Source organism: Bacillus sp. NMCC46, from assembly GCF_002998465.1.
In the GTDB taxonomy this organism is placed as follows: domain Bacteria; phylum Bacillota; class Bacilli; order Bacillales; family Bacillaceae; genus Bacillus.
The window spans coordinates 1-230,686 of record NZ_PVQZ01000005.1 but is presented as its reverse complement, the minus strand read 5'-3'; the positions used below and the strand labels follow the sequence as shown (position 1 = coordinate 230,686).

Here is a 230,686-nt window from a genome sequence, read left to right as displayed (position 1 = left end):
GCTGACGAGATCTCACAAACAGCATGAAACGCTTGAACAGCTTGGACACATCAGCTAAGAAATCTCTTCATTTCAGCCCTCTTACTTCTATCCTCTTGACTGATTCATGTATAATAGAAGGCAGAATGATTTCATGCAGCATGGGGACCCTCATACTGTGTATTTACTAAGTGAAAGAGAGTGAATAAGATGGGTCGTAAGTGGAACAACATTAAAGAAAAGAAAGCATCAAAGGATGCCAATACAAGTCGTATTTACGCAAAATTCGGGCGTGAAATCTATGTGGCTGCCAAACAAGGTGAGCCAAACCCAGAATCAAACCAAGCACTTCGCTTTGTTCTAGAACGTGCCAAAACATATAGTGTCCCAAAACACATTGTAGACCGTGCCATTGAAAAAGCCAAAGGCGGTGCGGAAGAGAATTTCGATGAGCTGCGCTACGAAGGATTTGGTCCAAACGGATCAATGGTAATCGTTGATGCCCTCACCAATAACGTGAACCGCACAGCGTCAGATGTTCGTGCGGCATTCGGGAAAAACGGTGGAAACATGGGCGTAAGCGGCTCTGTTGCTTATATGTTTGACCAAACAGCTGTCATCGGTGTCGAAGGAAAAAGTGAAGAAGAAACGCTTGAGCTTTTAATGGAAGCAGACGTTGATGTACGTGACATCATGGAAGAAGATGAAACAGTGATTGTATACGCTGAACCAGATCAATTCCATCAAGTACAAGAAGCATTCAAACAAGCCGGTGTTGAAGAATTCACTGTCGCTGAAATCACGATGCTTCCTCAAAACGAAGTGACATTAGACGATGAATCTAAAGCACAATTCGAGAAACTAATCGATGTATTAGAAGAGCTTGAAGATGTGCAGCAGGTTTATCATAATGTGGATTTAGGGGAATAAAAATTTAAGCCATAGTAGTGGTTGGGTTCATTCAACTTCTACTATGGCTTTTTTATTTTCTCAAAAAAATGTACCATGTGAATATCATGTTAATTTCTACAAGTTTTTAAGGAGCTGAGTTCCATCTTTAAAACATGGTGGTTTTCTTATTATGGATTTATGATCATCCCGTTTCTTGGTCTTTATTTTCAACAATTTAACGATATTGACTAAAGTGATCTTCTTTCTTTTCATCTTATGGTTTTTCTATAACCTCTTTGATTTTTACAAGAGTGAACTGAAACAGGAAAAAAAGAAATCCAATTAGCAAAAAAACAGTCATCTCCTCTCTTGATAAGAGGAGATGACTGTTTTAATTCATCCCTTGAAAACCAAACGTCAGGTGATCCTGCACAGGAATCCAAGCGCCGATTCCTTGCGAGGTCACGTTTTTCACGACGAGTTTTCGTTTATTTCCTTTAAGCACAAGGTACACTTCTCCGTATGTCACCTTTCCTTTTTCATTAATCGCTGGTGCATAGGCATGAAGCGAAGCTGCTTTTTTCGGAGATACATGGTACGACTGATCTCGTTTTGTTCCTGCGCCAATCACTGTGTCAAAAGCGAGGGGCAGCTTTGTTTTTTGAATGGCTTTTTGCATCATCAATGTTTTCACATCTTCCGGGTTTGGCACCTTTGCTGTGAGCCCGCCGCTCACTTTTACTTGCTGCTTTTGAACGTATTTACCAATGGCTGTTTTGTTGCCGCCTCTGTTATCAATGTGATTCGTATTCACTTTTTTGTATTCCCAGTTGGCGACCGTTTCGTTTGAATCGTAGCTTAGTGCCCATCTTCCGAGGAAAATGGTCGCGCGGTATCCAACCGCTAATGGCGTCCCTGAAATGCTGGATTCATTCAGCATTTTGATTAAATGGGTATTTTCAATCGGTACATTCGTTGTTTTGAACAATTCAGCTGTCAGCTCACTCGGCTGGAGCAGGGGCTGATCCTGTGACGCGTTCGGATACGTATTCTCCTTTGAGATACTGGCGACAGAGGATGGCACTTTAAATGGCTTCGCCGCCTCTAGTGGAAAGCTGTATAGAAAACTTAAGGATAAGAGAACAACAAACATGATGCGGGGCATCTTTTTCATATCATCACTCTTTCTCATTCATTTTTCCATAGTATTTTCCGCAAAGACGTCCCTTATCCACAAAAGATTATAAAAGGAAAAATCCAATCGCCATAATGAAATAGGCAGCAAGCAATGTGGCACCTTCAAACCAATTGGTATCTCCGTCATTAGATAAAATGACTGTGAGTAATACAGCGGATGCCATCGCAATGAGCTCTGGTAAGGAGAAAATGAGCGGCATCTGCGTATTGAAAAAAAGCGAGCTGATGACAAGGATTGGTGCCACCATCATCGCAACCTGAAGTGTGGAACCAAAAGCTATTTCCACTGCGACATCCATTTTGTTTTTATACGCCATGATGACAGCAGAGGCATGTTCTGCGGCATTTCCGACGATGGCCACAATAATGACTCCGATAAACAGCTCACTCCAGCCAAATTGTTCTCCCACCGTATCAAATGTATGGACGAGGCGCTCTGAAATGTACGCAACGGCAATCGTCGCAAGCAGCAAAATCACAGTGGCAAACTTACCAGACCATTCAGGTGTTTCTTCTTCCGTCTCCGCTTCCCCGTCCATGCTCTCCAGCTTGGCAACATAGACTCCGCGGTGGCTGACCAGTTTGAAATAGAGCGCTGCGACATAAAGCAAAATCATCACAATGCTAATTCCAATGCTTAAAACAAATTGTTTATCCTCAGCCATCTCCACCGAAAACACTTCTGGAATGACAAACGCCACAATAATGGCAAACATGAGCAAGCCCGAGTTGTGCCTTGCATCGTGGACATTGAACACTTGGCGCTTATATTTTAATCCGCCAACGAAAAAAGACAGCCCCGCCACAAGCAGTAAGTTTCCGATAACTGATCCAGTTAATGAAGCAAGTACAATAGCTGTCAGTCCTTGCTTTAATGCAAAAAATGAAATAATTAACTCTACCGCATTTCCAAATGTGGCGTTTAAAAGCCCGCCAATTCTTGGGCCCGCTATGATGGCAAGACTTTCTGTGGCTCTTCCCATAAAACTAGCAAGACCAATAATGGCGATACAATACACAGCAAACATGATGACCTGCGGAAAATGAAGAAAACTCCCAATGACCGATAGCGGCACACCAATTGCGACAATCACAAGAAACAAACGATTCATACAGCCATTCTCCTTTTCATATGTCTGATTGTTATTCTTTCGTGAGTGCCGGCATCATATACATTTAGATTCGCTCGTGTGAGAAGGTGACCTCAATACTTCCTTTCACAGACTGCACCATCGAACAATGCTTCAAAGCAATTGTGATGACTTTATCTATTTGTTCTTCAGATGTATTGATGTGTTCAAAAATGATATGTAAATGAATACGGGAGATTTTGTTTACAGCTCCTGCTCTTGTCGTTTCAGGTGTGATCGTCAGCCCTTCACAGGATATTCGCTTTTTCCGGCATACATGAATGAGCATTTCTCCAAAGCAGCCTGCAATAGCTGAGGTGAACAATTGAGATGGCCTGTACCCCATTTCTTCTTTTCCTGAGATATACAGCTGCTTTTCATTTGTTCCCGCAATCCACCGGTCCGTTTCGTATATCAGTTTCATTCCTTTTCCACCTTTCTATTGAAACCCCTATGGTTCCATTGTACGATGAAAATATGAACTTGTAAGGAGCTTCTTATGTCGAGAATTCACTTTTTGATTTTAATTTTACTTGTATCTGTATCTGGTTTTTCGCAGGGAGCGTTATTGCCTGTCATTTCGATTATTTTTGAACATGCCGGCACTTCTCCTACGTTAAACGGTCTGCATGCCACAGGCTTATATCTTGGCGTGCTGCTAGCATCTCCCTTTATGGAAGCGCCGCTTCGCCGGTTTGGGTTTAAGCCGTTAATTGTCATTGGGGGCGCTGCTGTCTTTTTAAGCTTGTTTAGCTTTGTGTTTTTTGAATCTTATGTCGTCTGGTTCTTTCTGCGGCTCATGATCGGGATTGGTGATCATATGCTGCATTTCTCTACACAGACGTGGGTGACCTATGCGTCGTCATCGAGAAATCGCGGGCGAAATATTTCATTGTATGGGTTATCCTTTGGACTCGGTTTTGCCGCTGGACCTTTTTTAACACCACTCATTGAAATCAACCCATCTTTACCTTTCATTGTTTCTGGTGCCGTTAGTTTATGTATTTGGCTGCTTGTTTTTGTTTTGAAAAATACATATCCAGATACGGGCGAAGTGCAGACGTCAGAGCAGACAAACAGTTTGAAGCGCTTTAAGAAAGCCTTTCAATTTGGCTGGGTCGCCTTTATGATGCCTTTTTGCTATGGCTTTTTAGAAACGACACTCAATAGCAACTTCCCTGTTTATGCACTCAGAAGCGGGGTAACAGTAGATGCAGTTGCGTTTATTTTACCTGCGTTTGCCATTGGAAGTATTGTCTTTCAGCTACCTCTCGGGATGCTCAGCGACCGGTTTGGCAGGCGCCGCATCATTTTATGTGTCACACTCGTCGGGTCTTTCTTTTTCCTACTAGCAGGAATTTTCATTCAATCGGTTTTGGCTGTTGCGATTTGTTTCTTTATTGCCGGAATGGCTGTAGGCTCTACCTTCTCACTTGGCATCAGTTATATGACCGACTTATTGCCAAAGCATCTGCTTCCTGCTGGAAATTTGATGTGCGGGATGGCGTTTAGTGCGGGGAGTATTCTCGGGCCTGTTCTCGGTGGAATCTTTGTGCAAACGTTTGAAGGAATGAATTTACTTTACCTTGTCAGCATCGTGATATTATTCGTGTTTTTCTGCGTTCGATTTGGGCGAACGGCAGCAGTGGTTGAAAGTTCCAATGCATCCATTTCTAAATGAAAAAAACTCCCCTGCACTATGCAGAGGAGTTTTTCATTTAGTGATGTCCATTTTGCCCGTTCGCACTGCCGCTTGTTTTGTGCTTAGGCTGATGACCTTTGTTTTGTTTCGTATTGCTTCCGCCTTTTTTCGATTGTTTGGACATATGTGATTTCCCCCATCCATTCAGATTGAACTTGTTCGTTCTTCTTTAGGATGCCCGGATTTCTTTATAGCTTGCCTGGTACGATTTTACGTTTATGTAAAAGCGCATTGAGCTCGCCGCCAAGGATAATCATGATGCCGGTTAAATAAAACCAGATCATTAAAATAATGATTCCCCCAATGCTTCCGTACATCGCACTGTAGTTGGCAAACTCGCCTACGTAAAATGAAAACAGCATGCTGACCAAAATCCATCCAATCGATGCAAAAATGGCACCTGGCAGAACAAATTTCAATTTCAGTCTAATGTTTGGAGCAAAATAGTACAAGGATGTAAAAACAATCAACAAAATCAGCGGGCTAATGATCCATCTCATCGCAGTCCATACGGTGAGAAAGGCATCTGACTGCCCGACTAATTTAGCGACAAATAAACCAAGTTCTTTTCCAAAGACAGGCAGCATCAAGGCAAAAATAATGGTCAAAACCATCGCGATCGTTAAGATGATTGATGTTAAACGTACGAGAATGAAGGAACGATTCTCCTCAACTTCGTAAGCATGGTTAAAAGCTCTGACGACGGCATTAATGCCGTTAGATGCTGACCAAAGGGCGGCAATAATCCCGAACGATAATAATCCGCCGTTACGATTATTCAGCGTCTGATCGGCAATGGATTCAATCATCGAAAGCGCTCCTTCTGGCGCATAACCAGAAATGACGCTCAGGACATCCTTTGACGTCAGCGGCAAATACCCAACCAGTGTCAGCACGAAGATGAGAAACGGAAATAATGAAAGCAAAAAGAAATACGCAAGCTCAGCAGATTTTGCCGGTCCTTCATGCAGCAAAAAGCGTTCAATTAACGCTTTAATAAAACCCATACGCCTCATCTCCAATGATCAATCTGTCTGTTTCGATTGAAAGTGATCCTTTGTTTCTTCAATAATTTCTAATACCCTTGGGGTTGTTTCCTTTAACTGATTGACCTGTTCATTTAAAAATGACAAATCATCTGAGACTGTTCGCATCAGCTGCTTCGTTTCTTCCATCTTTTCTTTCATGCAAGCCGATATTCTGCCTGGCTCCTGGCGGTATTCATCCAGCTTTTGCTGGCAGTCATTCCATTTGTCTTTGAGTGCAATTCTCGTTGGCCGATGAAATAAAGTTAGCAATGCGCCGCAAACTGCCCCTATGACAGCTCCTCGGAGCACGATTTGATTTTTTTCTTCCATCTCGTCTGATCTCCTTTCAGTTAAAGGTGGTTCTCTTTCTTTACATACGTCAAAAAACGGTCAATTCCTGTTTCAATTAATTCATGGACTTCCTCAAAGTTCCCAGTGTAATAAGGATCTGGCACATCATCTCGATCGTCGTCTTCTACAAAATCAAGAAGACGGCCAATAAAGTGATGTTTCCCATAGCCGGCTATACTGCGAAGTGCCCCTACATTTTCTGCATCCATCGCCATGATATAGTCGTATGTGGTGATATCCTTCTCCATGATTTGTCTTGCAGTCATTCCTTCATAGCTGATGCCTTTTTCATCAAGCAGCTTTCGCGTTCCTTCATGCGGAGGACTTCCTTGATGCCAGCCGCCAATCCCTGCTGAATCAATCACAAAGTGCTCGCTAAGCCCCTCATCTTCTACTCTTTTTCTAAACATGGCCTCTGCCATCGGTGACCTGCAAATATTGCCAAGACAAACGAATAACACATGAATCATTCTTCATTCTCCTCCTATCTTTTCCCTAAGAGTTCTTTTCGAAAACCTTTTCTCTATCATATCAAGCCCTTTTTCTTTTGGAAACTTTGCAAGAAAAGCTCTCATCGCCATTGACAAATTACACAAAAACAGGAGAAACTTTAGGAGAATTACACAAACAAAGGGGGATATTAGATGGGAATAATTGAGCAGTTTGTCACGACGATGAACAATTTTTTGTGGGGGCCTCCCCTGTTGATTTTAATTGTTGGTACTGGAATATACCTCACCTTTCGCGTTCTCTTCATTCAAATTAGATTACTTCCTTATTCTTTAAAGCTCGCTTTTTCTAAACAAGACAAAATGTCAGAAGGAGATATTTCTCATTTCCAAGCGTTAATGACGGCTCTTGCTGCAACTGTCGGTACAGGGAATATCGTAGGTGTGGCCTCGGCAGTTATAGCGGGTGGTCCGGGTGCGGTATTCTGGATGTGGTTTGCTGCATTTTTCGGAATGGCCACTAAGTTTGCAGAAGCTGTTCTTGCTGTTAAATACAGAGTCAAAAACGAAAAAGGCGAAATGTCTGGCGGACCTATGTATTATTTAGAGCATGGCTTGAAACAGAAATGGCTAGGGGTGCTATTTGCTGTTTTCGGCGCCAGTGCTGCCTTTGGGATCGGCAACCTGGTACAGTCTAATTCCATCTCAGGAGTCATGAATTCTACCTTTCAAATTCCAACATGGGTGACAGGTATTATCATTACTGCTTTTACGGCACTCGTGATTTTAGGCGGAATTAAGAGCATTGGCCGGGTCACATCTATTTTTGTACCCGTCATGGCTTTATTTTACGTCATTTGCGGTCTGATCATTCTTGTCATGAATGCTGATCTCGTTCCAGGCGCAGTCGGTCTTATTTTCTCAGATGCCTTTACGGGTCAAGCCGTGGCAGGTGGTGCAATTGGAACTGTCATTCGCTGGGGTGTGGCACGAGGAGTATTTTCCAATGAAGCAGGTCTTGGGTCAGCACCAATTGCTGCTGCGGCTGCGAAAACGGATATGCCCGCCCGTCAAGCTCTCGTATCTATGACGCAAGTGTTTATCGATACAATCATTGTTTGTTCTATCACTGGCATTACCATTGTCATGGCAGATATGTATTTAACAGTGAAAAGTGATGCGCTGACCTCGTTATCCTTTGCTCATTTCCTCGGTCCAGTTGGCTCAACCATTGTGGCAATCGGTCTGCTCTTGTTTGCCTATTCCACCATCATTGGCTGGTCCTATTATGGCGAAAAATGCTTTACATATTTGGCGAAGGATTCGTACGTCATGTATTATCGCATCGTGTTTGTCATTGCTGTCTTTTTCGGTGCCGTGTTTAAAAATGACTTCGTTTGGGGTGTGGCAGATATGCTCAATGGGCTAATGGCGATTCCAAACTTAATCGGGCTCATCGGTTTATCAGGGGTTGTCGTATTTGAATCCAAACGAATCATTGATAAGATTAAGCAGGAGAAAAAGGAGAAAAACATCTCCGTGTCATCTTAATAGCCCTTTTATTCTTTTGCATTTCTGTTAAAATAGACATATTATTCGACATATATGCAGGAAAGGACGTGCCGCCCTTGTCAGAGCAAAAAGCGGCTGAAGTCAATCAGCTGATTGAAGACATTTCGCAAAAGTTAAATATGCTGAACATTGGAGTCATCAAAGCCGAGGACTTCAGTCCAGACAAGTACGAAGATATCGAATTTCTTCACCAAATGGTGATGAAAAAATCTTCATTCAGCCCAAGTGAAATGCAAGCCATCGCAAGCGAGCTAAAAAACTTAAGAAAATAATGGTGCATCAGGAAGCTGCTTTGCGGTCTGCACGCAGTTTCCTTACATCATGCGCAGAAAAAGCCAGCACCCCGCAAGGTGCTGGCTTTTTTTATCCTGTCATAACTGCGGTTTATTTCTCAAGCAGTTTTAATGATTCACGGTTAAATGCTGGAATGTCATCAGGTGTACGGCTTGTCACAAGCTGATCCTGACAAACGACAACTTCTTCGTCTTTAAATTTAGCGCCTGCGTTTTCCATATCTACTTGAATGGATGTATAGCCAGTTGCGCTTCTTCCTTCCAGCGTCTTCGCTGTAATAAGCAATTGCGGTCCGTGACAGATCGCAAATACTGGTTTTTTCTCGTCCATAAATGCTTTAGTGAATTGGACGTAACGATCATCTGCACGCAGAATGTCTGGTGAGAAACCGCCAGGAATCAGAAGTGCATCGAAGTCTTCAGGCTTCACGTGATCAATGGACGCATCCACTCTCACTTCTGCATCTCCTTGCTTCCCTTTCACTGTTTTTCCTTTTTCGTTTTCAATCACTGTGATTTCATGACCTGCATCTTTAAAGGCTTTTGCAGGCTCGGTGTATTCAACATCCTCAAAGTAATCTGTTAATACAACTGCAATTTTCTTACCCATGTAGAAACCCTCCTGCTTGATTATCGTTTACACTACACACTATACCCGGGCATGTTGAAATGAAACATCCTATCCCTATCAGAAAACCCCTTACGATAAAAATAAGCATTTCGACTCATTCGCATTCCCTCAACAAGGTAATTCGTATGATTTATGTTATCTTTACAATAATCTGCAAAAAATAACTACAAAAGTTAACGAAACATTTCTACAATAGGTATTGTGGTCAAAAAAATTAGAAAGGCGGAGATCAGGTGAAGAAGCAACGAAGGAAAAACCTGTCTATTCTGCTCACTTCCATTATGATGATTAGTCTCATTCTCCCAGCAGTACCTACTTATGCAGAAACAGAAAACGGCAATGCCGTAAAGGTCAGCATCTTAGCCACAACCGATGTTCATGCGAACATGATGAATTATGATTATTACAGCGACAAAGAAACAAATGAATTCGGTTTGGCAAAAACAGCCGAGCTGATTGACAAGCACCGCTCACAAAACCCAAATACACTCCTTGTTGATAACGGAGACCTGATTCAAGGAACCCCTCTTGGAGAATACGTTTACAAACATGAGAAAGACAGCATCATCAATCAAACAAAGGTTCACCCCATTATTCATACACTCAACAAACTAAAATACGATGCAGGAACACTTGGCAATCATGAATTTAACTACGGGTTATCCTTCCTTGACGGTACCATTGCGGGCGCCAACTTCCCGATTGTCAATGCGAACGTCAAAAAGCTAAATGGAGAACACCGTTTTACACCTTACGTGATCCAAGATAAAACCTTTAAAGATGCAAACGGAGCCTCACAAACTGTGAAAGTTGGTTACATAGGATTCGTTCCACCACAAATTATGACGTGGGATAAGAAGCATTTAGATGGACAAGTCCAAGTGCAGGACATCGTCGAATCTGCCAATGAAACCATTCCTGAAATGAAGGCGAAAGGCGCAGATGTCATTGTCGCTCTTGCCCATACAGGAATTGAAAAAACAGCTTCACCTAAAGGATCAGAAAATATGATCTTTGACCTTGCCACGAAAACAAAAGGCATCAATGCCATTGTATCTGGCCACCAGCATGGCACATTCCCAAGCGCTGAATATAACGGCGTCGACAAATTCAACGTCTCAAAAGGAACCATCAACGGCATCCCAGTCGTCATGTCAAAAAACTGGGGCAGCTACCTCGGAGTCATTGATTTAACACTAGAGCCTGACGGCAGCAGCTGGAAGGTCACAGACGGAACAGGCAAGATCGAATCTGTTGCCGGAGTATCATCTCAGAAAAGCACAGTAAAAGATGCCATTCAAACAACGCATCAAAACACACTTGATTACGTGAGAAAGCCTGTTGGCAAAACAGAAGCAGACATTAATAGCTTTTTCGCTCAAGTGATGGATGACCCTTCGATTCAAATTGTGACAGATGCCCAAAAATGGTATGCACAAGAAAAAATGAAGGACACTGCGTATCAAAATTTACCGATTTTATCTGCAGGTGCCCCGTTTAAAGCAGGCGGACGAAACGGTGTGAATTATTATACAAATATCGCAAAAGGAGATTTAGCGATTAAGAACATCGGCGATCTCTACCTTTACGATAACACTGTGCAGATTGTGAAACTGAGAGGCAGTGAAGTGAAAGACTGGTTAGAGATGTCTGCCGGACAGTTTAATCAGATCAAACCGAACGTTTCAAAAGAACAGCCGATTTTAAACGAGGAATACCGCTCGTATAACTTTGATGTAATAGATGGTGTGACATACCAAGTCGATGTGACGCAGCCTGCTAAATACAGCACAACAGGCACACTTGTCAACGCCAATGCAAACCGCATCAAAAACCTGTCTTACAACGGGAAAACAGTCTCTGACAATCAAGAATTTTTAGTCGTGACAAATAACTATCGTGCTTCTGGCGGCGGAGGCTTTCCGCATCTGACCCAAGATAAAGTGGTGCTTGCCTCAGCAGATGAGAACCGTCAAGTGCTGATGGATTATATTATCGAACAAAAAACCATCAACCCAAGTGCTGATCAAAACTGGGCCATTGCACCGGTGAAAGGCGCAACTTTAACATTTGAATCTTCTCTTTTAGCCAAACCGTTTGCTGAGAAATCAAGCAGCGTAGACTTTGTTCGTAACGCAAGCACAGATGGTCTTGGTGTGTACAAGCTAGCCTTTAAAGAGGATGGAACAACAGAACCGCCTTCATCAGACAACTGGAATTTAACAGTCATGCATACGAACGATACACACGCACACCTTGATGATGCGGCAAGACGCGCAACAAAGATCAAAGAAATCCGTGCTGAAAGCAAGAACAATATTTTATTGGACGCTGGAGATGTCTTCTCTGGTGACCTATACTTCACAAAATGGCAAGGACTTGCCGATCTGAAATTGATGAACTTAATGAAATACGATGCCATGACGTTTGGTAATCATGAATTTGACAAAGGTCCTTCTGTACTACGTCAATTTCTGACAGGTGATGCATCAGATGTCGATCCGAAAAACCGTCATCAATTTGAAAAGCCTCGATTCCCGGTCGTGTCATCAAACGTGGATGTCTCGAAGGAAAAACAATTGAGCGACTTAGTGAAAAAACCAGCCTCATTTAAAGCTGGTGAGAAAAAAGAAGCCGGCATCTACCCTTACATCCTGCTTGATGTTAATGGTGAAAAGGTGGCCGTATTCGGCTTAACGACTGAAGACACAGCCATTACATCCAGCAGCGGTCCTAACATTCAATTTAAAGATGCGTACAAGAAAGCAAAAGAAACAGTCAACACCATTCAAACAGAAGAAAAAATCAATAAAATCATTGCGTTAACACACATTGGCTACAATCGTGATCTTGAGCTGGCTCAAAAAGTTGACGGTATTGATTTAATCATTGGCGGTCACACGCACACACTTGTTGAAAAATTAAAGGTCATCAATAAAAAAGAACCTACAATTGTCGCTCAGGTGAAAGACTACGGACAATTTTTAGGGAAAGTAGACGTAGCCTTTGACAAAAAAGGCGTCGTACAGCCAAAAGAATCTTCTTTTGACCTGATCTCTATTGATGACTCTGTCAAAGAAGATGCAGATGCAAAAGCAATCCTTGATGGGTACAAAGCAGATATTCAAGATTTAAAAACAGAAAAAGTCGGCTATACAGATGTCCTATTAGACGGACAACGCGAGCACGTCCGTGCGAAGGAAACAAATCTTGGGAACTTTATTGCCGACGGCATGCTGCAGAAAGCGCAAGAATCTGCCGGTGCTGACCTTGCCATCACAAACGGCGGCGGTATTCGAGGCAGCATTGAAAAAGGAGATATCACTTTAGGTGATATTTTAACGGTGATGCCTTTCGGAAATACACTTTATGTCGCAGATTTAAAAGGCAGTCAAATTAAAAAAGCACTCGAACAGGGGCTGTCAGGCATAGAGGAAGGCGGAGGCGCATTCCCTCATGCAGCTGGCATAGAATATACGTTTACACTCAGTAAACCAGCTGGCAGCAGACTGATTGATGTGAAACTGAAAGACCAAAAAGGTCAACTGACAGACATTGATGATGAGAAAACATACCGCGTAGCTACAAACGCATTTGTCGGCACAGGCGGCGACGGCTACAGCGTCTTTACAGAAGCCTCTCATGGCGAAGACTTAGGGTATGTCGACTATGAAATCTTCAAAGAGCAAATTGAAAAGGCAGACGGGCAGATTTCGCCTGTTATCGATCACAGGGTGAAAGAAGTGTTCCTTCCTCGTGCGAAAGGGAAAGGCGCTTATGACATTCAAGATGATAAGAAATTCCAAACATATGTGCAGCATACAAACAAAGCATTGCTCTATCTAGACAAAGCAAGCAAAGCGAAAAACGTTCAATTGTCTCTATCAAAAGCGCAAATAGCAGAGCTGAAGAAAAGAGAGCAAGATCCAAACGTGACCATCTATCATGACAAAGTGGGACTTGCATTGCCGCTCTCGAATTTATCCGAGAAAAGCGCAGATATATGGATGACAAAGACGGATAAAGTGAAAAACGCATTAACGGATACGTATGATTTCCAAATCAAACAAGACAAGAAAAAGGTTTCGACCTTTAAAGACCCGGTCACTCTATCCTTTACACTAGACGAGCCTCAAAAAGCGAAAAAACCTAGTGTGTATTATGTGGATCGCAAGAAAAATCGTTACGCCAAAACTAGTAATGGATCATTTGAAAACGGAGTCGCATCAGGTCAAACTGAGCACTTCAGCGAATACACCGTCCTCAACCAAAGCGGGGCAGCTGGAACAACTCCAGATCAAACTGGTGGAGACGGCGAAACATCAGCACCAGGCGGAGGCACAGGTACAGATCCAAACCAAGATGGAACCGGCCTCCAAGGCGGCACACTGCCGAATACAGCCACGATGATGTATACAGCTGTACTGATTGGCGTGCTCATGCTCGCCGCAGGCGGTATCCTTTATTACTACCAGCGCAAGCGTACAAGAAAAAATGTATCATCCTAAAGGAAAAGGACAGAGCCTATGCTCTGTCCACTTTTTATGGAATAAGACATCAATCTTGAGATAAATAGATCCAATTGCGGTCGTCAAATTCTTTCACATCATCTGACCCTATATGACGAAGCATTCTATTAAAGAACATGATGTCATTTTCATCATCGACATCATATAAATCCTTTAAAACATAATCTCTTATAATAAAATTCGTTAAGTTCGTATTATTTACAAAATCAGCAAAATAATCTTCTACAAGAGTTAAATCCTCTTTACTTAATTTTTCATCATTGATAATGGAATTATGAAAAACATTCAAAATCGCTTGTATATCTTCTTCATCCATATAACATAATGGTTCTAGCTTTCTGTCTTCTTCCGTAAACGGTTTTCGCGTATCTTCAATGATGACGTAGCATAAAATCTGATGATCTTTCATCACGCTGAATATTTCTAAATCTCTTAATTTTAGTGGTCTATTTAATCTAATCATCTTTCCTCCTAAAAATGGTGATCTATTCGTCGTCTATCTCTCTCCTTCTCCCAAAACCTGAAATGGACAGAGCCTATGCTCTGTCCACTTTTTCTCTTCTTGCAAAATCGACGAATCTGAAGCGGTCTAATCGGTGACGGCTTTCCGTGTATTGAAATAAACTTGTATCCTCTAAGAACACGTAATTTTTCACGACGACGACATGGTCAAACCCGTTCAAATCAAGATACTTGGCGTCCTCTTCTGTACATGGCTCTACCACAAATTCCTTTTGGGCATAGCTGATTGATACACCGAGCTCTCCTTCAATATACTCGTAGATGGACCCTTCGCATATGTCCTTCGACAAGACTGACACATGCTTTTGCAAAAAGTAATCCTTGTCTAAAATCACTTCTTCTCCGCTAATATTGCGAGAGCGGATGACTTCCCAGACATCCTCCTGCCCACTTATTTTCAGCTGAGACTGAATATACTGATCCGGTTTGATTAAACCAAATTCGTGAACCGTCGTAACGGTCATTCGGCCAAGTGTTTGGGAAAGCTCTTTAAAGCTGACGAGACCCGAGACTGGGAATTGCATTTTCTCACGATTCAGCAAGACAGAGCCTTTCCCGCGGATTTTTTGGATATAGCCATTTTGCACAAGGATATTTAATGCCTTTCTCACCGTCTCACGGGACGTATCGTACATCAAGGACAGCTCATGCTCTGATGGCAGAATGCCTTTATCCTGCCAATCACCTTGTTCAATTCGTCTTGCGAGCTGATCATAAATCACTCGAAACTTATTCTCTTTCATTTTCCCTCCGCCCCATTTTCTAGCGTTTGGTTAAATGATAAACGATTGACTCATATGGACGCAACGTAAATCCCTTCATATCTGCCGGTACATCCTCATAATTGGATAACAGCACTTGCCCCTCCATCTCATCTATAGCCTGCACAAGCTCATCAGGAAGCGTAAAGTCCGTCTCTCCTGCATAAAAGTGATTGATCACAAGAAGCTTCTCCTCATGGCTTTCTCTGACATAAGCAAAAACCTTCGGATCTTCTGCTAAGAGTAAAGTGAAGCTTCCATATGTGATCACATCAAGTTCTTTACGCAGCCTGCAAAGCGCTTGATAATGATAGAAAATAGACGACTGATCCTTTAATGAAGCTTCTACTGAAATGTCGTTATTGGCTGGCTCAATCCAAGGTGTTCCTTTTGAGAAACCTGCATTCTTTTCTGAGGTCCACTGCATCGGTGTTCTCGCATTATCTCTTGACTTGACCTGTAAAATGGCGAGTGCTTCTTCCTTTGATTTCCCTTTTTCAAGCATGGCTTCATACATATTAAGTGATTCAATATCGCGGTAAGACGATATGTCCTCAAACCGAGGATTCTTCATGCCAATTTCTTCACCTTGATAAATATACGGAGTCCCTTGCATGAGATGAATGGTAGTCGCCAGCATCTTCGCTGATTGCTGATGGTACGTTTCATCATCACCGTATCTTGAGACGATACGCGGCTGATCATGATTGCACCAGAAGAGCGCATTCCAGCCGCCGCCCTCATGCATTTTCGTCTGCCATTCGGACAGAATCGACTTCAATTCCTGAAAATCAAATGGTGCGAGGGCCCATTTCTCTCCGTTTGGATAATCGACCTTTAAATGATGGAAGTTAAACGTCATATCCAGCTCCTGCCGATCCGGTCTTGTATACCGAATGCAGTCTGCGATATTCGTTGAAGACATTTCCCCGACTGTCATGCTGTCATATTTCGAAAAAACCTCTTGATTCATTTCATGCAGAAACTCATGAATTCTTGGGCCATCCGTATAATACATCCGGCCGTCTCCTTGCACAGACTGTCCGGCGTCATCTAAGAAGCGTTGATCTTTCGAGATGTTGTTGATGACATCCAGCCTGAATCCATCAATTCCTTTATCAAACCAAAAATGCATGATGTCATATACTTGCCTGCGCACCTCATCCTTTTCCCAATTGAGATCCGCCTGTGTGACATCGTATAAATGAAGATAATACTCTCCCGTTGCTTCATCTAGCTCCCAGGCTGGACCGCCAAATTTTGACTGCCAATCATTCGGCGGTGATCCGTCTGCTTTAGGCTCCTTCCAAATATAATAATCTCGATAAGGATGATCCTTTGACTCGCGTGAGGCTTGAAACCACTCATGGAAAATGGATGTATGATTGACGGCTAAATCCATGATGACTCGTATGCCTCGATCATGGGCTTCTTTCAGCATGTGTTCAAAATCCGCCATTGTGCCGTACATGTCATGGATTTTTGTATAGTCACTAATATCATAGCCGTTGTCATGCTGCGGGGACTCATACATTGGCGTCAGCCAAATACAATCCGCCCCCAGCTGTTTGATATAATCAAGCTTTTTTGTCACACCATTGATATCGCCTGTACCTGAGCCCGTTGTATCTAAAAAGCTCTTCGGGTAAATTTGATAGACCACCGCTTTTTTCCACCACGGTTCGTTTGTTTGTTGTTTCAATTTCCTTCACCACCACTAGTTAAGTTCTTGTGAAACATCTTTCTTCTTTTTTAGCTTTGCATACAAAAGGGTTCCAATGAACGGGACGATGAGTACAATGACCATCCCTATCGCAAATGCGCCCCAATATTTCGGGATAATGGAGAAGATTCCTGGAATGCCTCCAACACCAACTGAGCTTGCCAGCACCCCTTGAGAGGCGATAAACATACCAGCTAAACCAGAGCTAATGAGTGCAAAAATAAATGGGAATCGATAGCGCAGGTTGACGCCAAACATCGCTGGCTCGGTAATTCCTAAGTAAGCGGAAATACTTGATGTCAGTGAGAGCCCCTTTTGCTTTTCATCTTTTAAAACAAACATCATCGCGAGTGCGGCTGATCCTTGTGCGATATTAGACAGTGCGAGCATCGGCCATAGAAACGTGCCATGTAGTTTGGAATTAATCAATTGAATATCGACAGCGAGGAACGTATGGTGCATCCCTGTAATCACTAATGCAGCGTACAATCCGCCGTATAATAGACCGCCAAGTGCTGCGAACTGCTGGAATACAGCCACAAGTCCAGATGTTAAAACGTTACCGATTGCAAATGTAACAGGTCCAATGACGATAAAGGATAAAAAGCCAATGACTAATAACGTAATCGGTGCAACCACTAACAGCTGAATGCTTTCAGGTGTCCGTTTTGTGATGAATAATTCGAGCTTTGCAAGTAAATAGGAGGCGACGAGTATCGGAAGAACCTGCCCTTGATAGCCTACCTTTTGCACTTCAAGTCCAAACAAATTCCAGACAGGAATCTCACCGGACTTTTCAGCCGCTCCATAGCCCCACGCATTTAATAAGTCTGGGTGTACGAGCATCAGCCCAAGGACCATCCCTAAGAGCGGATTTCCTCCAAACCGCTTCACTGCTGACCAGCCGATTAATGCGGGCAGGAATGTGAAGGCAGTGCCTGCAATCAAGTTGATCATATTCGCTAAATCAGCCCATGCCGGATACACATCCACAATCGACTTTTGATCAAAGAAAATATCAGGAGCTGTTAAAATATTATTAATCCCCATTAATAAACCGGCTGTGACGATGGCAGGAAGAATCGGAATAAAGATATCCGCAAGCGTTTTCACTGCACGCTGCAATGGATTTAATTTTTGATCAGAGGCACGCTTAACGTCCTCTTTTGTGGCTTCCCCAATCCCTGTCTGTTTCACCATTTCAGCATATACTCGATTGACGACCCCTTGGCCGATCACAACTTGGTATTGACCGTTCGCTGAGAAAGATCCCTTCACTTCTTCTATTTGTTCAAGTGCTTTCTCGTCAACCTTTCCTTCATCTTTCAGTACAAAGCGCAGCCTTGTCACACAATGTGTTGCTTGATCAATATTTTCTTTGCCGCCGATGGCTTTCACAATCTGATCTGCTGCTGCCTGATAATCAGCCATGCTATCCCCTCCGAGATCGTTTTTTATAAGAAAAAAGAACCAAAAAACTTGTATATACATGTTTGTTTCTTATTTTATATTTGTATATACATGTAGTCAACAACAAAATGCAGCGCTTTCATAAAAAAAGCTCCCTCAATGTGCTCAGGAGAGGCAGCGTGTCATCATCTTTTTTTATGCTCCGTTAATTTTTTGTAGACCCTGTTTTTATAAAAGGAGGAGGCTGGACGGGCAAAAGTTTGGCGCTTAGATGTGAGTTCATCCAGGCGTTTTTGTTTTTCTTCACATATGAGAGAAAGTTTTTTTCTTTCCTCTCCGTCTATACTGGAGTGAAGAAGCTCTTTGACGGTCATGAGTTCTTTTTTCAGTGCTGTTTCTTCCCCAGCAAAGCCAGCATTTTTCATCATCCTGTAGCCCATTCTGAGTTCTTCAGGTACATGAGCAGCATCATCTTTAGGCAGGGGTTTGCCAAAGCCAGATAATCCTTCAAAAGCCCCGTGATCCATCGCTTTTTTGATCCGTTCTTCTGATAATCTCTGTGCAAAATCCATGGCGTTTCTCCTTTCATCTGCAACGATTTGATTAAGCATAGCAAAAAAGCTGACTCTCTCACAAGAGTCAGCTTTCTCGTTATTTATTGTCAATTTTGAAGGTAGAAACCATCTGTGCTAAGTCCTCTGACATATCAGAGAGCTGTTCAATCGCACTTGAAATTTGCTGCATGCCAGCACTTTGCTGTTCTGTTGCTGCCGCTACTTCTTGAGAGCTGGCGGCGTGTTCTTCCGATACAACCGAAATTTGTTCAATCGATGTAGAAATCGTTTGATATGCTTGCTCTACTTGCTTAATAGAAGCAAGCAAATTGTTCGTTCTTCTTGAAAACTGAGATACGCCATCGTAAATCACAGCGAAGTTTTGTGACGTGCCTTCCATTTGTTCACGTCCTTCTTCCACTGCTTTACTGCTTTCCTCTACGCTTTCAAGAACACGCTGACTGTTTTCCTGTGTGCCGATGACGAGGTCTGAAACGGTTTTAGCCGCATCCGCTGATTGCTCAGCTAACTTACGCACCTCATCTGCCACAACAGCAAACCCTTTTCCTTCTTCTCCAACACGTGCCGCTTCAATTGAAGCATTCAGTGCAAGCAGATTCGTTTGCGCTGAAATGTCCGTAATAATCGAGATGACACTTTCAATCTCCGTGGAATGAGATTGTAATTCTTCTGCTGCCTGCTTTGAGTTGGTCATCTTGTCATGTAACATATTCAGATGCTCAAGCACATGATTCACTAGTTTTTGACCAGATTCTGACTGCTCTTGTACGTCAGATGAAACAGATTTCATTTCATCGACTTCTTTTGTGACACCTTCGATTTGAGTATCGATCTCTGCAACGGATGTTGTACAATCCGTAATATTTGCGACAGAATCATTGATTCCTTCACTCATATTCGTCATGGCTTCTGACACTTGCTGCGCACTTTGACTCGATTCATTCGTTACGGTGCGAAGCTGTGAGGACATTTTCGACACTTCACTAGATGAGTTTGAGATCTTCGCAATGAGCTCTTTGATCCGCCCCTGCATCTTTTGGAAGGATGCGGCAAGTTGACCGATCTCATCTTTACTTTCAACCTCTACCATTCCAGTTAAATCACCGTCAGCAATTCGGTTCGCTGATTCCATCAATGAACGTGCTGGTTTCGCAATTCTTCTGCCCATGATAAAGGAGAAAAACAACCCACCGATGAGCACAATAGCAGATGCAACCGTGATATAGATCGTCAGCTTCTTCGTTGTTTCAGGCACAACAGATGCATCTAAATCAATTCCTAAAATCCCCGTCAGTTCACCGCCTGAATCTTTGATTGGCAAAAAGACTGATTTATGTGTACCAAATGAGTCTTTGTAAATATCACTTTTGATCATTTTATCTTCAGAAAGTGCTTGTTTCATCTCATCTGAAAAGGCATAATCTTGATCAAAATCATTTTCTTCCCCAGTTAATATAATAATTCTTTCTTTGCCGCCTTTATTAGATAGCACGTATAAGTTCTCAAGCGTATGATCTTCTTGAAGCTCCTTGAATTTCTTTTTGACCTCCACATAAAGGGGATCATCCTTCCCGCTAATGCCAAGAACGTTTCCATCCAAATTATCGATTTCTTTCTTTGCAGTATCAATATCTGTTGTTAATCGATAATCAAATTGCTTTAATAACTGGGATGATAAATCCTGGCTGACTAGATAAAATGTTAAAACGAATAGTGCAACGGTTGCGAGTAATGTTACGACAACGACTGACATGATTTTAGAGGATATCGTGTACCCTCCAAATTTCCTTTGTTTCGCCATTTTTTCCTACATCTCCACTCTCAGATTTGATTTAAGCATGTACATGTTCAAATTGTCCACAAACAGATGCGATCACATCTTTTAAATAAGATACGATATGTGGGATATGCTCTGGTAACGTATAAGGTGAGATAACAAAAAACTTACTAACACTTAGATAGAATTCTTGTCCTTCTTTTGCATTTACAAGTAAAAACTTCGTTGTATCGCCAAAGAACATTTCGTCTCTTTTCTCTCCAAGCTTTTCAAACAGCATTTTGTTCAATTCATTATTCCGCTCAATTTCCATTGCAGTCGCTTCGCCTGAAATCTCTTCTTGAAAACGCGGTGAGCCGTCTAGGTAAATTCTAAATAATGTAGCCATTCCGACGTTGTCATCATTCACGACTTCAGCTTGCGGAATTTCTTGACTGAGTGCTTCTCTAAAGGCAAGGTTCACCTCTAGGAATTGACCGAGCAAGCGCTGGTAGCCTTCAATTCCAAACGTTAACAGCACACTCAGCATACTGATAGAGCTTCCCATTCTTGAGCATTCCAGTGTATAACCCGTATGGTATTCGCCGTAGCCTCTATGACCAACATATGGTGTCTCTTGTTCTTCCAGATCTAAACGCTTTAGGTCAGCAGCATTTTTCACTAAGAATAAACTAGATGTGTAAGGTGTTTGGCCGAGCTTTTGAAAGTCAAAGCACATCGTGTCAGCAAGAGAAAGATGCTGGAATTTCGCTTTGATTTCTTTTAGCATACGAAGAACACCGTATGAGAATTGCAGCGGGTTTTCAGCTACATCATACTCATTAAAGAAAGCAAAGAATCCGCCGAGCGCTGAATCCGCATGAATATGCGGCACCTGTAGACCATACTCCTCAGCAATGGCTTCTGCTGTTTCACGTACCCCTTTTACATCATCAATTGCAATGGCATCTGTTGTTCCGGTTGTTGCGACAATATAAACGGGAATTCCGCCATTTTGTGCAACACGTTCCATTTGACAACGCAAATCTTCCATATCCATCGAATGATCTTTATTCGTCTTAATTCTGATCAAGTTGTCTGTGCCAAGTCCTGTTGCTTCCATTGACTTAAATAAGCTGTAATGTGCAGCATCAGAACAAAACGCATAAAGATTTTGCGGGACACCTTTCCGTAGTGACTCCGGCGCAACTTTTGCAATCGCTAAACGTAGTCCTGAGAAAATGGCTCCCTGACCTCCCCATGTTGTATATCCCCCGCTCACACTTGGATCATATCCGATGAGCTTAGACATCATTGAGACCACTCTGACCTCAGCTTCCGCTCCTGCTGGTCCATAAACATCCCATAGGTTGTTTCCATTTACCAGCATGGCCGTCAGCATGCCTAGAATTCCTGGTGTACTTGCCATTGGCAAAATGTTCGTGAAGAAATACTTTGTGTGGTATGGATGGTTATGTAAAAGCTTCAGTAATTCTTCATTCACAAGTTCCGCTTGTTGGCCGTTCACCGGAATTTGACTTGTTTCAGTGAGCTTTTGGTAAAAATCTTCTCCACGATTCTTTTCACCCTTTAGGTGTGCACGGTTCGGATCTTTCAGATGATCGACCCCTGAAACAATCTGCTCCATCAATTTGATGAGTTCTTTACGCTCTGCTGCATTTCCGTCCTCACTCGGAAACCAGTTCTGAACGAGGTTCTCTGCTCGTACAGTCATATACTATCAATCCTTTCAATGGAAGATTTCCTGTCAAAGTCTATATCGACCCCAATTTAAAAGTTTATAGTCTCGAAATGTTCACTTAAGTATATTTAGATAATTTGTTCATTCATCAAAATAAATAAAACCCTTACAAAACACATCGAAAACATTATGTTGATGAAACAAAAAAATATATTGATATATCTCATAGAAGGAAATTTCATCCATGTTCCTCCTCCATTCTTTTTCTCATTTTTTTTACTTAACCTGCATAAACATTAAGAAACACTGGAAATACTCTCTAAATCATCATTGTAGAAACCAAATTAATTCTTTAGGCTTGTGTCTTTTTACCTGTTTTATTGATATAGCAACTGGGAAATTGCTGAATTTTCTGTTAATAATAGGATGAATTTCATAAAAAGTTTTTCGAAGAGCGAATATTTTCGTTTTCTTCCCTTTTATTGCTCGGACAGGCTGCTGACGCTCTTCTCCGGTTAACACTTTTCTATTTGAGCATTTCATGGTATATTCTAATGGTTCGTTTTCTTTCGTTCCGCCTCTTCCGTGTATCGGAGAAAAGGAGTGTTTTTATGAAAACATTTATTCAAAAACGAGGCCTCGGCTTCTTTGTTATTGCAGCCATCTTACTTTGGCTCAAAACGTATTCAGCGTATTTAATTGAATTTAAACTTGGTATATCAAATGTGCTTCAGCATATTTTGCTTTTCGTGAATCCTATTAGCTCCAGCTTGTTCTTTCTTGGCTTTGCTTTATTGTTCAAGAAAAAATGGCAGCCTGCCGCTATCATTGTGATTCATTTTTTCATGTCTTTTTTACTATACGCAAACATCGTGTACTATCGATTCTTCAATGACTTTATCACGCTGCCTACCGTGATGCAGGCAGGAACGAATGGCGGACAATTAGGTGATAGTGCATTTTCACTCATGCGTTGGACTGATATGTTTTACTTTATGGATACAATCATTTTGATCGTACTCGCAGTCCGCATGAAAAAGCAGCAGCAAACAAGTACAGCTACTGTACCTGTTCAAAAGTCAAAATCGTTTAGACTCGTCCTTGTGTCCTCTGTTGTGATCTTTGTGATGAACTTAGTCGCCGCAGAGATTGATCGACCAGAGCTTTTATCAAGATCGTTTGACCGCAATTATTTAGTTAAATATTTAGGTGCTTATAACTTTACTGTGTTTGATGCCATTCAAAATGTGAAATCAAACAGCCAGCGTGCTCTGGCAAATTCAAATGACGTGACAGATGTAGAGAACTATTTAAAAGCGAACAGCGCTGATCCTAACCCGGCGTATTACGGGAAAGCGAAAGGCATGAACGTGATCACCATTTCTCTTGAATCTCTGCAAAACTTTGTCATTGATTACAAAGTAAACGGAAAAGAAGTGACGCCATTCCTTAATTCATTGGCACACGACAACCAAACGTTTTACTTTGATAACTTCTTCCATCAAACAGGACAAGGAAAGACGTCTGATGCTGAATTTATGATGGATACTGGGCTATTCCCATTATCACAGGGCTCTGTTTTTATTAACAAAGCGCAAAACACGTATCAAGCACTTCCTGGCATCTTGAAGAAGGATCAATACACGTCAGCAGAATTCCACGGCAATACGAAAACCTTCTGGAACCGTAATGAAATGTTTAAGTCGTTTGGATATGACAGATTTTACGATTCTGAGTACTACGATATGAATGAGCAAGATACGAAGAACTATGGGCTGAAAGACAAACCTTTCTTCAAAGAATCCATGCCAATGCTCGAAAACTTGAAGCAGCCGTTTTATTCGAAATTCATTACGTTATCGAACCATTTCCCATTTGGAATGGATGAAGGTGATACCGATTTCGAACCTGGTGACTTCGGAGACTCTGTCGTCAATAACTATTTCCAATCGGCTCATTATTTAGATGAAGCCATTGAACAGTTCTTCAACGACTTGAAAAAATCAGGTCTCTATGACAATACAGTCGTCATTATGTACGGAGACCATTACGGCATTTCTGAAAATCACAATGAAGCGATGGAAAAAGTGACAGGACAAAAAATCGGAGATTATGAAAATGCGCAGCTCATGCGTGTGCCGCTCTTTATTCATGTTCCAGGGGTAAAAGGCGGACAGATTCATAAATACTCTGGAGAAGTCGATATCGCACCAACCCTTCTGCACCTGCTCGGCGATGATACGAAGAACTATTTAATGTCTGGTTCTGATATCTTATCGAAGAACTTCAAAGAGCTTGTGCCATTTAGAAACGGTGACTTCGTCTCTAAGGACTACACAAAAGTAGGCAATAACTATTACAGCAACAAAACAGGCGAGAAAATTGAGCCGACTGATAAAGCATCACAAGAAAATGAAACGGTGAAAAAGATGCTGGAGACATCTGATAAGATCGTCACCGAAGATTTACTCCGTTTCTACAAGCCTAAAGGCTTTACACCGATTGACCGCAATCAATATGACTATACAAAGAAAGTACAGGATGAAGAAGATTCCTCTTCCGCCAAAGATGAATCCAGCTCTTCATCAAAATAACTTTCTCATTTTAAGAACCAGCCGATCCCTGATCAGCTGGTTCTTTTCACGTTTGACCGCTATTGCACCGGGTATAGAAAGAAGAAGGAGGGATTTATCTTGAAAAAAACAACCGCTTTTGTCGTGACTGCTTTACTCGCTTCGTCCGCCCTAATTGGTTTCAGCCCTGCGGTCTCAGCACACGCCATGACCAAAACAGCAGTAGAACAATCCGTTCCTCAAGGTCCGAAAAACACATTAAACAACGTGTATGAGCTGGCACATAAAGGACAAATGCCGTACTATGCAGAAGGACTAAAAATTGGTGTTCAAACAAAAAAAGACGTTCATCATAAACTAGGAAATCCATATCCAGAAACAGGTCACAGCAGCTTTGATTTGTATCATGCTGAAATGGGGAATCCGGGATTTGCTTTTCATTATGATGCAAAAGGCAAAATTGACGAAATCCGTTATTTCGGTACAAATGTAGAAAAAGAAACGAATATCGGCGGGATGACCCCTTCCCTATTAAAGAAACAACTTGGACCAGCGGATTCGGTCAGCACCATCCCTCAGACAAAAGAGAAAAAATACGTGTATCGAACTGGAGATTATGAGCTTGAATTTATCGTCGGCCATGACCCAGATATAAATCAGCATAAACTCACCGTCCTGCATATTAACCTGATGAAAGCCGATTCCTAAATAAAAAAGCATCCTGAGCAGAAGCTGAGGATGCTTTTTCTTTATTATGAAGCCACTTCTAAATGCGGCTTTCTTTTCATTGTTCGTTTCAAGACTGGACCTGCGACATAATCAAGTCCAAATTTGCCTGCATTCCCTTTCGCTGCCATGATGACGATGGCAATGAGCAAGAGAAGCGGGTTGACAGAGACGGTACCAGCTAGTAAGAAAGAGACATTCATCACGCTTCCGAAAAAGGCTGCAGTTGTTGTGAACAATCCAACGATTAATCCTAGACCTACTAAGATTTCTCCCCACATGACCATGGCACTGAATAGTCCCGCATTCGGCAAAGCGACATTTTCTAAAAACCATACATAGAACGGATACACTAAATGGCCATCTTTGACAACAGGTTCAGCTATCGCAAATTGTAAATATCCTGATGCATCGAATCCGCCTGTTAGTTTTCCTATACCAGATGTCAGCCAAGTCCATCCGATATAAAGTCTTGCTGCCAAAAGGATAACCGCTGCCCATACATTCGTTTGTAAGAATTTTGTAAACATGATGATGCCTCCTTTTAATTTATGTGAAATATTTCACATTATATTTATGATCTTATTATACTATTCCGTTTCTAATTTGTGATCTTTTTCACATAGATATTCACAAATTGTTCATGAATATCTATGTGATGTAAACTTTTCCCTTGCTAAAACCGTCTAAGTCATTTCAGACAATAAGAAGGGGTTTAACTTTGTATGAAAACATTATTCCATTTTGCTTACTTACAGGCGATGTCGTGTCTATTCCCCGTCATGATCTTTGCGGCGCTTGCCCTATCAAAGATGGTGGCTATTCCTTTTCTTCACCGGTATGATTTCATTCTACTGCTTTGCCTCCTGGCACAGATTCTCATGCTGACGCTTCGGCTGGAGACATTGAATGAACTGAAGGTGATTTGTCTATTTCACCTCATTGGAATTGGCTTAGAAATGTATAAAGTACATATGGGTTCTTGGTCCTATCCTGAAGAAGCTTATACGAAGGTCTTTGGGGTTCCGCTCTATAGCGGGTTTATGTATGCGAGTGTAGCAAGCTATATTTATCAGGCACTGTCCCGACTTCAAGTGCAGATGGCTTCATGGCCCCATCCGTTTTTTTCAATCGGGATCAGTTTGTGCATTTATCTCAATTTCTTTACGCATCATTGGCTCTATGATCTCAGGTGGTGGCTGACATTGCTGCTTGTTGTCGTGTTTCGAAAAACGTCCGTCTCGTTTCAGGTTGGCTCTTCTACCTTTCGAATGCCGCTTGTCGTCTCATTTCTGCTGATTGGTTTCTTCATTTGGATTGCCGAAAATGTCACCACCTTTTTAGGAGCATGGCAATATCCAAATCAACAGCACGCTTGGTCTCTCGTACATCTTGGGAAAATCAGTTCTTGGTTTTTACTTGTTGTCATCAGTATTGTGCTGGTGATCGAACAGCGCAAACAAAAAAACGTTCAGCCCATTTGACCTGGCTGAACGCTTTTTTCAATCTCGATCGACTTCCTTGCGGAGATCATTTGCGACAAATTCTACATTCGTTCCAATGATGATTTGTACGGAGGATTTCCCTGAAGTCAGTACCCCTTTGGCACCTGCTTTTTTCAATGTGCCTTCATTTAATAAATGTGTATCTTCTACTGTTAAACGTAGACGAGTGGCACAATGATCAATCGTGGTGATATTGTCTTTGCCGCCAAGTCCCTCTACAAGCATACTCGCACCTGCCGTCTTCGTATCATCGGCTGCAATATCTTCAATGTCATCATCTTCCCTGCCTGGTGTTTTGAGCTTTAACAGTTTAATGAGGAAATAGAAAACGACAAAGTACACAATGCCATAAAGCACCCCAACTCCGAGCAGCATGAGTGGTTTTTGTGCGATGCCAAAGCTTAAAACGTAATCAATCGCTCCTGCTGAAAAGGCGAAGCCGCTATGAATTCCAATGGTGTTCACAATAAAGAGCGAAAGACCTGTTAGCACAGCATGGACACCATATAAGAGTGGAGATAAAAACATAAATGAAAATTCAATTGGTTCAGTGATCCCTGTAATAAATGACGTAAGCGCCATCCCAATCATCAAGCCAGCTGTAGCTTTTCGCTTTTCAGGCTTTGCGGTCACAACCATGGCTAGACATGCCGCTGGCAGACCGAACATCATCACTGGGAAGAACCCGGTCATAAAGACACCCGCACTTGGATCTCCTTTAAAGAATCGCGCTAGATCCCCTGTTGCCCCGCTGAATTCCCCGAATTGAAACCAAAATAAGTTATTCAGCACATGATGAAGCCCTAATGGAATGAGCAATCGGTTAAAGAAACCAAACAGCCCTGCACCCGTCGCACCAAGACTTAAAATCCATTCCCCTAAACCATTGATCCCGCTTTGAATCGGAGGCCATACATATCCGAAAACGGCTGCTAATAGAATGGTGAAAAGTGCGGTCATAATGGGCACAAGCCGTCTTCCGCTAAAGAACCCTAAGTATTCCGGCAGTTTTGTATCCTTGAAGCGATTGTACACATACCCTGCCAATAGCCCGCATAAAATACCGCCCAATACCCCCATATTGTTCGTTGAATTAATCGACGTTGTACCAGCTGATAAAATAAAATAAGAGATCGCACCTGATAATGCCGCTGCCCCATTACCATCCTTTGCAATGCCGATCGCTATACCCATTGCAAAAATTAAAGCCAAGTTTGCAAAAATAGCATTCCCTGCCGCATGAATAAACGGGATATCGAATACATCCTCCCGCCCAATAGCCAAAATAATCCCTGCTGCCGGAAGCACAGCGATTGGAAGCATAAATGATTTGCCTAGCTTTTGAAAAAACTGAAACACCATTTGCCTTCTCCCCCTTTGTCTTCATCATGACCAAACGTTCATGATGTTCATAAAAAATATATCATATGCACATCTAGTTATCTATACCAATTTGTCCACATTCATTTGACATTCCGCTCTTTACTCTTTTCGCGTAAAATGTGGTAAGCTATTGTATAGAATGAAGTTATAGAAAGCGGGAATGAACAGTGATTGTCAAACATGATCATGAGTTAGAAGCCTTAAAAAAAGTCGGCCGAATTGTCGCTTTGGCAAGAGAAGAAATGAAAAGCCAAGCGAAACCAGGCATGTCTACAAAAGAATTAGATTTGATTGGAAAAAAAATATTAGAAGAGCATGGAGCCAATTCGGCGCCTGAAAAGGAATATGACTTCCCTGGGACGACTTGTATCAGCGTGAACGATGAAGTTGCACACGGTATTCCAAGTGAAAAAACCATTTTACAAGAGGGCGACCTCATCAATATTGATATCTCAGCAGAGCTGGACGGCTATTATTCCGATACCGGCATTTCATTCGTATTAGGTACAGGTGATGCTCGTCTTGAAGCATTATGCCAGTGTGCAGAGGATGCATTCCTCGAAGGATTAAAGCATGCAAAAGCCGGTAAAAGACAAAACCAAATTGGCCGTGCGGTCTACAATACAGCCAAAGAACAAGGATTTACCGTCATTAAAAACCTAACAGGACACGGCATTGGGAAAAATCTGCATGAAGCACCCAACCATATTTTGAACTATTATGATCCATTCGATAATGCTTTGTTTAAGAATGGCACAGTGATCGCCTTCGAACCTTTTATTTCAACAAATGCAGAATCGATTTATCAGACTGATGACGGCTGGACATTTAAAACACCAGATAAAAGCCTAGTGGCACAGATTGAACATACCATTGTGATCACAAAAGACGAACCCATTATTTTAACGAAGCTGTAAGCCAGCAGGTCCCCTTCTTCACTGGAGGGGTTTTTTTCGTTTCCCTTTCACGAATCTGTCACGACTAAACAAAAATGCCTGTGGTAAAATAGGCAAAGATATGCGAAAGGGGTCTTATTTGATATGTGGTTCATCATCATAGGAGTTATCTTTTTGATAGAAAGTATCATCTTAACGGTTGTAGGTATTAAGAAAAAACAATCCATGATGACTTATCTTGGTATTGTCATCATGATTATGACGGTCGGCATGATCATCGTTACCCTCAACCCGCCAAATTCATAAATGATTATTTCCAGCATATACATGGATCATAGGCAGATAGAATCAGTTTTCATTTCTTAACCCCTGCACACTTTTCACGTCCTTTTTTGAGATGTTACAATGCAGGCAGTTTCAATTGAAAGGAGTTTTCTATCATGCATTATGGTAGCAAAGGCTGGTATGTCGAAGAATTAAAGAAGCTTGGTGTGACCAAGCATGAAGGAAGAAAGCTTCAAAGCTTAAAAACATATTTCCTTGCAAATCTTCTTGAGCAAAAGAAACCTAGCTCATAAACGCTTAAAGCCGTACATCAGCATAAGATGTACGGCTTTTTTTAAATGTGCTGAATTCGTTTTTCTAAAGACTTCCTCACCACATCTGCTAAGGCATCTACTGCAAGAACGGCTTTCAGCCTCTCTGGACTTGTTTGACGATATTTGACCTCGTTCACTTCATGGACTGTAATGTGATGGGGCGCTTTTTCTACTAATACAAGAGAACCATCAGGCGGCACTATGCCTTCTTTCAGCACCCGTAAATAAAAACCGGTATACCCCGTTTGCTGTACTTCCTTGACAAGCTTCATGTTAGCGTGCTTAAAAGATAGTTTCACACACGGCTGTCTTGGCTGGCTCACTTCAACAAGTGCTTCTCCAAGTTGAAAGACATCGCCAATACGCACCTTCGTCTCGACTAGCTTGCGCACTGTCAGATTTTCGCCAAACGCAGCTTCCTGTAATGTAACCCCTAAAAATTGCTCGAAGTAAGCATAATGATCATATGGAAAGACGCAGACGGCTTTATCATATCCTCCATGATGAACCAAATCACCTTGGCTATCTCCCTCAAAATTGACCTTACTCAAATATACAGGCTCATGAATACGCTTTTTGTTGATGGCTGTTTTGATTTCTTTTCCGTTCGCATAGGTCGTGATGGGTTGTCCTACTTGGATTCCTACTATGTCATATCTCTTCTGACCCACGATGACCATCTCCTTTGGTTGTCTCATGCCTATTATTTTACATCGTTAGACAATTAAATCATAGTCGATGCGTGAAGGTCAGATACATGCTATGGTACGATGAGAAAAAAGGAGAGATGACATTGATTCATTATCATGCCATTGTCACAGGACGGGTGCAGGGAGTCGGTTTTCGCTATTTTGTACAAGGCGAAGCAGTCAATCGCGGGATGAAAGGCTGGGTACGCAACACAGATGAAGGTCATGTCGAGTTAAAGGTAGAGGGTGAGCAGCAAAAGGTGCTTGATTTCTTAAAGACCGTTCGAAAAGGAAGCCCTTTTTCAAAGGTCACAGATATGCAGATGGAGCCGCTCACTGAGTTAGCTCATTATAAGGATTTTCGAATAAGGTAATCAAAAAACCTAGCTCTCGCTAGGCTTTTTCTGTCCCATGGTAGGGCTTTTCCTGATAAAAATAATTCGGCTTCACAATGGTATTGTCGTAATGCTTGTGGAAGATGTGGGTAGCAGCTGGTGATACTGGCGGAATCAGCCATGTCCAGTCCCCAGTCAGCTTGCGGTCAGCCTTTTCTTCCTGCTTTTCAAACTGTTTGAATTGATGTGCTGCTGTATGGTGATCAACAATGGTCACCCCTGCTTCTCGGTAAGAATGGAGAACCGCCACATTCAACTCAACAATGGCTTTGTCCTTCCAAAGCGACGCATTCTTTGTCGTGTCCAGCCCTAAAATAGAAGCAACTTTTTTCAACATATTGTAGCGATTTTCATCGGCTAGGTTACGTGCGCCAATTTCTGTACCCATATACCATCCGTTAAACGGTGCCGCATTGTAATGAATACCGCCAATCTCTAATTTCATATCAGCAATAATCGGAACGGCGTACCATTTCAATCCTAAATCACGAAATCCTTCATATTCAGGATGGGTAATCTCGACTTCTTGGACGATTTCTTTCGGAAGCTCATACAGAACGGGCGGCTGATCCTTTAGCTGAAACATGAGAGGCAGAATATCAAAATGCGTGCCCTCCCCTTTCCAGCCATGGGCTTCACACAACTTTGTCAATTCAAGAGATGCCTCGTCGCCAATGATGCCATACTCCGTCTCATAGCCTGCATAACGAACGAGCTGATGATTATAAATGACGACTTCCTTTTGCGAATGATTTTCTGGAGGAAAGATCGTAATGGATGGTTTGATTTTCCCGCCATTTGTCGCATACTCAATATGATGAAAGAGTGCCTCTTTCACCTCTTCTTCTGTCTTCACATGCCGGCAGTCGTGAACATGCAGAGTTGACCAAAACAAACGGCCAATGCAGCGGTTGCTGTTGCGCCACGCCATTTTCGCCCCGTGCGCCAATTCCTCTTGTGTGTGAGTATACATCCCTTCGGAGTCAATTTCTTGTTTTATTTCATGCAGACGTGCTGCTTTCTCTTCATTTGACTTGCTTAATTCTTCATAGCATAAAGAAATAAAAGCTTCTGCTTCATTCCACAACGCTTCTTGATTACTCAAACATACTCGCCTCACTTTAATACGAATATATCCATTGTAGCGGTTTCTATTAATAAATTCACTGGTTTCAAACCATTTTTTATCATATCATCCGACCATTGTCCTTAGAGCGCGGATGAATCAATTCGTTTAAGGGTCTGCTCGAGCCAGCGGACATAGCCTTTTTCTCTTTCAATTGCCCTTGTCAGCACTAAGTAATGCCCAAATTGCGCTGAATGAAGCGATTCAGCGGCAGGGTCTTCCTCCGTTAAAGCGTGCAGCTTCTGTTCTAGCATGTCTATTTTTTTGGTGCGCTCTAGCAGTTGATGTGTAAACAAGTCAGCCGCTTCTTTGTTGTCCATGGAAGAGATGAAAAATGTTTTGAGCATGAATTCATCCTTTGTTGTTTCTGGTATCGGGTCTTTTGTCCTTAACCACTGATGCAATTCTGCTTTCCCTGCCTCTGTGATTTGATAGACCTTCTTCTCCAGCTTCTTTCCTTGTATACGAATATCAAATTCAATAAACCCTTCTTCTGTGAGACGCTTCAGCTCAGGGTAAATTTGGCTGTGCTTCGCGCTCCAAAACTGTCCAAGGGAATCCTTAAAATGTTTGGTTATATCATATCCCGTCAGCTCACACTGATCTAGTAAACCAAGAATGGCATATTTTAAAACTCTCATGATGTGCCTCCAACGCTTATTCTTTGACAATATTATACCATAGACTTTAAAATAAACATGTAAATCATGACATGTTTGAAATAACATCATTCTAATGAAAGAAGGAATAAACATGGATCAATTCGTTGGACTTCATATGATTTATACGTATGAAAATGGCTGGGAATATGAGATTTACATTAAAAACGATCACACCATTGATTACCGCATTCATAGCGGAATGGTTGGAGGCCGCTGGGTCCGTGATCAAGAAGTGAATATTGTGAAGCTGACAAAAGGCGTTTACAAAGTTTCTTGGACAGAACCAACTGGGACAGACGTCTCTCTGAACTTTATGCCTGAAGAAAAACGCATGCATGGCGTCATCTTCTTCCCAAAATGGGTGCATGAACGTCCAGATATCACAGTTTGCTATCAAAATGACTATATCGATCTCATGAAAGAATCTCGTGAAAAATACGACACCTATCCAAAATATGTTGTTCCAGAATTTGCGGACATTACGTATATCCATCATGCAGGTGTAAATGACGAAACCATTATCGCTGAAGCACCATATGAAGGCTTGACTGATGAAATAAGAGCTGGACGAAAATAAAAAAGCGGCACGCACTGTGCCGCTTCTAGATTGTAGACAAAGGGCTAAAAATGATGTTTATTTTAGCCCTTTGTCTTCTTTTCAGCGTGATAGAAAACCTTTGCAGTCTAGGAAGGACGAGCACCGAAGCGGAGCGAATTTAACATTCGTGAGCATCGGCGCACAGGACTGACACCGAATGCGAGGGTTTGTCTACACGCTGAGGGCTAAAATAATTTTAGCCCTTTTTTATTTAATGCCTAACGTCTTTTTAGATAGCAAGAACCGGTACACTGGGAGTTCATCGCCTACTTTTGAAGCAATAAACCCAGATGACATATAGCTGTCTTTTGATTCTGGCTCAAGGGCAAGTGACAATAAATTCGTTTGCGGCTGCGCCGTGATATATACCTTTGTCCCTTTTGGCAGCTGACGTTTCTTTTGGGTGAGTTTTGTTTCAAGCTGAATATCTGTTTTGCTCTTTTCGTCTCGTTTTGTTACTTGATAGGCTTGTACTGGTACTTTCACGCCGACAGGCAATGTGACACTTTTTAACCCTAAAGTTTTCAGCTTCCGTTCTACCCCTTCATGCCCAGGTAAAACGAGATAAGCTGTCGGTCGTTCTCTCGACATGACAGGAACAGCATCGCTCGCACTGTGAAAGCGTACAGGGACATTGATGGTCTGTCCTTTTTCAATATCCACCATTTCAAGCGAATCATCCACAGGCGCTTTGAAATCATCTTGAATAACCACTTGATCGTCATCATTTGATTGAAGTCCTTTTTTCACCAGCTTCAGTCGCTCCGTCACCATTTGCTGCTTCACCTGCTTAGCATGCTTCACCGTTGTTTCAATGATTTTTTCATGTGTGGTGACTTGTGCTGCGACGCGGCGGGTAAAATCCTCTCTTCCAATTCCAATCCCTCTGCTTTCTACAAGAAATGACAAAGCTGGCGAGAGCGCCAAGGCATTTCGGCCAATTCGTGCATCCGTTCCGCCTTCATAGAGATCGATCTTTCCATCCTTTCCTCTTGTGCTTGTATAATATAAATCATTCGAAAATCCTTGATTTGTCAGCGTTTCACGGACGCCGCTCACGTATAATTCATTTGACGTGAGCCGGATGCTTTCTGGAATATTCAAGTTCTTGCCTGATAATATCAGTAAATCGTGATATTTGAGGGCACCCGCTGAGCCGATATCATCAAACTGCTTTTGTCCTACATCGTATTCATGGGCATCAATGACTACTTCTGGTGCATACCGATTAAATTCTTGATGCAGGGCTGTGAGCTCTGGAGATTCTAATGTCATATGATCACGGTTTCCATCCGTTCCGTTTGCAAGCCTGCGGTCAAACGCATAAGAACCATCAGGATTGATTCTCGGGACAATGATCATATTCACATGATTGAGTATACGCTCTCCTTGTTCACCTGCTAATCGTTTTGCGATGACGAGAGCAGATTCACCGGAGGCTGGTTCATTTCCGTGTATTTGTGCTTGAAGCCAGATCGTTGGCTTTTTTGAAAGTGGAGAGATATGACGATCCTTTGTAAAGTAGAGAGCTGAAATGGACCGTCCTTCAATGGATGTTCCAATCTGTTTCTGCGTAGCGTAAGGACTTTTGCGGACAATATCACGCAAGAATTCTTGAAGCTCTTCTTGTGTTGTAAAGGCTTCTCCTTTTTTCTGAAAGGCAGGGGTGTCGAACGTCTCGTCAGGTTCAGGGTATAGCTTCTTCACTGAGGCCGGCTGTTCATAACTCTTTCCAAAATAAGGGGTATCTGCATGAGCTGAAGCTGGGCTCACCATCGACAAACTTCCTGCTATGAGGCATACAGCAGTAAAAAGAATCGTGCCTTTTCGGTTGGACATGCTATCCTCTCCCTTCGTTGATTTGCATTATAAAGAAAAAAACAGTAAAAGTGTCAGTATTTTTCAAAAATATATCTTTTGGAGGAACAGACATGTTTTTTGTATAGGGCAAATGAATCGAGCCTGCTCGGCAATATGACCTAAAAAAAGTGCCTGCTCAAGTAGCAGACACTCTTTTATTTACCAAATGGAGATGGCCCCAATGAGTATCGACATGACCGTCATGGCGACGACTGCAAGTACAGCCCATTTCATGCCAAACTTCTGATGCTGATCCAGTGATACCCCAACAAGTCCAACAAGTAAATGAGTCGATGGAACAAGTGGGCTTAGCATATGAATCGGCTGACCAATAATAGAAGCTCTCGCGATTTCGATTTTATCAACACCGTATGCTGCCGCTGTTTCTGATAGGATCGGCAGGACCCCATAAAAGTATGCATCATTCGGCATAAAGAACGTAAATATCCCGCTCGTTAACGCAACAATGACTGGAATGAAGCCGCCAAGCTGCTCTGGAATGGCAGATACAATCGAAATCGCCATTTCATCGACCATTTTCGTTCCAGTTAAGATACCTGTAAAAACCCCTGCCGCAAAAATCATAGAGGCAATGGCTAAGACGTTGGTTGAATGAGCCGCAATCCGCTCACGCTGCTGTTCAAGGTTCGGATAGTTCACGATAATCGCCACACAGAAAGCAAGAACAAATAGAACCGTTAAGCTGACTTTTCCTGAGACAAGAAGGAGCACCAATAACAACGTAAGCGTCAAGTTAAACCACCAAAGTTTCGGCCGCTTGATGTCATCCTGCAGTGCCGCTGCCATTTCATTTGCATGAATCGGCTGGTCGAGCTCAATGACACCAAGACGTTTTCTTTCAGACTTCCCAAGAAAGTATGCCACCACAATCATGCTCAAAACCCCTGCACCAATGACTGGAATCATCGGGCCAAATAAAAGTGAAGGATCAACGCCAAGTGCACTCGCCGCTCTAGGTGTGGCGCCTCCCCATGGAATCGTATTCATAATCCCCATGCCAACTCCGGCAATCCCCGCTAAAATAATCGGACGGATGCCAAGCAGCGTAAATAACGGAAGCATCGCTGTTGTTGTAATCATGTACGTTGTTGTCCCGTCACCATCAAGTGCAACAAGCATGGTCAGGACAGCTGTTCCGACGACAATTTTTAATGGATCACCTTTGACAATGTTTAAAATTTTCGCCACCATTGGATCAAATAAACCAGCATCAATCATAATGCCAAAGTACAAAATCGCAAACATAATCATGACCGCTGTCGGTGCGACTTGCTGTACACCTTTGACAATCATGTCTGAAATTTCAGTAAAATGAAAACCTGCAATAAGAGCAAATGCAATTGGTGTTAACACCAATGCCGTTAAAACAGACATACGTTTCGTCATAATCAAAACCATAAATACAACCATCATAAGAAATCCTAAGATTGCTAACACTTTGTTCACCCCTTATGTTGTATACGCTTTCATTAAATGTTGGTATCCCATTTCCAACCCTTTCTGTCATGATATCTGACGTTGAAATTGAAGTAAATATTATGAATTTTAATTCTTTTTCGGTCGATAAATGCTTTTTGTTCATTTTGTTCAAACTTTGCTTTTGATGGATTCCATAAAAAAAAGCGGTCTCACTCGACCGCTTGTTCTCCTTGGATAAACTGCTCATATCGCCTTAATTGCTCCTCCATAAAGATCTTTGACTCTTTGCTGTTCATATAACGACTTGTCCAGCCCTTTTGCTTTAATTGCTTTTTCCAGGACTTCGTTTGTGTCATTTTTTGAAGAAGCTGATCCCATTCACGAATATCATGCTGATTCATTTGCTTTGGGCCCATCACACCACGCCAATGAGAGAAGATGAGCGGGATGCCTTGCTCTTTCCAAGTCGGCACATCTTCAAATCCCGCTAAACGCTGATTCGTTGTGGTTGCTACAAGCTTTAGCCTCTTCTTTTCATAATCATGACGAACTTCTGTAATCGTGGTCGTTGCTGCATCTACCTCATGGTCAATCAGCGCTTGAAATAAATCATCTGCACTGTCAAATTTCAAAAATTGGATGCGGTATGGATCAATTCCTGCCATTTCTGCCGCTCGTGCGAACGAGATTTGATCATCATTACCGAAGTCTGGGGCAAATCCAATTTTTAAGGAATCTGGTTTCTTCTTTAGTGTGTTTAATAGCTCCTTCCCATTTGAAAAGGGAGAATCCACTGGGACTGCGACGACCTGCCACTCTTCTGCCAAAATGGCGAGCGGTGTGACATCGTTCATTGTCATGTTACTGCTGCCAAGCAAATTACGGCTTAACAATAAGCTTGAATTCAAACTAACATAGTTGGTATCTCGCTCCATCATATATGTCCATCCTTTATCCACCGTTCCGCCTCTTTGATAAAGGATATTCACCGGCCGCTTCACCAGCTTTTCTTTCTCGAGCACTGATTTCATCACTTGAGCTGTTTGGTCAAAGCCGCCGTCAGGGACACCAGACACCACAATATATAATGGGCTGTGCTGCAGGAAAGAGTCGCCTCCCTTTTTTTCATTAAAGGTGAGCGTCATACAAAGACAGATCATAATGACAAGGCATATTCCTTTTTTCATCTTTTATGACTCCGCTTGCTTTATGGCAGGATAATATTTCCGTTCTGGTCTGCCAATGATTCCGTACGCAAGCTCTGCCCGGCATTCTCCTGTTGTCACGAGATACTCGACGTACCGTCTCGCTGTTGTGCGTGAAGCCCCCATCTTTTCTCCGAGTTCTTCCGCTGTAATCCCATTATTCTCTGATGCCATCAATGTTTTCACCTTGTCCAAAGTCAGCGAATTGATCCCTGTAGGCAGGTCCCTGCCATCCTTTTCTTTTGGCTCTTCTTGCATCTGTCCAAAAAACAAATCAATCATCGTTTGATTGACTTCATCCTTAGAATTAATGATGTCTTTCTTCTCTTTATATTCGGTTAAAACTTGCGCAAACTTTTGTGCGGTCACTGGTTTGATTAAATAATGAACCACTCCGTAATGAAGTGCATCTCTTAAAAGTGTCGTTTCCGTTGCAGCCGTGATAATAATTACATCTATTTCTGGATAGTGTTCTCTTAAAAGCGGCAACAGGTTTGTACCGAGCTCATCGGGCATATATACATCAAGCAGGATGAGGTCGACTTGTTCCTTTTGGAGCGCCTCCCACATATCTTTTGCACTCTTTGCCTTTCCGGCGACTTGAAATCCTTCTATTTGTTGTATATAAGATTCATGAATGGCTGCGATTCGAAAATCATCCTCCGCAATGAGTACCTTCATCACCATTTATTCCCCCTTTGTGCCTTTCGGTATGTATGCAGTGAAGATGGCACCGCCTTCTTTTTGGTTCGTCACTTCAATCCAGCCCCCAAGTTCGTCCAATACTTCTTTCACATTCGCTAGCCCGTAGCCTCGTCCTTCCCCCTTTGACGAATGGCCTCTTGTGAAAATATGTGTAAGTTCTTCCTCGTTTACTCCATCACCTGAATCAGATACTTCTATGATAATATCAAACCCAATATCTGTAATGAACAGGCTTACCTCGCGCGTCTCCTTATTTAGTACGGCCTCAAAGGCGTTATCTACAAGATTACCAATGATGGTAATAAAGTGAGATAGACTTAAATGTGGTGGAAGCGGCTCCAATGAACTATTTTCATCGATGTGGAAATGAACCTTCTTCTCAGAGGCTTTCCCTAACTTGCCGAGTAAGATGGCTTGTATTTTAGGAGATCGAATTTGCTTCATGAGTAAATCGTGCTGGCGGTTTTGCAGCGTATATTCTTCCTTTATTAAGTCGATGGCCTCATCCACTTGCTTCAGCTCAAGCAAACCTAAAATGGCGTACAGCTTATTTGAGAATTCATGCGTTTGTGCCCTCAGGTCTTCTGAATATTGGCTGACCTCTGTTAATGTATCCAGCAGCTTCGTCAGCTCTGTTTTCTCTCGGAAGCTCACAATTCCCCCAAAAACTCGATTGTCCTGCACCACTTTTTTCACATTTAAGACATAGGTTTTATCATTGACAACGGTTTCGATGTTCGGTTCAATCGTTTCTGCCTTTAAATAGAAAAGGAGATTCGCTTTTGGCAAGACTTGGTCAACATGAAGCGGCAGCTCGGATGAAACGCGCAGCATGTGTTCAGCAGATGTATTCATCATCGTTATCGCGCCTTTGCGGTCAAATGCAATAATCCCTTCTTTTATAGCAAGCAGCATCGCTTCTCTTTCTCGAAATAATGAAGCAATTTCGTGCGGTTCAAGCCCTAATGTATCTTTGCGAATACTTCTTGTTAAAAAAATCGCTCCGAATATACCAGGCAAGAGCACAAGAAGGGCAATATAGCTAAGCTTGATTAGTTGATGGGCTGTCGCTTGATCAATTTCCTTTTTTAAAAATTCGACGGTGACTGTCCCAATAATTTCTTCATGCTTGCCTGTTTCTTTCATAATCGGGGCACTGCCTCTGACAACGGTTTCACCATTAGAATCACCCGTTGATATGGAGGTTCCCCCAAATAGCAGGGTACTTCTTCCTCTAAATACACTGATGGTTTTTCCTACATTCTCATGATTCGTATGAAAAAGGACCTTCCCTTTTTGATTGGTAATGAAGATGGCATGTGCTCTGACTTGATCCTTCATTTGCTCAAGCACTGCCTGTTCTTCATACTCAGACACTGATGAGGTGCCCACCGATGTTTTAATGGGCGGCATATATGAGATTGTTCTAGCGGTTTGCACCGCCAGCTGTTCAGCTTGCCGCTGCCTTTCTGATGTCTGCAGAAAACCAAAACAAATGGTCAATAACGCAATGACAACAAGCAAAAGCCCGATAATTAACCCCAAGATTTTCGTTTGTAAAGTGACTTTCCTTTTGCCCATCCTCACCGCTACAACCCCTAATTCAAGTAGATTCATCGACTAGACTCTAAGAAAATCATATCATTTTTTCTTACGAAGTTAAGAGAAAATTCATTCAAACAAAAAAGGACGACTCAAATCGAGTCATCCCTGTTTCAATTACGTGATAGATAAGCCTGCACTCGCATAGCCTGCTACAGTGTTAATTAAAGATAAGCCTGTTGCAGTCGCAGAGAAAACAACCAGTAATCTTGTTTCTGCTGTAACTGGCACATTCAGGCCGGTAGCGATTCCGTTTGAAATAGCACCAATAGTTAAAATCCCCGTTAATGGTGGTGCCAACGTGACACTCGCTACTTGAGTGAAGCTGTTATCTGGTGTCGGTGAAGCAAATAAGCTAGCTGTCACTGTAATACTCGTGCCGACTAAAGCCAATGCTGCCGTAGTACTAAAGTATCCGGCAAATGAAGTAATAGTGCCATCCCTTGGTACAGAGAATGCCATATTTAAAAGAGTACCTGCTGCTCCTGTTAAGTCGATGATACCACCTAGTATGCTAACGCCTGTTGCAGAGCTACCAAAGCCGACCAAACTAGAAGTTCCGACAAGACCCCCTGCAATTGTAGTCAAGACAGCAGGGGTACCTGATGCAAATGGAATAATCGCACTCGATCCAGTTGCTCCTGTAACTCCGGTGGCGCCGGTATCTCCGGTGGCGCCCGTTACTCCAGTCGCTCCCGTGACTCCGGTGGCGCCGGTATCTCCGGTGGCGCCCGTTACTCCAGTCGCTCCCGTGACTCCGGTGGCGCCGGTATCTCCGGTGGCTCCCGTTACTCCGGTGGCTCCTGTGACTCCGGTCGCGCCGGTATCTCCTGTGACTCCGGTCGCTCCTGTGACTCCGGTCGCTCCGGTATCTCCTGTTGCTCCTGTGACTCCGGTATCTCCGGTCGCTCCGGTGACTCCGGTGGCGCCAGTATCTCCTGTTGCTCCTGTGACTCCGGTGGCCCCGATATCTCCTGTTGCTCCTGTGACTCCGGTCGCTCCGGTAACTCCGGTCGCTCCGGTGGCGCCGGTATCTCCGGTGGCCCCGATATCTCCTGTTGCTCCTGTGACTCCGGTGACTCCAGTATCTCCGGTCGCTCCCGTTACTCCGGTGGCCCCGATATCTCCTGTTGCTCCCGTTACTCCAGTCGCTCCGGTGGCGCCGGTATCTCCGGTCGCTCCGGTGACTCCGGTCGCTCCGGTGGCGCCGGTATCTCCGGTGGCGCCCGTTACTCCAGTCGCTCCGGTGGCGCCGGTATCTCCTGTTGCTCCCGTTACTCCGGTCGCTCCGGTATCTCCGGTCGCTCCGGTGACTCCGGTATCTCCGATATCTCCTGTTGCTCCCGTTACTCCGGTCGCTCCGGTGACTCCGGTGGCGCCAGTATCTCCTGTTGCTCCTGTTGCTCCTGTGACTCCGGTGGCCCCGATATCTCCGGTCGCTCCGGTGACTCCGGTGGCGCCGATATCTCCTGTTGCACCGGTTGCTCCTGTGGCTCCTGTGATCCCGGTTGCTCCGGTAACTCCAGTCGCACCTGTATCTCCTGTTGCACCGGTCGCTCCTGTACCTGTGGCTCCTGTGATCCCGGTTGCTCCGGTAACTCCAGTCGCTCCCGTATCACCTGTTGCACCGGTTGCTCCTGTACCTGTGGCTCCTGTGATCCCAGTTGCTCCGGTAACTCCAGTCGCTCCCGTATCACCTGTTGCACCGGTTGCTCCTGTACCTGTTGCTCCTGTGGCTCCTGTGATTCCGGTTGCTCCGGTAACTCCAGTCGCACCTGTATCACCTGTTGCACCGGTCGCTCCTGTACCTGTGGCTCCGGTTGCACCCGTTTCACCAGCAGCTGCTAACAATGTATAATCTGGTGACGTACCTGGCGTACCTGTTGGCGGCGCTGAATTCACCACATACGTACTTCCATTGAATGTCACGACTTGACCTACTGGATAGGTTGGGGCTACCGCTGGATCAAATGCCACGATGCCCGTTAAGCCTACACCAGTGGCTCCAGTTGCTCCTGCCGGGCCTGCTGGGCCTGCTGGACCCGCTGGACCCGCTGGACCCACTGCACCTGCTGGACCTGCTGGACCTGCTGGACCTCTTCTTCCTCTCCCGCCTGGCGGACCTTGAATCACACAAACACAAGGATCTTTTCCACAGCAAGGATTTTTCACTGGTTTCCCTGGCTTTCCAGATTTCCCTTTCTTACAACTATCACATTCCCAGCCGTCATCCTTATACGCATCATACCAGCTTCCTTTTTGGTAGTGGTCTGTCGAATGAGTTGGATATGTCTTTCCGCATTGTCTACATCTTCTCATGGAATCACCCCCCATCCATCGTATTCATCATTCCTTGGAAAGGTGTATGTACACTTTTATTTTTATCAAGAAGTATTGAAAAGACCTTGCGCTCGATGCACAAAGTCTTACATTTATTAGAATTTTATTGTCATTTTGATATCTTTTCCAACCATACTATATTCAATATCTGCTGGACAGATCGCTTCTTTTAGTTTTTTCACCCCTTCTCCTTCAAAAAAAGTAGGTGCATGTTTTCCACCGATTAATAAAGGTGCCATATAAATGACGGCTTCATTGACTAGTGATTCTTCTAAAAAGGACGCACTCACATTTCCTCCTGCTTCAACGAGAACTGACATGACAGAACGTTCCTTCAGCATTCGTAACACGTCATGAATATTTGTCCGCTGCTCTCCGCTTGTGACATAGACTTGATGCCCTTTATCTACCAGCTGTTCATACTTTTTCTGATCATACATGTGCGAGGTGCAAATAATGGTTTCCGTCATATGATCTGTTAAACATTTCGCATGAAGCGGAATCCTTAATGTGGAATCTAAAATGACACGAATGGGCTGGGTCGCCATTGAATCTTTCACAATAAGACCTGCATCATCTTGAATAATCGTTTCGACGCCTGTTATCACAGCATCGGCTTCTTGACGAAATTGCTGCACTTCTTTCCTCGCTTCTGTTCCTGTGATCCATTTGCTTTCAAGATGAGATGTTGCAATTTTCCCGTCTAACGAAATGGCTGATTTTAATATGACGTAAGGAAGGTCTGATTGAATGAAATGAAAAAAAGGCACATTTAAGCCGTCCGCCTCCTGTTTACATATTCCTTCATCTACTTCGATCCCTGCTTGTTTCAACATGGTAACCCCCTTACCTGCGACAAGCGGATTTGGGTCTTGCGTCGCAATGACTACACGTTTCACACCACTTTTGATAATGGCTTCCGTGCAAGGACCCGTTTTCCCATGATGCGAACAAGGTTCAAGCGTCACATACATGTCAGCTCCCTTTGCCTTTTCCCCTGCCATTTGCAGCGCATGAATTTCAGCATGAGGTTCGCCCGCCTTCATGTGAGCACCAATCCCAACAATCTCACCTTGCTGTACAATGACTGCACCGACAAGCGGGTTTGGGGAGGTTTGCCCTTTCATTGCCTTTGCGTTGGCAATCGCCAGCTTCATATAAAAAACATCGTCTTTCATGTGAGTCTCCTTTCTTCTCTTTCAAGGGAAAGAACTCCTTCAGGAAATGAAGGAGTTCTATTCTCATATTTTTTCCATCCGTTTCTTTTCAGATCGATCATAGTAAGGCAAGGAATAAAAAAGTTTATATGATGCTCGTTGTTTACAAAAACAGCATTTGCGTAATTCATATTTATTAATGAGGAGCACATGCGGACAATTGAGTACAGTCAGGCCTTTTTTCATATGTTCCTTGCAAACACTTATCATGAGAATCCCCCGCTTACATTCTTTTTCTTAATGAGAGATTACTTCTTTCGGAAATTGTTCAAATAAGCGCAGTACTTCAGTATGTGTGCCATCTTCTCGAATATGATAAATCCCGCCGTCATATGAGCTTGCGTATACATCATTGTCTAATTGTCTGATGGCACTAATCCCATTCTTGGCAATTCTAATTGGGCCGGTATTGAACTCCAGCTCTGGATTCCACACAACGATATAGCCCCAATAATCTCCGCTCACAATATAGCCAGAGTCTGTGACAGAGACAGATTTAATAGAATACTGGTGTTCATTATGCTGGTCTAAAATTCTTCCTGTATGCAAATCAAACAATCTCACATTCTTGTCACGGCTGACAATGGCAATACGATCTCTTTTACTATCAATGAATACATCATTTAACAGCTCTGTCGCTCCGATATATTTCGCTTTTAAAGACAAGCTCTTCTTATCTAAAAGACAGATAGTTCCTTCTACCGCGGCTGTGATGATATGATCTCCTTCTACTTTTAATGCTTTAACAGCACAATCGTGTGCTTTGGAACGGCCAATTTCCTTTAAATGTTCTGTCGAAATGACATGTACATAACCGCCGTAAGTTCCAATATAGAATTGCCGATCCTCCTCGTGGAAATACACACTGTTGACCGGCCCTGTGTTGAGATCAAACGAAACCATTTGCTGTAATGATTCATGAACAATATGCACCTGACTTGCATGATCTCCCCACGCATAATAGCTTCCATCTCGTGCGACAGCCACTCCATTTGTTAAAACGCCTGTCGATTTAGCGATTTCAAACCCGTTTTTTCTGAATTTTCCGTCATCTGATGCTGTGATGATATCTCCCGCATCAGTCAGCGCAATATCATTAATAGATGGTGTCGCCATTTCAATCTCATCTGATACAACTTTTCCCTTTTCAATAGACCATTCACAATACGTTTTTCCAAAGCTGGCTCCTAGGATCGATTTCTCATCCTCCGTCCAGACAAGCGAGCGCTCCCACTGATATTTATGAGGCAGCAACGTATCGACTAAATCCCCTGTTTCATAATTCCACAGCTTAATTAAATGGTCATAGCCTGCTGTCAGCAAGTAATTGCCGCTTGGAGAAAAGTTCACCCGCTTGACGCCCTGTAAATGGGCTTTAATGATTTTTTTCTCCTGTAAAGTAACCGCATCATAAATAATGACGGTGCCATCGTCTCTGCCAAGTGCGAACACTTCTTTTTGATTGCTGCCGCTGATTGTGTCCAGCTCATAATCAAACGGACCAATTTCCCCTACAATTTCTCCTGTATCATACAGCCATACAAGAACGTAGCCATCATCACCTGTTGTATAAGCTTTATCGCCATGTATCCATACAGCTAATACATCTTTGCTATGTCCATGGAATTCTCTTAAAATAGCTCCTGTTTCGATATCCCACACTAAGCACCTTCTATCTCTAGACACCGATACTAGTAAGGTATCCTGTTTGGCAAAGGCGACGGCTTCTACATCATCCGCATGACCAAACAGGGTGCGAATTCGAGTATGAGTGCCTGTATCATACAATTGAATGGTGTAGTCTGACGATGCACTCGCTAAATACTTTCCGTTTTCAGAAAGAGATAAAGAGTTAATGATATGCTCGTGACTTCCAATAAACGTTCCTTCTCCTGTTGCCCGGTTCCACTTATAAATACAACGGTCATAGCCGCCAGTGTAAACAATTTGGTCCTGCTGAGTTGATAAAACAGATGTAATCGGTCCTCTATGCATGATTTTACACTCCCACCTTTATATGTTGTTTTTGACGAGTCACTACACGAAAGCCAGTAAATCGAAAAACGGGATCTGGATGCTTCCCGTGTCTTCTGGCGACTCTGCATAAATCTCCGCCTCTTGCAAAGGAGCCGCCTTTTAAAATGTAGTAATCACTGCCAAGCGTCTCCGTTAAATCATCTACGACCTCGATGCCGCCTTCGTATACATGATATTTGGTGTTGACCCATTCCTCGACGTTGCCCCCCATATCATAAAGACCAAATAAGGATCTGCCCTTTTTGTATTGACGGACAGGCGTCGTTTTTTCAATATTTGATTCGAACGTATTACATAAAGAAGGATCAAACTCATCTCCCCACGGGTATTGATTTCTCGTATTTCCCCGGGCAGCATATTCCCATTCTTCTTCAGTAGGAATCGACACGTCTATCCCAAGTTTCCCGCTCAGCCACTGGCAGAACGAGAAGGCTTCCTCGATATCCATGCCCCAAGCCGGATGATCTTTCCCGCCACCAAGCTCTTGATTCGTTAAGCTCTCCGGGTACGCCTGGCCTGTTTCATCACAGTAGCTTTGATACCATTCATTGGTGACGACCGTATCTGAAATAAAAAATTCATTGATATACGGCTGATAGGATGGAAATTCTTTGTACAGCCATTTTTGAAATTTTTTCTCACGGCCGTAGGTTGGATTGAGAAGCTTGTCCTTCCAGAATTCTGATGCCTTTTTCATATCTTCTTCATTACTTCCAATCGTTGCATAGCCGCTTGGGATTTGAATCCAATTGATTTCAGGTTTCACGCTTTTCTCCCGCCTTCTTTAAAGTAAACTCATCTACTGATTAATTAATTTTTTCTCATCGACCATATGCCCCGAGGCTGCTTTTGCCTTTAAATAGGCTTCATTATAGAGAGAGGCTTCGACCGTATGATCAAACCGCAAAACAGGAAGACCGTAGGCAGCAATGGAATCGACTTTATCTGGATTGTTCGTTAGGAGGTGCATTGGTTTCCCTTTGTTTAAATAGTGCAGAACAGCCGCTGCCTCCTCGTAATGCCGGTCATCATCTCCGCACCCGATTAGGCGGTTGGCTTCAAATGTATCCAGCTTCATTTCCTGTAATTTATACGTCAATGCTTTCGCCATCAGCCCAATTGACCGCCCTTCTTGATTGGCCATATATACGAGCATGCCTTTACCGTAATCGGTGATTTTCTTCAGCGATAACGCAAGCTGTGGACCGCAGTCACATTTCAGTGACCCAAACACATCCCCTGTTTGGCAGACACTATGAATTCGCACTAGCGGCGGCACCTCATTTTCAAAGTCGCCAAATAAGAGACAAGAGGAAAAGGTTTGCTGCGCGGTACTCATTTGGACAATAGATTCGATCGTTGGTTTTGTCTCCCCTTCAACAGGTGCGAAGGCATACCATTTAAATGGCACTTCTTCATGTTGAATGGAGATCGGCAGGTTCACTGGCCCCACGAGCAAATAGTTTTTTTCTTGAAAGGTAAAATGATGAATCATTGATTGTAATTCATCTACAAACTTGTTCATTTGTCTCCCCCCTATTCATCGCTGCACCCAAATCGACTCTCATAGCGCAGTGATGGAGTGATGAATATGTGTCCGCACTCCCTTACTTAACATGTGTGCTCCTATTTCAAGCGGCACTCATGCCTAAAAAGAAGAATATAGATGTGCGATGCCTCTCATCGTTCAGACCTTGATTTTCGCAAAAATGTTTCCGTTCCACCTCTTCTAGCAATGTTTCAATCTAGGTCTTGTCCAGTACAAAGGAGCAGAAATCTTGGTTCATACGATGTTAACGCCTTTCGATTCTTACATGATGCATGCTCTTTATTAGAATGAACACCTCTGCTAGGTTTGAGTGATCACCTTTGTACTAGATTTTGACGGCAATGACATGATGCTGGCTAATGCCGGCCTTTGCTTTTAATGGTGTAATCGATACAAGCTCCAGACCTGATGAACAAATTCTTTCTCCAAGCTGAGAGTCTGAAAATGAAAAGTGGAAACGGCCATCTTCTCCGATCAACCCTGTTCTCCACTCTTCTCCCCATACAACAAGTGAGAAGACGCCGCCTTCATGAAGCAAAGAGGAGACCTGTTTTAAATAACGCTCATGATCATCAGGATGCTGGTGATGAAAGCAGCCATGATCTAAAATTAAATCAAACTGCATCCCGCGTCCCTGATCCATCGACCAGGACATAAAATCTTGATGAACAAAATGGACAGGAACCGTTTCTCTTTTCTGTAATCCTTCCCACTCCTCATGCTCATACAGGTCGATACCGACATATGCAGAAAGCCCCCTTAAATGTTCAAGTGCCCGGCCGTTCCCGCACCCGATATCGAGCACAGAAGCAAGTGCATTCTTTTCCCGTGAATGCCATGCCTTTAATGACATCACGGCTGCATCTGTTAAGGATGGATCAGTAGACCACATATCTGTTCTTTTCTCATAATGTTCTTGAAATGCCATACGCATTTTTTCTAGATACAACCCACTGTCTTCATGGTATAAAGCTTTTTTCATCACAGGACCTCCTTCTATTCAAAATCGACTTTTCGGGCAAAGGTCATTTTCAAGCCAAAAACCTTATGTTAAAATGAAAGATGGATTTTTTAGGAAAATCTGTTTTCTGAAAAAGGAGAGTAGCATCCCACATGTTCACTCTTCTTTTTCAGCATGCATCCTCATATGCAGCCATTTGAGAGCTGCAGCGCCTCAGCTTATTGTCTCTTTTTTTCATATGAGTTCACCTCCTTCACCGTTCGATCAACTCACAGCCTTTATTGAAACCGCTTTCTCTCTTAGACAAGAACATAACGTCTTTTGAATATCTCTTGCAAAGGGATCATAGTAGAAAGGTCAATCTACTGTTTAGATCGGCTACCATTGTAAAAGACCGTTTTCTTATGTTTTAGTAGAAATATTCCAAGCAAGCTTTTTCTCTTAAAAGCGCTTGTACCTTGGTTTTATGACACCACCTCTCACTAGAATGTGCCTTGAATAAACTCATCAGATATTTAACAACTACTTCCACAATGACTGGAATAAGCCAAATATATTGTTTTTAGATTATTTTGTCAACAAATTATTTCCTAAACATTAAAATGAATTTTCTAATTGAAAATACAGGTATTTTTCGTGGTTTTTTGACCTCAAAACACTTATTTCTACACAAAAATACAACATAAACCAATAGAACTAAGAAATTTATCTACTAAATTACACAAGATTTTTATTACATTTTGAAACAAAATCGAAAGATACAATGATTATTTCCCGAATGGATTTTTGTGAAATTTTTACTATTCTTTTCTCATTTCCGATCATTTTCTTTGGTATATCTGTATTTTCAATTAGATGATTTACTGTTTATTCCAATCTGCTGTTTTTTCTTATTATAGTAAAAAAGATATGTTCTCTCCTTCAGAGATATCGGCATGAAAAAAAGCCCCTTACGAAAGTAAGAGGCTTTTTTCAGTTGGCGTTTATGCCCAAGTTTTCACTTTTTCATGGTCTGTCACAAAGAGAAGGACTTTTCCTTCGTCTAAATGTTCTTCAAATTTCTCAGCTTCTTCTTTAGAGAAACCAATTTCATGGATTTTATTTCGGAGCTCATCGCCCTTTTTACTAAAGATGTTCCCAACAGCATGTTTAAGTCCAACTTCTCTTTGACCTATCGTATTAGCATCTGCATTTCCAGCAATACGCTCTGTACGATCATCGTCATGGGACAGAACATAAATGTCCTCTCTTGCTACACCGAGTGCTTTTAATTGCTCTACATCTCTTTGAAGTGTCTCATCATTTGAATACTCTCTTACAACAGGTTTCATTTTATATTCCTCCTTTAGCGTCTTACGAATCTTTTACCCGTCACTTTTGTCATTAAACCTTCCTTGAGCACATCCATTTTACATTGTGTACTAACCGTGCCTATTGGCTTATTTTTGACAAAAATCCTGTAAAAATGACTAAATTTTCTGAAATATTGTATTCATCCCTGCTGTTTTGTTGTACAATTCTTATACTGGAGGCTAGAAATGAGGTAGAGCTGATGTATTACTTTTCAGCGGAGCAGCAGTTTAATGCTTGGGTTGTCAGTGATTTGGTGAAACAGCTTTTTCAGAAGTGGAATCCTGAAGAAGCAAAAGCAAAGCCGCTTACATTGTTTGCTGAACAGCACTTTCGCATCTCCATTGATTATCTCTTTTCAATCATCATTAACATTGGAGATATCGAGTCGATTGAACAAGATCCACAAGACCTGTTGTCCTCATACTTGAATATCCTTTTTCCTTTTGTGACGCGCGATATGATGAAAGCCTCCATGCAAAATGCGAACGAATATTTGTTAAAAGAACGTGATGCGGACGTGTATCAGCTGTTTGGCTGTCTACCGCCGCTCCTCTCTGTTGCCTTCCAAAAAAGTAGTCCTCATCTATGAGATGGCGGCTGCTTTTTTGTATGTGTTTGAAAAAGACCGTATGTTTTGAATGAAAAGAAGCATCATGTTAATGTAAATCTAGGCTGCAAGTGAAAGGGAGGATTTGACATGAGTCAACAAAAGCAAATTCAATTAGCCAAACGTCCAAAAGGATTACCTACAAAAGATGTTTTTCATTTTGAAACAGTCGATATACCTGTGCCGCAAGATGGCGAAGTCTTGATTCAAACGAAATATGTTTCTGTAGATCCTTATATGAGAGGACGAATGCAGGATACAAAATCCTATACACCTCCATTCAAGCTAAATGAAGTGATTCAGGGCGGTGTTGTCGGAGAAGTCGTTGAATCCAATTCGCCTCAATTTGAAAAAGGGGATTTTGTTCTTGGATTCCTTGGCTGGCAAGAATATTCCACAGCCAAAGCTGAATCTCTGACTAAAATTGATCCATCCATTGCGCCATTGTCCTATTATTTAGGAATTTTGGGCATGCCAGGGCAAACCGCTTATTTCGGACTTCTTGCGATTGGCCAGCCAAAAGAAGGCGAGACCGTTGTCATTTCTGGAGCCGCAGGTGCTGTTGGTTCCGTTGTGGGACAAATTGCTAAGATCAAAGGCGCACACGTCGTTGGGATTGCCGGATCTGATGACAAGCTGGCTTACTTAAAAGAGCTGGGCTTTGATGAAACGATTAATTATAAAACAACAAATGATTTAGATGATGCCATAGCAAAGGCGTGCCCTAACGGCGTCGATGTGTATTTTGACAATGTTGGCGGCGAAATTTCTGATGCCGTGATGAATCATTTGAACCGCTTTGCACGTATTCCAGTGTGCGGCGCGATTTCGTCTTATAACATTAGCGCAAGCGAGGACATCGGACCGCGTGTGCAAACAAAACTCATTAAAACAAGCGCATTGATGCAAGGCTTCATTGTTGCCAACTATTCAGATCGTTTTGAAGAGGCTGCAAGATATCTCGCACAATGGGTAAAAGAAGACAAACTGACTTATAAAGAAACAATCATTGAAGGCTTTGACAACATTCCTGATGCATTCCTTGGACTATTCAAAGGTGAAAATGTCGGAAAACAGCTTGTCAAAATTTCATAATAAAAAAGGCCCCTCCATGTGGAAGGGTCCTTTTTTATGCCTGCTTGGGGGCAAGATGCAGCTGGCCTTGCTTATAAACAATTTCCTGAAGCGAAAGATTCAGCTTTTTCGCCATTTTTTTGAGCGTTGCATGCTCTTGAGGTGTGACTAGGCTGATGACAGCCCCTTCCTTTCCTGCGCGCCCGGTTCTGCCTGAACGGTGGATATAGCCTTCTTCGTTTGGCAGGTCGGCATGGATTACGTACGGCAGATCGTCAATATCGATGCCTCTTGCTGCGATATCTGTTGCAAGGAGAAGCGGAAATTCACGCTGTTCAAATTCCTTTAAGATGATAGCACGCTCTGCTTTTTTCGCTTCACTATGAAGCACACCAAGGTCGACATGGTGATACGCTAATTTCTCTGCATAAATGCTTAAATTCGTAATATCACGCACAAAGACGAGCGCCTGCATGTCCTCAAGGCGTGATAGCTTTTGCAATAATTTCACTTTATCACGCTGATCACATAACAGATAATAGTGTCCTACTTTCTGCGCTTCTTCCTCACTTCTGGCAATTTTCAATACTTCTGGTTCAGACGTCATTTGTTTAATCAGTTGAACCGTTTCCTCTTTCAGCGTCGCAGAAAAACAGAGGATTTGTCTTTCTTTTAATGTGGATTTAATGATCGCTTGGATCGTTTTCATATGCTCTGGCACAAGAAGCTGATCTGCTTCATCTAGCACGACCGTTTTCACTTCATGCATTTTCAGTTTTTTGATTTTGATTAATTCCTGTACACGGCCAGGTGTTGCGACAACGATGTTCGGGTGTTTCTTTAGTTTTTCCTGCTGCTTTTTGATGTTCGCTCCACCAATCAAGGAGACCGCTTTGATGTCTGATCCTTGTTTGAACTCTTGCACGACATCAAAAATTTGCATCACAAGCTCTCTTGAAGGTGCCAAGATTAAGACTTGCGGGTGTTTGATATTCACATCGATTTTATTTAAAAGCGGCAACACATACGCCAGTGTCTTCCCCGTTCCCGTAGGCGATTCCGCGATCACATCACGCTTCTCCGTAATCCACTCTGCTGTTTTTTCTTGTATAGCTGTTGGTTTTTCGAAGCCAGCCGCTTGAAAGTTTTCCTGAATAAATGGCTTTGCTTCTTTCAAAAATGCCCAATTTTCTATCATGTCGATCTCCTTTATCCTCATTCAATCTATCCTTTAGTATCTCAAAATCAGCTTTGAAACGCAATTTTTCTTTTGATGCTTTTATCGAGCCGGACAGTTCGATATAATCATGAGAGGCACTAGCCGTTTTGAATCTATTTGAGGTGTAAAAAATGATATTATCTGTTAAAGATTTAAGCCATGGCTTTGGCGACAGAGCCATTTTTCACGAAGTCTCCTTCCGTTTATTAAAAGGCGAGCATGTCGGCTTAATTGGCGCCAACGGTGAAGGAAAGTCAACGTTTATGAATATTATTACTGGCAAGCTGGAGCCAGATGCAGGAAAAGTCGAATGGGCAAAAAATGTCCGTGTCGGCTACCTTGATCAGCATACTGTGCTAGAAAAGGGAAGAACGATCCGCGAAGTGCTTCAAGATGCATTCCACTATTTATTTTCCATGGAAGCTGCGATGAATGACATTTACGGCAAAATGGGTGAAGCCGATCCTGATGAGCTGGAAAAGCTGTTAGAGGAAGTTGGCGTCATTCAAGATGCGCTCACAAACAATGATTTCTATATCATTGATTCCAAGGTCGAAGAAATAGCGAGAGGTCTTGGGTTAACGGATCTTGGGCTGGACCGTGATGTGACGGAGCTGAGCGGCGGACAGCGTACAAAAGTATTGCTTGCGAAATTGCTGTTGGAGAAGCCAGAAATTCTCCTTCTCGATGAGCCAACCAACTATTTAGATGAGCAGCATATTGAGTGGCTGAAGCGCTATTTACAGGAATATGAAAATGCGTTTATCCTCATTTCACATGATATTCCATTTTTAAACAGCGTCATTAACTTGATTTATCATGTTGAAAATCAAGAGCTCACTCGCTATGTTGGTGATTATGATCAATTTAAACAAGTGTACGAAGTCAAAAAGCAGCAGCTTGAAGCAGCTTATAAAAGGCAGCAGCAGGAAGTCGCTGAATTAAAGGATTTTGTTGCAAGAAACAAAGCGCGTGTCAGCACAAGAAATATGGCCATGTCCCGTCAAAAGAAACTGGATAAGATGGATATGATTGAATTGGCAGCAGAAAAGCCAAAGCCTGAATTCCACTTTAAGCTGGCACGAACTTCCGGGAAATTGATTTTTGAAACAAAAGATTTGGTCATTGGTTATGATGAACCGCTCTCTCGTCCATTGAATCTGAAAATGGAACGCGGGCAAAAAATTGCGTTATACGGCGCTAACGGTATCGGAAAAACGACATTGCTGCGAAGTCTTCTTGGAGAAATCACGCCAATTTCTGGTGAGGTGGAACGCGGAGAATTCCTGCATATTGGCTACTTTGAGCAAGAAGTAAAAGAGCAAAACAGCAACACTTGTATTGAAGAGGTGTGGAGTACCTTCCCTTCTTACACGCAATATGAAGTCAGAGCCGCTCTTGCAAAATGCGGATTAACGACAAAGCATATTGAAAGCCGCGTGTCTGTTTTAAGCGGTGGAGAAAAAGCAAAGGTCCGTCTTTGTAAGCTGATCAACGAAGAAACCAACTTACTTGTTCTCGATGAGCCGACCAATCACTTGGATGTCGATGCAAAAGAAGAACTAAAACGTGCATTAAAAGAATACAAAGGGAGCGTCTTATTGATCTCTCACGAACCTGAATTTTATCAAGATGTAGCCACTGAAACTTGGAATTGCGAATCTTGGACGACAAAAGTATTATAACGACAAAAAAGCCTTATATCTGTTCAGAAGATATAAGGCTTTTTTCTATTTAATGACCTGCTTGAATATTGACCAAATGCTTCCGACCAAGAAGCAGGATGATCATGCCTAACAGAACGACAGCCGCCCCTACATAGTAAGGGGTGCTTGCTGTGTAAGATTCAGCAAGTACGCCGGCAATCCAAGGAGCAATCGCGCCCCCAATAAACCGCACAGCACTGTAAGAGGATGAAGCAATCGAACGTTCAATCGGCGCCGATCCCATCACAGCGGTCGTGAGCACTGTATTGATCATGCCAAGGATGCCCCCAGCAATAACAATTCCGCAGATGACGACTACAACATGTGAAGTCCATACCCCAATGCCGAATAAAATCACAGCAAATGAAGCAAACAGAACCACAAGGGAAGTCAATGTCCCAAGCTTGCGATGAATGACCGGCGCTGAGAAGACGGATGTCACGGCCAAAAATAGTCCCCATCCAAAGAAGACATAACCAAGACCATGCTCATCCAGATGAAGCACAAATGGCGAATAGGCTAAAAGCACAAAGAAACCAAAATTGTATAAGAAAGCCGCAGATGCCATCGTTAATAGCCCTTTATATTTTAACGCCCCCACAGCCTCGAATAATTTCACCTTTTTTTGAGGTTTTTGCATCGGCGGGAGCATAAACGTAATGGCTAAAAGAGCAACAAGCATTAACACCGCAACGCCAAAGAATGGCCCGCGCCAAGAGATCGTCCCAAGCTCTCCGCCAAGCAGCGGTCCAACCGAAATCCCAAGACCTAGTGCAGCCTCGTATAAAATAATGGCCTTCGCACTTCCTCCAACAGACACACCGACAATGACAGAGAGGGCAGTTGAAATAAATAAGGCATTCCCAATGCCCCATCCGCCTCTAAAGCCGATTAATTCATTAATCGTTGAAGAGGTACCGCCTAAAGCAGAAAAGACAATAATAAAAATGAGTCCTACTAATAACGTCCATTTCGCACCAATCCGACTAGAGATAAAGCCGGTAAAAAACATGACAAAGCCGGTCACAAGTAAGTAGCTCGTAAATAAAAGGGAGACCTGACTTGGAGATGCATCTAATTGTGATGCAATGGCTGGCAAGATCGGGTCCACAAGTCCTATCCCCATAAATGAAATCACACACGCAAAGGCAACAGCCCAGACGGCTTTCGGCTGCCTAAGCAGACTTGTACGCTGTTTCAACACTTCTTCTTCCTTCATTCCATCAGAACCTTTCCTTCAAATGTTGACAAAATAAAATAAACACGCAGAGGTGTTTATTTTTGTAATTGCTCAATTGCATGAGCCGCTCTTTCTTTCATCGTTTCAAGATCCTTTTTAAAAGATTGAATCGTTTCAAGCTTTTTTGTAATCAATTGATGCTGTACAGACAGCTGCGCCTCAATATCTAACAGCTTCTCTAATCGTTCCTTCGGATCAAGCGACAGCAAGTAACCCTCTTTATTCAGCTCAAGCTGCTTTCCTATTTCCATAAACGATTGAAGCTCTTGTAAAGAAAACCCAAGTACCTCTTTTGCCTGCATCACTTTCTCTAGTTCTTCCATGTCGTCCTCTGAGTAAAGTCTGACACCGCCCTCTGTCCGCTTTGGTGCTGATAATAAACCAATCTCTTCATAGAAACGTATCGTCCGTTTGGTCAGTCCGCTTCTTTTCGCCACTTGATCAATTTTCATCCATTCCATTGCCAGTGCCTCCTGCTCATCAATTCATGATTTATTATACACCTTTATAACCTTAACGTAAACGTAAATGTTTGCACTCTTGATTTTTCTCGTGTTTTGATGCAAAATAAATAGTAATAATTACGATTTAAAGGAGGGATCTCATGTTTTCTTTTCCACCCAAAAAAGAACGACACCAACAATTCGGATCTGTACCGCCAAGCCTTGGAACGAAGCCCCCTCAAAAAGAGAACATGACTGACATCCAAAAGACGGAGCAGGACTTTTATTTTCATCTTGAACAAGTCGGCATCTGCCGCGTGTCTTATCCTGTACGAATTTTGTCTAAAACGGCACCGCAGGACCAAATAACTTCTGCTGACTTTGCACTGAGTACCTCCCTGAGAGCTCACGAAAAAGGCATTCATATGAGCCGTCTCACTGAACAGCTGCACTCGTTTTACGAAAGCGGCAAGCCGCTTGATGTGAATAGCTTAAAAGCATTGACAGCAGCGTTTACCCGTCAGATGAATCAGTCATCTGCCTCGGTTCAAGTTTCCTTCCCTTGGTACATGGAAAAGCAAAGCCCAGTCACCGGGAAATCGGGTTTGATGCATGCGACAATCACATATGACATTCATTTTCATGAAAAGGATGGATGGACCTGTCATATTGGCTGCGATGCACAAGTCACCACATTATGTCCTTGTTCTAAAGAAATTAGTGAATACGGTGCACATAATCAGCGTGGCTCTGTTTCCATTCAGGTAGAGTTGTTTGAACAAACATCATTTCCTGAAGACATGAAAGCAGCTCTTTTACATATCATTGAGTCCAATGCGAGTGCACCGCTCTATCCTGTGCTTAAAAGACCTGATGAAAAGAAAGTGACAGAAGAGGCTTATGAAAATCCACGCTTTGTAGAAGATCTCACAAGGTTAATGGCCATCGAATTATATGAGCAGCCATGGGTCAGGGGCTTTCAAGTCGAGTGTCGTAATGAGGAATCCATTCATCAGCATGATGCCTATGCGAAATGCTCTTATCAAAAAAACCTGTAGATCAACTCTACAGGTTTCTTATTTCTTAGTCATGACTCTCTAATTCCTCAATCATCAGCGATAGTTCTGTCCAGCGGTCCATTGCTTGTTCTAGTTCTTCAGCAACGGCTTTTTGTTCGTCCATCAGCTCTTGAATTTTTCCAAAATCACTGCCTGCCTCCGCAATGCTGGATTCAAGCTGCTGGTGTTTTTCCTCTAAAGCCTGTATCCGGTCTTCAATTCCGTCCCATTCAAGCTGGTCTTTATAAGAAAGTTTTTTTCTCTTTTTAGGTGCCGCTTCTACTTGTTTCTCAGCAGGCTTTGTCTCTGTCCGCTTCGCCTCTTTTTCTTGCTCCATGTAATCGCTGTAAGTGCCTTGGTAGTGTGAAATGCGGCCATTTCCTTCAAAGACAAGCAGACGATGAACCACTCGGTCTAAGAAATAACGATCATGCGATACGGTCATGACAACGCCAGGAAACTGTTCTAAATAATCCTCTAAAATGCTGAGGGTCTCCGTATCAAGATCGTTCGTCGGCTCATCTAAAAAGAGAACATTTGGTTCTTCCATTAAGACTTTCAATAAATACAATCTGCGGCGTTCTCCCCCTGACAGCTTGCGAATAAACGTCCGCTGCATGGATCTTGGGAATAGGAACCGTTCTAGCATTTGCTCTGCTGTCACGATGGCGCCATCAGATGTCTTGACGATCTCAGCTGTTTCCTTGATGTACTCAATGATGGTCAGTTCTTCATCCATTTCCTTGTGATCCTGCGTGTAATAGCCAATGCGAACGGTTTGTCCAATGGTCAATTGTCCTGTAGTCGGTTCTATTTTACCCGCTAGACAGTTAAGAAGAGTCGTTTTGCCGACTCCATTCGGTCCGATAAATCCAATCCGGTCGCCCGGCACGACTAAATCTGTAAACCGCTCCACAAGGGTCTGGCCAGCAAATGAAATTGATAAGTCTTCTGCCTCTATGACTTGTTTTCCTAGGCGGTGCGAGCCGATAGCGAAATCAAGCTCTCCTTTCGCATCAGGCCCTTTTTGATCCATCAGCTCTTCGGCTCTGCCGATGCGTGCTTTTTGCTTCGTCGATCTTGCTTTTGCTCCTCTTCTCAGCCATGCAAGCTCTCGTCTGAGTAAGTTTTGACGCTTCGTTTCTTTCACCTGAGCTTCTGCTTCTCGTTCGGCTCTTTTTTCTAAAAAGACTTCATAATTTCCTTTATACGTATAGAGCTGCCCTTGATTCAATTCATAAATTCGGTTGGCCACACGGTTTAGGAAATAACGATCATGCGTCACCAGAATGACAGCACCGCTGTATTGACTCAAATATCCTTCGAGCCATTCAATCGTTGCATTATCGAGATGGTTGGTTGGCTCATCTAAAATCAGCAATCCCGCAGGCTGAATTAAATTTTTAGCAATCGCGACACGCTTTTTCTGTCCGCCTGATAAGGCATGAACAGAGCGGCTCACATCTTTGACGCCAAGCTTTGTCAAAATCGTTTTTGCTGACAGGTTCGCATCCCATGCGTCTTCCTGATCCATTCGATTTTGCATGCGCATGAGCGCTTCTTGTTTTGCTCCATTTTGCGGATCATGCTCTAAATCGGCTAGCGCCTTTTCATATGCCTTCATCGTTTGAATCATGGGTGCCGTTCCAGAAAAAATGTAATCAAGAATCGTTTCATTCCCGCTCATTTCAGGGTCTTGCTCGAGAAATTCGATATCAAGTGTCCCTGCTTTCGAGATGTCACCCTCCTCAAACGATTCAAGTCCCGCAATGACCTTTAGGAGCGTTGACTTTCCTGTTCCGTTTGGTCCAATCAATCCGATGCGTTCCTTTGGTTCTATATGAAAAGAAATATGATCAAACAGCGTTTTCTCGCCATATGTTTTATATAATCCTTCAACATTCAATAAACTCATTTTTATCAGCCCTTACATAGATTCTCCCTTTATTTTAAATCAGCCGGTAGCAGAAAACTAGTTTTAAAAAAACCCGCTGCTGAAAAGAATGTTTCCTTTTGCTGCTCGATACACTATGAAGAGGTGATCTAAAGATGGTAACCATTAGCTTATGTATGATTGTGAAAAATGAAGAGGAGGTGTTAGCGGACTGCCTTTCCTCTGTCCAAGACATTGTAGATGAGATGATCATTGTTGATACAGGGTCAACAGATCGTACGAAGGAGATTGCTCACTCCTTTTCAGCACAGGTACTTGATTTCGAATGGGTTCAGCACTTTGCAAAAGCCCGCAATTTCGCTTTCTCACATGCAACGAAAGAGTATATTTTATGGCTTGATGCAGACGATGTTCTACTAGAAGAAGACCGTCAAAAATTTCTTCAGCTCAAAGAGACGCTTGATCCTTCGGTGGATGCCGTCTCAATGTTTTATCATGTGGGATTTGATCAAGACGGTCGGGTGAATTTTAAATATAGAAGAAATCGCCTTGTGAAGCGTGTCTTGAACTTTCAGTGGTACGGGGCCGTACATGAGTTTCTTCAAGTGTATGGCAACATCTTTCCAGCCGATATAGCCGTCACACATCAAAAGCGCAAGAAAACAACCACTGGTGAGCCCGGGCGCAATCTTCGAATTTATGAAAACATGCTCGCAAAAGGAGAGGACATGACGCCACGTGATCTCTTTTACTTTGCCAATGAATTAAAAGATAACAGGCAGCATGTCAGGGCGATTCGTTTTTATCATGAATTTTTAGCGACAAAACAGTGCTGGATTGAGGATGAAATTCGCACATGCCAATATTTAGCCGACTGCTATTATGCGGTAGGCTTCGAGGAAGCGGCTTTATCCTCATTATTACGCTCTTTCTTATACGATCAGCCCCGTCCAGAATTTTGCTGCCGGATCGGGGATCATCTAAAAATACAAAATAAACATCAGGCAGCGATCTTTTGGTATGAGCAGGCGCTGAAGGCTCCTGAAAACGAAACAGCCTTCACACTCACACAGTATAAAACGTGGTATCCACATCTCCAGCTTTGCTATTGTTATTATCAGCTCGGCGATTTGGAAAAAGCCAAGACACATCACCTTGCCTCCTCTGCCCATTATCCCACTCATCCAAGTGTGCTGTTCAATGAAAAAATATTTGCTGAACAGACATAGATCCCCCGTCACCACATCCGCTTTCCACCTGCCAGCGGATGTCTCTTTTTATGCACAAATTCGATTGTGATGTTTAACACTTTAGTGATTTAAAGCGTTTTTCAACCAATTGACTAAATTGTCAATTACGCATATACTAACATTCGTCTTACGAAAAGATTTATCCATTAGGAGGTCAACATGAGTTCTTTATTTCGAAAAAAGTCTCTCGACCAGCTCATGCTTGAAAGTCAAACGAAGCGGCTCAGCCGATCGTTAAATACGTTTGATTTAATCTTGCTTGGCATTGGCTGCGTGGTCGGGACTGGTATCTTTGTGATTACGGGGGTTGCGGCAGCAAAGGATGCGGGACCTGCGATTATTATATCTTTTATTTTGGCTGCGATCGCATGCGCCCTTGCTGCTTTTTGCTACGCTGAATTCTCCTCGTCCATTCCTGTGTCAGGAAGCGTCTATACGTATTCCTACGCCACACTTGGGGAATTTCTCGCCTTCTTAATGGGCTGGGATCTCATGCTTGAATATGTCATTGCGCTCTCTGCTGTAGCAAGTGGATGGTCGTCCTATTTTCAATCACTGCTCAGTGGATTCGGTCTGCACATACCGAAGGCTTTATCAGCTGCACCTGGAGCCGCTGATGGTGCCGTCTTTAACCTTCCAGGCGCACTTATTATTTTACTTATCACCTTTATCGTCTCAAGAGGCGTCAAAGAAAGCACGAAGCTGAATAACATCATTGTGTTAATCAAAATTGCCATCGTCCTTCTCTTTATCATTTCAGGCTTTGCTTACGTCAAACCTGAAAACTGGACACCCTTTATGCCGATGGGCTTTGAAGGAGTGATCGCAGGCGCGGCAACAGTCTTTTTTGCTTATCTCGGATTTGATGCGATCGCCAATGCATCTGAAGAAGTCAAAAATCCGCAAAAGGCGATGCCGATCGGCATTATCGGGGCGCTCGGTGTTTGTACCATTTTATACATCGGTGTGTCCTTTGTCTTAACCGGCATGGTTCACTATACGAAACTGAATGTCAGTGACCCTGTCGCATTTGCTCTTCAAGTCGTTGGCCTTCATAGTGTGGCAGGTATCATATCAGCCGGTGCCATTATTGGGATCACAACGGTTTTAATTGCCTTGGTCTATGCGCAGGTTCGCTTAACCTTTGCGATGAGCCGCGATGGACTCATGCCAAAAATTTTCTCAAATGTTCATCCAAAATCGCAAACACCCGTTGCCAACACTTGGCTGACAGGTGCTGTCGCAGCATGTATCGTAGGTTTTGTGAATTTATCGACGCTTGCGAATTTAGTGAGTATCGGTACACTTGCAGCCTTTACGGTGATTTCAATTGCCGTCATCGTTTTACGGAAAAAGCACCCGAATGTCAAAGCAGCGTTTAAAGTGCCATTCGTGCCTGTTCTTCCGATTATCAGCGCGGTCATTTGTATCACACTCGCAACTACCCTTTCATGGGTGACATGGAGAGCCTTCCTTATCTGGGTGGCCATTGGTGTCGTTGTCTATTTCACCTATGCAAGACGAAAAAGCCATCTTAATGAAACACATTAGAAAAGAGACACGGGGATTCCCGGTCTCTTTTTTTTGCTTAAATCACGCTGTTTTTGGCTGAATTTGAGTCCACCATATCTGGATCTAACACGCTTATTACACGCCAAAGGACACTCACATCAAATAATCCACACCAGCACCGAAGCCAAAAGAAACAAAAACACCGACGTCTCGATTCGATCAAAGCCACCTTCGTAACCCGCTCAGCTTTTAAGCACAATCGGGAGCCAGAAATACACCGCAAGGACAATCACCACAATACTGATGATATTTAACCAAAAGCCTGCCCTGACCATATCAGATATTTTCAGCACGTCCGCACTAAAGACAGCGGCGTTTGGCGGTGTGGAGATCGGCAGCATAAACGCACATGAAGAAGCCAAAGCAGCCGCAGCCATTAACCCATATGGCTCCATGCCAATCGCAAGCCCAAGCCCTACCGTAATCGGAATAATCATATTGGCAACAGCTGTATTTGACATAATTTCAGTCATAAACAAAATCGCTCCCGTTAAAATGATCAACAGCACGATATACGAAAGCCCATGTAAATGCTGTAGATTTTCCCCAATCCATCCCGTTAGATTGGTTTCTGCAAAGCCCGTAGCGAGCGAAAGCCCACCTCCAAACAAAAGCAAAAGCCCCCACGGCAGCTGTTTCATATCCTGCCATTCTAATATTCTCTCACCATTTGTTGCTGGAATGAGAAATAACAGCATGGCACCGAAAATGGCGATAGACGTATCAGATACGGTGATCCCTCCAAACAAAAAGAGCTTAAAAATCCACAAAAACGCCGTCATGAGAAAAACAACAAACACCCATTTTTCCTCTTGTTTCATTTTTCCTAAATTCTCTAATCCCTTTCGAATGAACGCTACACTCATTTCACCTGTGTGCTCTACCTTGAACTGTACCTTGGTCAAATACAGAAATAAGAGAATGAGCAGAATCATCGCAACAGGAAAACCAAACAAAAACCATTCAAAAAACATAATTTCCCGATCTAATAGCTTTTTTGACATCGCAGCAAACACAGCATTTGGCACAGATCCGACAAGTGTTGCTAGACCACCAATTGACGCTGAATACGCAACCGACAATAAGATGCTTTTACTGAATCGATCAAGAGATGGACCAGATAAGACTTCATTAGCCTTGACCTCTTTAATCACTGCAAGTGCCACCGGGAGCATCATCAGGGCTGTCGCTGCATTCGAAATCCACATAGATAAAAAAGCAGTCGCGATCATGACACCTAATACAATGCGGTCACTTCTAGTGCCAATCACCCTTAAAATGTGTAAGGCCATTCTTCTATGTAAGTTCCATTTTTCAATGGCAATAGCGATCATAAATCCTCCCATGTACATAAAGACGATCGGATCTCCATAAGCCCTTGATGTCTGTTCCATAGAAAGCCCGCCAAGTGTCGGCAGTAGGATGATGGGCAATAAAGATGTTGCAGGTATGGGCAGTGCTTCTGTCACCCACCATGTTGCCGTCCAAGCCGTAATGCCCAAGACTACCCTCGCAGCATAGGTCAATTCATCTTCAGGTATGAGAAACAGAACGAGCAAGAAAAGTGTCGGTCCAAGAATAAGTCCAATTACATTCACTTTTTTATAAACGATAACAATTCCCCCTATTGAAAGCGCTTGTCATATTTTTTCTAATTTTCCACATTCGATGATCTCTTAAGAAATCCTTTAAATCATAAGAAAAAATGAAGATATCTTTCATAAAAACAGCTGTCATTTTACTCCCATTTTCAAAACCATGACATGATGCCTTGGTCTATTTTCATAGGAGAAACTATACAAATCATGTGCAATCACTGTAAAATATAGAAGATCTAATCAAAAATTGAGGTGTTTTCATTGTATAAGGATCAAAGAAAATCATTTTGGAAACAGAAAAAATTCATTATTCCTCTTCTTAGCATCATCGTGATAGCAGCTGCTCTCTTTTTCTTAAAAGATACTCTTTTCTCAAAAGAAAAAGAGGCTTTAAAAGCGGCGGAATCCTTTACGAAACAATTGGAGAAGAAAGACTTTACGAAGCTGGCTGATGAGGTAACGAGTGCGTCTTTGAAAGCCAATGACTTCTCAAAAAAACAACTAGCCGAAAAATATGACAATATCTTTAACGGAATTGGTGCTTATGATCTGAACATATCAAAGCTCAACGTCGAAAAACAGGACAAAGGAAATGGGTATCAATTTTCCTATGATGTGACAATGAAAACGTCTTTTGGCAAGCTGCACAAGCTTTCTTACAAGGGCGTTCTCTCAGAAGAAGATGACAAGTGGAAAGTGGACTGGAAGCCAAATCTCATCTTCCCGCAAATGGAGAAGGGAGATACTATCAAAGTCAAATCAGACCCTGCTGTCCGTGGAAACATTGTAGACCGAAAAGGGCGTACGCTGGCAGAAACAACTGGTGGAAACGCACTTGGCATCATCCCAGGTAAACTCGGAACAGGGAAAGAAAAAGAACGCAATATCAAAAAAATCAGCAAGGCGTTTGATATAGACGAAGAACTGATTGACAATCAGCTGAAACAAGCATGGGTCACAGACGACACGTTTGTCCCGCTCAAATCAATGTTAGAGCAAAAGCCGATTCCAAAGGAGGTAAAAGGCGTCACCTATCAAACGAAGGGAAATGCGTTACTATCCTTATAACGAAGCCGCCGCCCATCTCACCGGCTATGTCGGAAAAGCAAATGCAGATGATATCAAAAGAAATCCGGCATTAAAAGCAGATCAAATCATCGGCAAAACCGGCCTTGAATTTACGTTTGACAAAAACCTGCGTGGACAAGATGGCGGAAGCATTCTGATCGTCCATGATGAAACAGGCATTGAAGAAACATTGCAAAAATCAGATCGAAAAGATGGAAAAACAGTGAAGCTGACCATTGATGCTTCTTTACAGAAAAAAACCTATGAACAGCTAAAAGGTGAAAAAGGGGCCGTCACGATCATGAATCCATCATCGGGGGATCTATTAGCGCTTGTCAGCGCCCCTTCCTACGATGTCAATCTCATGACAAATGGGATCACACCTAAGCAATATCAGGTATACAGTGAAAACCCAGACCTCCCATTCCAAGCTCGCTATGCGAGCCGGTATGCACCAGGGTCTACATTCAAAACCATTACAGCGGCCATTGGGCTGGAAACAGGTGTCACAAAACCTAATAAAGTACGCACCATTCATGGACTGAAATGGCAAAAGGATCAATCTTGGGGCAATTATCGAATTACACGGGTTCACGATAAAGAAAATGTAAATATGGTCGATGCCCTCGTGTACTCAGACAATATTTACTTCGGACAGGAAGCACTGGAAATTGGCAAAGACACCTACGAGAAAAAAGTAAAAGCATTTGGGTTTGGCGAAGATTTGCACATGCCATTTACAACGAAACCAGCACAAGTATCGAACGATGGCATTCAATCGGACATCTTACTTGCTGACTCTGCCTATGGCCAAGGCGAATTACTCATGTCACCGATTGAACAAGTACATGCCTATTCTCCATTTGCAACAGGAGGCAAGCTTGTCTATCCTCGAGTCGTTCAAGATGAAAAAACAGCATCACCAAAACAAATCATCAAAGAAGACTCGGCAAACTCAGTGAAAGACGCGCTGACTCAGGTCGTGACCAGTCCAAACGGTACAGCTCACTCCTTACAAATTGAAGGAGCTGATATTGCCGCTAAAACAGGAACGGCAGAGCTGAAGAGCAAACAAGGGGCAACAGACGGTTCTGAAAATGGATTTTTACTTGCATTTAATCCTAAAAAAGAAGATTACGTCCTCGTCGGCATGATTGAAGGTGTGAAAAACCGCGGCGGAAGCGGACTCGTCATTCAAAAAATGAAGCCTGTGATCGCATCTTTTTATCAATAACCCTTTAGAGACACAAGCACTTGTGTCTCTTTTTTCTAAATCATGACAATTTGCTATTGTTTTATAGTTCACCTTATGAATAAAATGAGAAGAATGCAAAATAGAAAACAGTTGAATGAAAGGAGGAAGTCTCATTGGCTATTGCTGCTCGTACAAAGGATAAACCTCAAAATTCTGTCACCGGATCAACGGTTTACCCCATTTTATTGATTATTGGCATTTGCCATATGCTGAACGACACATTGCAAGCCGTTATTCCTGCGATGTTCCCTATTTTAGAACGCTCAATGGGGCTGACCTTTACACAATTAGGGCTGATTGCCTTTACATTAAATATGGTCTCCTCCGTCATGCAGCCCGCTATTGGGTGGTATACAGATAAACGGCCGATGCCTTATGCACTCCCGATTGCTTTATTTTCTAGTGCTGTCGGTATATTCGGGCTTGCGTTTGCGCCTTCCTTTGCCACCATTTTGCTTTGCGTTGTCTTTATCGGACTCGGCTCTGCAATTTTCCATCCAGAGGGCTCTCGTGTTGCCAACATGGCAGCTGGTCCAAGACGAGGACTTGCACAGTCCATCTATCAAGTAGGCGGAAATACAGGTCAAGCCTTTGCTCCGCTGATCGCTGCATTAATGCTCGTCCCTCTCGGTCAGCCAGGCGTGGCTTGGTTTACGATTGTTGGAATGATTGCTGTCGGTTTCCTTCTTTATATTTCAAGATGGTACGCAGGAAGACTTCAAACCATTCGAGCTCAAGCGAAAAAGGCTCCAGCAAAAGCTGCAAGATCTGATATTCATCGTAAGTCAGCACTCACAGCACTTGGCATTATCGTCTTTCTCATCTTTGCCCGCTCTTGGTATGGGAATGCGATATCGAATTTCTATGCGTTTTATGCGATTGAACAATATGGATTGACGATTAAAGAATCACAGACTTATATTTTCTTATTTCTCATTCTAGGTGCAATTGGGACATTTTTAGGCGGACCGCTTGCAGACCGCTTCGGCAAGAAAACCGTGATTTTAATTTCCTTATTGGCATCCTTTCCGCTTGCCCTGCTGCTGCCATTTGCCGGACCTGTTTTTGCTTATGTTTTACTTGGACTGATTGGGGTCATTCTGACATCAAGCTTCTCTGTCACAGTCGTTTATGCTCAAGAACTATTTCCCGGGAAAATTGGCACAATGTCCGGTTTAACTGTTGGGCTTGCGTTTGGTATGGGTGCAATTGGATCAGTCGCTCTAGGCTCATTCATTGATGCCTTCGGTTTAACGCCTACCATGATCGGAGTCGCCTTTTTACCGATATTAGGCATCCTGGCCTTCTTACTACCTAGCGATCAAACCATCTCCAAATGGAATGAATCATAAAAAGGAGAAAACCGCTCAGTTATTGAGCGGTTTTTTCATATCTCATAAAAATGCGTGTCAGGAACGTGCTTCTTTGCAATAAACCCTTGCTGAAATTCTGGAAAGACCTTTTGCACCTGTTTAATTTTTTGATGAACCAAATCGGCATACGGAATATATAGATGATCCACTAGATTTTGTTCAGTCATATAGTAATACCAATTAAGATTAAAGGTATTCTCATCAATGATCGTAAAGGCAGAAAAATGATAGAACAAGAGTGGACATTCGTCGAGATACATATCCCCTTTCACAACTGAAAGCTTGTAGTTTTCAATATTCCAAATGGCGGCATTGGCTCCTTTAGATGTCACCACATGGACCCCTTCAAAATCATCGATCCATCTTTCAACATACCGCTGATCTCCATACGTCTTATTTTCTGTATCCATTTCTACTGTACAGTGTGCAAGACAGTTATCCTTCCATTGTGTGACCGCCTGTTTGGCAACGTCTGTGTTGCGGCAGCCGACAAATCCAGTATTAAAGCGGCCAGACAACTCATAAAAGTGATAGAACCGCTTGGAATTCATATGATCCGTCAAAAATAAATGAGCGAGCGGATTCTCTGCAAATACCGCCTCTGGATCATGATAAAAATACAAATCCGTATCCAAATGGGCGAGATAATCCGCTTCTGAGGACTCAAGGATTTTGAGCAGAAAAGCAGGCTTTAACGTCCAGCAATACTCATGGAACGTCCGATCATCTTTTGCCTTTCGCAGCATGTCATCTTCAATGTCTTCAAGCTGTTCATATTGAACGTGCGGATGAGGGAATTCACTTAACACCTTGTAAGCCAATGGGTCCGCACATAAAACCGACAGCTTGAATGAATGGGCGGTTTGTTCAAGCGAATGAATCAGCGCCAAAAGCTTAAAAATATGGGTATTCGACACAATGGTTGTAAAATGATAAGATGCCATCTACAACACATCCACTTGAAACAAATCAACGCGTAATAGCTCTTTCGTCAGCCCTTGAATGGCTTCTACAAGCACTGTGCAGCCATATTCCTGCCGTGCAAGCTGCGCTGCCTCTGACAGCTTTTTCAAAGGGACATGCTTTGCTGTCAGCTGATCTTTTTTATCGCGTTTGATGCCTACATTCCGCTCTGTGATCAAATGAAGCAGCTCTAAAAAATAAGAAAGCAGACCATCGAATGCCGGATTTTCACGCAGCTGCCGGACCTCTTTCACAATGTCATTTGTGACGGTGTGAGAAAATGGACCAGAGAAAGCCAAATGGACATCAATGGCATCAATATTGTTGTACTTCTCGCACATATACAAAATGTTATATTTGATGTCATCAAATGACGTTAAATTACTTGGATGCTCCTGATGCACACTCATGATATCCTCTCGCAATTCAAACGAGAGACCAAGCTGATGCAGACGAATTCCTAAATCATAATCTTCAAACCCGTACCGAACGATATTTTCATCAAACATCCCGAGTGCCATGACATGCTTACGTTTGACAGAGGAGTTATTCGTAATAAAAAATCGCCACGGCAGCTCATAAGAGCCTAAATCATAGTTATACGTGCGCAAAATGTCTTTGAGAATATCAATAAACTCAGACTGCAAATCGAAGCTTTTCTCTAGAAATCCACCATTTTCAACTTCCTTCATTGATAAAAGAGGCGTTTTATCTTTCATTTTCCGCTTATACAAGCCTTGCTTTTTCAACCGATTGATATGATCCTTATCAAATGCTTCGTAAAAATAACGATAAATCCGCTTCCAGCATACACCACAAATCACAAGGTCCTCATGAACAGCATGTGCCTCCGCATGCTTTTGAATAAATTGCGGCTCTGCCAGCATATCGCTGTCATGGAATATCAGCAGGTCTCCCTCCGCCTCGCGAATGGCATGATTGCGACCCTTGGCAATCCCTTGATTGACAGGAATACGTACCTTTTTAAACGGGAAATTCACCTCAATGTTCTCAAGCATTTCCATCGTGCCGTCCGTTGACCCATTATCAGCGACAATCACCTCAAATGGTATATCCGTATCCTGAAGCGTTAAGGAAAAAAGACTCCCTTCTAAACGCTCTTTGGCATTATAGCTCGGAATAATGACGCTTACCTTTGGCTTCTCATTCATGCGTCATCCCCCTCCAATTTGGCATAGCCGTTAAACAGCGGATCGACCTGCTCAACAGATTCAATCACATGGCGCAGCACGTTTCGATAGGCTTCTTGGAAAAATGGCAGATCATTTCTCCCTTTTTCATGAATTTGCTGCATCTCATCCTTGCTCACGATGCGAAAGCCGCTGAAATGATAGCAAATGAGCGGATGCCCATCCTCCAGCAAAATACGTCCATTCTCTTCCCGATAAGAATGCTGCCCATAATTCCAATGACCAATATTCACGCCTTTTGTTTGAATATCTTCCACTTTTTCAAACAGCTTCGGCATATGATCGAGATATCCTTGATCGCCAAACTTGCCTTCTCCCGGCGCATTTTTGCATTCCTTCAAGCATTCTTCTTTCCACCAGCTGAGGCATTTCCGGCCGGCTTCATCTCCTTTAAAATACAGGAAGCCTGAGTTATATCGTCCTAAAAGCTTCTGAAGCATCTTCACTTCCTCAGGATCGAAGCTCGGAATCACAATATCCCCTCTCGAGAGTAAAACAGAGGCATTCGGCTGATGTTGAAAAATCGCTTTCGGGCTCTCATAAAAGAACAAATCCGCATCAAGATAGGTTACTCCCTCTGCCTGCTCCTGTTCAAATAACCACTCAATCCAAATCGGCTTTAATGTCCAGCAATATTCCGAGGCATCCCGTTCCTCTTTTTTCTCCAGCAGCTCCGGCGTTTCGAGCTCCCGTACATGAACAAGATCAACATGAGGAAAATTCATTTGATGAAGCAGATCAAATGCAGCATCATCCATACATAACGTCTTGATGACAGCATCATCTTCTACTTGCTTCAATGATAAGAAAAACGCAATGGCTTGATAAAGTCTTCCACTCGATAGAACCGTACAATATATGCTGTTCATCTACTTACACCTCTATTTTTGAAAGAATTCGCGATACCATTCAATCGTCTTCTCTAAACCTTCATCAATGGAGTAGTCAGGCTTCCAATCAAGCAGCTTTCTCGCCTTTTCTGCCGACAAATATTGATGCTTAATCTCATGCGTTCCTTGGTTTAAAATACGCGGCTTCAGTTCACTGCCCATCGCCTTTAAAATCTTATCCACGAGCTCAAGCACCGTCAGCTGAATTTCATTACTAAAGTTAAATGCTTCTCCAGCGAGCCCTTTTTCCTCCATCTTCTCAGCTAGCAGCAAATAAGCCTTGACCGCATCTTCAATGTAGAAGTAATCACGAATAAATGTCCCGTCACTTCTAATTTCAGGCGCCTCTCCTTCTAGCACAAGCTGGATGGTTTGCGGAATGATTCTGTTGAAATTTAAATCCCCGCCCCCGTATAAATTGCCGCAGCGTGTAATACAAACCGGAAGACCATATGTGTTGTAATACGTGTGAGAAATTAAATCTGCACAGCTCTTCGATACATCATACGGATGTTTCCCATTTAACGGCATATCTTCATCGTATGGAAGCTGCTCCTGATCGCCGTATGCTTTGTCACTTGATGCCACGATGACTCGTTTGATCAGCGGCTGTCTTCTGCAAGCCTCCAGTACATTCCATGTCCCTAAAATATTGGCTTCAAATGTAGAAACAGGGTGTCTATTTGCGACCCCAACAATGGCCTGCGCCGCCAAATGGAAGACAGTATCAATTTCGTATTCTCCTAACGCACGTTCAATCGTTTGCATATCCTCCAATGCACCTTGCACCACATTCATCTTTTCGAATTGACTGCCTTGATATAAATTCGATCGAGGCACCTGATCACGCACAAGCCCAGTTACGTTTGCACCTTGATCAATCAATTCCTTGACGAGATAGCTTCCCAATAGTCCTGTACATCCAGTCACAAATACGTTTTTCCCATTCCAAAATCCGCTCATGCCGTCACCAAACCTTCCATGGTTGTTTTCCATTTGTCCACATGCCATTGATTTCCTTCAGGTTCTTATACGTATCGATCGCTGTCCAAAATCCGTGGTGCTCATAAACCGCAAGCTCTCCATCATTCGCCAGATTTTGCAGAGGCTCCGCTTCAAACACGCATTGATCATCGTCTGTCAAATAGTCAAATACCTTTGGAGACAACACAAAAAACCCTCCATTGATCATCCCGACACTGTCTGTCTTCTCAGAGAAGGATTGTGCCATCCCGTTATACACCTTCAGTGTCCCGTACTGGGACTTCTTTTCAATTCCTGTGACAGTCGCAGCTGCCCCAAGATCCTGATGACGCTTCAGCAGATGAAACATATTGATATTGGCAAGTCCATCACCATATGTCATCATGAATGTCTCACCCCCAATGTAGTCCTGTGCCTGCTTTAACCGTCCGCCTGTCATCGTCTCCTCACCCGTATCTAAAAAGGTGATTTTCCAGTTCTCTGACTTTCCTAAAAGCTTCATTTCTCCTGTTGCCATATCCAGCTGCATGCTGTGATGCCGCCAGTCGTAGTTCAGAAAATATTCTTTGATCTTCTCTCCTTTATATCCAAGCAATAAGATAAACTCATCTACTCCGTAATACTGATAGATTTTCATAATATGCCATAGAATAGGCCGATCTCCGATCATAGCAAGTGGTTTAGGAAGCGCTTGTGTGACCTCACTCATTCTCGTTCCCTTTCCTCCGCAGAGAATGACTGCTTTCATCTTCTCCCCTCATCTCTCTATGAAAATTTTTGATTGAAAACCTTATCTTTATGCGGAAAATCAGTACATGTACCCTTAGACTTTGTCCGACATCAGGTTTTGAATCTACTCTATTCATATGTCGAAATGAGAGATGGTGCCACCTAGCATTTAACTATTTTTACAAATAAAAAAAGAGCGAGATTTGTATTCTCGCTCTTTCAAAGTTTAAATTGTATATTATCAGGGTAGATGGTATGATAAACATGTGCATCATCAGCACAAACAGCCTCTTTTTATAAAGAGACTACTAGATGGAATGAATTCAAGTGGCAGCTTGCTTCATTCTCAATATGAATCACGGAGGTGAATTCTCATGGCACAAAACGTACTTTGTGAAGTGAACTCTTGCCGTTTTTGGGCTGATAACAGCTGTACTGCTTCTACCATTAAAATTGGTAAAAACACAATGACTGATGTGACTCGCAATGCCGAAACTGATTGCGAAACATTTGAAACAAAATAAGTTGTTTTTCTGAGATGAAGGAACTGGCAGGTTCCTTCTTTTCTTTTATCATTCTATCAAGAATGATAATTATTATCAAGTGTTTTTCACTAAACATTTCTCGGGAAATAATGACACGATATTTCTGCATTCGTTGACGATTTTCACTCCTTTTTCTATACTCAACATATCCGAAGAAGAAAAAGTGGTGACCAATCAATGGATTTTACGATACGTTTTCTATCATTCTTTGTCGTAGAAATCGAAGGCAAAGATGAACAAGCAAATAAACGGTTCAAGCATTATCAAACATTAGATCAAGAGGAATTTGAACAAAGTGAGCTGAAGGACTTTTTAGATGGCGAGCTGAAAAAAATCGTCAAACGAAAAGTGGACAGACACCCTAAATCTGAACAAGTACCAACCAAAATTGGCCGATTCATTGTCGAACCCGGTCATGAACTCGATTCAAATCCAAACTACAATTTATTTCATCAAACGAGATTTGCCGATACAAAAGAAGTATTTAATGAATGCAGCGAACAGTTTGTTCGCACGTATTTAGATACAAGTGCTGTCAGAGGCGGCGTTTTTTTAGTTGCGTCTGCTGTCCCTAAAAAATATTTTGATGACTCCTTTGTCTTTATTATGAAATGCGATTTTGAACAGAAAGTGGCTTCTATCGCTGATACATCTACCTTGATCAAAAAAGTCGAAATGGCCATTACAACAAAAAACATGAAATCGATTCAATATCCGTTTATGCCAGAAGAGGGCATGACAGAGGAAGCCGAAGTGAAAATTCACCAATCCTCACATGCTCGTTATTTTGAGGACTTTCTGAAATTCGTCGAATACGGGGAATCTATGCCTGAAATCATGAAATCACAGGTCATGAATATGGTGCAGGAACAAGTATTTGAAACATTACAGGATGAAAGTGAAGAATTAAAGCAATTTGAAGAGGACCTTGAAATATGGGAAGCGAGTGAAAAACGAGAAATTAGAGAAACACTCGATACAGAACAGGTCACACTAGCAGCATCTCACATTGTGGAACAAACCCCTGATATCACAATGAAAATGCGTCTAGGTGAAACAGAAATCAAAGGACTTCTCGCGGACTTTGGCCACTCGATCCATATTGCGAAGGTCAACAATCGATATGTCGTGCTCGTTGAAGCAGACCAAATCGTCTTCGAAAAAGGAAGCACACCTGTTGAATTCCATAAACCAAATGGATTAAAAGAGGTTGTCAGCCAGCTCACGCAAAAAGCCTACGATTCAGACTTAGATTAAGAGAATATGACTGCCTCCTGCGATCAGCTGCATGAGGCAGTTTTTTTATATAACGCTTTATTTTTTTACACTGCACTAGAAGAGACATGCTGCCCGCCTCTTACCCACATGCTGACAAGCATTAAGCTTATGATGAGCATCAGCCAAAAGACGCTGTTTGTTCCAAAAAACTGGATCAATGTATACCCGCACAAAGGCCCTAAAGCAGCCCCCATATCTTGAACAAAAGAATAGCTGGCGAGAAAGCGGTTCTTATCTGTTTGAGCAGAGGCTTTTTGAAAGGCAAGTGTATCGGTGAACGTTGTTACAATCGTTGCCAGCAGCTGAATCAAAAGCAGCATCAATAGAAACCAGCCGCTTACCTTCAGCATGACCCCAAGAAAACTGAGCCCTCCAAATGAAAGAAACATCCAGCATAGCATTCGTTCCTTCATCACAAGCCGATCAAACCATTTGCCTGTTCTCGGTGCGACAAATGGTTCCCACCCCCACCTGATTGCTTGAATGACACCGCTTAAAGCCGAAGCTCCGATGACAAAGCCAAATAGAGCAAATTCATCCTGATCGATCTTTGCTTCAATGACATGACTCAGCGTGGATGCGAATAAACCTTGTATAATAAGTGCGACCAGCATGCCTGTTATCAGTACTTTTACAACATCTCGTGCAAACCACTTCTGTTTGATGCCATGATACATCTGCGTGCCTTCTCTCTTTTCAATTTCATCCAAAGATACATAAAAAACGCACCCTATCAATGTGAGTAAACCAAAGACAAGCGTCATGGACTGGAAGCCGAACAAGCTGGCGAAAATCCCGCCAAATAACATGCCAAATAAACTGCCAAGCCGGTAAAGCCCATTATAAAGACCCGTCAAATGTCCTTGTGAGCCTTCGTCTATTTCAGCCAAAACCCTCATCCCGCTCATACGGAGTAACGTCCAAGCAAGCCCCCATGCGCAGCGGCAGATCAGCAGCAGCCAAAAACCGCTCACCCCATATAATATCGTGGTCACTGACGCGATCAAAATCGCCATTAATACACCGGTCTTCATTGGGATATAGCGATAGAGCCACCAAACGACAGGCGCTAGCGGAATGCGAATGAATCGGTTGATGGACAGCAGTAACCCGACCTCCCAAATAGATGATAAACCAATCTCTTTCCAATAGACTGGAAGAACAATATAGAGCATTGAATCCCCAATAAGTGCAAATGCTGTGATGAGCGATATTGACACAACTTGCTTTTGACGATGATCCATTTTCCCTTCCCCCTTCGCTATCTTTACGATAAGGGATGCTTTATAATAAATCTAATGAATGTTTTTGATTAAACCATTAAAATAATTGATAGGTGGTGCAAAGTTGAATTTACATGCCCTTCGGATTTTTGCAAAGGTTGCAGAGACTAAAAGCGTCACACAAACAGCAGACGCACTATCTTTGACACAGCCAGCTGTGACGGCTCAGCTTAGAAGCATTGAACGAGAGATCGGTTTTCGCCTTTTTAAACGAAACGGCCGAGGAATTGCGCTCACAGAAATGGGAAAGATGCTGTATCCTTATGCCCGGCAAGTGTTCGAGGCTGAAAAGGAAGTAGAATATCAGATCACGCTATTACAAAATGGGAAAAAGGGGCGTCTCCGCATCGCTTCTACCTACGTACCACTCAACTTTTTACTGCCTGATTGGCTCGCTGCTTTTAAAACGTCTTCACCACAGACAGAAATCGAATTAAAAAGCGGAAACTCCGCTCAAGTGATAGACAGCCTGCTTCAATATGAATCAGATGTGGCCATCGCTGTAATTGAAGATTTGCATCATGAGGAGATCGTTACCTCCCATTTGACGAATTTAAGCTATGATTTTATTGTGCCAGCAGACCATCCGTTAAACGGAAAAACCGTCCCGCTAGAGCGCCTGAGCCTGGAGCCTTTTTTGATGCGTGAAGAAGGCAGCTCCACAAGAGATAAGCTCTTTTCCCTTTTCACCTCGAAAGGAATTAAAAAACCGACTGTTGATTTACAATTCAGCGGTGTTCATGAAGCGATTCAAATGATCAAAGCTGGCTATGGGATCACACTTGTTCCCCGTGATGCGGTTCAAGGCAGTCTCAAGCGGAAAGAGATTGGGCGCGTATATATCGAAGGCATAGAAATCGTCAGACCCGTTGTTATCTGCAAACGGGCGAATGATCTTGAAAAAAATAGAACAGTGGATGCCTTTCTGCAAATGAAAGATATCGATCCATTTAAGGCGCCTGCTGCAAATTAAAAAAGTGCCTGCATAAGAAACAGGCACTTTTTTTCTATTCGGCTGGTTGAACAATGTCATACGGTACAGCCTTTGAGGCTTTCACTAATTGTTCTGGTGTGATGAGGATTTCATTTCCCCATTCGCCTGCTCCAACGCCTAATACCTCTTCCTCTAATAACGAAGCTTCGATGATGGTGCGGAAGCCTTCTGGCTGCCAGCAAAATGGCGGTATCGAGCCAATTCGGTAGCCCGTCACTTCCAGAACCTTCTCTGGTGATGCCATTTTAATATTACGAGAGCCGGCCGCTTTCTTTAGTTTCCCTGACTTAATATGCTGGTCTGCGCCAACCATCACAAGCAGCTGCTCCCCTTCCCCTGTTTCAAAAATCAATGTTTTGATCATTTGTCTTTCACGAAAACCAAGGGCTGCTGCTACATTTGCGGCTCCCTTCTCTGTTTCGGAAGAAAATGCTTTGATCTCATAAGGGATGCTGTGCTGATTCAAGAATTCATGTGCCGGTAGTACTTTCATTGATTTGAACCCCTTTCCTTGCGATGTCTTTCATTTAGCTTATCACAATCCTCTCATCCTTAAGATGTATTTTTCAATGAAAAGCCTCTAGGTCCTTCATCACCATGCTATACTGAACTTGTTTTTGAAAAGGAGCCGGTTGGATATGGGAAACAAGTTTTGGTATTATACAGGCAGTAAAAGCCTTCTCATGCTAAGTGATATTCTATTTGTGATGACGATCACGTTTGTGATCTATCAAGATACACAATCTGTTGCCTATGCGGCTCTATTTCCGCTAATAAGAACGCTTTGCCAGCTATTAGCCGGGCTCATCTCTCCTGTTTTGACCGATCACTTTCAAGCGGGTCGGCTGTTGAAATGGGTCCCTCTTTTACGTCTTGTGATGCTCATCGTGTTTACAGCCCAATTTTATTTCTTTCAGCAGCATATGGTCTGGCTGTTTGGTGCGCTTATTCTCATTTCCATCACAGGTGGATTCATCAGTCCTTTATTACAGGCCATCATGCCGATGCTTGTGCCAGCAAATCAGCTTGTGAAAGCGAACAGTACAGCCTCCATTTTTCATCAAACGGTCCAAATCGCCGGTTATTCGTTTACTGGAATGCTCGTCCTGTTGATTGGTCCTTTTTATTTAATGTGGATTACTTGTTTCATGATTGTGTTGTCTTATTTGTTTTTCATCCCTGTTTTTCCTCTTCTCAAGCAAGAAGACACGGTTCGAAAAGCAAATAAGATGAACAGTTTCAAGGATGGCTGGGCGATTATTTGGACAAATAAAACGATTCGCACTCTGACCTTTATGGATGTTTGTGAAAATATGGCGGGCGCTGTGTGGATCGGGGCGATTACCCTTGCCTTTGTCACCCATGATTTAAACGAAAGTGAGGAATGGTGGGGTTTTATCAACGCCGCTTATTATACAGGCGCCATTCTAGGCGGGCTCTTGGCTGCGTGGATAAGCCGGTTGATTCAAAAGCAGCTTCTTCTCTTTATGGCAGCTGGTTCATTCATTTATGCAGTGCTGACTATTGTCTTTTCACTGAATAGCCTGCCGTGGCTTGCTTTGCTGCTTTGCATTTTGATGGGGCCTGCTTATCAAATTCGGGATGTTTCGCAGCAAACCATTCTTCAAACGGAAACGCCCGTCCGAGATTTATCAAAGGTGTACTCGGCTCATTACGTCCTTTCTTCTGTATCTGTCGGTTTATCTATTTTCTTTGTTGGATTGATTGCAGATGCATTCGGAGCGAGGACTGTGTATTTGCTAGGCGGTTTGTTTGTGCTCATCTGTTCGGGGATTGCCATCCTCGCTTTTATGAGACAGAAAAAAAAGAGCGGCTGATTCATGCAGCGGCTCCTTTTACTTTTCCTTTAACATCGCGAACATGTCACGAGCCATCGCTTCTAAAATATACACAACTGGCGTCTGTGTCGTAATATTGGCTCTGTGAACCCGTTCGTCTGTCACGTAATAAGCAATATTTAAATCGGAAATGCGCGAAATCGTACAGTGCTGATTGTTTGTAATACTAATGATTTTGCTTCCTTCTCTTTTTAACTTCGAAATATGATCAATCGTAATACGGTTCTCCCCTGATACAGACAGCACAATGGTGACACTATTGTCTAAATACTGCATATTCATCGGGAAAAACGGATCATTGATGTAAAATGAAAATTTCTCAAGACTCGAAAAATACCTCGCCCCATACTGTGCCAAAATACCAGAGCTGCCAGTTCCGATAAACAGCACATTTTTTGCATCGGCAATGAGCCTTGCTGCCTCCTTAATTTTCCCTTCAAAGTCCCCTTTCAGTGTGCGTTCAATAAATTCATATAGAAAGTGCTGTGTGCTTTTTAAAGTAGGAGTTTGCTCTGATTCTAAATACATTTTGAGTTTCACTTTAAACTCTGAAAAGCCTTCACAATTCACTTTTCGGCAAAAGCGAAGGACAGACGAGGTGGAAATATGGGCAGCATCTGCTAAATCCCGAATTCTCATATACACGACCTTTTCACTGTTTTCCATGATATATCGGTATAAAGCGCTTTCTAGTTCATTAAAGCTTGAAATGACCTCACTTGAAAACATCTGACTTCCCCTTTCTCCAACAGCATGTCACAATGTGTTTCTTTTATGTAACAAATCTCTAAATAGGGCACCCTTGCCTAAAGACGCTGAAGTCATTTACGCACTAGATGCTCTCACGATAAGCTATAGATGTACAGACAAAAGAATTGGCTTTTCTCTATTATAACATTGCGCGTTACATTATTCGGAGGTGCAGCACATGGCAAAAGGATTAAAGGTTGTCACAATTGGCGGAGGATCAAGCTATACACCAGAGCTTGTAGAAGGATTTATTAAACGATACGATGAATTTCCGATTAGCGAGCTTTGGCTTGTCGATATTGAAGCGGGAAAAGAGAAGCTTGAAATCGTCGGAAATCTTGCAAAACGCATGGTGAAAAAGGCAGGACTTCCAATCGAGGTTCATTTAACATTAGATCGCCGGAAAGCGCTTGCGGGCGCTGATTTCGTCACAACACAATTCCGTGTCGGACTTCTTGAAGCACGTATGAAGGATGAACGCATTCCTTTAAAATATAATGTCATTGGTCAAGAAACGAATGGTCCAGGAGGTCTATTCAAAGGACTTCGCACCATTCCAGTCATTCTTGATATTGTCAAAGATATTGAAGAACTGTGCCCAGACGCATGGCTTGTGAATTTCACCAACCCAGCTGGTATGGTCACAGAAGCCGTTCTTCGCTATTCAAACCATCGCAAAGTCGTTGGCTTATGCAACGTGCCAATCGGTATTCGCATGGGAATCGCCAAAGGACTTGATGTAGACGCAAGCAGAGTCGAAGTCAGCTTTGCTGGATTAAACCATATGGTCTTTGGACTCAATGTATTCTTAGATGGCAAAAGCATCATGGATCAAGTCATCGAAGACATGGCAGATCCAAACTCCAGCATGTCGATGAACAACATTCAAGCCATTCCGTGGAATGCAGATTTCTTAAAAGGGCTTGGCGTCATTCCATGTCCATATCACCGCTACTACTACAAAACAAGTGATATGCTGGCTGAAGAAAAGAAAGCAGCAGAGAATGAAGGAACTCGTGCAGAAGTCGTTCGTGCACTAGAAAATGACCTGTTCGAGCTTTACAAAGATCCTGATCTTGATATCAAACCGCCACAGCTTGAAAAACGAGGCGGTGCTTACTACAGTGATGCGGCTTGTAACTTGATTGCATCCATTTATAACGACAAGCATGACATTCAGCCTGTGAACACCATCAACAATGGTGCCATCAGTGACATTCCAAATGATTCTGCCGTTGAACTCAACTGCGTCATCACAAAAGACGGTCCTAAACCAATCGCTGTTGGTGAAATGCCAGTCGCTGTCAAAGGACTCATTTCTCAAATTAAATCCTTTGAACGTGTTGCCGCTGAAGCAGCCGTGACAGGCGATTACAACACAGCCCTTGTCGCAATGACGATCAACCCGCTCGTCCCATCAGATGCGATTGCAAAAAGCATCCTCGATGAAATGCTAGAAGCACACAAAGAATATTTACCACAGTTCTTCAATAAAGTAGAAGCATAAAACAGAACCGCACTTGTCAAAAGTGCGGTTTTCTTATTTCGCTGCAAACAGCCGGTCCATCTGAGCACGATCATAGTCTAATAGCCAGTGCTGTAAGCCCTCATAGACTGGCCGAAGACGCTCAGAATCTGACGCTATGAGATCACAGCCTCGATCATCATATAAGTGGAAAATCATCTGTTTCGAGAGATTGATGAGATAAATTTCATAATCAAGCTTCCCCTTCATGATTTGATTCGGTGCATAGAAATCCTCTCGGCACATGGCTTGTAGAAGTGGACGCAATCGAATATCTTGCAGCCGGCATTTCAGTGTAAATCTCTCCAATGTCAGTGGGTCATCTATTTCTGGTCGTACATAGGTCAAAAGCTCGTGACGCAATCGATTGCGTACTTGCTGGCGGACATATTTCTGATAAACTAGGAGCTTTTTCTTCGTTAATTCATGTTCATGCTGCGTATAGACATCCGTGACAAACAGAATATCGTCTTCTGGATCAAAAGCATATCTGACAATTTTCAAAGCACGATCCCCTGCTTTTTCTAATACAACTGATTCTTCTCCTAATGACCAATCTGCCACTTCAAAGCGAAGCCCAAAAGGCCATTGATAAAAAAGGGACGGTGTGAGGACAAGATCAGAAAAATGACTTTTTAAAAAACTATTGGTTTGATCGTTCATCTCATGTCCTTCCATTGGTTTTATTTATTATTTTACCGTTGAAACTGATGGAAATACAATTGGAAATAAACTGTCATTTCTTATATGATGGAAAGAGATGGAGGTGTGACCAATTGAAAAAATCAAAATGGTTTCTACAAGTGTTCCTCACAGCATTGATCACCATGTGGATACAGACTGGACTTGATCAGGCGAACATCATTCATATCACCAATATATGGGTCGATGCCAGCAGCTGGCTTCTTATCTTCTTTGTGATTTACGCACTTTTCGAATGGATTGCTCACGTCTTAGCAAAACGGAAAACCGCTCATCGCTGAACATCTCTTTTCATAGAGATGTTTTTTGTTGAAATTCCTCTTGCACAAGTTCATGGATGACGCCCATTCCTGCCTGGCTTCCAGCAGCTGCTGCAAGTACAAGTTGAGCAGGGCCGCCTAAATTGTCACCGCATGCAAAGACACCGCTGACGGTTGTACGTCCAAGAATATCTGTTTCAATGCCCGCATTTTTCGTCATTTGGCAGCCAAGTTTTTCAGCAAATGGAGCTGACTGCTTGAATTCACTTGCGACAAATCCGCCTTCTCTTTTCACCGTTTCCCCATTCGAAAGGTGAAGAGAGTGCATTTGTCCATTCTCATGATGAATTGACATAATCGGTACATCAATGACTTGTATAAAATGTGCTGATAGCAATGCCTGCTCCTCTTCAGCAAACACTTGCTGTCCATTCGTAAACACGATCAAATCCTTTGTCCAATTGGAAAGAAGTTTAGCCATATGCAAGGCGCGTGGGTTCTCAGCAATTAGGGCAAGCGGCTTGTCCTTTAGCTCCCAGCCATCGCAGAAAGGACAGCTAAACAACGTCTTTCCATACACGTCATGAATTCCCTTAATCTCTGGCAGTATATCCTGAAGTCCTGTTGCCAATATGATTTTCTTCGCTTCGAATCTTTCTCCCTCTTGTGTCAGTAACGTAAAGTTGTCCTCATTGTTTTGTATCTCAACAATTCTGCTTCGCTTTATTTGAATATGAGGGTAGTTTTGAATATCTGCCTCTCCCGCTTGTCTGATCTCAAACGGTGTCATTCCATCGTTTGTAATAAATCCATGTGATTCCTGTGTCACTCGATTTCTTGGCATCTCGTCATCGAATACAATGACCTGTTTTCTGCCCCGCCCCACAACAAGTGCTGCACTTAATCCGGCTGGCCCGCCTCCGATAATGGCACAATCTAATAACATGTAAATCTCTCCTTTTTATTAAAGATTTTAAAGACTCTTAATATCTATAATTAGTTCAAAAAAATCACATGTTGAAAAATGGATTCTTTTCTGTCTGCTTAATTTGGCTTGCAATATCAACTAACCGCTTTTGACTTAACGTCTCCTGCATTTTTGTTTCAACATCCTGCATGACCTGTTCAATCAAACAGTCATCATGAGGCATGAAAGAATCATGCTCTAAAGAACAGCGAAACAAATTCGTTTGCCCTTCTACAGCCTGAATGACGTCTAAAAACGAAATGTCTTCCTTCTGTTTCATAATGGCGTAACCACCTTTTGCACCAGGTGTTGATTCAATCAATCCTGCCTTTACAAGCTTTGTTAAAATTTTAGATAAATAGGTGGGTGAAAGATCTTGCATTTTAGCAAGAGGCTCAACGCCAATTGCTTTCCCCTTCGGCGCAAGAGTTAAAAACACCATCGTATGAAGTGCATAGTTGGTCGCTTTAGAATATTTCATAGGAACATTCCTTTCTATCTATTATAGACCTTTTATATCTGTAATTGATCATAAAAGATTCAAGAAGAAAAAGCAAGTGTTGTGGATCTGCTTCTTTTTTCATTCCACATTTCGCATTTTCTTCCGATAATAAAGGTAAGCACGAATAAAATTTTGATGAAAACTAGAAGGAGTGAAGAAAATGTCAGATCAACAGCACAATGCAGCACACGAAGAAGAAGAGGAATTCAATGTATACGACATGCTTCCGCCCGCAGGAACAATCATTGGTGAAGCAACAGAAGAAGAAATGGAAGCTGCGGCAGCATTAGAAGTGAGACATGTCGCGTTCATGCGCCTTCAAGATATGTTCATTCAATTTGATGGCTCGTCTTACAAAGACTTATTAAAAGACTTCCAAGAATTCGAATATGATTCTACAAAATTCTGGAGAGGTATTGCTAAACGACTTCAAATTCCATACGAATGGCCAATCCGACTCGACCACGCAAACGGTCCAATTTATATTGGTGAAACAGAGGATAGCCGTGAGGTTGAGGAGAGTGCAGAGTAAGGAATTGGGGACCCCCTTTTTGGTGAGGGGGTCTTTTAGTACCAAGTGAAAACCACTTTGTCGCCATCACAAAAAAAGCGGAATACATCGGTTGAAAAAACAAATAAGCATATGAGCGATGTAACGCCCATATTGCTTATTCTCATGTTATGTTAACTCTGGCCAAAATGCTTTATTTGCCAAAATTAAGTCGTCTAATATATCTTTTGCTACTTTAGCACTCGGCACCGTTTTCGATAATGTGATGGCCTGCCATAGTTTTTGATAGGAACCTTCTTCAAATGCTTCTACTACTAATTTTTCTACGCCAACTTGCTGCTCCATGAGACTTTTTTGAAATCTAGGAATTTCTCCAACCACTAATTTTTCTGGACCGCTGCTGCCAACGATACAAGGAATTTCGACCATGGCTGTTGGGTCAAAGTTCATGATGGCGCCATTGTTCTCTACAATCATCAGCATCCGTTCTTTTTTATTAAAAGCAATGGCTCTTGCTAAATCAACGATATAGGAAGCGTGTTCATCGATGGTTAGCTTTGTTTCCTTCGCACTCCCTTTATCAATGATGGCCTGACATTCACTAAAAACAAAAGCTTCCCGCCCCTCCATCACTTCATTGGCACGCGTGAACTCTATGTTTGAATGTGCCACTTCTTCATCTGGAAATAGATAGTATTTCAAATACGTATTCGGTACCGTTTTTGGATCAAGTGCTTGAATATCTTTGGCCTTTTTTAATGTGCTGTTCCAGCTCTTCTGCTGTTCTAGTTCAGATGTTCCATCTGTTGCATAACCATGCTGGCTTACATGCTTAATCACCTCAGGCATTAAGCTATTTCCTGCTTTATCTCTAATATCTGTCCACCAGCCAAAATGATTCAAACCATAGTAATCTACTTCCAGTTCTTTACGTGAAGATAAGCCTAAATTCTTTGCAATCAATTCTTCGATTCCAATTGGCATATCGCATATGTTTAAAATCTTGGCATTCGGTCTTAGCTTACGTGTTGCCTCTGCTACTATAGCTGCAGGGTTAGAATAGTTTAACATCCAAGCTTCAGGTGAGTATTTTTCCATATAATCGACAAGTTCTAATACACCTGGAATGGACCTCATTCCGTAAGCTATTCCGCCTGGACCGCATGTTTCCTGTCCGACGACTCCATGCTTCAATGGAATTTTCTCATCTAATTCACGCATCGCATATTTGCCGACACGGATATGTGCCATCACAAAATCGACTTGAGTAAAGGCTTCTTCTGGGTCCGTGCTTGCCAGTAACCGCACTTCTGGTGCTCGTTCTTTTAACATAATCTCACATGCATCTGCAATCGTCTTTTGTCTAGCTTCATCATTATCATAGAGTTTAATTGTATGAATTGGGAACTCCTCTAGATAGTTTAACAGCATCAAAATGATCCCTGGTGTAAATGTACTTCCGCCTCCAGCAATGGTAATATTAAATGTTTTCATGATATCCAGCTCCTTTTTCAATTAAATGAAAGTTTTGCCTCAAAGGACTCTCTCACTTGCGGTACACTTAAGCCAACAATGATTTGAATGCTTTGACCACTCTTAGCTATTCCGTGTGCCAGTTTATTTTTTGTAAAGTATTCCCTATCTTTCACCAAGCTAGGGTCAATCACTGTAATACGCAGACGCGTGGCACAGTTTGTCACATCTTTAATGTTTTCTTTACCGCCAAGGCCTTCTAAGAAATAAACGGCTTTCTCTTCATACTCAGACGCATAAACGGGCGCTTCCTTTTTGTCATGACCCTTTTTATTAGCATTCTCATAATCTTGTTTTGTATATAGCCTAGTCTCCTCCTCATGTTTTCGACCTGGTAATGGAATATCAAATTTCACAATCATCCATCTAAATATGACAAAATACAATGCTGTAAATAGACATCCAATCATGGCTTGGATCAGATAAATCCCTCCATGATTTGAAGAGAGCGGAATCCAGTTCAACGCAGCTATCTCAATAAGCCCGGAACCCATCATTCCGACAACACCAAACATATTCATGATTGTCACCATGGTGGCTCCAAGAAGTGCATGTATCACAAATAAATAAGGTGCGAGAAATAGAAATGTAAATTCAAGTGGTTCTGTAATTCCGGCAAATATTGCTGTTAATGTGGCGGGTAACACCAATGCCAAAACCTTTTTTCTATTTTCTTTCGGGGTAGAAAAATACATCGCTAGAGCTATCCCTAAACAGCCGAACATCTTAATATTTCCATGCAGTAAAAATCCGTATGGATAAAGATTTTTCAAATCGGAAGTTGAGGTCGCAAATTCATTTAAGTGAGCAATCCAATATGGTTTTAACCCCCCATTTACAGCAGCTGGACCAAACTCAAAAGGTGTATAAATAAAATGGTGAAGTCCTGTTGGAATCAACACCCTTTCCAAGAAATGAAACAGCCAGACACCAATATAACCAGACTGTGACATGAACCCTTGGAGAGATTGAATCCCTTGCTGAACATAAGGCCATACAAAAGCAACGATAAAAGCAATAGGAATCATCACAAAGAATCCGATGATGACAACAAATACAAGCCCCTGGAAAATCCCGAGCATTTCAGGCAGTTTTTGATCATAAAAACGATTATGGATCCAAATCACGATTCCAGATATCATAACCGCACCAATGATACTTGTATCGAGCGTAGGTATACCCGCAATTTCTTTTACACCCGCTACGTTCTCGACACCTTGCGATAAATCTACACCAAAAGTGGACGGCCAAAGTGTCAAAATAGCATGAATATAATTGTTAAACACAAGATAAATCATCAAAGCTGCGAGCGTAGCACGTGCTTGCGCTTTTTTTGCAAGTGAGATGGGCAAGCCAATCACAAATGCCAGCTCCATATGATTGAAGATCGTCCATCCCCCGCTTTCAATCAGTGCCCAAACCTTATACCACGTCGTACCTTCTGCAGCCATTTCCCCCATAATCGCTGGATTCTTACATAAAGTCGCAAGGCCTACAACAATACCAAAAAATGCGAATAAAAGTACAGGAACTACCATAGCACTGCCAAATCGCTTGATTGCATTCATAAGCATCACCCCTTTGTTTGATCCATAAGACCACTGTAAAGGAAGCGCTTACAAAAACCAATAGGTTTGACGTATTTAGAAATCAAGTTGTAACATTAGATTATATTTTCACAGGAAGAAAATATTTTCATGTTGGAGGGCACATCGCATGATATTGGACAAGCTGGTAAATGAATACTTCGAAGATTTAAATAAGAATGACCTGCACATTATTAAAACCATTCACGATCACCTTGAAGAAATGAAGACAATGAAAATTCAGGATCTTGCTCATTATGCTCATACTTCCATCTCATCCATCCATCGGCTTGCCAAGAAAATAGGCTTCGACGGCTACAGTGACTTAAAGTCTTATGTGAAATTGAATAATCATACTGAAGAAACAACACAAGATTTAATGAAGCTGCTCGATCAAGATATCCAGCAGACAAGGAAATATATGGAGCAGCTGGACTTTCATCAATTAAATCAACTGATTGATCGCGCAACGTATATTTATATTTATGGTACAGGAACAGCTCAGCTCGATTTGGCCAATGATGTACAACGACAGTTATGGTCACTGCATAAGAAATCTCAAGTTTTACGAAGTAAGCGAGACTTAACAGATGGAATCGTTGAATTTGGTGAGGATGACCTTTTATTTATCATTTCTTTATCAGGCGAATCGAAGAATTTAGATGAAATCATTCAATTGGTGAAAACTAGACATATCAAATTTATCAGCATGACCACATTGAGGAATAACCTCCTTGCACAAAATGCCATGTTTAACATCTATGTAAGCAGCACCCCGTTTCCTTTGTATAACAAAGTGGACAACTCAAGCTTTCTGCCATTTTACATTGTGGTAGATATTATCGTCAGAAAATTTAGTGAGTGGAAATGGAACCAATTGAATAATAGGACTTAAAAATAACAGGTACAGTTTTGGAGTGAAGTGGTGAAATAATTCATTTTGCTTCATAAAAAAAGAGAGACACTTTTGTCTCTCTCAAAAAACACCAAAATATTTTTCTGAAATAAGTGATGACTGCTCAATGTTATTCAGCAGTATAATGCCCAGCAAGCAGTTCATCAAACGAATCCGCTAATTTGAAATCCGTCTCATATTCTAGATCAAAGTAATGAATGGGCGGATGCTCCTTTGTTTCTCTGTAATCCAATGCAATCCACGTATGACCATCTCCACAAATCAGCACAAGTCCCTCAGGCAATTCCCATTCTTCTATTAAATAATCACTATCCATAATGCCTTCATTTTTAGCAATTCCTCTTAAATGATCAAATGACACATGATCCTCTGCCCATCCATTCGGCTGGTCCGTTAGAAAAGCATTATGCAAGGTATAACCGCCATTTTGTTCAAGAATAAGTTTCTTATATGTATCAGGCAGGATGACGCCTAGCTTCTTTTCCGCTTTTGCAATTCCTTTCTCATTGATTTTATTAAATGTCTCTTCACTTTCTCTGTCTTTATCCCAAAATGATTTCAAATAAAATACCTCCAATTGTTATTTCTATCTTATCTTACCATTTGAGACGACTAGTTTAATAGTCCTATTCATAGAAAAAAGAGAAGGGCTTCTCCTCCTCTTTTCAATCGTTATTGTTCTTTATTTCTCGCTTCAAATTCATCCAGCATTGCACGCACTTCATCTGTTGATGATGTGTTCATTAATTGATTTCTTAGGAAACTCGCTCCTCTGAATCCTTTCACATAAATCTTAAAGAAACGGTGCAGTGCCTTGAATGGACGCAAGCCTAGTGATGAATATTGATCATGAAGATCAAGATGCAATCTTAAAAGGCCTAGCAGCTCATCACTCGTATGCTCCTTCTGTTCTTTTTCAAAGGCAAATGGATTATGGAAAATCCCGCGCCCAATCATCACTCCGTCCACTCCATACTGCTCAGCGAGCTTTAAGCCCGTTTGACGATCAGGAATATCACCATTGATGGTCAAAAGAGTATCAGGTGCTACTTCATCACGAAGTTTTTTTATCTCAGGAATGAGCTCCCAATGTGCATCCACTTGGCTCATTTCTTTTCTTGTGCGGAGATGGATTGATAAATTCACAATGTCTTGCTCCAATATGTGTCTGAGCCACCCGCGCCATTCATCGACCTCTGTAAAACCAAGTCTTGTTTTCACACTGACAGGTAACCCCCCAGCTTTTGCAGCCTGAATCAGCTCTGCCGCAACGTCTGGACGTAAAATCAATCCACTGCCCTTCCCGTTTTGCGTGACATTCGGGACAGGACAACCCATATTAATATCAAGCCCCTGAAATCCTAACTCCGCCATTCCAATGCTCATTTGTCTAAAGTTCTCAGGCTTGTCTCCCCAAATATGAGCAACAATTGGCTGCTCATCCTCTGTAAACGTTAAACGCCCTTTCACACTTTGAATCCCATCCGGATGGCAATAGCTCTCGCTGTTCGTGAACTCTGTAAAAAACACATCAGGTCTCGCCGCCTCACTCACAACATGACGAAACACAACATCTGTCACTTCTTCCATTGGTGCTAATATAAAAAATGGCCGTGGTAAATCACGCCAGAAATTTTTACTCATCTTTCATCCAATTCCTCTCATGACATAGCGCCTTAAAGGGCATGTTTCTTCTATAAAATCTTTCAGCAATTTTTATCATTATATACTTTAGTAAGGATTCAACGCAAAAAAGGAGCATAAAATGAACATTAACAAAATGCTATCAGCACTTTATAAAATATCAAAAATTTGAGGAGACGTAAACGCCGTTCAAAAAGGTACTACTGGAAAACGTGTCATGCGACGGGCAGCAGGTAATGCATCTGGCAAACTAATAAAAAAGATATTCAAATAAAAAAAGCCCTATGCAGGGGCTTTTTAAATTGTAATTGCCTTTTCTGTTACATGATAAGTATTAGAAGTAATGATTTTATCAAGCGACCAACCGGCAGCGAATAACACAGAAAAAATTGTTAAACTGATACTTAACTTTTTCCCTTTAGATATTCTCTATTCAAAATATATCACGTTATATAAAATACAGTACTAAGATACAATTCATTCTTAATATGGTTTTTGTTACAATTTTTGTGTATTGCATAATAAGAGTGATTTTCTTAAAAGACCTATACGAATTTTAGAAATATTTCACTGGTTTTTCTTAAAAGTAATAAGTGCTATTAGTTTCTAATAGCGCTTTTTTATGGAGGTATTCATGTCTTTTTCTTACGTGATTTCATTGACTTTTTTAATACTCCTTTTAGTGTCTATCATACTCTATACTTTTTTCAGAAAGAAAAACGTTGTAGATGAAGCCCCTGGCGCTATTGCTGCCGTTCTTCTTATTTTACTAATATTTTTTTCCCTAAGTTTCGTTATTGCCCTTCCAACTGTTATGCTTTATCTAGTCTCATTGGGAGTGAATTTTCTTTTCGGTGAATACATCACTTATGATTCATTTTTCTCTTTGATTAACTTTTCATTGTTAGTCAGCATCATCGTGATTTTTTGGTCATTTATAGTTTTATTTATAGGGAAAGGAATCACTTTTTTGTTAAAGCTCCCAAAATGGATGATTTATATTTTAGAATTTTTTGCTTCGTGGGCTCTTATTTACTTCACGATTAAATATGTACTAAATTTGGAGAAAATTGAAGTTTCTATATGGGGAAATGGTGTATTGATTTTATCTTTCTTTGTTAGCTTTTTATACATCGGACTTGATATCATATCCTCTGCGCTGGATCAAAAAAATCAGAAGAACATAGAAGAATAGCCCCCCATCCAATAAAGGACACGGGGCTATTTACTCATAGATATTATTTTATACCGCTTTTCTAACACTGCTGATAGCATCTTTGGACCATAGATGCTATCAGCAGAAAGCCTATGCATCATCCTGATATCGATGTTTTTCTCGAAATCGGGATGTCTCTCAATACATTATTGATTAAGCATAAGACTTGCCACACATTCCACATGACTCGTATGCGGGAACATATCTACAGGCTGCACTTCCTCTGTCACATACCCGCCATCTTCAAGAATACACAAATCACGAGCTAGCGTTCCTGGGTTACAGGAAACATAGACAACTCGGTTTGGTTTCATTTTTAAAATGGTGTCAAGTAGTGCTTCATCACAGCCCTTTCTTGGCGGGTCGACAACGAGGGTGTCTGCTTTGATGCCTTCTTTATACCAATTTGGGATGACGGTTTCTGCTTCACCGACTGCGAATTCGACGTTGTTGATTCCGTTTAAGGCAGCGTTGCGTTTTGCATCTTCAATCGCTTCTGGCACAATTTCTACGCCATATACTCTGCCTGCTTTTTGTGCGAGAAATAAGGAAATCGTACCGATTCCACAATACGCATCGATGACAGTTTCTTCTCCTTGCAGCTCGGCATATTCAAGCGCTTTGTCGTAAAGCACCTTAGTTTGGGCTGGGTTCACTTGATAAAACGAGCGGGCTGAAATGGCAAATTTGATGTCGCCAATCGTGTCATAAATGTATTCTTCTCCCCATAAAACAGTCGTTTCGTCTCCGAAAATGACATTTGTTTTCTTAGAATTCACGTTTTGCACAATTGACCGAACGTGTGGGAAGCGTGCTATAATCTGCTCAATCACCTGCTGCTTTTGCGGAAAGTCAGCCGTTCTTGTGACAAACACAACCATCATTTCACCTGTTGCAATACCGTAGCGAACCATCACATGACGCAGCCAGCCTTTGTGCCGCTCTTCGTTATATGCTTTGATGCCAAACGCATTGCATATGTCTTTTACTGCCTGTACCACTTCGTCATTTTCTGACTGCTGAATCAAACATTTTTCCATATCAATGATTTCATGGGTACGCTGCTGATAAAATCCTGCAACAAGTCCGCCTTCCCGTTCGCCAACTGGAACTTGTGCTTTGTTTCGGTAATTCCAAGGGTCTTCCATGCCGAGTACAGGATGAACTTTTACACGGCTCATATCAAGCTTGCCGATCCGCTCTAAAACGTCCTTTACTTGTTTCTGTTTAAATAGCAGCTGGCCTTCATAGCTCATATGCTGAATTTGACAGCCTCCGCACTGCTTGTAGATAGGACATGGCGCATCTTGCCTGTGCTGACTTTCTTTTGTCAGCTCCATGAGTCGCCCAAAAGCAAATCCTTTTTTCACACGTGTGACCTTGATTTTCCCTTGTTCGTCAGGCAGGGCATTCGGTACAAATACAGGGAACCCTTCAATTTTCGCTACACCTGCACCCTCGTGCGTTAAGTCTTCGAAGGTTACATTGTAGTATTCATTCTTTTCAACAGGCGGTTTCATTTTCACCAATTTTATCACCTCATTTGCAAAGAAAAACTTGGCGCCATAAGGAACCAAGTTCAATCTCTACCCTATTTTTTCAGCTGTTGCTTTTGGCACTATAAATTCTATATGACGATACAGGTTTTCAAATTCACCTGGCAGCATGCCGCCGAATTCGCCATCTAAATTTAATTGCATTTTATCTTTTACATCTACCTTCACGCGATTCGCTTTTGCGTAGATGACATTGTTATCATGAATATGCTCGCCTCGCAGTGCAAGGCTGACTACTCGAATGGCTTCTGCTAAATTGACCTTCTTTAAAATAATCAGGTCAAACATTCCATCATCTAAAATGGAATCTGGCGCTAGCTTTTCAAAGCCGCCTACTGAATTTGTGAGTGAAACAAGAAACAGCATGATTTCTCCATGAAACAATTTGCCGTCATATTCAATTTCGACTTCTGTCGGGCGGATAGAAGGAAGCATCTCCATGCCTTTTAAATAATAAGCAAGCTGTCCAAGCATTGTCTTCAGCTTACTAGGCACTTCATAAGTGAGCTCTGTTAACCGGCCGCCGCCTGCAATATTAATAAAATAATGGCCGTTGACTTTACCGATATCAAGCGGCTTCGCTACACCATCAATAATGGCATCTGTCGCTTTTAAAACACCTTCTCGTGGAATGCCAAGTGCTCTTGCGAAGTCATTTGTTGTTCCAACAGGAATGATTCCTAGTTTTGGTCTTTTTTCAAGCGGTGCTAGTCCGTTGACGACTTCATTGATCGTGCCGTCTCCACCTGCTGCTACAATTAAATCAAAGTCTCTCTGTGCAGCTTTTTCAGCTGCTTGTGTCGCATCTCCTGCACATGTGGTTGCATGACAAGATGTTTCATAGCCAGCTTGTTCAAATTTTTGCAAAACCTGCGGCAAATTCTTCTTGAAGAGTTCACGCCCAGATGTCGGATTGTATATAATTCGAGCACGTTTCATTCATCATCATCCTATATTCATTATGCAATCTATTTTCACCACTAACAACCTTTAATTATACTATGAGATTTGAAAATGGCAACAGAACAACCAGCTAATATGAGAAATCTCCTGCCACATTTCACTCAGCAAGAAAGCATTCTGATAAGATAAAAGAAAACGCTCTAAAGGATGGTATGCGATGAAAAAGCCTGTCTATTTTAATCATGATGGCGGTGTTGATGACCTCGTCTCGTTATTTCTTCTCCTTCAAATGGAACATCTGAAAGTGATCGGGACGTCTGTGATTCCTGCTGATTGTTATTTAGAGCCTGCTCTCAGTGCGTCTCAAAAAATCATTGATCGATTTAGCCCCTATGAAATTGAAATCGCTGCTTCAAATTCTAGAGGCGTCAATCCTTTTCCGAAAGAGTGGCGCATGCATGCTTTTTATGTAGATGCCTTACCTATTCTAAACGAGAAAGGCATTGTAGATACAAAAGTGTCCAAGCTTCCAGCACACCTTCATTTAATCGAAACCGTTAAAAAGGCAGCAGAACCTGTCACGCTGCTCTTTACAGGCCCACTCACAGACCTTGCACGCGCCTTAGAAGAAGATCCTTCAATCTCTAATCAAATTGAGAAATTGGTGTGGATGGGCGGTACGTTTCTTGAAAAAGGCAATGTTGAGGAACCCGAGCATGATGGGACAGCAGAATGGAATGCATTTTGGGACCCTTATGCTGTCAGCACTGTCTTCCAGGAACGCTTTCCTATTGAAATGGTCGCACTTGAAAGCACGAATCAAGTTCCGCTTACACTTGATGTGCGTCAGCGCTGGGCTTCCCTTCGTTCTCACATTGGGATTGATTTTATTGGGCAGTGCTACGCCTTTTGTCCACCGCTCATTCATCATGAAACGAATTCGACCTATTATCTATGGGACGTGCTGACAACGATGACACTTGCTTCTTCATCATTTACCCGTTCAAAGGAAGTGAGCGCGATCGTTTATACCGAGACGCCAAAGCAAGGACGTACAGAAGAACATCCAGATGGAAAGTCAATACAAGTGATTGACCATGTCGATCGTGATGCCTTTTTCCAAGCATTTGAAGAGCTCATGAGAAAAGCTGTTTGTCAGATTTCAACATAAAAAATCCCCGCCAATGAGCGGGGATTCCTCTTATTCTTCTTCAGCGTACTTTTTCTTACGTCTGAACTTGCTTAAAATTTCATACACGATTGGGACGATGACCAATGTGAGAAGTGTAGAACTTGTTAAACCGCCGATCACGGTCACGCCAAGTCCTTTTGATACGATCTGGCTTCCGCCTTCAAATCCTAATGCGAGTGGCAGCAGTGCACCGATCGTCGCAAGTGCAGTCATTAAGATTGGACGTAATCTTATTGTTCCTGCTTCAAGTAAAGCTTCTCTTGTTGAAAGACCTTCTTTTTCTTTATGAATCACTCGGTCAATCAACACAATGGCATTTGTCACAACGATACCGATCAGCATAAGCAATCCAATCATAGCGTTTAAGCTGATGGTTTCTTTTGCTAAAAACAATCCAACGAGTGCGCCAATAATCGTAAATGGAAGTGAGAAGAGAATCGCAAATGGTGCAAGACCTCCGCCAAATGTGATGACGAGAACGAGGTACACAATGGCAATCGCTGCAAGCATTGCAAGTCCAAGCTGTGTAAAGGATTCCTCAATATCCGCACTTACGCCGCCTGTGTCAATCGTTACGCCAGACTTCACATCAAGCTTGTCGACTTTCTTCTGAACATCCTGTGTCACACTTGAGACGTTGTCTGTTGTCATGTCACCAGACACTTCTGCGTAGATTTTTCCATCACGTTTTGTCACCGTATTTGCTGTCGTACCATCTTTTACTTTTACGACATCACCAATCCGGACTTCTTGTCCTGTTGGTGTTGTGATCTTTTTATTTTCTAAATCTTTTTTGCTCTTATATTCGTCTTTTTCGGTTTGAAGCTTCACATCAAGTTCTTTGCCGTCCTCTGTGACTTTCGTCAGTGTTGTTTCACTATTTTGAGGGGCAATCGCTTGAGCGATTTGTGAAGCAGTTAGTCCCAGCTTCGCCAGTTTTTCTTGATCTGCATTAAACGTATATTCATCGTATTTCTCAGATAAGCTTGTGCTGACATTTTTTAAGTTTTTCTCATCTTTTAAGATGTTCTCGACATCTTTTACTGTGCCTTCAATATCGCTTACTTTGTCACCGTAGACATAGTACGTTACTGTATTGCTTGCGCCAGCAGACGAGAAGTCTTGTGATTTCCATTCCCCTTTAGACGTTTTATCCTGCAGGGCTTTGACCACTTTATCTTTTTCTTTATCAAAGTTTGGCGTGTCTTCATCATATTGTACGAAGAATAACGCACCGTTCGAGTTGCCGCCTACACTTGCTGTAAGCGCATTTGAAGAACCTAGTGAATATTGAACAGTATTGACATGGTCACGTTTGATCAAGTATTCTTCTGCTTTTTTCGTTTCATCGATTGCTTGTTCTCTCGTTTGTCCCGGCTCAGGTGTATATGTCACCATTGCCGTCTTTTCTACTTCCTGTGGTAAGAAGCTGACACCGACAAGTGGTGCTAAGAATAAGCTTCCGACGAGCATAAGAATGGCAATTCCTGATGTGATCCATTTATGGTTCAGTGTCCAATTGAGTACACGTCTATAACCGCCAGCAAGCTTGCTTGGTTTATGCTCTTTTACTTTTTTCGCTGTGCCGTACAGGTTCTTTTTAAATAAACTGTGTGCCATCATTGGAACAATCGTAATGGCGACAAGCAGTGAAGCAAGTAAAGCAAACACAATGGTTAGAGCAAATGGGATGAATAGTTCACCAATCATTCCACCTACTAATGCTAACGGTAAGAATACCGCAATCGTCACAATCGTCGAAGACATGATCGGGATAAACATTTCTTTTGTGGCTTCTCTGACGAGTGCTTTGCCTTTTAACGGTTCATCCTTTAACGCCATTCGTCGATAGATATTTTCTATGACCACAATCGAGTCATCGACCACACGCCCAATGGCGACGGTCATGGCACCAAGTGTCATGATATTTAATGTAATATCCAACTGATTTAATAATAAAACAGCAATCAACAGAGATAACGGAATGGAGATGACCGAAATTAATGTTGATTTGATATCTCGAAGGAACAACATAATGATAATGATCGCAAAGATTGCTCCGATGATTGCCTTGTTTAGCATTGTGCTGACAGACTCTTTAATCGGCTCTGCTTGATCATATGTCGTGCTTACTTTGATTCCTTTGTTGTCTTTTTTGAATTTCTCAAGCTCTTTTGTCACTTCTTCTGCCACACTCACGGTATTGGCATCAGAGCCTTTGACAATTTGCAGACCGATGCTGTCTTTTCCATTCGTTCTAGAGATCGATTCTGCATCTTTTACTACTTTAATATCCGCAATTTCAGAAAGCTTGATCGTCGGCAGCTCTACAGATTGACCGCTTGCTGCTCCTCCACCAGTTTGCTGCTGAGCTGCTGCCTGTTGCTGACTTGCATTTCCAGCCTGCTGCTCCGCACCTTGCGCACCTGGGTTTTCAGCGCTGCTAGATGGTGCTCCAGCTCCAGCGCTTCCCGCACCGCCGCTTGCACTTGGTGTGACAGGGATTCGCATGTTTTTCAAATCTTTGACGCTTAAAATATTGCCGTCCACGACAACTGATTTTTGTTTGTTGCCAAATGTGTATAGACCTAATGGTACATTGACATCAGAGCCTTTAATCATGTTTTGGACGGTTTCTTCATCTAAACCGTATTCTTTCAATTTCTTTTGTTTAAAAGAAAATTCTACTTCTTTGATTTGCTGTCCTGAAGCTTCGACAGAAGAGACACCTTCTAATCCTTCAATGGAAGGAACAAGGTCGTTTTCTACTTTCTGTGTAAGGTCTTCTAATGATTCTTTATCACCAGAGACACTGATTGCTAAGATTGGAATTGCGTTAATGCTAAAGCGTGCGATTTTTGGTTTTTCTGCATTTTCCGGAAAATTGATATTGCTAATCGCATCTTCAATTTCCTTCTTTGCTTCATCCATGTCTTTGTTGTAGTCGTACTCGATTTGAATAGATGAGGCATTTTCAAATGAATTGGATGTGACCACATTGACTCCGTTGAGGTTTTGAATAGACTTCTCAATTGGGTCGGTCACCTTATCTGATACTTCGTCCGGCGTTGCGCCAGGATACGTTGTAGAAACCGTAATGACTGGAGTGTTGATATTCGGGATTGATTCTTGTTTCATATTCAATCCGGCATATAGACCAGCAACTGTTACGATAATCGTCATGAGCCATACAGCGAACTTATTCTTTAATACAAAATTGATGATCGAATTCATTATGTCCTCCATTTTCCTTTATGTATTGACTGACTGGTCATTCTATATCATAATAAACGGTGATATACAATGCCGTCAACCATTTCACTTGCGTTTGACGTAACATTCTAAAGCTGAAGGGGCCTTATTTCATGAACGAAAAAAAAGAAAAAATCATTAAAGCAAGCATCCAGTTGTTTGCGAAAAAGGGTTTTTCTTCTACGACCATTCAGGAAATTGCAGATGAGTGCGGAATATCAAAAGGCGCATTTTATTTACATTTCAAATCAAAAGAACAGCTTTTCAATCGAGCCTTTGAATATTATATCGACACGTCTATGCAAAGTATTGAAACGATTCGAAAAGAGAATCAGCATCTCGCGCCGAGAAAGATCTTCCAGAAACAAATCGCTGAACAGTTTCAGCATTTTGCTGAGAACAAGGATTTTATCATTTTGATCCTCAGCGAGAACATTATTCCAGAAAACCAGCAAATTAAAAAGTATTCAAAAACAGTGAAAAAGCAAATGAATGATGAAATTCAAATTTCCATCTTGACCACTTATGGACAGGAGATCGAACCATATATAACTGACCTGTCAGTCATGATTCAAGGAATCATTCAATCGTATGTGCAGGTCCTGCTTTTACAAGATCAGATGCAATTATCATTTGATGAGCTTTCTTCCTTTATACTCGAACGATTCGATGATTTGGTCCAAGGCTTGCTTCGTTCTCAGACGAAACCGATCCTGAAGCAGACCATTTGGGACGATGAAGCGCCGAGTGCTGCTTCCCTTCAAGAGGAGCTTCGTTTGTTAAAGCTTGAGCATCTGCTTTCTGATGATACCCTTGTATCCATTGAAGTCATTGAAGAAGAACTGGTGAAAGCTGAGCCTCGTAAGCCAGTCATTCAAGGGATGCTGACGAATTTAGAAAAGTGTGAGGACCCTGCTGTCTTAAAAGTAGTGGAACAATTGAAGCTGTTTCTTCAATAATATTACGTGCTGTTTTTCCGGTTAGTTCACCTTTATCCCCCTTCGAATGTGCACTTTCGCTTATACTTCATTATAAGAAAAGAATCTCCGAATTGATATACGGCGGTGGTCTGAATCTATGATAAGACCCTGTCCTTTCAAGCAAAAAAACCGCCTCTTCTCATGAGGCGGTTTTTGCTATTTAGCGTTTTTTGATTTCTTCTAGGAGAATCTTGTTGACCATCGGCGGGTTTGCTTGTCCCTTCGATGCTTTCATGATTTGTCCGACTAAGAAGCCAATCGCGCGGTCTTTTCCATTTTTAAAGTCTTCGATGGATTGCGGGTTGTTATCAAGTGCTTCTGTGACTAGTTTGAGCAGTGCACCTTCGTCAGAAATTTGGACAAGTCCTTTTTCTTTGACGATTGTTTCTGCGTCTCCTCCATTTTCAATGAGCTCTTTGAATACCTTTTTGGCAATCTTAGAGGAAATCGTTCCTTTTTCAATGAGTTGGATCATTCCAGCCAGCCCGTGCGGCGTTAGCTTTGTATCTTCCAGCTCTTTTTGAGCAGAGTTTAAGTAGGCAGATACTTCACCCATCAGCCAGTTTGAAGCTTGCTTCGCTTCTGCACCTTCTGAAATGGTTGCTTCAAAGAAATCAGACATTTCTTTTGTCAGCGTCAGCACCATGGCATCATATGCAGGAAGTCCAAGCTCATCGATGTAGCGTTTGCGCCGCTCGTCTGGAAGCTCTGGAATGGATGCTCTTACGCGTTCTTTCCACTCGTCATCAATGTACAGCTCCACCAAATCTGGTTCTGGGAAGTAGCGGTAATCATCTGAGCCCTCTTTGACACGCATAAGGATCGTCTTTTTAGACGCTTCGTCATAGCGGCGAGTTTCCTGTTCAATCAAGCCGCCAGATAGCAATACTTGCTCTTGGCGTTTCTCTTCGAATTCAAGACCTTTTTGTACGAAAGCAAACGAGTTCAAGTTCTTGAGCTCTGTTTTCGTTCCAAACTCTTCACGGCCGATCGGACGAAGTGAAATATTGGCATCACAGCGAAGTGAGCCTTCTTCCATCTTACAGTCAGAAACGCCTGTATATTGAATAATGGATTTTAGTTTTTCTAAGTACGCATACGCTTCTTCTGGTGTCCGAATGTCTGGCTCAGATACGATTTCAACAAGCGGTGTGCCTTGTCGGTTGAAATCGACTAGTGAATATCCGTCGCCTGTGTGCGTCAGTTTACCTGCATCCTCTTCCAAATGGAGACGCGTAATACCGATTCGTTTTGTTTTGCCTTCTACTTCAATTTCAATCCAGCCGTTTTCACCGATCGGTTTATCAAATTGAGAGATTTGATACGCCTTTGGGTTATCAGGATAGAAGTAGTTTTTGCGGTCAAATTTTGTATCTGTTGCGATCTCACAGTTCAGCGCCATGGCCGCTTTCATCGCAAAGTTTACCGCTTCTTTGTTCAATACAGGCAGTACGCCAGGATATCCAAGGTCGATGACACTTGTTTGCGTGTTGGCAGCTGCACCAAAAGGTGTCGGCGAGCTGGAGAAAATTTTCGATTGTGTTTTTAGCTCAACGTGGACTTCAAGTCCAATTACCGTTTCAAAGTTCATTCTGATTCACCCCTTACAGTTCAGGTTTTGTTTTATGATGATCTGTTGCTTGCTCGAAAGCGTGAGCCACGCGGTAAACCGTTCCTTCATCAAAGTGCTTGCCAATGATTTGCAGTCCTAACGGAAGACCATTTGCAAATCCACAAGGCACACTGATTCCTGGAACGCCTGCAAGGTTCACAGGGATCGTTAAAATATCGTTCGCGTACATAGTCAGTGGATCGCTTGTCTTTTCTCCAATGTTAAATGCAGGAGTTGGCGTTGTTGGCCCTACAATGACATCATACTTTTCAAAAACATCTTCGAAGTCTTTTTTGATCAATGTACGGACTTTTTGCGCCTTCTTATAGTATGCATCATAATATCCTGAGCTAAGAGCGAATGTCCCAAGCATGATGCGGCGTTTCACTTCGTTACCAAAGCCTTCAGAACGTGTATTTTTATATAAATCAATCAGGTTGTCTGCATTATCTGTACGGTAGCCATAGCGGATGCCGTCAAAGCGCGCAAGGTTCGCGGATGCTTCTGAAGAAGACAGTAAGTAGTAAGTCGCAAGCGCATATTTAGAATGCGGCAGAGACACTTCTTCCCATGTTGCACCAAGTCCTTCTAATACTTTTAACGCTTTGAGAACAGACTCTTTTGCTTCCTCGCCAACACCTTCTCCAAGGTATTCTTTTGGCACTGCAATTTTCATGCCTTTGATGTCTCCAGTTAATGAAGAAAGAAAATCTGGGACGTCGACATTTGCGCTCGTTGCGTCCATTTGATCGACGCCAGCAATCGCTTGAAGTACGTATGCGTTGTCCTCTACGTTACGCGTAATCGGCCCAATTTGATCTAATGAAGAAGCAAATGCAATTAAACCGTATCTAGATACACGGCCATATGTCGGCTTCAGTCCCACAACTCCGCAGAATGATGCCGGCTGGCGAATCGAACCGCCTGTATCTGATCCAAGTGAGAATGGTACTTCACCTGCTGCAACAGAAGCTGCTGAGCCACCACTTGATCCACCTGGAACAGTGTTTAAATTCCACGGGTTTTTCGTTGCTTTGTAGCCTGAGTTCTCTGTAGAAGATCCCATCGCAAATTCGTCCATATTTAATTTACCGATTGTGACTGCTTCCGCATCTCTCAGACGATTGACAACCGTTGCATCATAAATAGGGTCAAAGTTTTGCAGGATTTTACTAGATGCTGTTGTACGTAAATCCTTTGTGACGATGTTATCTTTCACACCGATTGGCATACCGAACAATAGACCAAGCTCGTCCTTTTCACCAACTGCCTCGTCCAATTCCTTTGCATACGCACGAGCTTTCTCTTCGTCCAGTGCAAGGAATGCTTGTACTTTCCCGTCTACTTCATTGATTCGTTTATAAGACTCGTCCACTAAATCAGAAACAGACAGTTCCTTTTTATGTAAAAGCTCTTTTAATTCAGAAATTTTGTGATCAAACAGTGACATGTCTCAGGCCTCCTTTAGTCCAAAATTGATGGCACACGAATATAGCCGTCTTTATGATCAGGCGCGTTTTTGATGACTGCCTCAATGGAAAGACCTTTATTCGGAACATCTTCTCTCATGACGTTTTTCATTTTTAATACGTGTGTTGTTGGTTCAACGTTTTCCGTATCTACCTCGTTTAACTGCTCTGCAAATGAAATGATGCTATCAAGCTGTTCAGTAAACATTTCAGCTTCTTTTTCTGTAATTGCAAGCCGTGCCAAATGCGCCACGTGCTTTACTTCTTCTATTGAAATTCTAGACATGCAGGTTCACCTCCAAAAATGATACGTGTTCGTGGTCATGATCATAAGTCATATACACTTTATCATATCAAATTTTACTGTTCTAAAGCAACTTTACGCAGGCGCAGCAAGAGGCCTTTTCTCTCGAAGCATCATTGTCATCCAACTGATAAAGAAAATATTCATACAGATCACCTTTTATTTTCAGAAAATTTTTACTTTTACTTACCTTTGTAAGCGCATACAAACTGATTCGCATCACCGATCTGTCTATTTTTTCTTCAAAATGTGGAGGTTTAAGAAGGTTGATCACTTGGGAATACTCTGTTAGGTTAAGTAACCATAGCAGTGAGCAGGGCATTCAATCAAAAAACCAGCCCTGACACTTCTGTATATTTTGATTGAGGTGATGTCAAATTAATACGAAAAAGGTGAGAACACAAAATGAGTATTGAAGTTACAATTTCCTTATCTATTTATTTTATCGGGATGCTTGCCATCGGTTGGTATGCATTCAGGAAAACACATGATTTAAATGATTATATGCTTGGTGGACGCGGACTTGGTCCATTTGTTACAGCTCTTTCAGCAGGTGCTGCGGATATGAGCGGCTGGATGCTGATGGGTGTACCAGGTGAAATGTATAAAACAGGTTTATCGACAACCTGGCTTGCGATTGGTCTCATCGTCGGTGCTTACTTGAACTATCTCATTCTTGCACCTCGTTTACGTTCTTATACAGAGATTGCTGATGATGCCATTACGATTCCTGATTTCTTTGATAAACGATTCAAAGGATCATCTTCTTTATTAAAAGCTGTATCAGCCGTCATCATTTTAATTTTCTTTACACTGTATACATCGTCTGGGATGGTATCAGGCGGACGTTTATTTGAGTCAGCATTCGGTGCACACTACATGTTTGGACTGATTTTGACGTCAAGTATTGTTATTTTGTATACATTGTTTGGTGGATTCCTGGCAGTGAGCTTAACGGACTTTGTCCAAGGAGCTATCATGTTTTTAGCATTAGTGCTCGTGCCGATCGTTGCCTTTACACAATTAGGCGGACCTGTTGCCACATTCCAAGATATTCAACAGATTGACCCTAAATTGCTTGATATTTTTAGAGGAACGAGCGTCATTGGCATTATATCCTTCCTCGCTTGGGGACTAGGTTACTTTGGACAGCCGCATATTATCGTGCGCTTTATGGCCATTACGTCCGTCAAAGACTTAAAACCAGCACGCCGCATCGGAATGAGCTGGATGATTATTTCAGTAATTGGTTCACTGTCTGTCGGTTTAGTTGGTGTTGCCTATGTTCATGAAACGGGTATGAACCTTGCTGACCCAGAAACCATCTTTATCGTCTTTTCTAAAGTGCTGTTCCATCCATATATCACTGGATTTTTACTTTCTGCCATTTTAGCGGCGATTATGAGTTCAATTTCGTCTCAGCTGCTTGTCACAGCAAGTGCGATGACAGAGGATTTATACAGAACGTTCTTTAGAAAAAAAGCATCAGACAAAGAGCTCGTGATGATTGGCCGTATGTCTGTACTAGTTGTCGCTATGATAGCCCTTTGCCTCTCACTTAATCCAAGTGATACCATTCTTGATCTTGTCGGTTATGCGTGGGCTGGATTTGGTTCTTCATTCGGTCCAGTCATCTTACTTTGCCTATACTGGAAACGAATGAATCATCATGGTGCCCTAGTTGGGATGATTGTTGGTGCGGTAGTGGTTCTCACATGGATCACGACAGGCCTTAACCATGCAACCGGTATTTATGAAATGATTCCTGGCTTTACGTTAAGTGGTTTAGCTGCCATTATTGTGAGCTTAATGACCAGTAAGCCGACAAAAGCATCAAAACAGCTGTTTACTAAAATGGAAAATCATCTTGAAGAAGAAACAAAATAAAGAACATGAAGGGTCATCTGCCTTATGCGGATGACTCTCTTTTTAAAAATAAAAAGCTTTTCTTTCTTCCGATTCTGAATAAAATAAGAGTTGTGCAGCCATATGGGCTGTGAGAAGATCATATACATGATGTGAAACGTACATGAAGTGAAGGAGCGATACGCATGTTTTGGACAATTGAATGGGATACAGTCTTAAAATTAGCCGTGGCCACCTTAATCGGTTTGATTATTGGGCTTGAACGAGAGCTGAAGAAAAAGCCCCTCGGCTTAAAAACGTGTATTGTCATTGCTGTCAGCTCCTGCGTGTTAACCATCATCAGCATTGATGCAGCCTACAATTTCCCTCGAGTCTCTAAGCTTCAAATGGACCCACTCAGGTTACCGGCGCAAATTATATCTGGTGTTGGTTTTATTGGAGCAGGTGTGATTCTGCGAAAAAGCAATGATGTCATCTCAGGTCTTACAACTTCTGCGATGATCTGGGGAGCAGCAGGACTTGGGGTTGCAACAGGTGCAGGATTTTATAAAGAAGCCTTTCTCAGTCTTTTCTTTATTCTGATTAGTGTCGAATTTCTACCATGGCTCTTCCAGCGGATCGGGCCGATTCGCTTACAGGAAAAAGAAATCCGCATCAGAATGTCTCTTTCTGATCGAAACCGCATGACGGATATTTTAAAAGAAATGAAAGCCCTCAATATTCGCATTCATTCTGTTCGAATTGATGATTTAACAGAAAAGAACTATCCGATTATGGAAGTACGCGTACGCGTGCATAAAGATCGCTATACAACCGATGTGTACTTTGATATTAAAGATCTAGAAGGCGTCGTTGGCGTGAAGTGTGATACGGTATAAAAGGTGATGGGACAAAAGTCTCTTCGCCTTTTTTTATGGGAAAAGGGTTGAACCATTGCCTTCATTCAAATAAAATACAAATTATGAAATAAATGATAAAAGGGGATTTTTCATGGGCTCTATGGATCGTAAAAATCGTATTTTTCTTATGTGTGGGATTCTAGCGGTACTCGTCTTAGCTGTTCTATTGACCTCACATGATGTCACTCCCGTATCAACAAAAGCAGCAGACAAGAAACAAACGAAAACACCAAAAAATATTATTTTTATCGTTGGCGATGGAATGGGGATGCCCGTGATCAAAGCCTACCGCACATTCAAGCAGAAAAAGCTTGGTTCTACAAAAGCACAAACCGTCTGGGACCCGTATTTAGTCGGGATGCAGACCACACATCCAGATGATCCTCGAGATAATATTACCGACTCAGCAGCCGCAGCCACGGCCATGGCGACTGGGAAAAAGACATACAATGATGCCATCGCCGTCAACCAAGAAAAAGAACCTCTTAGAAGTGTCGTTGAAGCAGCAAAGGAAGCACAAATGAAAACAGCCTTTGTTGTCTCATCTGACATCACCGATGCAACACCTGCCGCTTTTGGCACACATAACGTCTCCCGAAAAAACAAAGAACAAATTGCAGACCACTTTTTTGATGAGAAAATAGGGGGAGAGCACAAAGTTGATATCCTTCTAGGTGGCGGAATGCAATATTTTGATCGAAAAGACCGTAATCTTGTGCAAGAATTTAAGAAGAGCGGGTATTCCATTCTACGATCAAAAGATGATTTAACCTCTCAATCATCTTCGAAAATGCTCGGCTTATTCCAGGAGGACGAGCTGGATCGAGCCATTGATCGTCCAAAGCATGTGCCTACTTTAAAAGACATGACGCAGGCAGCATTAACCCAATTAAATCAAGACAACCTGCATGGATTTTTTATGCTGCTTGAAGGCAGTACTATTGATTCTGCTGGACATGAAAATGATGTGGTCGGCGCCATGAGTGAGATGGAGGATTTTGAGAAAGCAGTTCATGCGGCTCTTCAATTCGCTAAAAAGGATCAAGAAACCCTCGTCGTCATCACAGCAGATCATGCGACTGGAGGATTTTCCTTTGGCGCAGATGGCATGACAAGTGAGACCGGCTATAAATGGGACCCAGCACCCATTCTAGCTGCTAAGAAAACGCCTGTGTATATGGCAAAGAAAATCGCAGAGGGTCAATCTGTACGTGATGTCCTTCACACCAATATTGATTTCGCGCTCACAAAAAAGGAAATCTCACAGGTGGAGAAAGCGGCACATTCAGGGAAGGCCAGTACGATCCAACTCAGCATTCAACATATCTTTGATCAGCGTTCTTTCTCAGGCTGGACAACCTTTGCCCATACAGGTGAGGATGTCCCTGTCTATGCATATGGACCTGGTAAAGCAGCATTTCAAGGCTGGATCGATAATACAAAGCAAGGAAAGAACCTGTTTCACATCATTGAATCACCGTCCACCTATCGCCCATAAAAAATAACCCCCGCCTCATCACACAGGCGGGGATTTTCATTTTAAGATTGACTTAGCTTTGTAAAGTCAAACGTCGTAATCGGTGCTGCTTGCTCAATGTCGGAGCGGAAGCCAGCGAGCATGGCCTTCTCTTCTTCTCCGATGGTAGCCAAATCAAATGCTTGATGCAGCAAGCCATAGATCAGCATGTGACGTAAGCGAAGGAAGTCAGGAATGTAGGCAAGCCACTCATCCCCAAGCTCATTCTCTTCACGATAGCCTTTAAGGAATTGCTTCATAAAGTTTCCTGCAAAAGCAGCTTTGTCTTCGTATGGAATCACTGGGTACCACAACACATTGTATAGCAAAATGCTAATGTCATTCATAAACCAGTTGTACCCAATATCATCGAAATCAAAGGTCGTAATTTTCCCTTGATCCCAGTGGAAGTTTCCGTGATGAAGATCCGCATGAACCAATCCGTACGTATCCTGATTTTTCGGAAGCTTTGCCAGCTTTTCCATCAACCGATCCGCTTGTTCAAACACAATGGTCTGATCGGCCGGGACATACTTACGCAGTTTCAGCTGCTCCTCTTCATCCCACTCTTGTCTTTTATAACGTGGGTCTGACAGCTGATAGCTTTTTGTCAGTTTATGCATGCGCCCTGTGTACTGTCCAAGGGCATAAAATAATTCATCGTTCCAGTCTGCCTCTTCCACTTTATGGCCTGATGCTTTTTCATAGACTCGAAGCAAAAATGAACCGCCTTGCCCATCGTCTACTTGCTCGATATCACGGCCATTTAATGAAGCAATTGGTTTCGCAACCGAAAGTCCGCCCTTCGCTAAGTGATGGAGCCATTCCATTTCACCTAAAATATAATCAGGTGATCTGCGGATGGTATGGGTAATTTTTAAAATGAAAGACTCTCCGTCTTTTTTAAGTTCATACACATAGTTTTCTGCATCTGCGATAAAGTGGATGTCACTTCGCTGGACCCCGTATAAATGAGTGGCCTCATCTAAAATTTTTGATTCATCATATATGGCTTTTACATCTTTATGCATGCTGATTCTCCCTCTTCATATATTTTGCTAATTCTCGAATGGTGTGTTTTTCAGCAAAATTCAAATCATCAACATACCAACCCTTCTTTTCAATCTCTACTTCCATTTTGACAGCAAGTAAAGAATTTCCTCCTAAATCGAAAAAGTCTTTGTCAATTCCTACTTTTTCCACATGAAGAATGTCACACCAAATATCAAAAAGCAATGCCTCGCGTTCATTGGTTGGCTGTGCATAAAGTCCATGATCCTGTACAAGTTCCGTCTTTAATAATGCACGAAGACCTTCTTGATCATGTACCTTAAGGGCTTTTACATAACCGCTGTGCAGCGTTTGATCTGGTTGAACCGTTTCCCATGTATAACCTTTAGAAGCTGAATGACTTGCTGCCTCCACCCTTTGATCCTCTATTTCTTCAGTCGAGTGCTCACGAGATGACAATTGGTCGACGATCTGAATGTGATTGCTTAGTGAATCAATTTCTTCCACTTGTATACGATATGTTTGCTGCTCATCAACCTCCTGCATCTGGTGCTCTTTCATAAATGACTTGAACAGCTCATTACGTCCAGTCGATGCAAACGAGAATTCAATGGAAGAAAACTGATGCAGACGGCTGTATTCAGCGAGCCATGTCAGACATTTTTGCTCAATCCCTTTCCCTAGAGCACGGCAGCTTAGCATCCATGCATCAATTTTCAAGGTGTCGCCTGCATGATGAGCCAATATAGCCCCTACAATCCCTTCATGACTGAAACGATCCGCTGCCTCAATGACCCAGCCCTGGACATGCTCATTTTCCATCCGCTCTCTCAGCTGCTGTTCATCAAAGCGCTGATCATTTAAGCGGAATTGGTTAATACGGCTGCTCATTTGCGCCACGCGGGCAAGGTGCTCTTCTCCCCACTCTGTTACACTCATGTTCAAATTCAAATCTTGTAAAAATTGCTCCATTGACGGCGATTCTGCTTTCTCTTTTTGACGAGCCTTTTCAGCCTTGTAGCTCGTTGTTCGCCCTCTATCTTCATCTGTGACATCATAGCGGTCGAATGCCCAAGCATGCTGGGCGAATAACGGAAGCGCTTTTTCATTGGCAGGTAACAGCAGCGTCATCACTTCAGGCAGCTCTTCATTCATACGCAAGCACTGAGCTGGATCATCGTCTAAGAAAATAAACTGAGATAATGAAAGGTTCAGAGAATCTGCCATCTCTTTTAGATGTGCCGGTTTACTTTCCCAATTGATCCGCCAGTCGACGATATCGTCTTTTTGCAAGATCATATCTGGGTGGTTTTCAAACACGCGCCACACATCTTCTTCATTGTTCCTGCTGCTCAAGACAAGCAGGAGCCCTTCTTGCTGCTTTTGTTTTAAAAAGCGCTGAAGCATTTGATGTTCTGGCGTAATGTCGATGCCTTCCACACCGTCTTCTGAAACAACACCTCTCCAAAGCGTATGATCACAGTCAATGGCCGCTACCTTAAATGGTGCACCTTGCCATGCAATGATCTCTCGCGCGACTTTTGTACCGATGGCTCCACAAAAGACTTCAGTGAATGGGAGGTGTGCGGCTTGCTCTCCTTTTTCATCAAAGATGTCATCCATCTGATATTGCTGAGCAAGCTGACGACAATCGATCAACTGAACACCGCCTATCTCAGATAACTGAGCAATCCACTCTTGTTCCACGTCTTGCAGGGTGTCTTTAAGAGCAGCACTTATCGGCAGAATCCCAACAAAATATAGGTTATGTTTCGTTTTTGATTTCAGAACGTTAGCAAGTTCTTCAGCATGCTCTGAAGCCAGTTTTTTCTTTTCTTCCAGTGAAAGATGAGCTGGACCAGTGATATCCTCTAAACGAATGAGCAGAAGATTCGCACCGTTTTTCTTCTGTGAAATAAGGCTGCTCTCATTTAGTAATTCCTGATATACCTGCCCATACGGTGCAAATTGAACATCAAGCTGCACATCAAACTGCTTGGTCCAGTACTGAATATAAGGTGCGACTGGATCTGCTGTAAATGTCGAGCTGACTGTCAGTACGAGCGGTGCTTTTTCCTCTGCGCGCTCCCTTTTCTCTTTTGCTGCTTGTTCTTCTTCCTGTGAAAGAACAGCGAAATCCTTGAGCAGTTGATCAGGTGTTTGAACAGCCTGTTCGACCAAGTGCTGGAAGTGGTTGACGAAAGCTTGCATCGTCTCATGTTTAAACAGAGCCAGATTGTATTGAAGCACGCACTTTAACTCGCCCGTTACCTCTCTGACAACATCCATTTTCATATCGAGTTTGGAAATTCCCTTTGCAAACTCATGTGTTTCAAATGTCAGTCCATCGGCTTCAATTTTAATATTCGGATCGTACTCATTATGATAAATGAGCATCGTATCAAAGAATGGATTGCGATGCGGTCTTGTTTTTGGATTCAGATGCTCAACCATTTGGTCAAATGGGTACTCTTGATGGTCATACGCATCAAGCAGCACTTGCTTTGTCTGAGCCAATTGCTCTGTAAAGGTTGCTTCTTGTACCATGTCTAGTTTAATTGGCAGGAAGTTCGTAAACATGCCAATTGTATGCTCGATATCTGCATGACGCCGTCCAGCCACAAGTGAACCGACAATCAATTCCTCCTGATCCGCATAACGTGAGAGCAGCAGCCCATAGAGCTGGAACAAGATGACGTTATTTGTCAGTTGATACCGTTCAGCGAGCTGTTCAATTTTCTCAACGATGTGCGGTTCAATATTAAATTTAATCGCTCTTCCTAAGAAGGATTGTTCCTTCCGTTCAAAATCATAAGGCATTGTCAAAGTTGGCACATTTGAGCCAATTTGCTGCTTCCAATAATCCTGCTGCTTTTGAAACATCTCGCTGCGGAAATATTTGTCTTGCCATTCTGCATAATCTTTATATTGAACGGTCAGTTCCGGCAAGGTTTCCCCTCGATAGAGCTCAGTAAATTCTTTAATAAAGATGTTCATGCTCGCTCCATCCGCCACAATATTATGCATATCGACTAATAAGAGATGATCATGTGCTGCGATTTTCACAAAACGCACACGGATCAATGGTGCAGCCTTTAAGTCAAATGGACGAATGAATTCATCGATTTGTGCTTCTAATCCTTCTTCATCAGCCTCTGTCATTTCAACAGCAAAGTGGAAATCATCATGGACCCGCTGAACCGGTTCTCCATCTTTTAATTCAAAGGTCGTTCGCAATGTTTCATGACGATCAATTAATTGCTTGAAGGTCTGCTCAAAGCGCTCGACGTCAATTTCACCTTTACATCTTAGTGCCATCGGCATATTGTATGAGGTCACTTGACCAATACGCTGATGAATGAGGAATGTCCGTCTTTGAGCAGCAGATAATGGATACGTGTCTTTCTTTTCCACTGGTTCAATCTTGAAATATTGATGCTTCTCTGCCTTTTCTATGAATGCTTGGAGCTTTTCAATCGTCGGATTGTTGAACATGTCTGTGAGCGTAAGTTCTACACCAAACTCTTTGTGAATTTGAGAAATCAGACCGGTCGCATTTAACGAATGTCCGCCAAGCTCAAAGAAGTGGTCGTCTCTTTCCACCTTTTCAATTCCTAAAATGTCTTTCCACATCCGCTTTAGTGTTGCTTCAATGTCGCTTGTTGCAATGGCTTGTCCTTGATTGCTTTCTTCTATTTCCTGCCCCTTGTTTTCCTTCGGCACCACCATTTGCACACCTGAGGATGAAGATAATGCGGATGTATCTATCTTTTCAATCCAATATCGTTGTCGTTCAAATGGATAGGTCGGCAAGGATACTTTTTGATTTGATGTCTGATTTCGCAATTTTGTCCAGTCAACCGGCACCCCTTGAAGCCAGATGTCACCAAGCCTGCCCAGCAGGTAGCGGTCGTCTGCTGCCTCTTCTTTCGGGTGACGCATCAATGGAATCGGCTGCTGATGGTGTTCCTTTGAGGCCTGGCGAATAAAGGCACTTAACGTATTCCCCGGCCCGACTTCAACGAAAATAGGATCAAGCTCCGTTAATAATGTCTCCGCTCCATCACGGAAACGGACCGCTTGCCGCAAGTGATCAGCCCAATATGCCGGGTCTTGCACTGCTTCATGGTCAATCCACGTACCTGTGACGTTAGAAATATACGGGATAGACGGTGCATTCAATTGATACTCAGCTACCTTTTCTTTGAATGATGGCAGGATGTCATCCATCATTTTAGAATGGAAGGCATGAGAGGTGTGAAGCTTCCTGCACCCATGTCCAGCAGCCTCCAGCTTCTCAGCAAGTGCATTAATGACTGCGGTCTCCCCTGACACTACACATAACTCAGGTCCATTTACTGCTGCAAGTGAAAGATCATCTATTAAATATGGCAGCACGTTCTGTTCACTCAAAGGAACGCTCAGCATAGAGCCTTTTGGAAGCTGGCTAATGAGCTGTCCGCGATAAGACACAAGATCTACGGCATCTTCAACAGATAGTAAACCAGATACGGCGGCAGCTGTGTATTCTCCAATACTGTGGCCGATCAGTGCCTGCGGTTTGACGCCAAAATGAATCAGCAATTTAGCCAAAGCGTATTCCACACTAAACAGAAGCGGCTGCGTATATTCTGTTTGGTTGATCAGCTGAGGATCATCACTTGCTTCTGTTGAGAATAAAATGCTGAATGGATCAACTGAGATATGCTGTTTGAATTGATTCAAGCATTGATCCAGTGCTTCCTTAAAGACTGGATATTTGTCATAAAGCTGACGCCCCATGTCTACATACTGAGATCCTTGACCTGGGAAAAGAAAGACGACTGGCCGGCTCGATGTTTGGGAGCTGGCCGTCTTGACCACCTCTTTTGACCTTTGATTCAGCGCCTGTAACATGTCAGCCGTGTTACTTCCAAGAATGACACGTTTATGCGGGAAATGATGGCGCCCTGTTTGCAGCGTATAGGCAACGTCACTTAGACGAACATGCTGCTGATGCTGAAGTAAATAGTCCGCAAGGCGATCGGTCATTTTCTCAAGAGCTGCTGGTGTTTTGGCAGATAATAAAAGAAGTTCACTATCCTCAGGGCTATCTGCGGCGACACGTGTAGCAGGTGCTTCTTCTAAAATGACATGAGCATTTGTTCCACCAATCCCAAATGAGCTTACACCTGCACGGCGAGGAGATTCCTGCTTGCTCCATGGCGTCAAGTCTGTGTTTACAACGAAAGGCGAATTGGCAAATTCAATTTTTTCATTCGGCGTTTCAAAATGAATCGTCGGCGGAATCACTTGATGCTTTAAGCTTAAAACGGTTTTAATAAAGCCGGCGACACCTGACGCATCATTCAAATGTCCAACATTTGATTTGACAGAACCAATGCGGCAAAAGCCTTTTTTATCTGTATCAAACGCTTGCTTGAGCGCTTCAATTTCGATCGGATCTCCGAGGGTTGTTCCGGTTCCATGTGCTTCAATGTACGAAATGGTTTCAGGTTCCACCTCAGCCATTCGAAGTGCTGTTTTAATCGCTGATACTTGACCTTTCGTACTCGGCGCTGTATATCCTACTTTTCTATTTCCGTCATTATTAATAGATGATCCTTTAATAACAGCATAAATGTGATCGCCGTCTTCAATGGCATCCTCTAAATTTTTTAAAATAACGGCTCCTGCACCATCACCAAAAACGGTTCCATCGGCCTTGTTATCAAAGACGCGGCAATGTCCGTCAGATGAATGGATCATGCCTTCTTGATAAAGATAGCCCGATTTTTGCGGCAGGCGAATGGACACGCCGCCTGCAACAGCCATATGACAGTCACCGCTTAATAAAGCCTGAACAGCTAAATGAATCGACACCATCGAGGTCGAGCAGGCGGTTTGCACCACCATACTCGGCCCCTTCAAATTTAATTTATATGAAATCATCGTCGCTAAATAATCACGCATATTCAGAACGGCAGCTTCCAGTGTTTTCGAATCCTCACCTTGAGCCGCCCCTTGAAGTGCTCTCATGACCCATTCTGTATTGATTCCTGCACCTGTATAAAGACCAATTTGCCCTTTATATTCAAACGGATCGTACCCAGCGTCTTCAAGCGCCGTCCACACACATTCATGAAACAGTCTGAACTGCGGATCCATCATAGCCGCTTCCTTTGGTGTATAGTCAAAGAAATCTGCATCAAATAAATCAACATCATCTAGCATCCCTTTTGCTTTAACAAAACGGGGGTTTTTTAATAAAGCTTCATCTGTACCTTCACGCCGTAATTCTTCCTCTGTAAAAAAGGAGATTGTTTCTTTTCCCTTTTTCAGATTCTCCCAGTACTCATCTACATTTTTGGCCCCTGGAAAACGACCTGCAAGACCGATAACAGCAATTTCTGCGCCATGATAGTGATTCGTTGTATCATTCATTCTCGATTCCGCCTCTCAATCTTTTATTCCGTTGCTGTTTAAAACGAGCTCTTCGATCACCTGAAGTGACGACGGCTAGTTCTTCTTCCATCGCTTCTTCCTGCGAGTCCTCAGAAGGCTGGATATATTTCGCAAGCTCAGCAACAGATGGGTACGTAAACAAGGTCACAACCGCTTCATTTGTTTGAAGTGCTTGATTTAACCGATTGGTGACTTGAACAATATCCAGCGAGCTTGCGCCTAGATCAAAGAAATTGTCGTGAATGCCCACTTGTTCCATGCCCATAAAATCCTGCCAAACTTGACAGATCGCTTTTTCAGTTTCATTTCGAGGAGCCACATATGGATTGCCCAGCTCTGGTCTTTCGTGCTTAGACACCTCATATGAACCCTCATTCGCTGCTGCCTTCGGCTCTAGTGACAGCCATTGATTTATCCGTTCATCAAGATTTCCTGTGGACACGAGCATGTGTCGATTCTGCCGGTTAGACAGAACATACTGGAACAGCTCAGCACCCTCTTCTGGTAATATCGCAAGCTCATTTATCGATTCACCAATTGTGGATTCTAGCTCACCCCAGAAATTCCACGCATCCCAGTTCACACACATCCACGGGGTTTGACTATGTTGATTAAGTCTAGCTGCAAATGCATCCATATATAAGTTAGCCGCTGAGTAAGCAGAGAATCCTAAGCCCCCAAGCAATGCACTAATGGAAGAAAAGAGAAGACAAAAGTCTGCTTGTTCTTGTTCCAGCAGCTGCTCTAGTACATCGAGCCCTTTCACCTTTGATTGGAATTGATCCTCTCCCTTCGCCAGTGTAGAAGGGATATCTTTGATTGCACGGAAGGATGTACTTCCTGGTAATCCGGCTGCATGGAATACACCATGAACGCCGCCATGCTTTTTGCGAATGGTCTCAAAAACACGTTTCATCTGATCCAGATCTCCTGCATTCGCCTGCACCGCTTCTACTGTTGCACCTAATCGTTCGAGCTCAAGCACCTTCTCAATTCTCGTGCGCTGCGCTTCATCGGCATTTACTTGGTGAACGTATGACGCCCATTCATCTCTCGGCGGCAATGCCGTTCTTCCCGTTAAATAAAGATGTACGTTTCCTTCCTTCGCCAGCATCTTTGATAGAACAAATCCGATGCCGCCTAAACCTCCTGTGATCAGATACACACCATTTGGCCTGATCATCTTCGGAAGTCCATCTTCTTTTTGCAGCGGCAAATGTTTGTAGCTCTGCACCCAGCGTTGACGATTACGATACGCCACAAGCTGATCCTTTCCAGGCTGCATGATTTCCTGCACAATGAGATCGACAAGCGCTTGTTCCTTCCAAGACATCACGTCTGGCACATCTTCCACATCAATATTCCAGCATTTGATATGATGGTATTCCTGTGAAATCACTTTACACGGTCCAAGCATTGCACTTTTCTCTGCACATATCGTCTCATTGCCTGTGACTGGCTGAATTCCGCTAGTGATCGTAAACAGACGGCATTCTCGAATATTTTTTTGGGCAGCAATCGCTTGAGATAAGAAAATTAAGCTGTAATAGCCTTTTTCAATGTGCGCCTGAAAAGCGGCTTGACGATTCGAGTTGTCATCTTCTTTCGCAGCTTCCCATAAATGCAGAATCCGATGGATATTGACACCTCTATTGGACAATGAATCTAGCATGTTACGGTAGTGCTGGCCTTCTGCCGGATTGATCGTAAACGACTGCTCTTGCTCTTGATAAGCTTCACCCTTTGTGACAGAAATGACCTTGATACCTTGTTGCTTAAATGAATGGGTAAACAGTTCATGAAAAGCATCCTGTTCCCTGAAAATGAGCCACGTTTGTTCTTCTGTTTCTTTTTCGAAAACAGGTTTTAGCGGCTGCTGCTCCCATGAAGGCAGGTAGAACCATTCTTCCATCTCTTTCTTCTTCGTTTCCTTAGGAGCGGATAGCTGCGGAGAAACCGGCTTTCCTGCTTCAATCCAATATCGTTTCCGCTCGAATGGATAGGTCGGCAGCGATACGAGCTGACGTTCCTCTTGAGTTGGATGTTGCTGCGCTTTGACCTCGTAGCCGCCTGCCCATAGCTCTCCTATTCTTTTTAAGAAATATGCATGGTCATCCGCTTGTTCTCTTGCATGCCTCACCATATTCAGAACATCATGATGAGACTCTTTGTTATCATGACGTTTCGCTAATGCCGTCAAGCTGTTTCCAGGTCCAACTTCAATGAGCGCTCGTACTTCATCGGTTAACAGCTGAGATAGACCTTCATGAAAACGAACGGTTCCACGCAGGTGGCTCGTCCAATAAGATGCTGTCATCACCTCTTCACTTGTTGCCCAGGTGCCTGTCACATTCGATATAAACGGAATCGTCGGCTCATGCAATTCTACTTTCTCTACGAATTGTTGAAACGCCTCAAGCATCGGCTCCATCATATAGGAATGAAAGGCATGAGAAGTATGGAGCTGTCTTGTGACAATTCCTTTGTCTTGCAGTTTCTTTTCAAATGCAGTGATATGCTCTTCTCTTCCAGAAACGACACAAAGGTCTTTTGCATTGACAGCAGCAACAGAAAGCGATTCATCAATCATCGAAGTCAGCTCTGCCTCGGGTAATTGCACACTAAGCATGGCGCCTTTTTCCATGTCTTGCATCAATCTTGCTCTTGCCATCACGAGTGTTAATGCAGACTCCAGAGAAAAGACCCCTGACAAGCAAGCGGCAACGTATTCGCCGATACTGTGTCCAATCATTGATTCTGGCTCAACACCGCTATGCTGAAGCAATTTGGCTAATGCATACTCAAATATAAAGAGAAGCGGCTGAGCATTTGACGTTTTTGTGATGTCTTCGTTCGTTTCATTCTTGGAAAAAACAATGCCCTTTAAATCAACTTGCTCCGTTTCCATTACATATTTAAAGCATCTATCTACTTCCCATTTGAACACTGGCTCTGCATCGTATAATCCGCGCATCATACCAGCATACTGAGCGCCTTGACCCGAAAACATAAAGGTCGCTTTACGCCATTTTTTGCTTCGGAACACACTCGTTTCAAGCTGTTTCTGCTGCATCCATTCATCAGCAGACGCGAGCACGATGGCTTTTCGGTATGGAAATTGCTTTCTGCCATACCGCAATGTATAAGCAATATCTTCAAGCGGAACTTGAGGGTGCTGGATCACATACTGCTTTAATTGCTCTGTCATTTTCGCTAAAGCAGTATCCGTTTTTGCTGATAAGACGAGCAGCTGCTTTTGGTTAGAAGCTGGTTTTTGCTTCGCCTGTATGCCCTCTTCTATGATCATATGGGCGTTCGTTCCACCGATACCGAAAGAGCTAACCCCCGCTCTTCTCGGGCCATCTGCTTCCTTCCAATACAACGCCTTTTGATTCACATAAAACGGTGTATCTTTGAAAGGGATCTCCTGATTGGGTGATTCATAATGAATGGTTGGCGGGATCGTTTTATGCTGGAGGGCCAAAATGGCTTTAAACAGACCTGCAATCCCTGCCGCACTATTTAAGTGGCCGACATTACTTTTCACAGAACCGATCGGAATCGTCAGCGGATCTGTCCCTTTGAACACTTGACTAAGGGCAGATACCTCAATTGGATCTCCCATTTTTGTCCCCGTACCATGTGCTTCTACATAACCAATGGATGCGGGATCGATACCTGATTTTTCATACGTTTCTTTTAAAACCTCTGCCTGTCCTTCCACACTTGGAGCGGTAAAACCAGCTTTTCGGCTGCCATCATTGTTCACACCAACCCCTTTGATGACCGCATGAATCGGGTTGCCGTCTCTCATCGCATCTTCATAACGTTTTAGCAGAACAATCCCCGCTCCATCTCCGAAAATGGTTCCGCTCGCCTCTTGGTCAAACGGACGGCAATGTCCATCTTTTGATTGAATCATCCCATCTTGATAGATGTAGCCGATATTTTCTGGAGAACTGACCGTCACACCGCCAGCCAGTGCTGCATCACATTCTTGATTCAATAATGCTTGACAGGCCATGCCAATGTTGACAAGTGAGGTCGAACAAGCTGTCTGCATGGTCACGCTAGGCCCGTGTAAATTCAATTTATAAGAAAGCTGCGTACTAAAAAATTCACGATCATTTAACAGCATTGCGCTGAATTGCTCAGTTGCTTCCATTTGATGTGCAAATCGCGTCAGCCACTCATGATTTGGACTCGTTCCTGTATAAACACCAATTTTCCCTGCCATTCGATCAGGGTCACAGCCAGCATCCTCCAGCGCTTCCCAAGCACATTCATGCAAGAGCCTGAACTGCGGATCCATGAGCTCTGCCTCTCTAGCAGAATAGTTGAAGAAGTCTGCATCAAAGCCTTCGATCTCTTGTAAACGGCCTTTTGCTCCAATGAAATTCGGATGCTGATAAACAGACGCATCCAGCCCTGCTTTCTTGAGTTCTTCTTCTGTGAAAAAGTGAATCATTTCCTCGCCATTCACAAGACGCTGCCAAAAGTCTTCTAGCGACGAAGCCCCTGGGAATCTTCCTGCCATTCCGACAATCGCAATATCCGTATGCTCCTGGGACGTGTTCTTTATTGGGAGAGAAGCAGATGTTTGATCACGTTCCATCTGTTCTTCAAACAAATATTCAGCAAGGCTTGCCACTGTAGCAAACCGATACAATTGAACAGTGTCAATTTGTTGATCCATTCGCTCAGATATTTTCGCTGCAAGCTGAGATATATCAAGTGATGTCGCACCAAATTCAAAAAATGGCGATTCATCATCCATTTGATCAAACCCAAAATGAGTTTGAACAATGTCGTGAATATCTTTTTGTAAAGAAGCGAGCGAAGTAAAAACACGCTTTACATCCTGCGGCTTTTGTGGCTCAATGGCTGCCATCGTATTTGTTTGTGCAGAAAAATCGGTTTTATGAAATGGATACCCAGGTAGCGGAATGCGCTGCCTGTTCTTCTCCTCTGTTAAAGGAAAGGATAAGCCGACCCCCATTTCCCAAAGAACACCGGCGATTTGAAGAATGTCTCCATCAAGTGATTCGGTTGATTTTTCTGCTCCCTTTTCAACCACAATGCTTTGTTTTATTGAAAGATCAATGATCAAGGCTGTTGATTCTTGCTCAATCAAAGGCGGTTTTACAGGCTGATCCATATCAAGAAAACGCTTTGCAGACGATGGGTGGAAAGTGGTTAGTTCCTCCCCGGTCTGCTGCAAGTAAACAGGCTGTTGGAGTGTCCTCTGAGGCAGGGAAGCCAGCCTTTGATTAACCGTCTCGGTGTCATGAAGATGGTACACAATAGATGCCGCATCTTTTAGCTCGAGCCCGCCTGCTGCATATAAAGCTGTCCAGACTCCGCTGCCTTCTCCAATCCAACCATCTGGTTCAATTCCGAGTGACCTTAGCTCGTTGGCAAAAGCCGATGTCATGATCAGCATAGCCACTTCTGATTGTCTGCTTTGTTTGGAATGGAACAGCTCGTCTTTTTTGATAGGTACCGCAGATTGGACGAGGCTCATTAATCGATCCACTTCTGTTTTGAAAGAATGATCTTTCTCATACAGCTTGATGTAATCACGTAAACCTGACTCATGATACCCCGTCAGCCTCATGCTTATTCGTTTATAAAGAAGACTTTCTCTGCCTGCTGTATCTTCATTTAGCACTTGCAGTTGCTCTAATAATTCATCCCGCGACGAACAGACAAACGTTTTTCGATATTTGAAGGCTTTTCTTCCACTTTGTAAAGTGTAAGCTGCTTGGCCAAGTGAGAGTTCATGATGTGAGGAGACATATTCCTTCAAGTTTTTTGTCATGTTCTTCATATCATGCGTTGATCTAGCTGAAAGCACAATTAATTCTTTGGACGAGTCCGTGCCGTTTGTTTTTCTTGGCTTCGCCTCTTCTAAGATGACATGAGCATTTGCTCCCCCTATACCAAAGGCACTGACTCCAGCTCTCCTTGGCAAATGAGACGACTTCCACTCCTCTTTGTCTGTCCCAACATAAAATGGCGTTTGATCAAACGGAATACGGTGATTCGGCTTGTCAAAGTGCGGCATCGGGGCAAATTGACGATGATGCAGCATCATGACTGTTTTGATAAAACCAGCCACGCCGCTTGCGGCATCTAAATGCCCAATATTGGCTTTGACTGATCCAATCCGGCAATAGCCTTGTTGATCTGTTTGAAAAGCACGAGTAAGCGCCTCAATCTCAATCGGATCTCCAACAGGCGTACCCGTTCCATGTGCTTCGATATAAGAAATCGTCTCTGGTTCTGTCTCAGCCATTTCTAACGCAGATTCAATGACACTTGCCTGTCCACTCACACTTGGGGCTGTATAGCCGACTTTATTGCTTCCATCATTGTTCGTTGCAGATCCTTTTACGACGGCATAAATAAAATCTCCGTCTTCTATCGCATCTTTCAATCGTTTTAGCGCAACCACGCCTGCACCCTCACCAAAAATGGTTCCTTTTGCTTTTTCATCAAACGGACGGCAATGGCCATCAGGAGAATAAATCATTCCTTCTTGGTATTGATAGCCTGTGATTTGCGGCTGATGGAGTGTGACACCTCCTGCTAACGCAAGGTCGCATTCACCACCGATTAATCCTTGACAGGCCATATGAATAGCAACAAGCGACGTGGAGCAAGCCGTTTGTACCGATACGCTTGGACCTTTTAGATTTAATTTATAAGCAATCCGAGAAGCAAAGGACGGGTCATTGAGATGCATGATTTGAAATACATCTTCGTTCTTTTCAAGTGACGACATATGCTGCCCCATCCACGATAGATTGCTAGATGCCCCGGCATAAAGACTAATTAAACCTTCGTATTGCTCAGGCTCATAGCCTGCGTCCTCTAGCGCATGCCATGTGCATTCATGCATCAATCGAATTTGCGGGTCCATAATGGATGCCTCTCGCGGAGAGTAGCCAAAAAAGTCTGCATCAAATGATGATGCATTCTGTAAAAATGGCTTTGCCTTCACATAATCAGAACGCTTTAGCAGCGTCTCATCTACACCCGCTGCCTTTAATTCTTCATCAGTGAAAAACGTAACGGATTCTTTCCCTTGCGATACATTTTCCCAAAACGCTTGCACATTCGGTGCTCCGGGAAACGTACCTGCTAATCCTACAACTGCAATTTCAAGTCCAGATTCGGTCCATTGCTCTTGATCAGACATACGCTGCATTTCTCCCATCTATTTTCGTTTTAATCTCTGTTTACGGCGGTTTTTCCCATCTGCCATCGCCTGTTTACGGAGATTAGATGATTCAGTGACAGCTTGCTTTTCTTCCTTTACTCCATGTATCTTCTTCAGTTCTGCAGCCAATGACGCGATCGTCGGGTGGCTATACATCATGACCACCGGAACCTCTATGCCATAAATTGATTTGATATGACCGCTCATCTGCAGCAAATCAAGGGATGTCGCACCCATTTCAAAGAAGTTCTCATTCACATCCGGTTCATGATGAAAAAAGGAGCTGAGTACATCACTCAATGATGCTTCTAGACGATCATCTATGACCTGCGATATTTCTTGAGACGGCTCTTCTTCCTGCTGCATAGGTGTTAAGCGATGTTTCATTCTCTCACCCATGTCTCGAACGGAAACAAGAATTTGCGGATAATCTAGACGCAGCACTTCCTGAAAGGCCTTTATCCCTTGTTCTGGTAAAATTCCCGCCTGCTCCTCAAGTGCCATCATGTCATTGACTTTGGCCGCTAATGCTGAGTCGTGTGCCATACCGACTTTTTCCCACCGATCCCAGTTTAAAGAAATCACTGGCTTCCCTTCCTGCCTCTTCGCATGAGCAAAGCTGTCCATAAAAGCATTGGAAGCCGCATAAGCCACTTGTCCAGCCGCTCCAAGAAAGGACACAAGGGATGAACAAAGTAAAAAGAAGTCGAGCGTTTCATCCTTGAGTGCTTCATCCAGCACATAGGTCCCGTTGATTTTTGCCTGACACATGCGAATTTCATCGTCTGCTGTTCTTGCTTGGATGATCTTCCCATCTGCCTCTCCTGCCGCATGAATGACACCATGTAAATCACCAAATGACGTATGAGCCAGCTGGACCGCTTTCTGCACAGCATCTTGATCTGATACATCACCGTGTACAACTTGTACATCAGCTCCTAACTCTTCAAGAGTCATCAGCTTTTTCACGGTCTCAGCTTCTTTCCCATCTGCATCACGAAGCTCATGCCATGCAGAGCGTTCACGTATTTGTACTCGGCTCATGAACACAAGTTTCGCTTGATACGTTTCTGCTAAATGTTTAGCTAATGTGAAGCCAATGCCCCCCATACCGCCGGTCATGAGGTAAACGCCATGAGTCCTGAAAGGCTGCTTGGACGATTCCTCTTTGTTTAAAGGGGTGCTTGAAGCCTTTCGAACCCACCTGCTGTTCACGCGATACGCCACGACCGCATCTTGATCGTGCATTGCAACCTCGTATGAAAGAAATAGCGGCCAGTCCGCCTTTGTTTCCTTACATAAATCAATGTGCTGACACGCAATATGCTGATATTCTTGAGGAATGGTCAGAGCCAGCCCAGTACATGTTGCTTGAAGAGGATTGACCTTCTCCATCCCGATTACATCATGCGCTTGGTTTGTCACAAGATGAAGACGGATGGCTGTGTTATGATACTGGCTGATCAGCCTGACGAGATCGAGCACAGATAAGTAGTTTGGCTGATCATCGGTATCTTCTGTTAGTTCATCATGCATCCAGATGATCTCTTCCGGTATAAATTCAGATTGCTGCAGTTCAGCCATCACCCACTCTAAATGTGACAGCATATGAACGTCAGCCTTCATCAACTGGTCATTTTCTTTGATCGTATGATCACTTTGACATACGCTGACAACCTCTGCATGCCGTTCTTTCAAATAAGCGCCAATATGACCATTTTTCTCAAAAACCAAGATACGCTTCCCTTGATGATGCTTCTCTTTTAGTACAGGTGCAGAGCGCTCCCATACCGGGATGTAAAACCAGTCTTGAAAATCAGCTGAGAGTTTCTCCCCCTTTTCTGATGGCGCTAAAGCGGTCATCAGCTGATCCGCTTTAAACTGCGGAGAGGGGAATATTTGATGCTCGAATGGATATGTTGGCAGTGACACTCGATATGGAGCCTTTTCTTTTCTGACAGCGCTCCAATTCGGTTCCACTCCGAAACTCCACAGCTTCCCTATAGCCTTTTTCATATATTCATCATCAGCAGCTTGTTCTTTTGGATGTCTCACCAATGAAACAGCCGCTGCTTTGTTCACATCATAGTTATCATGTCGTCTCACAAATTGAGTTAACGTATGACCTGGCCCCACTTCAATGAAAACCACTTCTCCAAGTCCAAGTAACGTCTCTACTCCTTGACTAAATAAAACAGGCTGCCTGATATGAGATGCCCAGTAATCAGGTGATGCGGCTTGTTCATTTGTTAACCAGCTCCCTGTCACATTCGAAAGGATCGGAATCTCGCCCTGCTGATAGGTGATCTCCGAGAGAACGTTCTTAAACTGTTTGGACGCTTCAGCCATCATACTCGTATGAAAGGCGTGAGAGGTTTTCAGCTTTTGGACAGAAGCTCCTCTTTTTTCAGCTTGTTCGAGATAAATCTGTAACCGTTCTGAAGGACCGGAAACAACAGATAATTGTGAGCTATTCACTGCAGAAAGCTCGACACCTTCTGGAAGATCATGTTCAATCTCATCGGCAGGGAGTGACACACCGGCCATTTCACCTGGAGGCATTTTTTGCATCAAACTGCCTCTTTTTAAAACGATCCGGATGGCATCTTCAAGGTTGATCATACCGGCCACGCAGGCAGCTGTGATTTCTCCAATACTATGACCAATGAAATAATGCGGACGTATGCCTAGTCCCATCAGCTTCGATGCGAGCGCATACTCAAAACTAAACAAGATGATTTGTGTATATGATGTTTGCTGCATAAGTTGTTCTGCTTTTATGAACTCTTCTTCGGTTGTTGGATATAACACGTTCTCGATCTCAACACCTGATAACGATAAAATAATGGCAAAACATTTCTGAAGCGTTTCTTTAAATTCAGGGTCTTTCTCATATAAATCCTTGCCCATATTCACATACTGAGCACCTTGACCAGAAAACATCCAAACGACCGCAGGCTGTTGAAAGGCCTTTTGCGGCTGGCCGGCTGACTGGAATGTGCGGCCCGGACCTGCAAGAAAAGCTTGTCGATAAGGAAAATGCTTTCGTCCCTCTTGCAGGGTAAATGCAGCATCGGATAGTGTGACATGCTTATGTTCTTTTAAATAAGATGTCATTTGTTCAGCAGACTTTTGAACCGCCTGCTTCGATCTTGCCGAAATCACCATTAGTTCATGATCTCTTTCTACTGACGGTTTGTCGGCGGCGGGTGCCTCTTCCATGATCAGATGTACATTCGTTCCGCCGACTCCAAATGAACTGACCCCGGCACGCAGCGGCTGCTCTGATTTCGTCCATGGTACGGGTGTTGTATTTACATAAAATGGGCTTGATTCAAAATCAATTTTCGGATTCGGTTTTTTATAATGAAGGCTAGGCGGCAGCATCTGATGGTACAGACTAAGCGTTGTCTTGATAAAACCTGCAATCCCTGCGGCTGAGTCAAGATGACCAATATTGGTTTTCACAGACCCAATCGCACAAAACTGTTTTTTATCCGTTTGAAAGGCTTGCTTTAGTGACTCAATTTCAACTGGATCTCCAAGAGTCGTACCTGTGCCATGTGCTTCAATATAAGATATACTCTCAGCTTCTACGCGACTGATGTTGAGTGCCTTTTTAATGACTTCGCTTTGTCCTTCTATACTTGGTGCTGTGTAGCCAACCTTCCGCCCGCCGTCATTGTTATAGGCTGAACCTTTAATCACGCCATAGATATGGTCCTTATCCTTTAGTGCCTGCTTTAATGATTTGAGCACAACAACACCGCAGCCCTCGCCGCCAACGGTTCCTTCTGCCTGTTCATCAAAAGCCCGGCAGTGCCCATCCGGCGACATGATCATGCCCTCTTGATACATGTATCCTTTTTTGTGAGGGGTCGTAATGGTGACGCCGCCTGCGAGTGCCATTTTACATTCTCCGGTAATCAGGGCGCGCGCCGCCATATGAATGGCAGTCAAAGAGGAAGAACAAGCTGTATCAACAGCTACGCTCGGTCCCTTCAAATTCAATTTGTAGGATACCTTTGTGTTCATGAAATCTTTATCTGTTAACTGAACAGCCGCAAATTGTTCAGATGAGTGATTCGTTCTCATCAGCATGGAAGCAGCTTGCCAATATAAATTAGCAGAAGCAGCTCCAAATAAACCAATCGGTTCCTGATAGGTTTCAGGGTTATAGCCTGCATCTTCAAGGGATTCCCATGCCACCTCATGAAACATGCGGATTTGCGGGTCCATTACTTCTGCTTCACGCTGTGAATAACCAAAGAAATCTGCATCAAAGTGATCATGCTGATCGACTGCTCCTTTGGCACGTACATATTGCTCATGGTCTAATGCTTCTTTCTCAACCCCTGCCTCAAGCAGCTCTTCCTTCGAAAAGAACGTAATGGACTCTCTTCCATTTGCAAGGTTGTCCCAAAAGTGATGAATATTCTTTGCTCCCGGAAAACGGCAGGCCATCCCAACCACTGCAACCTCTAATCCTGTGAACTTACTCATCTATCATCCCGCCTAACAGTTGAGCGGCACTTTCTAAGTCATCCGCTTCATTTTCTCCATCATTTTCGATCTGTTTCTCTTGCCCTGAGACTTTGTTTCTCAATTGAGCGGCTATTTGCGAAACAGTTGTATATTGGAACAGCTCCATCACTGTCAGCTCCTGCTGAAATTCCTCTTTCACTTTATTGGACAGTTCAACGATATTAAAAGAGTTCCCGCCTAAATCGAAAAACGGTTCATCTATACGTATCTGCGCAGCAGGGACTTGTAAAATAGATGCGAAAATGCGAACAAGCTTCTGCTCTGTTTCATTATGTGCTTGAATGGTCAACGGCTCTTGATTGCCTGCCACTTGATCTTCTGGATTCGGCAGTGCTTGGATATCCAATTTCCCTGATAGATTCAAAGGAAATTGTTCTATTTGAATGACATGCCTCGGCACCATATAACCTGGTAACCTTTCACTTAAAGACTGACGAAGCGCACGCTGATCTATCGCTTGTTTTGCCAGCATATATGCGCAAATGTATTGGTCCTGATCCTTCGTTTCCTTAGGAATGACAATGACATCTTGAATCAGTCCTTGCATATGCGGGTCATCAAGAATCGCTCTGCGGATCTCCTCGAGCTCAATTCGATACCCTCTGATTTTCACTTGGCCATCGTTTCTTTTAGCAAATTCTATCAACCCATCAAACCGCCATCTTGCAAGGTCTCCCGTACCGTATAACATCCCGCTGCTCAGCTCTGGTTTTTTGATAAATTTCTCCTTGCTCAGATCAGGGTGATTGATGTACCCACGACCTACACCATCGCCTGCTATATATAGTTCGCCAAAGACGCCAATCGGAACTGGCTCCCCTTGCGCGTCACATATGAAAATATGCTCATTCGGCATCGGCTGCCCAATAGGAATGACCTGCTCGTCCCAGTCATGGGGAATCAAAAAGGATGATGACTGAACCGTACATTCAGTCGGCCCATACGCATTAATCATGATCGGTTTTTCACCTGATATATGCTGTAAAAATTGATCCATCAGCTCTTTTGTGAACACCTCTCCGCCCACCAGCAGCATGTTCAAAGCAGGCAGGTCTTGTTTTGATTGCGCTGCTGCCTTGTTCATCAGCTTTAAGTGAGAAGGGGTCACATCAGACAGCTGAATGTGGTTTTCTTGGTAAAACGACCATAATGCATGCCCATCCATACGGACTTCATCTTTGGCAATATGCAGCGTATGCCCGAGGAGCAATGCCGGGAACAATGTTTGAACAGACGCATCAAAAATGTGTGAAGCCAGCATCCCTACTTGCAAAGGATCAGGGAGCAGATCAAAAAAGCGCGTTTTCATTCCATATACCAAATTAATGACATGACGATGTTCAATAACGACCCCTTTTGGATGCCCTGTCGTTCCTGATGTATACAGGACATACGCCATATCCGAAGGCGAAATAGACCAAGTCAGATTCTCTTTTATTGGCAATTCTTGAAGCATGTCTTGAATCACATGAACCTCGACATCCAATCCTTCGTGCCCGTCCGCATCCGAGACAATAACTGCAGCGCCGCTGTTTTTGAGCATATACCGAATTCTTTCGATCGGCAGATGGACATCAATCGGTAAATAAGCATAGCCAGCCTTTAAGATGCCAAGAATGGCAATGACCAGTTCAGCAGACCGGTTCATTCTGAGTCCAACAGGAGTCTCACGTGTCATCTCACTTTGAGACAGTCTAAGCGCAATGCGATCCGATAAATCATCAACCTCTTCATATGTATAGGAGGTGGTGCCAAACATAACGGCCTTTCGTGCTGGATGCAATTGGACTTGTTCTTGAAATAACGACACAATATCACGATCCACTGGATAAGCGAGCGACTCTCCTTGAAACGAATCAAACAGCTGACTTTTCTCCATATCAGATAAAAATGAGTGTGTGCTCATCGCTTGTTCAGGCGTTTTGAGACATTGCTCTGTGAGTGTCATGAAATGTCTGGAGAACTGCTCCATCATTTGATCGTCATAAATGGAAGCATCCCAGTGAACTTCAGCATGAAGGTGATCTTGTTCTTTCTTCCAAACAATGAGCACATCCGCATGCAGCTGCTCTCGGTCAGCATGCCCATGCAATGGCTCAAACGCACATGCCAGATTGACACGCTTCTTGTCTTCTCCTACTGATCGCCAAAGCTCATCCATTAAAATATGAACAGGATAGTTTTGATGACGCACTGCCTCCTGAAACGTTAGTTTCACCGCCTCTAGCCCTGCGCTAAAGCTCATATGAGGCTCAATCTCTGCCTTAAGCGGCAGCATATGATTAATGGCTGATTGATTGGCAGACTGTTCCATTGTAGGAACAGTCACCATCAACTCAGTTTTTCCGCTATAACGTTGAAGCAAGCCAAAAGCGGCTGTGGTCAGCACGATAAACAGGCGTAAATCAGAATCTCCACATAATTGCTTTAACGAATGGTTCATAGCCATAGGGAAGGACGAATGAAGCGATCGGTTTATTTCAGCAGGCTTGGCTTGCGAAACCGTATGAGGAATGCGGCCATCAAGCTGGACACTTGATAAGACAGATGTCCAGTAGGCTCTTTCCCTCGCCTTTTCCTTCGCCGCTGCTTTCAGTTGAAAATCATCATGTTCAATCACTCTTCCATTCACCTCTTTACTTATATTTTTAAGTCATCTAATTCGAAAAGAGATACGTCGTCTAATTGCTTGAATGAAGAAGTCAGTTCGATCTCTTCTATTCTCATCGCATCTGCTGAAACAGCCCGCATGATGTCTTTCAGCAAGCCTGCAATCCGCTGAATGGTTTCCTCACTGAAAAGCTCAGTATTATATTCAATCGTTGAAGAAAGACCATCTTCCTGCTCATACGCAATCCAGAGTAAATCAAAGCGCGACGTTCCTGTCTCATACGGATAATCACTAAAGGTTAAACCGCCTACCTTCAGTTCTGGCTGATTCATATTTTGCAAAGCGAACACAGCATCAAACAATAGATTCCGGCTGACACTCCGGCTTAACTGGAGGTCTTGAACCATTTGTTCATATTGATATTCTTGATGTCCGAAATCACCGATGACATGTGCCTTCACATCCTGAAGGAATTGCTGGTACGTCAGCTCTGCTTTAGGATATAAACGAAGTGGCAGCATATTGACAAAGATACCGATGACTTGCTGCAGCTCCTCTTGTTTTCTGCCTGCTACCGGAACCCCGACCGTGATATCTGATTGTCCGCTTAATTTATGAAGCAAAATCTGATACACACTTAACAGACCCATAAACAGAGTGGCGTCTTCTTTTAAAATCATTTGCTTAAACGCGTTCAGCTCTGCTTCTTCTATACGGAACGTATAATGCCCACCGCGGAATTGTCTCACCTCTGGCCGATCGAAATCTGTTGGCAGATCAAGTAGCGGGGCACCCTCTAACCGGTTTTTCCAGTAATCACTCGATTCTTTCAGTGCTTCAGACGCAAGCATGTCATTTTGCCATTCTGAAAAATCTTTATATTGCAGAGCGAGAGGCTCAAGCGTCCTGCCGTCATATAACTGCATAAAGTCGTTGACCAAAATATCTTGAGAAAGACCGTCTGAGATAATGTGGTGCATGTCCAGCATGAGCACGAATTCCTCTTTTGCCAGCTTCATCACACCGACTCTCATCAATGGAGCTTCACTTAACGTAAAGGCAGTCAAAAATTGTTCAATCACTTGTTTTTGATCTTCCTCAGATCCTTGTGTCGATCCCTTTGTGAGGTCAAACAATGTGACTGCAAATGGTACCTCTTCTTCAATCTTTTGATAAGGGACGCCATTCTCTAGTACAAACGCTGTCCGCAAACTTTCGTGTCTCTTAATGAGCTGCTGAAATGCCCATTCCAACCTGCTGATATCGAGTTTTCCTTTGATTCGTCCCGCTTTAAACTCGTTGTATCCTGTGCTGTTTACATCCATTTGCTGCATGAGATACAACCGTTTTTGCGCAGACGACAGAGGATAATGCTCCTTCACTTCGGCTTTTTCAATCGCATGATAAGCAGCAGTATCTGCTTGGTCGATATATTCTGCCATTAATCGTATCGTAGGTATTTGGAAAAATTGTGGCAGCGTCAGCTCTACACTAAATGCACGATGAATGATGCCAATGAAGGTAATCGCCTTAAGAGAATCTCCACCCATTTCAAAGAAATGATCATCTATGCCAATTTCATCAATCTTAAAGAATGCTTGCCAATGTTGACTTAATTCCTTCTCCAGCTCTGTTTCAGGTGCCGCATAATTCGTTGAAAGCGCTGGCCGAGAATACAAGTTTCCATCTTGTACATGCTCTCCGCCGCTCTCTTCCTCACGGGATAAACGGTCTACATATCTGTGAATACGATCATGTAAAGATGTTGTCGAAATAACCATTTGTTCCACTTGATCCAGTGAAAGCAATCGTTCAAAGATCATTCTTCCTTCTTTTTCTGTAATTAACGTTTCGGTGACATCATCTCCGATTGGAAGATCGAGCTGCTTCCCCTGCTCAAATTCCCAGCCGTCAAAGCTAATGACAGACCACTGTGTTTCTGAACGTAGATTGCGTTCATACACGTACGCATCGATGAAATGATTCACAGCTGTATAGGCTGTAAAACCGAGGCCGCCCAAGATCGGTGACAAAGATGACAGGACAAAACAGAAATCAAGGGATCGATCACCTAAGGCGGCATCAAGATGAAGTACGCCATTCATCTTCGCTTCAAAATGCGGCTCCGAAAATGTGACATCTGTTTGCTCCATCACCCGGAAAGATTGGTCGCCTGTCACTCCAGCTGCATAGATCACACCGTCGATCTGTCCATATGACGCATCCACTGTGTTGATCAATTGCTGGATATCTTCCCTGTGACGAACGTCTACTTTCTGTATGAGAACGTCTGCGCCTGTCTCTTCCAGTGCCATTACCTTTTGTATTTTTTTCTTTGTTGGATCCTGTTCATCGTGCGTAGACAGCCATTCTTGCCACTTGCTTCTATCAGGGAGTCCAGACCTGCTCGTTAAGATTAAGGTTCCCTTCGTTTGCTCGGCCAAAGTCTGGGCGATATTCAATCCAATAAACCCAAGTCCGCCAATTAAAATGTATACACCATCTTTTTTAGCCAAATGAGCATGTCCTGTTTCGGGAACTGAACCTTTCGCATACTTTTTCACATATCGCTTATTTCGTCGATAGACCGTGAGAAGCGGTCCATACGCTCGATCTAGCTCATCGCTTATTTGCTTCAGCAATCGCTTTTCTTGAACCCCATTTTCCACCGGGCGATCAATATCAAGAATGCGGTAACGCAAGTTCGGTGTTTCTTGTGAAATAACCATGGCAGGTCCTAGATGGATCGCTTTTTCAGGATAAAGTTCAGGCTCCCCGCCAACGGCATACGTCAATGAGGAAAGAACGGTAATCGATACCTTTTGGTCCAAAACATATTTTTTCAATGCCTGGCCGATATAAAGCAAGGAGTAATAAGCATCTTGCTGCGTTTGCTTCACCCATTCTTCTTCCGTGTGAGATGGCTGTCGTTCTGAAAGCCCCCATAGATGACAAACTTCTGACACGTTGATTTCGTCATCTGCCAGATTTGATATGAGCCTTTCATAATCAGATGGCTCATGTGACCGAATGGTATAGCTTTTTTCGTCATGCTTCGTAAATTCATTTCCTTTACGAACCAATACGAACTCGTTCCGTTTCGTCAGGAGCTCAGCCGCAATCTTCTCTCCGAAAGCAGATGGCTCTGCAAACAAAAGCAAGGCTCCGGCAGACGAATCATCTGATGGCACGCAAGGTAAAAGATCCGCTTCCCAATGAGGGGTATAGAACCATTCATCCATTTGCTGCTTTCGTCCAGACTGCTTTGGTTTTTCGTGCTTTACACGATCTGCTGCATCATACCAATAGGAAGTTTGATCAAACGCATACGTTGGCAGCGGCATTTTCCGCGGCTGACGGTTTAGATGGAACCTGTTCCAATCAATGGATAATCCGTTTGTCCATAGACGTCCGATCTGCCCAAGTAAAAATTCTGTATCCGTCACATCTTGTTTTGCATGTCTGAGCACATGACATACATGCTGATTCAGGCCGTTCAATGACCTGTTGACCATCACGCTTAAATCTTGTCCTGGTCCAATCTCAATTAATTGAATATTGTCCTCTTGTAAAATATTGGTGATGCCTTCAGCAAAGCGAACTGTATCGGTCATATGCCTTTTCCAATAAGACATATCTTTCGCACTCGTATCTGTCATCCAATCTCCTGACAAATTCGAAATAAATGGAATACGAAGTGTTTTGGCTTTCATATGCTTTAATTTTTCTCCGAATTGCTCCGCTGCCTCCTTCATGACATGTGAGTGGGCAGCAATGGTTCCACCTAACCGCATACACATCAATCTGTTGCTTTTCAGCTCTTGTTCAAATTCACTTATCGCCTCTTCTAGACCTGACACGATACATGAGGAATCATTGACAACCGCGAGAGAAATATCTTTTGGAAGCATCGGTTTTAGCTCTTCCTCAGGTAATGGAACACTCATCATGACGCCAGCTGGTGACGATTGCATCGCATTCGCACGATAGGCGACCATGGACATTGCGTCCTTTAAGCTGAATAGCCCTGATATAGCGGCCGCCGTTAATTCGCCAAAGCTATAACCGATCATTGCATCAGGACGAATGCCCCATTCAATGAAGAGCATGGATAAGGCATATTCAATGGCAAAAATGACCGGCTGTGCATATTGAGTACTTGCTAATTTTTCACGCGCCTTGTCTGTTTCAGCCGCTAATGGGTAAAGAATACGGGCAAGACTTCGCCCCGTTGCTTCTTCATATGCTTGAAAACAAGCATCCATTTGCTTCTTAAAGTAAGGCTCTTCCCGGTACAAATCTAATCCCATATTGAGATATTGATTGCCTTGTCCAGAAAACATAAAAATAATCTTTTGTTGCTCCACATGCGAATGCATGAGCTTTCCAATGCCCTTGCCTTGCTTTTCTGTTAATACTCGCAAAGCATCTTCTCTGCTTGCCGCAACAAATGCCTGACGGAAACCAAAGAACTGTCTTCCTGTTTGCAGAGTATAAGCTGCGTCTGCCAAATTGATAGAAGGCGTGTTTTCTATTTGGTTTACGAGTTTGTCTTTCATTCGTTCCAAGCTCGTTTTGCTCTTTGCTGAAAGAACAAGCAGCTCAGCAGAACGAGGCATTTGCTGACGATCTCTTTGTGGTGCTTCTTCTAATATGACATGTGCATTGGTTCCACCCATTCCAAATGAGCTCACCCCAGCCCGCCGCAAATGTGAAGCTGGCTGCTTCCAGTCAGTCAGCTCAGTGTTTACAAAGAAAGGGCTATGCTCAAATGCAATGTTTTCATTGGCTTTTTTGAAGTGAAGACTAGGTACAAATGTGTGATGCTGAAGCGAAAGCACAGCTTTGATCAAGCCAGCTGCTCCTGCCGCTGCATCCAAATGTCCAATATTGGTTTTGACAGACCCAATACGGCAAAATTGTTTTTTCTCTGTGTCGAAAGCCTTTGTGAGCGCCTCTATTTCAATCGGATCACCAAGTGATGTTCCAGTTCCATGTGTTTCCACATATTCAATCGTATCTGGTGAAACATCTGCTTGATGTAAGGCATCCTGAATGACACGTGTCTGTCCTTCAACGCTTGGAGCATTGAAACCAACCTTTTGATCACCATCATTGTTAATAGCAGAGCCCTTAATGACCGCATAAATATGGTCACCATCTTCTATGGCTTCACTAAGTGCTTTTAAAGCAACAAGACCAACACCATCTCCTCCAACAGTTCCATCTGCTTGATCATCAAAGGCGCGGCAATGGCCATCGCTTGATTTCACCATGTTCTGCTGATAAACGTAGCCTGATTTCACTGGGTGCAGGATCGACACACCTCCCGCAAGAGCTACATCTGAATCACCATTTGCAATGGATTGACAGGCCAAATGCAAAGCGACCAAAGAAGTCGAACAAGCGGTTTGCAGCGTGAGCGCCGGTCCTTTCAAATTCAATTTATGGGCAATTCTTGTACTTACGGTGTACGTATCATTGAGTGAACCCACTTCAAACAGCTCTGACATACTGCTATCAAGGGAAGCTGCAAAACGCTGAATCCATTGAAAATTCGATGTGGACCCAGTAAACAACCCAACTTTACCCGTATAATCTTCCTGCACATACCCCGCATCTTCCAGCGCCTTATATGCGTACTCATGCAGGAGGCGTATTTGAGGATCCATCATTTCTGCCTGACCTGGCGAATAGCCGAAGAAGGATGCATCAAATAAATCAGGTCCATCAATCACACCTTTTGCCCTCACATAATCGGGTCGTTCGAAGGTCTGACGGTCAATACCAGCTTCAAGCAGTTCTTCATCGGAAAAGAAGGAAATTGATTCTTCTCCATTCTTCAAATTTCGCCAAAATGCCTCAACATTTTTCGCACCAGGGAATTTACCAGCCATTCCAATAATGGCAATCGGCTCATTCGCTTTTCTTGTCTTTTGTTTCACAGGCTGCGTGCCTGCCGCTACCTGCTCTGAATCGCCGCTTAAATATGCGGCAAGCTCTCTAATCGTTGGACGGCGGAACATTTCGACCATTGGAATGCTTTGATTCAATTGCTTAGCGAGCTGTTGATTGACGTGGATTAAGTTGAGTGAATGCCCGCCAATGTCAAAGAATTTGTCATGAACACTTACCTCATCTAAGCCGAGGACTTTTTTCCAGATGTCTTGAATGACTTTCTCAGTATCAGAAAGATGGGCAGCACCCGCCTGCTTATTCGTTTGCTGCGCCTGTTTCAAAGCAGGTAATGCCCGTTTATCTAGTTTGCCATTGGCAGTCAGGGGCATATCATCCAATTGAACAAAGTGAGTTGGGATCATATAATCCGGCAGCTGATCAGCCAACGCTTGTTTCATTGCAGCTTGATCAAGTCTGGCTGTCGTGACAACATATGCGGCCAAACATGGTGTACCAGAAGCATCTGGCTTTACAACAACAGCTGCTGCTTTCATACCTGGCTGTTCATTCAGCCAAAATTCAATTTCACCTGTTTCAATACGATAGCCTCTCAGCTTCACTTGATCATCATTTCGACCTAAAAATTGAATGAGCCCATTAGGCAGAATGCGGGCTGCATCACCTGTTTTATAAATTTTTTCACCTGGCTGGAAAGGGTGATCGACAAACCTTTCTTCGGTGAGTTCCGGTCGATTCAAATACCCTTTTGCGACACCTTTCCCGCCAATATATAATTCACCGACGGTTCCTTCCGGCATGAGATTCATATGTCTGTCAAAAAGAAGAATATCTGTATGCTGTGCAGGCTTTCCAATCGGTACATACACGTCTTGATCAAAATCCTGGTCATATCGATGAATCATGCAGCCAACCACCGTTTCAGTTGGTCCATATTCATTCACAATTTCAATTGGCTGCGGGAAGGACTGCTGAATGGATTTCGCTAGAGATGTTTCCAGCTGTTCTCCGCCTAAAATGAAACATTTCATTTGGCTGTCTGGGAAAGACAAATGCTTAATAAACTGTAAATGAGATGGTGTCAGTTTCATCACATGTACGCGATTATCTTTTATGATGTCTTCGACAAGCAGCTGCCGGTTTTCATGGTGGTAAATCATGATGGTATTTCCTGAAATGAGCGGCGTGAAAATAGAAGTAACCGTCAGGTCAAAGGACAGTGAAGTATACAAAGCAAAATGCCTTGTTTCTCCTCGAACATATACTTGCTTCGCCCAATCAATATAGTTGGCTAAGCCAAGATGATGAATGAGTACACCTTTAGGTCTTCCGGTCGTACCTGATGTATAAATGCAGTAGGCTGTTTGGTCTGAGGTGATGGCTTCTGCCAAGTTGTCTGATGGTCCGGTGTATAGATCCGGCTGTGTGATATCAATTTTTTCTCCATGATAAGCATAGGTGAGCCCTTTAATTGGATGAGTTAAGAGCCATTCTACTCCGCTGTCTTCTAATAGATATTCTATTCGTTCCTGCGGGTATTCAGGATCAATCGGCACGTATGCACCGCCAGCTTTTAAGATCGCTAAGCACGCTATCACCATTTCAATGGAATGCTCTGCTAAAATGCCGACACGCTGCTCCTGTTTGACTCCTTTGTTTTGTAAATAATGTGCGAGCTGGTTCACTCTCTTATTGAGTTGTTCATATGTAACCGTCGTATCGCCAAACTCAACTGCGGCTGCCGCTGGCGTTCGTTCCACTTGTGCTTCAAAAAGGTCAATCACCGTTGGTTCATTGCTAGATGTTGCCCCGCCATACTGCCGGAAGACCGCTAATTGCTTTTCTTTCTCTTCTTCTGATAGCAGCTGTAGCTGAGCAGCAGATTTGTGCGGATGAGCACAGGCATCAGACAGGAGATGAAGAAAATGCTGACACCACTTTTCGATTTGTTCAGCTGAAAAGCTGACGGGGTTATACACCAATGAAAAGTGCAGCTGATCATCAAACGCCTGGACACTAAGCGTGAGATCGAATTCTGTCTGCTCAGTCATCTCAAATCCACGAATACGAATAGGCTGATCGTTTTTCGTGAGCATTTGATCTAGTGGATAGTTTTCAATGACGACGATTGAATCAAATAACGATTGCTCTGCCGTCATTCCTGCATATTTCTTTAAATCAGATAGCGGTGTATGTTCATATTCATTTCTTACAGCTATCTCACGACTCACTTCCTGCATCTGTTCAAGAATCGGCCGCTCTTGTTCGAATGAGACCCGCAGCGGCAATGTGTTAATGAACAGCCCTGTCATCTTTTCAATATGAGGGACATCCGCATTTCTCCCTGATACTGTTGTCCCAAAGACAATATCATCTTGGTTGGCATACTTAGATAGCAAAACTCCCCACAGCGTATACATCACAGATGCGAGCGTCACGTCATATTGATTCGTGAATTTGCTCAGGCTCTCCGCAATGGAAGTATCCACTTGATGTTCATATTGATGAAAAACTTCTGAATTTTCATATGCGCCGCTTGACTTCGGAAGCAGTTCTGCATAACTCCAGCCATTGAAAACATTTTTCCAATAGGCGGCTTGTGCTTCTGTCTGTTGAAGGTTTTTCTGCTGCCATTTGACAAATGATTGGTAGGACGGTCTTTGTTCAAGAAGAGGTTTGTCCCCATTCGATAAGCGCTCATATGCACTCATCCAATCGCTTAATACAATCCCAAGGCTCCATCCGTCCAATAAAATGTGATGGAAGCTAATGAGAACCCAGCTGACTTCATCATTCACTTCACATAACGTCAGGCGAAATGGGACTTCCTGCAGATCAAAGCGTTCTTCTCGGTTCTGTGCCGTCACCTCCTCTTTCAGCACATGAAGAGGCTCCTTAGCTTGTGTCAAATCACGATATCGAATGTCTGGCTGGTGCTGCTTCAGCACAATTTGTACTGGTCTTGCGAGTTCCTGCCATCTGAACAATGTTCTAAGCATTTCATGCTGTTTGGTGACATTCGTCCATGATTGTTCAAAAATGTCTCGATCTATCGGTCCGTCTATTTCGATCAGCAGTTGTTCAAAATAAGCTGTTCCGTTCGGTTCCATTAAATGATGAAACAGCAGTCCCTCTTGGATCGTAGTGATACCTAACATATTTTCAATGTTCTGTTTATCCAGCTTCTGCGGCTGTAAAGCCATGGGATCATCTCCTTTCTCTCTAAGAATGTTTCACGAAATAATGGCGTAAACCATAGTTAGCAATAACCTGCTGCTGAATTTGCGAAGTTCCTTCAATAATTTCAAGCACCTTCGCTTCACGATATAGTCTTGAAGCTGAGTTTTCCCGGCTAAATCCACTTCCGCCATGGATTTGGACATTTGTATTTGTAATGTCAACGGCGATTTTAGAGGTGAAATATTTTGCAATGGATGTTTCTGTGATCGCATCAGGATGATTCGCTTCTCTCATTTCTCCAGCCTTTAGGCATAAGGCTCTCGCTGCATGGAGCTGGGTAACCGCATCTCCGATCATGCCTTTGATCATTTGATGCTTGTACAATTTTTCATTAAACTGTGTTCTTTTACGTGAATACGTGACAAGAGAATCAACGGCTTCTTGTGCGATGGCAAGCCCTGCCCAAGCGACACTGTATCTTCCATGGTCTAATGCGAGTGACACCACGTGGTTAAATCCGCCCCCAACAGGTCCTAAGACACAGTCTTCATGCACCTGGACATGATCTAGAGTGATTTCCGCTAGATATGATGCTCGATTGGCCATCATTCCTGTAATTCTCTCAATCTCTACACCCGGCTGATCTCGATCGACAAGGAATGCCGTGACTTGTTCACCGTCTCTTGCAATCACAATAAAGAAATCTGCAATCGCTCCAAAGGAAATCCACTTTTTCTTCCCATTTAATACATAGGATTGTCCTTCTTTTTGATAGCTTGTTTCAACATGATTGGCATCTGAACCAATATTCGGCTCTGACAAAGCAAAGGCACCGATTTTTTCTCCTTTAGCTAATTCAACAAGCCAGCCTTGTTTTTGGTCTTCTGTTCCATAACGAAGAATGGCTTCTCCTACAAGTGAATTCACTGTCAATAATGTCCGTACATTACAGCAAGCTTTTCCCACTTGTTCCGTGAACTGTCCATATGCTATTGGATCAAGCCCCAGCCCTTGATAGGAAGACGGTATACCTGCTGCCAAGTAGCCTCTTTTCGCCATATCTCGAATGAGCGACTCTGGTAAATGTTCCGTCTCATCGAATTCATTGGCAAAAGGACGGATATGTTCATCGCAATACTGTCGTATTTCTTCAATGGCATCGATCGTTTGTTCAGCTGTTTTCATGAAGAGCGGCCCCCTGTTGTTTTCTCTCAATTAAGGCGACAATGCGATTGACCGTACTAAAATGAGCAATGTCGAGGTCTTCGTTATCTAATTGGAAGTGAAAATCATGTTCGATATAGTTCACTAGTTTCATCGCAAATAGAGAATTGACAAAGCCTTGTTCAAAAATATGATCATCATTTCCAAGCTCAATTTCCTCATCAAATACCACTAGGTTTTGCTCGATATAGGCTCTTACTTGTTCGTGTAGGTTCATGATTTAATCTCCTCGCTTTTCGCTTTTTTATTGTTTGGCTGGATCTTTCTGATTTAATTCAATATTGACATCTACGTATTCTGGGAAAGGCTGAATCATGCTTAAATCATTTTCAAACAAGATATAGCCATCCTCCCCCTTCTCGATTTCTTTGAAATTCGCAAACTTGTATGTGATATACATCATGCGGTTTCGGTCGGTTTGTTTAAAGTCAGCTACAAGGCGCTTTCCTCGCTTTTTCGCTTCTTGCAAAATCGTTGTGAGTAAAATGGTCCCGACACCACGAGACATGACGCGGCAAGACATAAGCAGCAGTTTGACATGCCAGGTGTCGCCTGTTTCTTCTATTAATGAGAGTCCAATTTTTCCATAGGAACCGAATTTATCTTCAAGTTCACAGACAAGCAGCAAGTGAGAATCTGATTGACGGAAGAAATCAAGTTCTTCATAATCATAGGTTTTCCCGCTCGCATTTAATTGATTGGTACGGACGGTCAGTTCTTCAGCTCGCTGGAGGTCTTGTTCTCCTGCTTCTGAAATCACGAATTTCATATGTAAAGACGCCAAGAATTTCTCAGGCGGCCCTTCATATTTCTCTTCTTCCTGCTGCCTTTGGTCCGCTTCTAAATACATTCTTCTGCGTCGTCTGGCATCTTCTGTGATAAAGACTGGACGCAGCCGATCATCAGTGAGTAATGACATATAATCCACTGCATCCCAGCACGTAATCTCTGGATGAACAGCCTTCACTTCTTCTCTTTCAAATGGCTGATCATCAATAAAGAGAATGGTATCTTTATGAATATTTAGGCGCTCACTGATTCTCTCTAAAGAACTAGATTTGGCATTCCAATGAATCTCTGGATAGAGAAAGAAATGCTCGATCCCAAAGGCGGAGAGCTTTTCCCTCACGGCTGCTTCATCATTCCGGCTTGCAATAGAAAGAAGGATACCGCGCTCATCTAATTCTGTTAGCACTTCCTTCATCGAAGGCTTTAACATCACTTCATCTGATTCAAGTAAAATTCCATCCCATAATGTATGATCTAAATCCCAGACAACACACTTGATTTGCTTAGCCATTTGTTTTTCTCCTCTCACATGTCATATTGGAAAAAGCCTTTACCTGATTTTTTGCCGTACTCGCCTGCGTCGACCATTTTGACAAGTAGAGGACATGGACGGAACTTCGGATCTTTGTAGCTCTCGTATAAAACAAGCAATGAATTCAAAATCGTATCAAGTCCAATTAAGTCCCCTGTCGCAAGTGGTCCCATTTTATGGCCGAAACCCCCGCGGAAAATTTTATCGACATCCGCTGGCGTGGCGACTTGATCTTGCACCGCCCAAATCGCTTCGTTGATTGTCAGCATAAGCACACGGTTGGAAACAAATCCCGGAAAATCATGCACCACAACAGGTGTTTTATCAAACGATTTCAAGAAACCTTTTGCGGTTTCAACTGTGTCATCAGAAGTTGCTTTTCCTCTAATCACTTCAACCAACGCTTTAAGAGGAACAGGGTTCATAAAGTGCGCCCCAATGACCTTCTCAGGGTGATGCATAAGGGACCCTACCTTTGTAATCGAAATACAGCTCGTGTTTACAAAATAGATGGTTTCTTTCGCACAAATATCTCGCAGCTCTTCATAAATGGGTCTTTTAATCTCCCAATCTTCCGTCACATTTTCAATGACGATATGCGCGTCATGTAAGCCTTCAAGTGAAGTTGACAGCTGGATTTGAGACAATACATCTTCTAAAGACAATGAGATTTTCTTCTTTCTCACAAATTGAACCAGTTGATAGGTCTTCTTGATTTTTTCCAGCGCTTCATTTAGTTTTTCTTCTGTGACATCAACTAATGTGACTTGATAGCCATTTGCTGAAAGGTCTAATGCCATATCAGCCCCCATCACACCTGCTCCAATCACACCTACGTGCTTCGTGTTCATTTCTCCAACACTCCAATTCGCTTTAAAATGACATTGATTTTTTCTACGACTTCATTTGTTAATGAATGAATAAAAAAGTGATCTCCATCGAATTCAAAAAACGCACAATCTTCGCTTGTATATTGATCCCAATCGTCTAAATCGAACAGCACAGAAGGCAAATCACGTGTACCATAAAAAATAGAAATTGGACAAGCAGCTGGAACGACTTCATCACACAGATAGGTCTCCAAAAGCTGAAAGTCTGCTCTTAAAATCGGCAGAAAGAAATCAAGCACTGCATGGTTATCGACAAGTTCCTCAGGAACGCCTCCCATCGCAATGATCGCCTCTTTTAGTTTGGAATCTGACAGTTGATGATAGACTTTCTTTTCTGGAATATGTGGTGGAAAGCGCCCAGAATAAAAGACATGGACAGGCTCTTTGTTTAACCTTGTTTTCATTCTTTTTTGTAATTCATACGCAAGGACGGCTCCCATGCTATGACCGAAAATGGCATAGGGCTCTCCTTCTTTTAAAGAGGAGGACGCCTGTACATAAAGATCATCTGCGACCTGCTGTAAATCGGTTAGAACAGGCTCTGTCATTCTTGTCCCGTGCCCAGGGAGTTCAAGGGCATGAATTTCTATCGACTGGTCTATATAAGATTTCCACGTACTGAATACGGTACTTGCCCCACCTGCGTACGGTAAGCAAAATAACTTCACGACACGCCACACTCCCTTTTGCATTTGATTGCCAACGCTTCCAGCCAGTGTTTTTCATCATGAATGATTTGTTCTAAAGAAGCTTTGATATTGGCTTGGTACCTACTAGACATCTCACCTGAGAAAAGGAGTTTTGCTGCCTGATGCCTCGCTTTCTCCCATTCTGATACAATACGTTCCATCCATCCCACCAGCTCAGGTAGATCGCCTTTGATGAGATTCAGCCGATACAGCTCCACTTTCTTCGTATTGATGATCTGATTGAAAGACGCCACGAGCTTCTCGATATCATCCCATTGCGGAAATTGCTCATAAAATGTTTCAAGAGCTGTAATTCCTTTTTCGATTACGTCTATCTGACCATGCATATTTCTCAGGAAATAAGTCGTTTTTTGATCAAATAATTCAGTCGAGAGCTTGTCCGGTTCAAAGTAGAAGGACGCATAAGAATGAAATTGATCATTCGGCTGAAAATGATCATGAAAGGTGTCATACCCTTTCTGTACATCTTTAAATGACAGCACTTGATGCTCATAAGACAAATTATCTAAATGCCGATTCTCTAATACTTGAAATGTTTGCTGATTTTCATCGAAACCCGTAATTAAAATTGAATGACGGCTATGGGTTGTCAAATACTCTTTTCTGCCTCTCTGAACGTAAGGGTCTACCCAAACAATCACAGGGCGGTCACACGTCACATCTTGTTTGACCTTTTCAATGAGATTGACACAATACGTCATTTTTTCAACTTGAATGCCTTGTAAATTCATAATCTTTTCTGGTTCGTGTGCCGACATCCAGTCAATCTGCAGCAAGCCGTCATCTGTAAGCCCATAGGCAAATTGATCATTTAATAAGTATGGAGCGACTTCTTGATCATGCAGCTTCACAATTGGAAAAAAGCAATTGAAGAAACAGCTTCGATAAAACAAATCATTATAAGGATGAATGCCCGAAATCTGTTTGACGGTCATCTTTTTTTCCTCTCTTTCCAGCAGTAGATGTCACCATAAATCCTTTGATGAAACCAATCGTACAAAACCAAATGAAAAACAAATAATAAGAAATCGCTAATTCAATGAGAGAGGAAGGTCCCCATATAAAAGTCATTTTCCAAGGCAGCCCATTAAAGGCTAGCTGCGAAAGAATCATTGGCAGGAGCAATATCCCAATTAGCAGCAGCACCCAGCCGATGCTTTTCAGCCAGACGCCAAGTGACATGTCTCTGCGAACTAAAGCGCCGTTTCTTACACGCTTCCTCCACTTGATAAAACGAACGATAGACACCATTTGCAGCAAAATAAAAAGACATGTCGCTGCTAAACTCAATTGATCAATGAGCTGAAATGGATCTATTGATGACTCTGCTTCTTCATTTGTACCCGCGATCGTATTGGCAATAAGACGTGCCGTTTGCTCGGTGTAGCTGCTATTCATATTTGCTAACACTCCGATAGCAATATCTTCTTTTGGCTGGATCAGAAAAAATGATGAATAGTTTGGGTTAGAGCCTGCATGAAAAAGCGAGTCCACCTGCCCATGCGCCTTTTCTATATACCAGCCGGCATTGTAATAGACATGCTTCCCTTCATCTGGGACATTCACAGTTAAGTGATCCGGATTTTTTACAAAACGAGACCAAGTTGAATCGGTCAATTGATATTGCAGCCAAGTCCCCACATCCTGACTATTCATCACAATATAGCCTGCAGGGGTGTTGCCTCGATATTCTGGTGCTTCATAAGCATGCGGAGCAAGGAAATGCAGTTTAAATCCTTCTGAGACAACACCGGACTTCATGCGTTTTAGCCCAGCCTCCGTTTGGTCAAGGTGATGCCTTTTAAATAGTTCTTTCATATAAGCCTCATATGACGTTCCTGTTACATTTTCAATGATGAGACCAAGGACATCATAGTTGATGGTGGCATATTCAAAGGAGCTGCCTGGCTTGCGATTAAGCTCGATTGATTTCAGCTGATGAACTGTTTTTTTCAGCGCATCCTTTGCAGTATCAGGCTGGATAAGCGCAATGGATTGAAAGGGAATGCCGCTTGTGTGATGCATTAATTGCTCCACCGTCAAACGCTGAGGCTTTCCATGGTATGTTGGAAAAAAACCTGGAATATAGCTGCTCACCGGATCTTTTATATGAAGTTTTCCTTGCTTCTCTAACTCCACAATAGCAAGAGCGGTAAACGCCTTTGATGTAGAACCAATTTCAAAGAAAGTGCTGGCTGTCACTTGCTTCTTTTTCTTTCGATCCGCATAACCAAAGCCTTTTTGGTACACCACTTCGTCCTTTTTCACAACCACAGCGGACATGCCTGGAATGCGCCCAAGCTTCATCTGTTCCTCTATCACTTGATCAATGTCTTTAGGTGAAATCACTGCTTTTGCATGTGTCCCCCCAGCAAAGCTGCTTATCCATAAGACCGCTAATAAACATGACATGTAGATAACATGCTGATTTTTCCTCATGTAAATAATGAATCCATTTCTTCAAGAGACATATCCACTGTTTCAAAATCAGACGGTGTAAATTCGATTCCTTCTTTCTCTAAGCAATGCTGTACCAAACGCTCAATTTGCCGCTCTACCTCTTGTAATAGCCGCGTCATGTCTGTTTCACACAGCTGTTTTGCGCTAAAAGAAAGATGGAATATCAGCTGGCCGCCCTTGATGGTAGCGACCATATCGATGACGGTTGTTAACGGATTCTCCAATGACGAATCAATCCCCGATGTAAAGTAAGTCATCTCATAATCAGATGATTGTTTAAGCACCTGATCAATTTCACCTAGATAGTTAAAGCGTAATTGCGGCGCTGAATGATCAGGAAGCTGCCTATTGATGAGTGAGAGCAGCCCATAGTCTGCACCTTTATTTGGCACTTCACGTATCGTTTCTTTGACAGCCCGTATGTGATCTGAGAGAGATTCAGACACATGAACATTCACAGGGTACATGGTGGTGAACCAGCCGAACGTTCTAGATACATCAATATCTTCCTCCACAGCATCCCTGCCATGACCTTCTAATTCCAAAGAAATCCGCTTTTGATTCGTTTGCTGATAACAGGCTTGCGTCAAGGCTGAAATTAACAGTTCGTGAGGCTGCGTTTGATACGCTTGATTCGCTTGATTGATCAATTGATCCGTGAGCTCCACTGATAATGCCTTGGTTAATTTGACTTCGTCTCTGACATATCCCTCATTTGAAGAAACTTGATACAGAGGCTGAATATGCTGCACCGCTTTTTGCCAATAGCTGAACGACTCTTTTACATCCTCTGATACTGCATACTGGTTCATCCGCTCTGTAAATGTTTGATAGGAATGGGTTTTAGAAGGAAGCATTTCTGCTGTAACCTTCTCTGCATGCAATAATTGAATCAAGTCCTCCACAAGAATTTGCCATGACATACCATCAGCTAAAAGATGATGGGCGGCAAAAATGAGATGTGATTGAGAATCAGTTTGACAAAGCGCTGCCTGAATCAATGGTCCTTGATAAAGATGAGTCCTTTGCTTGACCTGACACCCTACATCTTTTAGCGCTTCTTCCACATTCTCTTCTGACAATGCCGTGAAATCGTGTATCATCAGCGGAATATCATGAATGTCTTCATCATAATAGAGTGTGTTAGTTGCCTCATGTACTTTTAACCTTAATCCGTCGTGATGAATGACCAGCTCTTTTAAAGCATCCTGCACGATTCTTTCATCCATCTTTTTCTTTGAATGAACAATGATGGATTGATGCCAAAAATGTTCATCTTTTAACCGCTGGGACCAGAACCATTCGATAATTGGGATCGATTTCACATCGCCCGCAGCCTGCTCTTGTGAAATATGTAAGACTGGTTCCTGCTGAACGACTTGTGCCATTTCTCGAAAAATGGGATACGTAAAAAGATCTTTGGTTTTTAAATAGAGTCCTTTGTCTTTTAACTTCGCAATAAATTGAATCGCCTTAATGGAATCACCGCCAAGCTGATAAAAATGATCAGCCGGTTCGATCGTTTCATGCCCTAAGATGTCTTTTGCTGTATCTACTATGATCTCTTCAATGTCCGCTGTTTCCTTGGACCATTCAACGGCTGTTTCCACTTGAGACAGCAATGGATCAGGCAGTGCTGTCCGATTGATTTTTCCGTTTTGAGTAAGCGGGAGTTCATCTAGTACAACAAAATAGGCAGGTACCATATAAGCTGGAAGCTGATCTGATAATTTCTTTCTAAGTAAAAAGGACGTCAGCTCTTTTTCTTTCAATTCAATATATGCAGCCAGCTGTTTTTCTCCAGATGCATCGGTTAGATCAATAACAGCTGCTTTATCAACTTCTTCAAGTGCCATAAGTGCAAGTTCAATTTCACCCAGCTCAATCCGGTAGCCTCGCAGCTTGATTTGATGATCAATCCTGCCAATGTAATCAATCTTTCCATCATTTGCTCGTTTGGCTATATCACCTGTTCTATACATGCGGCGACCGCTTACAAATGGATTGGGCAGAAAGCGCGATTCATGCAAATCAGGTCTTTGCCAATATCCTCTTCCAACACCCGCGCCTGAAATATATATTTCTCCTACTGTCCCTGGCAGCACGGCTTGCTGATTCTCATCTAAAAGGTAAATCTCTGTATTTGGCATTGGCACACCAATTGACACCGATGTCCCTCCATCCTCTTGATGGAATTGATGAATCATACAGCCGACGGTTGCTTCAGTTGGTCCATATTCATTAAAGATGGATATCCTTCCATCACTTGCCTCTGTGATTCTTTTGGCCAAAGCGGTCGATAATTGTTCTCCTCCCACAATCATCCGTTTCACAACTGATTGAGACAGTGCAGCATCTGTTAATAGTGCCATATGAGCTGGTGTCAGCTTGATGACCTTTGCTTTTTGATCAAACAAAATATGTTCTAATAAAAAGCCTGGCTGATCCTCTTGACGATAGATCACCACTGTACTGCCAATGACCAATGGCGTATAAATGGATGTCACGGTTAAATCAAACGCAATAGATGAATACAAGGCAAAATGATCATCTGATGAATCAGTATAGTGTGTTTTGGCAGACATGATATAGTTCACTAAGCTTCGGTGCTCAATCATGACTCCCTTTGGCTGGCCTGTAGAGCCAGACGTATAAATCATATATGCGACGTCTTCAGCATCCCCAATGAATGGATGTACCGCATCATACTGATCCAACTGATCCCACACGTTGTAGATATTGTACGTATCGCCATTAAAATGGTATGCAGATGCGTCATCTGTGAAAAACAGCTTTGCCTGGCTGTCATCCAAAATAAACTGAATGCGTTCCTGCGGATACTCAGGATCAATCGGCACATATGCACCTCCAGCCTTTAAAATCCCCAGCAGCAGCACGATAAGTTCTGGTGAATGATTCATACATACTGCAACAAAGTCATGCCTCTGTAAGCCATGTGTTTGTAGGAAATGAGCCATTTGATTGGTTTTTCTCTCAAGTTCACCGTATGTCATGATACAAGATCCGTCCTGAATCGCGATTCGATCAGGAGAAGTCTTTGACATGTCTGTGATCAATTCATGGATTTTTTGTTTCTGTGGAAATAGCACGCCTGTGTCGTTCCATTGATATAGCTCTCGATGTTCCTCGTCTTCTGTCATAAGAAGTACGTCTTTTAACAGCTGCTTTGGCTGAGCGAGTATGGTTTCGACAAAGAGAAGCATTCTTTCGTGTAGAAAGTCGATGTCTTCATTGCTGTAATCTGAGATCTTGTAGTCATATTGAAGCTCGATTTGCCCTTTTTCATCCCATTCTTTCACAGCAACTTGTAAGCCATATGGCTGGAAGCCATTGTAAAGCTCTATGTAATCAACTTTGTATCCTTCCATCTCCTGCACCATATTTGTGCTGTAGGAGTTGATATAGATTTGAAAAAGCTGATTATATCCTGCTTTGGCAAGCTCTAAATCTTTGACAAGTGCATCATAGGGATAACGCTGATGCAGGAAGTAAGCCTTATAGCTTTTTTGAACGTCTGTCAGACTTTCTAACAAAGAGAGATGAGGATCAATCTTCATTCGATATGGCATTGTACTGACGGTCATACCGGACGTGGCTTTTTCCTTTTGTCCGGAACGATTGAGAACTGGCGTCCCAATAATAAAATCTTTTTGCTGGTATCTTTTATGCAAATAAACGAAGAGTCCTAAAGTAAATAAAGAGTTGATTGAACAATGATGGGTATCTATAAATTCATAGATTCGTTCTGAGAGTTGTCGATCAAGATAATGGCTGTGCCGATGGCCTTTGATTTGGTCAGTTCCCTGTACCAAATAACTATCAGACACATCAGATAATGCTTCTTTCCAAAATTGCTGATCTTTTTTAAATCTTGGGGAGTTCATATATTTTGATTCTTTAACAGTAAATACAGAATGATTATCTGCTTCTTGTTCAATAGAGGAGCTTTGGGTAAGAGCAGTGTAAAGCTGGCTAATTTTATCGATGATTACTTTCATCGACCATCCATCTGCTACTGTATGATGGCATTTGATGAAATAACCGGATTGTTGTTCACCGACTTTTAATACAGCAAATTCGGCGAGAGGGGTTTCTGTTAATTGAAATGGTGTTTTGAAGGCTTTTTCGGCCCATTCTAGCATGTCTTCATGTGTGGAAAACTCATAGGCAGGAATTGGATTATCGGCGTTTGGATCAACGTATTGAAGCGTCTCACCATCTTTCTCTACTAGCTTGAGACGAAGAGATTCTGTCATCATGATACAAGATGCAATGGCCTGCTTCAGTTTATCAAGCTGCAACGGCCCATTGACGAAAATGATACCACCAATATGATTGATCGGTGTTTCTGGATAAAATGTTTCCATGTTCATCACGCGCCGCTGCGGATGTGTTAATGGCCAATATACTAAACTACTAGTCAATTACGCCACCTCTACTTTTCATATAGTTAACATTTCTACGAACATATTAAATCATATAACGGTATTTTTGTAAATAATTGAGATAAAATGTCTAAATTTGTTCATTTTTTAATCTAGACGCTAGGAAAGCCGACATAGTAAACAGAGCAACGTTTATAAAAAAGACGACTCTTGCCCCAAAGAGATCGGTCATGGTGCTCATAACGAGGATGGACATTCCGTATATAAAAGTTGATAGTGTATGTTGAGCTGACAGTATTTTGGGCAATTCAATTTCACTCAGTGTATCTTGTACATAGGTACGAATGGAAATGCTGCGAAGCTGAAAAGCTGGCCCTAATAAAAAGACAAACAACAAACTCATCCATGCTGAATGATTCAATCCTAAGCAAAGGGTTAGCACAGCTACGATCACCGAACTGTAAAAAATGTGATCAAACAAACGCTGTTCCACATGCTTTGCGAACCGCAGCACGAGCAGGCCGCCTAGAATGGTTCCGCCAAAATAGCTTGCGTTAATAAAGCCCCACCATGTTTCAGGCTGGTGTAAGACTTCTGTGACATACACAAGGATAATGGCTCCAGTCCAGATACTTCTACCGCTCATGGATAGCATTTCTAAAACCGTTAATGTTCGAATAGTTGGCTTTTCATACATGAGCTTCCACCCTGAAAAGACCCTTGTAGCAAATGATTCAGACTGTTGCTCATGTTTAGCTGCAGCCCCAGTATCAATCATAAAGAGCATAGATATGAGCGACAAACTGTATAAAACAAGTGTCGTCAATAGGAGAAACTGCGGTCCAAGAATACCAATAAACAGCCCTCCTAAAAGCCAGCCTAGTAAAAGAACAATTTGATCAGAAGTTAAGATATAACTATTGGCTTTTAGTAAAAAGTTCTTTTCTACTAAACGCGGGATCATCGAATTTCGAACAGGAATGGTTCCTCCATCTATCAAAGACAGGAAAAATACAATGATAAAAAAGAAAGGAATAGTAAAAGTTGATAGTTGTAGAATATAAATGAAAATCAAGCAACCGAAGAAAGCAATTTGACACATTTGCAAATAGATAATGAGTCTTTTCAGCTTAAATTGATACATAAAGAAAGGAATGAGTACCGCTCCAAGGGCTTGTCCAACAAACTGCGAAACAGCCACCATTGAAGCAATCAGTGTAGAATTTGTTAATTGATATGTCAGGATGGTCAGAACGAGGACATATAGCGAATCCCCAAAATTAGCTAGGGATTGTCCCCCTAATAAAAAGTAAAATGATTTGTTTTTCATATTGATCTCCATTTTCTCTTCATTATCACCCATAATAATACATTATTTTCTACACTTCTACTTTTTATAACAATATTTTCATAACTTGATACATTTTACCTAATTTAAAAAACCGCCAAAAGGCGGTTTTTATTTAGTCATATATATGAACAGTTGGTTCTTTGTCTTCAGCATTTTTCGTGATCAGGGCTTCTTGTTGATCAGAAGATGTGATGTTAATTTCGATATTGGTACTCTTATAGTAATCCATGACTTCACCTGTTAAATATTGCGTGAAGGCTACAACTTCCGTTTTTCCGTAGAACTGCATTGGAATTTCGACTTTCATTTTTTGCAGGTTGCCATTTTTGTAAAAGCCTTTTCCTACGACTCCGGTGTAATTCGGGAAGTAGTCTTCGACTTTTGTTTTGAAGCGGTCAAATCGCTCGGAATCATCTTTGTAGTTGCCTTTCGCATTATCTGAAGGGAAGAAGACATTCTCCTCTTTGATCGTATCCCAATTACCGATATCAGCTGAGCCTGCTTTCACATCCGTTTTGGCGATAAAGTTTCCTGGAACGATAGATGATTTTGGTGCTTGCTTATAAAGGGCAATCATGACAGGCACTTTTTGCAGCCCATCCATTTGACGAATTCGTTTGATCACTTGTTCAGCAATTTTTTCGCCTTCCGACAATAGTTTCTTTGAATTTTTCGATGAATCGATCGTCACTTCTTGCTGCGGATCACCGATATTTTCACGGTAATAATAAACAGAGTTCAGTGCAAGACCAATGACAACTCCGCCAAGCTGTAAGCTGTTTTTATCTTTTCGAATTAAGTAATTATGTTCTAGCATCGAAGCTAAGTAAATTGGACTATTTTCATTTTTAGACTTTGTTGAACCTGAGCTTGGAAGAGCTGGGTTTAAGCCGAGATTCTTAAAGTCTTTATCTTCTTTTTCTGCCTTTTTCAGATCACTGCCTGTTTTTTTGCGCGCCAGCCAGTTGAGAACGGTGTCCTCATCTAAATGCTGTCCTTCTTGGAAAAGATAGTCGTTTGTATTAAATGACTCTGTTGCAAGGCGCATAAGTCCTGTTTCAAATTCATCGATGTCCAGGCGTGTGTTGAGACGCTCTGCTGTTAATCCTCGCGCAGCCCCTTGTTTAAACGGCAGCACCATTTTGTAATAGGAGTCAGAGATATTGTACATCGGGATGATGGCTGTTTCCTTCGTTTCATCCGTTTTTTGTGTGACCTCTTCTTCTTCCTTTCCCCCAAAAGGTGCACACGCTGACAATACCAGTGTGAGCATTGTCAGCAGCAATAACAACTTTTTCAATAGAAAACACTCCTCTTATTTCTTTAGCTCCTCGAGCATTTTAGCTTCGTCCCAAATTTCAATATTGAGTTCTTCTGCCTTTGTCAGCTTACTTCCCGCTGCTTCTCCGGCAATGACTAAATCTGTTTTTTTACTCACACTACCTGCCAGCTTGCCGCCTAATGCTTCGATCGCTGCTTTTGCATCGTTTCGGGCCATTTCTTCTAATTTCCCTGTCAGCACAATGGTTTTGCCTGCAAAATAGGAATCACTTTCTTCTGCCTTCACCGGCTTTGGCCCTGTGTAGGTCATATTGACCCCTAGCTCTTTTAGTTCATTTAGCAGGTTGAGTATTTCTTCTTTCTCAAAGTACGTGACGACGGCATCAGCCATTTTTTCACCGATTTCATCGACTTCGAGTAATTGTTCTTTCGTTGCTTGCTTTAATTGATCGATGTCGCCGAAATGCATCGCCAAGGTCTTTGCCGCTTTAGAGCCAATAAATCGTATACCGAGTCCAAATAGTAAACGCTCTAGAGAGTTTTCTTTCGATTGCTCAATCGAACGCAGTAAATTGTCGACAGATTTTTCGCCCATTCGCTCAAGCTGAATGAGCTCTTCTTTCGTTAATCGGTAAAGATCGGACACACGAGAGACAAGCTGTTCTTGGAAAAGCTGTGTAATGACCCGCTCGCCAAGCCCATCAATGTTCATTGCATTACGGGAAACAAAGTGAATGAGTCCCTCACGTATTTGAGCAGGGCATTCTGGATTGATGCAACGCAAAGCCACTTCGCCTTCAATTCTCACCAGCTCACTATGACACTCTGGGCATTCAGTCGGCATGTGAAACGGCTTTTCTTCTCCTGTACGCTGATCGATCAGTACGCCTGCGACTTCCGGAATAATATCGCCCGCTTTTTTCACAATCACTTGATCAAAAAGGCGAATATCCTTTTCTTTGATCAAATCTTCATTATGAAGAGAAGCACGCTGCACTGTCGTCCCTGCTACTTTGACAGGTTCAAGAATCGCCGTTGGTGTGATGACGCCTGTACGCCCTACACTTAGTTCAATATCAAGCAGCTTTGTCACGACCTCTTCAGCCGGAAATTTGTACGCAACCGCCCAGCGGGGACTTTTTGCTGTAAAGCCGAGCTCTTCCTGCTGAGCTAACGAATCGACTTTGATGACAATTCCATCGATTTCATATGAAAAATCGGCACGCTTCGTTTTCAATGTTTCAATGAGGTCGATCACTTCTTCAATCGTGTGGCACATCCGTCTTTCTTTGTTCGTTTTAAAGCCAAGTTCGTCGAGAAGATCAAGTCCCTCGCTTTGCGATTCAACACCGATTTCATCAAGCTCCGCTATACTGTAGACGAAGATATCAAGGTTTCGTTTCGCCGCAATTTTCGTATCAAGCTGACGAAGCGAGCCTGCAGCCGCATTACGCGGGTTCGCAAACGGCTCTTCTTCGTTTTGTAATCTTTTTTCGTTTAATGCTTCAAAAGAAGGTTTTGGCATAAATGCCTCGCCTCTCACTTCAATCGACAGAGGACGTTTGATTTTGAGCGGGATGGAACGAATGGTTTTGAGGTTTTCAGTAATATCCTCACCCGTTGTCCCATCTCCACGCGTGGCACCTCGGACAAACACACCGTTTTCATAACGGAGAGAAACAGCGAGTCCGTCAATTTTCAGCTCGACATTGTATGCAACATCGTCACCAACTGCTTGACGAACCCGGCGGTCAAAATCAAGAAGGTCCTGTTCATTAAACGCATTCCCGAGGCTGAGCATCGGTGTGCCGTGACGCACTTTTTGGAAGGCGTCTAACACAGCGCCTCCTACTCTTTGTGAGGGGGAGTCCGCTGCTTTTAAATCAGGGTGCTCTTCCTCTAAAGAGATCAGCTCACGCATCCGCGCATCATATTCAGCGTCAGGAACACTTGGACGATCAAGTGTATGATATTCGTAGTTGTATTGGTTCAAAATCTGGTGCAGTTCCTCGATCCGGCGTTTCGCTGCTTCTTTATCCATCTGCTTCTTCCTTTCAATTCATCCGTTTTATAAGTGCTATCGGTTTATTGCTTCTCAATTGGCGCAAATGCTGCGAGAAGACGCTTAATGCCTGTAGGGCTTGGGAAGGCAATATCAAGCTCTGTGCTGTCTCCACTGCCTTTTACACTCACAACCGTTCCAACGCCCCATTTTTTATGAGCCGCTTTATCGCCCACAGCCCAGCCAATACTTCCGCCGCCTGTGTTTTGAATGGTTTGAGTTTGCGGACGTGAGACAGGTCCCCGTCTTTGCGGTCTTTCTCTTGTTTGGCCAAATGGTGTTTTCGTTTCTTTTTTCTCATTTAGGTTGTCCAATAAATCGGCTGGTATTTCTCGAATGAATCTTGATTCAAGGTTCATGTTTGTCCGGCCGAAGAGTGTTCTCATCTTGGCACTTGATAAATAAAGCTCTTCTTCCGCCCGTGTGATGCCTACATAGGCAAGGCGGCGCTCTTCTTCCATCTCTGCATCTTCCATTAATGAACGGCTGTGCGGGAAAACACCTTCCTCCATGCCCATTAAGAAAACAACAGGGAATTCTAGACCTTTTGCAGCATGAAGAGTCATTAAGATGACGGCATCCTGATCTTCTTCCTCATTCTCATCCAGCTTATCAATGTCTGCGACGAGGGCGAGATCTGTCAGGAAAGTCACGAGAGACTTGTCTTCATTTTGTTCTTCAAAGTTCTTAGTCACGGAGAGAAACTCGTCAATATTTTCTAGACGGCTTTGTGCTTCAATCGTTTTTTCAACCTTCAGTGCTTCACGATAGCCTGTTTTCTCTAGGATTTCTTCTGTTAATTCTGTGACAGATAAATAATCCTGCATGTTCGTCATTTGATCAATGAGCTGTTTGAACTCATCAAGCGCATTGGCTGCCCTTGCACTGAGTCCAATGAAATCTACCTGACCAAGCGCTTCAAACATAGACAGGTCATTCATCTCCGCATATGCTGCGATTTTATCAACAGATGTCGCACCGATTCCACGCTTTGGTACGTTGACAATACGTGCAAAGCTAATGTCGTCATCTGGGTTAGCTACTAGGCGTAAGTAAGCCAAAATGTCCTTGATCTCTTTTCTGTCATAGAACTTCGTGCCGCCGACAATGTTGTATTGAATGTTTGACTTCAATAATGTTTCCTCTATGACACGAGACTGGGCATTGGTTCGATAAAGAATCGCAAAATCGGATAATTTACGCTTACCGCTCTGATGAAGCTGATGAATCTTTCCAGCAACAAATTGACCTTCACCGAATTCATTATCTGCACGGTAATAGGCTATCTTCGCTCCTTCATCATTTTCTGTCCAAAGATTTTTCGGCTTACGGTTCGCATTGTTTTGGATGACTGTATTTGCGGCATGCAGAATACGTTTAGTCGATCTGTAATTTTGCTCAAGCAGAATCACTTCACTGGACGGATAATCTTTTTCAAAGGAGAGAATGTTTGTAATATCCGCTCCGCGCCAGCGGTAAATGGACTGATCCGAGTCACCCACCACACATATATTTTGAAAACGCTGAGCGAGCAGTTTCACAAGCATGTACTGTGCTCTGTTCGTATCCTGATACTCATCGACATGAATGTATTGGAATTTCCGCTGATAGTGTTCTAATACTTCAGGGATCCGTTCAAACAGACGAATCGTCATCATAATAAGATCATCAAAATCGAGTGACTGGTTTTTGAGTAATCGTTTTTGATAATCTGTATAGACGTCGCTGACCACTTGATCATAGAAATCACCGGCTGTTTTGGCATATTCCTCTGCGTCTATGAGTTCGTTTTTTGCACTGCTGATTGAACCTAAAATGCTGCGTGGATCAAACTTTTTAGGATCGATATTTCGTTCTTTTAGAATATTTTTTATGACTGAAAGCTGATCAGATGTGTCTAATATAGAGAAGTTGCGATTTACACCAATACGGTCAATATCGCGTCGTAAAATGCGCACACACATGCTGTGGAACGTAGAGATCCAAATGTCATCGGCACCAGGCCCTAAAATGGCTTGTACACGCTCACGCATTTCACGTGCTGCTTTATTTGTAAACGTAATCGCTAAAATGTTCCACGGAGCCACATGCTTTTCGGCCATTAAGTAGGCAATTCGATGTGTGAGCACCCGTGTCTTTCCGCTTCCTGCTCCTGCCATCAATAATAAAGGTCCATCTGTTGCTTTGACCGCTTCTTTCTGCGCGTCATTCAGCCCTTCTAATAGATGATTCGATATTTCATTCATTCCATTCACCGCCAATTCGAACTTATGTTCTATTTTAACCCGTTTCGTCTTGTTTGACTATGATGACTTTTTGACTGCGTCAACTGTCTTTAATGCTTCTTTGAAATTGTCATAAATGACGTTTCCTACAACAACCACGTCCGCATACTGCGCAAAGTCTTCTGCCTGCTTCGCGTTTTCAATGCCCCCGCCATAAAAAAGGACCGTTTCATGAAGCACTGCTTTTGTTTCTTTCACAAGCTCTATGTCTCCAAGCGTTCCGCTGTATTCTAGATAAAAAATGGGCAGCTTCATCAAATGCTCTGCCACTCTTGCATATGCCCTTACGTCATCGATGTCCAGCGCTGTATTTGCCTCTGTGAGCTTGGCCGCTTTACACTCTTCATTTAAAATAACATAGCCTTCAGGCACGATCTCTTCCATTGACATCAAATCACCGAATTCCTTCATCGCGTCCTTATGAAGCCCAACAATCCAATCAGGATGAGAGCTGTTTAAGACGGTCGGGATGAAATACAGATCGAAGCCCGGCACAATCATCTCATGTGTTGAGATTTCGAGCACACATGGCACAAGAAATCGGCGGACCTTTGACATCAATTGGAGCACATTGTCCTCTGTCACATTGTCACTGCCGCCAATCAATATGGCATCCGTACCAGATTCACAAATCGCCTCCAGCTGTTCATCGGATATTTCTTTATTTGGATCGAGTTTAAAGACATGCTTCCACTCGGTAACATCATACATGAAAAACGTTCCTCCATTCGTTTCATTCCATTTAAATATTATAACAAAATCAGTGACCGCAAAAAATGGGTAACCTCCTTCAGCTAAAAGTTTCATTCTTTTGAAAATGGACGATTTTAACTCTAGATGAGGCTAATGGAGACTATGTGAAGATCCACTTCAAGAGGACTGAGGGAGATAAATATATTAATACTGAACTGAAATGCGAGCTGCTTCGTCTCATCACATGATATTATACAATAAAGGAACATTTTACTATCTAATAAGCAGGTGAATGATTTGAAAAGAACCATCACATATGATCAAACGATCGACATCGGTTACATCTATCTCATCCCGCCTAGAATCGGGACAATCAAAGAAACCATTGAATTAGACGTAAATGAATGTGTGAATGCAGATATTGATAAAGAGGGCCGAGTGACTGGTCTGGAGTTATTTGCAGAAGAAGCCGAGGTTTTGAAGCTTGCACCCGTTTATGAGGACGAGCTTTCGTTACGTTTTACGGATCAGGAAGTTCTCTCAACCTATCATTTGTCAGGCATTGAATTTCAATTCTCGACGCCTGATCACAAAGGGCTGATCGGTTTTACGATTGTCAATCCTCTTCGATATAACGTCAAAAGGAAGACAAGAAAAAACCGTTTTGAATGGTCAAAACGGTTTTTCCAAACTATTGTCTCACTTCATTGAAATAATGGACGGATGTCATGGCCCCTTCATCGACCATCTTGTTGTCTTGAATATCTAACGGATCAGGGTGTCCAGCTTTTTCAGGAATCTTTTCATCTGAGCGGAACATGCTTGCCCATTTTTTGAGATGCTGTTTATTTTTTACTGCTAATAACACAGCACCACCAACCCCTAATCCTGCAAGTACATACGCATTCGGACGCTTATTCATGTATGTTCCCTCCCCTTATGATCTTATTTGTAAGTTACCCCGCCTTTTCATTTCTAAACGTCACCATATGTTGAAGTGGTTTCTCTTTCAATGAAAAGTGGAATAACAACAGCAATGAAAGAGAAAAGAGGGGATCTTCGTGACAACAACTTTCATTGTCATTGGCGCACTATTAGTGATTTGTTTCATCATACCAATCATTTTATTCATCTGGATTTGGATGCGAGATGAAAAACAGGAAGAGCATTCTGTCCTGCGAAATTATCCGGTCATTGGAAAACTGCGGTTTATTTTTGAAAAAATAGGACCTGAGCTTCGTCAATATCTGTTTCTGAATGATCGAGAGGAGCTTCCTTTCTCGAGAAGAGAATACGAGCAAGCTGTCATGTCTGGGAAGTACAAAAACCGGACGATGGGCTTTGGATCAAAACGTGATTTTGACAAGCCTGGTTATTATATCCGCAACGTCCTGTTTCCAAAACAGCGAGATGAATTACGGATCGATCAATCTGAAAAAATCCATACAAAAGTGTATCAGATTGATCAAGACAATTTACTGCGAAGAAGTGAACATATCAAAGAGGTCGAAGCAAAACCTTACTATCTCCATCAAGACGATGTACAAGTGATTGGCGAACACACATGTCAAAAGCCTTTCCGTGTAAAAGGCCTGATTGGTCAGTCTGCCATGAGCTACGGCTCTTTAGGCGACAGGGCCATTACAGCACTATCCTCCGGATTAAAAATGGCCGGCGGTACGTGGATGAACACAGGTGAAGGCGGGCTTTCCCCATATCACCTCAAAGGCGGAGCCGATATCATTTGCCAGATTGGGCCCGGTCTATTTGGCGTGAGAACAGAGGATGGTGCTTTCTCCTTTGACGAATTTAAGAAAAAAAGCGAGCACGAGGAAGTCAAAGCCTTTGAGCTGAAGCTGGCACAAGGAGCAAAAACACGCGGCGGTCATATTGACGGCGAAAAGGTCACCGAAGAAATTGCGAATATCCGTAAATTGCCGCCCCATCAATCCATTGACAGCCCAAACCGATTTGAGATGTTCCACTCCATTCCTGATATGTTTGATTTCATTGAACAGCTGCGAAGTATAGGCGGAAAGCCTGTCGGCATCAAGCTTGTTGTCGGACATAAAGAAAACATTGAAGAGCTTGCAGCGTATATGAAAAAAAGCGGAAAGCATCCTGATTTCATTACAGTGGATGGCGGAGAAGGCGGCACTGGGGCGTCCTTTCATGAATTGGCAGATTCCGCAGGGCTGCCCATTTTCACGGCGCTCCCAATGGTTCATCAAATATTGAAAGAATACGGTGTCAGAGATCAGGTAAAACTCTTTGCTTCCGGCAAACTTCTCTCACCTGATAAAATTGCGATTGCCCTTTCCATGGGTGCTGACTTTGTAAATATCGCACGGGGACTCATGTTTTCAGTCGGATGCATTCGCGCACAAGTATGCCACACGAATAAATGCCCAGTCGGGGTCGCCACAACGGATCCAAAGCTGCAAAAGGGTTTATCAATTGAAGAAAAGAAATACCGAGTCTGCAATTATATCCTTTCTCTAAGAGAAGGCTTGTTTAATTTATCCGCAGCCGCTGGAATTGAATCTCCCATTCATTTTAATGAGAAACATATTATCTACAGACAAGAAAATGGTCAGACAAGTGAAGTGCCGATGTTTTCAGAGACACAGCCATCTGTCTAGTTTGAGAAAAGGTGCGTTTTCGCACCTTTTTTTCGTTGACATTTTGGCTCAATCGCGTTTAAAGAACTTAGACAAATGATAGGAGATGGAGGATGCGTGAGGTTATAGGCGAGCTAAAATAAAAAACAGGACCGCTTGATTCAGCCAGTCCTTGCTTGTCTTTTCAGCGCTCTTCATAAAAAAACTGTAAACAACTCCATATTTGTTGAAAAGGATTGTTTACAGTGAAGGCTGTTTTATTTTGTTTCGTCATTTGCCTGCTGTTCTGCTACGCGGTCAAGTGCCATCGTATAGGCATCATTTCCGTAGTTCAAGCAGCGTTTGACACGTGAGATGGTTGCGGTGCTCGCACCTGTTTCCGTCTCAATTTTATGATACGTGTTCCCCTCGCGAAGCATACGCGCTACTTCAAGACGCTGTGATAAAGATTGGATTTCATTGATGGTACACAAATCATCAAAGAATCGATAGCATTCTTCCAGGTCTTTAAGGGATAAGATGGAGTTGAATAACTGATCTAAGCTTTTGCCCCTTAATTTATCAATTTGCATCTTTATACATCTTCTCCTTTACTATTGGCACACCGCTTCGCACGACATTCTATGAAGAAAAGCGGTATCTTTCCTGACTAATTTTTTTCAACCTCAGCAATGAGCTTTGAACGAATCATGACAGGTTTGGTTCTACGCTGGAAATGCCGTCAGTTCTTTCGTAAGCCGAAGCTTCTTTATCGTATACAAATTCGACAAGTTCTGTCATTTTCCTTGTACGACAATCTGACAAACTTGTTTGCTTCCGATATCAAGATCACTTCTGCTTGATTAGGTATGCCCTAAAATACAGGTTGTGCGGAAAGCTCGGCGAGACCACAAACATGCGCCCCGCCTCGCTCAATTATTCAAAATATGTTGGTCGGCCAGCGTAACCGACAGATTCATTTTTCAATTAGGGCATTTCACTCGTCATGTCAAACCCTCTGCTTCAACAACTCCACATAAGCATTTTCACTTACATGGCAGCGAAGAGATCCATTGCTCACTTCTGCCCTATAACAGCTGTCAGAAATGTGGCAAAGATGATACAGCTCCACTCTGTTATATTTTAACGCATTATAGACGGAAAGAGTACAGTTTTTTTCATGACATCAAATATTCCTCTTGGTGTCACTCGAATATACGGCAAATGTGTACTTTGGAAAAAGACAAGTGTATCAATTGGGCAATCAAATGGATAGCCTCGCTCAATGAGCAGCTCGCGTAATGTTTGTATCTGCTGAAGAACAGTCTCAAACGGTTCAGCCGATGCACAGCCTGATAATTGCAGCGGGATTTCGTGCAAAATTTTCCCGTTCTCTGTGAGGACGATCCCCCCGCCGATTTCTTTCATTCTCTTATGTGCCAGCATCATGTCCTCTTTATTTTTCCCAATCACTAAAATGTCACCCGTGAGCGAAAATGAGCTGACAAAGCCCTGCACTTTATTTGCAAAACCTTTAAGCATCGTATTCACACGCCACTCGCCTTTTCGGTCAATCAGGCTAAAGAAACTTTGATCATGGTCACAGGACAGCTGGTTCACCGAGTTATCAATCTCCACTGTATAAGGCTCCATGATGACAGCATTTCTCATTTTGACACCTAGCGGCATGGAAAATTGCAAATCACTCATCGTCAGATCATAGCCTAAATCTAATGGAACAAGCCCGCCATTTTTCCATTTAGTTTCTTGAAATTGATGCTGGTTCTCGCCATCTAATTTGAGAATAACCCCTTTAGATATCACCGTTTCAGGATTTGGGTTCATCGGATCATCTAAAATATTCAAAGAAGCCAGCCGGCCGGGACCGACAACACCTAATAGGTCATCAATTTGATAGTATTTTGCAATGTTAAATGTCGCCATATTATACGCATCAATGATAGGCACGCCTTCTTCAAGGGCAATTGAAATCAAACGATTAATCATACCTTCCTCATAAAAATGAGGCGCAGCTCCGTCTGTTGTATAGAAAAAGTGATCATAGTGTCTAAAATCACGCTCGTGCAGTTCTCTTAAAATGTTCACTAAATCTGGGCGGATGGAAGAATGACGAAGTGAGACATGGTAGCCAAGGGACAAGCGTTTTAGCACATCGTCCGCATTCATCGCTTCATGATCACTGTCCGCGCCAAACAGCTTCATTTTTGTTAGCGTTTTCTCGGAAGCTCCGGGGAAATGCCCTTCAATTCGTTTTCTCTGCTTCTTCGTTTCTTGCATGCAATATAAAATGAGATCATCACCGTCCATCAATCTTGGCCAGCTTGTTAATTCGCCGCCTTGAAGGACATCAGGATGATCAATCCATTCCTTGCGATAGTTGATAGGAAGCATCTCATCTTCATATCTGACTTCAGTCTGAAGATCGTATCTAGACCACCAGAAATACTGAAATGGCTGCTGTTTTAATTCACACAGAGTGGAAAGCGCTTTCTTTTCATTGCTCTGCAAAAGAAGAAATAAGTTATCGCTGACCATCGTTGTTGTGCCAAATTGAGACACATATTCTGCAAGTGATTGGGGATTATAAATATGGAACGGATGCGCGTGAGGCTCTATATACCCAGGCACAATGTATTTCCCTTCACAATCAATCACACGTTTAGCTAATTTATTTTGAGGAAGCTCTGCTCCGACATAAACAATTCGATCATCATGTATCCAAATATTTGCCTTCACCCATTGTTTCAAAAATGGGTTTAGCACGAGTCCATTCGTTAAAAGGAGTGTTGGAACTATTTTTGAGTCGACTACATCGATTTGTGTGCGGATGTCATTGTTTCTCCAATTAAAAGTACGTTCGGACATTCACATACTCTCCTTCATTTGTATTAGCACTATCGTAACATAACGAACCACGTTACGCATTAATGAAACGTTACAAATTCTTGAAATCACACTTAAAATATTTAAAAAAGGAGATTCACCTTCAATGAAACCTAATCTCGGCTTAATGGAAGCGCTCATTCGAATTGCCTGCGGAATGACAATATGTACTGTGGCTGGTTCTTTATATGCTAGAAAACCATGGAGTAAAATGCTGCTTTTCAGCATCATGTGCGGCGGGATGAAACTGGCATCTGGCATTCTTCGTTTTTGTCCAGTGACGTATATGTGTGAGCAGCAGGACACACATAAAGAGAAGGCTGAGTGAGACAGCCTTCTTTTTTTTGTAATTATTTCCCGCCTCTTTCATCACTCCGCTGCTTCACACCATTCCACCATCGTACCTGCGATAATTTCTGCTGCTTCAATCACATGCTCAATGTCGATGGATTCATTCGGAAAATGGGCAAGCTCTGTTGTTCCAGGACCAAACACGATGATCGGAATACCTGCCGCCTGTGAGAGTAATCCGCCGTCCGTTCCCCAAGGAGCGGCTTCGATCTTTGGCGGCTCCTTCTTGACCGCTTCATATTGTTCCTTCAATAGACTTAAAAGTGGATGATTCGTATCGATTGAGCCTGGAAGCCATCTTGCACCAAACCATTCGACCTCGACAGGATGATCTTTGAACCATTCATCCTTTTCCCCAAGTCCCGTCATCCAATTTTCTAATTCCTTCTCTGCCTGCTCAACCGTCTCACCTGGCATCACACCAAGTCTGCCCTCCATTGTGACCAAATCTGCTACAGAGGACGGCCAATCACCGCCTTGAATTTTCCCCATGTTGATGGGGATCGGAATTGGGATATGCTGAAATAACGGCTCGGTGATGCGCTGATTTCGTTCTTCTTCAAGTGCCGCTATATGCGTAAGAACGATCATACTTTTTTCAATAGCGGAAACGCCGTGATATCTTGTTCCGCCATGAGCTGCCCTTCCTTTAATATACAGTCTGAACCACTTAGATCCCTGCTGAATCGGAAAGATTTTCATATGACTTGGTTCTGGAATGATGGCCGCATCTGCTGTATACCCTCTCAGTATGGCTGCAAGGGTGCCTGCACCGCCGCTTTCTTCTTCGACGACACTATGAAACACAACATCTCCTTTCAGCGGAATCTGAAGCGCATGCAGTGCCTCTAGTGCGAAGAGTAAAGAAACATTTCCGCCTTTCATATCTGTTGCCCCGCGTCCATAAAGTCTCCCGTTTATGATATGCCCGCTGTAGGGCGGATATGTCCATTGTTTCGTATCTCCTGCTGGAACAACATCCACGTGCCCATTTAATAAAATGGATTTGCCGCCGCCTTTCCCCTTCAATCGTCCGGCGACATTGGGACTTCCTTTAAAGGAACGCCTCGGGGAATAGAAATACGGATGTTCCAGCAGGTCTTCTCCGCCAATGTCCCATACATCTACATCAAAACCAATTGCGGAAAGCTTATTTGCTACGATTTGCTGCACATCTTGTTCATTCCCTTGGGTGCTTTCACATTGCACCATTTGCTGAAGAAGCGCAATCGCTTCATCTTGGTGCTCTCTCATCCAGCTTCTGATCCGTGTAATTGGCTGCAAGTCAGTCATCCTTTCTACACAACAGATTTGACATCGGGCGCTAAAATTAATGGGGCCTCTGTCGCCCTTATGACATCTTCCGGCTGAAACGGCAGCATGACTTCACGTAGAATGAGCAGCTGTGATTTGACCTCAATGACTGCCATATCCGTAATAATCAGATCCACACAAGACTTAGCGGTTAAGGGCAGTGTACAGGCAGATTTCACCTTTGACTCACCGTGTTTATCAAGGTGGCTCATCACCACCACAACCTTTTTCGCCTTTTGCGCAAGCTCAATCGCTCCGCCCATCCCCGGTACTCGTTTGCCCGGCACAATCCAATTCGCAAGATCACCCTGACTGCTTACTTCAAGTGCACCTAAAATGGTCATATCCAGCATGCCTTTTCGAATGATACCAAAAGCAGTCGTGCTGTCCATGTATGAACCGCCTTTTGCTAACGTAATGGGGAAACCACCGGCATTGCACAAATTCGGATCTTCTTCTCCTTGTGCTGGTGAGGCTCCTGCCCCCATAATACCGTTTTCTGCATGCAGCCACACCCTGTAATGCGCTGGGATGTATTCAGCTGCAAGTGTCGGGATGCCGATCCCTAGATTGACGATCATACCATCTTCAATTTCCTGCGCCGCGCGTTTGGCTATGCGGTGTCTTAAATCGTTGTCTCCCATGCCCATGTCCAGTTCACTCCTTTTGATTGCACGATCTGGTTCACAAATACGCCTGGTGTCACGATTTCCTCTGGATGAAGACTGCCCACAGGCACGATCTCTTCCACTTCAGCAATGGTCCAGTCTCCTGCCATCGCCACAATCGGGTTTGTATTCCGTGCACTTTTATCAAAAATCAGATTTCCTGCTTCGTCTGCTTTGAAGGCATTCACAATGGCAATATCCGCTGTCAGCGCAGGCTCAAGGATATATGTCTTTCCGTTTAGCGGCACGAGCTGCTTCTCATCGAGATTGAGGCTATCCATGCCGACATCTGTTACAATGCCTGCCAAGCCCATCCCGCCTGCTCGTATTTTTTCTGCTAGAATGCCCTGCGGGTAAAAATGAACGTCTAGTATACCTGCCTGCATTTTCTGTCCGGCTATTGGATTTGAGCCAATATGAGAAGCAATGATCTTCTTGACTCTTCCTTCTGTGATCAGCCGGCCAACACCGATTTGCGGGAAGCCTGCATCGTTTCCGATCAATGTCAGATCTTTGATATTCGCTTCTAGGATGGCGTCGATCAATGATGGCGGGGACCCTACGCCACCAAACCCACCAAACATGATAGTCATGCCGTCCCTAAAACGCGTGATTACATCATCCAAATTCACTGTTTTGTTCATCATCTTTCCTCCCTACATCGCAGATGGGAAAAACCCTCGATTGATGACTTCTTGTTCGACCTGCGTGATTGTCTGCTCAAATAATTGAATGAGTTCATCCATCTCCTGCTGCGTGATGGAAAGCGGCGGTGCAATCATGACCGCTGCACCTCCCACTCCATCCTCTCCAGCGCTTGCTGGATAAACAAGCAAGCCATTTTGCTTGGCCGTCTCAACGACTAAATGCGTCATTTGAGCATGGGCAGGAAATGGTGTTTTCGATAAGCGGTCTGCGACAAACTCAATGCCAATGAGCAGTCCCTTTCCTCTCACATCTCCTATGATGAAATGGTTTGTTTGCAAATCCTTTAAAGCATTCATTAAATATCGGCCAGACAGATCCGCTCGTTCAGGAAGCTGATGTTTTTTCATATATCGTATGACGGCTAGTGAGACGGCTGCTGAAAGCGGATTGCCGCTATAGGTGTGACCTGCCATCACAGAACCTGAACCGCTCAGAATCGGTGCGATAACATGATCTGCTGAGACGGCTGCCGCAATCGGTGAATAGCCGGCACTCATGCCTTTGCCGAGAACCATAATATCTGGTACGACGCCCCAATGTTCCATCGCAAACATTTTCCCAGTTCGTCCAAAGCCTGTCATGACTTCGTCTGCAATCATTAAAATATCGTTTTCCTCACAGACACGCTTCATCGCTTCAAAATATCCGTCTGGCGGTACAAGCGCCGCTCCCGATGCTCCAACAATCGGCTCTGCAATAAAAGCGGCAATCCTCTCTTTTCCTATACGCTGAATGACGGTTTTAAATTCCTGGACATACCATTCGACCTGCTTGACCTCTTCCTTTGGCAGCCATGAACGATAGCTATATGGCGGAGACAGCACCGGGTGCTTTTCGAGCAATGGTTCAAAGCGCTCTCTCCTTGCAATATGTCCTGACATCGACAGCGCACCGAGTGTGATGCCGTGATAACTCATCCATCTTGAGATAATGTGATTTTTCTCAGCCTTCCCCTGCTCCTGCCAATGCTGAATAGCAATTTTCATAGCAGTTTCCGTTGCCTCTGATCCGCTTCCGACAAAAAAAGACCAGTTCAGGTTACCTGGGCAAAGCGTACTCAATTCATAGGCAAGTTCTTCTGCTGGTTCATTTGTGAATTGCGATCTGTACGTAAAGCTCACTTTTTCCGCTTGCTCTGTCATGGCATCAATGATCTCACGTATGCCATGTCCAATACTTGCCGTGACAGCCCCCGAAGAGCCGTCTAAATATTTTTTCCCGTCCCGATCATATAAATAAATCCCCTCTCCTTTCACAGCCACAGGATAATGCTGATTCAACATCGGTTTGATTAAGTAATCCCGGGTCTCCACTTTGCCATTCCTCCCTCTCTTGTCAGCAGCTGCATCTTTCTTTTTTCATGAATCGCAAGAAAATTTTGTATACTTGTTATAAGATTAGCTTAATCAAGAGGGCAGTCATCCTCCATTCGCCACATGCCCGAATTTCACACGCATTTTTTATACATCGTGTATAAGAGTGTTCAAAAGGAGGTCATGAGTCTATGGCGATTCTCGTCAAAGATGCACTCTCGCTCGATATCATGAAGGGAACAAAGCTGCTTGCTGGAGAAAATGGACTGGACCGCCTCATACAGTGGGTGACCATCGTGGAAATTATCGAGGACACCTCGAGGCTTTCCGAAGGGGAATTACTCGTCACAACAGGCTTTGGACTTGCAGACAATCAAGAAAGACGCGCCCGGCTTGAGGAATTGATTCAATCTCACAGGCTTTCAGCCATTGCCATTTATAAAGGCGTATACTTAACGGAAATTCCAACATCACTCATTCAAGCGGCGAAAAATAGCGGCATTCCGCTCATCGAAATTCCGCCGCACATCAATTTCTCAGACATTACAAAAGCCGTCCTCGAACAAATCGTGAGCAGTCAGCTCCATCAGCTTAAATATTCATCAGCGATTCATCAAAGACTGACCCAATTAAATGTAAGGAATAAAAATGTGACGCAAATTACAGATGAACTGGCACATCTCACTGCAGCGAACATCGTCGTGCTTGATGTCTTTTTACATCAAACAGCGGCTCATCTCATCAAAGATGAAGTGACGTACTCTCCTGCCTTTGGCTTTCTGACAGATCGTGAACCAATTGAAACCATGCCCCTTCTTAAGCAGGCAGAGGAGAAAGGCCGGCTCGTCTATGACACGTGCGGAGCGTTTGTCCTCGCCGCATGTCCGGTGATTGCGATGGGGGATATTTTCGGGTTTATTGTGTCTTTAAAGAAAAAGGATACGTGGCATCATCTCGACGCGATTGCCATTGAGCATGCCGGGGCAGTGTATGCGATTGAATGGCTGAAGCAAAAGGCCATTCAAGATACAGAAAACCAAATGCAGGGACATTTGTTAGATGATATTTTGCAGCAGCAATATACAGAAGAAAGCTACGTGGTCGAACAAGCAACAAAGCTGCAATATGATATGAGCGAGGAGCAGGTGGTGATCTACTTTCAATTCCAGCATCAGCACACACAGCTCGATCATCAAATGATGCAGCGCCTCTCTCAATTACTCACCTCGATCTTTGAACGCAGACATATTCCCTTTTTACTAAAGACGAGACTCGATTCCATTTTTGTCCTGACACCCGCAGGAAAAAAAGCGTTTCAAGAAGCGGAGTGGTATCGCGCAGCAGAGGAGTGCCGGAGCACTTGGTCGTATTTTTTTCCCGTCCATCCGATTGTCATTGGCATCGGGAGAGCCTATGACCAGATCAGTCTCTTTGCAAAAAGCGCGAAGGAAGCGCAGTATGCAGCAAGGCTCCTTCCGCTTTTAAAAACAGACGAAAGCATCATTCATTATCAAAAGCTTGGCTTATATGGCATGCTTCTTGAAATGAATGAAGCGGGTATGAATTTGCATGACTTTTACGTGGAGCTGTTAAGTCCTTTGCTTTTTACGAAAAAACAAGGGGCTGACCTGATCCATACACTCGAAGTGTATTTGGCACACAATGAAAATATTCAAAAATCTGCGGGAGAATTGTTTATTCATAGACATACATTGAGCTACCGGCTGAAACAAATTGAAACGAGAACAGGCTGCAGCCTCAAATCCACTGATGATCGGATGAAGCTGCAGCTCAGTATCATGGCGTACCGCCTATCTGGTCTGCTTGATCAGATGAGAACCATTTCATGATTCATTCGGCGTTTTCACCCATAGATTCATATCTTCAATTTTGTCAAAAATATAGCAGTTGTTTTGGAAGCGCCCGGTATACGTATACCCGAGCTGATAAAACACTTGATTCATCCCATAGGACAGTGCACGTGCAAGAGAATAAAAGACATAGATATGCATCGACTGGAGTTCTTTTTCAAGTGCTAGAATCAAATGATGCATGAATCCTAGTTTTCTGTATGATGGAAGGGTCGCACAATCTGTTAATTCCGCATGGCCATACGGCGCATTGATTTCGGCGGATGCCGCACTCACAATATGACCGTCATGTTCGACGGCATAAAAGACTGTCCCTTCCTCCATCACCTTTTGGATGTAATCTGGCTCGTTCATTGGCGTGGGATACGTTTCAAAGACGGTATCATAGAGCTTTGCCAGCTTGTGCACATCCTCTGGACCGGCTTTCCTCATCACATACTCATCCTGCCATGTGCCTTGGTCTTTTTTAATCGGCTTTTCTTGAATAGACGCAACGATCTCATCTTCCTTCAGCCAAAACGGGCTGTTCATTCGATCTTCGGTCAGAAAGAGCGACATGCCGTATGCATCACTTCCAAGAAAATAATGAGAAAACACCCCTTCAAGCCGAAAGCCCTTCTCTAAAAAAAGCGGCATATGCTCACGCCTTACTTTTACAATGACCTTAGAAGCCTTGCAGTCCGCCGCTTCCTGAAGCACGGACTGAATCACATCCCGAACCCTGCCGCTATAATCATCTAATCGAATTCGCTCATTAAATGAATCAATACAGATCAAGGCAGAAAAACGCTCGTTTGCAAGTTTCTTCAATTGCACCATACACTCATCCTCTCTTAGCTAATGAAAAACTTCCAAATTAAAAATGAAGAAATAGCAATGCCAGAAACAATTGAAATGATCATATAACTAATGGCTAAGCCTTTTTTCAATTTATTCTGCTTAATGGCAGTCAACATGATGTTATTTATAGTTATGAGATATAAAATAAGCATGACGATTGCAAAGATGATAAATGCTTTGATTTCCATGTTTCCTCCCTATATCTATTCGTGATCCCATACTACTTCTTCATATTCTATCGGCATCCCTTCTCATGAACAAAAAACACCTTTCCATCTCATCAGATAGAAAGGTGTTTTAATTAAACGGATTTCCCCGCAGCCTTCAGTGCACGGGCGCCAATGTCACGGCGGTAAAATAGACCTGGTTGAGTGATTTCTTCAACCGCTTCATACACTCTTGATCTTGCCGCTTCAAATGTGTCGTCAAATGCCGTCACATTTGCTACACGGCCGCCATTTGTGACGAATTGATCGTTTTCTTTTTTTGTTCCTGCGTGGAAGGTCACGACATTAGACACAGTTGTTTGCAAAGCACCGATTGGTGTGCCTTTTGCGTAGTCCTCCGGGTATCCTTCTGAAGCAAGAACTACACTGACAGCGGCAGTGTCTTTCCACTGTAAGTCCACATCTTTTCCATCTAGAATATCGAGGAATACTTGGACTAGATCTGATTCAAGACGAGGGAGAACAACCTGCGTTTCAGGATCGCCAAAGCGTGCATTGAATTCAATGACCTTTGAGCCTTCAGGTGTCAGCATTAAGCCTGCATATAAAATGCCTGTAAACGGACGCTCTTCCTGCACCATTGCGCGAGCCGCCGGTTTGACGACATCTTCCACCGCTTTTTGGACGACTTCTTCTGAAATTTGCGGAACTGGCGAATAAGCCCCCATCCCGCCGGTATTCGGCCCTTTGTCATCTTCGAATGCCCGTTTGTGATCCTGCGCGATCACCATTGGATACACCTTTTCTCCATTGACAAAGGCCATCAGTGAAAATTCCTCGCCTGTTAAAAATTCCTCGATGACGACAGATGCACTCGCATCGCCAAACTTTTCATCTTCCAAAAAGTCGTGCAGACAGTTGATCGCCTCTTCAAGTGTCATAGCGACTGTCACGCCTTTTCCTGCTGCAAGACCGTCTGCTTTAATGACAATTGGCGCACCCTTTTCTTCCACATAAGCCTTCGCTTCTTCAAACGATGTGAAGGTAGCGTAAGCGGCGGTCGGGATATCATAGTTTTTCATTAAGTCTTTTGCAAATTCCTTTGAGCCCTCAATAACCGCAGCTTTTGCATTTGGTCCAAATACCTTTAGACCTGCCTCTTCAAATGCATCCACCACACCTGCAATTAAAGGAACCTCTGGACCGACAATTGTTAAGCCGATTTCATTTTCTTTTGCAAAACGAATTAATGCCTCATGATTACCTTCATCGATTGGGACAAGCTTCGCAGCATCTGTCATTCCATCATTGCCGGGTGCGACAAATACTTGGCTGACAAGTTCACTTTGCTTCACTTTCCATGCGATGGTATGCTCTCTTCCGCCTCTGCCGATAATTAATACGTTCACACTGTCATCCCCTTAATGTTTGAAATGTCTAACGCCAGTGAAGACCATGGCGATGCCGTATTTATCTGCCTTTTGAATCGATTCTTCATCACGAATGGAACCGCCTGGTTGAATGATCGCTGTGACGCCTGCCTTCGCAGCAGCTTCCACTGTATCGCCCATTGGGAAGAATGCATCAGAGCCTAGTGCGCTTCCTTTCGCCTTTTCACCTGCTTGTTCAATCGCAATGTTTGCTGAGCCAACACGGTTCATCTGACCAGCGCCGATACCTGCTGTCATTTGATCTTTTGCAAGGACAATGGCGTTTGATTTCACATGCTTGACGACTTTCCATGCAAGCTTTAAATCTTTCCATTCGTCTTCTGTTGGTTCTCTTTTCGTTGGAATAGAGATGGTTGCTTCCTCTAAGCCGTACGTGTCAATATCCTGCACGAGCAGTCCGCCATGGACACTTGTCAGCTGCTTTTCTTTTTTCTCAAGATCCGCTTCTACATCTAGTGTTAATAGGCGAAGATTCTTTTTCGCTGTTAACACGTCAAGTGCTTCTTGGCTAAAGGATGGGGCGATAACAATTTCTAAGAAAATCGTATGCAGCACGTCTGCCGTTTGTTTGTCTACTTCACGGTTCAGCGCCACAATGCCGCCAAAAATAGAGGTTTCATCTGCTTTGAATGCACGGTCAAAGGCTTCAGCAATCGTTTCTCCTGTACCAACGCCGCACGGATTCATATGTTTTACAGCCACAGCCGCTGGCTCCGTAAATTCTCGTACGATTTGAAGAGCTGCATCTGCATCTTTGATATTGTTGTAGGAAAGTTCTTTTCCGTGTAATTGCGCTGCAGTAGCTAAAGAGCCTTTGCTTGGAAGAGCATTTTCATAGAAAGTCGCCGCTTGGTGCGGGTTTTCTCCATAACGAAGGGATTGTTTTTTCTCAAACGTGACGGTGAACTGCTCTGGCTCTGTTTCGCCAACATAGTTCGTTAAATAATCCGCAATGAGGGCATCGTAAGCAGCCGTATGACGGAATACCTTCGCCGCAAGCTCACGTTTTTTCTCTAGCGGCACGCCGCCTTCTTTGATTTGCTGAACGACTGTATCATAATCACGAGGATCGACAATCACTGTGACGTCTTGGTGGTTTTTCGATGCCGCACGAAGCATTCCCGGTCCGCCAATATCAATGTTTTCAATCGCTTCTTCATACGTCACATCGTCTTTTGAGATCGTCTCTTTGAATGGATAGAGATTCACGACAACAAGATCAATCGGCTGAATGCCATGCTTTTCAATCTGTGCCATATGCTCATCGTTTTCTCTCACTGCCAAAAGTCCACCATGAATGTTCGGGTGAAGCGTTTTGAGTCGTCCGTCCATGATTTCAGGGAATCCAGTGACTTCAGAAATCCCAATGACATCAATGCCGTTCTCTTGAAGAAGCTTATGTGTACCTCCAGTTGAAATCACTTCAACGCCAAGTTCTGTTAATTCTTTCACAAAAGGTACAAGATTCGTTTTATCGGAAACACTGATTAATGCGCGTTTGATCGTCATGCCTTCGTCACCTCATTAAGATAATTCTAAAAGTGATTTGATCACTTTTGGATATAGTGTGTGTTCTAGTTCATGCATTCTTTTTTCAATCGATTCAAGCTCTTCGCCTTGTTCAATATAAATCGCGGCTTGATCAATAATCGGACCTGTATCCATCCCTTCATCGACAAAATGGACGGTGATGCCTGCCACTTTGACGCCTGCTTGATAGGCTTGTCCGATGGCATCAAGACCTGGGAAGGCTGGCAGCAAAGATGGGTGAATATTCACGATTTTCCCTCTATACGCTTCAAGTAATGTCGGACCGATCAGTCTCATATACCCAGCAAGGAAAACCCATTCCACTTCATGAAGCCTGAGCTGTTCGATGATCGTTTGTTCAAAAGCGGCTTTATTCGGAAAAGCCTTCGGGGTAAAAGCAAAGGAGGCAATGCCCTCTTTCTCAGCACGCTCCAGCACCTTCGCACCCGGTTTATCACAAATCACAATGGCGGCCTCTGCCTGCCACTGTTCTTCTTTTAACGTATCTATAATGGCTTGAAAGTTTGTCCCGCTTCCAGAGGCGAAGATAGCAAACTTCTTCATGAGAGGCTTCCACCGCCGAATGTGACACCTTCTCCTTTTTGAACACGACCGATGAGAAATGCTTTCTCTCCATCTTGTTCAAGTTCACTAATCACATCCACAAGATCGTCCTCTTTTACAGCTAAGACAAAGCCAATGCCCATATTAAACACATTGAACATCTCTTCTGCCTTCAACTGACCCTTTTCTAGAATAAAGGAGAAAATTGGTGGCACTGGCCATGAGCCGTTATCAATCTCAACGCCAAGACCTTCAGGCAGCATACGTGGTAAATTTTCAATAAAACCGCCGCCTGTCACATGTGCCATGCCGTCAACTTTGCCGGCTTTCACTTGTTTGAGAACGGGCTTCACATAAATTTTTGTCGGTTCAAGAAGCTCTTCTCCGAGCGGTCTTGTAAAAGGTTCATACGTTTGATGCAGGTCAAGACCAGCGTCTTCCAGCAATACTTTACGAACGAGAGAGTAGCCATTGCTATGAATTCCGCTTGAGCTCAGTCCAATGAGCAAATGTCCCTCTTTGATGCTGTTTCCTGTCACGATTTCATCCTTTTCAACGACACCTACCGAAAAACCAGCAATATCATATTCTTCTTCTGTGTAAAGACCTGGCATTTCGGCTGTCTCACCGCCGACAAGTGCTGAACCAGACTGCTCACAGCCGTCAGCCACCCCTTTGACAATGGATTCAATTTTTAGCGGATCTGCTTTTCCAACGGCTAAGTAATCTAAGAAAAAGAGCGGTTCTGCCCCTTGTGCAAGCACATCGTTGACACACATGGCCACGGCATCGACGCCGATCGTATCGTGTTTATCCATTAAAAAGGCAAGCTTTAATTTCGTTCCGACACCATCTGTTCCTGAAACAAGAACGGGCTTTTTATATGGCAGCTCAGATAGATCAAACATACCGCCAAATCCACCTAGAGCGCCCATAACACCTGCTCGTTTTGTACGTTCTACGTGTGTTTTCATTCGTTTGACGGCTTCGTACCCTGCTTCGATGTCGACACCGGCGTTTTTATATGCTTCTGACATCCCATTCACTCCTTTTAGCTGCTGCTTTCCATGTATTTTCGGCAGAATGAAAGAGCAGCATATCAACTCATCTTGACTGCTGCTCCTTTATTCGATTATTTCGTCAGGACCGTTTCCTTCACATGCGGAAGAACTGTATCTTCATAAATTTCAGTCGGGTATTTCCCAGTAAAGCATGCTAAACACTGACCGCGCTGCGGATCATCATACTTCCTGCCAATCCCGTCCATTAAACCGTCTACAGATAAAAATGCAATGGAGTCTGCACCGATTTCCTGTCTAATTTCTTCCACTGAATGAGAAGAAGCAATCAGCTCTTCGTGTGTGGACGTATCAATTCCATAAAAACATGGATGCGCGATTGGCGGTGAACTAATGCGTACATGGACTTCCGTCGCACCCGCTTCTCTTAGCATCGTGACAATTCTGCGGCTCGTTGTACCGCGTACGATGGAATCATCCACCATCACGACACGTTTTCCTTCGACAACCCCGCGCACAGCAGACAGCTTCATCCGTACGCCCTGCTCACGCAATGCTTGAGACGGCTGGATAAAGGTCCGGCCGACATAACGGTTTTTAATCAAACCGAGCTCATACGGAATACCTGTTGCTTCGGCATATCCAATCGCTGCAGAAATACTGGAATCTGGTACACCTGTCACAACATCTGCTTCGACATGCGCTTCTTCGGCAAGCTTTTTGCCTAGATTCTTTCTCGCACTATGCACATTGATGCCGTTGATATTGCTGTCAGGTCTTGAGAAATAAATGTATTCCATGCTGCACATGCTGCGGTTTATGTTCATCGAGAAGCGCTCAGATTTCAAGCCTTCATCATTAATGATCAGCATTTCGCCAGGCTCCACATCACGTAAATACGTAGCGCCAACGACATCAAATGCACATGTTTCAGAAGCGACAACATAAGCATCTCCAAGCATACCAAGTGAAAGCGGGCGTAAGCCGTTCGGATCAAGAGCCACGATCATTTCTGTTTCCGTCATGATTAAGAAAGCATATGCTCCTTTCAGCATGGACAGCGCATTTTTGATCTGCTCTTTTAATTCAATATGCCCGCTGCGCTTAATTAAATGAGCCAGCACTTCGGTATCAGAAGAGGTCTGGAAAATGCTCCCTTGGTTCTCTAGCTGCTGCTTTAACTGCGTTGCATTCACTAAGTTTCCATTATGAGCAAGGGCAAGACTGCCGTTGTTTTGCGAGCGGAAGAAGAGGGGCTGCACATTTTCAAAGCCGCCTCCGCCTGCTGTCGCATACCGAACGTGTCCGATCGCCCCTTTTCCTTTCAAATCCTTTAGCTCACCGTTTTGAAAGACTTCCGTAATCAGTCCAAGGCCTTTGTGTGATGTCAGGTTCTCACCATCTGTTGCAATGATTCCCGCACCTTCTTGTCCTCGGTGCTGAAGGCTATGCAATCCGTAATATGTGATTTGCGGGGCTTCTTCGTGTCCCCAAACCCCAAAGACACCACACTCTTCATTTAAGCCTCTGATTTCAGCAAGCATGGGATCGCTCCTTTCCATGCACGTTCAAGCTCGTTGACCGCTGCATGAATCCATTGTTGTCCTTCTTGATTTTTGACGGTAAATACACCATCATTTGTGACCGTTCCGACTTCTTTCGCATCTTTGACCGCCGCAGCAAACGCTTCGCAGTGCTCTGGTCTGACTGTGACAACAAAACGTGACTGTGTTTCACTGAATAAGGAAGCTTCGCTGTTTAAATCGATTTGGATATCAGCACCAAGACCGTCTGTTCCAAATGTACTTTCAGCAAGTGCTACACCAAGTCCGCCTTCAGACACATCGTGTGCTGATTGAACGAGACCGTTTTGAATCGCGGCTAGCAGAGCTTCTTGACGCGTGAGCTCTACATCCAAATCAATGTCTGGTGCTTTTCCGTAAATACGGCCTTCTGTCATCTTTTGAAGCTCACTGCCTGCGAATTCTTCCTTCGTCTCACCAATGACGAAAATCACATCGCCAGCCTGCTGGAACGATTGAGTCGTAATATGAGCAGTATCTTCAACCAAACCAACCATTCCAATGACTGGTGTTGGGTAAATCGCTGTTCCATTTGATTCGTTATATAAAGAGACGTTCCCACCGATAACTGGTGTGCTTAGCGTGCGGCATGCTTCGCTAATCCCGTCAGCTGACTTTTCTATTTGCCAGAAAATTTCTGGTTTCTCCGGGTTACCGAAGTTCAGGTTATCTGTCACTGCAAGCGGACGAGCGCCTGAGCAGACAATGTTACGTGCTGCTTCAGCGACTGCGATTTTCCCGCCAACCTCTGGATCAAGGTAGAGATAGCGTGCGTTACAATCTGTTGTCATCGCTAGGGCTTTTTTCGTTCCGCGGATTCTTAGTACGCCCGCATCAGAGCCCGGTGCAACAACCGTATTTGTCCGAACCATGTAGTCGTATTGATCATAAACCCATTCTTTACTTGCAATTGTTGGCTGCTGAAGGAGCTGCTTTAACGTTTCGGCTGCATCTGTGATGGCTGGAGCTTCAACTTTTGTTTCTAAAAACTCACGATAGTATGCAGGCTCACTTGATGGCTTGTGATAAACCGGCGCTTCTTCTGCAAGAGCGTCAACAGGAAGCTCACATACGACTTCACCTTGATGGAGTAAACGAAGCATTTTATCGTCTGTCACATGACCGACTGATACCGCTTCAAGATCGTATTTTTCGAAAATATCAATGATTTCTTGTTCGCGGCCTTTTTCAATGACCAGCAGCATTCTCTCTTGCGATTCAGACAGCATCATTTCGTATGCCGACATACCTGTTTCACGCTGCGGAATGAGATCTAGATTCATCTCGATTCCAGAACCTGCTTTACTTGCCATTTCCGCGCTTGAGCTTGTTAAGCCAGCCGCTCCCATATCTTGAATCCCAACGAGCGCATCGTTTTTGATGACTTCAAGGCACGCTTCAAGCAGCAGCTTTTCCATGAACGGATCGCCGACTTGAACCGCTGAACGTTTTTCTTCTGATTCATCAGAAAATTCTTCAGACGCAAATGTTGCACCGTGAATACCGTCACGTCCCGTTTTAGCACCAACGTACATAACCGTGTTGCCGACTCCTTTGGCCTGCCCTTTTTTGATGTCCTCGTGGTTGATTAATCCAACACACATCGCATTTACGAGCGGATTGCCTTCATAGCTTTGATCAAAATGAACCTCTCCGCCGACTGTTGGAATTCCGATACAGTTTCCATAGCCTGCGATCCCTGCCACTACTTCTTCAAACAAGTACTTCACGCGCGGTGAAGTCAGTTCACCAAAACGAAGAGAGTTTAATACAGCAATTGGACGCGCACCCATGGAGAATACATCACGGATAATTCCGCCGACACCTGTAGCCGCTCCTTGATACGGTTCAATCGCAGATGGATGGTTATGTGATTCGATTTTAAATACAACCGCTTGGTTGTCTCCAATATCCACGATTCCAGCGCCTTCCCCAGGACCTTGAAGAACATGCTCTCCTTTTGTCGGGAATTTGCTTAAAACAGGCTTTGAGTTTTTATAACTGCAATGCTCTGACCACATGACAGAAAAAATACCCGTTTCTGTGTAGTTTGGCAGTCTGCCAATAATGGATTCAATTAAAGCGAATTCTTCATCACTCAATCCCATTTGCTGATACAATTTCTCTTCTTTAATTTGCTTGTGACTTGGTTCAAGCAGTAGTGACATGAGTGTCCCTCCAATTTTTCACGATAGATTGAAACAATTTAAGTCCGTCTGCGCTGCCTAGTAATGAATCAACCGCGCGCTCAGGGTGCGGCATCATGCCGAGTACATTGCCCTCTTCATTCGTTATACCTGCAATTCGATTGACACTGCCGTTAATATCGTCTCCGTAAGTGAAAGCGATTTGGCCATTTTGAATGAGCTTCGCTAAAGTGTCTTCATCACAGTAGAAGTTGCCTTCACCGTGTGCTACAGGAATCGTAATGGATTCGCCTTTTTGATAGCCGCTTGTAAATTGCGTTTCGCTGTTCTCTACAATGAGTTCAACTGAACGACAGATAAATTTCAAGTCTTTATTTCGTCTCATCGCACCTGGAAGAATGCCAAGCTCCTGAAGAATTTGGAACCCGTTACAAACACCGAGAACAGGCTTTCCTTCCGCAGCTGCTTTTTTCACTGCCGGCATGATGTTAGAGAAGCGAGCGATCGCACCACATCTTAAGTAATCCCCATAAGAGAAACCGCCTGGTACGAGTACACCGTCAAATCTGTCTAGACTCGTTTCGTCGTGCCATACATATTCAACTTGTTCACCTAACTCATCTTGAATCGCATGGTACATATCGATATCACAGTTAGAGCCAGGCAAGACGATCACTGCAAACTTCACTGTGCGACAACCTCCTCCACCTCATAGCGGTAATCTTCAATCACCGTGTTGGCCAGTAATTTTTCACACATTTCTTTGACGACTGTGTCTAAATCACGATCTGATTTTTCAATGACAAGCTCCATGTATTTCCCGATACGGACATCCTTTACTTCCTGATAAGACATGCTGTGCAAGGCGTGCTGCACGGCACTTCCTTGTGGATCAAGAACGCTCTCTTTTAAGCTGACAAAAATTTTCACTTTATACATGTTTATGGCCTCCAAGTCTTTTGAAAATTTCTTCGTATGCATTTGTTAAGCCGCCCAGGTTTCGTCTGAACACGTCTTTATCAAGCTTTTCGTTTGTATCTTTGTCCCAAAGCCTGCACGTATCAGGTGAAATCTCATCAGCTAGCAAAATACGATTCTCGTGATCTATTCCGAATTCAAGCTTGAAATCAATTAAATTCACATGGCAGTCTGAAAAGATTTGCTTTAACTCTTCATTCACTTGTCTTGTGATCTGTTTCATTTCCTCGACCTGCTCTGGTGTCGCTGCATCTAAAATGTGAATATGATCTTCTGTAATGAGCGGATCGCCGAGTGCATCATCCTTGTAGTAAAACTCGATTAATGGTGTATCCAGTTTTGTTCCCTCTGGAATGCCAAGGCGCTTTGACATACTGCCTGCCACTACATTTCGTACAACCACTTCAAGCGGAACAATCTGCACCTTTTGAATGAGCTGTTCTGTGTCAGAGAGTCGTTTCACAAAGTGATTGTTGATCCCTTTCTCATGCAGCATTTGAAAGATTAAGCTTGAAATTTCGTTATTCAGTCTGCCTTTGCCTTCGATTTCAGCTTTCTTTTCGCCGTTAAATGCTGTCGCTGAGTCTTTATATTCGACATATAAAATATGCTCGTCATCGGTCTGATAGATTTTTTTCGCTTTGCCTTCGTAGAGAAGTTCTTGTTTCACAGTCATTCAGGTTGGCCTCCTAATTTGAATGTTGGCAATTTTCAGGATTGGGCACCTGACAAGCAGGCGGCCCATTTCTTACGCAAGACCTAGACGTTCGAAAATCATATCGACATTTTTCAAGTGATAGTTGTAATCGAAGCAGTCAGCGATTTGTTCAGGTGTTAAGCGTGATGTGATTTTTTCCTCCGCTTCTACTAATGAACGGAATGGCACCTGCTTTTCCCACGCTTCCATCGCCTTCGGCTGAACCGTATCATATGCCTCTTCACGTGCCATGCCTGTATCGATTAATGCAAGAAGAACGCGCTGTGAGTAAATCAAGCCAAGTGTGCGGTCCATGTTGCGTTTCATGTTCTCAGGGAAGACCGTCAAGTTCTTCACGATGTTTGAGAAACGGTTCAGCATATAGTTCAGTGCAATCGTTGCATCTGGTAAAATGATGCGCTCAGCAGAGGAATGAGAAATATCACGCTCATGCCAAAGCGGTACATTTTCATAAGCTGTCAGCATATATCCACGGATGACGCGGGCAATCCCCGTCATATTTTCAGAGCCGATTGGGTTCCGTTTATGCGGCATTGCTGATGATCCTTTTTGTCCTTTTGCAAAGAACTCTTCGACTTCACGTGTTTCACTCTTTTGAAGTCCACGAATTTCAACAGCAAATTTCTCAATGCTTGTTGCGACGAGTGCAAGAGTTGCCATGTAATCTGCATGGCGATCACGCTGCAAGGTTTGGGTGGAAATTGGTGCAGCTTTGATGCCAAGTTTCTCACATACATATTGCTCAACAAACGGGTCGATGTTCGCATATGTGCCAACAGCACCAGAAATTTTGCCGTACTCGATGCCAGCTTTTGCTTGTTTAAAACGTTCTAGGTTACGCTTCATTTCTTCGTACCACAGACCAAGCTTCAGGCCAAATGTTGTCGGTTCAGCGTGTACACCGTGTGTACGGCCCATCATGACGGTATATTTGTGCTCTTTTGCTTTTTCTTTTAGGATGTCAACAAATCTCTCAATGTCCTTGAGCAAGATATCGTTCGCCTGCTTTAATAAATATGAAAGCGCCGTATCCACTACGTCTGTAGATGTTAACCCGTAATGAACCCACTTTCTTTCTTCTCCTAGAGATTCAGATACAGCACGCGTAAAGGCAACCACGTCGTGGCGCGTGTCTTGTTCAATCTCTAGAATACGATCAATATCAAAGCTTGCATTCTTGCGCATGGTCACAACGTCTTCTTTCGGAATAACGCCAAGCTCTGCCCAAGCTTCACAAGCGAGAATTTCTACTTCAAGCCATGCATTAAATTTGTTTTCCTCTGTCCAGATTGCTGACATTTCTGGTCGTGCGTAACGTTCGATCATTTCCCGTTTCCTCCATCTCTTTCAGTCCATATCTTTGTGATGTTTGTCATCCATTCATCATCAAGCTGTTTCATAAATGTCATGTGACCCATTTTGCGGCCGGCTTTTACTTCATGCTTTCCATATAGATAAAGCTTCGCTTCTTTGAGAAGCTCAGGATGCTCTGTTGGGATGTCCACTTCATCGCCTAATAAGTTCACCATCATGCCCTCTGAGAAAAGGGCTGTACCGCCAAGCGGCAAACCGCATATCGCGCGAACGTGCTGTTCAAACTGACTCGTCTCACATAAATCGAGCGTATAATGACCAGAATTATGCGGGCGAGGCGCCAGTTCATTGACGAGCAGCTCTCCCTCGTTTGTCAGGAACAGTTCTACAGCAAGTGTACCGACTAGCCCCAGCTTTTCAGCCAGTGTCGTTGCCAGCTCTTTTGCCTTCTCCTGAATGCGTTCCTCTACCCTTGCAGGCACAATGCTTTGGAACAAAATGTTGTGCTTATGAATGTTCTCAGCGACTGGGAATACCGCAATCTCCCCATGAATAGAACGAGTGACGATCACCGAGAGCTCCATTTGAAATGGGACCCAGCTTTCTAAAATACAAGTTCCATGTGTGAGCAATGCTGCTGCTTCATGAAGCTGTCCTTTTTCCTTGATCACATACTGCCCTTTTCCGTCGTAGCCGCCTCTGCATGTTTTCAGCACGGCTGGCAAACCAAGCACGGCCACTGCGTCTTCCAGCTCTTTTTCATCATGAATGATGCGATAAGGCGCGACTTCACAGCCTGCGTCTACAATCCCTTTTTTCTCCGTTTCACGATTTTGAGTTAAAAGAAGAAGTTCACTTCCTTGCGGTAAATTGGCTTCTTCCTTCAATTGATTAAGTGCATCATAATCAATATTTTCAAATTCATATGTCACGACATCGCTGATTTCTGCCAGCTGTCGAATCGCTTCGAGGTCACTATATGCAGCTGTGATTTCTGTATCAGCAACCTGTCCACAAGGAGATTGTGCGACTGGATCTAACACAGCTGCCCGGTATCCCATTTGCTTTGCGCTGACGGCCATATATCTGCCAAGCTGTCCTCCGCCGATAATACCGATGGTTGCGTTTGGAAAAATGGTCTGCTTAGACAAGCTGATCACTGCTTTCTAGTACAGTCTGTTTTGTTTGCTCTCTTCTTTCTTCAAGGCGAGCAGCGATTGTTTCATCAAATGCTGAAATCATTTGCGCGGCAAGAAGCCCTGCATTTGTTGCACCGGCTTTGCCAATCGCCACTGTCGCAACCGGTACACCGCCTGGCATTTGAACGATGGATAATAAGGAATCCAGCCCATTTAGTGCTTTTGATTGTACGGGCACACCAATGACCGGCAGTGTCGTTTTCGCTGCGACCATCCCCGGTAAATGTGCTGCGCCTCCAGCACCGGCAATGATGACTTTTAGTCCTTTACCTCTTGCTTCTGCCGCATATTCAAACATCAAGTCAGGTGTCCGATGTGCGGATACCACCTGTTTTTCATACGGAATGTCTAATTCCTCTAAGATATCGCACGCATTTTTCATTGTTTCCCAATCAGATGTACTTCCCATGATGACACCTACAAGCGGCTTCATTTTGTCCCCACCTTTAAGCTGATATTCGATTTTGTATCGTTTGACACGCTTCCCAAACCTAAGCAGCTTGTCAAACGCCGAACAAAAAGGCCCGATTTGCATTGCATTGTTAGGAAGCAACACAAACCGGGCCATGGTAAGCGCTGTTCGCTTTTGAAACGCCATGTCAGTTTTGTTCACTATCCTGCATAGTCCAGTCATTTACGGTAACTGGGTAGAAACTTATGGGCCATATTCCCAAGATTATATGAGGCTCGTGTTTTGATTTCATGTTTATCTTAACAACGGATGTTCATGATGTCAACGGATTTATCGAACAATCTATGAAGTCGTCGTTTTAATGTTCGGATTTAGACTATTTTTCCTTCAAATACGATTTTTTTCCCAATCGGAATGATCTGAATCGACCCATTTTCCTTCTTTTCCTGAAAAATGGGCTCCTCCATTCGTCGGACAGGCGAGTAGCCTTCCGCTGCCATCTGGGACAACACTTGATCGATCGTCATGTTGTCTTCCACATAGAATTTCTTCTTCTTTGGTTTTGCGGTCATTCTTTAATTCTCCTTTTCTTCACAGCCTTCACCCAGAAGCCGCCGTGAATCGATTTGGGCTCATACGAAATGATAAACGCCTTTGAATCCAGCGTTTTAATCGTTTCATATAATTGCAGTTCATATTTTCTCGGTGTTAAAATTTGCAATGCTGTCCGGTCTCCTTCAAGACCGCCTGCTACCCAGCTGGTGACACCATATCCTTTTTCTCTCAATTGTCTTGGGAGATCGACATCCAATTCTTTTGTGATCACGTTAACAGTTGTGTAGCCAAGTGCCAGCTTCTCTTCAATTTTCATCCCGACAATGATTCCCATCCCATAACCTAGCGCATACGCAATGACATTTTGTATTTGATCTAAGTTATCAAGTACGATACTTAACCCAATGACATAGATAAGCATTTCAATCGTACCAGCAAAAGCAGCTGCGTACCGTCTGCCTTTCATTGTTAAAATCAAACGCATAGTGGAAAAAGAAACATAGACAATATTAATCACTAAAATGATCAAAACCATGGTGAACGCATTGGATAAAAGTTGTTGAAGCACGATTCGAACCCCCTGCACTAAAAATCAAATAAAGCACCCCATATTCTACTAGAGAACATACCTTGATACAATCAAATTTGCGCGAGAAAAACACATATATCTTTCGACAACAAAGGTGGTCTTTGTTACCAAGAGTTTACCCGTTTTTTCCTCTTCTCAACATGAAAGCCTCCTTTTTCAAAAAAGGAGGCTTTCAGTGTGTTTATCCAAATCGAACAGGAACAAGTGATGGAATCAAATACTCTCCGACAATGCTCCAGAGTAGTGCAATGATGACAAGCTCCACCAATAAAAAGATCCAGCCCGCATACATCAAATCACCGCGCACCGCTTCATGCTCCGATTGAATCGAGCGAAAGAGTACGATCGCAATCAACTGGAGACCAAAAAACATCATCACAGATAAAATGACCGTCACATATGGAATATTCATCATGGCAAATACAAGCCAAAGGATGGATAAAACCAAAACCGGCACAAGGGCGGCACCAAACTTCATGATCACTTCTTTCAGTGATATGTTTCCTTTTAGCATGTACTTTCCGAGTAACCAGACGGTAAGCATCATCAATGTCAACAGGATGAGTGTAAAGACCGCTATCCTCAAAAAGGCGTCACCAAAAGAGTAATGAATGCCAAAGCCTAATAAACGGGTCTTTGACGCCTTTAATTGAACATAGTTGCCTAAAGCAAAAAACACGCTGCATAACACAATCGAAATCCAGGCGTACTTCATCCGTAATGTTTCCGCTTGATTGATTGCTCGACTCGGTGATTTTAACATCGCAAGTCCATATGAGCCATAGCGCTTAAACGCGCCTCCTACACCTTGCAGCATACGCTGAATGGCAGAACGCTCATCAGCCGCTGCTGCTTTTGCTTTCGAGGTTCTTCCACGTTTTGCGGCGCTTCTGCTGAGGCGGGATTGCCTCGTTTCTTGATCTATTGATGGCTCTTCATTTTTTAAGTCTGATGTACTTTGCTCTTGATCTTTTTCTAACATCTCATATCAACTCCTATCCAGCACAATCCTTACAGGCTCATACGAATGACCTGTTCGGATGACTCCTCTTAAAGTAGCGGAGTCTCTCTGTTCAGTCAAGATGCCTTGACGTTCATACGAATAGACGGATAAAAGGCAGCAGAGGTTTTAAAATGGCAAGAAAATTAGACAAAACAAAAAAACAGCAGCTTCCATGAGCTGCTGTTTTGATTGCACAATTAATGATTTAAGAAAGCAAAGTAAAGAATAAAGATCACAAACAATCCGTACATAATCGGATGTACTTCTTTGGCTTTCCCTTTAAAGATCATCGTAATCGGGTAGAAAATAAAGCCAACCGCAATCCCTGTTGCAATACTGTATGTGAGTGGCATCATAATCATCGTTAAGAAGGCTGGTACGGCAATTTCAAAACGATCCCAGGCAATCTTCGCAAGCGGAGCGACCATCAGTGCACCGACAATGATTAAAGCAGGTGCTGTCACATTCGATGTAACGATGGATAATAGCGGCGAGAAGAACATCGCAAGTAAGAAGAAAATACCTGTTACGACAGCTGCAAATCCAGAACGCGCACCAGCAGCTACACCTGAGCTGGATTCAACATAAGATGTCGTTGTGGATGTTCCAAGGACAGAACCTACAACGATTGAAGATGAATCCGCCAGAAGTGCTCTTCCTGCACGCGGCAGCTCATTATTTTTCATTAAACCAGCTTGGGTTGCAACAGCCACAAGCGTTCCTGCTGTATCAAAGAACCCAACGAATAAGAACGTTAAAATCACGACAAGCATTTGAATTGAGAAAATTTCTGGTAAATGAATCAAGGCTTGGCCAAAGGTTGGAGATAAGCTTGGAATACTTCCCACAATTTGCGTCGGTACTGGTACAAGACCAACGATCATTCCTGCAATAGCTGTCACAAGCATCCCGATGAAGACACCTGCATTCACTCGAAGAACCATTAAAATGACAGTCACAACGATACCAAACACCGTTAATAAGACAGGGCCACTGTGAATGTTTCCAATCGAAACGAGCGTATTATCATTATTGGCGATAATGCCAGAGCCTTGCAGACCGACAAACGTAATGAACAAACCAATACCCGCACCAACCGCCAGCTTCAGCTCAGCCGGAATGGCATTGATGATTTTTTCACGGAAACCTGTTAAAGAAAGGGCAACAAAGATCAATCCTGAAACAAACACACCAGAAAGTGCTGCTTCCCATGTGATGCCCATGCCAAGAACAACCGAGAAGGCGAAGAAGGCATTCAAACCCATACCTGGTGCAATCGCAATCGGATACCTGGCAATCAACCCCATCAGAATACACCCTGCGGCAGAGGCTAACGCCGTCGCTGTAAAGACAGCGCCCTGATCAATTCGTAATTTATCTGGAAAATCCGGTACGGACACTAAAGCAAGTGTGATCGGATTGACAAACAAAATGTAAGCCATCGACAAAAATGTGGTTAAACCACCGATGATTTCTCTGCGGTAATTCGTTCCTAACTCATCAAACTGAAAAAACTGTTTCAAAGCCAACTGACTCCCTTCATGTCCTTTTGCTTTAGTCTGTCCCATTCACAAGTCAAATAAAAAACGCCCCAACAGTTTTGGGACGCTTGACTACAAGTGTGAATTCAGACCGTGACATAAAACAAGAACAATGCATGATTTATATCAAACGAGTGTGAATTGACGTAGTCAAGCCATTTACGGTAGCTTGGTAGAAACTTGCGGGCCATATCCCCGCGATTATACGACTTCTATCTATTTGATTTCTGTGTCTATTGTACCAACTTCATTTTTAAAACACAATACGAAAAGCGAACAATTTTCAAAGAAATGTCCGCTTCATTCGTCTTATTACACGAATTTGGAAAATCACTTCTAGTTCTTTATACACCCTTCTCTAAATCCTTCTCTTTTACAAAAACCGTTTCGGCCACATGGAAAAACTCTTTCACTGCCGGAGAAGCTTGGGAGAGAGAAGGACAGGCGAGCGCAACCTCACGATGATGAGACACATTCAGCTGACGAATGTGCACAAGCTGCTGCGTTTTTAAAAACAACTCAGGGCCTATCGTGACACCAAGCCCTTCCCCGATCATACGAGCAATAGTCGTACAATCATGTACTTCAAATAAAGTAGCCGGCTTCAATTGGGCCTCAGAAAAAATATCCTCTACATGTGATTGATACATGCCAGTCGGCATAATAAAAGGTTCATCCGCCAAATCTGTTATGTCTACAATGGGCTGCTGGTGGAATCGATGATGAGGATGATAAGCGACCACCATCTCATCTTTGATCAGCGGCAGCAAGTCGAAGGCTTCATCCGCATGGCCTTTCACAACAAATCCAACATCAATAATGCCAGAATCCAGCCACTCCAATATTTCTTCATACGTCCCCTCATAAAATTTAAATTCGATTTTCGGATGCTTTTTCTGATAGCTTACAAGCAGCTTAGGCAATAAACAAGCAGATGCACTGGCAAATGTACCGATACGAATCAAGCCTGTTTCAATATTTTTCGTTAACGCAATTTCTTGCTGGATCTTCTCCATCCTATTTAACACTTCTCTAATATGCGGGAGAAGAGTTTGACCGATGTCCGTCAGCATAATGCCCTTTTTTCGGTCGCGAATGAATAAAGACACACCCCACTCCGTTTCTAAACTTGCCACTGCATGACTCACGGCGGACTGCGTCATATTTAATGCTTCAGCTGCTGCGGTAAAACTGCCAAGCTCCACCACTTTTGCGATAATATCAAAGCGAACAAAGCTCATGAGTATTCACTCATCCCCTTCATGAAAAACATCAATTTTACTTATGTTAGCACGGAATTTAAACTAAATACAACGTATCAAAATGAAGGAAGGGTTCAAAAATGAAAAACACATCTCATCAGCTATTGATTATTCTTTTAGCTGTCGGTTCATTTGTCACAGGCACTTCAGAATTCGTCGTGTCTGGCATTCTAGATATAATTGCAGTTGATTTACACATCTCCATTCCTGCTGCCGGGCAGCTTATCACCGTTTACTCTCTATTTTATGCAGTAGGCGCTCTCTTTTTAGTCATGGCAACATCGAAATTGAACCGAAAAAAGGTTCTGTTATCGGCTATTTTTGTGTTTATTTTAGGCAATGTGGTCGCCTTTTTTAGCCATCACTTTGTGCTGCTCCTGCTATCTCGAGTCATCATGGCCATGAGCGGCGGCTTATATATTGTGGTCGCCACGAATTATGCAGCGCAGATCGCCCCTCCAGAAAAAAAAGGAAGCGCGATGGCGACGGTCATTACTGGTTTTACCGTTTCACTCGTACTTGGTGTTCCTATTGGCACATTTCTATCAGGTCATGTGGATTGGCACTATATTTTTCTCATCATTGCGCTAGGTACTGCTTGTCTCTTGGTCCTGCTTTATCAATTACTGCCACGAATGGAGGGACATTCACATCTGCCATTGAAGCAGCAATTACACATCCTTCAAGACCGTAGGGTGATCAGCGGCTTAGCCACGACCGTCTTTTGGATCTTAGGCTACACAATGGTATTCGCTTATATCTCTCCTTTATTACGACAGACCGCAGGCTTTTCTCTTGAAATGACAAGTATTTCCTTACTTATATTAGGAATTGCTGCTTTTATAGGCTCACGCTTTGGCGGCTTCGCCGTTGATCAATGGGGGCCAAACCGAACCATCTCGATCAGCATCATGATCCAGATGTTCGCTCTCTTTGCCTTATTTTTTACGCAATTCTCTACAATTAGTGTCTTGATCACACTAGCCATATGGGGCATCGCTACATGGACGACAACTCCAGCAAAGCAATTTTATCTGATCTCCCTTAAACCCCAAGCATCAGAAACCGTGCTGAGCTTTAATACAGCGATTATGAACATCGGCATGATGCTTGGATCGTCCATGGGCGGCGTGATTATACAGTATACAAATGTAACGAATTTAAGTTGGATAGGCGGGTTAGCTAGTTTTGTGGCGTTGATGTTGATTCGGTACTCGTTCAATCGTCATCGACTGGTGGAACAACAGACAAAAAGCGAACATGTGTAATCATGTTCGCTCTCTTATTTATTGACTAGCTTTTGAAGTTTCTTTTTTGACTGGAATGGTTACCTTTATCGCTTTCTGTGGTGCCAACATATTCAGTTCTGACAAATCAAGGTAAAGCCCATATTCTTTAAAAGAAAAATGTTTTAATGATAAAGTCTCTAAATTCTTATCATCAAATTCAAAGGTGGATTGCATGGAAGCTGTCTTTAAATTCGTCATCTTCGCATGGTTCCCCTTCAAGTAATATCCGCTTTCATAATTTGCTTCTGGGTCGGGCCATGATTTCAGCTTTTTAACATCGCCTAATCCAATTAATTCACCTACATTCTCCATCACATCCTGATCTAATTCTTTTTGATCTACTCCAGTAAATTGATATTCAATTATCACAGAACGGTCTTTTTGCTCTATTTTATTGATTTTGATTCCGATCCCATGATGCTTTGTTTTGAACTGAACAGGCAGCTTTGTCTGGAGAGGAATGATCTTGCTGTCTTCTCGTTCGTTTCTCACATCTGTGTAAAATGTCAATTCAGTCGCCTTTGAATTGATCGGCTGATTCAAAATCGTCAAATGATCTTTTCTAGTTTTGTCAGGAGTCAGTTGTTTTTTTCTTAAAACGGTTCCAATCTCAAGCTGATACTCATTTCCTAAATTATCCTTCATTCCATCTATACTGACTCTATCATCTTTGGCAAAACCATTATAATCAATGGCATATTGAATAGCAGAGCCTTTCACTCCATTTTCTACCTTTACATTCCTTATTTGATAACGCCCATCTAAAATAGACACGTCTTTTTGTCCCGATAATAAAGTGGTTTTTTGCTTGACCACAGGTAACTTGAAGCGCCAATTCCCTACAATATCCCCTATCTTCGAAATGACAAGTGGCACTTGCTGACCTTGTTTGATCGTTTGTCCATTTGTATAGACTTCAGTCTGTCCAACATAGCGGCCATCTTTTAATTTTTTCAATTCTGTTTTATCATAATTTAGTTGGAAGTTTCCATCGATTTTTTCTGCATTCACTCTGAACGATACAAATTCTTCTTTTGTATGGAAATTCTCCACCGTAAACGTATAAACAAGCCGCCCGGCATCATAGTATACACTGTTTACTTTCACAGTAACCCCTCTTGATTCAGCCCCCTCATTAACATGCTTCACCATATCACTCTGAAAAAGAGACATTCCTACTTTATCGTGAAACATCATATAAAACTGCCCAATAATCGGGACACGTGCCATCGCTGTATTAAGAGAAGGAAAAAGGAAGCCTGATGAAAAGTAAAGAACGATGAGAACAATGGCAGAATATACTGGCGCTCTCCAGTTCCATTTGAACCAGTGTCTTTTCTGTTCCGCTTTCACATCCCCAATGGCTTGGCGAATCGCAGAGGTCACTTCAACTGTTGGTACATCAATCTCATCATAAAGCTTTTTCATTTCTTTTCGTTCCATCGACACTCTCCTCCTTCTCCAATGTTTGCTTTAATAGCTTTCTTGCACGATACAAATGAGTTTTAACCGTTCCTTCAGGCACACCCATCTGCTCAGAAATCATCGAAATTGAATAATCTTGAAAATAAAATAGCTGAATGACTACCTGGTATTGCTCATCTAACACTTCAAGTGCATTTTTTAAATCGAGCTTGTCTTCCAACAAATCATGACGCTCAACACTTTCATGCTGCTGCTCAAACGGAACAACATCTTGCTGCTTTTTCTTCATCGCAAAAATCGTATGAATCAAAATCCGCGTCAGCCAGCTAGAAAAATAAGCCGGTTCTTTTAATCCCGATAGATGCTTAAACGCTTTAATGACCGTTTCTTGAACAGCATCTAACGAATCCTCTTTATTTCTTGTATAGAGAAAAGCCGTTTTATATAAACGCTCCTGATACATCAGCATTAATTTCTCAAATGCCGGGACATTCCCTTTTTGTGCTTTTTTAATTAGACGCACTTGCTTCATCTCATTCACACCTCCTACACCTGTTAGAGCAAGGTTTCTCACAAACGGTTTCAACAAATGGAAATTTCTTTTACTTAGCATATGTCGGATAAAAATAGAGAAAGTGAAGAAAAGGAGTCGAAAGAACAAGTTGAATATTTGATATAATGGAAGAAATATGTACAAAAAGGAGTAAGTCGATTGTTTCTATTCGAAGAACCTACGTGTGCTAGCTGTCAGAAAAAGATAGAAGGAAACGAAGAAGTGTACGTCAAGCTGGTCTATCCAAAAAGAAAAGGAATGACAGAGGTGAAAGCTTGGCTGAGGAATGAAGGGGTTTTTTATTGTAAGACATGTTAGGGAACAGCAACATAAAAACAAGCATTTCAATTGAAATGCTTGTTTTTACTTTCTACTTTTTTATTTCCGCTTACTACGAAGTTCAATGAGTGCTAGTTTATTGTCATTGAAAAAGAACTCCAGAATGATACCGTTTGATTGATCTTGATATTGTATACCTTTGCTATACCCTTCGACAAACCAGAGCTTCTTGAATTGATCTCCATATGTTTGTATCACAGATGAATAATCGTCTCCAATAGTGATTCCCTTAGATGTTTTGAGTTTTTTCTGTTTTGACTGATTGTAAATAGATGTAACTCGATGATGTTGATCAACTGATACTACAAAATCTTGATTTTCTTTTTCCATATAGACCCTCTGTTTAGGATAGGAGAATTGAGTATTCTCCACAAAAGTATGATCTCTCTCAAATTTTTCACCAATCTTAAAATGACCTAGCGATTCATTTGTTAAAGATACAGAGTGAAAATTAAAAAACATAGCCACCCAAACAAATAGTGCGGTTCCTCCTAAAATAGACCCTACAATCACTAACACTTTAGAATGGATGATTCCCTTTTTAAACAAATAGATCGCTAAAGATACGATGATCATGACGATCATCATTAGAAAAATGCCCATTTCAATTATCCTCTTTTGCTTTTAATCGAATTTTGTTTGTGAATTATTCCCACAATCATATTCTCATATTATACCAAAGCATTACACAAAATCGACCAGTACAGGTATAATTTAAATAAAATTGCACGAGGAGAAAAATATGACTAGACGTAAACTGATATTCCCGCAATCATTCCCAACCATACATACCGAAAGACTAATCTTAAAACAAGCAACGATCGAAGACGCTGAGGATATGCACATCTATTTATCAAATGAAACTGTGTGCCGCTACATGGGCATTGATGCTCATGAATCCATCGAAGACACAAAAGGAGAAATCAAGTGGTATGACAATATCTTCAAAGAACAAACAGGCATCCGATGGGGCATTTCTTTAAAAGATGATCCTGCTATTATCGGCAGCTGCGGCTTTCTCAATCTAGAAAAACAGCACTACCGTACCGAAATTGGCTATGAATTACACCACGATCATTGGAGAAAAGGCATCATGAGTGAGGCAATCGCTGCGGTGTTACGATATGGGTTTCAGGATATGAATCTGAACCGGATTGAAGCGATTATTGATCCAGCAAATACGTCCTCTGTTCAATTATTGGAGAACTTTGATTTTGTAAGAGAGGGTTTATTGCGGGAGTATGATCTTGGTCAGAATGGGTTTGATGATGTGTTTATGTATTCGATTTTGAAGAGGGATTTCAAATAAACTGAATGATTTTTAAACAGAAGCGTTAAAGTGAATGAATTAAAATTGCACAATTACCCAGTAAGAAATCTCTAGTCAAGTTTATGACTAGAGATTTCTTTACATGGTAACCCTTCTAATTTACTTACAATTCCAGCAAGATTCAAATAAAAATAGCCTATTCTTTAATCTGTTTTAGTTGGAATAATTCATATTCCAAAAAATAATTTTTGTTCATTTTCAATTTCACTGATTAATTTAGATTTTTCATTTTCAAAATCTATTTTAGTGACATTATTTTTACGTTTACTTGTTTCGCTTTCAATTTTGGAGAACGTTGGACATGTGGAATTGGAGTGAGGTTACAGCAAGTAATGAATAAACTCATTGTGTTATCAGGTCATAGCGGTGGCAAAACATTTTTAATCAAAAAAATCATAGATAATTATTAAGTAAACGAGTCAAGAAGAAGAACTGGCATATTTACAGTAGTATACGCATGGGAAATTTTGAATATATAAGGATATATTCTCTTAAATAACATTTACATCAAAATAAATACAGGTTAATATATTCTTGTATTTCATAAAAAGGTAAGGGAGGTATATTCTGTATTAATTCTAAATACTGCATGTGAGAAGGAAGCTTGAATGAAAAAGTCAAAAGCCTTATTACTATTTGTTTCGTGCCTAGTGATTCTTGCAATTGTATTATGTTGGGGACTATCTGGCGATGTTTCTGAGGATAATAGTAAATCATACAAGACAGAGAAGGAAAAAGACCTGCTATGGGGATATAAAGTTATAGGTCATGAAAAACCTAATAATCATAAGAATTATGTCAAAATTGCTATCCTTGATAGCGGTATTAATAAGTCGCATAAAGAGTTTAAAGATTTAACTTTTTATGAGTACAATGCTATTAAACCAAAAAAATCTATCGAAGATGAGTATGGTCATGGTACAGCAATTGCCGGAATAATCGCTGCAACTGGTGAAGAAATAAAAGGTATTTCACAGAATGCCATTATTTATGATGTCAAGGTACTAAATAAAAATGGCAAAGGAAAAGTTGAAGATGTTGTCAAAGGGATTAAATGGTGTATTGAGCAAAAGGTAGACATAATTAATATAAGTTTCGGATTTGGAAAAGACTACGATGAATTACGAAATGTTATAAAAAGTGCTCTAGATAACAATATAACAATTACAGCTGCTTCTGGAAATACATTAGGTCTAACTGTTGAATACCCTGCGAAATATGATGGCGTCTTATCGATATCCTCACTTAACGAAAAACTAAAAATTGATCCAATTTCAGCAAAAGGAAAAATTGACTTTTCTGCGCCTGGAGTAAATATTAAAACAACTGATATACACGGAGGATATACGAAGGTTAAAGGTACATCCTTTGCAACTGCGTTTGCAACAGGTGCTATAGGCTGTTTGTATTCTAAAAAATACAAATCTAAAGAGAATGTTCATCAAACACTCAAGAAAAATACAGTTGATCTTGGAAAGCTAGGTTATGACAGAGAGTATGGCAATGGGATGATTATTTGTAACAAGGGAGAGAATTAGATTGAAGAAGGTTTTAATAAAAATTCTTGTGTTAACATTGTTTTTGTGTGGAGTTGTTCCTGAATTTGCAAGTGCAAAATCAGGCGAAATTGATTCTGATGCTTTAAGAATAGAAGAGAATGCTAGTAAAGAATATGAAGTGAATGTTGAAAAAGAATTGGGGATAGAGCTAGAACAAGATATGTTAATGGAAGTTAAGGAAAGCCCAGATGAAGTTAATGTATCTACTCAGCTTGAAGCTGAGAGTATGAATGTCCAAACTGACATGAAAATTAATCATGAGACAGGTGAAATCACAGTTGATGGTATTACAGAGTTAGAAAATGGGGAAAAAGAAACTAACAAATTCAACGTGTTAATTGAAGAGATTGAAGGAAATGATTTTACAGCAACCTTTGTGGATGATGACACAGGAAAAGAGTATAAAGTTAGCACCATAGAAGCTCAGTCATCAATTGTTCCAGCAATAATAGTTGGAATTGTTTCTAGGTTTGGTATTCAATATGCTATTAAAAAATACGGAAAGAAGCTAATAATAAAAACTTTTAAAAAACAGGTAATTAAACAAGGTATAAAAAAAGTTTCTAAGTTTTCTGTTAGCAACAAACATCTTAGTAATGCAAAAGGTAGATACAGAAAATTTGATACCAAAAGCAAGAGCACAGTGAATAAATGGATAAAAGAAGCCTTACAATCTAAAAATGTTTCGTTTACTATAAACAATAATAAAAAACTATCCTTTGTCATCACTGCAAATCTGAAAAAGAAGATCGGAACAAAAGGTGAGACAAAAATAAAAATAGTTATAGGTTGGGATGGTAAAATATGGACAGCTTATCCAATCAAGTAGAATTTGATTATATGTTCACATCTGATGAGAAAGATATTCCAAAGAACATGAAGAAAGATCCGTCAACAGCTCTAAGAGTAGAGGGAGAGTTTAAAATAGTTATAAATGGCGAAGTATATTTTGAAGAAAATATCGCCTTATTAGAATTTTATGCATCTTTGCACGACTGGATTAAAAAGATAAAGAAAAAAAACAGAGTTACAGAGTATAGATATTACACAATGGAGTATGAGGAAGACGACCCCATTATTTCAGTAATACCATTTGATAATAAGGCTCGACTCACCACTATTTGGGAAACTCAACAGTTATATAATGTCTTCGATCTTAATTATATAATTGAACAAATGAAGGTATTACATGAAAGCCTTGGACGTGACATTGAACAACATTATAAAATTTCACTAAAAAACTTTATTGGAAATATCCCATTAAGAAAATATTGAATAGAGAAAAGAACTCCTGGTTAGGGGTTCTTTTCAATGTTTTAGTAGGATGTTTTTAGAGGAGGTGTATTTTTGATTTTATATTTCTTAGCTGTTTTATAGGAATCATAATAGCCACAATTATGCTAGGTATTGAAATTGAAGGATATACATTTTTGACAAGTTTTATTTTAAAGATGTTTGGGATGTCTATATTTGTAGGATCGATATGGCTAATAAATCAAAACAGAGAAGAATGCTCAAAAATAGCAATAAAAATGAAGAATGAAAGCTCATTGTAAAATTCGTCGTTACAAATATCTTTTATACCTATATCTCGAATTGCAAGCGGTCTTCCATCATTAATTACAAAAATCTTTATTTGATTTATTTTAGATAACTCATTAAAAGCATCATCTCTTGAACTGAAATATGATAAAAATATCTCTTCCTTATTACTATTATCTTAAAAAAAGATTGTTCTATTAATCTTACATGGTAAATATCCCAAACTGTATTTAAAATGCGCTCAACAGTTTTTTTAGAGTACCCTTTTATTTTCTGAAAAGTTTTTTCAATAGATTTATCAGATTCTAAATAAACATTCAATACATCTAATGAATACTGCAATATAACTTCTAGTTTATTTTTGATTTTCTTATCTTGTTTCACCAAAAATGCTTTAAGTAACAAGCAACATAATACGGTGTATTTAACATCTTGCTGATTTCTGCACTCAAGCAAACTATAATAGATTTCTTTAGCCCAGCTATAGTCAGCTTCAGATAACAAAAATATATCTGGTTCGTTTATATCAAACTTTATATTTGAAAATTTAACGTATGAAAGAATAATTTCGCTCCAAATATTCTTATCAACACCACTTATATCGGACATTGAGCGTTCCATTAATGCAGTAGTAATATTAGTTCTGCTGAAACTGTAATTAAATCATTATCACGGATGAAACCCTAAACTCTGAAAAAATCTTTTTTTAACATCGTTCGAAGTATGTATTCCTTTGAATATAAATTGATTATTCTTACTAGGTAGATTTATTTCAATTTATTTTATATATTGGAAATAATTACTATAATTAATTGTATCAAATGAAACCAATGCCTGCTATTATTAAGACTCATAATTTTGTTTATAAGTTGGTGAAACTGACTTGGAGGGCTTCTCCATGAGAATAACTAAAAAAAATTTATTTCACAGCATTTGATTCACGATACGAATTGAGTTTTCTAAGCACATTCCAAATAATTTCAGGCCAATCACTCGTCTTGCCATTAATCAAAGTGAAAGCACCGATACCAATTGTTTAGTCGTATATTCTGGCGTCATCCATGGCACCTTTGTTGCGGATGTCTGGGAGAACCTTAAAATATTGTCAGATATCTCACTCAAAGCCCAAGGTGGCAATTTCTTCGAGTAGAATTAAATCTTATTCTCGGACGATTTCTAGATTTTCTTCAGAAACTCCACCCAGTACACGGATACCCAGTCCTAAACCTAGGACTAGAAGGTCCATTCTAAAATTACAACATAGCACAAAAAGTCAAGTTTCCTACAAAGCATTTCCGCTATACTAAACTCGTAAGGCAAGGAGGTGCTCGGTTGTCCTATCAAGAACATGAGAAAACGATTCAAGAAACATTGAATTATATTGAACAGCATCTGAAAGATGATTTACCACTTCAAACTCTAGCGAAACACGCTGGTTATTCTAGGTTTCACTTTCACCGTATATTCAAAAAAGTGATTAAGAAGTCAGTTGTCGATTATATAAGGGAACGTCGAATGACCCAAGCGGCGAAGGATTTAATTCATACGGACCAAAGGGTGATTGACATTGCATTGCAGTATCGATTTGGTTCACAGGAATCCTTCACTAGAGCCTTTAAGAAGATCTATGATATGTCACCCGCACGTTATCGGAGATTACTAAGGAATGTCATTGATAAGGAGGAAATGAATATGGCTGCAAATAAGAACACACCTACCGGCTGGATTATGACGGGAGAAACACCATCTGACTATGAAACAGGTTTGGATGACAGAATTGTACACAGTGGTACGTACTCCGCTTACCTGAAGTCAAAGGATGAAAAAGCACGAGGATTTGCGACCTTGATGCAGCAAATTAAGTCTGATCGTTACCGTGGAGAACGCCTTCAATTTTCTGCTTTTGTCAAAAGCGAAGATGTGAAAGGTTCAGCTGGTTTATGGATGAGGATTGACCATTCTTCAGGTGAAGTTCTTGCGTTTGACAACATGATGAACCGTCCCATTACAGGAACAAACGGCTGGAATCATTTTAGTGTAGTATTGGATGTTCCAGTCAAAAGTGAAGTCATTGCGTTTGGCATATTACTACATGGTCCAGGTCACATTTGGATGGACGAACTTAGTTTTAAAATTGTAGATGAAAGTGTGCCAGTGACAGAACAAAATACCGTGGATCATTTAGAGGATGAACCAGTGAATTTAAATTTTGAAGGCTAGCAGACTGAATTTAAGAGGAGGTTAATTGCCATGAAAAAAATTGGTGCGATTTTATTGTTCGCTATGAATTCACTCACCTTTATTTGTGGCCTTGGAATTTTATTTGGTGAAGAGGATTAAAGATAAGCACCCATAGAACAAAAAAAATCAATTAAAAAAGATATCCCTATCACTATCTCTTTTTTGTAGACTTGGTATAATAGAAAAAATCAGAAAAATTAGAATGCGATGATAAGGAATAGTACTTGCCGAAATGTTTTCAGAAAGTTGCTGGTTGATGAGAAGCAATAACAAAAAAGCAGGGAACTCACCTTAGAGTAGCCTTAGTGAAATGAAAAGTATTGATGTAGTTAAGGTCGGCACCCCACCGTTATATGGGAAGGATATAAGATCAAACAATCTGTATCCGAATAAGGGCATGATAATGTTTGTTTATCATGAAACAGGGGTGGTACCGCGTAAGAAGAAGTCTTTCGTCTCCAAGGTAAATATTGGGGATGAAAGGCTTTTTTTATATTCTATTTTCTAGGAGGAATCGATGATGTTTAACCACAAAAAATACGAAAAGAAATACTTTTTGCCACCGAACCTTACTTATGATTGGGTGAAGAAAGAAACATTAGAAAGTGCTCCGATATGGTGCAGTGTGGACTTGCGGGATGGTAATCAAGCATTACCTATTCCTATGAACTTAGAAGAAAAATTGGAAATGTTTCAGTTATTAGTAGAGATAGGTTTTAAAGAAATTGAGATCGCATTTCCAGCTGCTTCTGATACGGAGTTTAGGCTATTACGGACACTGATTGATCATCATATGATTCCAGACGATGTCACGATTATGGTGATCACACAAGCGAGAGAGCATATTATCCGCCGAACCTTCGAAGCCATTAAGGGAGTACCGAAAGCGATTGTTCATTTATATAATTCGACTTCAGAAGCGCAGCGCAGACAGGTATTTAAGAAAACAAAAGATGAAATTAAACAAATTGCCATTGATGGAGCTATTTTAGTAAAAGAACTTGCCGAAAAAACAAATAGTGATATTTATTTTCAATATAGTCCTGAAAGCTTTCCAGGAACAGAAGTTGATTATGCGTTAGATATTTGTAATAGTGTTTTAGATATTTGGAAACCGACACCAAATCATAAAGCGATCATCAATATTCCGACAACAGTTGAATATTCAATGCCTCATATCTTTGCAAGTCAGATTGAGTATATACACAAAAATCTGTCTTACCGAGACAGTGTGACATTATCTGTTCATCCTCATAATGACCGTGGCTCTGGGGTGAGTGATGCAGAATTTGGTGCTCTAGCTGGCGCAGAAAGAGTCGAAGGTACATTATTTGGTATCGGTGAACGTACAGGGAATGTAGACTTAATTACCTTGGCGATGAATATGTATTCACAAGGTTATGATCCAAAATTGAATTTCAATAACCTAGAAGCTATTCGTAAAAAATATGAAAAACTAACAAAAATCACTGTTCCCGAGAGGCAGCCCTATTCTGGGGAGATGGTTTTCACCGCATTCTCTGGTTCACATCAAGATGCGATATCTAAAGGTATGAAATATAGAAAAGAAAATAAAGTTGATAAATGGGACGTTCCGTATATCCCAGTAGATCCAGTTGACTTGGGTAGGAATTATCAAACGGATGTGATTCGAATCAATAGCCAGTCTGGAAAAGGCGGCATAGGCTATATACTAGAAACAAATTATGGCATTCAACTTCCTTATCAAATGAACGAAGCCATGGGATATGAAGCGAAGAAAGTATCTGATCAGGCAAGTAAGGAATTGTCTGTCGAAGAAATATATCATGTTTTTAAAGAACAGTATGTTGATTATCACCCTCATTTCCAGCTGCTTGATTATCAATTTCATAAAGGAGAGAAGCAGGAAGTCACCTTAACTTTGCTGAGAGATAATCAACAAATTGAAATACAAGGAACTGGCACTGGAAGTTTAGATGCCATCAGTAATGCGTTAAAAGCATATTTTCATCTCGAGTATGTTTTGGAAGTCTATGAACAGAATTCTTTGGGCAAAGATTCCCAAGCAAAAGCCTGTGCACAGATTGGAATTTCATATCAAGGAAAAATGCATTGGGGTGCTGGAATTGATAAAGATATTATAGAAGCAACAGTGAAGGCCCTGGTGGTTGCAGTAAATAAACTAGAGGTTTGGATGTAGATGGAAAAAGATAAACTTGAAAAACATGAAGTGATGCAATATTTAAGAGAATATAACGAGCAAGAAATCTTTTATCAACAATACCAACAGAAAAAGCATGACAATCAATCATTGCAATTATTTTTGAAGGATTATGATAAACACAATTTAATGCATAAGCAAATATATATAGAAGAATTTTTGCAAAAAGGGCAGAACGAATTTGAAAAGGAAGATACCATGTGGTTAGATCAGGAGAAAGATATCGAAGTGAGAAAGTATAGCCGTTTTATGCCTCAATTGTCGGCTATCCATGATTTCTTTGAAATGATCTATGTTCTGGAAAATGAGATGTATGTAGAAGTGGAAGACAAAAAAATGACTTTAAAATCAGGAGATATTGCCTTTATTCCACCTGACACCATACACAAGCCAATTGTAATGGAGAATACAATCGCCATGCAAATCATGATCCGTAAGAGTACTTTTCAAAAAGTGTTTTTTAAAATGTTAAAAGGAAATAATGTCATTTCAGAATTCTTTTTGAATGCATTGTATATAAAAGAAAATAAAAATATTCTTATTTTCCATAGTCACTTGGATAAACATTTGCTAGACTGCTCTCTTCAACTATTTACAGAAAATTATAATCGGTTTCCTAGTTACCAGTTGATTATGAATAATTTGTTTGAGATATTATTATGTCTCTTATTAAGATTCAAACCAAGTCATATGAACGTAAATCAGGTCAAACAATATCGTGATATACGTATTATTCAAATGCTCCAATATATTCAGCAATGTTGTGAGCATATCACCATCCAGGAGATGGCAGAGAAATTTAACCTTTCACAATCTTATCTGTCAAAATATATAGCTCGTAAGCTTGGCAAATCATTTAGTGAGATTAGACAAGAAATAAGATTGGAAAAAGCCTGCGAAATGCTCACTGGCAGCAATTCACAAGTAGATCATATTGCGGCAGCCGTTGGTTATCAAAATGTAGAGCATTTCATTCGTTTATTTAAGAGAAAGTATCACCTAACACCACATCAATATCGATTAAATAATAGATAATAAAGAGGGAGAAATGATAATGTCCATCAAACAAGTAAAAGATTATTTTAAACAATATGATATGGATACTCGAATTCAAGAATTTTCAGTGTCTAGTGCCACCGTAGACTTGGCTGCTTCTGCATTGGGCTGCGAACCTGAAAGAATCGCAAAAACACTCTCCTTTCTAGTAAATGGACAAGCTATTTTAGTTGTGACCTCTGGCGATGCAAAAGTTGATAACAAAAAATTCAAGGAATATTTTAAAACAAAAGCTAAAATGCTTTCTCCTCATGAGGTCGTTGACTTGGTCGGTCATGAAATTGGCGGAGTATGTCCTTTTGCTTTAAAGAATGGCGTTTCTGTTTATTTAGATATTTCACTAAAACGTTTTGAGACAGTCTATCCAGCCTGCGGGAGCAGTAACAGTGCTATTGAACTCACAATAAAACAATTAGAAAAATACTCCGGTTATTCACAATGGATTGATGTGTGTAAGGGATGGAATGATGAATGAACACATGAAGACGGAAGGGAAAAGTACAGTTAAAAATAAAAAAGAGCTAGAAACCATTGATACACAAAGGTTTCTAGCTCTTTTACAATTATTCCCACTCAATCGTAGCAGGCGGCTTACTCGTAATATCATACACCACGCGGTTAATATGCTTCACTTCATTTACGATACGAGTCGAGATCTTTTCAAGCACATCCCAAGGGATTCTTGCCCAGTCACTCGTCATCCCATCAATCGAAGTAACAGCACGGATACCGATTGTGTAGTCGTATGTTCTTGCGTCACCCATGACGCCTACGCTGCGGATGTCTGGGAGAACCGTGAAGTATTGCCAGATGTCGCGCTCAAGTCCGAAGTTGGCAATTTCTTCGCGTAGAATCGCATCCGATTCACGGACGATTTCTAGTTTTTCTTCAGAAATTTCACCTAGTACACGGATACCTAGTCCTGGACCTGGGAATGGCTGTCTCCAGACGATGTCGTCAGGAATGCCCAGCTCTGAACCTAGGGCACGGACTTCATCCTTGAATAGTGTATTCAAAGGCTCAATCAATTCGAACTGCATGTCTTCTGGAAGACCGCCTACGTTGTGATGAGATTTGATTGTTTGTGCCGTTGCTGTTCCGCTCTCAATAATGTCTGTATAAAGTGTTCCTTGTGCTAAGTAGTCGATTCCTTTTAGCTTGTCCGATTCATCATCGAATACATAGATGAATTCGTTACCGATGATTTTACGTTTTTGCTCAGGATCAGACACACCTTTTAGCTTGTTTAAGAAACGATCTTTCGCATCTACTTTAATCACGTTCATGTTGAAACCTTCGCTAAATGTTTTCATAACCCCTTCTGCTTCGCCTTTGCGAAGAAGACCGTGGTCAACGAAAATACATGTCAGCTGATCGCCGATGGCTTTGTGGATCAATACAGCCACAACAGATGAATCCACACCGCCGCTTAGTGCGCACAATACTTGTTTGTCGCCTACTGTTTCACGGATTTTCTGCATTTCGATTTCAATGAAGTTCTCCATTGACCATTTGCCATCGCAGTCACACACGCCGAAGACAAAGTTTTTCAATAGGTCATTTCCGTACTCAGAGTGACGAACCTCTGGGTGGAACTGAACGCCATAGAAATTCTTCTCAGCTAAGCTCATCGCTGAGTTTGGACAATGTGCACTTGTTGCATCAACTGTAAAGCCTTCTGGTACTTCAACAACGAGGTCACCATGGCTCATCCAAACGACTTGATCAGTCGGAAGGTCTTTGAATAAAGCAGGCGTTCCATTAATGTGGATATCTGCTTTTCCATATTCACGCTGGCTTGCTGCTTCTACTTTCCCGCCTAAATAGTGAGTCATGAGCTGCATGCCGTAGCAAATGCCTAGAACCGGAATGTCTAGATCAAAAATCTTTTCATCACAGCGGAAAGATCCTTCATCATAAACACTGTTCGGTCCGCCAGAAAGGATGATTCCTTTAGGCGCCATTTCTTTAATTTCTTCAGCAGTTAAAGTGTGCGGATGAAGCTCACTGTACACACCAAATTCACGAATACGGCGTGTGATCAGCTGATTGTACTGACTGCCGAAATCTAGAACCAAAATCATTTCATTTACTAAATTTGTCATGGTGTCACCTCTATGTCCAATATAGTTTTTTATAAACGCACAGAAAAAATGAGAGGAGAAAACCTGCTCTCAGTGTGAATCACGTTTTTGAAGCGCCCAGACTCACATCCGAACGCTTCAATTTCATGTATTTTAGAAGGTTTTAATATTCACCTATTCTAACAACAGGAAGGTACGGGGTCAAGACTATCTCCTGTTTATTAAATTTTCCCATAACTTTGCCGACTGCCGCCAAAGCGCCGACACATCCTCTCGTCGATAGAGTGCCCGCTCATAGAGCTGCGTCAGCTCTGACATGCGATGATCTCCATCCTTGTCATCGATCAAAGAAGCGAATTCTCTTAGCGTCATGCCTGTTTTTTTCTCAATTCCCCTGCGCTTCAGCTGCTTTAATAGAGCCGCATACGCATAGAAGAATGCTTCCTCCTCTGGCAGACGTTTCACCTTTCTCACTATAAAGAATGGCAGCCATCTTGCTCTGAATCGATAAAGCAGCCAGCTCATCAATCCAAGAAAGACCATAGCTCCTGCCGCAAAACCCAAGATTGAACCAACATGCACCATACTTGGCTTTGCTTGTGCTGTTTGTTTCTTTGGTTCTGCCGGCTGCTCTGTCTCCTGCTGCTGCGGCTGTTCTGCCGGCTGATCTTCGCGTGCATCAGAGCTAGGCTGATCTTCTTCCTTTTGATCATCCGTTTGATCGCTTGAAACGGCTTCATTCGTAAATGTCTGTGGGTTCGTAAATCCTTTAGTCGGTTCGAAGGTGACCCAGCCTCTGTTTGGAAAATAAACCTCTACCCATGAATGCGCATTGTTATTGGTCACTTCATACACATTGTTTCCATCCATCTGTGTTTCATATAACTGACCTGACGTATATCCTTTCACCCATCTCGCCGGAATCCCGATCGAACGAAGCATCACAATCATAGAGGATGAAAAATTATCACAGTAGCCGATCATCGTATCAAACAAAAATTGATCCACATAATCTTCATTACGACCAGGCACAGCGACATTTTGCGTTTCATATGAAAACTTCGCTGACCCTAAGTAGTCCTCAATCGCTTTAGCCTTATCGTACATATTATCCTTCGTTTCCGTTAAGCTGTTTGCCAATGTTTTCACTCGCTCTGGTAATGAGGAAGGAAGCTGCAAGTATTCACGGCCAACCTCCTGATTGACTTTCTGCTTCGTCGGTACTTTGATGCTCTGCAAATCCTCAAGGATAAATGTAGGCGATAAGAAGCTGACTTGGTAGTTCCCTAAATTTTTCGGTGGATTTTGAATGGATGGGACAATTTTCTCCGTTTTCCCCATCATTTGCAGCGGAATATTTTCCATTGGCATCAGTGTGATCGTCCCAATTGGATAGACGGCATGATTAAATCGATAGTCAGATTCCATATCGACTCTCGTTTCGTGCACCTCTGTTTTTACACGCTCGGTAAACCAACGATTTGGCACATCATCGTCCTTTAGCCGAGTAGGCTTTGTATCATTTGAGGCATCCTCCCAGCCCTTTCCTGTGTAGATGCTTTTTGTTTCGACACGAAAGTAAGACGGCTCCTTTCCGCTCCATTTAAAGACCGGTGTGCGATCCTCACTAAACGGTCCGCCAAGCGCCGAATCATCTGCACTATATCCCACCTTATTCTGCCCGGCTGCGTTATCTTGATTCGTCACCGCCTTAAAAAACGGGACAGGATCAGGCCATTTCGGATCAGACTTTGGCAAAGAAGCGCCGAGTGCCGCTGATAGAAGAACGAGCGCCAACATGGGCAAAAACCATTTTAGACGCGCCTTCTGTGACACTCGGATGCCTTCAGCCGAACGCAGTCGATCGAAATACAGCAACCCAAGCAAACAAAAACCAAACACCATAATGCGAACGATCGCAAAGGCAGCATCATATGGCGTAAACGTATCAAGAATCGTGACATACACAATCGTCATGAGTAAAAAGAAAAAGATACGCTGCTGATAGACCACCCAATAATGAAGCAAGTAGACAAGCAGCCACAGCAAAATATAAAACAATAATGTGCGGAAGGACGGGTACATGTCACTCCACATGCCTGTGCTCATGAAGGTGATATTATCTTTGATATCAGCAAATAATGCAGCCGGATAGCTTGGCTCTGCTTGATAAAAGATCAAATATAAGGCGAGCAAGATCATGCCAGTACAAATAGGAAACGTCACATACCACTTCAAACGAAAGAATGTAAACAAACACGTAAGCCCTATAAAAATGATGAAATAAGACGTATGACTCGTCTCTGTAAAGTCTTGAAGCGGACGAAGCCACTCCCAAAGCAGCAGAAATGCTACAGCATAATAGATGAACAACTCAAAACGGCTTTGCCGCTGATGCGTATCCAGCATAAATGTTTGTCACCTCACAGTTCTTTCGTGCAGCCGGTCTTCAAATAAAAGGGTCGTGCGTATTCCAGATGCCTTGAGCCGGTCTACAAGCTGTTTTTCTTTTGTCGTGAAGCGATCCAAAGCTCTCTTCACTAAAAGAACAGTGATGTTCTTTCTGTTTCGATTTCCAAAGAGGCTCGCAGCAAGCTCTTCTTGCAGCTGACCCGTGACGACATATTTTCCAGAGTGCTGGTACTCACTCGCTGCTAACGTCTTATATTCTTGTGCGCGAGAATGTTGATGCTGCACCCTTGTTAAATAATAGAGCATGTCCTGTAAATGAAGTTCTCCTTGATCCACTCGAAAGGCATGCTGATCTCCTAGAGGTACAAAACCTGAAGGCACCCCTTTTTTCACTGCCGTTTGGAGAACAGAAGCTGCAATAGACACGACGGTCTCAAAAACCGCTTCATCTGTAAAATCAGCAAACACGACAAGATCCTTTGTTTGATTCTGTTCAAATTCCTTCGTCATCAGCTGACCCCTTCTAGCCGTCGTCTTCCAGTCCACCCAAGCAAAACGGTCTCCTTGCTGGTATTCCCGTACGCCTGTTGTCACATGGGTCGGTTCATTTAACCACGAGTGAACCGCTTTGCCTCCATTTTCATTCACTGACTCAGCAGACTCCACCTGAAGATCGAGTATTTTCGGATAGACAAGCAGCTTTTTTTCTAACGGAATGATCACTTCTTTCTCCACAAAACCAAACATATCGCCCGTTTTGATTCGAACCGCTGACAAATGATGTTCCCCGCGCTTGACATCATTCAATTGATAGGAAAAACGCCACGTTTTCCGAAACCAAGGAAACAGCATTTGCTTCATTTCAATTTGTTCCTGTAAATGAAAGGTGTCCGGCGGATCATCCTCAATCAAGACGTAAACGTATGGAAATGGATTTGTCCGCTTGATTTCAAGGTCAACGGACAGCACGTCTCCCGCCTTCAATCGGGTTTGCTGTAATGTCCTTTTGACTGTCGCGCGCAGCGGAATGAGCGCAAACATCAAAGCATACAAAGTATATGGTAAAAATGCATAAAAAAGGAACCAACTCACAAACCCTCCCTGAAACATGGCATAACAAAAGGCTGCCGCAGTGAGGATGATGAGCATCATCACCCGTAACCATAATGAAACAGCGAAACGATGACGTGACTTCATTGAGTCATCGACTTTTGAACTGGCACGCCAATTTGCTCAAGCATTTGTCGCAGCAGTGTCTCCGCCTTCTTCCCTTCATACGTCGCTTCTGAAGTCAAAATCATTCGATGCGGCAATGTATATGGCGCCAAATACTGTACATCATCAGGAATCACATAATCTCGCTGATTCAACAGCGCATACGCCTGAGCCGCTTTCATGAGGGCGATCGATCCCCTTGGACTCACACCTAAATAAACAGATGGATGCTGCCGCGTCGCTTGAGCAATTTCCACAATATATTCTTTAATGGATGCATCCACATGAATGGTCTGAACAGCTTGCTGCAACGCATGAATATGTTCCTTTGTCATGACAGCTTGAAGTGTATCAATCGGGGACTGCTTTTCCTGCAAGTTGAGCACCTCCAGCTCCTCCAGCATGGTCGGATATCCCATCTGCAGCTTGAATAAAAACCGGTCCATTTGCGCTTCTGGCAGCGGATAGGTCCCTTCATATTCCACTGGATTCTGCGTCGCCATGACGAAAAAAGGATCCGCAAGCCGCATTGTTTCTCCGTCCACTGTGACACTGCCTTCCTCCATCGCTTCGAGCAATGCCGACTGTGTTTTAGGAGAGGTCCGGTTGATCTCATCAGCCAAAATAATCTGCCCCATAATCGGTCCTTGCCTAAATTCAAATTCATTTGTCTTTTTATTATAAATCGACACACCTGTTACATCTGAAGGCAAAAGGTCAGGAGTGAATTGGATTCGCTTAAACTCACAGCCAATCGATTTTGCCAAAGCACGAACCATCATCGTCTTCCCAACACCAGGCACATCCTCGAGTAGCACATGCCCCTTCGCCAAAATCGCAACAAGGCTTAATATCGCAATGTCTTTTTTCCCAACCATGACTTTATTGATGTTATCTACGATTTTTTGTAAATCTGAATGCATCGGTTCATCAAATGCCATCCTGATCCTCCTATCACGTTTCCGTTAAATTTCATATAGTCTAACTTTACCATACAACGCGCATTTGCATAAAACATCAGCATGTAGAAAAAAAGAAGCCTTCTCACGATGGAAAAGACTTCTTCTCTTCTTTTGTCTCACCTGCTGGCTCCATATGAACATGAGAGTGTAAAATATCATGTTCCTTCTTCATTCTACGTTCGATCTCATCTGCAATATCATGGCTTTCTGCAATGTTCAAGTGCGGCTCGACCTCCACTACTACATCCACATGGACCGTACTTCCGAGATACCGTGCCTTAATATCTTTCAAATCGCCCACTCCAGGTGTTGCTTCAATGGTCTCTTTATATTTGGACATATCTTTTATATGAAAACCGTCCGTTAACGAATGAGAAGCATCTCTGAAAATCTCCCACGCCGTTTTACAAATAATGAGGCCAATGACAAACGCTGCAAGCGTATCAATCCATGCCAGCTGAAATTGAGAGGCGATAATCCCTACAAATGTTCCAATACTCACATACGCATCTGATTTATTATCAGCTGCTGCTGCATGAAGAGCCTGGCTATTGATCCGTTTGGACAGATTGCGGTTGTAAATATACACGCCGTACATCACCACAGCACTTCCTGCTGCCGTCCAAGCTGCGATCATATCGGGCGTTTGATGCTCAGATGAGAAGAGCGACTGGCCCGCACTCAGCAAAACCTGAAGTCCAACAAGCATCATAATAAAGGACGCCACAAGAGACGCAATATTCTCTGCTCGAAAATGACCGTATGGATGATCTTCATCAGGCGGCTTTTGAGAAATACGCAGCCCAATCAACACAGCAAGGGATGCAATAATATCCGTCGTATTATTCAATCCATCTGCCGAAAGAGCCTCTGAATGAAACACATACCCAATTAGAAGTTTCACCGCTGATAAGATCACATAGGCAATGATGCTGACCCAAGCACCTGTTTCACCTTGTCTTAATTCGTTATAGCGCTCCATGTCGAACCGCGCCTCCTCACACATCACTTTTCTATTATTTATCTTACAAAGCAAAGCCCGTGTGGGTCTACAGCAACATGATTCGCTTGTGTCAGCAAAATAGGATACATAGAAATGTGTTGACCTAAGTAAACTTATTTTTATAAGGTCAATTGACCTCAAGACCTACTCCCATCAACCTTTTTCCAATTCACTCTGTGATGAACATATGGGCAATATCACTCTTTCTAGAAAATTGTCAGAATAATTTTATTTTGAGACACAACTTCTCCCCATCCTATCTTATGCAATTTTTAAGAATGAACTGAGAAAAAAGAGGGAACATAATCTCTCAAATCCTTTATACTTTTTAACATCATGTTAAGAGGTTTGAAATGTCAGTTTGATAACCTGTCCAATGCTGAATGACAATTCAGTATGATAAAATTTAAAATATTCTAAAAACAATTTCTCTATGAAGAGAAATGTTTGGAGGTAAAGACATGTCCAACATGACAAACGGTCTTCAAAAAAATCTGAAAACAAGACATATTTCAATGATCTCCATTGCTGGGGTTATTGGCGCAGGGCTATTTGTTGGTAGCGGCGCTGTCATTCATTCTGCAGGGCCTGGAGCCATTCTTTCCTATTCTTTTGCCGGACTTCTAGTGATCTTTATTATGAGAATGCTTGGAGAAATGGCATGCGCTTATCCGACAAGCGGTTCCTTCTCACAATATGCGAGCGATGCCATCGGTCCTTGGGCTGGGTTTACAATTGGCTGGCTTTACTGGTTCTTCTGGGTCATCGTCATCGCCATCGAAGCCATTGCCGGTGCTGCCATTATTCAGTATTGGTATGGAGATGCACCTGTTTGGCTCACAAGTCTTATCCTCACTATCCTCTTAACATTAACGAATATCTTTTCTGTTAAATCTTTTGGCGAATTTGAATACTGGTTCTCATTAATAAAAGTCGTCAGCATTATTCTCTTTCTACTCATCGGTTTTGCATTTATCTTTGGTTTTGGCGGTCATCATACTGCAGGTCTTGCCAATTTAACGGGGAACGGCGGTTTCCTTCCAAATGGATTCAGCTCTGTTTTACTCGGAATTGTCGTCGTCATCTTTTCCTTCATGGGAACCGAGATTGTAGCAATAGCGGCCGGAGAATCAGCAGACCCAGTCAAGTCTGTGACAACAGCTACCCGCTCTGTTGTATGGCGTATCATCGTGTTCTATGTCGGATCCATCGCTGTCGTTGTGACCTTGCTTCCATGGAATTCAGCGAGTATTTTAACAAGCCCGTTCGTTGCGGTATTAGAATACATCGGTGTCCCATCAGCGGCTCAAGTCATGAACGTCATTGTTTTAACAGCCGTTCTTTCTTGTTTAAACTCTGGGTTGTACACAACGTCCAGAATGCTTTATTCATTAGCGGAAAGAGGCGAAGCACCGAAACGCTTTATGAAAATCAGCAAACGTGGTGTTCCTGTAGCGGCTACAGTCGCAGGCACCTTCTTTTCCTACATTGCCGTCATGATGAACTACTTTTATCCTGAAACCATCTTTTTGTTCTTAGTCAATGCATCCGGCGCCATTGCCCTTCTTGTCTACTTGGTCATTGCTGTTTCACAATTAAGAATGCGCCGTAAAATCGAAAAAGAAAATCCAGAGCAGCTCAAAATCAAAATGTGGCTGTTCCCATATCTCACGTACTTTACCATTTTGGTCATTTGCGCCATCTTGGCATCGATGCTGTTTATCGAATCAATGAGACCACAGCTCATTTTGACAAGTATCATTACCTTCGGTGTGCTTGCCGCTTATTTCGTCTTTAAACCGAATAAAAAAGTGCCTGCAAATGCAGCGCTTGAAAATAAACATCCGTAATGCTCCCGCTGAAAAGCGGGTTTTTTTATTTTATTCACCTATTTTCATGTCCGCACTTATACTGTATCAAATTGGATTTTAAGTGAGGATTAGACAACATGAACCTAGAAAAATTTGTTGACGAGCTGCCAATCCCAGAAGTCGCGGAGCCCGTCAAAAAGAACCCAAGACAAACGTATTATGAAATCGCTATGGAGGAGGTATTTCTAAAAGTTCATAGAGACCTGCCCCCAACCAAGCTATGGACCTATAATGGCAGTTTGCCTGGTCCCACCATTCAAGCGAATCGAAATGAAAAAGTCAAAGTGAAATGGATGAACAAATTGCCGTTGAAGCATTTCCTGCCGGTCGATCACACCATTCACGAAGGCCATCATGATGAACCAGAAGTCAAAACGGTCGTTCATCTGCATGGCGGCGTCACACCAGCAAGCAGTGACGGCTATCCAGAGGCTTGGTTTTCACGAGACTTTGAAGCAACCGGCCCCTTCTTTGAACGAGAGGTATACGTATACCCAAATCATCAGCAAGCCTGCACATTGTGGTATCACGATCATGCGATGGCATTGACACGATTAAATGTGTACGCCGGCTTAGCTGGGTTTTATTTGATCTCTGATGCGTTTGAAAAATCGCTAGAATTACCGAAAGATGAGTATGACATTCCGTTAATGATCATGGACCGTACATTTCAGGAGGATGGCGCACTGTTTTATCCAAGCAGACCAAACAACACGCCAGAAGACAGTGACATACCAGATCCGTCCATCGTGCCCTTCTTTTGCGGAGAAACCATTTTGGTTAATGGAAAAGTATGGCCGTATTTAGAAGTAGAACCGCGTAAATATCGCTTTCGTATTTTAAATGCGTCCAATACAAGAACTTACGAGCTGCATCTAGACAACGATGCTACGATTTTGCAAATTGGATCTGATGGCGGCTTTTTGCCAAGACCTGTTCACCATCAATCCTTTAGCATTGCTCCTGCTGAACGGTTTGATGTCATCATCGATTTTTCAGCTTACGAAAACAAAACGATCATCCTTAAAAATAAAGCGGGCTGCGGACAGGAAGTGAATCCTGAAACAGATGCAAACATCATGCAATTTAAAGTCACACGGCCGCTAAAAGGGAGAGCACCTAAAACATTACGGCCTATTTTCAAACCGCTTCCACCGCTTCGGCCTAGTCGAGCTGATAAAGAGCGTACGCTCACTCTTACCGGTACACAGGATAAATACGGCCGCCCCATTTTATTGCTGGATAACCAATTTTGGAATGACCCCGTCACGGAAAATCCTCGGCTTGGCAGTGTAGAGGTTTGGTCCATCGTCAATCCAACAAGGGGCACACATCCCATTCATTTACATCTTGTTCAATTTAGGGTGATAGACAGAAGACCATTTGATACAGAGGTCTATCAATCGACAGGGGAAATTGTGTATACAGGACCGAACGAAGCCCCTCCTTTACATGAACAAGGCTACAAGGACACCATTCAAGCGCATGCCGGTGAAGTCATTCGGATCATCGCTCGCTTTGTTCCATACAGCGGCAGGTATGTGTGGCATTGTCATATATTAGAGCACGAGGATTATGACATGATGCGGCCGATGGATATCATCCAGTAAAATGAAATTAATCTCCCGTCACATGCGTAAACACATGTATTGAGTAAATCATTGCGAAGGGCTAACAGACAGCGATATATTAGCCCTTTATTTCCTTTTCATTGAATCATTCTAAAAAAACAATGCATGACTTGAAATGGCATTTATTTGTACATTCAATACTTAAAAAGTTGACGCAGCAAACCGATAATACTACTATATACCCATTGCATCTATCAAAAGGCACATAAGCCACAATGAACGAACAAATGGAAAATTGCGATAAAAAACGGAGGAGTTCAATTTGAATGAAGAAAAAGAGACTTGCCAGGTCACACAAGAAACAGCGGCAGGTAACATAGAAAAGCTTTCAATTCAGGAAAACGAGAGCATTTGGTCAAATATTGAACAGCTAACAATTGAACTCGGTGAACAAAAAGAATTCAACCACTTCATTTTAGATGAAAAACAAAAGGCCATCAGTACATTATCTGCCCTCATTACAAAAGGCGATTGTGATGAAGAATTAAAGACTCATTTTGAACAAGCATTACATATCGGACTTTCTGTCATAGAGATCATGGAGATTATTAAGCACTGTACAAAAGTTGCTGGATTCCCTCACTCCATTAATGCCCTGTTTATCTTTCAAAACTTACTAGACAATAACACCAAATAAATCAGTGAAAACGAGAAGCCTTGTGTCCTCTCGTTTTTTTATGTACACTCATATTACTCTCTTTCTTTTCCTCTGTCACATAAGCAAAATACGAAAATACCACACGTTTCTCTGCTTAAAAATTGCTTTCCCTTCCATGAATTCCTCAATTTCACCATCATTTCAAGCGGCAAAATAAAAAAACGTCCAGTTATATCAAATAACTGAACGTACCCTTATCGATTGACAGTGAAATTGTTAACAATTCCGCCATCCTTCTCCCAAGCGGCTTCCACTGTTTTCTTCTTGATATTGTATTCAAATATCGTTCTTACCTTTGCTTTTCGTCCGGTGTCATCCTTTAATTCCTTTGCGTTTTTAGCAACACCTAAGAAATAAACAGAAGATCCGTCCGTAGAAAATTGCGGCTGTGCGGCACTTAAAATATGCATATCCTCACTGTTCTTAACGAGTGTTGTCGTTTTTCCGGTTTCTACATCAAGCATCTTAATAGAGGATACTTCTTTTTCGTTTCGCACCTTCACTTCTGTATAAATCAATGTCTTATGATCTGGTGAAAATGAAATATCATTGATCGTTTGCGAGATACGTGTAATACGCTTCCCCTTCGCACCTGTTTGAAGGGTGATCTTCATGGTCGTTGGTTCAGGGTCTCTTCCCTTTTCATTCGCTTCATCGGTTTTCTTGTAATCTTCTTTTAAGGAATAATGCTGGATTGCCAGAAGGTTTGACGCCGGATCATAAGCAAAAGAACTCACCGTATCATCCTTGCTTTTTTCTGGATATAACACCTTCATTTTTTGTGTATTCAAATCATAAGAAGCGACATAAAATTGTTCGCCAGAATCCTTGTTATACCTGAGATATAACTGTTTCCCGTCTCCAGACAGCCTCATACTGTCGATGGAATCATCACTCGTAAATAGCGTTTTTTCTTCATCTGTTTTCACATTCAGTTCTCGAATACTCACTTTTTGTGTGTCTTCATCCGTATACGTGTAATATAAAAGCTGTTTCGTAGAATCATAAGCAATCGAAGGATATGCTGTCAGTTTCTCCGTATGAAGCGCCCGGTCATGCAGGTAATACGTATTGTTTAACTGTTGATCTGTAAATGAAACGAGTAATTCGTCTTTTGCATCTTGATTCGTTTTCACTTTTCCTGCATGTTTCGCCTCTTGCGCCGGCTTCATCATGAAGAAAATGACTGCCGCAATCACTGCGACTCCGATGACCGTGATGATCCACCATGTTGATTTTTTCATTGCCTTTCAGACCCTCTCTACAAGAAAAGAAGCCAGAAAATAAACTTTTCCCGCTTCTTTGCATGACTATGTATTAATAAGTGTAATGCCCTTTTACGACACCTTTACTTGTTTTATACCCTAGTGCTTTGAATGCTTTTGGACTGACGTCTAATACAGCGTTTGGCATTCTGCCTACATCATATTTATATACTGTAATCACTTTATGTGGTTTCGCTTTTGTTGTCACTCTAAGTTTTGTACCTTTTTTCGGTACGTCAAATCCCATTTTAGTTGCTGCATCCCAATGACCGAGTTTTTTTCCATCTGCGCCCTTTTTACCGACACCATTATACCAAGTAATATTGCCGCTTACTTTTTTTGCACTTGCTCCATGTGAGAAACTAAACGCCAAAAATAAACTAGCTACTGTTACGATTGTCGCGATAAGCTTTTTATTCATTAAAAAATCCTCCGTATTTGGTTTCTGCACTTATTATACATGAAGATGCCCCCAGTTATTTTACAGTCACATTACAATTCGAATACAAGTTGACCACTTTATGACCGATTTTGTTCACAAAAAATACCAAAATCGGCCAGAAGAATGTAAGTAGCCCCTCTCTTTCATTTTATATAATAAAAGTGAATCCAATTTAAGGAGGAATTTTTATGAAAAAGTGGTTCATCGTTTTGAGTGTAAGTTTGGCCTTCGTTTTGATGCTATCAAGTATCCCTGCCTCAGCAGCTGGTCCTCGTCACGGCGCGATTGTGACACAAACGGATGAGGCAAAATGGTCAGGTATCTCTGCTGATATTGTGCTGCCGAAAACAGCCACTATTAAAAATGGCTATGCAGACTGGTACCTCGGTCTCGGCTCTGCCGTTGTAGAGAGCGGTATTTCAAAAACGTCTTCTGGCTATAAGGTCTTTCTTGGCAGCGGCTCACAAGGCGGCAGTCAATACTGGAACAGTGAGTACAATAAGAGCATTACGGATGGTGCACGTGTCAACTTAAAGCTCATCAACAATGGTGATGGCACAGTGTCACTATACGTCAATGGGAAATTGCGCTATAAGCAGCCTGTTTTCAACCCTAGTCGTCTGAAAAACCTCGATGTCGTCAAAATGGTTCACGGCGTCCAAGATAATGGAACAAACAGCTACTCACAAGCAAGTTTCTCGAATGTACAGCTTCGTGCGAATACTTCAGGAAGTGTCTATAAAAAATGGGATGGAACAATCAAATCATCGCTTTTACGTAAAAATTTAGAGTCTGGTGCTGCGGCTCCTAAATTCACCGTCATTTCTTCTGTTCCATTAAGTACAAGCCTTTCAGCACAATAAGAAAAAAGCGCCCTATTTTGGGTGCTTTTTATTGTTCACAGCTTATCAACACTTCTCTTTTAATCAAAACAAGGATTCGTGGTAACATAAACATACATACTTCGCAGAAAAAAGGAGAACGAACGTGAGAAAAAGTCTACTTGTTTTCATGAGCCTAGTTGCAAGTCTCTTCATTCTAGCAGCTTGCTCGAATACGACGAAAGAACAAAAAACAGAATCTAAGGCACTTCCAACGATTAATGACCGCATTCAAAATGAAACGAAAGAAGTCATGGAGCAGTCTAAACTCATAAAAGATACTGACATCACCGTTGATCAAAAGAAAAAAGTCATTTCTTTAAACGTGACCGCTTCATCTGATACCAATAGTGATTACGCTGAAGTCATCGGTTTAAACTTTGCCAAGACGCTGGCCATTGGGGCATCAACTGAAAAAGAAAACAACCTGCACAAACCAGAAAATGACAGCCTTGGCGCCCTCTATTCCTTTTACGACCTAAACATCACCGTGAAACAAGAAAACGGCAAAGTACTGGCAAAAGGAAAGAAAAAAACAAATGAAACAAAAATCACGTGGGAAAGAGCCCAGTAATTTATGGTTTTTTACGATGAAAAAAGCTTGTAGAGGACCTCTCTACAAGCCTTTTTTCATGTTTATTCAGTCAAATCGTCTCTCATCGCATCAACTAGTGTGTGAATATCTGAGTGAGTCCTTGATGCTAATCGTACCAACAAATCATCTATACACTCATACAAATGATGTTCCCTCAAAATATACTCCTTATAAAATGGAATGACAAAGAAATAGAGCAAATCAGCAAATTCAAGTGCAACGTTATCTTCATCCTCATCTTCTAACGCCTGTCCAACACTTTCAATCAACCAAATCAAATCTGCTTTCTTTTCAATCGGGACATACATCAGTAAATGAATATCATCCGTATCCTTCGTTTGTAAAATCCGCTCAGCCGCTTCCTTTGACAGCGCCCCAATTTCTGTAGAAGATATATTAACAACCGCTAATTCATCCTCTGATCTCACTTGATTCATTTGCAGCAAGTTTTGGTCCATCTCGACTCACTCCCCATTCTCAGATACCTTTATTATAAGGAATTGATCTGATTTTTTATGGAAATAGTGGATTTTTTTATGTAATTTTAAAGAAAATGTGACATTATAAGCCAAGATATCTCATTTCTCTCAAAACAAAAAAAAGCACTCTTGATCATAAGAGTGCTTTTCTCATACATCCTTTACTCTCTTTTTCATCGCCTCAGCCATTTCCACGTCACCCTCTGCTTCCAACTTTTCAATGATGTGAGCATAATCCCTTTCATGGCGATTTTGGCTTAGTTTAAAAGCAGCCTGAACTTCATCAATGATGATTTTAAAGCCCACAATCCCTTTCATTTGTTTCTCTAACAGTTCATCAGACAATGTATCCCATAAAACAGGCTGTTCTCTGTGGCTTTCGTATGTTTCCAGCATCGTGGTTAATTCTTTTACCAGTTCCCCTTTTTCTAACAGCACAGCCTTTCCATATACATGGACAGCCTGATAATTCCATGTCGGTACGGCTTCTTTTTCATACCATGAAGAGGATATATAGGCATGTGGTCCTTGAAAGATGACGAGCACCTTCTCATTTTCTTCAAACGTTTTCCACTGAGGATTTCCAATCGCCATATGCCCTGTAATCACATACGAATCTTCAACTTGATGAAAACTCACTGGAATATGTGTCGCAATGGGTTTTTCATCCGTTGTGGTCACAACTGTTGCAAATGAATGTAATTGAATAAATGCTTTTACTTCTTCCATATCTTTCACTTGAAAAAAAGATGGAATATGCATATTCCCTTCCCCCTTATTGATTCAGCTAAGTGTTTTGGTCATAATGAAGTCCAATTGTTCTTCGTCTCCCATAAGGAATGCGTGCACCCCTGTTTGAACAAACCCAAGCTTTTGATAAAATGCGATGGCCGCTTTGTTGTGCTCCCACACCCCAAGCCAAACATCACGTTTATGATATTTCTTCGCGATCTCAAAGGCTTGATTGATTAAATATCGGCCTAATCCTTGTTTTTGAAAGGACTGCTTAATATAAATTCTTTCAATCTCTAACGCTTCACTTCCCATCTCTTCTGACTGCGCATCATCCATATTGACCTTCAAATAACCAGCAACTTTGCCATTCACTTGAACAAAATAGAACTGTGAAGATGGATGATGTAATTCTTTTAACAGCTGGTTCGGATGAAAGGCTGTCTTTACGTAAGCATCGATATGTTCCGCTTTGTTTTGATTCTGAAAGGTTTCTATAAATGTGTCGATACCGACTTTTTGCAGCTCTTCTATATGCTGTTCATTACATGGAATAAAAGTGACGGTCATTGAAGTCATCTCTCCTTATCATTTAGTAGCGTCTCTTATTTCCTTTTTTCACATAATCCCAATCTTTTTCGATATTTTTTCTCACCCTTAGAAGATACTCATATATCTGTTCTGCTTCCTCTTCAGAAAATCCATCCAGCGCTACTTGATTCGAATAATCATTTTCTCGTTTGATCATTGGATATACCGCTTCCCCTTTATCAGTGGGAAACAGCTTTTTGATTTTTTTATTCACTCGATCATCTTTCTTCTCAATAAAACCATGCAGTTCTAATTTTTTGATAGCACGAGCAGCCGTTGTTCGATCCACCTTGATCATTTCCGCCAGCTTTTCCTGAATGATGCCAGGCTCTTCACAGATACGCACAAGATACAAATACTGCCCCTTCGTTAAATCGTACTCTTTAAATTCAATATTACTTATAGAATCAAGCGCCCGAGCGATGACGCCAATCTCTCGCAAAATCTCTCTCATTTATCACGACTCCTTTTGTTGCATTTACAACATAAAACATAACAACATTATAGTTTATTTTTGTTGTAAACACAATAAAAAAACACCTTCATTGAGAAAGTGTTTTTTTCATTTTCTTTATTTCGCTCGTTTCTTTAATAGTGGTAATCGTTACAAAAAATAACGATCTCTGATCATCGCGAACGAAGGTGGTTAGGCAATGGGAAAAAGAAGAAGAGAGCCTCATAATATGCCACTACATTTTATCATATATATTCGTTGCTAGAAGATAATTTCCCTTTATGCAACCGCTCTTTTTATAACATAATCTCTCCAGTTTTATTAGCCATTATTCGTTAGAGTCCACATAGATTAAAATTAGAATTTTACCTTTAACAACCATCATTAAAATGATGAATATAATGGTTTAATTTAGGAACTATAAAAAGGTGACCAATCGTCAAGAAAGGAAGGTCGCTTAATGAATATTTTACAATTAGGGAGGATGACAATGGGAATTTTAAGTGGAAATCCAACGGATGAACCTATGCACTATGGTGAAGTGTTTGGTACATGGTCTTACTTGATGGTAGCTAAAGGTTTAGTTGCTGGTTATCAAACCCACTTAAACCATGCAGGTGACGAAGACTTACAAAAATTAATTGAAGAAGCTATTCAGGGTGGGCAACAAGAAATCAAAGAAATTGAAACTTTATTAAAAGAAAATGGAATTGGCTTACCTCCAACACCTCCTGAACGACCTAAAGCTTGTATAGACGATATTCCAGTAGGGGCACGTTTTCAAGATCCAGAAATAGCCGCTGGTCTTTCGGCGAACATTGCGGCAGGCTTAGTATCGTGTAGCACAATTATGGGGCAATCCATTCGAGAAGACATAGCTATGATGTTTGGACAGTTTCATGTTCAAAAGACAGCACTTGGAGCAAAAGTCCTTAGACTTAACAAAGAAAAAGGATGGTTAATTCCACCACCTCTTCATCATAGCAAAGCAGAAGATTGCTAATCATAAGATGATTAAACATTAAAGAGTAGACCTTTAGGGTTTACTCTTTTCTTGCTAAGCTTTAAACTTTCTACAAATTGAAAACTCTCCTTCACTCTCTTTACAGTCACTATATTTTGCCATTCCCATCGATTGCCTCTGAGCCAACATCATCAGCACTAGAAGATCAATTCCTTTAATATACCTAAAAATATCTTCCTCAGATTTAAAAGCTCCTATTACTATAGGTTCTTTAAACATTGATAGCAACTAACCAGTGGTAAAAACTTCGAGAGTAACCTTTCTCTATTATAGTCCTTGCAATTGCAGCATAAAGTCGGGCCCGTTCCGAGGTTCCATTTAATCAACAAGGTTGGTCATACCATACTGCTTGAGGTCGAATCGTCATTAATGAAAAACAATAGCATAGTGGACATAAGATTAGTCATACTACAAGGAATATCTATGCTCATATGACTGTTAATATGGAAGAAAAGGCCTCCCAACAGTTTTGCAAACTGATGAAAGGCCTTCTTCTATAGTTAGCTTATTTGTCACAGGTTGCCTTGTGTTTAATAACACAAGGACAAATACGACGACAAGAAAAGCATATTATTATTTCAGACGTTGATATAACAAGGTTTTGAAACCCTGATTACATCATGCCGCCCATACCACCCATGCCGCCCATATCCGGCATTCCGCCGCCTGAGCCGCCTTCTTCTGGTTTGTCAGCAACGACTGCTTCAGTTGTTAGAAGCATTGCTGCAACAGAAGCTGCGTTTTGAAGTGCAGAGCGAGTTACTTTTGTTGGGTCAACGATTCCTTTTTCGATCATGTTTACCCATTCGTTTGTTGCTGCGTTGAAGCCTACGCCAATTTCTTCGTTTTTCAAGCGCTCAACGATGACTGATCCTTCAAGACCTGCGTTGTGAGCGATTTGACGGATTGGCTCTTCAAGAGAACGTAGAACGATGTTTACACCTGTTTGAACGTCACCATCTGCTTCGATTGAAGCGACTTTTTTGTATACATTCACAAGTGCTGTACCACCACCGGATACGATACCTTCTTCAACTGCTGCACGAGTTGAGTTCAGTGCATCCTCGATGCGTAGTTTGCGCTCTTTTAGTTCTGTTTCCGTTGCAGCCCCAACTTTGATGACAGCGACGCCGCCAGCTAGTTTTGCAAGACGTTCTTGTAATTTTTCTTTATCGAATTCAGAAGTTGTTTCTTCTACTTGCGCACGGATTTGGTTGACGCGTGCTGCGATTTGAGCAGAATCTCCTGAACCTTCTACGATGGTTGTGTTTTCTTTTGTCACAACAACTTTAGACGCGCGGCCAAGCTGACCGATTTCAGTTGATTTCAGGTCAAGTCCTAGGTCTTCTGTGATTAACTCTCCGCCAGTTAGAACAGAGATGTCTTCAAGCATTGCTTTACGACGGTCACCGAATCCAGGTGCTTTGACTGCCACTGCGTTGAATGTTCCACGAAGTTTGTTCACAACAAGTGTTGCAAGTGCTTCGCCTTCTACATCTTCAGCAATGATCAACAATGGTTTTCCTTGTTGTACAACTTGCTCAAGTACAGGAAGGATTTCTTGAATGTTTGTGATCTTTTTATCAGTGATTAAGATGTAAGGATTTTCAAGAACCGCTTCCATCTTATCAGAATCAGTCACCATGTATGGTGAAGCATATCCGCGGTCAAATTGCATTCCTTCAACCACTTCAAGCTCAGTTGTGAACCCTTTAGATTCTTCGATTGTGATAACGCCGTCGTTACCTACACGCTCCATTGCTTCAGCGATTAGGCTGCCTACTTCTTCATCTGCTGCAGAAATAGACGCAACTTGAGCAATTGATTCTTTGCCTTCGATTGGTTTAGAAATCTCGTGCAAGCCTTCAAGTGCTACTTTCACTGCTTCTTCGATCCCTTTACGAACGCCAACAGGGTTTGCACCAGCTGTTACGTTTTTAAGACCTTCACGGATCATTGCCTGAGCTAGAACCGTTGCAGTTGTTGTACCATCACCAGCTACGTCGTTTGTTTTGCTTGCAACTTCAGCCACAAGTTTTGCACCCATGTTTTCAAATGCATCTTCTAATTCGATTTCTTTTGCAATCGTTACACCATCATTTGTGATAAGTGGAGAACCGAATTTTTTCTCAAGAACCACGTTACGTCCTTTAGGTCCTAAAGTTACTTTTACAGCATCTGCAAGTGCATCTACACCACGTAACATCGCACGACGTGCTTCTTCACTGAACTTAATATCTTTTGCCATTATAACGAAACCTCCTCAGTCTTTTTAGAAATATATCTCAATGTTTTTTTATGTGATTAACCAATAACAGCTAAAATGTCGCTCTCACGAAGAATTAAATATTCTTTGCCTTCATATTTCACTTCAGTGCCTGCATATTTTGAGAAGATAATGCGGTCGCCTGTGTTTACTTCTAACGCAACGCGCTCACCACTTTCAAGTACACGGCCTGAACCTGCTGCAACAATTTTACCTTCTTGCGGTTTTTCTTTTGCAGAATCCGGTAACACAATACCGCTAGCGGTTTTTTCCTCAGATTCAACGAGTTCAATGATTACGCGATCGCCTAATGGCTTTAACATAAGAAACAACCTCCTCAATTTTTATATGTAGTCTTTTTTAGCACTCATCACTAGTGAGTGCTAACACATTTATTATAATAAAGAATGTCTTCTGTAATTTCAAGTAAAAACCTTTAAAAATTTTTACGCTTTCATGATCTTTTTTCAACTCAGATTCTTTCCTTTTCATCGAAGAAGAAGACTTGTGTTACAATAAATCTAGTTCTTTTAGTAAAGGGGTTTTCGTTACTTGAAAAAACAATATTGGTACATCATCTTAACGTATATATTGGTACAGGTTTCTGCAATTCCTTATGTGATCATTATGAAATGGTTAGGATTCATTCAAACACCGATGACACAAGCAGAGCTCTCTAAATTGTCAGGAACATGGACAATCATTAGCTTCTGTATTGGACTAATCATTATTCTGCTCATCCTTCGGACTGTGCCAAAAGCTTCACTTCGAAATGAAGCACCGGCTTCAGTCGGCGCGGCAATCGCTTGGATCATTGGCGGTTTCTTTCTTTCGCTTCTCACCCAATCGATTGTAGGAATGATTGAACAATATGCATTCGGCATTGGACGTGAGTCAGAAAACACGCAAAATATCTTATCTATTATGGATGCTTTTCCTTTTCTGGTTGTTATTATTGCACTAATTGGACCGATACTTGAGGAGATTATTTTCCGAAAAATCGTTTTTGGTGTAATTTATGAAAGGTCGAATTTTTTTATTGCGGCACTTGTTAGTTCAGTATTTTTCGCTGCTGCACACTCTGATTTTGACCACTTCTTTCTCTATACCGCAATGGGCTTTACATTTGCCTTTTTATATGCGAAAACAAAACGTATCATCGTTCCAATCGGTGCACATATGCTGATGAACTCGCTCGTCATTCTTGTGCAGATTGAGCCAGTAAGAAAAATGATTGAAGAACAATCTCAAACAATGCAAATGATTATTGGAGGCTTTTTCTCATGAGAAACCCTGTCGTATGGGGCGTCATTTATTTTGCCGTAGGTGTTGCTTTCACCTATATGGCCATTCAAAATCCAGGTGACATGTGGTCATTTTACAGCATTTTGCTGATGGTGTTTGCGGCCTATAATATCAATATCGCGTTTAAAATGTTTGCCTTCTCTGTCAAACTCAAAAAACAGCAGCAAAAATAAATCAAAAACCATTTTCTAATCTCTGGAAAATGGTTTTTTTATGGAGGACAAGTTTTCATGAAACAAGAAAAACTGAACATCTTAAATGAGCAGCATGAAGCGATTGGAGTTGCACCCCGTTCAGATGTCCACGCCCAAGGTCTTTGGCATGAAACCTTTCATTTCTGGCTTCTCAAAAAGGAACATGACACCGTGTATCTCTATTTTCAGCTAAGAAGCCCCGCAAAAAAAGATTTTCCTGCTCTGTTTGATATCACAGCAGCAGGCCACCTTCTTGCAAATGAACAGCCTTCTGACGGTATGAGAGAGGTAGAAGAAGAGCTTGGTCTTACTGTCCCTTTTGAAGATCTATCCTTTGCAGGTGTTATACAGGATGAAATTCATCTACCCGATTTTACTGATCGTGAATTTTGCCATGTCTATCTTTACGTCCATCAAGAAGAGCAGATGAACATTCAATTACAAAAAGAAGAAGTCGCTGGACTTTACAGAGCAAAGCTAATGGATGCACAGCAGCTTTTCACAAGAAAATGTGAAAACATGCAGCTTGATGGCTTTGAAGTTGATGAATCCGGAGAACGATGTGAAGAAAGCAGAGTAGTCTGTATACAAGATTTTGTAGCGCATGAGCCTGCCTATTATCAGCATCTATTTCAAGCGATCAATCAATTCCTTTTACAATAGAAAAAGCATCGTGACCCTTATTCGGATCACGATGCTTTTTTATGAGACATCATAATTTTTTTTCTCCTCTGTCTCTGTTTGCTGCATTTTGCGATAGGTCACTCTTGAAATGACAATACTCACTTCATACAAAACGAGCATCGGCAAGGTGACCATGAGGTGAGAAACAAGCTCTGGCGGTGTAATGAGTGCGGCAATGACAAGGAGGACAAAATAGGCATACTTCCGTATTTTTGATAAAAACATCGGTGTGATGATGCCAAGTCTTGTGAGAAACATCAACACAACGGGCATCTGAAACAAAAAGCCAAATGGAAGTGTTAACTGCATCAGAAATGTAAAATACTCATGAATCCCAATGACTTGCTCTACATTTAAATCATTCGACATCCGCATCATAAAATCAACGACAAACGGAAACAAAATAAAATAAGAGAAAGCCACACCGCTCAAAAATAAAAGCAGTGCAATCGGAATATAAGCAAGTGTCACCTTTCTCTCTTTTTCATATAAGCCGGGGCTGACAAACGCCCAAAGCTGATATAAAATCACGGGACACGTCAAAACCAAAGCAATGACAAATGCGAACTGCATAAACACGTACAGCGGATCTGTGAGCTTAAATGCATTCAGTGTCAGTGTGGCCGCTTCATCGGTATTTTGTAAATACACAATGACCGGCTTAGCAAGAAAAAAACCAGCCACCATAAAGGCGACAAAAAACATCGCAATGATCACTAAACGTTTTCGCAGTTCCACAATATGCTCCATAAGCGGCATATCTTTGACATTCATGAAGCTCATCCTATTCTACTGATCTTCTTTTTTCTTTTTTTCTTCCTGATCATCAGCTAAACCTTTTGTGGCATTTTTGAATTCACGTAATGTATCTCCTGCTGCTCTTCCTAATTCAGGAAGCTTTTTCGGCCCAAAAATAATGAGCGCAACAATCGCAATCAGAACCAAACTTCCAGGACCGATCGGACCCATTTGCTCCACCCCCTTTACCCCTTTTCGTCAATCCTCCTGTGTAACAGAGTAATGCTTTAAGAAATACACAAGAGACTGAAGTTCAACCGCCAAATCTATATGATGAATTCGAATGTGTTCCGGCACATTCAATCGAGCCGGCGTAAAGTTAAGGATTCCTTTGATGCCAAGGGCAATCAAACGATCTGTAATGGATTGAGCTGCTACGGCAGGTACTGTCAAAATGGCAACAGGAATATCTCCTACCTCTTGAACATGCTCTTCAAGCTTATCCAAATCATAGACAGGCACGCCGCCTATCTCACTTCCTATTTTACTCTCATTGACGTCAAAAGCCATTGAAATTTTTGTATTATTATTTTTGATGAAATTATAGTGTAGAAAAGCAGTCCCTAAATTCCCGACACCGATGAGCATGACATTGGTCATTTCATCTTGGTCAAGTGTCTTTCTGAAGAAGGTCAAGAGGTAATCGACATTATAGCCATACCCTTTCTTCCCGAGTGCACCAAAGTACGAAAAATCTCGGCGAATGGTGGCAGAATCCACTTTGACTGCATCACTAAGCTCTGCCGATGACACCCTTTGTTTTCCTGATGCATGCAGATTTTTTAAAAAACGGTAATATAGCGGCAAACGTTTGGCTGTCGCTTGTGGAATTTTTGACTGATCTATATTCATATAAGGTCCTCCAACTTAAATATCAGATGCTCTGTGAAAATCACCGTTTTTCCCGCCTTTCTTTTCAATTAAATAGGTAGGACCGATGATCATGCCTTTATCAATCGCTTTGCACATGTCGTAAACGGTCAGTGCACATACTGAAGCAGAAGTGAGCGCTTCCATCTCCACACCCGTACTTCCTTTTGTTTTCACCTGTACTTGTATGTTCAGAATGTGCGCATTTCCGTCTTCCTCCCAATCAAAGGAGATATCCACGCCTTTTAGTGCAAGCGGATGACACATTGGAATGATGGTAGATGTTTGCTTTGCTGCCATGATGCCAGCAACCTGTGCAACAGACAGCACATCCCCTTTTCCAATTTCACGTTGTTGTATTTTATGAAACACTTCTTTTATCATACGAACGCTTGAAGCAGCAACGGCGGTTCTCACTGTAGACGATTTGTCACTAATGTCGACCATCTTTGCTCTTCCCTGTTCGTTAAAGTGGCTAAATTGACTCATCTTTCAACGCTCCCTCACTCAAATGATACACTATTTTTTCCTATCTGTCTTTCATTTGAATATGGCGATTGTATGTAACATTTGCCGGTTTACTGCTGATAAGCTACACTTAACATATTATAGCAGAGGTGAAGTTACATGATGATTCTACAAGTGAATCAGCTGTCCAAATCATTTGGTGCTGATACCGTTTTAACGAATATAAAATTAGAAGTCAAAGCAAGGGATCGGATTGCCATTGTAGGTCGTAACGGCGCAGGCAAATCCACCCTTTTGAAAATCATTGCCGGTCAATTGTCTTACGAGCAAGGTGAGATCATCAAACCGAAAGACCTATCGATCGGCTATTTAGCACAGCATACCGATGTGACATCTACACGTACGTTAAAAGACGAATTATTATCGGTTTTTGATCATTTAAAAGGGATGGAACAAGAGATGAGAATCATTGAGGAGAAAATGGCTTCCTCCACAGGTTCTGAGCTGGATTCCCTCATGAAAACCTATGACAGACTGCAGCAGGAATTTAAAGATCAAGGCGGCTATCAATACGAAGCAGATGTCCGCTCCATTCTTCATGGGCTGGGCTTTAGTCACTTTGAAGATGAGACAACCGTTCAATCCTTAAGCGGCGGCCAGAAAACCCGTCTAGCGCTTGGAAAGCTCTTATTAATGAAACCAGAACTCTTAATTCTGGACGAGCCGACCAACCATTTAGATATTGATACCTTATCATGGCTGGAGCAATATTTGCAAAATTATACAGGCGCCATTCTGATCGTGTCCCATGACCGCTACTTCTTAGACAAAGTGGTGAACCATGTGTATGAAGTCTCAAGAACTGCCATGAAAAAGTTCGCAGGCAACTATAGTAAGTATCTTGAACTGAAAGCTGAGCAGCTAGAGCGTGATATGAAGCTCTACGAAAAGCAGCAAGAAGAAATCTCAAAGCTCCAAGACTTCGTAGATCGCAACCTGGCAAGAGCCTCAACCACAAAGCGCGCTCAGAGCAGACGCAAGCAGCTGGAACGGATGGATCGTTTAGATAAGCCATTAGGTGATGAAAAATCCGCAAACTTTCATTTTGATATTACGAGACAAAGCGGCAATGATGTGCTGAAGGTACATGATCTCGACATTCGTTATGATGAAAAAACACCACTCCTATCCTCCCTTTCTTTTCAGATCAAACGTGAGGATAGCGTGGCACTCATTGGTCCTAACGGGATCGGGAAATCAACCCTTTTAAAAACGTTAACGAACACATTAACGCCTGTAAAAGGCGACATCACCTTTGGATCTCATGTCACGATCGGCTACTATGACCAAGAACAAGCCAAACTGACATCATCCAAAAAAGTGCTCAATGAGCTTTGGGATGACTATCCTCATATGAATGAAAAAGAAATTCGGACATGTTTAGGGAATTTCCTTTTTTCTGGTGATGACGTCTTAAAGCCCGTTCATGCATTAAGCGGTGGAGAAAAAGCCCGGCTTGCCCTGGCAAAGCTGATGCTTCAAAAAGCCAATTTCCTAATACTTGATGAGCCTACGAACCATTTGGACTTAGATAGTAAGGAAATTTTAGAGAATGCGCTGATCGATTATCCAGGAACCATCTTATTTGTCTCGCATGACCGTTATTTTATTAATCGACTAGCAACGAAAGTATTCGAGCTGTCGCGAGCGGAAACAAAAGAATACCTTGGTGACTATGACTACTACCTTGAAAAGAAAAATGAACAATTAGAGCTTGAGGCGCTTCAAGAAAATGAACCGCTTAAAAAACAAGCAGCAAAGCCAGTAGAAACAGCAAAGCTTTCTTATGCGGAAGAAAAAGAACTGAAAAAGAAAGAAAGACAAAAGCAGCGCAGAATCGAGGAAATTGAAAAGCGGATTGCTGTCATTGAAGAGAAACTTGGTGAAAATGAAGAGCTTCTATGTGATCCTGCTATTTTCCAAAATCATGAGAAGGTCCAAGACATTCAAACAGAAAATGATACGCTTAATCAAGAGCTTGAATCACTTTTCGAGGAGTGGGAAGAGCTATCCGAATCTTAAAGAGTGCCCAAATGGGTGCTCTTTTTTCTTTCAGTGGAAATTTATTATCCACATTAATATCCACAAAAACTTCTTTGTTATTCTTAAAAATTTTGGACTTATCCACTTTATTCACAGGTTTTTAATCACATATCCACACAAAAATTCTTTTTTATACACATTCTCTTCATTTCAAAACAAAATTTTCAAATAATTGTGGATATATAACGTTTACATGTGAATAAATCGCTTTCATTGAAAATGAAAAAAACCTGTGTATCCACAGGAGTTTTCATTCATATGAGACAAGCGGTAAGCCCGGCTGGCCATTCATCGCCATATCGCCTCTTATTCCCTTTTCAAACGCAATGGTTCCAGCAGCAGCGATCATGGCTGCATTGTCTGTGCAAAGAGATAACGGCGGAATAATGACCTTCACGTCAGGTAGCTTTGTGAATGCTGTCGTCAAAGCTTCTCTCAGTCCTTTATTGGCAGCGACTCCACCAGCTAGGACAACCTGCTTTACGCCATAGGCCTCAGCCGCTTTTAATGTTTTCCCAACAAGCACCTCAATGACGCTTGCTTGAAAACTTGCTGCCAAATTCTCTGGAGCAATTGTTTCTCCCTTTTGAGATGCATTGTGTAATGTGTTAATTACAGCTGATTTTAATCCACTAAAGCTAAAGTGATAGGAACCTTCTTCAAGCCATGCACGAGGAAGTTTAATCGTTGGCTCTCCTTCATGTGCTAACCGATCAATATGAGGTCCACCTGGATACGGGAGACCCATCGTCCGAGCCACTTTATCGTAGGCTTCTCCAGCCGCATCATCTAATGTTTCTCCAATGACCTCAAAAGATCCATGCTCCTTCATTAGCACAAGCTCAGTATGTCCACCAGAGACAACAAGAGCCAAACATGGAAACTGTAATTCATCTACAAGCTGGTTTGCATAAATATGCCCAGCAATATGATGTACACCAACAAGAGGAATCTGATGAGCAAAGCTCAGTGCCTTGGCTGCGTTGACACCGATCAGAAGGGCACCGACTAAGCCCGGTCCTTCTGTGACAGCAATGGCATCTAAATCCTGAAAGCTCATATTGGCCTGTGTCATCACTTCTTCCAATACGATGGTAACTTGTTCCACGTGATGTCTTGAAGCGATTTCTGGTACAACACCGCCAAATCGTTTATGACTTTCTATTTGCGAGGCCACAACATTCGCCACAATTTCTTTCCCATTTTTTACAATGGATGCAGCTGTTTCATCACAGCTTGTCTCTATACCTAATATGAATCGATCTGTTTGTTCACTCATTTATATTCACCCACATGACCAATGCATCTTCCCCATTATCCGTATAATAATTCTTTCGAATAGAAGCTGGTCTGAAACCAAGCTTTTCATAAAGGGATTGTGCAGGTGTATTCGAAACCCGCACCTCTAAAGAAAGATGATCTGTCTTTTTTTCTTTGCAAAATTCCATGACATATCGCAGCAATGCTTCCCCGTAGCCCTTTCCTCTATGCTCAGGGAGAATCGCAATGTTCGTAATTTGTGCATCGTCCATGACGATCCAGACCCCGCAATACCCAACAGGCTGTTTATCTTCTTCAATGAGGAAATAATGGCTGTACTGGTTATGGAGAATCTCATAGACAAATGATTCTTTTTTCCAAGGTGCAGTAAACGAATGCACTTCAATCGTATACACCTCTGGAATGTCCGCTACCGTCATTTTTCGAATCTCTGTTATGTTGAGATTATTTTTGTCCTTCAAGCCATTTCACTTCCGCTTCTGCCAAACGAATATAGTTAGGAACAAGCTGATGAACATCTTCAGCAGGACGATCTGTCCCTAAAAACGCAAGCATTGAAGGTCTTGGGTTATGAAAAGCTCCCTCTGCTATCACAGCAGTTTCTCCTAAAATGGAGCGAATGCTCTCTTCATGAAGATGCACATCCTGCCCAAGAAATAGGACAGGCTTTCCTGTCTGCTTCAGCTCATGAAGCCAATCCGTGAGCAAGATATTTTGGTCTGGTTTGATCTCTTTGATTTTTCCTTCTTCAAACGTATATAGCCCAGTATAAACTTGTCCTCTTCTCGCATCAAATAGTGGCGAGATCCATCCATCAAAATATTGACCATTTGCCGCAAGTGTTTCTAAACTTGAAACAGCCGATATCGGGATAGACAGCGTCCACGCGAGTGTTTTTGCAATGGTCACACCAATTCGGACACCAGTGTAGGAACCAGGTCCTTTCGCTACAACGATTTTACTTAGTTCACTTGGCGCTACACCACATTCTTTCATTAATGCCTCAACAGTCGGCATCGCTCGGACGGAATGGTTCTTTTTTAAATACGTGATGCTCTCACCAATCACTGTGGAATCTTTTACAAGGGCAATTCCTAGTGTATGGTTAGACGTATCAATTGCCAGTATGGTCAAATTCTTTCATCTCCTTACAAAGGGTCTTATAGCGTTCCCCTTTTGCACTAAACGTGAGATGACGTTCTTCTTCACGTTCTGTTCTCAGCATTTCTATTTTCAAATAGGTGGAAGGCAATTGAGGTCCAATGAGATGTGCCCACTCAACCAAGCATACACCTTCGCCCTCAAAATATTCTTCGAGCCCAATATCTTCTTCCGCATCTTCCATGCGGTACACGTCCATATGATAAAGTGGCAGTCTGCCATCGGTATATTCTTTAATAATCGTAAAGGTAGGGCTGTTGACGATACGGGTAATCCCTAAGCCTTCTGCAAAACCTTTTGAAAAAGTAGTTTTGCCTGCACCTAAATCCCCTTCTAATGTCAAAACATCGCCTGGCATCACAAGTTTGGCCAAAGCAGCGGCAATTCGTTTCGTCTCATCCGCACCTTTTGTCGTCCATGTTAATTTCACAGTTATGTCACCTCATTTCTTAAAATGATTATATCCTTTTTTCATTAACATTGTTTGCTGTTCATTGTCTTTTAATATAACGCTTGCTGCTTGATCACCTTTGACTTGTCCAATGCGTTTGACTTGAATGTCTTCTTTTCTACATTGCATGTCAAAGCTTTCCCAATCAGCCTCTGGAATCGTACCAGTTAATACAAAGTCTTCCCCGCCAAATAACACCCATTCCAGCCAGTCTTTACGCAGCACTGGTAAATCTGGATGTGCGGGGAGCTTGTTTGCTTCTATCTCAATCGTCACATGACTCGCTTCGGCTATCTCATTCAGCTCACTCGCTAATCCATCACTCACATCATTCAAGGTGACCCGTGGGAAGCTTGAGCAAATATGTCCAGCAGCAATGTGAGGCTGAGGCTTTTTATGACGCTCAAGAAAAAAGGCTTTGTCGACTGCCTTGGTAGGGGTTACTTCGTTCATTAAAAGTGATAAGCCAGCAGCTGATGAACCAAGCTCACCTGTGACAAAGACGACGTCTCCTGTCTGAGCACTGTGACGATAACAAGCTGTTCCCTTGGGAACCTCGCCAATGACCGTCACTGTAATGACAAAGTCACTGCGAGTGGCGACCGTATCTCCACCAATTAAATCCATATGATAGGTGTCAGCCAATGCTTTCATTCCCTCGTAAAGAGCTGAGACGATCGTCTCATCACCATGAGGGGGGATCGCAATCGATACAAGATAATACTTTGGGGTTCCTCCCATTGCGGCAATATCACTGACATTGACCGCTAGTGCTTTAAAGCCAATCTCAAAAGGTGTGGAAAAATCAAAACGAAAATGAACATACTCCACCATTGTATCAACACAAACGACCTCTTCACAATGTGAATGAGGTTGATAAACACTTGCATCATCACCGATGCCCATAACCAAAGAACGCTGATGTGTTTCTTTTGGTGTAATTCGGCGAATAAGATCAAATTCATCCATAAAAAGCAGCCCCTTCATGCAATCAATTGATTGAGTAAACACGATGTCAGACATAATTAGTATTAGTGTAAGCCAATATGAGTTTCAATTCCAATTAAAAATGATATAAAGAAAGCCTGGTATGAAAAAACCAGGCTGGGTTGAAGTGATCTATCTTTTTCTTTTCACATAACGTGTAGCCAAACACAAACCAATTCATTGCATCTTGGATACGTACGAAAAGAAAAAGACATAAAAAAAAACGAAACTATACGTTTTCGTTTACAAGTCATAAAAATGGCGGTCCGGACGGGACTCGAACCCGCGACCTCCTGCGTGACAGGCAGGCATTCTAACCAACTGAACTACCGGACCATTTTGGTTGCGGGGGCAGGATTTGAACCTGCGACCTTCGGGTTATGAGCCCGACGAGCTACCGAACTGCTCCACCCCGCGATGATATAAATATGACAAGCTTGGCGGCGTCCTACTCTCACAGGGGGAGACCCCCAACTACCATCGGCGCTGAAGAGCTTAACTTCCGTGTTCGGTATGGGAACGGGTGTGACCTCTTCGCTATCGCCACCAAACCTGATGGAGAGAATGTTCTCTCAAAACTAGATAACAATGTTCATGCTTCACATTAGAATATAGGTTAAGTCCTCGATCTATTAGTATCTGTCAGCTCCACGTGTCACCACGCTTCCACCTCAGACCTATCAACCTGAT

General features: G+C 42.4%; 186 protein-coding genes, 2 tRNA genes, 1 rRNA gene, 5 pseudogenes, 2 riboswitches and 1 other annotated feature (1 of these 197 cut by a window edge). Of the genes and pseudogenes, 60 read left to right on the top strand and 134 right to left on the bottom strand.

Features of this window, described 5'->3' with window-relative positions:
- On the top strand, nucleotides 1-58 hold the 3' portion of the coding sequence (locus C6Y01_RS15050; protein ID WP_106038431.1) for a nuclear transport factor 2 family protein. 344 nt of this gene lie to the left of the window's left edge; the window shows 58 of its 402 coding nt (coding positions 345-402); the start codon falls outside the window, past its left edge; it ends in the stop codon at nucleotides 56-58.
- A 131-nt stretch (nucleotides 59-189) separates the two neighbouring features.
- A complete protein-coding gene (locus tag C6Y01_RS15045) occupies nucleotides 190-909 on the top strand; it encodes a YebC/PmpR family DNA-binding transcriptional regulator (RefSeq protein WP_034665120.1) in 720 nt (239 codons plus the stop codon).
- Between the two features lie 352 nt (nucleotides 910-1,261).
- On the opposite strand, the gene C6Y01_RS15040 is transcribed toward C6Y01_RS15045, so the two are convergent.
- From C6Y01_RS15040 to C6Y01_RS15030, 3 genes are all read right to left on the bottom strand, one after another.
- Nucleotides 1,262-2,044 (bottom strand): YfkD famly protein, encoded by a 783-nt coding sequence (locus C6Y01_RS15040; protein WP_034665127.1) that lies wholly within the window; start codon nucleotides 2,042-2,044, stop codon nucleotides 1,262-1,264.
- Between the two features lie 67 nt (nucleotides 2,045-2,111).
- Nucleotides 2,112-3,179, bottom strand: a complete 1,068-nt coding sequence (gene cax, locus C6Y01_RS15035; protein ID WP_034665131.1) for a calcium/proton exchanger — start codon at nucleotides 3,177-3,179, stop codon at nucleotides 2,112-2,114.
- 64 nt (nucleotides 3,180-3,243) lie between these two features.
- A complete protein-coding gene (locus tag C6Y01_RS15030; protein WP_106038430.1) occupies nucleotides 3,244-3,621 on the bottom strand; it encodes an OsmC family protein in 378 nt (125 codons plus the stop codon).
- Nucleotides 3,622-3,696: 75 nt separating this feature from the next.
- Here C6Y01_RS15030 and C6Y01_RS15025 point away from each other — a divergent pair, with 75 nt between their 5' ends.
- A complete protein-coding gene (locus C6Y01_RS15025; RefSeq protein ID WP_066031166.1) occupies nucleotides 3,697-4,878 on the top strand; it encodes an MFS transporter in 1,182 nt (393 codons plus the stop codon).
- A 209-nt stretch (nucleotides 4,879-5,087) separates the two neighbouring features.
- Here C6Y01_RS15025 and C6Y01_RS15020 read toward each other — a convergent pair whose 3' ends face one another.
- From C6Y01_RS15020 to C6Y01_RS15010, 3 genes are read right to left on the bottom strand one after another with little or no spacing between them, the layout of a single operon-like run.
- Complete coding sequence (locus C6Y01_RS15020) at nucleotides 5,088-5,906, bottom strand: YihY/virulence factor BrkB family protein (protein ID WP_034665141.1); 819 nt, start codon at nucleotides 5,904-5,906, stop codon at nucleotides 5,088-5,090.
- 18 nt (nucleotides 5,907-5,924) lie between these two features.
- Nucleotides 5,925-6,257, bottom strand: coding sequence for a YtxH domain-containing protein (locus C6Y01_RS15015; protein WP_106038429.1), 333 nt, complete (start codon nucleotides 6,255-6,257; stop codon nucleotides 5,925-5,927).
- A 20-nt stretch (nucleotides 6,258-6,277) separates the two neighbouring features.
- Nucleotides 6,278-6,748: a low molecular weight protein-tyrosine-phosphatase gene (locus C6Y01_RS15010; protein ID WP_034665148.1), complete on the bottom strand. Its 471-nt coding sequence runs from the start codon at nucleotides 6,746-6,748 to the stop codon at nucleotides 6,278-6,280.
- Between the two features lie 174 nt (nucleotides 6,749-6,922).
- On the opposite strand from C6Y01_RS15010, the gene C6Y01_RS15000 reads away from it, so the two are divergent.
- Together C6Y01_RS15000 and C6Y01_RS14995 are read left to right on the top strand one after the other, a co-directional pair.
- Nucleotides 6,923-8,278, top strand: a complete 1,356-nt coding sequence (locus C6Y01_RS15000) for an alanine/glycine:cation symporter family protein (RefSeq protein ID WP_034665151.1) — start codon at nucleotides 6,923-6,925, stop codon at nucleotides 8,276-8,278.
- Nucleotides 8,279-8,355: 77 nt separating this feature from the next.
- A complete protein-coding gene (locus tag C6Y01_RS14995) occupies nucleotides 8,356-8,571 on the top strand; it encodes a DUF1128 domain-containing protein (RefSeq protein WP_003214000.1) in 216 nt (71 codons plus the stop codon).
- A gap of 112 nt (nucleotides 8,572-8,683) precedes the next feature.
- Here C6Y01_RS14995 and C6Y01_RS14990 read toward each other — a convergent pair whose 3' ends face one another.
- Nucleotides 8,684-9,202 (bottom strand): type 1 glutamine amidotransferase domain-containing protein, encoded by a 519-nt coding sequence (locus C6Y01_RS14990; protein WP_106038428.1) that lies wholly within the window; start codon nucleotides 9,200-9,202, stop codon nucleotides 8,684-8,686.
- A gap of 302 nt (nucleotides 9,203-9,504) precedes the next feature.
- Here C6Y01_RS14990 and C6Y01_RS14985 point away from each other — a divergent pair, with 302 nt between their 5' ends.
- On the top strand, nucleotides 9,505-13,731 hold the full coding sequence (locus tag C6Y01_RS14985; RefSeq protein WP_223249946.1) for a multifunctional 2',3'-cyclic-nucleotide 2'-phosphodiesterase/3'-nucleotidase/5'-nucleotidase: 4,227 nt from the start codon (nucleotides 9,505-9,507) through the stop codon (nucleotides 13,729-13,731).
- Nucleotides 13,732-13,780: 49 nt separating this feature from the next.
- On the opposite strand, the gene C6Y01_RS14980 is transcribed toward C6Y01_RS14985, so the two are convergent.
- From C6Y01_RS14980 to C6Y01_RS14950, 7 genes are all read right to left on the bottom strand, one after another.
- Nucleotides 13,781-14,215, bottom strand: coding sequence for a terpene synthase (locus C6Y01_RS14980; protein ID WP_106038427.1), 435 nt, complete (start codon nucleotides 14,213-14,215; stop codon nucleotides 13,781-13,783).
- 73 nt (nucleotides 14,216-14,288) lie between these two features.
- The gene (gene treR / locus C6Y01_RS14975) at nucleotides 14,289-15,017 is read right to left on the bottom strand and encodes a trehalose operon repressor (protein ID WP_034665163.1); all 729 of its coding nucleotides are present in this window, start codon (nucleotides 15,015-15,017) and stop codon (nucleotides 14,289-14,291) included.
- Between the two features lie 19 nt (nucleotides 15,018-15,036).
- Nucleotides 15,037-16,737, bottom strand: coding sequence for an alpha,alpha-phosphotrehalase (gene treC / locus C6Y01_RS14970; RefSeq protein WP_106038426.1), 1,701 nt, complete (start codon nucleotides 16,735-16,737; stop codon nucleotides 15,037-15,039).
- Between the two features lie 15 nt (nucleotides 16,738-16,752).
- On the bottom strand, nucleotides 16,753-18,189 hold the full coding sequence (treP, locus tag C6Y01_RS14965; protein WP_034665169.1) for a PTS system trehalose-specific EIIBC component: 1,437 nt from the start codon (nucleotides 18,187-18,189) through the stop codon (nucleotides 16,753-16,755).
- A gap of 164 nt (nucleotides 18,190-18,353) precedes the next feature.
- The gene (locus tag C6Y01_RS14960) at nucleotides 18,354-18,740 is read right to left on the bottom strand and encodes a DnaJ family domain-containing protein (protein WP_106038425.1); all 387 of its coding nucleotides are present in this window, start codon (nucleotides 18,738-18,740) and stop codon (nucleotides 18,354-18,356) included.
- Between the two features lie 79 nt (nucleotides 18,741-18,819).
- The gene (locus C6Y01_RS14955) at nucleotides 18,820-20,544 is read right to left on the bottom strand and encodes a methyl-accepting chemotaxis protein (protein WP_034665174.1); all 1,725 of its coding nucleotides are present in this window, start codon (nucleotides 20,542-20,544) and stop codon (nucleotides 18,820-18,822) included.
- A 31-nt stretch (nucleotides 20,545-20,575) separates the two neighbouring features.
- Nucleotides 20,576-22,234 carry a pyridoxal phosphate-dependent decarboxylase family protein gene (locus C6Y01_RS14950; RefSeq protein WP_095286076.1) on the bottom strand — a complete coding sequence of 553 codons (1,659 nt, stop codon included), beginning with the start codon at nucleotides 22,232-22,234 and terminating at the stop codon, nucleotides 20,576-20,578.
- Nucleotides 22,235-22,812: 578 nt separating this feature from the next.
- Between C6Y01_RS14950 and ltaS the strand changes: the two genes are divergently transcribed.
- Together ltaS and C6Y01_RS14935 are read left to right on the top strand one after the other, a co-directional pair.
- Nucleotides 22,813-24,795: a lipoteichoic acid synthase gene (ltaS, locus tag C6Y01_RS14940; protein WP_034665184.1), complete on the top strand. Its 1,983-nt coding sequence runs from the start codon at nucleotides 22,813-22,815 to the stop codon at nucleotides 24,793-24,795.
- A gap of 99 nt (nucleotides 24,796-24,894) precedes the next feature.
- Entirely contained in the window at nucleotides 24,895-25,482 is a 588-nt protein-coding gene (locus C6Y01_RS14935; protein WP_106038424.1) for a YjgB family protein, read from the top strand.
- Between the two features lie 44 nt (nucleotides 25,483-25,526).
- On the opposite strand, the gene C6Y01_RS14930 is transcribed toward C6Y01_RS14935, so the two are convergent.
- Nucleotides 25,527-26,030 carry a DoxX family protein gene (locus tag C6Y01_RS14930; protein ID WP_034665187.1) on the bottom strand — a complete coding sequence of 168 codons (504 nt, stop codon included), beginning with the start codon at nucleotides 26,028-26,030 and terminating at the stop codon, nucleotides 25,527-25,529.
- Nucleotides 26,031-26,225: 195 nt separating this feature from the next.
- Here C6Y01_RS14930 and C6Y01_RS14925 point away from each other — a divergent pair, with 195 nt between their 5' ends.
- Nucleotides 26,226-26,984 carry a DUF817 domain-containing protein gene (locus C6Y01_RS14925; protein WP_095286073.1) on the top strand — a complete coding sequence of 253 codons (759 nt, stop codon included), beginning with the start codon at nucleotides 26,226-26,228 and terminating at the stop codon, nucleotides 26,982-26,984.
- An 18-nt stretch (nucleotides 26,985-27,002) separates the two neighbouring features.
- Here the strand turns inward: C6Y01_RS14925 and nagE are convergent, their stop codons facing one another.
- Nucleotides 27,003-28,364, bottom strand: coding sequence for an N-acetylglucosamine-specific PTS transporter subunit IIBC (gene nagE / locus C6Y01_RS14920; RefSeq protein WP_223249945.1), 1,362 nt, complete (start codon nucleotides 28,362-28,364; stop codon nucleotides 27,003-27,005).
- Nucleotides 28,365-28,555: 191 nt separating this feature from the next.
- Between nagE and map the strand changes: the two genes are divergently transcribed.
- The 3 genes from map (at nucleotide 28,556) to C6Y01_RS14910 (ending at nucleotide 29,862) form a co-directional block, all read left to right on the top strand.
- Nucleotides 28,556-29,305, top strand: coding sequence for a type I methionyl aminopeptidase (gene map / locus C6Y01_RS14915; protein WP_034665196.1), 750 nt, complete (start codon nucleotides 28,556-28,558; stop codon nucleotides 29,303-29,305).
- Nucleotides 29,306-29,428: 123 nt separating this feature from the next.
- Nucleotides 29,429-29,590 (top strand): hypothetical protein, encoded by a 162-nt coding sequence (locus C6Y01_RS19170; protein WP_003214360.1) that lies wholly within the window; start codon nucleotides 29,429-29,431, stop codon nucleotides 29,588-29,590.
- Nucleotides 29,591-29,724: 134 nt separating this feature from the next.
- Complete coding sequence (locus C6Y01_RS14910; RefSeq protein WP_003214303.1) at nucleotides 29,725-29,862, top strand: YflJ family protein; 138 nt, start codon at nucleotides 29,725-29,727, stop codon at nucleotides 29,860-29,862.
- Between the two features lie 41 nt (nucleotides 29,863-29,903).
- Here the strand turns inward: C6Y01_RS14910 and C6Y01_RS14905 are convergent, their stop codons facing one another.
- A complete protein-coding gene (locus C6Y01_RS14905) occupies nucleotides 29,904-30,554 on the bottom strand; it encodes an MOSC domain-containing protein (RefSeq protein ID WP_106038422.1) in 651 nt (216 codons plus the stop codon).
- A gap of 122 nt (nucleotides 30,555-30,676) precedes the next feature.
- Here C6Y01_RS14905 and C6Y01_RS14900 point away from each other — a divergent pair, with 122 nt between their 5' ends.
- The gene (locus tag C6Y01_RS14900) at nucleotides 30,677-30,946 is read left to right on the top strand and encodes an acylphosphatase (RefSeq protein ID WP_170938433.1); all 270 of its coding nucleotides are present in this window, start codon (nucleotides 30,677-30,679) and stop codon (nucleotides 30,944-30,946) included.
- Nucleotides 30,947-30,965: 19 nt separating this feature from the next.
- Here the strand turns inward: C6Y01_RS14900 and C6Y01_RS14895 are convergent, their stop codons facing one another.
- Nucleotides 30,966-32,072, bottom strand: coding sequence for a nitric oxide synthase oxygenase (locus C6Y01_RS14895; protein ID WP_095286069.1), 1,107 nt, complete (start codon nucleotides 32,070-32,072; stop codon nucleotides 30,966-30,968).
- Nucleotides 32,073-32,176: 104 nt separating this feature from the next.
- A complete protein-coding gene (locus C6Y01_RS14890) occupies nucleotides 32,177-32,734 on the bottom strand; it encodes a PadR family transcriptional regulator (RefSeq protein ID WP_034665213.1) in 558 nt (185 codons plus the stop codon).
- Between the two features lie 112 nt (nucleotides 32,735-32,846).
- Here C6Y01_RS14890 and C6Y01_RS14885 point away from each other — a divergent pair, with 112 nt between their 5' ends.
- Nucleotides 32,847-33,332, top strand: coding sequence for a phenolic acid decarboxylase (locus C6Y01_RS14885; RefSeq protein WP_095286068.1), 486 nt, complete (start codon nucleotides 32,847-32,849; stop codon nucleotides 33,330-33,332).
- A gap of 228 nt (nucleotides 33,333-33,560) precedes the next feature.
- Here C6Y01_RS14885 and C6Y01_RS14880 read toward each other — a convergent pair whose 3' ends face one another.
- The 12 genes from C6Y01_RS14880 to C6Y01_RS14825 all read right to left on the bottom strand — a co-directional run bounded on the left by C6Y01_RS14880 (nucleotide 33,561) and on the right by C6Y01_RS14825 (nucleotide 49,600).
- Nucleotides 33,561-35,192 (bottom strand): M14 family metallopeptidase, encoded by a 1,632-nt coding sequence (locus C6Y01_RS14880; RefSeq protein WP_106038421.1) that lies wholly within the window; start codon nucleotides 35,190-35,192, stop codon nucleotides 33,561-33,563.
- A gap of 180 nt (nucleotides 35,193-35,372) precedes the next feature.
- Nucleotides 35,373-36,671: an Mg(2+)/citrate complex secondary transporter CitM gene (gene citM, locus C6Y01_RS14875; protein ID WP_034665220.1), complete on the bottom strand. Its 1,299-nt coding sequence runs from the start codon at nucleotides 36,669-36,671 to the stop codon at nucleotides 35,373-35,375.
- A gap of 191 nt (nucleotides 36,672-36,862) precedes the next feature.
- The gene (locus C6Y01_RS14870; RefSeq protein WP_106038420.1) at nucleotides 36,863-37,840 is read right to left on the bottom strand and encodes a tripartite tricarboxylate transporter substrate-binding protein; all 978 of its coding nucleotides are present in this window, start codon (nucleotides 37,838-37,840) and stop codon (nucleotides 36,863-36,865) included.
- Nucleotides 37,841-37,843: 3 nt separating this feature from the next.
- Nucleotides 37,844-38,542, bottom strand: coding sequence for a response regulator (locus C6Y01_RS14865; RefSeq protein WP_034665245.1), 699 nt, complete (start codon nucleotides 38,540-38,542; stop codon nucleotides 37,844-37,846).
- Between the two features lie 3 nt (nucleotides 38,543-38,545).
- Nucleotides 38,546-40,144: a sensor histidine kinase gene (locus tag C6Y01_RS14860; RefSeq protein WP_034665229.1), complete on the bottom strand. Its 1,599-nt coding sequence runs from the start codon at nucleotides 40,142-40,144 to the stop codon at nucleotides 38,546-38,548.
- Nucleotides 40,145-40,282: 138 nt separating this feature from the next.
- Nucleotides 40,283-42,484 carry an exosporium glycoprotein BclB-related protein gene (locus C6Y01_RS14855; protein ID WP_189318705.1) on the bottom strand — a complete coding sequence of 734 codons (2,202 nt, stop codon included), beginning with the start codon at nucleotides 42,482-42,484 and terminating at the stop codon, nucleotides 40,283-40,285.
- A 116-nt stretch (nucleotides 42,485-42,600) separates the two neighbouring features.
- A complete protein-coding gene (gene ribD, locus C6Y01_RS14850; protein ID WP_034664512.1) occupies nucleotides 42,601-43,683 on the bottom strand; it encodes a bifunctional diaminohydroxyphosphoribosylaminopyrimidine deaminase/5-amino-6-(5-phosphoribosylamino)uracil reductase RibD in 1,083 nt (360 codons plus the stop codon).
- Nucleotides 43,684-43,959: 276 nt separating this feature from the next.
- Nucleotides 43,960-45,717: a WD40 repeat domain-containing protein gene (locus C6Y01_RS14845; protein ID WP_106038419.1), complete on the bottom strand. Its 1,758-nt coding sequence runs from the start codon at nucleotides 45,715-45,717 to the stop codon at nucleotides 43,960-43,962.
- A gap of 4 nt (nucleotides 45,718-45,721) precedes the next feature.
- On the bottom strand, nucleotides 45,722-46,525 hold the full coding sequence (locus C6Y01_RS14840) for a formylglycine-generating enzyme family protein (RefSeq protein WP_034664515.1): 804 nt from the start codon (nucleotides 46,523-46,525) through the stop codon (nucleotides 45,722-45,724).
- A 33-nt stretch (nucleotides 46,526-46,558) separates the two neighbouring features.
- Nucleotides 46,559-47,284 carry a GTP cyclohydrolase II gene (locus C6Y01_RS14835; protein ID WP_034664517.1) on the bottom strand — a complete coding sequence of 242 codons (726 nt, stop codon included), beginning with the start codon at nucleotides 47,282-47,284 and terminating at the stop codon, nucleotides 46,559-46,561.
- A gap of 349 nt (nucleotides 47,285-47,633) precedes the next feature.
- Nucleotides 47,634-48,290 carry a class I SAM-dependent methyltransferase gene (locus C6Y01_RS14830; protein WP_034664521.1) on the bottom strand — a complete coding sequence of 219 codons (657 nt, stop codon included), beginning with the start codon at nucleotides 48,288-48,290 and terminating at the stop codon, nucleotides 47,634-47,636.
- A 962-nt stretch (nucleotides 48,291-49,252) separates the two neighbouring features.
- Nucleotides 49,253-49,600, bottom strand: a complete 348-nt coding sequence (locus tag C6Y01_RS14825; RefSeq protein WP_060595744.1) for a YflT domain-containing protein — start codon at nucleotides 49,598-49,600, stop codon at nucleotides 49,253-49,255.
- A gap of 221 nt (nucleotides 49,601-49,821) precedes the next feature.
- Between C6Y01_RS14825 and C6Y01_RS14820 the strand changes: the two genes are divergently transcribed.
- The gene (locus C6Y01_RS14820; RefSeq protein ID WP_034664527.1) at nucleotides 49,822-50,211 is read left to right on the top strand and encodes a YfmB family protein; all 390 of its coding nucleotides are present in this window, start codon (nucleotides 49,822-49,824) and stop codon (nucleotides 50,209-50,211) included.
- Between the two features lie 108 nt (nucleotides 50,212-50,319).
- Nucleotides 50,320-51,324 (top strand): NADP-dependent oxidoreductase, encoded by a 1,005-nt coding sequence (locus tag C6Y01_RS14815; RefSeq protein WP_106038418.1) that lies wholly within the window; start codon nucleotides 50,320-50,322, stop codon nucleotides 51,322-51,324.
- A 34-nt stretch (nucleotides 51,325-51,358) separates the two neighbouring features.
- On the opposite strand, the gene C6Y01_RS14810 is transcribed toward C6Y01_RS14815, so the two are convergent.
- Nucleotides 51,359-52,501, bottom strand: a complete 1,143-nt coding sequence (locus C6Y01_RS14810; protein ID WP_034664534.1) for a DEAD/DEAH box helicase — start codon at nucleotides 52,499-52,501, stop codon at nucleotides 51,359-51,361.
- Nucleotides 52,502-52,653: 152 nt separating this feature from the next.
- On the opposite strand from C6Y01_RS14810, the gene C6Y01_RS14805 reads away from it, so the two are divergent.
- The gene (locus C6Y01_RS14805; RefSeq protein WP_106038417.1) at nucleotides 52,654-54,207 is read left to right on the top strand and encodes an ABC-F family ATP-binding cassette domain-containing protein; all 1,554 of its coding nucleotides are present in this window, start codon (nucleotides 52,654-52,656) and stop codon (nucleotides 54,205-54,207) included.
- A gap of 49 nt (nucleotides 54,208-54,256) precedes the next feature.
- Here the strand turns inward: C6Y01_RS14805 and C6Y01_RS14800 are convergent, their stop codons facing one another.
- Nucleotides 54,257-55,447 carry an MFS transporter gene (locus tag C6Y01_RS14800; protein WP_095285989.1) on the bottom strand — a complete coding sequence of 397 codons (1,191 nt, stop codon included), beginning with the start codon at nucleotides 55,445-55,447 and terminating at the stop codon, nucleotides 54,257-54,259.
- 56 nt (nucleotides 55,448-55,503) lie between these two features.
- Nucleotides 55,504-55,929 (bottom strand): MerR family transcriptional regulator, encoded by a 426-nt coding sequence (locus C6Y01_RS14795; RefSeq protein WP_034664543.1) that lies wholly within the window; start codon nucleotides 55,927-55,929, stop codon nucleotides 55,504-55,506.
- 143 nt (nucleotides 55,930-56,072) lie between these two features.
- Between C6Y01_RS14795 and folE2 the strand changes: the two genes are divergently transcribed.
- Nucleotides 56,073-56,969, top strand: coding sequence for a GTP cyclohydrolase FolE2 (folE2, locus tag C6Y01_RS14790; RefSeq protein WP_106038416.1), 897 nt, complete (start codon nucleotides 56,073-56,075; stop codon nucleotides 56,967-56,969).
- 25 nt (nucleotides 56,970-56,994) lie between these two features.
- On the opposite strand, the gene C6Y01_RS14785 is transcribed toward folE2, so the two are convergent.
- A complete protein-coding gene (locus C6Y01_RS14785) occupies nucleotides 56,995-58,884 on the bottom strand; it encodes an ABC-F family ATP-binding cassette domain-containing protein (protein WP_106038415.1) in 1,890 nt (629 codons plus the stop codon).
- Nucleotides 58,885-59,018: 134 nt separating this feature from the next.
- On the opposite strand from C6Y01_RS14785, the gene C6Y01_RS14780 reads away from it, so the two are divergent.
- Both C6Y01_RS14780 and bcaP read left to right on the top strand, forming a co-directional pair.
- Nucleotides 59,019-60,092 carry a tetratricopeptide repeat-containing glycosyltransferase family 2 protein gene (locus tag C6Y01_RS14780; protein WP_106038414.1) on the top strand — a complete coding sequence of 358 codons (1,074 nt, stop codon included), beginning with the start codon at nucleotides 59,019-59,021 and terminating at the stop codon, nucleotides 60,090-60,092.
- A gap of 180 nt (nucleotides 60,093-60,272) precedes the next feature.
- Nucleotides 60,273-61,664: a branched-chain amino acid transporter BcaP gene (gene bcaP / locus C6Y01_RS14775; RefSeq protein WP_034664554.1), complete on the top strand. Its 1,392-nt coding sequence runs from the start codon at nucleotides 60,273-60,275 to the stop codon at nucleotides 61,662-61,664.
- A 203-nt stretch (nucleotides 61,665-61,867) separates the two neighbouring features.
- On the opposite strand, the gene C6Y01_RS14770 is transcribed toward bcaP, so the two are convergent.
- The gene (locus C6Y01_RS14770; protein ID WP_034664557.1) at nucleotides 61,868-63,283 is read right to left on the bottom strand and encodes an SLC13 family permease; all 1,416 of its coding nucleotides are present in this window, start codon (nucleotides 63,281-63,283) and stop codon (nucleotides 61,868-61,870) included.
- A 261-nt stretch (nucleotides 63,284-63,544) separates the two neighbouring features.
- Here C6Y01_RS14770 and pbp4 point away from each other — a divergent pair.
- Nucleotides 63,545-65,585 (top strand): annotated as a pseudogene (gene pbp4 / locus C6Y01_RS19310) (penicillin-binding protein PBP4(5)).
- 134 nt (nucleotides 65,586-65,719) lie between these two features.
- Entirely contained in the window at nucleotides 65,720-66,958 is a 1,239-nt protein-coding gene (locus C6Y01_RS14760; protein WP_034664564.1) for an MFS transporter, read from the top strand.
- Between the two features lie 35 nt (nucleotides 66,959-66,993).
- On the opposite strand, the gene C6Y01_RS14755 is transcribed toward C6Y01_RS14760, so the two are convergent.
- Genes C6Y01_RS14755 through rfbF form a run of 5 tightly spaced genes read right to left on the bottom strand, consistent with a single transcriptional unit; the run spans nucleotide 66,994 to nucleotide 71,775 of the window.
- On the bottom strand, nucleotides 66,994-67,923 hold the full coding sequence (locus C6Y01_RS14755; RefSeq protein WP_095285994.1) for a putative nucleotide-diphospho-sugar transferase: 930 nt from the start codon (nucleotides 67,921-67,923) through the stop codon (nucleotides 66,994-66,996).
- A complete protein-coding gene (locus C6Y01_RS14750) occupies nucleotides 67,924-69,114 on the bottom strand; it encodes a glycosyltransferase family 2 protein (protein WP_095285995.1) in 1,191 nt (396 codons plus the stop codon).
- Entirely contained in the window at nucleotides 69,111-70,022 is a 912-nt protein-coding gene (locus C6Y01_RS14745; protein ID WP_095285996.1) for a putative nucleotide-diphospho-sugar transferase, read from the bottom strand. The genes C6Y01_RS14750 and C6Y01_RS14745 overlap by 4 nt, the downstream gene beginning before the upstream one ends.
- A gap of 12 nt (nucleotides 70,023-70,034) precedes the next feature.
- Nucleotides 70,035-71,006: a GDP-mannose 4,6-dehydratase gene (locus C6Y01_RS14740; RefSeq protein ID WP_041816148.1), complete on the bottom strand. Its 972-nt coding sequence runs from the start codon at nucleotides 71,004-71,006 to the stop codon at nucleotides 70,035-70,037.
- 4 nt (nucleotides 71,007-71,010) lie between these two features.
- Complete coding sequence (gene rfbF / locus C6Y01_RS14735; RefSeq protein ID WP_034664577.1) at nucleotides 71,011-71,775, bottom strand: glucose-1-phosphate cytidylyltransferase; 765 nt, start codon at nucleotides 71,773-71,775, stop codon at nucleotides 71,011-71,013.
- Between the two features lie 355 nt (nucleotides 71,776-72,130).
- On the opposite strand from rfbF, the gene C6Y01_RS14730 reads away from it, so the two are divergent.
- Both C6Y01_RS14730 and C6Y01_RS14725 read left to right on the top strand, forming a co-directional pair.
- Nucleotides 72,131-72,280 carry a DUF1540 domain-containing protein gene (locus C6Y01_RS14730; protein ID WP_003213883.1) on the top strand — a complete coding sequence of 50 codons (150 nt, stop codon included), beginning with the start codon at nucleotides 72,131-72,133 and terminating at the stop codon, nucleotides 72,278-72,280.
- 198 nt (nucleotides 72,281-72,478) lie between these two features.
- Nucleotides 72,479-73,558: a DUF3900 domain-containing protein gene (locus C6Y01_RS14725; protein ID WP_106038413.1), complete on the top strand. Its 1,080-nt coding sequence runs from the start codon at nucleotides 72,479-72,481 to the stop codon at nucleotides 73,556-73,558.
- 65 nt (nucleotides 73,559-73,623) lie between these two features.
- Here C6Y01_RS14725 and C6Y01_RS14720 read toward each other — a convergent pair whose 3' ends face one another.
- The gene (locus C6Y01_RS14720; RefSeq protein ID WP_106038412.1) at nucleotides 73,624-74,823 is read right to left on the bottom strand and encodes an MFS transporter; all 1,200 of its coding nucleotides are present in this window, start codon (nucleotides 74,821-74,823) and stop codon (nucleotides 73,624-73,626) included.
- A gap of 103 nt (nucleotides 74,824-74,926) precedes the next feature.
- Between C6Y01_RS14720 and C6Y01_RS14715 the strand changes: the two genes are divergently transcribed.
- Entirely contained in the window at nucleotides 74,927-75,835 is a 909-nt protein-coding gene (locus tag C6Y01_RS14715; RefSeq protein WP_095286000.1) for a LysR family transcriptional regulator, read from the top strand.
- A 34-nt stretch (nucleotides 75,836-75,869) separates the two neighbouring features.
- On the opposite strand, the gene C6Y01_RS14710 is transcribed toward C6Y01_RS14715, so the two are convergent.
- Nucleotides 75,870-76,349, bottom strand: a complete 480-nt coding sequence (locus tag C6Y01_RS14710; RefSeq protein WP_060595726.1) for an aminoacyl-tRNA deacylase — start codon at nucleotides 76,347-76,349, stop codon at nucleotides 75,870-75,872.
- A 145-nt stretch (nucleotides 76,350-76,494) separates the two neighbouring features.
- On the opposite strand from C6Y01_RS14710, the gene C6Y01_RS14705 reads away from it, so the two are divergent.
- Entirely contained in the window at nucleotides 76,495-77,694 is a 1,200-nt protein-coding gene (locus C6Y01_RS14705) for an MFS transporter (RefSeq protein WP_106038411.1), read from the top strand.
- Between the two features lie 18 nt (nucleotides 77,695-77,712).
- Here C6Y01_RS14705 and C6Y01_RS14700 read toward each other — a convergent pair whose 3' ends face one another.
- A complete protein-coding gene (locus tag C6Y01_RS14700) occupies nucleotides 77,713-78,444 on the bottom strand; it encodes a MurR/RpiR family transcriptional regulator (protein ID WP_034664588.1) in 732 nt (243 codons plus the stop codon).
- A gap of 199 nt (nucleotides 78,445-78,643) precedes the next feature.
- Between C6Y01_RS14700 and C6Y01_RS14695 the strand changes: the two genes are divergently transcribed.
- Nucleotides 78,644-79,972 (top strand): 6-phospho-beta-glucosidase, encoded by a 1,329-nt coding sequence (locus C6Y01_RS14695; protein WP_106038410.1) that lies wholly within the window; start codon nucleotides 78,644-78,646, stop codon nucleotides 79,970-79,972.
- Nucleotides 79,973-80,005: 33 nt separating this feature from the next.
- Here the strand turns inward: C6Y01_RS14695 and C6Y01_RS14690 are convergent, their stop codons facing one another.
- Nucleotides 80,006-80,653, bottom strand: coding sequence for a DUF3885 domain-containing protein (locus C6Y01_RS14690; RefSeq protein WP_095286001.1), 648 nt, complete (start codon nucleotides 80,651-80,653; stop codon nucleotides 80,006-80,008).
- 113 nt (nucleotides 80,654-80,766) lie between these two features.
- On the opposite strand from C6Y01_RS14690, the gene C6Y01_RS14685 reads away from it, so the two are divergent.
- Nucleotides 80,767-80,973 (top strand): hypothetical protein, encoded by a 207-nt coding sequence (locus tag C6Y01_RS14685; protein ID WP_095286002.1) that lies wholly within the window; start codon nucleotides 80,767-80,769, stop codon nucleotides 80,971-80,973.
- Nucleotides 80,974-80,983: 10 nt separating this feature from the next.
- Here C6Y01_RS14685 and C6Y01_RS14680 read toward each other — a convergent pair whose 3' ends face one another.
- On the bottom strand, nucleotides 80,984-81,898 hold the full coding sequence (locus C6Y01_RS14680) for an NAD(P)/FAD-dependent oxidoreductase (protein WP_106038409.1): 915 nt from the start codon (nucleotides 81,896-81,898) through the stop codon (nucleotides 80,984-80,986).
- 64 nt (nucleotides 81,899-81,962) lie between these two features.
- The gene (locus C6Y01_RS14675; RefSeq protein ID WP_106038408.1) at nucleotides 81,963-82,400 is read right to left on the bottom strand and encodes an Rrf2 family transcriptional regulator; all 438 of its coding nucleotides are present in this window, start codon (nucleotides 82,398-82,400) and stop codon (nucleotides 81,963-81,965) included.
- Between the two features lie 181 nt (nucleotides 82,401-82,581).
- Between C6Y01_RS14675 and C6Y01_RS14670 the strand changes: the two genes are divergently transcribed.
- Nucleotides 82,582-82,953: a hypothetical protein gene (locus tag C6Y01_RS14670; RefSeq protein WP_034664610.1), complete on the top strand. Its 372-nt coding sequence runs from the start codon at nucleotides 82,582-82,584 to the stop codon at nucleotides 82,951-82,953.
- A gap of 147 nt (nucleotides 82,954-83,100) precedes the next feature.
- On the opposite strand, the gene C6Y01_RS14665 is transcribed toward C6Y01_RS14670, so the two are convergent.
- A complete protein-coding gene (locus C6Y01_RS14665; protein ID WP_106038407.1) occupies nucleotides 83,101-84,426 on the bottom strand; it encodes a 6-phospho-alpha-glucosidase in 1,326 nt (441 codons plus the stop codon).
- 17 nt (nucleotides 84,427-84,443) lie between these two features.
- Nucleotides 84,444-86,033, bottom strand: a complete 1,590-nt coding sequence (locus C6Y01_RS14660) for an alpha-glucoside-specific PTS transporter subunit IIBC (protein WP_106038406.1) — start codon at nucleotides 86,031-86,033, stop codon at nucleotides 84,444-84,446.
- Nucleotides 86,034-86,181: 148 nt separating this feature from the next.
- On the opposite strand from C6Y01_RS14660, the gene C6Y01_RS14655 reads away from it, so the two are divergent.
- Nucleotides 86,182-86,946: a MurR/RpiR family transcriptional regulator gene (locus tag C6Y01_RS14655; RefSeq protein ID WP_034664621.1), complete on the top strand. Its 765-nt coding sequence runs from the start codon at nucleotides 86,182-86,184 to the stop codon at nucleotides 86,944-86,946.
- A gap of 133 nt (nucleotides 86,947-87,079) precedes the next feature.
- Here the strand turns inward: C6Y01_RS14655 and C6Y01_RS14650 are convergent.
- Nucleotides 87,080-87,529: pseudogene (locus C6Y01_RS14650) on the bottom strand (SMI1/KNR4 family protein); the annotation flags it as partial.
- 110 nt (nucleotides 87,530-87,639) lie between these two features.
- On the bottom strand, nucleotides 87,640-88,611 hold the full coding sequence (locus C6Y01_RS14645; protein WP_034664624.1) for a tRNA dihydrouridine synthase: 972 nt from the start codon (nucleotides 88,609-88,611) through the stop codon (nucleotides 87,640-87,642).
- A gap of 634 nt (nucleotides 88,612-89,245) precedes the next feature.
- Here C6Y01_RS14645 and C6Y01_RS14640 point away from each other — a divergent pair.
- Complete coding sequence (locus C6Y01_RS14640; protein WP_106038405.1) at nucleotides 89,246-89,806, top strand: hypothetical protein; 561 nt, start codon at nucleotides 89,246-89,248, stop codon at nucleotides 89,804-89,806.
- Nucleotides 89,807-89,973: 167 nt separating this feature from the next.
- Here C6Y01_RS14640 and rlmD read toward each other — a convergent pair whose 3' ends face one another.
- Entirely contained in the window at nucleotides 89,974-91,353 is a 1,380-nt protein-coding gene (gene rlmD, locus C6Y01_RS14635) for a 23S rRNA (uracil(1939)-C(5))-methyltransferase RlmD (protein ID WP_106038455.1), read from the bottom strand.
- Between the two features lie 60 nt (nucleotides 91,354-91,413).
- Nucleotides 91,414-92,322 (bottom strand): diacylglycerol kinase, encoded by a 909-nt coding sequence (locus C6Y01_RS14630; RefSeq protein ID WP_034664632.1) that lies wholly within the window; start codon nucleotides 92,320-92,322, stop codon nucleotides 91,414-91,416.
- A gap of 181 nt (nucleotides 92,323-92,503) precedes the next feature.
- On the opposite strand from C6Y01_RS14630, the gene C6Y01_RS14625 reads away from it, so the two are divergent.
- Nucleotides 92,504-93,457 carry a nucleoside hydrolase gene (locus C6Y01_RS14625; protein ID WP_095286007.1) on the top strand — a complete coding sequence of 318 codons (954 nt, stop codon included), beginning with the start codon at nucleotides 92,504-92,506 and terminating at the stop codon, nucleotides 93,455-93,457.
- Nucleotides 93,458-93,487: 30 nt separating this feature from the next.
- Here the strand turns inward: C6Y01_RS14625 and C6Y01_RS14620 are convergent, their stop codons facing one another.
- Nucleotides 93,488-96,712 (bottom strand): efflux RND transporter permease subunit, encoded by a 3,225-nt coding sequence (locus C6Y01_RS14620; protein WP_106038404.1) that lies wholly within the window; start codon nucleotides 96,710-96,712, stop codon nucleotides 93,488-93,490.
- 131 nt (nucleotides 96,713-96,843) lie between these two features.
- Here C6Y01_RS14620 and C6Y01_RS14615 point away from each other — a divergent pair, with 131 nt between their 5' ends.
- Nucleotides 96,844-97,689 (top strand): TetR/AcrR family transcriptional regulator, encoded by an 846-nt coding sequence (locus C6Y01_RS14615; protein WP_095286009.1) that lies wholly within the window; start codon nucleotides 96,844-96,846, stop codon nucleotides 97,687-97,689.
- 181 nt (nucleotides 97,690-97,870) lie between these two features.
- Here the strand turns inward: C6Y01_RS14615 and gatB are convergent, their stop codons facing one another.
- Genes gatB through gatC form a run of 3 tightly spaced genes read right to left on the bottom strand, consistent with a single transcriptional unit; the run spans nucleotide 97,871 to nucleotide 101,077 of the window.
- Nucleotides 97,871-99,301 carry an Asp-tRNA(Asn)/Glu-tRNA(Gln) amidotransferase subunit GatB gene (gatB, locus tag C6Y01_RS14610; RefSeq protein WP_106038403.1) on the bottom strand — a complete coding sequence of 477 codons (1,431 nt, stop codon included), beginning with the start codon at nucleotides 99,299-99,301 and terminating at the stop codon, nucleotides 97,871-97,873.
- A 13-nt stretch (nucleotides 99,302-99,314) separates the two neighbouring features.
- Nucleotides 99,315-100,772: an Asp-tRNA(Asn)/Glu-tRNA(Gln) amidotransferase subunit GatA gene (gatA, locus tag C6Y01_RS14605; RefSeq protein ID WP_106038402.1), complete on the bottom strand. Its 1,458-nt coding sequence runs from the start codon at nucleotides 100,770-100,772 to the stop codon at nucleotides 99,315-99,317.
- A gap of 14 nt (nucleotides 100,773-100,786) precedes the next feature.
- Nucleotides 100,787-101,077 (bottom strand): Asp-tRNA(Asn)/Glu-tRNA(Gln) amidotransferase subunit GatC, encoded by a 291-nt coding sequence (gatC, locus tag C6Y01_RS14600; protein ID WP_106038401.1) that lies wholly within the window; start codon nucleotides 101,075-101,077, stop codon nucleotides 100,787-100,789.
- A 423-nt stretch (nucleotides 101,078-101,500) separates the two neighbouring features.
- Between gatC and putP the strand changes: the two genes are divergently transcribed.
- The 3 genes from putP to C6Y01_RS14585 all read left to right on the top strand — a co-directional run bounded on the left by putP (nucleotide 101,501) and on the right by C6Y01_RS14585 (nucleotide 105,358).
- The gene (gene putP / locus C6Y01_RS14595; protein WP_106038400.1) at nucleotides 101,501-102,982 is read left to right on the top strand and encodes a sodium/proline symporter PutP; all 1,482 of its coding nucleotides are present in this window, start codon (nucleotides 101,501-101,503) and stop codon (nucleotides 102,980-102,982) included.
- Nucleotides 102,983-103,146: 164 nt separating this feature from the next.
- Entirely contained in the window at nucleotides 103,147-103,839 is a 693-nt protein-coding gene (locus tag C6Y01_RS14590; RefSeq protein ID WP_034664661.1) for an MgtC/SapB family protein, read from the top strand.
- Between the two features lie 112 nt (nucleotides 103,840-103,951).
- Nucleotides 103,952-105,358: an alkaline phosphatase gene (locus C6Y01_RS14585; protein ID WP_106038399.1), complete on the top strand. Its 1,407-nt coding sequence runs from the start codon at nucleotides 103,952-103,954 to the stop codon at nucleotides 105,356-105,358.
- A 41-nt stretch (nucleotides 105,359-105,399) separates the two neighbouring features.
- Here C6Y01_RS14585 and C6Y01_RS14580 read toward each other — a convergent pair whose 3' ends face one another.
- From C6Y01_RS14580 to pcrB, 21 genes and pseudogenes are all read right to left on the bottom strand, one after another.
- A complete protein-coding gene (locus tag C6Y01_RS14580) occupies nucleotides 105,400-106,407 on the bottom strand; it encodes a phosphotransferase enzyme family protein (RefSeq protein ID WP_106038398.1) in 1,008 nt (335 codons plus the stop codon).
- A complete protein-coding gene (locus C6Y01_RS14575) occupies nucleotides 106,400-112,810 on the bottom strand; it encodes a type I polyketide synthase (RefSeq protein WP_106038397.1) in 6,411 nt (2,136 codons plus the stop codon). The genes C6Y01_RS14580 and C6Y01_RS14575 overlap by 8 nt, the downstream gene beginning before the upstream one ends.
- Nucleotides 112,803-120,035 carry a type I polyketide synthase gene (locus tag C6Y01_RS14570; protein WP_223249934.1) on the bottom strand — a complete coding sequence of 2,411 codons (7,233 nt, stop codon included), beginning with the start codon at nucleotides 120,033-120,035 and terminating at the stop codon, nucleotides 112,803-112,805. The genes C6Y01_RS14575 and C6Y01_RS14570 overlap by 8 nt, the downstream gene beginning before the upstream one ends.
- Nucleotides 120,036-120,053: 18 nt before the next feature.
- Nucleotides 120,054-124,559, bottom strand: a complete 4,506-nt coding sequence (locus C6Y01_RS14565) for a type I polyketide synthase (protein ID WP_106038395.1) — start codon at nucleotides 124,557-124,559, stop codon at nucleotides 120,054-120,056.
- Nucleotides 124,552-127,221 (bottom strand): non-ribosomal peptide synthetase, encoded by a 2,670-nt coding sequence (locus C6Y01_RS14560; protein WP_106038394.1) that lies wholly within the window; start codon nucleotides 127,219-127,221, stop codon nucleotides 124,552-124,554. Before C6Y01_RS14560 ends, C6Y01_RS14565 begins: the two co-directional genes overlap by 8 nt.
- Nucleotides 127,222-127,241: 20 nt before the next feature.
- Nucleotides 127,242-136,331 (bottom strand): hybrid non-ribosomal peptide synthetase/type I polyketide synthase, encoded by a 9,090-nt coding sequence (locus C6Y01_RS14555; RefSeq protein ID WP_106038393.1) that lies wholly within the window; start codon nucleotides 136,329-136,331, stop codon nucleotides 127,242-127,244.
- Between the two features lie 19 nt (nucleotides 136,332-136,350).
- A complete protein-coding gene (locus C6Y01_RS14550; RefSeq protein ID WP_034664692.1) occupies nucleotides 136,351-137,493 on the bottom strand; it encodes an acyl-CoA dehydrogenase family protein in 1,143 nt (380 codons plus the stop codon).
- Nucleotides 137,480-137,749 (bottom strand): acyl carrier protein, encoded by a 270-nt coding sequence (locus C6Y01_RS14545; RefSeq protein WP_034664694.1) that lies wholly within the window; start codon nucleotides 137,747-137,749, stop codon nucleotides 137,480-137,482. The genes C6Y01_RS14550 and C6Y01_RS14545 overlap by 14 nt, the downstream gene beginning before the upstream one ends.
- A 27-nt stretch (nucleotides 137,750-137,776) precedes the next feature.
- Nucleotides 137,777-138,832, bottom strand: coding sequence for an HAD-IIIC family phosphatase (locus tag C6Y01_RS14540; RefSeq protein WP_034664698.1), 1,056 nt, complete (start codon nucleotides 138,830-138,832; stop codon nucleotides 137,777-137,779).
- 14 nt (nucleotides 138,833-138,846) lie between these two features.
- Nucleotides 138,847-139,704: a 3-hydroxyacyl-CoA dehydrogenase family protein gene (locus C6Y01_RS14535; protein ID WP_034664701.1), complete on the bottom strand. Its 858-nt coding sequence runs from the start codon at nucleotides 139,702-139,704 to the stop codon at nucleotides 138,847-138,849.
- On the bottom strand, nucleotides 139,701-140,411 hold the full coding sequence (locus tag C6Y01_RS14530; RefSeq protein WP_106038392.1) for a thioesterase II family protein: 711 nt from the start codon (nucleotides 140,409-140,411) through the stop codon (nucleotides 139,701-139,703). The genes C6Y01_RS14535 and C6Y01_RS14530 overlap by 4 nt, the downstream gene beginning before the upstream one ends.
- Nucleotides 140,408-141,388 (bottom strand): C39 family peptidase, encoded by a 981-nt coding sequence (locus tag C6Y01_RS14525; protein WP_106038391.1) that lies wholly within the window; start codon nucleotides 141,386-141,388, stop codon nucleotides 140,408-140,410. The genes C6Y01_RS14530 and C6Y01_RS14525 overlap by 4 nt, the downstream gene beginning before the upstream one ends.
- Entirely contained in the window at nucleotides 141,351-142,865 is a 1,515-nt protein-coding gene (locus C6Y01_RS14520; protein ID WP_223249933.1) for a serine hydrolase domain-containing protein, read from the bottom strand. Before C6Y01_RS14520 ends, C6Y01_RS14525 begins: the two co-directional genes overlap by 38 nt.
- 23 nt (nucleotides 142,866-142,888) lie before the next feature.
- Complete coding sequence (locus tag C6Y01_RS19425; protein WP_411266058.1) at nucleotides 142,889-144,784, bottom strand: condensation domain-containing protein; 1,896 nt, start codon at nucleotides 144,782-144,784, stop codon at nucleotides 142,889-142,891.
- Nucleotides 144,785-144,796: 12 nt separating this feature from the next.
- Nucleotides 144,797-145,927 (bottom strand): annotated as a pseudogene (locus tag C6Y01_RS19420) (amino acid adenylation domain-containing protein); the annotation flags it as partial.
- A 141-nt stretch (nucleotides 145,928-146,068) separates the two neighbouring features.
- Nucleotides 146,069-147,358 (bottom strand): annotated as a pseudogene (locus tag C6Y01_RS19415) (condensation domain-containing protein); the annotation flags it as partial.
- Between the two features lie 91 nt (nucleotides 147,359-147,449).
- Complete coding sequence (locus C6Y01_RS14510) at nucleotides 147,450-148,649, bottom strand: MFS transporter (protein ID WP_034664928.1); 1,200 nt, start codon at nucleotides 148,647-148,649, stop codon at nucleotides 147,450-147,452.
- A gap of 133 nt (nucleotides 148,650-148,782) precedes the next feature.
- Nucleotides 148,783-149,970, bottom strand: coding sequence for a CamS family sex pheromone protein (locus C6Y01_RS14505; protein WP_034664713.1), 1,188 nt, complete (start codon nucleotides 149,968-149,970; stop codon nucleotides 148,783-148,785).
- A gap of 15 nt (nucleotides 149,971-149,985) precedes the next feature.
- The gene (ligA, locus tag C6Y01_RS14500; protein WP_034664717.1) at nucleotides 149,986-151,992 is read right to left on the bottom strand and encodes an NAD-dependent DNA ligase LigA; all 2,007 of its coding nucleotides are present in this window, start codon (nucleotides 151,990-151,992) and stop codon (nucleotides 149,986-149,988) included.
- A 44-nt stretch (nucleotides 151,993-152,036) separates the two neighbouring features.
- Nucleotides 152,037-154,259 (bottom strand): DNA helicase PcrA, encoded by a 2,223-nt coding sequence (pcrA, locus tag C6Y01_RS14495; protein WP_106031393.1) that lies wholly within the window; start codon nucleotides 154,257-154,259, stop codon nucleotides 152,037-152,039.
- A gap of 57 nt (nucleotides 154,260-154,316) precedes the next feature.
- Nucleotides 154,317-155,009 (bottom strand): heptaprenylglyceryl phosphate synthase, encoded by a 693-nt coding sequence (gene pcrB, locus C6Y01_RS14490; RefSeq protein ID WP_106038388.1) that lies wholly within the window; start codon nucleotides 155,007-155,009, stop codon nucleotides 154,317-154,319.
- 279 nt (nucleotides 155,010-155,288) lie between these two features.
- On the opposite strand from pcrB, the gene C6Y01_RS14485 reads away from it, so the two are divergent.
- Complete coding sequence (locus C6Y01_RS14485) at nucleotides 155,289-155,702, top strand: DUF2283 domain-containing protein (protein WP_106038387.1); 414 nt, start codon at nucleotides 155,289-155,291, stop codon at nucleotides 155,700-155,702.
- Here the strand turns inward: C6Y01_RS14485 and C6Y01_RS14480 are convergent.
- Complete coding sequence (locus C6Y01_RS14480) at nucleotides 155,683-155,913, bottom strand: hypothetical protein (RefSeq protein ID WP_003214314.1); 231 nt, start codon at nucleotides 155,911-155,913, stop codon at nucleotides 155,683-155,685. The genes C6Y01_RS14485 and C6Y01_RS14480 overlap by 20 nt on opposite strands.
- Nucleotides 155,914-156,052: 139 nt before the next feature.
- Between C6Y01_RS14480 and C6Y01_RS14475 the strand changes: the two genes are divergently transcribed.
- Nucleotides 156,053-157,633, top strand: a complete 1,581-nt coding sequence (locus C6Y01_RS14475) for an FMN-binding glutamate synthase family protein (protein ID WP_106038386.1) — start codon at nucleotides 156,053-156,055, stop codon at nucleotides 157,631-157,633.
- 236 nt (nucleotides 157,634-157,869) lie between these two features.
- Here C6Y01_RS14475 and C6Y01_RS14470 read toward each other — a convergent pair whose 3' ends face one another.
- A complete protein-coding gene (locus tag C6Y01_RS14470; RefSeq protein ID WP_003214053.1) occupies nucleotides 157,870-158,184 on the bottom strand; it encodes a YerC/YecD family TrpR-related protein in 315 nt (104 codons plus the stop codon).
- Nucleotides 158,185-158,734: 550 nt separating this feature from the next.
- Nucleotides 158,735-160,477, bottom strand: coding sequence for an adenine deaminase C-terminal domain-containing protein (locus tag C6Y01_RS14465; protein WP_106038385.1), 1,743 nt, complete (start codon nucleotides 160,475-160,477; stop codon nucleotides 158,735-158,737).
- Nucleotides 160,478-160,601: 124 nt separating this feature from the next.
- Here C6Y01_RS14465 and C6Y01_RS14460 point away from each other — a divergent pair, with 124 nt between their 5' ends.
- Entirely contained in the window at nucleotides 160,602-160,823 is a 222-nt protein-coding gene (locus tag C6Y01_RS14460) for a YgaP family membrane protein (protein WP_060595694.1), read from the top strand.
- A gap of 41 nt (nucleotides 160,824-160,864) precedes the next feature.
- On the opposite strand, the gene C6Y01_RS14455 is transcribed toward C6Y01_RS14460, so the two are convergent.
- Genes C6Y01_RS14455 through C6Y01_RS14440 form a run of 4 tightly spaced genes read right to left on the bottom strand, consistent with a single transcriptional unit; the run spans nucleotide 160,865 to nucleotide 164,849 of the window.
- Complete coding sequence (locus C6Y01_RS14455) at nucleotides 160,865-162,130, bottom strand: peptidase (protein ID WP_106038384.1); 1,266 nt, start codon at nucleotides 162,128-162,130, stop codon at nucleotides 160,865-160,867.
- A gap of 14 nt (nucleotides 162,131-162,144) precedes the next feature.
- The gene (locus C6Y01_RS14450) at nucleotides 162,145-162,810 is read right to left on the bottom strand and encodes a 3-oxoacid CoA-transferase subunit B (protein WP_106038383.1); all 666 of its coding nucleotides are present in this window, start codon (nucleotides 162,808-162,810) and stop codon (nucleotides 162,145-162,147) included.
- Nucleotides 162,786-163,472 carry a CoA transferase subunit A gene (locus C6Y01_RS14445; RefSeq protein WP_106038382.1) on the bottom strand — a complete coding sequence of 229 codons (687 nt, stop codon included), beginning with the start codon at nucleotides 163,470-163,472 and terminating at the stop codon, nucleotides 162,786-162,788. The genes C6Y01_RS14450 and C6Y01_RS14445 overlap by 25 nt, the downstream gene beginning before the upstream one ends.
- 12 nt (nucleotides 163,473-163,484) lie before the next feature.
- Complete coding sequence (locus C6Y01_RS14440; RefSeq protein ID WP_066031219.1) at nucleotides 163,485-164,849, bottom strand: aspartate aminotransferase family protein; 1,365 nt, start codon at nucleotides 164,847-164,849, stop codon at nucleotides 163,485-163,487.
- Nucleotides 164,850-165,040: 191 nt separating this feature from the next.
- Between C6Y01_RS14440 and C6Y01_RS14435 the strand changes: the two genes are divergently transcribed.
- Nucleotides 165,041-166,699, top strand: a complete 1,659-nt coding sequence (locus C6Y01_RS14435) for a PucR family transcriptional regulator (protein ID WP_106038381.1) — start codon at nucleotides 165,041-165,043, stop codon at nucleotides 166,697-166,699.
- Here C6Y01_RS14435 and ablB read toward each other — a convergent pair.
- The 19 genes from ablB to C6Y01_RS14340 form a co-directional block, all read right to left on the bottom strand.
- Entirely contained in the window at nucleotides 166,694-167,539 is an 846-nt protein-coding gene (gene ablB, locus C6Y01_RS14430; protein WP_106038380.1) for a putative beta-lysine N-acetyltransferase, read from the bottom strand. The genes C6Y01_RS14435 and ablB overlap by 6 nt on opposite strands.
- A 14-nt stretch (nucleotides 167,540-167,553) precedes the next feature.
- On the bottom strand, nucleotides 167,554-167,748 hold the full coding sequence (locus tag C6Y01_RS14425) for a hypothetical protein (protein WP_060595687.1): 195 nt from the start codon (nucleotides 167,746-167,748) through the stop codon (nucleotides 167,554-167,556).
- Between the two features lie 113 nt (nucleotides 167,749-167,861).
- Entirely contained in the window at nucleotides 167,862-169,136 is a 1,275-nt protein-coding gene (gene purD / locus C6Y01_RS14420) for a phosphoribosylamine--glycine ligase (protein WP_106038379.1), read from the bottom strand.
- 12 nt (nucleotides 169,137-169,148) lie between these two features.
- Nucleotides 169,149-170,687, bottom strand: coding sequence for a bifunctional phosphoribosylaminoimidazolecarboxamide formyltransferase/IMP cyclohydrolase (gene purH / locus C6Y01_RS14415; RefSeq protein ID WP_034664768.1), 1,539 nt, complete (start codon nucleotides 170,685-170,687; stop codon nucleotides 169,149-169,151).
- Between the two features lie 15 nt (nucleotides 170,688-170,702).
- Nucleotides 170,703-171,272: a phosphoribosylglycinamide formyltransferase gene (gene purN, locus C6Y01_RS14410; protein ID WP_106038378.1), complete on the bottom strand. Its 570-nt coding sequence runs from the start codon at nucleotides 171,270-171,272 to the stop codon at nucleotides 170,703-170,705.
- Nucleotides 171,269-172,309, bottom strand: coding sequence for a phosphoribosylformylglycinamidine cyclo-ligase (purM, locus tag C6Y01_RS14405; RefSeq protein WP_106038377.1), 1,041 nt, complete (start codon nucleotides 172,307-172,309; stop codon nucleotides 171,269-171,271). Before purM ends, purN begins: the two co-directional genes overlap by 4 nt.
- Before the next feature lie 95 nt (nucleotides 172,310-172,404).
- The gene (gene purF, locus C6Y01_RS14400; RefSeq protein ID WP_034664775.1) at nucleotides 172,405-173,835 is read right to left on the bottom strand and encodes an amidophosphoribosyltransferase; all 1,431 of its coding nucleotides are present in this window, start codon (nucleotides 173,833-173,835) and stop codon (nucleotides 172,405-172,407) included.
- Nucleotides 173,811-176,042: a phosphoribosylformylglycinamidine synthase subunit PurL gene (gene purL, locus C6Y01_RS14395; protein WP_095286037.1), complete on the bottom strand. Its 2,232-nt coding sequence runs from the start codon at nucleotides 176,040-176,042 to the stop codon at nucleotides 173,811-173,813. The genes purF and purL overlap by 25 nt, the downstream gene beginning before the upstream one ends.
- Nucleotides 176,026-176,709, bottom strand: coding sequence for a phosphoribosylformylglycinamidine synthase subunit PurQ (gene purQ / locus C6Y01_RS14390; protein WP_106038376.1), 684 nt, complete (start codon nucleotides 176,707-176,709; stop codon nucleotides 176,026-176,028). Before purQ ends, purL begins: the two co-directional genes overlap by 17 nt.
- A complete protein-coding gene (purS, locus tag C6Y01_RS14385) occupies nucleotides 176,706-176,960 on the bottom strand; it encodes a phosphoribosylformylglycinamidine synthase subunit PurS (protein ID WP_003214349.1) in 255 nt (84 codons plus the stop codon). The genes purQ and purS overlap by 4 nt, the downstream gene beginning before the upstream one ends.
- Entirely contained in the window at nucleotides 176,953-177,675 is a 723-nt protein-coding gene (gene purC / locus C6Y01_RS14380; RefSeq protein ID WP_106038375.1) for a phosphoribosylaminoimidazolesuccinocarboxamide synthase, read from the bottom strand. Before purC ends, purS begins: the two co-directional genes overlap by 8 nt.
- A gap of 72 nt (nucleotides 177,676-177,747) precedes the next feature.
- Nucleotides 177,748-179,043 carry an adenylosuccinate lyase gene (gene purB, locus C6Y01_RS14375; RefSeq protein ID WP_034664786.1) on the bottom strand — a complete coding sequence of 432 codons (1,296 nt, stop codon included), beginning with the start codon at nucleotides 179,041-179,043 and terminating at the stop codon, nucleotides 177,748-177,750.
- On the bottom strand, nucleotides 179,040-180,182 hold the full coding sequence (purK, locus tag C6Y01_RS14370; RefSeq protein WP_095286039.1) for a 5-(carboxyamino)imidazole ribonucleotide synthase: 1,143 nt from the start codon (nucleotides 180,180-180,182) through the stop codon (nucleotides 179,040-179,042). The genes purB and purK overlap by 4 nt, the downstream gene beginning before the upstream one ends.
- Nucleotides 180,175-180,663 (bottom strand): 5-(carboxyamino)imidazole ribonucleotide mutase, encoded by a 489-nt coding sequence (gene purE, locus C6Y01_RS14365; protein WP_095286065.1) that lies wholly within the window; start codon nucleotides 180,661-180,663, stop codon nucleotides 180,175-180,177. Before purE ends, purK begins: the two co-directional genes overlap by 8 nt.
- Before the next feature lie 169 nt (nucleotides 180,664-180,832).
- Nucleotides 180,833-180,934: riboswitch (purine riboswitch) on the bottom strand.
- Nucleotides 180,935-181,013: 79 nt separating this feature from the next.
- Nucleotides 181,014-181,214, bottom strand: coding sequence for an NETI motif-containing protein (locus C6Y01_RS14360; protein ID WP_012009137.1), 201 nt, complete (start codon nucleotides 181,212-181,214; stop codon nucleotides 181,014-181,016).
- On the bottom strand, nucleotides 181,211-181,765 hold the full coding sequence (locus tag C6Y01_RS14355) for a DUF2179 domain-containing protein (RefSeq protein WP_024424505.1): 555 nt from the start codon (nucleotides 181,763-181,765) through the stop codon (nucleotides 181,211-181,213). Before C6Y01_RS14355 ends, C6Y01_RS14360 begins: the two co-directional genes overlap by 4 nt.
- 202 nt (nucleotides 181,766-181,967) lie before the next feature.
- Entirely contained in the window at nucleotides 181,968-182,768 is an 801-nt protein-coding gene (locus C6Y01_RS14350; RefSeq protein WP_095286040.1) for a hypothetical protein, read from the bottom strand.
- 218 nt (nucleotides 182,769-182,986) lie between these two features.
- Nucleotides 182,987-184,312 carry an NCS2 family permease gene (locus tag C6Y01_RS14345; protein WP_034664933.1) on the bottom strand — a complete coding sequence of 442 codons (1,326 nt, stop codon included), beginning with the start codon at nucleotides 184,310-184,312 and terminating at the stop codon, nucleotides 182,987-182,989.
- 145 nt (nucleotides 184,313-184,457) lie between these two features.
- Nucleotides 184,458-184,559: riboswitch (purine riboswitch) on the bottom strand.
- Between the two features lie 115 nt (nucleotides 184,560-184,674).
- Nucleotides 184,675-185,571: a LysR family transcriptional regulator gene (locus tag C6Y01_RS14340; protein WP_106038374.1), complete on the bottom strand. Its 897-nt coding sequence runs from the start codon at nucleotides 185,569-185,571 to the stop codon at nucleotides 184,675-184,677.
- A 101-nt stretch (nucleotides 185,572-185,672) separates the two neighbouring features.
- Here C6Y01_RS14340 and C6Y01_RS14335 point away from each other — a divergent pair, with 101 nt between their 5' ends.
- A complete protein-coding gene (locus tag C6Y01_RS14335; protein ID WP_106038373.1) occupies nucleotides 185,673-186,860 on the top strand; it encodes an MFS transporter in 1,188 nt (395 codons plus the stop codon).
- Nucleotides 186,861-186,878: 18 nt separating this feature from the next.
- Here the strand turns inward: C6Y01_RS14335 and C6Y01_RS14330 are convergent, their stop codons facing one another.
- The gene (locus tag C6Y01_RS14330) at nucleotides 186,879-188,324 is read right to left on the bottom strand and encodes a DUF4179 domain-containing protein (protein WP_106038372.1); all 1,446 of its coding nucleotides are present in this window, start codon (nucleotides 188,322-188,324) and stop codon (nucleotides 186,879-186,881) included.
- Complete coding sequence (locus C6Y01_RS14325; RefSeq protein ID WP_106038371.1) at nucleotides 188,293-188,838, bottom strand: sigma-70 family RNA polymerase sigma factor; 546 nt, start codon at nucleotides 188,836-188,838, stop codon at nucleotides 188,293-188,295. The genes C6Y01_RS14330 and C6Y01_RS14325 overlap by 32 nt, the downstream gene beginning before the upstream one ends.
- 180 nt (nucleotides 188,839-189,018) lie before the next feature.
- Here C6Y01_RS14325 and C6Y01_RS19145 point away from each other — a divergent pair, with 180 nt between their 5' ends.
- Nucleotides 189,019-189,177 carry a Fe3+ hydroxamate ABC transporter substrate-binding protein gene (locus C6Y01_RS19145; protein WP_106038370.1) on the top strand — a complete coding sequence of 53 codons (159 nt, stop codon included), beginning with the start codon at nucleotides 189,019-189,021 and terminating at the stop codon, nucleotides 189,175-189,177.
- A gap of 60 nt (nucleotides 189,178-189,237) precedes the next feature.
- Here C6Y01_RS19145 and C6Y01_RS14315 read toward each other — a convergent pair whose 3' ends face one another.
- Nucleotides 189,238-189,801 carry a hypothetical protein gene (locus tag C6Y01_RS14315; RefSeq protein WP_106038369.1) on the bottom strand — a complete coding sequence of 188 codons (564 nt, stop codon included), beginning with the start codon at nucleotides 189,799-189,801 and terminating at the stop codon, nucleotides 189,238-189,240.
- Between the two features lie 139 nt (nucleotides 189,802-189,940).
- On the opposite strand from C6Y01_RS14315, the gene C6Y01_RS14310 reads away from it, so the two are divergent.
- From C6Y01_RS14310 to C6Y01_RS14295, 4 genes are all read left to right on the top strand, one after another.
- Nucleotides 189,941-190,507 (top strand): GNAT family N-acetyltransferase, encoded by a 567-nt coding sequence (locus C6Y01_RS14310; RefSeq protein WP_095286043.1) that lies wholly within the window; start codon nucleotides 189,941-189,943, stop codon nucleotides 190,505-190,507.
- A gap of 629 nt (nucleotides 190,508-191,136) precedes the next feature.
- Nucleotides 191,137-192,066 (top strand): S8 family peptidase, encoded by a 930-nt coding sequence (locus tag C6Y01_RS14305; protein ID WP_106037224.1) that lies wholly within the window; start codon nucleotides 191,137-191,139, stop codon nucleotides 192,064-192,066.
- Nucleotide 192,067: 1 nt separating this feature from the next.
- Nucleotides 192,068-192,916, top strand: coding sequence for an SAR2788 family putative toxin (locus C6Y01_RS14300; protein ID WP_095286045.1), 849 nt, complete (start codon nucleotides 192,068-192,070; stop codon nucleotides 192,914-192,916).
- Nucleotides 192,892-193,362 (top strand): DUF7878 domain-containing protein, encoded by a 471-nt coding sequence (locus tag C6Y01_RS14295; RefSeq protein ID WP_095286046.1) that lies wholly within the window; start codon nucleotides 192,892-192,894, stop codon nucleotides 193,360-193,362. The genes C6Y01_RS14300 and C6Y01_RS14295 overlap by 25 nt, the downstream gene beginning before the upstream one ends.
- A gap of 366 nt (nucleotides 193,363-193,728) precedes the next feature.
- Here the strand turns inward: C6Y01_RS14295 and C6Y01_RS14290 are convergent, their stop codons facing one another.
- On the bottom strand, nucleotides 193,729-194,238 hold the full coding sequence (locus C6Y01_RS14290; RefSeq protein WP_095286047.1) for a hypothetical protein: 510 nt from the start codon (nucleotides 194,236-194,238) through the stop codon (nucleotides 193,729-193,731).
- A 310-nt stretch (nucleotides 194,239-194,548) separates the two neighbouring features.
- Nucleotides 194,549-194,857, bottom strand: a pseudogene (locus C6Y01_RS19140) (GMP synthase (glutamine-hydrolyzing)); the annotation flags it as partial.
- A gap of 104 nt (nucleotides 194,858-194,961) precedes the next feature.
- On the opposite strand from C6Y01_RS19140, the gene C6Y01_RS14280 reads away from it, so the two are divergent.
- From C6Y01_RS14280 to C6Y01_RS14265, 4 genes are all read left to right on the top strand, one after another.
- The gene (locus C6Y01_RS14280; RefSeq protein WP_095286048.1) at nucleotides 194,962-195,849 is read left to right on the top strand and encodes a helix-turn-helix domain-containing protein; all 888 of its coding nucleotides are present in this window, start codon (nucleotides 194,962-194,964) and stop codon (nucleotides 195,847-195,849) included.
- 219 nt (nucleotides 195,850-196,068) lie between these two features.
- Nucleotides 196,069-196,333, top strand: a binding site (T-box leader).
- Nucleotides 196,334-196,390: 57 nt separating this feature from the next.
- Entirely contained in the window at nucleotides 196,391-198,052 is a 1,662-nt protein-coding gene (locus C6Y01_RS14275; protein WP_095286050.1) for a 2-isopropylmalate synthase, read from the top strand.
- Nucleotides 198,053-199,108, top strand: coding sequence for a helix-turn-helix domain-containing protein (locus C6Y01_RS14270; RefSeq protein WP_095286051.1), 1,056 nt, complete (start codon nucleotides 198,053-198,055; stop codon nucleotides 199,106-199,108).
- Between the two features lie 19 nt (nucleotides 199,109-199,127).
- Complete coding sequence (locus tag C6Y01_RS14265) at nucleotides 199,128-199,604, top strand: YbaK/EbsC family protein (RefSeq protein WP_106038368.1); 477 nt, start codon at nucleotides 199,128-199,130, stop codon at nucleotides 199,602-199,604.
- Nucleotides 199,605-199,692: 88 nt separating this feature from the next.
- Here C6Y01_RS14265 and guaA read toward each other — a convergent pair whose 3' ends face one another.
- From guaA to C6Y01_RS14240, 5 genes are all read right to left on the bottom strand, one after another.
- Nucleotides 199,693-201,234, bottom strand: coding sequence for a glutamine-hydrolyzing GMP synthase (guaA, locus tag C6Y01_RS14260; protein WP_060595666.1), 1,542 nt, complete (start codon nucleotides 201,232-201,234; stop codon nucleotides 199,693-199,695).
- A gap of 186 nt (nucleotides 201,235-201,420) precedes the next feature.
- Nucleotides 201,421-203,622 carry a DUF4129 domain-containing transglutaminase family protein gene (locus C6Y01_RS14255; protein WP_106038367.1) on the bottom strand — a complete coding sequence of 734 codons (2,202 nt, stop codon included), beginning with the start codon at nucleotides 203,620-203,622 and terminating at the stop codon, nucleotides 201,421-201,423.
- A gap of 9 nt (nucleotides 203,623-203,631) precedes the next feature.
- The gene (locus C6Y01_RS14250; protein WP_106038366.1) at nucleotides 203,632-204,822 is read right to left on the bottom strand and encodes a DUF58 domain-containing protein; all 1,191 of its coding nucleotides are present in this window, start codon (nucleotides 204,820-204,822) and stop codon (nucleotides 203,632-203,634) included.
- Nucleotides 204,819-205,781: an AAA family ATPase gene (locus C6Y01_RS14245; protein ID WP_106038365.1), complete on the bottom strand. Its 963-nt coding sequence runs from the start codon at nucleotides 205,779-205,781 to the stop codon at nucleotides 204,819-204,821. Before C6Y01_RS14245 ends, C6Y01_RS14250 begins: the two co-directional genes overlap by 4 nt.
- Nucleotides 205,782-205,884: 103 nt before the next feature.
- Entirely contained in the window at nucleotides 205,885-206,784 is a 900-nt protein-coding gene (locus C6Y01_RS14240; protein ID WP_106038364.1) for a cation diffusion facilitator family transporter, read from the bottom strand.
- Between the two features lie 482 nt (nucleotides 206,785-207,266).
- On the opposite strand from C6Y01_RS14240, the gene gabP reads away from it, so the two are divergent.
- The 3 genes from gabP to C6Y01_RS14225 all read left to right on the top strand — a co-directional run bounded on the left by gabP (nucleotide 207,267) and on the right by C6Y01_RS14225 (nucleotide 210,944).
- Nucleotides 207,267-208,655 carry a GABA permease gene (gabP, locus tag C6Y01_RS14235; RefSeq protein ID WP_034664831.1) on the top strand — a complete coding sequence of 463 codons (1,389 nt, stop codon included), beginning with the start codon at nucleotides 207,267-207,269 and terminating at the stop codon, nucleotides 208,653-208,655.
- 98 nt (nucleotides 208,656-208,753) lie between these two features.
- Nucleotides 208,754-210,286: a multicopper oxidase family protein gene (locus C6Y01_RS14230; protein WP_106038363.1), complete on the top strand. Its 1,533-nt coding sequence runs from the start codon at nucleotides 208,754-208,756 to the stop codon at nucleotides 210,284-210,286.
- A 283-nt stretch (nucleotides 210,287-210,569) separates the two neighbouring features.
- Nucleotides 210,570-210,944: a carboxymuconolactone decarboxylase family protein gene (locus tag C6Y01_RS14225; RefSeq protein WP_034664837.1), complete on the top strand. Its 375-nt coding sequence runs from the start codon at nucleotides 210,570-210,572 to the stop codon at nucleotides 210,942-210,944.
- Between the two features lie 215 nt (nucleotides 210,945-211,159).
- On the opposite strand, the gene C6Y01_RS14220 is transcribed toward C6Y01_RS14225, so the two are convergent.
- On the bottom strand, nucleotides 211,160-212,209 hold the full coding sequence (locus tag C6Y01_RS14220; protein WP_034664845.1) for a hypothetical protein: 1,050 nt from the start codon (nucleotides 212,207-212,209) through the stop codon (nucleotides 211,160-211,162).
- A gap of 73 nt (nucleotides 212,210-212,282) precedes the next feature.
- Nucleotides 212,283-212,651 carry an RlpA-like double-psi beta-barrel domain-containing protein gene (locus tag C6Y01_RS14215; protein ID WP_003213878.1) on the bottom strand — a complete coding sequence of 123 codons (369 nt, stop codon included), beginning with the start codon at nucleotides 212,649-212,651 and terminating at the stop codon, nucleotides 212,283-212,285.
- A gap of 209 nt (nucleotides 212,652-212,860) precedes the next feature.
- Here C6Y01_RS14215 and C6Y01_RS14210 point away from each other — a divergent pair, with 209 nt between their 5' ends.
- Nucleotides 212,861-213,535, top strand: a complete 675-nt coding sequence (locus tag C6Y01_RS14210; RefSeq protein ID WP_106038362.1) for a hypothetical protein — start codon at nucleotides 212,861-212,863, stop codon at nucleotides 213,533-213,535.
- 124 nt (nucleotides 213,536-213,659) lie between these two features.
- Nucleotides 213,660-214,127 carry a hypothetical protein gene (locus C6Y01_RS14205; RefSeq protein WP_034664852.1) on the top strand — a complete coding sequence of 156 codons (468 nt, stop codon included), beginning with the start codon at nucleotides 213,660-213,662 and terminating at the stop codon, nucleotides 214,125-214,127.
- Nucleotides 214,128-214,189: 62 nt separating this feature from the next.
- Here C6Y01_RS14205 and C6Y01_RS14200 read toward each other — a convergent pair whose 3' ends face one another.
- The 4 genes from C6Y01_RS14200 to C6Y01_RS14185 form a co-directional block, all read right to left on the bottom strand.
- Nucleotides 214,190-214,606, bottom strand: a complete 417-nt coding sequence (locus C6Y01_RS14200) for a hypothetical protein (protein ID WP_034664855.1) — start codon at nucleotides 214,604-214,606, stop codon at nucleotides 214,190-214,192.
- Nucleotides 214,607-214,777: 171 nt separating this feature from the next.
- Nucleotides 214,778-215,389 (bottom strand): FMN-binding negative transcriptional regulator, encoded by a 612-nt coding sequence (locus C6Y01_RS14195; RefSeq protein ID WP_106037234.1) that lies wholly within the window; start codon nucleotides 215,387-215,389, stop codon nucleotides 214,778-214,780.
- A 21-nt stretch (nucleotides 215,390-215,410) separates the two neighbouring features.
- Nucleotides 215,411-215,929: a spermidine/spermine N(1)-acetyltransferase gene (gene paiA / locus C6Y01_RS14190; RefSeq protein WP_106038361.1), complete on the bottom strand. Its 519-nt coding sequence runs from the start codon at nucleotides 215,927-215,929 to the stop codon at nucleotides 215,411-215,413.
- A gap of 22 nt (nucleotides 215,930-215,951) precedes the next feature.
- Nucleotides 215,952-216,404, bottom strand: coding sequence for a MarR family winged helix-turn-helix transcriptional regulator (locus tag C6Y01_RS14185; RefSeq protein ID WP_034664870.1), 453 nt, complete (start codon nucleotides 216,402-216,404; stop codon nucleotides 215,952-215,954).
- Nucleotides 216,405-216,894: 490 nt separating this feature from the next.
- Here C6Y01_RS14185 and C6Y01_RS14180 point away from each other — a divergent pair, with 490 nt between their 5' ends.
- Nucleotides 216,895-217,407: a DUF3231 family protein gene (locus tag C6Y01_RS14180; RefSeq protein WP_034664874.1), complete on the top strand. Its 513-nt coding sequence runs from the start codon at nucleotides 216,895-216,897 to the stop codon at nucleotides 217,405-217,407.
- A 634-nt stretch (nucleotides 217,408-218,041) separates the two neighbouring features.
- Here C6Y01_RS14180 and groL read toward each other — a convergent pair.
- Together groL and groES are read right to left on the bottom strand one after the other, a co-directional pair.
- Nucleotides 218,042-219,676 (bottom strand): chaperonin GroEL, encoded by a 1,635-nt coding sequence (gene groL, locus C6Y01_RS14165; RefSeq protein ID WP_034320371.1) that lies wholly within the window; start codon nucleotides 219,674-219,676, stop codon nucleotides 218,042-218,044.
- 56 nt (nucleotides 219,677-219,732) lie between these two features.
- On the bottom strand, nucleotides 219,733-220,017 hold the full coding sequence (gene groES, locus C6Y01_RS14160; RefSeq protein WP_003214120.1) for a co-chaperone GroES: 285 nt from the start codon (nucleotides 220,015-220,017) through the stop codon (nucleotides 219,733-219,735).
- 229 nt (nucleotides 220,018-220,246) lie between these two features.
- Here groES and C6Y01_RS14155 point away from each other — a divergent pair, with 229 nt between their 5' ends.
- Genes C6Y01_RS14155 through C6Y01_RS14145 form a run of 3 tightly spaced genes read left to right on the top strand, consistent with a single transcriptional unit; the run spans nucleotide 220,247 to nucleotide 221,856 of the window.
- Nucleotides 220,247-220,981 (top strand): CPBP family intramembrane glutamic endopeptidase, encoded by a 735-nt coding sequence (locus tag C6Y01_RS14155; protein WP_106038360.1) that lies wholly within the window; start codon nucleotides 220,247-220,249, stop codon nucleotides 220,979-220,981.
- Entirely contained in the window at nucleotides 220,978-221,172 is a 195-nt protein-coding gene (locus C6Y01_RS14150) for a YdiK family protein (protein ID WP_034664886.1), read from the top strand. Before C6Y01_RS14155 ends, C6Y01_RS14150 begins: the two co-directional genes overlap by 4 nt.
- A gap of 57 nt (nucleotides 221,173-221,229) precedes the next feature.
- Nucleotides 221,230-221,856, top strand: a complete 627-nt coding sequence (locus tag C6Y01_RS14145; protein ID WP_106038359.1) for an NUDIX hydrolase — start codon at nucleotides 221,230-221,232, stop codon at nucleotides 221,854-221,856.
- A 39-nt stretch (nucleotides 221,857-221,895) separates the two neighbouring features.
- On the opposite strand, the gene tatC is transcribed toward C6Y01_RS14145, so the two are convergent.
- From tatC to moaC, 4 genes are read right to left on the bottom strand one after another with little or no spacing between them, the layout of a single operon-like run.
- Complete coding sequence (tatC, locus tag C6Y01_RS14140) at nucleotides 221,896-222,660, bottom strand: twin-arginine translocase subunit TatC (RefSeq protein ID WP_034666769.1); 765 nt, start codon at nucleotides 222,658-222,660, stop codon at nucleotides 221,896-221,898.
- Between the two features lie 6 nt (nucleotides 222,661-222,666).
- Nucleotides 222,667-222,846: a twin-arginine translocase TatA/TatE family subunit gene (locus C6Y01_RS14135; protein ID WP_003214302.1), complete on the bottom strand. Its 180-nt coding sequence runs from the start codon at nucleotides 222,844-222,846 to the stop codon at nucleotides 222,667-222,669.
- A 27-nt stretch (nucleotides 222,847-222,873) separates the two neighbouring features.
- A complete protein-coding gene (locus C6Y01_RS14130; protein WP_008355687.1) occupies nucleotides 222,874-223,527 on the bottom strand; it encodes a redox-sensing transcriptional repressor Rex in 654 nt (217 codons plus the stop codon).
- Between the two features lie 15 nt (nucleotides 223,528-223,542).
- Nucleotides 223,543-224,034 (bottom strand): cyclic pyranopterin monophosphate synthase MoaC, encoded by a 492-nt coding sequence (gene moaC, locus C6Y01_RS14125; protein ID WP_106038358.1) that lies wholly within the window; start codon nucleotides 224,032-224,034, stop codon nucleotides 223,543-223,545.
- 138 nt (nucleotides 224,035-224,172) lie between these two features.
- Here moaC and C6Y01_RS14120 point away from each other — a divergent pair, with 138 nt between their 5' ends.
- The gene (locus C6Y01_RS14120; RefSeq protein ID WP_106038357.1) at nucleotides 224,173-226,095 is read left to right on the top strand and encodes an ABC transporter ATP-binding protein; all 1,923 of its coding nucleotides are present in this window, start codon (nucleotides 224,173-224,175) and stop codon (nucleotides 226,093-226,095) included.
- A 271-nt stretch (nucleotides 226,096-226,366) separates the two neighbouring features.
- Here C6Y01_RS14120 and tsaD read toward each other — a convergent pair whose 3' ends face one another.
- The 8 genes from tsaD to rrf form a co-directional block, all read right to left on the bottom strand.
- Nucleotides 226,367-227,395, bottom strand: a complete 1,029-nt coding sequence (tsaD, locus tag C6Y01_RS14115) for a tRNA (adenosine(37)-N6)-threonylcarbamoyltransferase complex transferase subunit TsaD (protein WP_034664904.1) — start codon at nucleotides 227,393-227,395, stop codon at nucleotides 226,367-226,369.
- Entirely contained in the window at nucleotides 227,388-227,816 is a 429-nt protein-coding gene (gene rimI / locus C6Y01_RS14110; protein ID WP_024424460.1) for a ribosomal protein S18-alanine N-acetyltransferase, read from the bottom strand. The genes tsaD and rimI overlap by 8 nt, the downstream gene beginning before the upstream one ends.
- A gap of 25 nt (nucleotides 227,817-227,841) precedes the next feature.
- Nucleotides 227,842-228,531, bottom strand: a complete 690-nt coding sequence (gene tsaB / locus C6Y01_RS14105; RefSeq protein ID WP_034664907.1) for a tRNA (adenosine(37)-N6)-threonylcarbamoyltransferase complex dimerization subunit type 1 TsaB — start codon at nucleotides 228,529-228,531, stop codon at nucleotides 227,842-227,844.
- Nucleotides 228,512-228,988, bottom strand: a complete 477-nt coding sequence (gene tsaE, locus C6Y01_RS14100) for a tRNA (adenosine(37)-N6)-threonylcarbamoyltransferase complex ATPase subunit type 1 TsaE (RefSeq protein WP_106031432.1) — start codon at nucleotides 228,986-228,988, stop codon at nucleotides 228,512-228,514. The genes tsaB and tsaE overlap by 20 nt, the downstream gene beginning before the upstream one ends.
- A 12-nt stretch (nucleotides 228,989-229,000) precedes the next feature.
- On the bottom strand, nucleotides 229,001-229,978 hold the full coding sequence (gene thiL, locus C6Y01_RS14095; protein WP_106038356.1) for a thiamine-phosphate kinase: 978 nt from the start codon (nucleotides 229,976-229,978) through the stop codon (nucleotides 229,001-229,003).
- 277 nt (nucleotides 229,979-230,255) lie between these two features.
- Nucleotides 230,256-230,332: transfer RNA gene (locus C6Y01_RS14090), tRNA-Asp, on the bottom strand.
- A 4-nt stretch (nucleotides 230,333-230,336) separates the two neighbouring features.
- Nucleotides 230,337-230,413: transfer RNA gene (locus tag C6Y01_RS14085), tRNA-Met, on the bottom strand.
- 18 nt (nucleotides 230,414-230,431) lie between these two features.
- Nucleotides 230,432-230,547: ribosomal RNA gene (gene rrf, locus C6Y01_RS14080) — 5S ribosomal RNA — on the bottom strand.
- Nucleotides 230,548-230,686: the final 139 nt, after the last annotated feature.

Excerpts from the sequence above, each read along its gene's own strand:
- C6Y01_RS14885 (WP_095286068.1), top strand. The coding sequence starts at position 32,847 with ATGGATCAATTCGTTGGACTTCATATGATTTATACGTATGAAAATGGC.
- C6Y01_RS14185 (WP_034664870.1), bottom strand. The coding sequence starts at position 216,404 with ATGAGAGAGATTTTGCGAGAGATTGGCGTCATCGCTCGGGCGCTTGAT.
- C6Y01_RS14335 (WP_106038373.1), top strand. The coding sequence starts at position 185,673 with ATGAAAAACACATCTCATCAGCTATTGATTATTCTTTTAGCTGTCGGT.
- C6Y01_RS15000 (WP_034665151.1), top strand. The coding sequence starts at position 6,923 with ATGGGAATAATTGAGCAGTTTGTCACGACGATGAACAATTTTTTGTGG.
- C6Y01_RS14730 (WP_003213883.1), top strand. The coding sequence starts at position 72,131 with ATGGCACAAAACGTACTTTGTGAAGTGAACTCTTGCCGTTTTTGGGCT.
- purF (WP_034664775.1), bottom strand. The coding sequence starts at position 173,835 with ATGCTTGCTGAAATCAGAGGCTTAAATGAAGAGTGTGGTGTCTTTGGG.
- purH (WP_034664768.1), bottom strand. The coding sequence starts at position 170,687 with ATGACGATCAAACGCGCATTAATCAGTGTTTCCGATAAAACGAATCTT.
- C6Y01_RS14310 (WP_095286043.1), top strand. The coding sequence starts at position 189,941 with ATGACTAGACGTAAACTGATATTCCCGCAATCATTCCCAACCATACAT.
- C6Y01_RS14680 (WP_106038409.1), bottom strand. The coding sequence starts at position 81,898 with ATGTTATTAGATTGTGCCATTATCGGAGGCGGGCCAGCCGGATTAAGT.
- C6Y01_RS15020 (WP_034665141.1), bottom strand. The coding sequence starts at position 5,906 with ATGGGTTTTATTAAAGCGTTAATTGAACGCTTTTTGCTGCATGAAGGA.
- C6Y01_RS14880 (WP_106038421.1), bottom strand. The coding sequence starts at position 35,192 with ATGTCCAACCGAAAAGGCACGATTCTTTTTACTGCTGTATGCCTCATA.
- C6Y01_RS14230 (WP_106038363.1), top strand. The coding sequence starts at position 208,754 with ATGAACCTAGAAAAATTTGTTGACGAGCTGCCAATCCCAGAAGTCGCG.
- C6Y01_RS14690 (WP_095286001.1), bottom strand. The coding sequence starts at position 80,653 with ATGAACGATCAAACCAATAGTTTTTTAAAAAGTCATTTTTCTGATCTT.
- tatC (WP_034666769.1), bottom strand. The coding sequence starts at position 222,660 with ATGAGCTTCATGAATGTCAAAGATATGCCGCTTATGGAGCATATTGTG.
- C6Y01_RS14780 (WP_106038414.1), top strand. The coding sequence starts at position 59,019 with ATGGTAACCATTAGCTTATGTATGATTGTGAAAAATGAAGAGGAGGTG.
- C6Y01_RS14220 (WP_034664845.1), bottom strand. The coding sequence starts at position 212,209 with ATGAAAAAATCAACATGGTGGATCATCACGGTCATCGGAGTCGCAGTG.
- C6Y01_RS14520 (WP_223249933.1), bottom strand. The coding sequence starts at position 142,865 with ATGTCATGTTTATTAGCGGTCTTATGGATAAGCAGCTTTGCTGGGGGG.
- C6Y01_RS14545 (WP_034664694.1), bottom strand. The coding sequence starts at position 137,749 with ATGAACCTACACGAACAAGTAAGAGCCTATATCGAGCAAAACCTAGTG.
- C6Y01_RS14240 (WP_106038364.1), bottom strand. The coding sequence starts at position 206,784 with ATGGAGCGCTATAACGAATTAAGACAAGGTGAAACAGGTGCTTGGGTC.
- thiL (WP_106038356.1), bottom strand. The coding sequence starts at position 229,978 with ATGGATGAATTTGATCTTATTCGCCGAATTACACCAAAAGAAACACAT.
- C6Y01_RS14740 (WP_041816148.1), bottom strand. The coding sequence starts at position 71,006 with ATGAGCGGATTTTGGAATGGGAAAAACGTATTTGTGACTGGATGTACA.
- C6Y01_RS14120 (WP_106038357.1), top strand. The coding sequence starts at position 224,173 with ATGATGATTCTACAAGTGAATCAGCTGTCCAAATCATTTGGTGCTGAT.
- C6Y01_RS14670 (WP_034664610.1), top strand. The coding sequence starts at position 82,582 with ATGTCAGATCAACAGCACAATGCAGCACACGAAGAAGAAGAGGAATTC.
- C6Y01_RS15015 (WP_106038429.1), bottom strand. The coding sequence starts at position 6,257 with ATGGAAGAAAAAAATCAAATCGTGCTCCGAGGAGCTGTCATAGGGGCA.
- paiA (WP_106038361.1), bottom strand. The coding sequence starts at position 215,929 with ATGACCGTCACTTTTATTCCATGTAATGAACAGCATATAGAAGAGCTG.
- C6Y01_RS14525 (WP_106038391.1), bottom strand. The coding sequence starts at position 141,388 with ATGACCGTCAAACAGATTTCGGGCATTCATCCTTATAATGATTTGTTT.
- C6Y01_RS14855 (WP_189318705.1), bottom strand. The coding sequence starts at position 42,484 with ATGAGAAGATGTAGACAATGCGGAAAGACATATCCAACTCATTCGACA.
- C6Y01_RS14960 (WP_106038425.1), bottom strand. The coding sequence starts at position 18,740 with ATGGATTTTGCACAGAGATTATCAGAAGAACGGATCAAAAAAGCGATG.
- C6Y01_RS14555 (WP_106038393.1), bottom strand. The coding sequence starts at position 136,331 with ATGGCTTTACAGCCGCAGAAGCTGGATAAACAGAACATTGAAAATATG.
- purE (WP_095286065.1), bottom strand. The coding sequence starts at position 180,663 with ATGAAGCCGCTTGTAGGTGTCATCATGGGAAGTACATCTGATTGGGAA.
- C6Y01_RS14620 (WP_106038404.1), bottom strand. The coding sequence starts at position 96,712 with ATGAATTCGATCATCAATTTTGTATTAAAGAATAAGTTCGCTGTATGG.
- C6Y01_RS14805 (WP_106038417.1), top strand. The coding sequence starts at position 52,654 with ATGATATTATCTGTTAAAGATTTAAGCCATGGCTTTGGCGACAGAGCC.
- C6Y01_RS15030 (WP_106038430.1), bottom strand. The coding sequence starts at position 3,621 with ATGAAACTGATATACGAAACGGACCGGTGGATTGCGGGAACAAATGAA.
- C6Y01_RS14710 (WP_060595726.1), bottom strand. The coding sequence starts at position 76,349 with ATGAAAGTACTACCGGCACATGAATTCTTGAATCAGCACAGCATCCCT.
- C6Y01_RS14700 (WP_034664588.1), bottom strand. The coding sequence starts at position 78,444 with ATGTTTTCAAGTGAGGTCATTTCAAGCTTTAATGAACTAGAAAGCGCT.
- C6Y01_RS14275 (WP_095286050.1), top strand. The coding sequence starts at position 196,391 with ATGTTTAACCACAAAAAATACGAAAAGAAATACTTTTTGCCACCGAAC.
- C6Y01_RS14575 (WP_106038397.1), bottom strand. The coding sequence starts at position 112,810 with ATGAATGATACAACGAATCACTATCATGGCGCAGAAATTGCTGTTATC.
- C6Y01_RS14570 (WP_223249934.1), bottom strand. The coding sequence starts at position 120,035 with ATGTCTGATCAAGAGCAATGGACCGAATCTGGACTTGAAATTGCAGTT.
- C6Y01_RS14470 (WP_003214053.1), bottom strand. The coding sequence starts at position 158,184 with ATGCAAATTGATAAATTAAGGGGCAAAAGCTTAGATCAGTTATTCAAC.
- bcaP (WP_034664554.1), top strand. The coding sequence starts at position 60,273 with ATGAGTTCTTTATTTCGAAAAAAGTCTCTCGACCAGCTCATGCTTGAA.
- C6Y01_RS15045 (WP_034665120.1), top strand. The coding sequence starts at position 190 with ATGGGTCGTAAGTGGAACAACATTAAAGAAAAGAAAGCATCAAAGGAT.
- C6Y01_RS14250 (WP_106038366.1), bottom strand. The coding sequence starts at position 204,822 with ATGAAGTCACGTCATCGTTTCGCTGTTTCATTATGGTTACGGGTGATG.
- C6Y01_RS14980 (WP_106038427.1), bottom strand. The coding sequence starts at position 14,215 with ATGATTAGATTAAATAGACCACTAAAATTAAGAGATTTAGAAATATTC.
- C6Y01_RS14360 (WP_012009137.1), bottom strand. The coding sequence starts at position 181,214 with ATGACCGCAAAACCAAAGAAGAAGAAATTCTATGTGGAAGACAACATG.
- C6Y01_RS14930 (WP_034665187.1), bottom strand. The coding sequence starts at position 26,030 with ATGTTTACAAAATTCTTACAAACGAATGTATGGGCAGCGGTTATCCTT.
- cax (WP_034665131.1), bottom strand. The coding sequence starts at position 3,179 with ATGAATCGTTTGTTTCTTGTGATTGTCGCAATTGGTGTGCCGCTATCG.
- pcrA (WP_106031393.1), bottom strand. The coding sequence starts at position 154,259 with ATGAATGAAATATCGAATCATCTATTAGAAGGGCTGAATGACGCGCAG.
- treR (WP_034665163.1), bottom strand. The coding sequence starts at position 15,017 with ATGAAAGAGAATAAGTTTCGAGTGATTTATGATCAGCTCGCAAGACGA.
- tsaD (WP_034664904.1), bottom strand. The coding sequence starts at position 227,395 with ATGAGTGAACAAACAGATCGATTCATATTAGGTATAGAGACAAGCTGT.
- C6Y01_RS15010 (WP_034665148.1), bottom strand. The coding sequence starts at position 6,748 with ATGATTCATGTGTTATTCGTTTGTCTTGGCAATATTTGCAGGTCACCG.
- purM (WP_106038377.1), bottom strand. The coding sequence starts at position 172,309 with ATGTCAGAAGCATATAAAAACGCCGGTGTCGACATCGAAGCAGGGTAC.
- C6Y01_RS14565 (WP_106038395.1), bottom strand. The coding sequence starts at position 124,559 with ATGAGTAAGTTCACAGGATTAGAGGTTGCAGTGGTTGGGATGGCCTGC.
- C6Y01_RS14845 (WP_106038419.1), bottom strand. The coding sequence starts at position 45,717 with ATGCATAGAGGACCGATTACATCTGTTTTATCAACTCAGCAGGACCAA.
- C6Y01_RS15025 (WP_066031166.1), top strand. The coding sequence starts at position 3,697 with ATGTCGAGAATTCACTTTTTGATTTTAATTTTACTTGTATCTGTATCT.
- C6Y01_RS14910 (WP_003214303.1), top strand. The coding sequence starts at position 29,725 with ATGCATTATGGTAGCAAAGGCTGGTATGTCGAAGAATTAAAGAAGCTT.
- C6Y01_RS14815 (WP_106038418.1), top strand. The coding sequence starts at position 50,320 with ATGAGTCAACAAAAGCAAATTCAATTAGCCAAACGTCCAAAAGGATTA.
- folE2 (WP_106038416.1), top strand. The coding sequence starts at position 56,073 with ATGTTTTCTTTTCCACCCAAAAAAGAACGACACCAACAATTCGGATCT.
- pcrB (WP_106038388.1), bottom strand. The coding sequence starts at position 155,009 with ATGTATGATGTTACCGAGTGGAAGCATGTCTTTAAACTCGATCCAAAT.
- groL (WP_034320371.1), bottom strand. The coding sequence starts at position 219,676 with ATGGCAAAAGATATTAAGTTCAGTGAAGAAGCACGTCGTGCGATGTTA.
- C6Y01_RS14450 (WP_106038383.1), bottom strand. The coding sequence starts at position 162,810 with ATGGGCATGGGAGACAACGATTTAAGACACCGCATAGCCAAACGCGCG.
- C6Y01_RS14445 (WP_106038382.1), bottom strand. The coding sequence starts at position 163,472 with ATGAACAAAACAGTGAATTTGGATGATGTAATCACGCGTTTTAGGGAC.
- C6Y01_RS14245 (WP_106038365.1), bottom strand. The coding sequence starts at position 205,781 with ATGGCATTTGATGAACCGATGCATTCAGATTTACAAAAAATCGTAGAT.
- C6Y01_RS14295 (WP_095286046.1), top strand. The coding sequence starts at position 192,892 with ATGGACAGCTTATCCAATCAAGTAGAATTTGATTATATGTTCACATCT.
- purN (WP_106038378.1), bottom strand. The coding sequence starts at position 171,272 with ATGAAGAAGTTTGCTATCTTCGCCTCTGGAAGCGGGACAAACTTTCAA.
- C6Y01_RS14315 (WP_106038369.1), bottom strand. The coding sequence starts at position 189,801 with ATGGGCATTTTTCTAATGATGATCGTCATGATCATCGTATCTTTAGCG.
- C6Y01_RS14825 (WP_060595744.1), bottom strand. The coding sequence starts at position 49,600 with ATGAAACCTGTTGTAAGAGAGTATTCAAATGATGAGACACTTCAAAGA.
- C6Y01_RS15040 (WP_034665127.1), bottom strand. The coding sequence starts at position 2,044 with ATGAAAAAGATGCCCCGCATCATGTTTGTTGTTCTCTTATCCTTAAGT.
- C6Y01_RS14340 (WP_106038374.1), bottom strand. The coding sequence starts at position 185,571 with ATGAGCTTTGTTCGCTTTGATATTATCGCAAAAGTGGTGGAGCTTGGC.
- ribD (WP_034664512.1), bottom strand. The coding sequence starts at position 43,683 with ATGAAAGACGATGTTTTTTATATGAAGCTGGCGATTGCCAACGCAAAG.
- C6Y01_RS14145 (WP_106038359.1), top strand. The coding sequence starts at position 221,230 with ATGAAACAAGAAAAACTGAACATCTTAAATGAGCAGCATGAAGCGATT.
- rfbF (WP_034664577.1), bottom strand. The coding sequence starts at position 71,775 with ATGAAAGCAGTCATTCTCTGCGGAGGAAAGGGAACGAGAATGAGTGAG.
- C6Y01_RS14265 (WP_106038368.1), top strand. The coding sequence starts at position 199,128 with ATGTCCATCAAACAAGTAAAAGATTATTTTAAACAATATGATATGGAT.
- C6Y01_RS14590 (WP_034664661.1), top strand. The coding sequence starts at position 103,147 with ATGTTTTGGACAATTGAATGGGATACAGTCTTAAAATTAGCCGTGGCC.
- C6Y01_RS14705 (WP_106038411.1), top strand. The coding sequence starts at position 76,495 with ATGGGAAACAAGTTTTGGTATTATACAGGCAGTAAAAGCCTTCTCATG.
- gatC (WP_106038401.1), bottom strand. The coding sequence starts at position 101,077 with ATGTCTAGAATTTCAATAGAAGAAGTAAAGCACGTGGCGCATTTGGCA.
- C6Y01_RS14615 (WP_095286009.1), top strand. The coding sequence starts at position 96,844 with ATGAACGAAAAAAAAGAAAAAATCATTAAAGCAAGCATCCAGTTGTTT.
- C6Y01_RS14745 (WP_095285996.1), bottom strand. The coding sequence starts at position 70,022 with ATGAACAGCATATATTGTACGGTTCTATCGAGTGGAAGACTTTATCAA.
- C6Y01_RS14200 (WP_034664855.1), bottom strand. The coding sequence starts at position 214,606 with ATGGACCAAAACTTGCTGCAAATGAATCAAGTGAGATCAGAGGATGAA.
- C6Y01_RS14925 (WP_095286073.1), top strand. The coding sequence starts at position 26,226 with ATGAAAACATTATTCCATTTTGCTTACTTACAGGCGATGTCGTGTCTA.
- C6Y01_RS14425 (WP_060595687.1), bottom strand. The coding sequence starts at position 167,748 with ATGGAAATCAAAGCATTTATCATCTTTGCAATCGTCATGCTTATTTTA.
- C6Y01_RS14540 (WP_034664698.1), bottom strand. The coding sequence starts at position 138,832 with ATGGCTAAGCAAATCAAGTGTGTTGTCTGGGATTTAGATCATACATTA.
- ligA (WP_034664717.1), bottom strand. The coding sequence starts at position 151,992 with ATGGATAAAGAAGCAGCGAAACGCCGGATCGAGGAACTGCACCAGATT.
- treP (WP_034665169.1), bottom strand. The coding sequence starts at position 18,189 with ATGGCTGATTATCAGGCAGCAGCAGATCAGATTGTGAAAGCCATCGGC.
- C6Y01_RS14750 (WP_095285995.1), bottom strand. The coding sequence starts at position 69,114 with ATGAATGAGAAGCCAAAGGTAAGCGTCATTATTCCGAGCTATAATGCC.
- C6Y01_RS14725 (WP_106038413.1), top strand. The coding sequence starts at position 72,479 with ATGGATTTTACGATACGTTTTCTATCATTCTTTGTCGTAGAAATCGAA.
- C6Y01_RS14580 (WP_106038398.1), bottom strand. The coding sequence starts at position 106,407 with ATGCATAAAGATGTAAAAGCCATATATGATGAATCAAAAATTTTAGAT.
- rimI (WP_024424460.1), bottom strand. The coding sequence starts at position 227,816 with ATGACGGTAGCGGACATTCCAGAGGTGTATACGATTGAAGTGCATTCG.
- C6Y01_RS14180 (WP_034664874.1), top strand. The coding sequence starts at position 216,895 with ATGGGAATTTTAAGTGGAAATCCAACGGATGAACCTATGCACTATGGT.
- C6Y01_RS14890 (WP_034665213.1), bottom strand. The coding sequence starts at position 32,734 with ATGAGAGTTTTAAAATATGCCATTCTTGGTTTACTAGATCAGTGTGAG.
- moaC (WP_106038358.1), bottom strand. The coding sequence starts at position 224,034 with ATGAGTCAATTTAGCCACTTTAACGAACAGGGAAGAGCAAAGATGGTC.
- C6Y01_RS14195 (WP_106037234.1), bottom strand. The coding sequence starts at position 215,389 with ATGCATATTCCATCTTTTTTTCAAGTGAAAGATATGGAAGAAGTAAAA.
- C6Y01_RS14695 (WP_106038410.1), top strand. The coding sequence starts at position 78,644 with ATGGCAAAAGGATTAAAGGTTGTCACAATTGGCGGAGGATCAAGCTAT.
- C6Y01_RS14660 (WP_106038406.1), bottom strand. The coding sequence starts at position 86,033 with ATGAATGCAATCAAGCGATTTGGCAGTGCTATGGTAGTTCCTGTACTT.
- C6Y01_RS14985 (WP_223249946.1), top strand. The coding sequence starts at position 9,505 with ATGATGATTAGTCTCATTCTCCCAGCAGTACCTACTTATGCAGAAACA.
- C6Y01_RS14585 (WP_106038399.1), top strand. The coding sequence starts at position 103,952 with ATGGGCTCTATGGATCGTAAAAATCGTATTTTTCTTATGTGTGGGATT.
- purB (WP_034664786.1), bottom strand. The coding sequence starts at position 179,043 with ATGATCGAACGTTACGCACGACCAGAAATGTCAGCAATCTGGACAGAG.
- C6Y01_RS14870 (WP_106038420.1), bottom strand. The coding sequence starts at position 37,840 with ATGAAAAAAGGAATATGCCTTGTCATTATGATCTGTCTTTGTATGACG.
- C6Y01_RS14350 (WP_095286040.1), bottom strand. The coding sequence starts at position 182,768 with ATGTTAGAAAAAGATCAAGAGCAAAGTACATCAGACTTAAAAAATGAA.
- C6Y01_RS14270 (WP_095286051.1), top strand. The coding sequence starts at position 198,053 with ATGGAAAAAGATAAACTTGAAAAACATGAAGTGATGCAATATTTAAGA.
- C6Y01_RS14625 (WP_095286007.1), top strand. The coding sequence starts at position 92,504 with ATGAAAAAGCCTGTCTATTTTAATCATGATGGCGGTGTTGATGACCTC.
- C6Y01_RS14720 (WP_106038412.1), bottom strand. The coding sequence starts at position 74,823 with ATGGATCATCGTCAAAAGCAAGTTGTGTCAATATCGCTCATCACAGCA.
- C6Y01_RS14795 (WP_034664543.1), bottom strand. The coding sequence starts at position 55,929 with ATGGAATGGATGAAAATTGATCAAGTGGCGAAAAGAAGCGGACTGACC.
- C6Y01_RS14510 (WP_034664928.1), bottom strand. The coding sequence starts at position 148,649 with ATGAAAAACAAATCATTTTACTTTTTATTAGGGGGACAATCCCTAGCT.
- C6Y01_RS14465 (WP_106038385.1), bottom strand. The coding sequence starts at position 160,477 with ATGTCCGAACGTACTTTTAATTGGAGAAACAATGACATCCGCACACAA.
- C6Y01_RS14990 (WP_106038428.1), bottom strand. The coding sequence starts at position 9,202 with ATGGGTAAGAAAATTGCAGTTGTATTAACAGATTACTTTGAGGATGTT.
- C6Y01_RS14810 (WP_034664534.1), bottom strand. The coding sequence starts at position 52,501 with ATGATAGAAAATTGGGCATTTTTGAAAGAAGCAAAGCCATTTATTCAG.
- ablB (WP_106038380.1), bottom strand. The coding sequence starts at position 167,539 with ATGGTGCAATTGAAGAAACTTGCAAACGAGCGTTTTTCTGCCTTGATC.
- C6Y01_RS14535 (WP_034664701.1), bottom strand. The coding sequence starts at position 139,704 with ATGAACACGAAGCACGTAGGTGTGATTGGAGCAGGTGTGATGGGGGCT.
- C6Y01_RS14860 (WP_034665229.1), bottom strand. The coding sequence starts at position 40,144 with ATGGGCAAAAGGAAAGTCACTTTACAAACGAAAATCTTGGGGTTAATT.
- gatA (WP_106038402.1), bottom strand. The coding sequence starts at position 100,772 with ATGTCACTGTTTGATCACAAAATTTCTGAATTAAAAGAGCTTTTACAT.
- C6Y01_RS14640 (WP_106038405.1), top strand. The coding sequence starts at position 89,246 with ATGTCTTTTTCTTACGTGATTTCATTGACTTTTTTAATACTCCTTTTA.
- C6Y01_RS14630 (WP_034664632.1), bottom strand. The coding sequence starts at position 92,322 with ATGAAACGTGCTCGAATTATATACAATCCGACATCTGGGCGTGAACTC.
- C6Y01_RS14830 (WP_034664521.1), bottom strand. The coding sequence starts at position 48,290 with ATGAAAAAAGCTTTATACCATGAAGACAGTGGGTTGTATCTAGAAAAA.
- C6Y01_RS14835 (WP_034664517.1), bottom strand. The coding sequence starts at position 47,284 with ATGAACAAGTTTGTAGATGAATTACAATCAATGATTCATCATTTTACC.
- C6Y01_RS14460 (WP_060595694.1), top strand. The coding sequence starts at position 160,602 with ATGAAACCTAATCTCGGCTTAATGGAAGCGCTCATTCGAATTGCCTGC.
- C6Y01_RS14950 (WP_095286076.1), bottom strand. The coding sequence starts at position 22,234 with ATGACTGTACGAGCAGAGAACCTCGTTCAGAACTGGTTTCCGAGTGAG.
- purS (WP_003214349.1), bottom strand. The coding sequence starts at position 176,960 with ATGTATAAAGTGAAAATTTTTGTCAGCTTAAAAGAGAGCGTTCTTGAT.
- groES (WP_003214120.1), bottom strand. The coding sequence starts at position 220,017 with ATGTTAAAGCCATTAGGCGATCGCGTAATCATTGAACTCGTTGAATCT.
- gatB (WP_106038403.1), bottom strand. The coding sequence starts at position 99,301 with ATGAACTTTGAAACGGTAATTGGACTTGAAGTCCACGTTGAGCTAAAA.
- C6Y01_RS14330 (WP_106038372.1), bottom strand. The coding sequence starts at position 188,324 with ATGGAACGAAAAGAAATGAAAAAGCTTTATGATGAGATTGATGTACCA.
- purL (WP_095286037.1), bottom strand. The coding sequence starts at position 176,042 with ATGTCACTACTGCTTGAACCAAGTCACAAGCAAATTAAAGAAGAGAAA.
- C6Y01_RS14210 (WP_106038362.1), top strand. The coding sequence starts at position 212,861 with ATGAAAAAGTGGTTCATCGTTTTGAGTGTAAGTTTGGCCTTCGTTTTG.
- C6Y01_RS14150 (WP_034664886.1), top strand. The coding sequence starts at position 220,978 with ATGAGAAACCCTGTCGTATGGGGCGTCATTTATTTTGCCGTAGGTGTT.
- C6Y01_RS14550 (WP_034664692.1), bottom strand. The coding sequence starts at position 137,493 with ATGAAAACAGCTGAACAAACGATCGATGCCATTGAAGAAATACGACAG.
- gabP (WP_034664831.1), top strand. The coding sequence starts at position 207,267 with ATGTCCAACATGACAAACGGTCTTCAAAAAAATCTGAAAACAAGACAT.
- C6Y01_RS14665 (WP_106038407.1), bottom strand. The coding sequence starts at position 84,426 with ATGAAAACATTTAATATTACCATTGCTGGAGGCGGAAGTACATTTACA.
- C6Y01_RS14755 (WP_095285994.1), bottom strand. The coding sequence starts at position 67,923 with ATGGCATCTTATCATTTTACAACCATTGTGTCGAATACCCATATTTTT.
- C6Y01_RS14480 (WP_003214314.1), bottom strand. The coding sequence starts at position 155,913 with ATGAATAAGCGTCCGAATGCGTATGTACTTGCAGGATTAGGGGTTGGT.
- C6Y01_RS14800 (WP_095285989.1), bottom strand. The coding sequence starts at position 55,447 with ATGAAGGAAGAAGAAGTGTTGAAACAGCGTACAAGTCTGCTTAGGCAG.
- purC (WP_106038375.1), bottom strand. The coding sequence starts at position 177,675 with ATGACTGTGAAACAAGAACTTCTCTACGAAGGCAAAGCGAAAAAAATC.
- C6Y01_RS14215 (WP_003213878.1), bottom strand. The coding sequence starts at position 212,651 with ATGAATAAAAAGCTTATCGCGACAATCGTAACAGTAGCTAGTTTATTT.
- putP (WP_106038400.1), top strand. The coding sequence starts at position 101,501 with ATGAGTATTGAAGTTACAATTTCCTTATCTATTTATTTTATCGGGATG.
- C6Y01_RS14290 (WP_095286047.1), bottom strand. The coding sequence starts at position 194,238 with ATGTCCGATATAAGTGGTGTTGATAAGAATATTTGGAGCGAAATTATT.
- C6Y01_RS14655 (WP_034664621.1), top strand. The coding sequence starts at position 86,182 with ATGATATTGGACAAGCTGGTAAATGAATACTTCGAAGATTTAAATAAG.
- ltaS (WP_034665184.1), top strand. The coding sequence starts at position 22,813 with ATGAAAACATTTATTCAAAAACGAGGCCTCGGCTTCTTTGTTATTGCA.
- C6Y01_RS14675 (WP_106038408.1), bottom strand. The coding sequence starts at position 82,400 with ATGAAATATTCTAAAGCGACCAACTATGCACTTCATACGATGGTGTTT.
- C6Y01_RS14130 (WP_008355687.1), bottom strand. The coding sequence starts at position 223,527 with ATGAATATAGATCAGTCAAAAATTCCACAAGCGACAGCCAAACGTTTG.
- C6Y01_RS14325 (WP_106038371.1), bottom strand. The coding sequence starts at position 188,838 with ATGAAGCAAGTGCGTCTAATTAAAAAAGCACAAAAAGGGAATGTCCCG.
- C6Y01_RS19170 (WP_003214360.1), top strand. The coding sequence starts at position 29,429 with ATGTGGTTCATCATCATAGGAGTTATCTTTTTGATAGAAAGTATCATC.
- C6Y01_RS14820 (WP_034664527.1), top strand. The coding sequence starts at position 49,822 with ATGTATTACTTTTCAGCGGAGCAGCAGTTTAATGCTTGGGTTGTCAGT.
- C6Y01_RS14305 (WP_106037224.1), top strand. The coding sequence starts at position 191,137 with ATGAAAAAGTCAAAAGCCTTATTACTATTTGTTTCGTGCCTAGTGATT.
- C6Y01_RS14645 (WP_034664624.1), bottom strand. The coding sequence starts at position 88,611 with ATGAGTAAAAATTTCTGGCGTGATTTACCACGGCCATTTTTTATATTA.
- C6Y01_RS14255 (WP_106038367.1), bottom strand. The coding sequence starts at position 203,622 with ATGCTGGATACGCATCAGCGGCAAAGCCGTTTTGAGTTGTTCATCTAT.
- guaA (WP_060595666.1), bottom strand. The coding sequence starts at position 201,234 with ATGACAAATTTAGTAAATGAAATGATTTTGGTTCTAGATTTCGGCAGT.
- C6Y01_RS14435 (WP_106038381.1), top strand. The coding sequence starts at position 165,041 with ATGGCGATTCTCGTCAAAGATGCACTCTCGCTCGATATCATGAAGGGA.
- C6Y01_RS14135 (WP_003214302.1), bottom strand. The coding sequence starts at position 222,846 with ATGGGTCCGATCGGTCCTGGAAGTTTGGTTCTGATTGCGATTGTTGCG.
- C6Y01_RS14955 (WP_034665174.1), bottom strand. The coding sequence starts at position 20,544 with ATGGCGAAACAAAGGAAATTTGGAGGGTACACGATATCCTCTAAAATC.
- C6Y01_RS14785 (WP_106038415.1), bottom strand. The coding sequence starts at position 58,884 with ATGAGTTTATTGAATGTTGAAGGATTATATAAAACATATGGCGAGAAA.